At 68.6% G+C, this 222,547-nt stretch carries 227 protein-coding genes, 4 tRNA genes, 1 other RNA gene, 1 pseudogene and 2 CRISPR repeat arrays (2 of these 235 only partly in view); of the genes and pseudogenes, 124 read left to right on the top strand and 109 right to left on the bottom strand.

Going from position 1 to position 222,547, the window contains the following annotated elements; translation table 11 throughout:
* On the top strand, positions 1-907 hold the 3' portion of the coding sequence (locus tag DAETH_RS13930) for a class I SAM-dependent methyltransferase (RefSeq protein WP_264775477.1). It extends 20 nt beyond the left edge of the window; the window shows 907 of its 927 coding nt (coding positions 21-927); its start codon lies off the left edge, out of view; the stop codon is at positions 905-907.
* Between the two features lie 73 nt (positions 908-980).
* Here the strand turns inward: DAETH_RS13930 and DAETH_RS13925 are convergent, their stop codons facing one another.
* From DAETH_RS13925 to murI, 4 genes are all read right to left on the bottom strand, one after another.
* Complete coding sequence (locus DAETH_RS13925) at positions 981-1,199, bottom strand: hypothetical protein (protein ID WP_264775476.1); 219 nt, start codon at positions 1,197-1,199, stop codon at positions 981-983.
* A 122-nt stretch (positions 1,200-1,321) separates the two neighbouring features.
* Positions 1,322-1,681, bottom strand: coding sequence for a DoxX family protein (locus DAETH_RS13920; RefSeq protein ID WP_264775475.1), 360 nt, complete (start codon positions 1,679-1,681; stop codon positions 1,322-1,324).
* A gap of 69 nt (positions 1,682-1,750) precedes the next feature.
* Positions 1,751-2,470 (bottom strand): ribonuclease PH, encoded by a 720-nt coding sequence (rph, locus tag DAETH_RS13915; protein ID WP_264775474.1) that lies wholly within the window; start codon positions 2,468-2,470, stop codon positions 1,751-1,753.
* Entirely contained in the window at positions 2,467-3,291 is an 825-nt protein-coding gene (gene murI / locus DAETH_RS13910) for a glutamate racemase (RefSeq protein WP_264775473.1), read from the bottom strand. Before murI ends, rph begins: the two co-directional genes overlap by 4 nt.
* 321 nt (positions 3,292-3,612) lie before the next feature.
* Between murI and DAETH_RS13905 the strand changes: the two genes are divergently transcribed.
* Positions 3,613-4,398 carry an IS982 family transposase gene (locus DAETH_RS13905; protein WP_264774389.1) on the top strand — a complete coding sequence of 262 codons (786 nt, stop codon included), beginning with the start codon at positions 3,613-3,615 and terminating at the stop codon, positions 4,396-4,398.
* 644 nt (positions 4,399-5,042) lie between these two features.
* On the opposite strand, the gene DAETH_RS13900 is transcribed toward DAETH_RS13905, so the two are convergent.
* The gene (locus DAETH_RS13900; protein ID WP_264775472.1) at positions 5,043-6,257 is read right to left on the bottom strand and encodes an aminotransferase-like domain-containing protein; all 1,215 of its coding nucleotides are present in this window, start codon (positions 6,255-6,257) and stop codon (positions 5,043-5,045) included.
* 114 nt (positions 6,258-6,371) lie between these two features.
* Here DAETH_RS13900 and fba point away from each other — a divergent pair, with 114 nt between their 5' ends.
* The 4 genes from fba to DAETH_RS13880 all read left to right on the top strand — a co-directional run bounded on the left by fba (position 6,372) and on the right by DAETH_RS13880 (position 11,295).
* Positions 6,372-7,289, top strand: a complete 918-nt coding sequence (gene fba / locus DAETH_RS13895) for a class II fructose-1,6-bisphosphate aldolase (RefSeq protein ID WP_264775471.1) — start codon at positions 6,372-6,374, stop codon at positions 7,287-7,289.
* A 123-nt stretch (positions 7,290-7,412) separates the two neighbouring features.
* The gene (locus DAETH_RS13890) at positions 7,413-8,135 is read left to right on the top strand and encodes a hypothetical protein (RefSeq protein WP_264775470.1); all 723 of its coding nucleotides are present in this window, start codon (positions 7,413-7,415) and stop codon (positions 8,133-8,135) included.
* A gap of 110 nt (positions 8,136-8,245) precedes the next feature.
* Positions 8,246-10,756 carry a S8 family peptidase gene (locus tag DAETH_RS13885; RefSeq protein WP_264775469.1) on the top strand — a complete coding sequence of 837 codons (2,511 nt, stop codon included), beginning with the start codon at positions 8,246-8,248 and terminating at the stop codon, positions 10,754-10,756.
* A 110-nt stretch (positions 10,757-10,866) separates the two neighbouring features.
* Positions 10,867-11,295, top strand: coding sequence for a CBS domain-containing protein (locus DAETH_RS13880; RefSeq protein ID WP_264775468.1), 429 nt, complete (start codon positions 10,867-10,869; stop codon positions 11,293-11,295).
* A 109-nt stretch (positions 11,296-11,404) separates the two neighbouring features.
* On the opposite strand, the gene DAETH_RS13875 is transcribed toward DAETH_RS13880, so the two are convergent.
* Entirely contained in the window at positions 11,405-12,259 is an 855-nt protein-coding gene (locus DAETH_RS13875) for an SDR family oxidoreductase (protein WP_264775467.1), read from the bottom strand.
* Positions 12,260-12,374: 115 nt separating this feature from the next.
* On the opposite strand from DAETH_RS13875, the gene DAETH_RS13870 reads away from it, so the two are divergent.
* On the top strand, positions 12,375-12,761 hold the full coding sequence (locus DAETH_RS13870; RefSeq protein WP_264775466.1) for a winged helix-turn-helix transcriptional regulator: 387 nt from the start codon (positions 12,375-12,377) through the stop codon (positions 12,759-12,761).
* Positions 12,762-12,903: 142 nt separating this feature from the next.
* On the opposite strand, the gene DAETH_RS13865 is transcribed toward DAETH_RS13870, so the two are convergent.
* The 3 genes from DAETH_RS13865 to dnaK form a co-directional block, all read right to left on the bottom strand.
* Positions 12,904-13,818: a DnaJ C-terminal domain-containing protein gene (locus tag DAETH_RS13865; protein WP_264775465.1), complete on the bottom strand. Its 915-nt coding sequence runs from the start codon at positions 13,816-13,818 to the stop codon at positions 12,904-12,906.
* An 80-nt stretch (positions 13,819-13,898) separates the two neighbouring features.
* Complete coding sequence (locus tag DAETH_RS13860) at positions 13,899-14,531, bottom strand: nucleotide exchange factor GrpE (RefSeq protein WP_264777441.1); 633 nt, start codon at positions 14,529-14,531, stop codon at positions 13,899-13,901.
* Positions 14,532-14,625: 94 nt separating this feature from the next.
* The gene (gene dnaK / locus DAETH_RS13855) at positions 14,626-16,515 is read right to left on the bottom strand and encodes a molecular chaperone DnaK (protein ID WP_264775464.1); all 1,890 of its coding nucleotides are present in this window, start codon (positions 16,513-16,515) and stop codon (positions 14,626-14,628) included.
* 258 nt (positions 16,516-16,773) lie between these two features.
* On the opposite strand from dnaK, the gene ftsH reads away from it, so the two are divergent.
* The 3 genes from ftsH to DAETH_RS13840 all read left to right on the top strand — a co-directional run bounded on the left by ftsH (position 16,774) and on the right by DAETH_RS13840 (position 20,724).
* Entirely contained in the window at positions 16,774-18,645 is a 1,872-nt protein-coding gene (gene ftsH, locus DAETH_RS13850; protein WP_264775463.1) for an ATP-dependent zinc metalloprotease FtsH, read from the top strand.
* Positions 18,646-18,776: 131 nt separating this feature from the next.
* Positions 18,777-20,408 (top strand): carboxylesterase/lipase family protein, encoded by a 1,632-nt coding sequence (locus DAETH_RS13845; RefSeq protein WP_264775462.1) that lies wholly within the window; start codon positions 18,777-18,779, stop codon positions 20,406-20,408.
* A gap of 10 nt (positions 20,409-20,418) precedes the next feature.
* On the top strand, positions 20,419-20,724 hold the full coding sequence (locus tag DAETH_RS13840; RefSeq protein ID WP_264775461.1) for a hypothetical protein: 306 nt from the start codon (positions 20,419-20,421) through the stop codon (positions 20,722-20,724).
* A gap of 12 nt (positions 20,725-20,736) precedes the next feature.
* Here the strand turns inward: DAETH_RS13840 and DAETH_RS13835 are convergent, their stop codons facing one another.
* Entirely contained in the window at positions 20,737-21,507 is a 771-nt protein-coding gene (locus tag DAETH_RS13835; protein ID WP_264775460.1) for a DsbA family oxidoreductase, read from the bottom strand.
* Between the two features lie 143 nt (positions 21,508-21,650).
* On the opposite strand from DAETH_RS13835, the gene msrB reads away from it, so the two are divergent.
* Complete coding sequence (gene msrB, locus DAETH_RS13830; RefSeq protein WP_264775459.1) at positions 21,651-22,118, top strand: peptide-methionine (R)-S-oxide reductase MsrB; 468 nt, start codon at positions 21,651-21,653, stop codon at positions 22,116-22,118.
* A 57-nt stretch (positions 22,119-22,175) separates the two neighbouring features.
* On the opposite strand, the gene DAETH_RS13825 is transcribed toward msrB, so the two are convergent.
* Positions 22,176-22,571, bottom strand: coding sequence for an excalibur calcium-binding domain-containing protein (locus tag DAETH_RS13825; RefSeq protein WP_264775458.1), 396 nt, complete (start codon positions 22,569-22,571; stop codon positions 22,176-22,178).
* A gap of 53 nt (positions 22,572-22,624) precedes the next feature.
* Between DAETH_RS13825 and DAETH_RS13820 the strand changes: the two genes are divergently transcribed.
* A complete protein-coding gene (locus tag DAETH_RS13820) occupies positions 22,625-23,140 on the top strand; it encodes a DUF1697 domain-containing protein (protein WP_264775457.1) in 516 nt (171 codons plus the stop codon).
* Between the two features lie 57 nt (positions 23,141-23,197).
* Here the strand turns inward: DAETH_RS13820 and DAETH_RS13815 are convergent, their stop codons facing one another.
* The gene (locus tag DAETH_RS13815; protein ID WP_264775456.1) at positions 23,198-23,389 is read right to left on the bottom strand and encodes a hypothetical protein; all 192 of its coding nucleotides are present in this window, start codon (positions 23,387-23,389) and stop codon (positions 23,198-23,200) included.
* A gap of 107 nt (positions 23,390-23,496) precedes the next feature.
* Between DAETH_RS13815 and DAETH_RS13810 the strand changes: the two genes are divergently transcribed.
* Both DAETH_RS13810 and DAETH_RS13805 read left to right on the top strand, forming a co-directional pair.
* A complete protein-coding gene (locus tag DAETH_RS13810; protein WP_264775455.1) occupies positions 23,497-24,204 on the top strand; it encodes an alpha/beta hydrolase in 708 nt (235 codons plus the stop codon).
* Positions 24,205-24,213: 9 nt separating this feature from the next.
* Entirely contained in the window at positions 24,214-24,627 is a 414-nt protein-coding gene (locus DAETH_RS13805) for a CopG family ribbon-helix-helix protein (RefSeq protein WP_264775454.1), read from the top strand.
* A gap of 46 nt (positions 24,628-24,673) precedes the next feature.
* Here DAETH_RS13805 and DAETH_RS13800 read toward each other — a convergent pair whose 3' ends face one another.
* From DAETH_RS13800 to DAETH_RS13785, 4 genes are all read right to left on the bottom strand, one after another.
* A complete protein-coding gene (locus DAETH_RS13800; RefSeq protein ID WP_264775453.1) occupies positions 24,674-25,066 on the bottom strand; it encodes a PIN domain-containing protein in 393 nt (130 codons plus the stop codon).
* Between the two features lie 3 nt (positions 25,067-25,069).
* A complete protein-coding gene (locus DAETH_RS13795; protein ID WP_264775452.1) occupies positions 25,070-25,336 on the bottom strand; it encodes an AbrB/MazE/SpoVT family DNA-binding domain-containing protein in 267 nt (88 codons plus the stop codon).
* 116 nt (positions 25,337-25,452) lie between these two features.
* On the bottom strand, positions 25,453-25,860 hold the full coding sequence (gene vapC / locus DAETH_RS13790; protein ID WP_264775451.1) for a type II toxin-antitoxin system VapC family toxin: 408 nt from the start codon (positions 25,858-25,860) through the stop codon (positions 25,453-25,455).
* Positions 25,857-26,057 (bottom strand): type II toxin-antitoxin system VapB family antitoxin, encoded by a 201-nt coding sequence (locus DAETH_RS13785; RefSeq protein WP_264775450.1) that lies wholly within the window; start codon positions 26,055-26,057, stop codon positions 25,857-25,859. Before DAETH_RS13785 ends, vapC begins: the two co-directional genes overlap by 4 nt.
* Before the next feature lie 169 nt (positions 26,058-26,226).
* On the opposite strand from DAETH_RS13785, the gene DAETH_RS13780 reads away from it, so the two are divergent.
* The 3 genes from DAETH_RS13780 to DAETH_RS13770 all read left to right on the top strand — a co-directional run bounded on the left by DAETH_RS13780 (position 26,227) and on the right by DAETH_RS13770 (position 28,382).
* Complete coding sequence (locus DAETH_RS13780; protein WP_264775449.1) at positions 26,227-26,469, top strand: ribbon-helix-helix domain-containing protein; 243 nt, start codon at positions 26,227-26,229, stop codon at positions 26,467-26,469.
* Positions 26,460-26,807 (top strand): type II toxin-antitoxin system PemK/MazF family toxin, encoded by a 348-nt coding sequence (locus tag DAETH_RS13775; RefSeq protein ID WP_264775448.1) that lies wholly within the window; start codon positions 26,460-26,462, stop codon positions 26,805-26,807. The genes DAETH_RS13780 and DAETH_RS13775 overlap by 10 nt, the downstream gene beginning before the upstream one ends.
* A 372-nt stretch (positions 26,808-27,179) precedes the next feature.
* Positions 27,180-28,382, top strand: a complete 1,203-nt coding sequence (locus DAETH_RS13770) for an IS701 family transposase (RefSeq protein WP_264774630.1) — start codon at positions 27,180-27,182, stop codon at positions 28,380-28,382.
* A 188-nt stretch (positions 28,383-28,570) separates the two neighbouring features.
* Here DAETH_RS13770 and DAETH_RS13765 read toward each other — a convergent pair whose 3' ends face one another.
* The 4 genes from DAETH_RS13765 to carB form a co-directional block, all read right to left on the bottom strand.
* Positions 28,571-29,368: an IS5 family transposase gene (locus tag DAETH_RS13765; protein WP_264775447.1), complete on the bottom strand. Its 798-nt coding sequence runs from the start codon at positions 29,366-29,368 to the stop codon at positions 28,571-28,573.
* Positions 29,369-29,407: 39 nt separating this feature from the next.
* The gene (locus tag DAETH_RS13760; protein WP_264775446.1) at positions 29,408-30,235 is read right to left on the bottom strand and encodes an MvdC/MvdD family ATP grasp protein; all 828 of its coding nucleotides are present in this window, start codon (positions 30,233-30,235) and stop codon (positions 29,408-29,410) included.
* Positions 30,236-30,240: 5 nt separating this feature from the next.
* On the bottom strand, positions 30,241-30,483 hold the full coding sequence (locus tag DAETH_RS13755; RefSeq protein ID WP_264775445.1) for a hypothetical protein: 243 nt from the start codon (positions 30,481-30,483) through the stop codon (positions 30,241-30,243).
* A gap of 123 nt (positions 30,484-30,606) precedes the next feature.
* Positions 30,607-33,678 carry a carbamoyl-phosphate synthase large subunit gene (gene carB / locus DAETH_RS13750; protein ID WP_264775444.1) on the bottom strand — a complete coding sequence of 1,024 codons (3,072 nt, stop codon included), beginning with the start codon at positions 33,676-33,678 and terminating at the stop codon, positions 30,607-30,609.
* 104 nt (positions 33,679-33,782) lie between these two features.
* Between carB and DAETH_RS13745 the strand changes: the two genes are divergently transcribed.
* From DAETH_RS13745 to DAETH_RS13725, 6 genes are all read left to right on the top strand, one after another.
* Positions 33,783-34,754 carry a hypothetical protein gene (locus tag DAETH_RS13745; RefSeq protein ID WP_264775443.1) on the top strand — a complete coding sequence of 324 codons (972 nt, stop codon included), beginning with the start codon at positions 33,783-33,785 and terminating at the stop codon, positions 34,752-34,754.
* On the top strand, positions 34,751-34,894 hold the full coding sequence (locus DAETH_RS24660) for a DUF433 domain-containing protein (RefSeq protein WP_406585109.1): 144 nt from the start codon (positions 34,751-34,753) through the stop codon (positions 34,892-34,894). The genes DAETH_RS13745 and DAETH_RS24660 overlap by 4 nt, the downstream gene beginning before the upstream one ends.
* Positions 34,891-35,112 (top strand): DUF433 domain-containing protein, encoded by a 222-nt coding sequence (locus tag DAETH_RS13740; protein WP_264775442.1) that lies wholly within the window; start codon positions 34,891-34,893, stop codon positions 35,110-35,112. Before DAETH_RS24660 ends, DAETH_RS13740 begins: the two co-directional genes overlap by 4 nt.
* Before the next feature lie 72 nt (positions 35,113-35,184).
* Positions 35,185-35,466 carry a DUF5615 family PIN-like protein gene (locus tag DAETH_RS13735; protein WP_319993719.1) on the top strand — a complete coding sequence of 94 codons (282 nt, stop codon included), beginning with the start codon at positions 35,185-35,187 and terminating at the stop codon, positions 35,464-35,466.
* Between the two features lie 70 nt (positions 35,467-35,536).
* The gene (locus DAETH_RS13730; RefSeq protein ID WP_264775440.1) at positions 35,537-35,785 is read left to right on the top strand and encodes a hypothetical protein; all 249 of its coding nucleotides are present in this window, start codon (positions 35,537-35,539) and stop codon (positions 35,783-35,785) included.
* Positions 35,785-36,111 carry a PIN domain-containing protein gene (locus DAETH_RS13725; RefSeq protein ID WP_264775439.1) on the top strand — a complete coding sequence of 109 codons (327 nt, stop codon included), beginning with the start codon at positions 35,785-35,787 and terminating at the stop codon, positions 36,109-36,111. Before DAETH_RS13730 ends, DAETH_RS13725 begins: the two co-directional genes overlap by 1 nt.
* On the opposite strand, the gene DAETH_RS13720 is transcribed toward DAETH_RS13725, so the two are convergent.
* A complete protein-coding gene (locus DAETH_RS13720; protein ID WP_264775438.1) occupies positions 36,100-36,714 on the bottom strand; it encodes a LysE/ArgO family amino acid transporter in 615 nt (204 codons plus the stop codon). The genes DAETH_RS13725 and DAETH_RS13720 overlap by 12 nt on opposite strands.
* A gap of 171 nt (positions 36,715-36,885) precedes the next feature.
* Here DAETH_RS13720 and DAETH_RS13715 point away from each other — a divergent pair, with 171 nt between their 5' ends.
* The 19 genes from DAETH_RS13715 (at position 36,886) to DAETH_RS13625 (ending at position 50,315) form a co-directional block, all read left to right on the top strand.
* On the top strand, positions 36,886-38,010 hold the full coding sequence (locus DAETH_RS13715; RefSeq protein ID WP_264775437.1) for a pyridoxal phosphate-dependent aminotransferase: 1,125 nt from the start codon (positions 36,886-36,888) through the stop codon (positions 38,008-38,010).
* Between the two features lie 53 nt (positions 38,011-38,063).
* The gene (locus DAETH_RS13710; protein ID WP_264775436.1) at positions 38,064-38,537 is read left to right on the top strand and encodes a hypothetical protein; all 474 of its coding nucleotides are present in this window, start codon (positions 38,064-38,066) and stop codon (positions 38,535-38,537) included.
* A 289-nt stretch (positions 38,538-38,826) separates the two neighbouring features.
* Positions 38,827-40,062 (top strand): argininosuccinate synthase, encoded by a 1,236-nt coding sequence (locus DAETH_RS13705; RefSeq protein ID WP_264775435.1) that lies wholly within the window; start codon positions 38,827-38,829, stop codon positions 40,060-40,062.
* Positions 40,063-40,503, top strand: a complete 441-nt coding sequence (locus DAETH_RS13700; protein ID WP_264775434.1) for a DinB family protein — start codon at positions 40,063-40,065, stop codon at positions 40,501-40,503. It abuts the gene before it with no gap.
* Positions 40,500-40,964, top strand: a complete 465-nt coding sequence (locus tag DAETH_RS13695; RefSeq protein WP_264775433.1) for a DinB family protein — start codon at positions 40,500-40,502, stop codon at positions 40,962-40,964. Before DAETH_RS13700 ends, DAETH_RS13695 begins: the two co-directional genes overlap by 4 nt.
* A gap of 53 nt (positions 40,965-41,017) precedes the next feature.
* Positions 41,018-41,353 carry a hypothetical protein gene (locus DAETH_RS13690; RefSeq protein ID WP_264775432.1) on the top strand — a complete coding sequence of 112 codons (336 nt, stop codon included), beginning with the start codon at positions 41,018-41,020 and terminating at the stop codon, positions 41,351-41,353.
* A gap of 10 nt (positions 41,354-41,363) precedes the next feature.
* Complete coding sequence (locus DAETH_RS13685; RefSeq protein WP_264775431.1) at positions 41,364-41,891, top strand: GNAT family N-acetyltransferase; 528 nt, start codon at positions 41,364-41,366, stop codon at positions 41,889-41,891.
* A 28-nt stretch (positions 41,892-41,919) separates the two neighbouring features.
* Complete coding sequence (argH, locus tag DAETH_RS13680; protein WP_264775430.1) at positions 41,920-43,344, top strand: argininosuccinate lyase; 1,425 nt, start codon at positions 41,920-41,922, stop codon at positions 43,342-43,344.
* A gap of 8 nt (positions 43,345-43,352) precedes the next feature.
* Positions 43,353-43,838, top strand: a complete 486-nt coding sequence (locus DAETH_RS13675; RefSeq protein ID WP_264775429.1) for an HIT family protein — start codon at positions 43,353-43,355, stop codon at positions 43,836-43,838.
* Positions 43,835-44,341 (top strand): GNAT family N-acetyltransferase, encoded by a 507-nt coding sequence (locus DAETH_RS13670; RefSeq protein ID WP_264775428.1) that lies wholly within the window; start codon positions 43,835-43,837, stop codon positions 44,339-44,341. Before DAETH_RS13675 ends, DAETH_RS13670 begins: the two co-directional genes overlap by 4 nt.
* A 104-nt stretch (positions 44,342-44,445) precedes the next feature.
* Entirely contained in the window at positions 44,446-44,916 is a 471-nt protein-coding gene (locus DAETH_RS13665; protein WP_264775427.1) for a GNAT family N-acetyltransferase, read from the top strand.
* 85 nt (positions 44,917-45,001) lie between these two features.
* Positions 45,002-45,571: an N-acetyltransferase gene (locus tag DAETH_RS13660; protein WP_264775426.1), complete on the top strand. Its 570-nt coding sequence runs from the start codon at positions 45,002-45,004 to the stop codon at positions 45,569-45,571.
* On the top strand, positions 45,564-45,920 hold the full coding sequence (locus DAETH_RS13655; RefSeq protein ID WP_264775425.1) for a four helix bundle protein: 357 nt from the start codon (positions 45,564-45,566) through the stop codon (positions 45,918-45,920). Before DAETH_RS13660 ends, DAETH_RS13655 begins: the two co-directional genes overlap by 8 nt.
* A gap of 87 nt (positions 45,921-46,007) precedes the next feature.
* Complete coding sequence (gene carA, locus DAETH_RS13650; protein WP_264775424.1) at positions 46,008-47,192, top strand: glutamine-hydrolyzing carbamoyl-phosphate synthase small subunit; 1,185 nt, start codon at positions 46,008-46,010, stop codon at positions 47,190-47,192.
* 97 nt (positions 47,193-47,289) lie between these two features.
* A complete protein-coding gene (locus DAETH_RS13645; protein ID WP_264775423.1) occupies positions 47,290-47,805 on the top strand; it encodes a DUF7925 domain-containing protein in 516 nt (171 codons plus the stop codon).
* A gap of 114 nt (positions 47,806-47,919) precedes the next feature.
* Positions 47,920-48,675 (top strand): uracil-DNA glycosylase, encoded by a 756-nt coding sequence (locus tag DAETH_RS13640; RefSeq protein ID WP_264775422.1) that lies wholly within the window; start codon positions 47,920-47,922, stop codon positions 48,673-48,675.
* 2 nt (positions 48,676-48,677) lie between these two features.
* A complete protein-coding gene (locus DAETH_RS13635; protein ID WP_264775421.1) occupies positions 48,678-49,739 on the top strand; it encodes a DNA topoisomerase IB in 1,062 nt (353 codons plus the stop codon).
* Entirely contained in the window at positions 49,736-50,170 is a 435-nt protein-coding gene (locus DAETH_RS13630; RefSeq protein ID WP_264775420.1) for a DoxX family protein, read from the top strand. Before DAETH_RS13635 ends, DAETH_RS13630 begins: the two co-directional genes overlap by 4 nt.
* Positions 50,154-50,315, top strand: coding sequence for a hypothetical protein (locus tag DAETH_RS13625; RefSeq protein ID WP_264775419.1), 162 nt, complete (start codon positions 50,154-50,156; stop codon positions 50,313-50,315). The genes DAETH_RS13630 and DAETH_RS13625 overlap by 17 nt, the downstream gene beginning before the upstream one ends.
* 108 nt (positions 50,316-50,423) lie before the next feature.
* Here DAETH_RS13625 and DAETH_RS13620 read toward each other — a convergent pair whose 3' ends face one another.
* Positions 50,424-51,536, bottom strand: coding sequence for an alpha-hydroxy acid oxidase (locus tag DAETH_RS13620; protein WP_264775418.1), 1,113 nt, complete (start codon positions 51,534-51,536; stop codon positions 50,424-50,426).
* An 81-nt stretch (positions 51,537-51,617) separates the two neighbouring features.
* Here DAETH_RS13620 and DAETH_RS13615 point away from each other — a divergent pair, with 81 nt between their 5' ends.
* The 15 genes from DAETH_RS13615 to DAETH_RS13545 all read left to right on the top strand — a co-directional run bounded on the left by DAETH_RS13615 (position 51,618) and on the right by DAETH_RS13545 (position 65,233).
* Positions 51,618-52,121: a DUF427 domain-containing protein gene (locus DAETH_RS13615; protein WP_264775417.1), complete on the top strand. Its 504-nt coding sequence runs from the start codon at positions 51,618-51,620 to the stop codon at positions 52,119-52,121.
* Positions 52,122-52,191: 70 nt separating this feature from the next.
* Positions 52,192-52,614, top strand: coding sequence for a hypothetical protein (locus DAETH_RS13610; RefSeq protein WP_264775416.1), 423 nt, complete (start codon positions 52,192-52,194; stop codon positions 52,612-52,614).
* 1 nt (position 52,615) lies between these two features.
* Positions 52,616-53,248 (top strand): aminoacyl-tRNA hydrolase, encoded by a 633-nt coding sequence (gene pth, locus DAETH_RS13605; RefSeq protein ID WP_264775415.1) that lies wholly within the window; start codon positions 52,616-52,618, stop codon positions 53,246-53,248.
* A 5-nt stretch (positions 53,249-53,253) separates the two neighbouring features.
* Positions 53,254-54,306, top strand: coding sequence for a M42 family metallopeptidase (locus DAETH_RS13600; protein WP_264775414.1), 1,053 nt, complete (start codon positions 53,254-53,256; stop codon positions 54,304-54,306).
* Positions 54,307-54,536: 230 nt separating this feature from the next.
* Complete coding sequence (locus DAETH_RS13595) at positions 54,537-54,917, top strand: P-II family nitrogen regulator (protein ID WP_264775413.1); 381 nt, start codon at positions 54,537-54,539, stop codon at positions 54,915-54,917.
* Between the two features lie 11 nt (positions 54,918-54,928).
* Positions 54,929-56,230 (top strand): ammonium transporter, encoded by a 1,302-nt coding sequence (locus DAETH_RS13590; protein WP_264775412.1) that lies wholly within the window; start codon positions 54,929-54,931, stop codon positions 56,228-56,230.
* A gap of 356 nt (positions 56,231-56,586) precedes the next feature.
* Positions 56,587-56,904, top strand: a complete 318-nt coding sequence (locus DAETH_RS13585) for a V-type ATPase subunit subunit G family protein (protein ID WP_264775411.1) — start codon at positions 56,587-56,589, stop codon at positions 56,902-56,904.
* Positions 56,901-58,955: a V-type ATP synthase subunit I gene (locus DAETH_RS13580; RefSeq protein ID WP_264775410.1), complete on the top strand. Its 2,055-nt coding sequence runs from the start codon at positions 56,901-56,903 to the stop codon at positions 58,953-58,955. The genes DAETH_RS13585 and DAETH_RS13580 overlap by 4 nt, the downstream gene beginning before the upstream one ends.
* Before the next feature lie 21 nt (positions 58,956-58,976).
* Positions 58,977-59,282 carry a V-type ATP synthase subunit K gene (locus DAETH_RS13575; protein ID WP_264775409.1) on the top strand — a complete coding sequence of 102 codons (306 nt, stop codon included), beginning with the start codon at positions 58,977-58,979 and terminating at the stop codon, positions 59,280-59,282.
* A gap of 1 nt (position 59,283) precedes the next feature.
* Positions 59,284-59,844 carry a V-type ATP synthase subunit E gene (locus DAETH_RS13570; protein WP_264775408.1) on the top strand — a complete coding sequence of 187 codons (561 nt, stop codon included), beginning with the start codon at positions 59,284-59,286 and terminating at the stop codon, positions 59,842-59,844.
* Positions 59,845-59,853: 9 nt separating this feature from the next.
* The gene (locus DAETH_RS13565; RefSeq protein ID WP_264775407.1) at positions 59,854-60,831 is read left to right on the top strand and encodes a V0D/AC39 family V-type ATPase subunit; all 978 of its coding nucleotides are present in this window, start codon (positions 59,854-59,856) and stop codon (positions 60,829-60,831) included.
* A complete protein-coding gene (locus tag DAETH_RS13560; protein WP_264775406.1) occupies positions 60,828-61,184 on the top strand; it encodes a V-type ATP synthase subunit F in 357 nt (118 codons plus the stop codon). The genes DAETH_RS13565 and DAETH_RS13560 overlap by 4 nt, the downstream gene beginning before the upstream one ends.
* 114 nt (positions 61,185-61,298) lie before the next feature.
* Positions 61,299-63,059, top strand: coding sequence for a V-type ATP synthase subunit A (locus DAETH_RS13555; protein ID WP_264775405.1), 1,761 nt, complete (start codon positions 61,299-61,301; stop codon positions 63,057-63,059).
* On the top strand, positions 63,056-64,468 hold the full coding sequence (locus DAETH_RS13550; protein ID WP_264775404.1) for a V-type ATP synthase subunit B: 1,413 nt from the start codon (positions 63,056-63,058) through the stop codon (positions 64,466-64,468). Before DAETH_RS13555 ends, DAETH_RS13550 begins: the two co-directional genes overlap by 4 nt.
* A 96-nt stretch (positions 64,469-64,564) precedes the next feature.
* Positions 64,565-65,233, top strand: coding sequence for a V-type ATP synthase subunit D (locus DAETH_RS13545; RefSeq protein ID WP_264775403.1), 669 nt, complete (start codon positions 64,565-64,567; stop codon positions 65,231-65,233).
* 625 nt (positions 65,234-65,858) lie between these two features.
* On the opposite strand, the gene DAETH_RS13540 is transcribed toward DAETH_RS13545, so the two are convergent.
* From DAETH_RS13540 to DAETH_RS13530, 3 genes are read right to left on the bottom strand one after another with little or no spacing between them, the layout of a single operon-like run.
* Positions 65,859-66,095, bottom strand: coding sequence for a hypothetical protein (locus tag DAETH_RS13540; RefSeq protein WP_264775402.1), 237 nt, complete (start codon positions 66,093-66,095; stop codon positions 65,859-65,861).
* 58 nt (positions 66,096-66,153) lie between these two features.
* The gene (locus tag DAETH_RS13535; RefSeq protein WP_264775401.1) at positions 66,154-67,125 is read right to left on the bottom strand and encodes an NAD(P)H-dependent glycerol-3-phosphate dehydrogenase; all 972 of its coding nucleotides are present in this window, start codon (positions 67,123-67,125) and stop codon (positions 66,154-66,156) included.
* Positions 67,122-67,889 (bottom strand): class I SAM-dependent DNA methyltransferase, encoded by a 768-nt coding sequence (locus DAETH_RS13530; protein ID WP_264775400.1) that lies wholly within the window; start codon positions 67,887-67,889, stop codon positions 67,122-67,124. Before DAETH_RS13530 ends, DAETH_RS13535 begins: the two co-directional genes overlap by 4 nt.
* 171 nt (positions 67,890-68,060) lie before the next feature.
* Here DAETH_RS13530 and DAETH_RS13525 point away from each other — a divergent pair, with 171 nt between their 5' ends.
* On the top strand, positions 68,061-68,534 hold the full coding sequence (locus DAETH_RS13525) for a hypothetical protein (RefSeq protein ID WP_264775399.1): 474 nt from the start codon (positions 68,061-68,063) through the stop codon (positions 68,532-68,534).
* Between the two features lie 75 nt (positions 68,535-68,609).
* Here the strand turns inward: DAETH_RS13525 and DAETH_RS13520 are convergent, their stop codons facing one another.
* The 4 genes from DAETH_RS13520 to DAETH_RS24540 all read right to left on the bottom strand — a co-directional run bounded on the left by DAETH_RS13520 (position 68,610) and on the right by DAETH_RS24540 (position 71,659).
* Positions 68,610-69,170, bottom strand: coding sequence for a DUF1802 family protein (locus DAETH_RS13520; protein ID WP_264775398.1), 561 nt, complete (start codon positions 69,168-69,170; stop codon positions 68,610-68,612).
* A 143-nt stretch (positions 69,171-69,313) separates the two neighbouring features.
* Positions 69,314-70,825: an O-antigen ligase family protein gene (locus tag DAETH_RS13515; RefSeq protein WP_264775397.1), complete on the bottom strand. Its 1,512-nt coding sequence runs from the start codon at positions 70,823-70,825 to the stop codon at positions 69,314-69,316.
* Between the two features lie 11 nt (positions 70,826-70,836).
* Positions 70,837-71,226: a prepilin-type N-terminal cleavage/methylation domain-containing protein gene (locus tag DAETH_RS13510; RefSeq protein WP_264775396.1), complete on the bottom strand. Its 390-nt coding sequence runs from the start codon at positions 71,224-71,226 to the stop codon at positions 70,837-70,839.
* A 67-nt stretch (positions 71,227-71,293) separates the two neighbouring features.
* Positions 71,294-71,659 (bottom strand): prepilin-type N-terminal cleavage/methylation domain-containing protein, encoded by a 366-nt coding sequence (locus DAETH_RS24540; RefSeq protein ID WP_319993718.1) that lies wholly within the window; start codon positions 71,657-71,659, stop codon positions 71,294-71,296.
* A 193-nt stretch (positions 71,660-71,852) separates the two neighbouring features.
* On the opposite strand from DAETH_RS24540, the gene dnaB reads away from it, so the two are divergent.
* The 5 genes from dnaB to nrdR all read left to right on the top strand — a co-directional run bounded on the left by dnaB (position 71,853) and on the right by nrdR (position 76,795).
* Positions 71,853-74,582 carry a replicative DNA helicase gene (gene dnaB, locus DAETH_RS13495; RefSeq protein WP_319993717.1) on the top strand — a complete coding sequence of 910 codons (2,730 nt, stop codon included), beginning with the start codon at positions 71,853-71,855 and terminating at the stop codon, positions 74,580-74,582.
* Positions 74,582-75,259: an NUDIX hydrolase gene (locus DAETH_RS13490; RefSeq protein ID WP_264775394.1), complete on the top strand. Its 678-nt coding sequence runs from the start codon at positions 74,582-74,584 to the stop codon at positions 75,257-75,259. Before dnaB ends, DAETH_RS13490 begins: the two co-directional genes overlap by 1 nt.
* Before the next feature lie 120 nt (positions 75,260-75,379).
* Positions 75,380-75,586: a hypothetical protein gene (locus tag DAETH_RS13485; protein ID WP_264775393.1), complete on the top strand. Its 207-nt coding sequence runs from the start codon at positions 75,380-75,382 to the stop codon at positions 75,584-75,586.
* A gap of 49 nt (positions 75,587-75,635) precedes the next feature.
* Positions 75,636-76,346: an SDR family oxidoreductase gene (locus DAETH_RS13480; RefSeq protein ID WP_264775392.1), complete on the top strand. Its 711-nt coding sequence runs from the start codon at positions 75,636-75,638 to the stop codon at positions 76,344-76,346.
* Positions 76,343-76,795 carry a transcriptional regulator NrdR gene (gene nrdR, locus DAETH_RS13475; protein ID WP_264775391.1) on the top strand — a complete coding sequence of 151 codons (453 nt, stop codon included), beginning with the start codon at positions 76,343-76,345 and terminating at the stop codon, positions 76,793-76,795. The genes DAETH_RS13480 and nrdR overlap by 4 nt, the downstream gene beginning before the upstream one ends.
* 30 nt (positions 76,796-76,825) lie before the next feature.
* On the opposite strand, the gene DAETH_RS13470 is transcribed toward nrdR, so the two are convergent.
* From DAETH_RS13470 to hisF, 9 genes are all read right to left on the bottom strand, one after another.
* Entirely contained in the window at positions 76,826-77,356 is a 531-nt protein-coding gene (locus DAETH_RS13470; RefSeq protein WP_264775390.1) for an SMI1/KNR4 family protein, read from the bottom strand.
* Between the two features lie 166 nt (positions 77,357-77,522).
* Positions 77,523-78,479 (bottom strand): branched-chain amino acid ABC transporter permease, encoded by a 957-nt coding sequence (locus DAETH_RS13465; RefSeq protein WP_264775389.1) that lies wholly within the window; start codon positions 78,477-78,479, stop codon positions 77,523-77,525.
* Entirely contained in the window at positions 78,476-79,366 is an 891-nt protein-coding gene (locus DAETH_RS13460) for a branched-chain amino acid ABC transporter permease (protein WP_264775388.1), read from the bottom strand. The genes DAETH_RS13465 and DAETH_RS13460 overlap by 4 nt, the downstream gene beginning before the upstream one ends.
* Before the next feature lie 79 nt (positions 79,367-79,445).
* Positions 79,446-80,663: an ABC transporter substrate-binding protein gene (locus tag DAETH_RS13455; protein ID WP_264775387.1), complete on the bottom strand. Its 1,218-nt coding sequence runs from the start codon at positions 80,661-80,663 to the stop codon at positions 79,446-79,448.
* A 30-nt stretch (positions 80,664-80,693) separates the two neighbouring features.
* Entirely contained in the window at positions 80,694-81,434 is a 741-nt protein-coding gene (locus DAETH_RS13450) for an ABC transporter ATP-binding protein (RefSeq protein WP_264775386.1), read from the bottom strand.
* Positions 81,431-82,228, bottom strand: a complete 798-nt coding sequence (locus tag DAETH_RS13445) for an ABC transporter ATP-binding protein (RefSeq protein ID WP_264775385.1) — start codon at positions 82,226-82,228, stop codon at positions 81,431-81,433. Before DAETH_RS13445 ends, DAETH_RS13450 begins: the two co-directional genes overlap by 4 nt.
* A gap of 91 nt (positions 82,229-82,319) precedes the next feature.
* Complete coding sequence (locus DAETH_RS13440) at positions 82,320-82,886, bottom strand: 5-formyltetrahydrofolate cyclo-ligase (RefSeq protein WP_264775384.1); 567 nt, start codon at positions 82,884-82,886, stop codon at positions 82,320-82,322.
* Between the two features lie 13 nt (positions 82,887-82,899).
* The gene (gene hisIE / locus DAETH_RS13435; protein ID WP_264775383.1) at positions 82,900-83,562 is read right to left on the bottom strand and encodes a bifunctional phosphoribosyl-AMP cyclohydrolase/phosphoribosyl-ATP diphosphatase HisIE; all 663 of its coding nucleotides are present in this window, start codon (positions 83,560-83,562) and stop codon (positions 82,900-82,902) included.
* On the bottom strand, positions 83,559-84,350 hold the full coding sequence (hisF, locus tag DAETH_RS13430) for an imidazole glycerol phosphate synthase subunit HisF (RefSeq protein ID WP_264775382.1): 792 nt from the start codon (positions 84,348-84,350) through the stop codon (positions 83,559-83,561). The genes hisIE and hisF overlap by 4 nt, the downstream gene beginning before the upstream one ends.
* Before the next feature lie 154 nt (positions 84,351-84,504).
* Between hisF and DAETH_RS13425 the strand changes: the two genes are divergently transcribed.
* Both DAETH_RS13425 and DAETH_RS13420 read left to right on the top strand, forming a co-directional pair.
* Complete coding sequence (locus tag DAETH_RS13425; RefSeq protein ID WP_264775381.1) at positions 84,505-84,921, top strand: response regulator; 417 nt, start codon at positions 84,505-84,507, stop codon at positions 84,919-84,921.
* A 185-nt stretch (positions 84,922-85,106) separates the two neighbouring features.
* On the top strand, positions 85,107-85,934 hold the full coding sequence (locus DAETH_RS13420; RefSeq protein ID WP_264775380.1) for a DUF72 domain-containing protein: 828 nt from the start codon (positions 85,107-85,109) through the stop codon (positions 85,932-85,934).
* Positions 85,935-86,449: 515 nt separating this feature from the next.
* Here the strand turns inward: DAETH_RS13420 and groL are convergent.
* Both groL and groES read right to left on the bottom strand, forming a co-directional pair.
* Positions 86,450-88,096 carry a chaperonin GroEL gene (gene groL, locus DAETH_RS13415; RefSeq protein WP_264775379.1) on the bottom strand — a complete coding sequence of 549 codons (1,647 nt, stop codon included), beginning with the start codon at positions 88,094-88,096 and terminating at the stop codon, positions 86,450-86,452.
* A gap of 121 nt (positions 88,097-88,217) precedes the next feature.
* Positions 88,218-88,505 carry a co-chaperone GroES gene (gene groES / locus DAETH_RS13410; RefSeq protein ID WP_264775378.1) on the bottom strand — a complete coding sequence of 96 codons (288 nt, stop codon included), beginning with the start codon at positions 88,503-88,505 and terminating at the stop codon, positions 88,218-88,220.
* 266 nt (positions 88,506-88,771) lie between these two features.
* Between groES and DAETH_RS13405 the strand changes: the two genes are divergently transcribed.
* From DAETH_RS13405 to DAETH_RS13395, 3 genes are read left to right on the top strand one after another with little or no spacing between them, the layout of a single operon-like run.
* On the top strand, positions 88,772-89,377 hold the full coding sequence (locus DAETH_RS13405) for a GGDEF domain-containing protein (protein ID WP_264775377.1): 606 nt from the start codon (positions 88,772-88,774) through the stop codon (positions 89,375-89,377).
* The gene (locus DAETH_RS13400; RefSeq protein WP_264775376.1) at positions 89,377-90,072 is read left to right on the top strand and encodes a nucleoside deaminase; all 696 of its coding nucleotides are present in this window, start codon (positions 89,377-89,379) and stop codon (positions 90,070-90,072) included. The genes DAETH_RS13405 and DAETH_RS13400 overlap by 1 nt, the downstream gene beginning before the upstream one ends.
* A complete protein-coding gene (locus DAETH_RS13395; protein ID WP_264775375.1) occupies positions 90,069-91,022 on the top strand; it encodes a class I SAM-dependent methyltransferase in 954 nt (317 codons plus the stop codon). Before DAETH_RS13400 ends, DAETH_RS13395 begins: the two co-directional genes overlap by 4 nt.
* Before the next feature lie 5 nt (positions 91,023-91,027).
* On the opposite strand, the gene DAETH_RS13390 is transcribed toward DAETH_RS13395, so the two are convergent.
* Positions 91,028-91,588, bottom strand: a complete 561-nt coding sequence (locus DAETH_RS13390) for a cysteine hydrolase family protein (RefSeq protein ID WP_264775374.1) — start codon at positions 91,586-91,588, stop codon at positions 91,028-91,030.
* Between the two features lie 47 nt (positions 91,589-91,635).
* Positions 91,636-92,154 (bottom strand): M23 family metallopeptidase, encoded by a 519-nt coding sequence (locus tag DAETH_RS13385; RefSeq protein WP_264775373.1) that lies wholly within the window; start codon positions 92,152-92,154, stop codon positions 91,636-91,638.
* A gap of 104 nt (positions 92,155-92,258) precedes the next feature.
* Between DAETH_RS13385 and DAETH_RS13380 the strand changes: the two genes are divergently transcribed.
* The 6 genes from DAETH_RS13380 (at position 92,259) to DAETH_RS13355 (ending at position 99,716) form a co-directional block, all read left to right on the top strand.
* Positions 92,259-93,188, top strand: a complete 930-nt coding sequence (locus DAETH_RS13380; protein WP_264775372.1) for an RluA family pseudouridine synthase — start codon at positions 92,259-92,261, stop codon at positions 93,186-93,188.
* Between the two features lie 43 nt (positions 93,189-93,231).
* Positions 93,232-94,494 (top strand): M16 family metallopeptidase, encoded by a 1,263-nt coding sequence (locus DAETH_RS13375; protein ID WP_264775371.1) that lies wholly within the window; start codon positions 93,232-93,234, stop codon positions 94,492-94,494.
* Positions 94,491-95,744: a M16 family metallopeptidase gene (locus DAETH_RS13370; RefSeq protein ID WP_264775370.1), complete on the top strand. Its 1,254-nt coding sequence runs from the start codon at positions 94,491-94,493 to the stop codon at positions 95,742-95,744. Before DAETH_RS13375 ends, DAETH_RS13370 begins: the two co-directional genes overlap by 4 nt.
* Before the next feature lie 368 nt (positions 95,745-96,112).
* Complete coding sequence (locus DAETH_RS13365) at positions 96,113-97,774, top strand: hypothetical protein (RefSeq protein WP_264775369.1); 1,662 nt, start codon at positions 96,113-96,115, stop codon at positions 97,772-97,774.
* A gap of 9 nt (positions 97,775-97,783) precedes the next feature.
* Positions 97,784-99,232: a S8 family peptidase gene (locus DAETH_RS13360; RefSeq protein ID WP_264775368.1), complete on the top strand. Its 1,449-nt coding sequence runs from the start codon at positions 97,784-97,786 to the stop codon at positions 99,230-99,232.
* Positions 99,233-99,326: 94 nt separating this feature from the next.
* Positions 99,327-99,716, top strand: coding sequence for a hypothetical protein (locus tag DAETH_RS13355; RefSeq protein WP_264775367.1), 390 nt, complete (start codon positions 99,327-99,329; stop codon positions 99,714-99,716).
* 13 nt (positions 99,717-99,729) lie between these two features.
* On the opposite strand, the gene cmk is transcribed toward DAETH_RS13355, so the two are convergent.
* Positions 99,730-100,359 (bottom strand): (d)CMP kinase, encoded by a 630-nt coding sequence (gene cmk, locus DAETH_RS13350; RefSeq protein WP_264775366.1) that lies wholly within the window; start codon positions 100,357-100,359, stop codon positions 99,730-99,732.
* A 92-nt stretch (positions 100,360-100,451) separates the two neighbouring features.
* Here cmk and DAETH_RS13345 point away from each other — a divergent pair, with 92 nt between their 5' ends.
* A complete protein-coding gene (locus tag DAETH_RS13345; RefSeq protein WP_264775365.1) occupies positions 100,452-101,258 on the top strand; it encodes a peptidylprolyl isomerase in 807 nt (268 codons plus the stop codon).
* On the top strand, positions 101,255-101,491 hold the full coding sequence (locus DAETH_RS13340) for a MazF family transcriptional regulator (protein ID WP_264775364.1): 237 nt from the start codon (positions 101,255-101,257) through the stop codon (positions 101,489-101,491). The genes DAETH_RS13345 and DAETH_RS13340 overlap by 4 nt, the downstream gene beginning before the upstream one ends.
* Before the next feature lie 131 nt (positions 101,492-101,622).
* Here DAETH_RS13340 and DAETH_RS13335 read toward each other — a convergent pair whose 3' ends face one another.
* The 3 genes from DAETH_RS13335 to DAETH_RS13325 are packed head-to-tail and all read right to left on the bottom strand — an operon-like array spanning position 101,623 to position 103,728.
* Entirely contained in the window at positions 101,623-102,498 is an 876-nt protein-coding gene (locus DAETH_RS13335; protein WP_264775363.1) for a 4-(cytidine 5'-diphospho)-2-C-methyl-D-erythritol kinase, read from the bottom strand.
* Positions 102,488-103,171 carry a 2-C-methyl-D-erythritol 4-phosphate cytidylyltransferase gene (ispD, locus tag DAETH_RS13330; RefSeq protein WP_264775362.1) on the bottom strand — a complete coding sequence of 228 codons (684 nt, stop codon included), beginning with the start codon at positions 103,169-103,171 and terminating at the stop codon, positions 102,488-102,490. The genes DAETH_RS13335 and ispD overlap by 11 nt, the downstream gene beginning before the upstream one ends.
* Positions 103,168-103,728: a UbiX family flavin prenyltransferase gene (locus tag DAETH_RS13325; protein ID WP_264775361.1), complete on the bottom strand. Its 561-nt coding sequence runs from the start codon at positions 103,726-103,728 to the stop codon at positions 103,168-103,170. Before DAETH_RS13325 ends, ispD begins: the two co-directional genes overlap by 4 nt.
* 55 nt (positions 103,729-103,783) lie before the next feature.
* Here DAETH_RS13325 and DAETH_RS13320 point away from each other — a divergent pair, with 55 nt between their 5' ends.
* Genes DAETH_RS13320 through DAETH_RS13310 form a run of 3 tightly spaced genes read left to right on the top strand, consistent with a single transcriptional unit; the run spans position 103,784 to position 107,207 of the window.
* Entirely contained in the window at positions 103,784-104,998 is a 1,215-nt protein-coding gene (locus DAETH_RS13320; protein WP_264775360.1) for a cytochrome P450, read from the top strand.
* Between the two features lie 11 nt (positions 104,999-105,009).
* A complete protein-coding gene (locus tag DAETH_RS13315; RefSeq protein WP_264775359.1) occupies positions 105,010-106,203 on the top strand; it encodes a YbfB/YjiJ family MFS transporter in 1,194 nt (397 codons plus the stop codon).
* A gap of 20 nt (positions 106,204-106,223) precedes the next feature.
* Complete coding sequence (locus tag DAETH_RS13310; protein ID WP_264775358.1) at positions 106,224-107,207, top strand: aldo/keto reductase; 984 nt, start codon at positions 106,224-106,226, stop codon at positions 107,205-107,207.
* Positions 107,208-107,234: 27 nt separating this feature from the next.
* Here the strand turns inward: DAETH_RS13310 and DAETH_RS13305 are convergent, their stop codons facing one another.
* From DAETH_RS13305 to DAETH_RS13285, 5 genes are read right to left on the bottom strand one after another with little or no spacing between them, the layout of a single operon-like run.
* The gene (locus DAETH_RS13305) at positions 107,235-107,837 is read right to left on the bottom strand and encodes a response regulator transcription factor (RefSeq protein WP_264775357.1); all 603 of its coding nucleotides are present in this window, start codon (positions 107,835-107,837) and stop codon (positions 107,235-107,237) included.
* On the bottom strand, positions 107,834-109,027 hold the full coding sequence (locus tag DAETH_RS13300) for a sensor histidine kinase (RefSeq protein ID WP_264775356.1): 1,194 nt from the start codon (positions 109,025-109,027) through the stop codon (positions 107,834-107,836). Before DAETH_RS13300 ends, DAETH_RS13305 begins: the two co-directional genes overlap by 4 nt.
* A gap of 38 nt (positions 109,028-109,065) precedes the next feature.
* Complete coding sequence (locus DAETH_RS13295; RefSeq protein ID WP_264775355.1) at positions 109,066-109,881, bottom strand: ABC transporter permease; 816 nt, start codon at positions 109,879-109,881, stop codon at positions 109,066-109,068.
* A 32-nt stretch (positions 109,882-109,913) separates the two neighbouring features.
* On the bottom strand, positions 109,914-110,462 hold the full coding sequence (locus DAETH_RS13290; RefSeq protein WP_264775354.1) for a hypothetical protein: 549 nt from the start codon (positions 110,460-110,462) through the stop codon (positions 109,914-109,916).
* Positions 110,459-111,355 (bottom strand): ABC transporter ATP-binding protein, encoded by an 897-nt coding sequence (locus DAETH_RS13285; RefSeq protein ID WP_264775353.1) that lies wholly within the window; start codon positions 111,353-111,355, stop codon positions 110,459-110,461. Before DAETH_RS13285 ends, DAETH_RS13290 begins: the two co-directional genes overlap by 4 nt.
* Before the next feature lie 118 nt (positions 111,356-111,473).
* On the opposite strand from DAETH_RS13285, the gene DAETH_RS13280 reads away from it, so the two are divergent.
* The 5 genes from DAETH_RS13280 (at position 111,474) to DAETH_RS13260 (ending at position 115,288) form a co-directional block, all read left to right on the top strand.
* A complete protein-coding gene (locus DAETH_RS13280) occupies positions 111,474-112,073 on the top strand; it encodes a single-stranded DNA-binding protein (RefSeq protein ID WP_264775352.1) in 600 nt (199 codons plus the stop codon).
* 7 nt (positions 112,074-112,080) lie between these two features.
* Positions 112,081-112,842 carry a metallophosphoesterase gene (locus DAETH_RS13275; protein WP_264775351.1) on the top strand — a complete coding sequence of 254 codons (762 nt, stop codon included), beginning with the start codon at positions 112,081-112,083 and terminating at the stop codon, positions 112,840-112,842.
* Between the two features lie 101 nt (positions 112,843-112,943).
* Positions 112,944-113,019, top strand: a tRNA-Asp gene (locus tag DAETH_RS13270).
* A gap of 17 nt (positions 113,020-113,036) precedes the next feature.
* A tRNA-Phe gene (locus tag DAETH_RS13265) sits at positions 113,037-113,112 on the top strand.
* A gap of 217 nt (positions 113,113-113,329) precedes the next feature.
* A complete protein-coding gene (locus DAETH_RS13260) occupies positions 113,330-115,288 on the top strand; it encodes an HD domain-containing phosphohydrolase (RefSeq protein ID WP_264775350.1) in 1,959 nt (652 codons plus the stop codon).
* A gap of 13 nt (positions 115,289-115,301) precedes the next feature.
* Here DAETH_RS13260 and DAETH_RS13255 read toward each other — a convergent pair whose 3' ends face one another.
* Together DAETH_RS13255 and DAETH_RS13250 are read right to left on the bottom strand one after the other, a co-directional pair.
* Positions 115,302-116,006 (bottom strand): IclR family transcriptional regulator, encoded by a 705-nt coding sequence (locus DAETH_RS13255; protein WP_264775349.1) that lies wholly within the window; start codon positions 116,004-116,006, stop codon positions 115,302-115,304.
* Between the two features lie 62 nt (positions 116,007-116,068).
* Complete coding sequence (locus DAETH_RS13250) at positions 116,069-116,761, bottom strand: hypothetical protein (RefSeq protein ID WP_264775348.1); 693 nt, start codon at positions 116,759-116,761, stop codon at positions 116,069-116,071.
* Between the two features lie 30 nt (positions 116,762-116,791).
* Between DAETH_RS13250 and DAETH_RS13245 the strand changes: the two genes are divergently transcribed.
* Positions 116,792-117,967 (top strand): MFS transporter, encoded by a 1,176-nt coding sequence (locus tag DAETH_RS13245; RefSeq protein WP_264775347.1) that lies wholly within the window; start codon positions 116,792-116,794, stop codon positions 117,965-117,967.
* An 84-nt stretch (positions 117,968-118,051) separates the two neighbouring features.
* On the opposite strand, the gene DAETH_RS13240 is transcribed toward DAETH_RS13245, so the two are convergent.
* The 4 genes from DAETH_RS13240 to DAETH_RS13225 all read right to left on the bottom strand — a co-directional run bounded on the left by DAETH_RS13240 (position 118,052) and on the right by DAETH_RS13225 (position 121,995).
* Positions 118,052-118,717, bottom strand: a complete 666-nt coding sequence (locus tag DAETH_RS13240) for an amino acid ABC transporter permease (protein ID WP_264775346.1) — start codon at positions 118,715-118,717, stop codon at positions 118,052-118,054.
* Positions 118,718-118,782: 65 nt separating this feature from the next.
* Positions 118,783-119,562, bottom strand: a complete 780-nt coding sequence (locus tag DAETH_RS13235) for a transporter substrate-binding domain-containing protein (protein ID WP_264775345.1) — start codon at positions 119,560-119,562, stop codon at positions 118,783-118,785.
* A gap of 130 nt (positions 119,563-119,692) precedes the next feature.
* The gene (locus tag DAETH_RS13230; protein ID WP_264775344.1) at positions 119,693-120,430 is read right to left on the bottom strand and encodes a carbonic anhydrase; all 738 of its coding nucleotides are present in this window, start codon (positions 120,428-120,430) and stop codon (positions 119,693-119,695) included.
* 68 nt (positions 120,431-120,498) lie between these two features.
* Entirely contained in the window at positions 120,499-121,995 is a 1,497-nt protein-coding gene (locus DAETH_RS13225) for an NADP-dependent isocitrate dehydrogenase (RefSeq protein ID WP_264775343.1), read from the bottom strand.
* Between the two features lie 132 nt (positions 121,996-122,127).
* Between DAETH_RS13225 and DAETH_RS13220 the strand changes: the two genes are divergently transcribed.
* Positions 122,128-122,448 (top strand): helix-turn-helix transcriptional regulator, encoded by a 321-nt coding sequence (locus tag DAETH_RS13220; protein WP_264775342.1) that lies wholly within the window; start codon positions 122,128-122,130, stop codon positions 122,446-122,448.
* A gap of 59 nt (positions 122,449-122,507) precedes the next feature.
* A complete protein-coding gene (locus DAETH_RS13215; protein ID WP_264775341.1) occupies positions 122,508-122,888 on the top strand; it encodes a hypothetical protein in 381 nt (126 codons plus the stop codon).
* 219 nt (positions 122,889-123,107) lie between these two features.
* Here the strand turns inward: DAETH_RS13215 and DAETH_RS13210 are convergent, their stop codons facing one another.
* A complete protein-coding gene (locus tag DAETH_RS13210; protein ID WP_264775340.1) occupies positions 123,108-123,467 on the bottom strand; it encodes a tRNA-binding protein in 360 nt (119 codons plus the stop codon).
* A 208-nt stretch (positions 123,468-123,675) separates the two neighbouring features.
* On the opposite strand from DAETH_RS13210, the gene DAETH_RS13205 reads away from it, so the two are divergent.
* Entirely contained in the window at positions 123,676-124,632 is a 957-nt protein-coding gene (locus DAETH_RS13205; RefSeq protein ID WP_264775339.1) for an aminoglycoside phosphotransferase family protein, read from the top strand.
* Between the two features lie 12 nt (positions 124,633-124,644).
* Here the strand turns inward: DAETH_RS13205 and DAETH_RS13200 are convergent, their stop codons facing one another.
* The 3 genes from DAETH_RS13200 to DAETH_RS13190 form a co-directional block, all read right to left on the bottom strand.
* A complete protein-coding gene (locus DAETH_RS13200) occupies positions 124,645-125,142 on the bottom strand; it encodes an arsinothricin resistance N-acetyltransferase ArsN1 family A (RefSeq protein WP_264775338.1) in 498 nt (165 codons plus the stop codon).
* A gap of 33 nt (positions 125,143-125,175) precedes the next feature.
* Positions 125,176-125,274, bottom strand: an RNA gene (gene ffs, locus DAETH_RS13195) — signal recognition particle sRNA small type.
* A gap of 95 nt (positions 125,275-125,369) precedes the next feature.
* Positions 125,370-125,454, bottom strand: a tRNA-Leu gene (locus tag DAETH_RS13190).
* Between the two features lie 192 nt (positions 125,455-125,646).
* Between DAETH_RS13190 and rpsO the strand changes: the two genes are divergently transcribed.
* Positions 125,647-125,922 carry a 30S ribosomal protein S15 gene (rpsO, locus tag DAETH_RS13185; protein ID WP_264775337.1) on the top strand — a complete coding sequence of 92 codons (276 nt, stop codon included), beginning with the start codon at positions 125,647-125,649 and terminating at the stop codon, positions 125,920-125,922.
* 72 nt (positions 125,923-125,994) lie between these two features.
* Here rpsO and DAETH_RS13180 read toward each other — a convergent pair whose 3' ends face one another.
* A complete protein-coding gene (locus DAETH_RS13180) occupies positions 125,995-126,447 on the bottom strand; it encodes a gamma-glutamylcyclotransferase family protein (RefSeq protein ID WP_264775336.1) in 453 nt (150 codons plus the stop codon).
* Positions 126,448-126,468: 21 nt separating this feature from the next.
* Positions 126,469-127,170 carry an XRE family transcriptional regulator gene (locus tag DAETH_RS13175; protein ID WP_264775335.1) on the bottom strand — a complete coding sequence of 234 codons (702 nt, stop codon included), beginning with the start codon at positions 127,168-127,170 and terminating at the stop codon, positions 126,469-126,471.
* Positions 127,171-127,386: 216 nt separating this feature from the next.
* On the opposite strand from DAETH_RS13175, the gene DAETH_RS13170 reads away from it, so the two are divergent.
* The 5 genes from DAETH_RS13170 to coaD all read left to right on the top strand — a co-directional run bounded on the left by DAETH_RS13170 (position 127,387) and on the right by coaD (position 130,703).
* Positions 127,387-127,752: a hypothetical protein gene (locus tag DAETH_RS13170; RefSeq protein WP_264775334.1), complete on the top strand. Its 366-nt coding sequence runs from the start codon at positions 127,387-127,389 to the stop codon at positions 127,750-127,752.
* Between the two features lie 17 nt (positions 127,753-127,769).
* Positions 127,770-128,939 carry a S1C family serine protease gene (locus tag DAETH_RS13165; protein WP_264775333.1) on the top strand — a complete coding sequence of 390 codons (1,170 nt, stop codon included), beginning with the start codon at positions 127,770-127,772 and terminating at the stop codon, positions 128,937-128,939.
* Positions 128,940-129,135: 196 nt separating this feature from the next.
* On the top strand, positions 129,136-129,570 hold the full coding sequence (locus DAETH_RS13160; RefSeq protein WP_264775332.1) for a superoxide dismutase: 435 nt from the start codon (positions 129,136-129,138) through the stop codon (positions 129,568-129,570).
* A 66-nt stretch (positions 129,571-129,636) separates the two neighbouring features.
* The gene (locus DAETH_RS13155) at positions 129,637-130,185 is read left to right on the top strand and encodes an RsmD family RNA methyltransferase (RefSeq protein ID WP_264775331.1); all 549 of its coding nucleotides are present in this window, start codon (positions 129,637-129,639) and stop codon (positions 130,183-130,185) included.
* Positions 130,182-130,703: a pantetheine-phosphate adenylyltransferase gene (coaD, locus tag DAETH_RS13150; RefSeq protein ID WP_264775330.1), complete on the top strand. Its 522-nt coding sequence runs from the start codon at positions 130,182-130,184 to the stop codon at positions 130,701-130,703. Before DAETH_RS13155 ends, coaD begins: the two co-directional genes overlap by 4 nt.
* A 52-nt stretch (positions 130,704-130,755) precedes the next feature.
* On the opposite strand, the gene metK is transcribed toward coaD, so the two are convergent.
* Entirely contained in the window at positions 130,756-132,060 is a 1,305-nt protein-coding gene (metK, locus tag DAETH_RS13145) for a methionine adenosyltransferase (protein ID WP_264775329.1), read from the bottom strand.
* 453 nt (positions 132,061-132,513) lie between these two features.
* On the opposite strand from metK, the gene DAETH_RS13140 reads away from it, so the two are divergent.
* Positions 132,514-134,262 (top strand): Ig-like domain-containing protein, encoded by a 1,749-nt coding sequence (locus tag DAETH_RS13140; protein WP_264775328.1) that lies wholly within the window; start codon positions 132,514-132,516, stop codon positions 134,260-134,262.
* 461 nt (positions 134,263-134,723) lie between these two features.
* On the opposite strand, the gene DAETH_RS13135 is transcribed toward DAETH_RS13140, so the two are convergent.
* From DAETH_RS13135 to DAETH_RS13100, 8 genes are all read right to left on the bottom strand, one after another.
* Positions 134,724-135,032 (bottom strand): putative quinol monooxygenase, encoded by a 309-nt coding sequence (locus tag DAETH_RS13135; RefSeq protein ID WP_264775327.1) that lies wholly within the window; start codon positions 135,030-135,032, stop codon positions 134,724-134,726.
* Positions 135,033-135,099: 67 nt separating this feature from the next.
* Entirely contained in the window at positions 135,100-136,065 is a 966-nt protein-coding gene (locus tag DAETH_RS13130) for an ABC transporter permease (RefSeq protein WP_264775326.1), read from the bottom strand.
* The gene (locus tag DAETH_RS13125) at positions 136,043-137,608 is read right to left on the bottom strand and encodes a sugar ABC transporter ATP-binding protein (protein ID WP_264775325.1); all 1,566 of its coding nucleotides are present in this window, start codon (positions 137,606-137,608) and stop codon (positions 136,043-136,045) included. Before DAETH_RS13125 ends, DAETH_RS13130 begins: the two co-directional genes overlap by 23 nt.
* Positions 137,609-137,673: 65 nt before the next feature.
* Positions 137,674-138,864 carry a levoglucosan dehydrogenase gene (locus DAETH_RS13120; protein ID WP_264775324.1) on the bottom strand — a complete coding sequence of 397 codons (1,191 nt, stop codon included), beginning with the start codon at positions 138,862-138,864 and terminating at the stop codon, positions 137,674-137,676.
* 139 nt (positions 138,865-139,003) lie between these two features.
* A complete protein-coding gene (locus DAETH_RS13115; protein WP_264775323.1) occupies positions 139,004-140,113 on the bottom strand; it encodes a substrate-binding domain-containing protein in 1,110 nt (369 codons plus the stop codon).
* 38 nt (positions 140,114-140,151) lie between these two features.
* The gene (locus DAETH_RS13110) at positions 140,152-140,985 is read right to left on the bottom strand and encodes a sugar phosphate isomerase/epimerase family protein (protein WP_264775322.1); all 834 of its coding nucleotides are present in this window, start codon (positions 140,983-140,985) and stop codon (positions 140,152-140,154) included.
* Between the two features lie 523 nt (positions 140,986-141,508).
* Positions 141,509-142,645, bottom strand: a complete 1,137-nt coding sequence (locus DAETH_RS13105; RefSeq protein ID WP_264775321.1) for a Gfo/Idh/MocA family protein — start codon at positions 142,643-142,645, stop codon at positions 141,509-141,511.
* Positions 142,642-143,808 carry a Gfo/Idh/MocA family protein gene (locus tag DAETH_RS13100; RefSeq protein WP_264775320.1) on the bottom strand — a complete coding sequence of 389 codons (1,167 nt, stop codon included), beginning with the start codon at positions 143,806-143,808 and terminating at the stop codon, positions 142,642-142,644. The genes DAETH_RS13105 and DAETH_RS13100 overlap by 4 nt, the downstream gene beginning before the upstream one ends.
* A 206-nt stretch (positions 143,809-144,014) precedes the next feature.
* Between DAETH_RS13100 and DAETH_RS24535 the strand changes: the two genes are divergently transcribed.
* Both DAETH_RS24535 and DAETH_RS13090 read left to right on the top strand, forming a co-directional pair.
* A complete protein-coding gene (locus tag DAETH_RS24535; RefSeq protein ID WP_319993716.1) occupies positions 144,015-146,306 on the top strand; it encodes an ATP-binding protein in 2,292 nt (763 codons plus the stop codon).
* 610 nt (positions 146,307-146,916) lie between these two features.
* Positions 146,917-150,186, top strand: coding sequence for a GAF domain-containing protein (locus DAETH_RS13090; RefSeq protein ID WP_264775319.1), 3,270 nt, complete (start codon positions 146,917-146,919; stop codon positions 150,184-150,186).
* 98 nt (positions 150,187-150,284) lie between these two features.
* On the opposite strand, the gene DAETH_RS13085 is transcribed toward DAETH_RS13090, so the two are convergent.
* The 7 genes from DAETH_RS13085 to DAETH_RS13055 form a co-directional block, all read right to left on the bottom strand.
* The gene (locus tag DAETH_RS13085; RefSeq protein ID WP_264775318.1) at positions 150,285-151,475 is read right to left on the bottom strand and encodes a sensor histidine kinase; all 1,191 of its coding nucleotides are present in this window, start codon (positions 151,473-151,475) and stop codon (positions 150,285-150,287) included.
* Positions 151,468-153,252 carry an ATP-binding protein gene (locus DAETH_RS13080; protein WP_264775317.1) on the bottom strand — a complete coding sequence of 595 codons (1,785 nt, stop codon included), beginning with the start codon at positions 153,250-153,252 and terminating at the stop codon, positions 151,468-151,470. Before DAETH_RS13080 ends, DAETH_RS13085 begins: the two co-directional genes overlap by 8 nt.
* Positions 153,249-154,247 (bottom strand): ATP-binding SpoIIE family protein phosphatase, encoded by a 999-nt coding sequence (locus DAETH_RS13075; protein WP_264775316.1) that lies wholly within the window; start codon positions 154,245-154,247, stop codon positions 153,249-153,251. The genes DAETH_RS13080 and DAETH_RS13075 overlap by 4 nt, the downstream gene beginning before the upstream one ends.
* Before the next feature lie 97 nt (positions 154,248-154,344).
* Positions 154,345-154,698, bottom strand: coding sequence for an anti-sigma regulatory factor (locus DAETH_RS13070; protein ID WP_264775315.1), 354 nt, complete (start codon positions 154,696-154,698; stop codon positions 154,345-154,347).
* Between the two features lie 47 nt (positions 154,699-154,745).
* Positions 154,746-155,138, bottom strand: coding sequence for an STAS domain-containing protein (locus tag DAETH_RS13065; protein WP_264775314.1), 393 nt, complete (start codon positions 155,136-155,138; stop codon positions 154,746-154,748).
* A gap of 7 nt (positions 155,139-155,145) precedes the next feature.
* Positions 155,146-156,003, bottom strand: coding sequence for an STAS domain-containing protein (locus DAETH_RS13060; protein ID WP_264775313.1), 858 nt, complete (start codon positions 156,001-156,003; stop codon positions 155,146-155,148).
* 85 nt (positions 156,004-156,088) lie between these two features.
* A complete protein-coding gene (locus DAETH_RS13055) occupies positions 156,089-156,529 on the bottom strand; it encodes a response regulator (protein ID WP_264775312.1) in 441 nt (146 codons plus the stop codon).
* A gap of 289 nt (positions 156,530-156,818) precedes the next feature.
* On the opposite strand from DAETH_RS13055, the gene DAETH_RS13050 reads away from it, so the two are divergent.
* From DAETH_RS13050 to DAETH_RS13020, 7 genes and pseudogenes are all read left to right on the top strand, one after another.
* Positions 156,819-157,109, top strand: a complete 291-nt coding sequence (locus DAETH_RS13050; protein ID WP_264775311.1) for a hypothetical protein — start codon at positions 156,819-156,821, stop codon at positions 157,107-157,109.
* Positions 157,110-157,701: 592 nt separating this feature from the next.
* Positions 157,702-158,931 (top strand): ROK family transcriptional regulator, encoded by a 1,230-nt coding sequence (locus DAETH_RS13045; RefSeq protein ID WP_264775310.1) that lies wholly within the window; start codon positions 157,702-157,704, stop codon positions 158,929-158,931.
* Positions 158,928-160,220: an ABC transporter substrate-binding protein gene (locus DAETH_RS13040; protein WP_264775309.1), complete on the top strand. Its 1,293-nt coding sequence runs from the start codon at positions 158,928-158,930 to the stop codon at positions 160,218-160,220. Before DAETH_RS13045 ends, DAETH_RS13040 begins: the two co-directional genes overlap by 4 nt.
* A gap of 23 nt (positions 160,221-160,243) precedes the next feature.
* Complete coding sequence (locus DAETH_RS13035) at positions 160,244-161,239, top strand: carbohydrate ABC transporter permease (protein ID WP_319993715.1); 996 nt, start codon at positions 160,244-160,246, stop codon at positions 161,237-161,239.
* A complete protein-coding gene (locus DAETH_RS13030; protein WP_264775308.1) occupies positions 161,236-162,072 on the top strand; it encodes a carbohydrate ABC transporter permease in 837 nt (278 codons plus the stop codon). Before DAETH_RS13035 ends, DAETH_RS13030 begins: the two co-directional genes overlap by 4 nt.
* Before the next feature lie 34 nt (positions 162,073-162,106).
* Positions 162,107-163,575 (top strand): annotated as a pseudogene (locus DAETH_RS13025) (DUF4127 family protein).
* A 787-nt stretch (positions 163,576-164,362) separates the two neighbouring features.
* Positions 164,363-166,069, top strand: a complete 1,707-nt coding sequence (locus tag DAETH_RS13020) for a S8 family serine peptidase (protein ID WP_319993714.1) — start codon at positions 164,363-164,365, stop codon at positions 166,067-166,069.
* Between the two features lie 867 nt (positions 166,070-166,936).
* Here the strand turns inward: DAETH_RS13020 and DAETH_RS13010 are convergent.
* The 3 genes from DAETH_RS13010 to DAETH_RS13000 all read right to left on the bottom strand — a co-directional run bounded on the left by DAETH_RS13010 (position 166,937) and on the right by DAETH_RS13000 (position 168,860).
* Positions 166,937-167,143, bottom strand: coding sequence for a type II toxin-antitoxin system HicA family toxin (locus tag DAETH_RS13010; RefSeq protein WP_264775307.1), 207 nt, complete (start codon positions 167,141-167,143; stop codon positions 166,937-166,939).
* 22 nt (positions 167,144-167,165) lie between these two features.
* Positions 167,166-167,363, bottom strand: coding sequence for a type II toxin-antitoxin system HicB family antitoxin (locus tag DAETH_RS13005; RefSeq protein ID WP_264775306.1), 198 nt, complete (start codon positions 167,361-167,363; stop codon positions 167,166-167,168).
* Positions 167,364-167,639: 276 nt separating this feature from the next.
* The gene (locus DAETH_RS13000) at positions 167,640-168,860 is read right to left on the bottom strand and encodes a tyrosine-type recombinase/integrase (RefSeq protein WP_264775305.1); all 1,221 of its coding nucleotides are present in this window, start codon (positions 168,858-168,860) and stop codon (positions 167,640-167,642) included.
* Positions 168,861-169,147: 287 nt separating this feature from the next.
* On the opposite strand from DAETH_RS13000, the gene DAETH_RS12995 reads away from it, so the two are divergent.
* The 3 genes from DAETH_RS12995 to DAETH_RS12985 all read left to right on the top strand — a co-directional run bounded on the left by DAETH_RS12995 (position 169,148) and on the right by DAETH_RS12985 (position 172,119).
* Entirely contained in the window at positions 169,148-170,407 is a 1,260-nt protein-coding gene (locus DAETH_RS12995; RefSeq protein ID WP_264775304.1) for an ATP-binding protein, read from the top strand.
* Positions 170,408-170,847: 440 nt separating this feature from the next.
* The gene (locus tag DAETH_RS12990; protein ID WP_264775303.1) at positions 170,848-171,789 is read left to right on the top strand and encodes an aldo/keto reductase; all 942 of its coding nucleotides are present in this window, start codon (positions 170,848-170,850) and stop codon (positions 171,787-171,789) included.
* A 165-nt stretch (positions 171,790-171,954) separates the two neighbouring features.
* On the top strand, positions 171,955-172,119 hold the full coding sequence (locus tag DAETH_RS12985; RefSeq protein ID WP_264775302.1) for a hypothetical protein: 165 nt from the start codon (positions 171,955-171,957) through the stop codon (positions 172,117-172,119).
* Positions 172,120-172,393: 274 nt separating this feature from the next.
* On the opposite strand, the gene DAETH_RS12980 is transcribed toward DAETH_RS12985, so the two are convergent.
* The 4 genes from DAETH_RS12980 to DAETH_RS12965 form a co-directional block, all read right to left on the bottom strand.
* Positions 172,394-172,867 carry a GatB/YqeY domain-containing protein gene (locus DAETH_RS12980; RefSeq protein WP_264775301.1) on the bottom strand — a complete coding sequence of 158 codons (474 nt, stop codon included), beginning with the start codon at positions 172,865-172,867 and terminating at the stop codon, positions 172,394-172,396.
* 179 nt (positions 172,868-173,046) lie between these two features.
* Positions 173,047-173,118: transfer RNA gene (locus DAETH_RS12975), tRNA-His, on the bottom strand.
* Between the two features lie 311 nt (positions 173,119-173,429).
* Complete coding sequence (locus tag DAETH_RS12970; protein WP_264775300.1) at positions 173,430-174,674, bottom strand: DUF790 family protein; 1,245 nt, start codon at positions 174,672-174,674, stop codon at positions 173,430-173,432.
* A complete protein-coding gene (locus tag DAETH_RS12965; protein ID WP_264775299.1) occupies positions 174,661-176,055 on the bottom strand; it encodes a DEAD/DEAH box helicase family protein in 1,395 nt (464 codons plus the stop codon). The genes DAETH_RS12970 and DAETH_RS12965 overlap by 14 nt, the downstream gene beginning before the upstream one ends.
* A gap of 148 nt (positions 176,056-176,203) precedes the next feature.
* On the opposite strand from DAETH_RS12965, the gene DAETH_RS12960 reads away from it, so the two are divergent.
* On the top strand, positions 176,204-176,836 hold the full coding sequence (locus DAETH_RS12960; RefSeq protein WP_264775298.1) for an RNA ligase family protein: 633 nt from the start codon (positions 176,204-176,206) through the stop codon (positions 176,834-176,836).
* Positions 176,833-178,074 (top strand): AAA family ATPase, encoded by a 1,242-nt coding sequence (locus DAETH_RS12955; RefSeq protein WP_264775297.1) that lies wholly within the window; start codon positions 176,833-176,835, stop codon positions 178,072-178,074. Before DAETH_RS12960 ends, DAETH_RS12955 begins: the two co-directional genes overlap by 4 nt.
* A 77-nt stretch (positions 178,075-178,151) precedes the next feature.
* Here the strand turns inward: DAETH_RS12955 and DAETH_RS12950 are convergent, their stop codons facing one another.
* Both DAETH_RS12950 and DAETH_RS12945 read right to left on the bottom strand, forming a co-directional pair.
* The gene (locus DAETH_RS12950) at positions 178,152-179,186 is read right to left on the bottom strand and encodes an excalibur calcium-binding domain-containing protein (protein ID WP_264775296.1); all 1,035 of its coding nucleotides are present in this window, start codon (positions 179,184-179,186) and stop codon (positions 178,152-178,154) included.
* On the bottom strand, positions 179,183-179,476 hold the full coding sequence (locus DAETH_RS12945; protein ID WP_264775295.1) for a DUF3006 domain-containing protein: 294 nt from the start codon (positions 179,474-179,476) through the stop codon (positions 179,183-179,185). The genes DAETH_RS12950 and DAETH_RS12945 overlap by 4 nt, the downstream gene beginning before the upstream one ends.
* A 47-nt stretch (positions 179,477-179,523) precedes the next feature.
* On the opposite strand from DAETH_RS12945, the gene DAETH_RS12940 reads away from it, so the two are divergent.
* A complete protein-coding gene (locus tag DAETH_RS12940) occupies positions 179,524-179,925 on the top strand; it encodes an SH3 domain-containing protein (RefSeq protein WP_264775294.1) in 402 nt (133 codons plus the stop codon).
* A gap of 24 nt (positions 179,926-179,949) precedes the next feature.
* Here DAETH_RS12940 and DAETH_RS12935 read toward each other — a convergent pair whose 3' ends face one another.
* The 6 genes from DAETH_RS12935 to DAETH_RS12910 form a co-directional block, all read right to left on the bottom strand.
* Entirely contained in the window at positions 179,950-181,266 is a 1,317-nt protein-coding gene (locus DAETH_RS12935) for a tyrosine-type recombinase/integrase (protein ID WP_264775293.1), read from the bottom strand.
* 276 nt (positions 181,267-181,542) lie between these two features.
* A complete protein-coding gene (locus DAETH_RS12930) occupies positions 181,543-183,042 on the bottom strand; it encodes an amidase (protein WP_264775292.1) in 1,500 nt (499 codons plus the stop codon).
* Entirely contained in the window at positions 183,039-183,206 is a 168-nt protein-coding gene (locus DAETH_RS12925; RefSeq protein WP_264775291.1) for a hypothetical protein, read from the bottom strand. Before DAETH_RS12925 ends, DAETH_RS12930 begins: the two co-directional genes overlap by 4 nt.
* Positions 183,199-184,134: an HNH endonuclease gene (locus tag DAETH_RS12920; protein WP_264775290.1), complete on the bottom strand. Its 936-nt coding sequence runs from the start codon at positions 184,132-184,134 to the stop codon at positions 183,199-183,201. The genes DAETH_RS12925 and DAETH_RS12920 overlap by 8 nt, the downstream gene beginning before the upstream one ends.
* A gap of 60 nt (positions 184,135-184,194) precedes the next feature.
* Positions 184,195-184,695, bottom strand: coding sequence for a hypothetical protein (locus DAETH_RS12915; protein WP_264775289.1), 501 nt, complete (start codon positions 184,693-184,695; stop codon positions 184,195-184,197).
* Complete coding sequence (locus DAETH_RS12910; protein WP_264775288.1) at positions 184,692-185,552, bottom strand: hypothetical protein; 861 nt, start codon at positions 185,550-185,552, stop codon at positions 184,692-184,694. The genes DAETH_RS12915 and DAETH_RS12910 overlap by 4 nt, the downstream gene beginning before the upstream one ends.
* 105 nt (positions 185,553-185,657) lie before the next feature.
* Between DAETH_RS12910 and DAETH_RS12905 the strand changes: the two genes are divergently transcribed.
* The 4 genes from DAETH_RS12905 (at position 185,658) to DAETH_RS12890 (ending at position 187,947) form a co-directional block, all read left to right on the top strand.
* On the top strand, positions 185,658-185,957 hold the full coding sequence (locus DAETH_RS12905; protein ID WP_264775287.1) for a helix-turn-helix domain-containing protein: 300 nt from the start codon (positions 185,658-185,660) through the stop codon (positions 185,955-185,957).
* A 101-nt stretch (positions 185,958-186,058) separates the two neighbouring features.
* A complete protein-coding gene (locus tag DAETH_RS12900) occupies positions 186,059-186,721 on the top strand; it encodes a hypothetical protein (RefSeq protein WP_264775286.1) in 663 nt (220 codons plus the stop codon).
* A 6-nt stretch (positions 186,722-186,727) separates the two neighbouring features.
* Entirely contained in the window at positions 186,728-187,423 is a 696-nt protein-coding gene (locus DAETH_RS12895) for a hypothetical protein (RefSeq protein WP_264775285.1), read from the top strand.
* Positions 187,424-187,503: 80 nt separating this feature from the next.
* The gene (locus DAETH_RS12890; protein ID WP_264775284.1) at positions 187,504-187,947 is read left to right on the top strand and encodes a hypothetical protein; all 444 of its coding nucleotides are present in this window, start codon (positions 187,504-187,506) and stop codon (positions 187,945-187,947) included.
* A gap of 6 nt (positions 187,948-187,953) precedes the next feature.
* Here the strand turns inward: DAETH_RS12890 and DAETH_RS12885 are convergent, their stop codons facing one another.
* The 3 genes from DAETH_RS12885 to DAETH_RS12875 all read right to left on the bottom strand — a co-directional run bounded on the left by DAETH_RS12885 (position 187,954) and on the right by DAETH_RS12875 (position 192,024).
* Positions 187,954-188,661 (bottom strand): gamma-glutamyl-gamma-aminobutyrate hydrolase family protein, encoded by a 708-nt coding sequence (locus tag DAETH_RS12885; RefSeq protein WP_264775283.1) that lies wholly within the window; start codon positions 188,659-188,661, stop codon positions 187,954-187,956.
* 77 nt (positions 188,662-188,738) lie between these two features.
* On the bottom strand, positions 188,739-189,602 hold the full coding sequence (locus DAETH_RS12880; protein WP_264775282.1) for a PhzF family phenazine biosynthesis protein: 864 nt from the start codon (positions 189,600-189,602) through the stop codon (positions 188,739-188,741).
* Positions 189,603-189,834: 232 nt separating this feature from the next.
* Positions 189,835-192,024 (bottom strand): ATP-binding domain-containing protein, encoded by a 2,190-nt coding sequence (locus DAETH_RS12875; protein ID WP_264775281.1) that lies wholly within the window; start codon positions 192,022-192,024, stop codon positions 189,835-189,837.
* A gap of 554 nt (positions 192,025-192,578) precedes the next feature.
* On the opposite strand from DAETH_RS12875, the gene DAETH_RS12870 reads away from it, so the two are divergent.
* From DAETH_RS12870 to DAETH_RS12850, 5 genes are all read left to right on the top strand, one after another.
* Entirely contained in the window at positions 192,579-192,764 is a 186-nt protein-coding gene (locus DAETH_RS12870) for a helix-turn-helix domain-containing protein (RefSeq protein WP_264775280.1), read from the top strand.
* Between the two features lie 274 nt (positions 192,765-193,038).
* Positions 193,039-194,640: a hypothetical protein gene (locus tag DAETH_RS12865; RefSeq protein ID WP_264775279.1), complete on the top strand. Its 1,602-nt coding sequence runs from the start codon at positions 193,039-193,041 to the stop codon at positions 194,638-194,640.
* A 472-nt stretch (positions 194,641-195,112) separates the two neighbouring features.
* Positions 195,113-196,288, top strand: a complete 1,176-nt coding sequence (locus DAETH_RS12860) for a tyrosine-type recombinase/integrase (protein WP_264775278.1) — start codon at positions 195,113-195,115, stop codon at positions 196,286-196,288.
* The gene (locus tag DAETH_RS12855; RefSeq protein WP_264775277.1) at positions 196,285-198,228 is read left to right on the top strand and encodes a DUF927 domain-containing protein; all 1,944 of its coding nucleotides are present in this window, start codon (positions 196,285-196,287) and stop codon (positions 198,226-198,228) included. The genes DAETH_RS12860 and DAETH_RS12855 overlap by 4 nt, the downstream gene beginning before the upstream one ends.
* A 249-nt stretch (positions 198,229-198,477) precedes the next feature.
* Entirely contained in the window at positions 198,478-199,983 is a 1,506-nt protein-coding gene (locus DAETH_RS12850) for a hypothetical protein (RefSeq protein WP_264775276.1), read from the top strand.
* 636 nt (positions 199,984-200,619) lie between these two features.
* On the opposite strand, the gene DAETH_RS12845 is transcribed toward DAETH_RS12850, so the two are convergent.
* Positions 200,620-201,129, bottom strand: coding sequence for a hypothetical protein (locus DAETH_RS12845; protein ID WP_264775275.1), 510 nt, complete (start codon positions 201,127-201,129; stop codon positions 200,620-200,622).
* Positions 201,130-201,295: 166 nt separating this feature from the next.
* Between DAETH_RS12845 and DAETH_RS12840 the strand changes: the two genes are divergently transcribed.
* Both DAETH_RS12840 and DAETH_RS12835 read left to right on the top strand, forming a co-directional pair.
* A complete protein-coding gene (locus DAETH_RS12840) occupies positions 201,296-201,883 on the top strand; it encodes an MFS transporter (protein WP_264775274.1) in 588 nt (195 codons plus the stop codon).
* Positions 201,884-202,091: 208 nt separating this feature from the next.
* Complete coding sequence (locus tag DAETH_RS12835; RefSeq protein WP_264775273.1) at positions 202,092-203,264, top strand: tyrosine-type recombinase/integrase; 1,173 nt, start codon at positions 202,092-202,094, stop codon at positions 203,262-203,264.
* A 221-nt stretch (positions 203,265-203,485) separates the two neighbouring features.
* Positions 203,486-207,052: direct repeats of the CRISPR family, unit length 29 nt; unit sequence CGGAACATCCCCGCCTGCACGGGGAAAAC.
* Positions 207,053-207,120: 68 nt separating this feature from the next.
* Here the strand turns inward: DAETH_RS12835 and cas2e are convergent.
* From cas2e to DAETH_RS12795, 8 genes are all read right to left on the bottom strand, one after another.
* The gene (cas2e, locus tag DAETH_RS12830) at positions 207,121-207,453 is read right to left on the bottom strand and encodes a type I-E CRISPR-associated endoribonuclease Cas2e (RefSeq protein ID WP_264775272.1); all 333 of its coding nucleotides are present in this window, start codon (positions 207,451-207,453) and stop codon (positions 207,121-207,123) included.
* The gene (gene cas1e / locus DAETH_RS12825) at positions 207,434-208,396 is read right to left on the bottom strand and encodes a type I-E CRISPR-associated endonuclease Cas1e (RefSeq protein ID WP_264775271.1); all 963 of its coding nucleotides are present in this window, start codon (positions 208,394-208,396) and stop codon (positions 207,434-207,436) included. Before cas1e ends, cas2e begins: the two co-directional genes overlap by 20 nt.
* A gap of 3 nt (positions 208,397-208,399) precedes the next feature.
* Entirely contained in the window at positions 208,400-209,047 is a 648-nt protein-coding gene (cas6e, locus tag DAETH_RS12820; RefSeq protein WP_264775270.1) for a type I-E CRISPR-associated protein Cas6/Cse3/CasE, read from the bottom strand.
* Positions 209,047-209,730, bottom strand: coding sequence for a type I-E CRISPR-associated protein Cas5/CasD (gene cas5e / locus DAETH_RS12815; RefSeq protein WP_264775269.1), 684 nt, complete (start codon positions 209,728-209,730; stop codon positions 209,047-209,049). The genes cas6e and cas5e overlap by 1 nt, the downstream gene beginning before the upstream one ends.
* A 3-nt stretch (positions 209,731-209,733) precedes the next feature.
* Positions 209,734-210,924 (bottom strand): type I-E CRISPR-associated protein Cas7/Cse4/CasC, encoded by a 1,191-nt coding sequence (cas7e, locus tag DAETH_RS12810; protein WP_264775268.1) that lies wholly within the window; start codon positions 210,922-210,924, stop codon positions 209,734-209,736.
* Entirely contained in the window at positions 210,921-211,586 is a 666-nt protein-coding gene (casB, locus tag DAETH_RS12805) for a type I-E CRISPR-associated protein Cse2/CasB (RefSeq protein WP_264775267.1), read from the bottom strand. The genes cas7e and casB overlap by 4 nt, the downstream gene beginning before the upstream one ends.
* Complete coding sequence (gene casA / locus DAETH_RS12800) at positions 211,587-213,287, bottom strand: type I-E CRISPR-associated protein Cse1/CasA (RefSeq protein WP_264775266.1); 1,701 nt, start codon at positions 213,285-213,287, stop codon at positions 211,587-211,589.
* A 143-nt stretch (positions 213,288-213,430) separates the two neighbouring features.
* On the bottom strand, positions 213,431-213,571 hold the full coding sequence (locus DAETH_RS12795) for a hypothetical protein (RefSeq protein ID WP_264775265.1): 141 nt from the start codon (positions 213,569-213,571) through the stop codon (positions 213,431-213,433).
* A 351-nt stretch (positions 213,572-213,922) separates the two neighbouring features.
* Here DAETH_RS12795 and DAETH_RS12790 point away from each other — a divergent pair, with 351 nt between their 5' ends.
* The 3 genes from DAETH_RS12790 to cas3 all read left to right on the top strand — a co-directional run bounded on the left by DAETH_RS12790 (position 213,923) and on the right by cas3 (position 217,426).
* Positions 213,923-214,174, top strand: a complete 252-nt coding sequence (locus DAETH_RS12790) for a type II toxin-antitoxin system Phd/YefM family antitoxin (protein WP_264775264.1) — start codon at positions 213,923-213,925, stop codon at positions 214,172-214,174.
* A gap of 77 nt (positions 214,175-214,251) precedes the next feature.
* On the top strand, positions 214,252-214,443 hold the full coding sequence (locus DAETH_RS12785) for a PIN domain-containing protein (protein ID WP_264775263.1): 192 nt from the start codon (positions 214,252-214,254) through the stop codon (positions 214,441-214,443).
* A gap of 172 nt (positions 214,444-214,615) precedes the next feature.
* Positions 214,616-217,426, top strand: coding sequence for a CRISPR-associated helicase Cas3' (gene cas3 / locus DAETH_RS12780; RefSeq protein WP_264775262.1), 2,811 nt, complete (start codon positions 214,616-214,618; stop codon positions 217,424-217,426).
* Here cas3 and DAETH_RS12775 read toward each other — a convergent pair.
* The 3 genes from DAETH_RS12775 to DAETH_RS12765 all read right to left on the bottom strand — a co-directional run bounded on the left by DAETH_RS12775 (position 217,414) and on the right by DAETH_RS12765 (position 220,425).
* Entirely contained in the window at positions 217,414-218,307 is an 894-nt protein-coding gene (locus tag DAETH_RS12775; RefSeq protein WP_264775261.1) for a helix-turn-helix transcriptional regulator, read from the bottom strand. The two genes, cas3 and DAETH_RS12775, sit on opposite strands and share 13 nt — an antisense overlap.
* Positions 218,308-218,505: 198 nt before the next feature.
* Positions 218,506-220,212, bottom strand: a complete 1,707-nt coding sequence (locus DAETH_RS12770; RefSeq protein WP_264775260.1) for a tetratricopeptide repeat protein — start codon at positions 220,210-220,212, stop codon at positions 218,506-218,508.
* Positions 220,213-220,275: 63 nt separating this feature from the next.
* The gene (locus DAETH_RS12765; RefSeq protein WP_264775259.1) at positions 220,276-220,425 is read right to left on the bottom strand and encodes a hypothetical protein; all 150 of its coding nucleotides are present in this window, start codon (positions 220,423-220,425) and stop codon (positions 220,276-220,278) included.
* Positions 220,426-220,799: 374 nt separating this feature from the next.
* Positions 220,800-222,547: a CRISPR direct-repeat array (repeat unit 29 nt; unit sequence GTTTTCCCCGTGTGGGCGGGGATGCTCCG) (it continues 1,331 nt past the right edge of the window).

The raw sequence follows: 222,547 nt of genomic DNA, 5'->3' as shown, positions 1-222,547 counted from the left end.
GACCTTCACCCACGAGCCGCTGTCCCTGATTCTCCCCGCCGTGCGCGCGGCCCTGGCGGGGCGGGGAGAGGTCGTCTTCACCGTGCCCGACCCCGACCTGGGCGCGGGCCTCTACGCGGGCGAGGCCACCCCGTCCGGTCTGCATCGCCCGTGGCAGGTCTGGGCCGACCTCGCCGACCTGCTCGGCGCGCACCTGCTGACCCCGGAGAAGGCGGGGGAGGGGCGGGTCCGAGTACGGTTGCGGGCCTACGTGAACACCCCGGCTCCCGACGCACGGGGCTACGGCACGGGGGGCGACTGGGCGCGGGTGGACAAGCTCGAAGACCCCGTCTTCCTGTTCACGCTCGTGGAGGCGCTGCGGCGGGTAAATCCTCCCCCGGGCGGGCGTGTGCTCGCCGTCGGCGTGAACGCGGGGCAGGAACTTGGCGCCCTGGAGCTGGCCTTTCCCGACCGGACCCTGGGCGTGCTCGGGGTGGACCTCGACGACTCGGCTCTCGCGCTCGGCCGCGCCCGGCACCCGGGGGCCACCTTCCGCGTCCTCGACGTGAACACGCTGCCCAACCCCTCGCTGGGCCGCTTCGACCTCGTGCTGGCGCTGAGCGTGCTGCAAAGCCCCGGCGTGCGGCAGGAGGACGTGCTGCGGGCCCTGCGCCGGGAGCACCTGACGCCGACGGGCGGCCTGATTCTCGGCTTCCCGAATGCCCGTTACCAGGACGGTTTTCTGAGCCACGGCGCCCGCACGCGCAATTTTGCCCGCCCCGACCTCAGCCTCCTCCTCGCCGACGTGGCCGCCGCCCGACGCGGGCTTCAGAAACACGGCTTCAAGGTGTTCGTGACGGGCAAGTACGAGGTGCTGGTGACGGCGATCCCGGCGGGGGTGCCCACGCCGCGCGGGCTGGAACTGTAGAAGGGCGACGAAGAAGGCGGCACCCAGCCCACGTAGGACCCGTGCCGCCGTGAAAATCCTTTGTGCCCGGGGGTTACTCGGTGTCGCTCGGCCCCGGCAGTCCGCCCCCGCCCGCTCCGGTCAGGCCCTGGAGGTTCTGCTCAAGCTCGCCTAGCTTCTGCTCGGAGTCCACCCCGCCCTCCAGCCCGTTCGCGTTCATGTCGCCGGAAGCGCCCTGCATCCCCTCCTCGACCGTGTCCTGCAGGTCGATGTCGCTGGGATCGTTCAGTTCCCGGTTCTTGTAGTCCGTCATGCCGCTCATCCTCCCGGACCTTCGTGAGCCGCGCGGCGGCGAGGTCCCAAGCGGCCTTTACCGAGAGCCACGGCACCACAAAAAAGGCCCCCCGCCGGGAGCCCTGAGCTGACCGCTCTCCCTCACCTGCGGCTGCCCACCGCCAGCAGCGCCCCGAAGAGGGCCAGGTTCTTCATGAAGTGGGTCTGCTGGTGGAAGCGCTCGGACCCGCTCTTGTCCCAGAAGGGGTGGCCGATGACGGTGGTCGGAACCAGGCTGGCGGCGAGGGCGGTGCTCGCGGCACGCGGCGCGATTCCCAGGGCGAGGAGCGCCCCCGCACCCACCATCACGGCGCTGTTCGCCTTGACGGCGAGTTCGGGCTGGGGAATCTCGGCCCCCTTGGCCGCCCGCACGATGGGCTCGGGGTTTTGCAGGTGGTCGATGCCGTTCTTGATAAAGATACTCGCCAGCAGCGCCCGTCCGATAAAGCCAGTCACACCCATGCCCCATCCTCCTTTGGTCTGGGGGGAGTGTAGCGCACGGCGGGACGAATGACCCCGGGCGCTCGGGCGCTACAACTGCCGGTGCAGCTCGCGCAGCAGCCCCCCGACCGCCTCCACCCCCGCCCGGAGCAGCCGCACGTACTCCTCCGCCGTGATCGGGCCCTCCTCCGCCCCGCCCTGCGCCTCGATCAGGAGGCCCGTGTCGGTGGCGACCACGTTGAGGTCGGCGCGGGCCACCTTGTCCTCGGCGTAGTCGAGGTCCACCCGCAATTCGTCGCCGACGAGCCCCACGCTCGCCGCCCCCACCACATGCGTCAGGGGCCACTCGGAGAGCCTGCCCGAGAGGATCAGCCGGTCGGCGAGGTCGTGGAGGGCCGCGTACCCGGCGAGCACGCTGGCGACGCGAGTGCCGCCGTCGGCCACCAGCACGTCGCAGTCCACGTAGAGGGTCTGGCCCCGGAAGTGCCGCAGGTCGATGCTCGCCCGCAGCGCCCGCCCGAGCAGGCGCTGGATCTCGTGGCGCCGCCCGTTCTGGAGGTTGCGCTCGCGGGCCTGACGGTCGGTCGTGGCGCGGGGCAGCATCGCGTACTCGGCGGTCAGCCAGCCCTCCTTCTTGCCGCGCATGTGGGGCGCGGGCTTGTCCTCGACGCTGACGGTGGCAAGGATTTCGGTGCGGCCCAGTTTCAAGTGGGCGCTGCCGGGCGCGTGCGGGTTCACCCCGCGCTCCACGGTGAGCGGGCGTGGGGTCAGGACGCCCCGGCCCACGCGGGCGGGGAGGGAAAGGGTCAAGTGGTCACCTGCGTCACCCGAGTATTCTGCCCGCCTTCCCCCACCAGCGTGGTGATGACGGGCCGCGCCCTCTCCGGGTCCCCCGTCACGAGGTAAGTGACGCTTCCCCCCCGCTCCCCCTCCCGCAGCAGCCCCGAGCCGCACAACACGTTGCGGGTGTGCCGCGCGACCGCCGCCCCGCTGTCCACCAGGGCGAAGGTGTCCCCGAACTCGGCGCGGATGCTCCCCGCGAGGAAGGGGTAGTGGGTGCAGCCCAGGACGAGCTGGTCGGCCCCGGCGTCCCTCAGCGGCGTGAGGACCTCCCGCAGCACCTCCCGCGCCTCGTCGCTCGCCGCCCGCCCCGCCTCCACTAGGGGCACGAGGTCGGCGCTCACGACGGTCAGGACCCGCACCCCGGCGGGCTCGGCCCACTGGCGGATCACGTCTTGCAGCAGCGAGCCGCGCAGGGTGCCGGGGGTCGCCAGCACCCCCACCACGCCCGACTCTGTGGCCGCCACGGCGGGCTTGACGGCGGGCACCAGCCCGATGATCGGGAAGGGCTCATCCCCTGTGCCGTACCGCTCCCGCAGGTGGGTCAGGCTGAAGGCCGAGGCCGTATTGCACGCCACGACGACCCCCTTGGCCCCCCGCTCGTGCAGCGCCGCCACCGCCCGGGCCGTGAGGTCCCGAATCTCCTCGTCGGGCCGGGCGCCGATGGGCACGTGCGCCGTGTCCGCCAAGTACAGGAAATCCTCCCCCGGCAGCGTCCGCCGCAGATGGGCCAGCACGCTCAGGCCGCCGACGCCGCTGTCGAAGACTCCGAGGGGGGCTTCACGGCTCATCGGGGAAGATCATAGAGGAGAAGTGTGGTAGACTCCGAGTACTGGGGTATACGCCCAAGACGGACGCCAGTCCGAATCGCCCCAGCGCCGCCACGCAAGTGGTTCCGACCAAGATCGGAATGACCAAGAGCTCGGGAGTTTTGTTAAAGGTCCTCGTGATCTTTCGGCCTTCGGTATCAAGCCTCTTGCGGTCCGATCCACACCCTGGATCGGACTATTTTTATGGTGCTCGTTTGACGGGCTTTCCAAGCTCGGCGTTAGCGAGTAACCGCGAATAGGGGTTGACAGGGTGGGGGGAGAAATGGCAAAGGGACGGTGCTCATGTGCCGTCCCGACCTCAGTCTACTCCCCATTCCCGACGCCCTGCGACGCCTGACGGTCTGGCTGACCCCCCAGATGCCATCCAAGCTGGTCCACCCCCACGAGAAGATCAGTGACGCCGAATTGGTGGCGGTGGCCCTATTGCAGCGGATTCACAAAGCACCCTACTTCAGGGGCTGGTGGAGGATGCTCAAACTCAACCACTGTCCCCATTACCCTTCGGAGGTCCAGGCCCGTACCCGGCTGGAACGCTTGACCCCTGTGATCGAGGGCGCGAGTGTCGAAGTCCAGGCACTGGACTTCGTGGCCGTGGACTCCGAACCCCTCCCAGTCTGCACCTTCAAGCGCGCTCCCCGTTGCAAGTTCAAGGGGGCACGACACGGCTTCAGTACCTCCGGCCCGGTGTATGGGTTCAAGCTGCATGCCTGGACGACCCTGAATGGCAAAATCGCCCAGTACGTGCTCCGGCCCGCCAACGAGCATGACTTCACCGTCGGGTGCGTGATGAACCGCGACTGGCCCACCTTCGGTGGGCCGAAGCAGATTGGGGACAAAGGCTATCAGTCCGGCACGTACCTGACGCCACCCAAAAGCAATGCCAAGCGTCCTGACCCTCGTTGGAAAGACGAATATGCGGCTGCCCGCAAGATCATCGAGTCGGCGTTCTCGGTGCTGGTGGGTTCCGGCTTGCGGTGGGGGCAGGTCAAGACGATGGCGAGCTTGCGGCTCAAGGTCGCCCTCCTCGTCCTCGCCCACAACCTCAAGTTCTTTGACCTCCCCGCCTAATCACACTTGGCGCTCCGAGTCAATCCCTATTCGCGGTGAGTAGGAGCGCAAAACTTACCCGATCACCTCTCCGGCGGTTTGACCCTCCTTTAGTACGCCAGAAGGCGGTCTCAACAGTGAGCCGAAGCTTGCGTGCTTATTTATCGAATCTTACGTTGATGTATATCTCGTACTCAACCTCTATACCATCTTGTGTCAAGGATGTTATGTGTATCTTTGTGTAGTCGCGAGTGGGGTTGTGATACAGTTTCGCTCCCATCAAGTTCCGCACAATATTAGGTAGATTATGGGACAATTGCCACCGCTGAGTATCGAAGGTGCGCTCATTCTGTGGTCGGCTTTTGCGAGGACCGTAATGTAACGCTGTATCATCGCCCTCCTTCCATGCATGCGTAAAGCAGTGATCCGAGAAATCAATGATGACTACAAACTGCCGCTCGGGTTTCGATTCAGAAGCGGGTTGCACGTAAATATATTCTAAGGTGTTGAGGTGAGCTAGCGTGTATTGCACACCCTGATAGAAGAAAGGGGCATACGGACTGCCCCAACGCTGTCGGTCCACCTCTGCATCCTATAACTTTTGATCCACAACTAAGGTTTAACCCGCTTTCGCGGAATAAAATCGCGTGACTATACCTAATATTTTATGTTAACACCTCGCGGATCGTCTCTCCCAGCGCCTTCAACCCGGTGTCGATCTGCTCCGGCGTGGCGCTCGAATAGCTCAGGCGCATGGTGTTCGCGCCGCCGCCCAGGGCGAAGAAGGGGGTGCCGGGCACGTACGCCACCTTGCGCACCACCGCCCGCGCGAGCATAGGCTGGGTGTCGATGCCCTCCGGCAGCGTGACCCACAGGAACATGCCCCCCTCCGGGGTGGTGTGGTGGATGCCCGCCGGGAGGTGTTCCCCGATCTTGGCCACCATGTCCCGCGCCCGCTCCCCGTACGCCCGTTTCACGATCTCGATCTGGCGCGGCATCACGTCGTCCACGAGTTCGGTGACGATCATCTGGTTGAGGGTCGGGGTGTGGAGGTCCGCCCCCTGCTTCGCCTGCACCACCTTCCCGATGATGGGTGTGGCGGCCTGGAGCCAGGCGTCGCGCAGCCCCGGCACGAGCGTCTTGGAAAACGAGCTGCAGTAGATGACGTGGCTGTGCTCGGGGTCGCCCGCCATCTCCAGCGCGAGGTCGTAGAGGCCGGGCAACTCCTCGCCCGTGAAGCGCAGCTTGCCGTAGGGGTCGTCCTCGATCACCAGCACGCCGTACTGCGCCGTCAGCTCCACGAGGCGGCGGCGGCGCTCCAGACTCAGGGTGCGCCCTGTCGGGTTCTGGAAGTTGGGGATGGCGTAGAGCAGCTTGGCGGGCTGGGCCTTGAGGACGGCCTCCAGCGCGCCTACGTCGATCCCGTGGTCGTCGGTGGGAAGCTGCACGTAGCGCGGCCCGTACGGCTGGAAGGACTGGAGGGCCCCCAGGTACGTCGGCGACTCCACGAGCACCACGTCCCCCTCGTCGATCAGGACCTTGCCCAGGAGGTCGAGCCCCTGCTGGCTCCCGGTCACGATCTGGACGTTCTGCGGCTCGATCCCGGCCCGCCCGGCGATCCAGCGGCGTAGCGGCAGGTGGCCTTCCGTCGTGGAGTATTGCAGCGCCGCCGCCCCGTAGCGGGTGAGCACCGCGTCCGTCGCCCGGCGCACGTCCTCGATGGGGAACAGTTCGGGGGCGGGGAGGCCGCCCGCGAAGCTGATCACGTCGGGCTCCTGGGTGATCTTGAGGATCTCGCGGATGGCGCTCGCGTTCATGCGCCGGGCACGCTCGGCAATCCGCGCCGTGAAGTCGGGCACGGGCAGGGTGGAGGTCGTCATGGGCTCATCCTACCGCCCGGGGCGCCCGGGGACCGTTCCCGTCCGGGATAGCCGTCCCGCCCCCCACCTCACCCCCCGCCCGTTAGAGTGGAACCCGCCAAAGGAGGCCCCACCATGCTCGTGACCGGAAACGACATCCTGGTTCCCGCCCGCGCTGGAAAGTACGGCGTCGGCGCGTTCAACACCAACAACATGGAGATCACCCAGGCGATCATCCACACCGCTGAGAAATTGCGCTCCCCCGTGATCGTGCAGATGTCGGAGGGCGCCATCAAGTACGGCGGCCAGGACCTCGCCAACATCGTCATCGACATCGCTACCCGCGCCACCGTGCCCGTCGCTCTGCACCTCGACCACGGTTCCTCGTACGAGAACGCGCTGAAGGCGATCAAGATGGGCTTCACCTCGGTGATGATCGACGCCTCGCACCACTCCTTCGAGGAGAACGTGCGCGAGACCCGGCGGGTGGTCGAGGCCGCGCACGCGATGGGCATCTCGGTCGAGTCCGAACTCGGGCGCCTGGGCGGCATCGAGGAGCACGTCGTCGTGGACGAGAAGGACGCCTTCCTCACCGACCCAGGTGAAGCGGTGCAGTTCGTGGAGGAGACGGGGACCGATTACCTCGCCATCGCCATCGGCACCTCGCACGGGGCATACAAGGGCAAGGGCCGCCCGTACATCGACCAGGCGCGCATCGAGCGGATCGGGGAACTCGTCTCCATCCCCCTCGTCGCGCACGGGTCGAGCGGCGTGCCCGCCGAGATCGTTGGGCGGTTCCGCGACTCCGGGGGCGAGATCGGCGACGCGGCGGGCATCGCGGACGAGGACCTGCGCCTGGCCTGCCAGCACGGGATCGCCAAGGTCAACGTCGATACGGACCTGCGCCTCGCCATGACGGTCGGCGTGCGCGAGGTGCTGACGAAAAACCCCAAGGAGTTCGACCCGCGCAAGGTCTTCGGCCCCGCCCGCGAGGTGATGGCCGGGATCGTCGAGCACAAGATGGGCGTGCTGGGGAGCGTCGGCAAGGCGTAGCTCCCGCCTGCCCGCCCCGTCAGGTGCCCGCCGCCAAGGTGACCGGCACCTGACGCCTTTCTGAGCCGGGGTGAGCCTGGGGACGGTGAATTCTCACCCGGGGACCGTATGCTCGCCTTCGGCATGAGAGCCGCCCGCCCTTCCCTTCAGCCGCTGTTGGCCCTCGTCGCCCTGGTGACGGGCACCCTGTCTGTCGCGGGAACGGCCTCGCTTCCCGCGCCGGGCGGGTGGGCGGCGAGGCTGGGGGCGCTGCTGCCGCAGCCGGGGCAGATCGTGCAGTTCATGGAGCAGCAGCCCCGGCTGACCCTGGTGGAGTTGCAGCGGCAGGTCACCCGGGTGGGGGGCAGCCCCGACGCCCTGCGCGCCGTGATGGTCAGCGCGGCCAAGGGAGAGAAACCGGCCTACGACGAGCGCCTGGGGATCACCCGGGGGGAGTTCGAGCGGTATCTGGTCTTTCAGCCCATCCTGAGCGCGACGGGCCGGGTGCTCAAGCTGCCGCTGAGCCGGGAGGGCAACCGCCTGCGCTTCGGGGACGCGCCCGGTCTGGGCGGGGTCCTGCGCGGCCTCGTCCTCGACCTGACCACCGGAGAGCTGCGCACCCCGGAGGGGTTTGCCACCAGGCCCCGGCCCGTGTCGGTGACCACCGCCCCCGACCGCACGCTCGACATTCGCGGCGGCTTCGAGTGGGTGATCAAGGGCAACAGCCCGGTCACCCAGAATGGGGTCAACGGGCAACTGCAACTCCTGCAACTCGGGGGCGGGCAGGTCATCTTCAGCTACTACCGCCTCAGCATGTTGCACGGGATCATCAACGAGGGTGGCGTGATCTTCGGCTACACGCGCTGAGGCCTGCCCCCCGTTTCCTGAGCCGAAGATGACGCGCCCCTGACCTCACTTCAAGGGTTCCTCACCGCCCCTTCAGAGCGCGTCACCGGGCCCTCGCTAGCTTGAAGGATATGAGAAACAAGAAAGCTATTCTCCTGCTCGGGGCGGCCCTGATCCTGGGCGGCGGGGCGACGGCGAACGCGGGAAGTCTCTCGCCGACCCTGCTGGAGCGGGCCAAGCGCGGCGACCAGAGCACGGTCGGCGTGATCGTGCGCTTCAAGTTCGCCAACGACGCGCGGGGCCGCTCTCTTTTCCGCAACGCCCGCGCGCAGCTCCAGAACCGCATCAACCAGCTCGGGCCCGCCGCCGGGTTCGTCACCCAGGCGCTGAACTCGGGTCGGGGCACCCAACTGTGGCTCGACCAGAGCGTGTTCCTTCCCCTGACGCCCGTGCAGGCCCGCGTGCTCGCCGCGCTGCCCTTCGTGGACACCATCTTCGAGAACTTCCGGGTGCAGGTGCCGCGCGCCGTGGCCCTCAGCAACGCCAGCGCCCCCAGCGGCACCCCCTGGCATCTCCAGAATATCGGGGCGCCCCAGGCGTGGTCGGCGGGCTTCCGGGGCCAGAACGTGCGCATCGGGCACCTCGACACCGGGATCGACGCGGGCCACCCCGAGCTGTCGGGCAAGCTCGCCGCCTTCGCCGAGTTCGACGCGAGCGGCGACCGAGTGAACAGCGGCCCTCACGACACGGGCAACCACGGCACCCACACGGCGGGCCTCCTCGTCGGCAAGAGCGTGGGCGTGGCGCCCGACGCGCGGCTCATCAGCGCCCTGGTGCTGCCCAACGGCGAGGGCACCTTCGCCCAGGTCATCGCGGGAATGCAGTACGTCCTCGACCCCGACAACAACGCGGACACCGACGACGGCGCCGACGTGGTGAACATGAGCCTGGGCATTCCCGGCACGTACGACGAGTTCATCACCCCGGTCCAGAACATGCTCAAGGCGGGCGTGGTCCCCGTCTTCGCCATCGGCAACTTCGGGCCGAACGGCTCGACGACCGGCAGCCCCGGCAACCTCCCCGACGCGGTGGGGGTGGGCGCGGTGGACCGGAACGGGCAGGTCGCCAGCTTCAGCAGCCGGGGCCCCGTCGCGTGGCAGGGCCAGATCAACGGCGTTTTCACCAAGCCCGACATCGCCGCGCCGGGGGTGGAGATCACCAGTTCGTTCCCGAACGGGGGGTACGGCGCCCTGAGCGGCAGCAGCCAGGCGAGTCCCATCGCGGCGGGTGCCGTCGCCCTGATGCTGAGCGCCAAGCCGGGGACGGGCGTGGACGCGGTCAAGAACGCCCTCTACTCCAGCGCCAGCAACGCGGGCAGTAAGAACAACAACGTCGGGTACGGACTGATCAACGTGCCCGGCGCCCTGGGCAAGCTCGGGGTGAACCTGGAGGGCAACCGGCCCGCGCCTCAACCCCAGCCCCAGCCGCAACCTCAGCCCCAGCCCCAACCTCAGCCGCAGCCTGCGCCCTCGGCGGGCAGGCCCACGGGCCCGGCGGGCTTCGAGTTCTGCTCGATGGAGTTCGAGGACTGCAAGTTCCAGGGCAAGAAGGAGGCCGCCTTCGGGGCGCAGGGCAAGTTCGCCACCGGCATCGGCACGGACGGGTTCAAATGCACGGTGGAGGAGTGGGGTGTCGATCCCATCGTCAACGTGAAGAAGGCGTGCTTCATCCGCGACGTGCAGCCGGGGGGCTCGGCTCCGGCGCCTGCTCCCACCCCGGCCCCCGCGCCCGCGCCCACGCCCGCCCCGAGCGCGGGCAAGAAGCCCTCCGTCCTCCTCGTGGACGACGACGCGGGGCAGGGCACCGACGTGACGAACGCGCTGCGCGAGGCGATCAAGGCGAACGCGGCCTCCGGCGGGGCCTTCGTCTGGAACGTGCAGACCCAGGGCCCCGTGCCCCTGAGCGAGATGGGGCAGGCCGACATCGTGGTCTGGGCGACCGGTGAGCAGTACCAGAACACGATCACCGCCCAGGACCAGAACACGCTGCGCCAGTACCTCGCGGGCGGCGGGCGCCTCCTCGTGACCGGGCAGGACATCGGCTACGACATCGGCACGAGCGACTTCTACCGCGACACGCTGAGGACCCGTTTCGTCGCCGACAGCGGCGGCACGCCGAAATTCGTGACGCGCGGGGCCTTCGGCAACACGGCCTTCACCCTGAACGCCGACGGCAGCGCCAGGAACCAGTACTACCCCGACGTGATCGCCGACCTGAGCGGTTCGCAGGTCGTCGCGGGCTGGGGCAGCGCGAACGCCAACGCGGGCACGATCAACGCCCAGAGCATCCGGGTGGACCAGAACCGCAGCCGCGCCCAGCAGAAGGTGCAGGACCCGCGCGGGCTCGTCGAGCGCCTCGCCGCCAACGTGGTCGGCTCCATCTTGCGGCAGGTGTTCCAGGGCCAGCAGCCGACTCAGCGCCCCCGCGTCACCGCCCAGAACGCGGGCGAGAACGCCGGAGCCATCGTGGCGAACGACGCGGGCAAGTACCGCACGGTCAACATGGGCTTCGGGCTGGAGGGGTTGAGCCCGCAGAGCCGGGCCACCCTGATGAAGACGAGCTTCGACTGGCTGATGCGGTAAGTGGTCAGCCGGGAGTTGGGGGAGGGGCCAGCGCGGCCGCCTCCCCTCTTCGTGTCCCCCTTTAGCAAGTTCCCACGAGAGGGGAGGCCTCCAGGGATTACGGTTCAGCTATGCCTACTCTTCGAGACATCATGACGCCCAACCCCGTGACCGTGGACCCGCAGGCGACACTCAAGGAGGTCGCCACCCTGATGCTGGAGCAGGACATCGGTGCGGTGCTCGTCATGGAGGGCGACCGCCCGACGGGCATCATCACCGACCGCGACATCGTGATCCGGGCGGTCGCCTACGGGCACGACTCCGGCACGGCGGTCACCGACTACACGACCGGGGACGTGTTCACGATGGACGCGGACACCTCCGTGGAGGACGCCGCCGACGAGATGGGGCGCCAGCAACTGCGTCGCCTGCCGGTCACCGAGAACGGGCGGGTCGTGGGTATCGTCAGCATCGGTGACCTTGCCGTGCGGGCAAGCGGGAACGCGGACGAACAGGCCCTCCAGGGTGTGAGTGTGCCCAGCGACAACCACAACAGTTAGGACACCGAGCGCAACGGCGCGGGCCGCTTGTCTGCCCTCGGCGCCTGGTCTCACGTCTCACCTCGCTCGTCAGACGACCAGCCCGCCCATGAGCCCCCGGGTGGTCCGGTCAGGCTTCCTTCAGTTCCCCCGCCCACACGTCCGCGTGGTCGCGGGCGAACTGCGTGAAGGGGATGGGATCACGGCCGGTGACGCGCCGCACGTCGTCCGTCACCTCTGCCGAGTGCCCCCCGCGCACGGCGCCGTACAGGGCCGACATCAGCCCCACGTAGGCCTCGGGGGCGCCCCCGGCGCGCATCGTCTCCTGAAGCTGCTCGTCGCTGATGGGCACGTACCGCACGTCCCTCCCGGTCGCGCCCGAGATGGCCGCCGCCACCTCGTCGCGGTCCAGGGCCTGCGGGCCCGTGATCGTGTAGGCCTGCCCCGCGTGCCCTTCCCCGGTGAGCGCCGCCACCGCGACCGCCGCGATGTCCCGCGCGTCCACGAAACTCGTCTTGCCGTCGCCTGCGGGCTCGTACAGGGCGCCGCCCCGGAGCATGTCCGCGTACATGGTCGAGTAGTTCTGCATGAACCAAGAGGGGCGCAGGAAGGTCCAGTGAGCCCCCGACGCCTCGATGTGCCGCTCGACCTCACGCAGCGGGTTGTCGCTGTGCTGGGCGCCCATCGCGCTCAGGCGCACGATCTGTCCCACGCCCGCCTCCCGCGCGAGGTCCACCACGCGCTTCACGGGTTCGGCGGGCATGTCGCCGGGCGAGGCCAGGTACAGGGCGTCCACGCCCCGCAGGGCTTCCCTCACGCTTGCCTCGTCCGCGTAATCGAAGGGCACGACCTCCGCACCGGGAAAAGCCTGCCGCGCCTTGTCCACGGTGTGTGCCCCGACGCGGACCTCCACGCCTCGCTCCTGAAGCTGACGAACGACCTCCTGGCCGACCTTGCCGTTGGGGGTGGTGACGAGAACTTTCATGGGGCTCCTTTCGCGACCTTGTGGCCGGATGGAGGCACCTTACGGCCAAGCAGTGTGTTTTGTAAAGTACCTACCTTCTGGTGCGTTAGTGGGAGACACGTGGTATATGGGGAACATGACCGAACAAGCCGCCGACGTCTTGAGCAGGCACTGCCCCAGCCAGGGCGTGCTGGAGATGGTCACAGGCAAGTGGAGCGTGCTCGTGCTGTACGCCCTGCGCGCAGGGACGCTGCGCTACAGCGAGCTGGAACAGGCGGTAGACGGCATCTCGCAGAAGATGCTCACCCAGACCCTGCGCGACCTGGAGCGCAACGGTCTGGTGGCGAGGACCGCGTACCCCGTCGTGCCGCCCCGAACCGAGTACCGCCTGACCGACCTGGGTGCGAGCCTGGAAGGCATCGTCACCGACCTGGGGAGGTGGGCCCAGAACAACATGGGCGCCGTGCTCGTCGCGCGGCAGGATTACGACGGACGACGCGGCGGACAAGCCCAGGCCAGGTGACACGACAAGAGCCGTCATGCTGAAGAGAAGGGCTCCCCTGAACAAGGAGGGCATGCCCCGTTCAGCATGACGGCGTTCTTTTGTCCAGCACTTCAAGAACCAGCACTTCAAGAAGAGGAATCGCCCTCGTCCTTCGGCCCGGTTACCTCCGCAGGTCGCGCAGGCGGCGGTACAGCTCCCGCTCCTCGTCGCCGAGGTCCTTGGGCACGGTGAGGTTCAGCCGCACGTAGAGGTCCCCGCGCGTGCCGTCCTTCTTCGGCCAGCCCTGCCCGCGTAGCCTCATCCGGCGGCCCCCGCTGCTTCCGGCCGGAACCTTGAGGTTGCCGCTGCCGCCGAGCGTCTGCACCGTCACCTCCCCGCCGAGGGCGGCCACGGGTGCGGGCACGTCCACCGTGGTGATCAGGTCGTCGCCGTCGAGGTCGAAGCGGGCGTCTTCGAGCACCCGGATGGTGAGCAGCACGTCGCCGCCCCCCGGGGCCTGCCCGGCGAGGCGCAGGCGGCTGCCGTCCCGGGTCCCGGCGGGCACCCGCAGGCTCAACCTCTTGCCGTCCACGTTGATCACCTCGTCCGAGCCGCCGTAAGCCTCCTCCAGCGTGACCTGAAGCTCGCCCTCCACGTTCTGCACGAATCTCCGCCCCTGGGTGCCGCCGATGCCGCCGAGCAGGTCTTCGAGATTCACCTGCCCCCCCGAGAAGCCGCCCCCACCCTGAAAACCACCGCCGCGCCGTCCCCCCATGCCGAATAAGCCCTGGAAGAAATCGCTGAATTGGCTGGGGTCGAAGCCCGCGAAGTCGCCGCCCTGGAAGTTGCCCGCGTCGCCGTAGCCCGGCGGCACCTGCCCGGTGTGCCCGAACTGGTCGTACAGCCTGCGCTTCTCCGGGTCGGAGAGCACCGCGTACGCCTCGCCGATCTCCTTGAACTTCTCGGCGGCCCTCTCATCGCCCTGGTTCTTGTCCGGATGGTAAGTCTTGGCAAGCTTGCGGTACGCGCTCTTGATGTCCGCGTCCGAGGCGCCGCGCGAGACGCCGAGGACGTCGTAGTAGTCCTTGTATGCCATAGGGAGCCCTCAGCTTTCAGCCGTCAGCCCTCGGCGAACAGCCTTCGCCCCAGTCCTGCTGGGAGCTGAAGGCTGACCGCTTACTGCTTCTTGCTCACCACCACCCGCGCCGGGCGCACCAGGCGGTCTCCCATCCGGAAGCCGGGCTGGTAGACCTGCACGATCACGTCGTCACCTTCGCCGGGCACGACTTGCAGCGCCTCGTGCCACTGCGGGTCGAAGGTCTCGCCCTCCTTACCCGTCGCCTCCAGACCCAGATTGCCGAAGACGCGCAGCACGGTCGCCTGGACGGCCTGCACGCCGGGGATGAGCTTGGAGGCGTCGCCGCTGCCCATGCTCACCGCGCGGTCGAGGTCGTCGTAGACGGGCATCAGCGCCTCGGCGGCCCGGGCGACGCCCTGGCTCTGGGCGGCCTGCACGTCCTCCTGGGTGCGGCGGCGGTAGCTCTCGAAGTCGGCGGCGAGTCGGCCCAGGCGCCCCCTCAGGTCGGCGTTCTCCTTCTCCAGCTCGCCTACGCGCTCCAGCCGCGCCATCATCTCCTGCACCTGGCCGAACATGTTCTCGTCGAAGCCGCCCAGTTCGGCGTCCTCGTCCGTGTTGTCGGTCTCGGCGCCTTGGAGGTCGGCGTCGATGGTCTTCGTGTCGGCGCGGGTGTCGTGCTTGTCCTGGGTCGCCTGCTCGTTCGTGTTCTTGAGATCGTCGTTGTTGGTCATGGTCGGGCCTCGCCTTCTGAACATCGGTCAAGGATAGGGGAGAGGGGGCACGCTGGCCGTCCTCTCCCCTTGGGTTCTATGTCTGGAGCGGACGTTACTGGGCGGGCTTGAAGTCCGCGTCGATCACGTCGTCTTCCTGCTGCCGTCCCGCGCCGCCCTGGGGGCCGTCCTGCCCGCCACCCTGTCCGCCCTGGCCCGCAGTCATGAAGGAGCGCAGTTCCTCCTCCAGCCGCTTCTGGGCCGCCTCGATGCGGGCGTCGTCGTCACTGCGCACGGCCTCCTCGGCCTCGGTCGCGGCGGCCTGCAGGCGGTCCTTGGCCTCCTGAGGAGCACCCTGGTTCTCCTCGATCTGGCCGAGGGCCTGGACGCGCAGAGAGTCGAGGTTGTTGCGCTTCTCGACCCGTTCGCGGCGCTTGCGGTCGGCCTCGGCGTTCTGCTCGGCCTCGCGCACCATCCGGTCCACGTCACCCTTGTCGAGGGTCGTGGTGTTCTCGATGCGGATGGAGGCTTCCTTGCCGCTGGTCTTCTCCCTGGCGGTCACGTGCAGGATGCCGTTCGCGTCGATGTCGAAGGTCACCTCGATCTGCGGGCGACCGGCGGGCATGGGCGGAATCCCTTCGAGCTTGAAGCGGCCGAGAGACTTGTTGTCGGCGGCCATCGGGCGCTCGCCCTGAAGGACCACGATCTCCACGCCGGGCTGGTTGTTCTCGGCGGTGGTATAGATCTCGGTCTTCTTGGCGGGAATCGTCGTGTTGCGGGTGATCATCGGCGCGACCATGCCGCCCTTGACCTCCACGCCCAGCGTCAGCGGCGTCACGTCCACGAGAACGATGTCACCCAGGGACGAGTCGCCCTGGATAATGCCCGCCTGCACGGCGGCACCCAGCGCCACGGCCTCGTCGGGGTTGACCGACTCGTTGGGCGTCTTGCCGGTGAGGTCCTGCACGATGCGCTTGACGGCGGGGATGCGGGTCGAGCCGCCGACCAGGATCACCTCGTCGATCTGGTTCGCGCTGAGCTTGGCGTCCGACAGGGCCTGCTCGACGGGCTGGCGCACACGGCGCAGCAGGTCGGCGGTCAGCTCCTCGAACTTGGCGCGGGTCAGCGTGCGCTCCAGGTGTTGCGGGGTGCGCGTCTCGGGGTCGAAGGTGATGAAGGGGAGGCTGATCGTGGTCTCGGAGGCGTTGCTCAACTCGATCTTGGCCTTCTCGGCGGCCTCGATCAGGCGCTGAAGGGCCTGGGGGTCCTTGCGCAGGTCGAAGTTGTGTTCCTTCTGGAACTCGGTGGCGAGCCAGTTCACGATCCGCTGGTCGAAGTCCGCGCCGCCGAGGTGCGTGTCGCCGGAGGTGGACTTCACCTCGAACACGCCGTCGCCCAGCTCCAGGATAGTCACGTCGAAGGTGCCGCCACCCAGGTCGAAGACGAGAACGGTCTCGTTGCCCTTGCGCTCCAGGCCGTACGCGAGCGCGGCGGCGGTGGGCTCGTTGATCACGCGCAGCACGTTCAGGCCCGCGATCTCACCGGCCTGCTTGGTGGCCTCGCGCTGGCTGTTGTCGAAGTACGCGGGAACGGTGATCACCACGTCCTTGATCTTCTCGCCCAGCTTGGCGGAGGCGTCCTGCACGAGCTTGCGCAGCACCTCGGCGCTGACCTGCTCGGGGGCGTAGTCCTTGCCCGAGACCTCGATGCGGACCGAGCCGCCCGGGCCTTCCTTCACCTTGAAGGGGCTGCGGGCTGCCTCCTCGTGCACCTCGTCCCAGCGGCGCCCGATGAAGCGCTTGACCTCGAAGAGGGTAGCTTGCGGGTTCAGCGCGGCCTGGCGGCGGGCGATCTGGCCCACGAGGCGCTCGTCGCCCTTGAAGGCCACGACGGACGGGGTGGTGCGCGAGCCCTCCGCGTTCACGATGACTTCGGGGCGACCGCCCTCCATCACGGCGATCACGGAGTTGGTGGTTCCAAGGTCGATTCCTACGGCTTTCGGCATGTTTGACTCCTTGGGTATGGGGGATGCTGCGCCCTGTTCGGGAACAGTCCTGAAACTGACCACAGCATAAGCCCACAGTTGCTAGCAGTCAATAGAGTTGAGTGCGATACGCTCAAGGCTCAAGGCTGGGTCAAGGATGGGGGTAGGCACTGCCCGGCCCCCGCACATCGCCATTTCGGTTCCAGAGTTTCCCGGCCCGCACGCCCTACACTGAGGCATGACACCCGCACAACGCAGCGAGGGGAGCCGAGCAAGCGGATGAAACGAGCCTCTTGGGGGTGGGGACTGGCCGCCGCCGTGATCGCGCTGCTCCTCCTGATCAGCCTGGTCGCCCCGCGCGGGCGCCCCGGCGAACTGCCGCTCGAAGACTTCACCGCCGCCCTGCGCGACGGGCAGGTAGCGACGGCCAACGTGCAGTACCAGAACAACACCGCCCTGCTCACGGGCAAGCTCGAAGACGGCCAGGAGTACCGCACCCGGACGCTCGCCGCCGACCCGGCCATCAGCCTCGCCCGCCTCCAGGCCGCCGGAGTAAACGTTTCCCTCGCCTCCAACACCCGCCTGAGCCCCCTCGCCGTCCTGAGCGGCCTGCTCACCCTGCTCCTCATCATCGGCCTGGTGGTCCTCCTGCTGCGCGGTCGTCAGAGCGGGGGCACGGACGCCGCGAGCACCTTTGGGAAGTCGAAGGCGGCGGTGATCAGCGAGGGGCAGATCAAGCTGACCTTCGCCGACGTCGCCGGGTGTGACGAGGCCAAGCAAGACCTCCAGGAAGTCGTCGACTTCCTCCGTCAACCCGAGCGCTACCACCAACTCGGCGCCCGTATCCCCCACGGCGTCCTCCTCGTCGGCCCCCCCGGTTCCGGCAAGACCCTGCTCGCCAAAGCTGTGGCAGGGGAGGCCAAGGTGCCGTACTTCTCGATTTCGGGCTCGGACTTCGTCGAGATGTTCGTGGGTGTGGGGGCGGCCCGAGTGCGGGACCTGTTCGAGCAGGCGCGCAAGAGTTCTCCCTGTATCGTCTTCATCGATGAGATCGACGCTGTGGGGCGCAAACGCGGGGTCAACCTCCAGGGGGGCAACGACGAACGGGAACAGACCCTGAACCAACTGCTGGTGGAGATGGACGGGTTCGGGAGCGGGCAGGAGGTGATCATCCTGGCGGCGACCAACCGGCCGGATGTGTTGGACGCAGCCTTGCTGCGTCCAGGGAGATTTGACCGTCAAGTCGTGGTGGATGCACCCGACGTGCGAGGCAGAGAACAGATTCTGCGAATTCACGCTCGCACCAAGCCGCTCGATCCCAGTGTGGACCTGGGGATCGTGGCGCGGAGGACGGCGGGGATGGTGGGGGCGGACCTGGAGAACCTGCTGAACGAGGCGGCGTTGCAGGCGGCACGGGCGGGAAGAAATAGGATCACCGGGCGAGATGTGGACGAGGCCAGGGACCGGGTGCTGATGGGCCCGGAGCGCCGCTCTCTCGTCGTCAGGGAAGCGGACCGCAAGGTCACCGCCTACCACGAGGTCGGCCACGCCCTCGCCGCTCAACTCCTCCCACATGCGGACAAGGCGCACAAGCTGACGATTGTGCCGCGCGGGCGCTCGCTCGGCTCGGCGCTGTACACGCCCGAGGACCGGATGCACCACACTCGCGCGGCGCTGCTCGACCGCATCTGTGTGGCGCTCGCCGGGCACGCGGCCGAGCAGGTCGCCACCGGGCAGATCACGACGGGAGCGGCCAACGACTTCCAGCAGGCGACGAACCTCGCCCGCCGCATGGTGACCGAGTGGGGCATGTCGGGCGTGGGGCAGATCGCGCTCGCGCAGGAGAGCGAGGGGTATCTGGGGTATGGCCCGCAGCAGGGGCTGTACAGCGACCACACCGCCGAGCGCATCGACACGGCGCTGGGCGAGATTCTCAACGGGCAGTACGACCGCGCACTCGATCTCCTCACCGAACACGCGCACGTCCTCCACCGCCTGACCGACGCCCTGATGGCCCGCGAGTTCCTGACGGGGGACGACGTGCGGACCGTTCTCGCGGGGGGGACGCTGCCCGACGTGGCTGTGCCCAGAACCTCGGGCGACTCCGACGGTCCCGCCGCCCACCCCGGGCTGACTCCCGACCCGGCCTGAGCCTGCTCCCCCGAGCCGCCCCAAACACGTCCCGTTCGGCGGCGGCTTCGCATTGTCGCCCCGGTCACGCATTTGTCTTCGGCCAAGATCACTCCGTGCCCCGGTCCGTCACCACCGCTATACGCTGTCCTATGGCACGTTTGTCCCGTTCGCTGTTCCTCGCTGGCCTGCTGCTGGGCGGGGCGGGGGCCCAGGAATCCATCACCACCTCGGCGCAGGAGACGCCCCTGCCGCCCGTGCAGGCTGCGCCCGCCGCCGCGCCGGGAGTTCCTGTCCGGGCGCAGGTGGCCCAGGGGACTCTGGTGGGCCGCGAGCAGGGGGGGGTGCGGGTGTTCCAGGGGGTGCCGTACGCCGCGCCGCCCGTCGGCGAACTCCGCTGGCGGGCGCCGCAGCCCGTCTCCGCCTGGAGGGGTGAGCGCGACGCCGCACGTCCCGGCGTGGCGTGCGTGCAGACTCGTCCCCGGCAGATCGGCGGTGGCCTGCGCGGGGCGGAGGATTGCCTCTACCTCAACGTCACCGCGCCCGCCCTGGCCCTGCGCGCCCCCGTGATGGTCTGGATTCACGGCGGCTCCTTCGAGAACGGGGCGGGCAGCGACTACGACGCCCGGGTCCTGGCGAGAGAGCAGGGCGTGGTTGTCGTCACCGTGAATTACCGCCTGGGCCCCTTCGGGTTCCTCGCCGCGCCCGCGCTGCTGGAGGGGCGGACGCTGGGGAACTACGGTCTCCTCGACCAGCAGGCGGCCCTGCGCTGGGTGCGGGCGAACGCCGCCGCCTTCGGGGGCGACCCCGCGAACGTCACCGTCTTCGGCGAGTCGGCGGGCGGGATGAGCGTGTGCGCGCAGCTCGCCTCTCCGGGGGCGGCGGGCCTCTTCGACAAGGCCATCCTCCAGAGTGGGCCCTGCACGCCCGAGATCAACATGGTGCCCGTCACTCAGGCCCTGAACACGGGCCGGGAGTACGCCCGCGCGCTGGGCTGCCCGGAGGGCGACGCCGCCTGCCTGCGGGCCGTTCCGGCCGAGAAACTGCTGAGGACACCCGTCCCGGGCCGCCGTGCCCCCGGCTCCGTCGATCTGCCGCCCGTGTACGGCGACGGTACGGTGCCGCGCGCCCCAGCGGACGTGTTCGCGGACGGCGAGGTCAACCGCGTGCCCGTATTGATCGGCAGCAACCTCGACGAGGGAACGCTCTTCGTGGCGCCCCTGGGGGCGCGGGGGGACATTCCCCTGTGGCAGTACTGGGCGCTTGTCGGCGTGCTGGAGGGCTGGAACGCGCCGCGCGTCCTCGCCCAGTACGCCGCCCGGGACTACCCGACGGTGGGTCTGGCCGCTGCCGCCCTCGTCACCGACGGCCTTTTCGCCTGCCCGGTGAACGACATCGCCCACGACCTCGCCCGGGTGACGCCCGTGTACGCCTACGAGTTCCGCGACCGCACCGCGCCCATCGCCTTCCGCCCCACCGCCGGTGTCCCGAGCTACGGCGCCTATCATGCCGCCGAACTCATCAGCGTCTTCGGAACGCCCCTCACGGGCCTCGCCGATCCCGCGAAGTTCACCCCCGTCCAGGCGGACCTCGCCCGCCTGATGCGGACGTACTGGGCGAACTTCGCCCGCAGCGGCAACCCGAACTCGCCCGCCCAGCCCGGTCTTCCCGCCTGGCGTCCCCTCGACCCCGCCCAGAACAACCTGCTGACCTTCGCGCCGGGCCGCGTCGCCGAGAGCACCGCCTTCCGGCAGGAACACCGCTGCGACCTCTGGAGCCGCTGAGGCCGGGCCTATGAGGCGGCTGCTCCCCACCCTCGTGCCGCTCCTGCTCGTGGTCGCCCTGCTCGCGGAGACCTGGCGGCAACGGCGCGACCCGCTCGACCTGGGGGTGGTCGTCGCGGGTCTGGTCGGTCTGGCGCTGTTGTGGCCTGCGGTGCGGGAGGGTGGAAGTCAGGCCCGGCTGGCCGCGCGGGGGCTCGTCGCCCTGGTGGCGGGCGTCGCCCTCTTCGGGGTGCGGGAGCCGGGGTCGGCGCTGGGCTTCGCGGCGGTGCTCGTCGCCACGCAACTCGTCGTCGGGCGGCTCCTCAGGAGGCGTTAGACCGGACTCACCTCAGCCACGCGTGACCGCCGTGTCGCGCCCGGGCACCGCGCACTGGCCGTCCTCGCAGGCCTCCGCCGGGGTGCCTTCGCCCAGCAGGGTCAGGGGGGCGGGGTGCGTCTCGGCCCACACCTGCTCCAGCGCCCCGCGCAGCACCTCGGGCGACTGGGCGCCGCTCACCCCGTACTTGCCGCCCAGCACGAAGAAGGGGACTCCACTGATGCCGAGGGCGTGTGCCTGCGCCTCGTCCTGCCGGACCGCCTGAGCATATTGCCCACTCTCCAGCGCCTCGCGCACCTCCGCCGCGTCCAGGCCGACCTCCGCCCCCAGCCGCGCGAGGACTTCCCGGTCACCCAGGAACTCGCCCTCGGTGAAGAAGGCGGCGAGCAGCCGTTCCTTCATCGCGTCCTGCAAGCCCCTCTCCGCCGCGAGGTGGATGAGCCCGTGGGCCTGGGAGGTATTCGTGGGCTGCAACTTCTCGAAGTGGTACTCCAGCCCCTCGCCCGCCGCCGTCTGGGTCATGGTGTCGAGCATGTGCTGCGCCCGGGCCTCGCCGCCCCCGTACTTGCCCGCGAGGATCGCCCTCATGGACTGCCCGCGCTCCGACGGGGCCGAGGGGTCCAGCTCGAAGGAATGCCACACGACCTTCACCTGATCACGCTGGGGGAAGTTCGCCAGGGCGGCCTCGAAGCGCCGCTTGCCGACGTAGCACCACGGGCAGGCGATGTCTGACCAGATGTCGACGCGCAACTTGTCCGGGGAGGAGGGAGTGAAGAGGGTCATGGAGCCATTCTGACCCACTTTAAAAAACAGAGCAAGGAGGGGGCGCACGATCTGCCGTGGCGTCTGCCCGTGGGCAAGGAGACCAGCGTGAGGTCAGGGAGAAGTCCTATTCCCGGCCGCCCTCCCCCTCCTACACTCGCCCCATGACCTCCAATCCTGCCCGACCTCCCTTCGTCAAGCCCGGCGACGAGGAACTGCGCCAGCGCCTCACGCCCCAGCAGTACCGCGTCACCCAGCAGGAGGGCACCGAGCGCGCCTTCACGGGCGAATACTGGGACCACACGGAAAACGGCATCTACGTGGACGTGGTCTCCGGCGAACCCCTCTTCAGCTCCCTCGACAAGTACGACGCGGGGTGCGGCTGGCCGTCGTTCACCCGGCCCATCCCCGATGTTCGCCTGACCGAGAACACCGATTACAAGATCGGCTATGCGCGCACCGAAGTCCGGTCCGGGCAGGCCGACTCGCACCTGGGGCACGTCTTCCCAGACGGCCCGCAGGAGCAGGGCGGCCTGCGCTACTGCATCAACTCGGCGGCTTTGAGATTCGTGCCTGTGGAGCGGCTGGAGGCAGAGGGATACGGGGAATACCTGGGGCTGTTCCGGAAATAGATGACAACAGGAGAGAGGCCGCCCCGGACGTGTGGGCGGCCTCCCCTCTTCTGGTGGTTACTCTCCGTCCTCGCAGGCGATGCCATTGTGGTTGCGGTCGAGGGCCGTGCGGTAACCGGGCTTTCCCAACCGCACGGGAGCCGCGCTCGCCGCCCGCATAGCCGCGCAGGAGCGGTAGTACGCGGCTCCCGGCCCGGTCAGCCGCGCGCTTCCCGTGACGGGCCGCACGAACGCCCGTGCCACGTACCCCGCCTGTCCCGCGTACGTGGTCCGGCACCACTGGCCCCCGCACGCCACGAGCAGCAGCGTGTTGCCGGGAACGACGCCCAGAATCCGCCCCGCCTCGCTCGGCTGCCGCCGCAGGTTGACGGGGGTAGTCGTCAGCGCGGTCGCGGCCTCCGACACCCCGAGCAGCGTGACGGAGAGGGCCAACAGTCTCACGAGATGACGCATTCGGGGAGCATAGCAGGCCACGGCGTTCCCGGGCCCGGGTGGAGAATAGGGCCGTGCGACACATCGCCCTGCTGCGCGGAATCAACGTCGGCGGAAACCGCCGGGTGCCCATGACCAGCCTCAAGAACACGTTCGAGCGCCTCGGATTCACGGACGTTCGGACCTACATCCAGAGTGGCAACGTTATCTTCGAAGCGGAGAAGCCCGACCAGCACGCCATTGAGGAGGCTCTGCGGGTGGGCTTCGGCTTCCCGGTGGACGTGATGCTGCGGAGCGCCGGGGAATGGGCCGCCCTTGCTTCCCGCAACCCCTACCCCGCTCAGGCGGCAGCGGACGGCACGAAGGTCCACATCGCGTTCCTGCACGACGTTCCCAATCCTGCCAGGCTCGACGCCCTGCGCGCCCGGACGACCGGGGAGGAGCTGTGGGAATGCCTGGGCCGGGAACTCTACCTCTACACGCCGAGGGGGATGGGCCAGAGCAGGCTCAGCCTCGCTCCCCTCGGCCAACCCGTCACCGTCCGCAACTGGCGCACCGTGCAGGAAATCGGGGAGATGCTGAGGGGGTGAGAGGGCCGCACATCGGGTTTGCCCGTGTGGCCCTCCATATGCCGGTTTGTTCCTGTCTCAGCTCTCCGTCGCCCCGGAGCGCACGCCGCCGTCCGCCTCGTCCGTCGTCTCCTCGCCCGCCTCGGTGTTGCCGGGTGTACCGGTGCTGCCCGCTCCCCCGGCGCTTGTGATCCCCGTCTCCTGCTCGTGCTCCTGGCGCCGCGCGTAGGCTTCCTGCATCTGTTCAGCCTCGTTTGTGTGGTCGTCCATGTGCCGAGCGTAGGAGGCGGCCCCCCTGGTGAGGTGTGCGGCCTCCCAACCCTGCCTTCACCCAACTTTTCCCCGTTGTTCCCGGTGTCGGCAGACAATGCCACGACATGACGGGAAGACGAAGGAGCGAAGAGGCCAGCCGCCTGACCGCGCGCCCGGGCGAAGTGGCACAGATGCCGCAGGGGCGCGGCCTGCAACCGCTCGGCCTGGGAGACCGCCGCGACGGTCTGCTCTACGTGCCCACCACCCACCCGCTCCCCGGCCCGCGCCCGCTGCTGGTGCTGCTCCACGGCGCGGGAGGCACGGCCAGCCACAGCGTCGCCCCCTTCACCGCCGCCGCCGAGGAGCGGGGCCTGCTGCTCCTCGCGCCCGACTCGCGTGGCGGCACCTGGGACGTGATTGGTGGCGGCTACGGCCCCGACGTGGCCTTCATCGACCGCGCCCTCGCCCACGTCTTCGCGCGGTATCCGGTGGACCCAGCCTGTATCGTCCTCGACGGCTTCTCGGACGGCGCCTCCTACGCCCTCTCGCTCGGGCTGGGCAACGGCGACCTGTTCACGCACCTGATGGCCTTTGCTCCCGGTTTCATGGCTCCCGCCGCGCAGGTGGGCGAGCCCCGCATCTTCGTCACGCACGGCGACGGGGACCGCGTTCTCCCCATCGACCGCTGTAGCCGTGTGATCGTGCCGCAGCTCACCCGGGCCGGGTACGACGTGACCTACCGCGAGTTTCGCGGAGGGCACACGGTCCCGCCCGAGTTGGTGGAGGAGGCGCTGGAGTGGCTGGAGGGGAGGGCGCCCGATGGGCCCTCGTAGGATGGGGGCATGACGGGCGGCAAGGCCAGGCGAGTGACGGTGACCCTCCCCGCCGCGCTCGCCCTTTACCTGGACGAGTACCGGCAGACCCACGGCCTCGCCAGCCGGAGCGAGGCTGTGGCTCACGCTGTTCGGGCACTACACGAGAAAGAGCTTCTGGAAAGGGCTGGCGAGACCGAACGTCCTGCTGTTGAGCGTGCCCTGCGGCGGCTGGGTGGAAGTCCGCTGGGGTTGAAAGTGAAGGGTTCGGCCAAGCTCGCTCCCGTCAGTGGTCCTCCCATCAAGGAGCTGCTGCCGGACCTGCTGGAGCCGTCACTTGTAGATGAGGAAGCGGAAGTCAGCACCCAGCAGCAAGAGTTGGCCGAGCGTCTGGCCCTTGCGCGGGAGGTTACGGAAATCGGGCAGGAGATCGATCCCTACTGATTCCTGCTCACAGGGGCGTCATGGTCCCCTGCGATGCTAACGTCCTTTACCGGATCAGATGCACCTTGAAGGGCAGGTCTAGGATTTTCGTCCACCCCCGCTCCGCCGTCATCACGTCCACGCCGAGGACTTCTGCCGTTCCCGGGCACGCCGCATCCCCAAGGCTCAGCGCATAGGGCGATCTGCGGGCGTAATAGAACACGGCCTTTTCCCGGCAGGCCCCGTCAAAGGGCACTTCCCGCACGAAGCCGAGCAGCGGGTCAATTCGCGCCTGCACCTGCTTCGGCGTGTACTCTCCGCGTCCGATCAACTTTCCCTGCGTCTCCGTCAGGGTGATGCTGCTGACCAAACAGGGTCGGCTACTCACGACCCGCAGAACCTCAGCCCCGCCCTCTTCCCCGAGAAGGAACGCGATGAGGGCGCTGGCGTCCAGAAGCACGCCTTACCAGCCCTTGCTCTGGGCTTCGGCCCGGCGCTCGTCCAGCAATTCCTGCGTCAGGTCCCGGTCCGCCAGCAACCCCTCTTTCTTCAGGCTGCCGTATAACGCCTCCGCCAGCAGACGGCGGCTCGTGAGCTTGTACCCGCCTTCCTCCTTGAGCAGGATGAGATCGTCCCCCTCCTGCACACCGAGGTCAGCGCGAACGTCAGAGGGGACGACGACCCGCCCCTGTGCTTGAAGCTTGAGGCTGTAGGCAGGAATAGTGGTCATGCCTGATTATAACCAGATAGGCAGAAGGGTCGGGCGCTCCTGGTTTTTTCCCTCCATCCTGTCCAGCTCAACCCCGCCGTCTGAGACTGTGGCCCGTGCCGGGGCGAAGGCGGCAGCTAAACTCGGACCAACCTCAGTGGGATGTGCTCGGCGTACCGCTGGAAATCCCTGTCCTTCGTCAGAAGGGGCAGACCCCAAGTCACGCTGCAAGCGGCAATCAAAAGGTCCGTGCTGCTTCCCTGAATGCCCTTGCTGCGGCAAGTGTTGAAGAACTCTGCCGCCAACTCGTATTCCGCCGCCCTTGGCGCCCGGTCCTCGAAGGCTTGCAGGGCCGCCCGGGTCCGCTCGAACTGCGCCCGGTCACGAATACCCTGCAAGACCTCCTGACGGATGCAGCCCAGCATTTGCACCCACCCGGCGTCTACCAGTTCAGCCAGGAGTAGGCGTTCGGCGGAGGGTTCGCCCGTACGCTTGCGAAAGCCCTCCGACCACACGTCCGTGTCCACAATGATGAGCCCACTCACGAGCGTTTGCGCTGTGCCCGCATCTCTTCCTCGCTGTCCATATCGATGGTGCCGAACAGCTCCAGCACCTTGCGCTGCTCACGGTGGCGGATGTACTCAGTCAGAGCCTCGTTCACCGTCTCCCGCTTGGTGCGGTGCCCCCCCACCTTCAGGGCGCGTTCCAGGAGTTCCGGGTCGATTTGCAGGTTCGTTGCCATACCCCATGCTTACACAAGAGGTTGTGTAGAACCGTGGAGGGAGGTCGGAGGCTTATGGGGAGACGGGCCGTTTCATCGGCTTCCCCCTCCCCTCCCCGCCCACTCACACCATCTGTAGCTCCAGCCTGGACCGGAGTGCTTGATTGGGTAAGAGTAATAGTATGAGCATATGACATACGACACTGCACAGCGCGTCACGGTCAGCCTATCGCCGCACCTCGCCCGCTACCTCGACCAGTATCAGAAGACCCACCACCTGAGCAGCCGGAGTGAAGCCGTCGCCCAGGCCATTCAAGCCCTACGCGAGAGGGAATTAGCCGAAGCCTACGCCGACTATGCCCGTTCCGGCGAGTTCGTGGACCTTGAGAACGGCGACGGGCTGGAGGAAAGTGACGGCAGCAAGTGGCTGTAGGGCTTATCCGGCGGGGTGACATTCTGTTCGTCAATTTCAGCCCCGCACGCGAGAGCGAGGCCAACTACACCCGGCCTGCCGTGGTGCTGACCAACAATGCGGCCAACGCTAACAATGTCGTCATCACCGTGGTCCCGCTGACCAGCAACGTCGAGCGCGTGTATCCTTTTCAGCTCCTGCTGCCCCACCAGCGCACGGGCTTGAATGAAGACAGCAAGGCGCAGGTCGAGCAAATCCGCTCCGTCGCCCTCAGCCGTGTTCTCCGCCGCGTGGGGAACGTCCCCGCTGACCTGATGCTCGAACTGGATGCCAGGGTGCGGGAGCATCTGGCCCTCTGACCTCCCCACCCCACCCCGCCCAACCCCACCGTCTGGGGCTGCGGCCTGTGCCGGGGCAGCCAAGCACTATAGGTGTGTTTGTAATAGAATAGGGTTTAGCTTAGCCTCTTGCAAGTTCCAATGCTATTCGCCTGCTTATTTCTAATCCCGTTAGGTCCTCTATCCACAACCATTGTCCAGATGGGTTTACCTCTAAGAATACGAAGCGCCCTTTCTTATCAATTACAAAGTCAAAGCACCCATATGTAATTCCGAGTATTTCCATCATGGCAAGACATTTATCAAATATTTCTTTGGGTAATTCAAATGGTGTATGATCTTCACGTTTCAGACTAGTACTACAGCCGCAGTTAAGGAGCGGTAGACTTAGCGATGCCGCGTTCCAGCGCACCTCCTCGTCCGCACCAATGGTCGGCAGACCTCGGCACGCTCCACCAACGGATCGCCCCTCGGTTTGCCCGCAGTGAACAGCGTCAGCGTGCCCTGGCCTACGTACAGGCCCTCCTGAGTCCCGTCGAACGCAAGAACGGCTGGCAAGTGGCCGAGCGGATCGGTGAACACACCCCGGATGGGGTGCAACGCTTACTGTCTACCGCGCAGTGGGACGCGCAGGTCGTGCGTGACGACCTGCGCGAGTACGTGCTGGATCATCTCCAAACGCCTGAGGCGATCCTCGTCCTCGATGAGACCGGCTTCCTCAAAAAAGGCACCAAATCCGTCGGGGTTCAACGGCAGTACAGCGGGACCGCTGGTCGAATCGAGAATTGCCAGATCGGCGTTTTCCTGGCCTACGCGACGCCGAATGGCACGGCCCTGATCGACCGGGAACTCTTTTTGCCCAAGACCTGGATCGACGACCCTGCCCGTCGGACCGCGGCCAACATTCCCGACAGCATCACTGCGGCCACCAAACCACAACTTGCGCTCGCCATGCTCCGGCGAGCGTTCGACGGCGGCGTTCACGCCGCCTGGGTGACGGGCGATGCGGTGTACTCGGCCTACAACGTTCGAGACGTTCTCGAACAGCGACAGCAGCCCTACGTCCTGGAAGTTGCTGCCAACTTCCACGTGTGGGTTTGGCAGCAGGGCGGTCCGGCACAACTTCATGTGGCCGATCTTGCTGGGCAGTTTGAGCCGCACCAGTGGCAGACCTTGAGTGCGGGCTCAGGCAGTAAGGGCGAGCGGCTGTTCGACTGGGCATGGGTGAGTGTGACCGAGTTGATGGGTCCCGCCGTGGCGGCGGGACTCGGGCCGATCCTGCCCGCCGGGTTCCAGCGTTGGGTCCTGGCTCGTCGTTCGCTCAAGGACCCGACCGACCTCGCCTACTACATCTCGTTCGCTCCGTCGAGCACGACCTTGGCAGAGGTCGTGCGAGCTGCTGGATCACGTTGGGCTATTGAGGTCGCGTTCGAGATGGCCAAGGGTGAGGTGGGCCTCGATCAGTACGAGGTCCGCTCGTGGGTGGGCTGGTATCGGCACATCACCTTGGCCATGCTGGCCCACGCCTTCCTGACCGTGGTCGCTGCCCGCGAGAAAAAGGGGGGTCGGCGACCGACCAAGACCTCATCCCGCTAACCGTGCCCGAAGTGCGCCGCCTCTTGCTCTTGGTCTTGCCGCAGAACAAGTCAAAAGCGCTGGTGTGGAGGTGGTCCTGGTGGCGCCGACTTCACCAAGCACGAGCCCGGCAAAGCCACAGGCGCCGCCAACAACGCTGGCTCTCCTCCCGCTAACTGCGGTTGTAGTACTAGAGGCTGCCAAGAACGTTATGCAAAAAAGGGCTTAAGGTTGTTACAGAGCAGAACGCAGGCGGCCAGGAAATGGAACCCGACCAGCGTGGACGGCAGTCGCTCTAAATCCCGCCCCAGCCGTCGGAAGCGCGATAGCCACGCGAACGAACGTTCCACCACCCAGCGTCTGGGCAGCAGGATAAAGCCCTTGGCGGCTTCCGAGCGTTTGATGACGACCAGTTGCACCCCCGCTTCGGTCGCCTCCAAGGCGGTCTGCTGTCCCGTGTAGCCCTGATCGGTAAAGGCGACCTCGACGTTGACGCCCGTGGCTTCTTGCACCTCCAGGCACAGGTCTTTGACCTGTGCTCTGTCCTGCTCGTTCGCGGGTGTGGTCAGCACCGCGAGCAGGTGACCCAGGGTGTCTACGGCCAGGTGTACTTTGGTGCCCTTGCGCTTCTTTGCGCCATCAAATCCCGCGCGGTGGCCGCTCTCAGGTGTGCTTTGCAGGGTGCGACTGTCGATGATGATGGCCGTGGGCTCGCTGTTTCTCGACCGCTCGACGCGGGAGAGCAAGCGCAGGTCGTGGGCGGCATTCTCAAAGCACCTAGCCTCAAACCAGCGGTGCGCCTGTTGGCGCACCGTCTCCGCAGGCGGGAAATCGTGGGGCAGGTAGGCCCACTGTGCCCCCGTGCGCGCCACCCACAGCAGCGCATTCAGCACGTCCCGAATCGGGTATTTCCGCTGCCCTGCATCCTGGGCACTGAGCAGCAGGTACGGGAGCAGGAAGAGGTAGGTGTCGTCGTCTACGTCGCTGGGGTAGCCTCGCCGCGTCACCCGCCCATTCTGCCCTGCCCAAACTCTTGCCCCAGAAGTTCAATCCTGTTCTTGGCAGCCTCTACTAATTCTTCTGAAATCCAACTTACCCTCCTCGTGTTTCTGAGAATTTATCAGACAGGCAAAGCAGCTCGTACCAACAAAAGTAACCCGTAGATCAAAAGCCTTTTCGATCCTCGGTTGAAATATAATGGGAGACCACTTCATATCTTGTAAATAGGGAGTATGCTCCTCTGTAAGCTCTTGTGTGAATAGAATTCTGCTCTCAACTGTTTCACCATAATATAGATCAGCGTTTGGATATTTTTCACTTATATAGCTGTGTGTTCTTGCGTCGTATATTTGAGTAGGAATACTATAACCAGAGAGGGGTTTAAATATAACTGTCTCCTCATTATCGACAAGACGGCTAATTGAATTGGGGTCATTGGTTACGATGGTGTTAGGAGTTTCAAAATTTAAGCTCTTTGCAAGAATAAGCTGCCTAATCTTTAGAGCGGCAGTTCTCTCCGCGTTTATTGGGTTTATCCATTTGGCAGTAAGGATATGAGGCAAAGACAATATTAGGGAGTTTATTTCAGTGAAGCAGAAATCTCTATCGATTTTATCAAAAGAAGATGGGAGCGTAGGGTATCCCCAGCGTCTAAGCCAAACGGATTTGAAATCAGACCAAATTCGACCTTTCTCATCCACAATATGCAACTTAACTTGATCGTCAACAAAGGAAAACGACCAATTGTATGAGAGAACTACCTCCTCAAAGTTTACAAGGAGATAGTTCTCGCTAAGCTTTGTTAATTCTTCTGTGACCCTGCTTGTGCTTAAACGGTCTGATATCGACGATAAAATTAGTATGGGCCTTGTCAACGACATTAAAAGCCAAAAGAGGTATCTGCGGTTTCTGACTCGCCCGCCCCTCTGCTTGTGCTACTTACTGTCTCAGTAAATGACATTTCATCTGATGGCAAGCTGCCCGGAGCAAGTGCGGTATCGGCGAAGACGTTGGTTTGTCCATCTGCACTCTTAAATCTTTCGCTCCATCTTAAAACAAAAGGTTTTTCGATTTGACCCTCTACAATACCTAACTCAATGCTATTCCCTCTATCGTCTTCCATCTTAGACCTTCTTCAAAGGTTGTAGACCTAGACTTAGACAAAAGCAGCAATAACACACGTACACTTTTAGATGTACGTATACGCTCAGTTGCTAGAATCATACCACAAATTATCCTGTGTTACTTAGTTCACCCACTCCTGCAAGCTCCTAACCCCCAACTCCCTCCCCTTCGCTGCGGCTATCGCCCTGGCCGTCCACTCGGCGCCTTCGCGGGTGCTGACGATGGGCTTGCCGCGTTCCAGAGCGGTGCGCAGGAGCGGCGAGGCGGTCACGTCGATGAGGAGGTCGGGCAAGGCGCCCCCTTCCTGCTCGCGGATGACCCGCAGCCCCGCGCCCTCCAGCGTGGCGGCCACCCCGTCCAGCCCGTCCCCGAGGAGGAGCGCCGTGCCCGACAGCGGCAGGTTGCTCTTGGCCCCCAGCTCCGCGCGGTAGAAGGCAAGATACGGGTCCGTGTCGATGCCCATGCTCTCGCCCGTGCTCTTCATCTCCGGGCCGAGGACGGGCAGCACGCCCTTGAACTTCAGGAAGGGCAGGTGGACTTCCTTGACCGAGTACATGGGGGGCGTGGGCGTCCCGGTAAAGCCGATCTCCTCCAAGGTCTGCCCCACGGCGATCCGCGCGGCACTCTTGGCGAGCGGGTGGTTCACGGCCTTGGAGACGAAGGGCACGGTGCGGCTGGCCCGCGGGTTGGCCTCCAGGATGTACGCCACGCCGTCCTTCACCGCCCACTGCACGTTCATCAGGCCCCGCACGCCCAGCTCCAGGGCGAGACGTTCCGTGTCGGCCTTCACGCGCGCCATCAGTTCGGGGGAGAGGTTCACCGGGGGCAGCACGCACGCGGAGTCGCCCGAGTGGACCCCGGCGGCCTCGACGTGCTCCATGACCCCCGCCACGACCGCCCGCTCCCCGTCGCAGAGGGTGTCCACGTCGAGTTCCAGCGCACCCTCCAGAAACTGGTCGAGCAGGATGGACGGCTGCCCCTCGACGGCGGCGTACACCTCGTCCAGATAGGTCGTCAGCTCCTCCATGCTCCGCACCGTCCGCATCGCGCGGCCCCCGAGCACGTAGGAGGGCCGGGCCATCAGCGGGAAGCCGAGTTCAGCGGCGAGGCTCACGGCCTCCTGCGGTGTCTCGGCGACCTTGCCCCTCGGCTGCGGCAGCCCCAGCCGCTCGCACAGGGCGTTGAAGGAGGCGCGGTCCTCCGCCTCGTGGATCGTCGCCGGGGGGGTGCCGATGATGGGGGCGCCCGCGTCCGCCAGCCGCCGCGCGAGCTTGAGGGGCGTTTGCCCGCCGAGCTGCACGATCACGCCGACGGGCTTCTCGTGCTCGACGATGTTCATCACGTCCTCGAAGGTCAGCGGCTCGAAGTACAGGCGGTCGGCGGTGTCGTAGTCGGTGCTGACCGTCTCCGGGTTGGAGTTGACCATGATCGTCTCATAGCCCGCCTCCTGAAGCGCCCAGACGGCGTGGACGGTCGCGTAGTCGAACTCCACCCCCTGCCCGATGCGGTTGGGGCCGCTGCCCAGGATCACCACCTTGGGCTTGTCGGTCGGCGTCACCTCGTCCTCCCACTCGTAGGTCGAGTAGTGGTAGGGCGTGTACGCCTCGAACTCGGCGGCGCAGGTGTCCACCGTCTTGTAGACCGGGGTGGCCTTGGCGACCTTGCGGAGTTCGCGCACCCCCAATTCGCTCAGCCCCACGAGTTCGCCCAGCCGCGCGTCGGAGAAGCCCAGCCGCTTGACCTCGCGCCAGATTTCGTATTTCCAGCCCCGGATGGGGCCGAGGTCCGCGATCTCCTTCTCGGCGTCCGAGATCTCCTGAAGCTGCCCCAGGAACCAGCGGTCGATCTTCGTCGCGTCGTGGAGGGCTGGGACACCCTCGCCCCGCCGCAGCAGTTCCAGCACGGCCTCCAATCGGCGCGGATTGCCGTACAGCAGGCCGCGCAACTCGTCGTCGGACATGGCGGCAAACGTTCCGCGCACGTCCGCCTCGATGCTCCGCAGCGCCTTCTGCACGCTCTCCTTGAAGGTGCGGCCAATCGCCATGACCTCGCCCACACTCCGCATCTGGGTGCCCAGCGCGTCGGGGGTGCCGGGGAACTTCTCGAAGGCGAAGCGCGGAATCTTCGTCACCACGTAGTCGATGGTGGGCTCGAAGGCGGCGGGCGTGACGCGGGTGATGTCGTTCGGCAGCTCGTCGAGGTGATAGCCCACCGCGAGCAGGGCGGCGATCTTGGCGATGGGAAAGCCGGTCGCCTTGCTCGCCAGCGCCGAGGAGCGGCTGACGCGCGGGTTCATCTCGATCACGATGACGCGCCCGTTGTCAGGATTCACCGCGAACTGGATGTTGGAGCCGCCCGTGTCCACCCCGATCTCGCGGATGATGGCGAGGGACTGGTCCCGCAGCCGCTGGTACTCCACGTCGCTGAGGGTCTGCGCCGGGGCCACTGTGATCGAGTCCCCGGTATGCACGCCCATCGGGTCGAAGTTCTCGATGGAGGTGATGATGACCACCGTGTCGGCGTGGTCGCGCATGACCTCCAGCTCGTACTCCTTCCAGCCCAGGATGCTCTCCTCAAGCAGCACCGAATGGACCGGCGAGTCGCGCAGGCCGCCCTCGGTGATCTTCAGGAAGTCCTCGTAGGTGTGCGCGATGCCGCCGCCCGTGCCGCCCAGCGTGAAGGAGGGCCGGATGACGATGGGGAGGCCGATCTCCTTCTGGTACTCCACGGCCTCGTCCATGCTGTGCACCATCTTCCCGCGCGCCGTCTCCACGCCGATCTTCTTCATCGCAGCCTGGAACGCCTCGCGGTCCTCGCCCTTGTGGATGGCCTCGGCGTTCGCGCCGATGAGTTCCACCCCGAACTCGGCGAGGGTACCGTTGGCGTTGAGGTCCATCGCCAGGTTCAGCGCCGTCTGCCCGCCCAGGGTGGGGAGCAGGGCGTCGGGGCGCTCCTTCTCGATGACCTTGCGGACGAACTCGGGCGTCAGCGGCTCCAGGTAGGTGGCGTCGGCGAGGTCGGGGTCGGTCATGATCGTCGCCGGGTTGGAGTTCACCAGCACGAGCCGGTAGCCTTCTTTTTTTAGCGCCTTGAGCGCCTGCGTGCCCGAATAGTCGAACTCGGCCGCCTGCCCGATCTGGATGGGGCCGCTGCCGAGAATCAGGATGGTCTGGAGGTCAGTGCGCTTGGGCATTCCAGGGATGCAGTATGGCACGGGGAGGGAGTGAGGGGGCTGAGTGGTGTGTATGAGTATGCAAACATCAGTCGCACATCACCTGCCGGAGACACACTAGAACTATGCTTGCTCTGCTCACGGCTCTGGTCGCCTCGCTTGGCGTACCCGCTCCCCAGTACATGCGTCCCGGTCCACCTAGGCCACACGTTGGTGGCATGGTGTTGCTGAGTGAAGGAGCCACTGCTGGGCCAAACGGTCGATTCGTGCGCGAGCCGCCATTTTTGTTGGATGGCAGCGGACGCGCCGCCCAGCGTGGCCCCTGGCTCAACCGCCCATTGAAAGTGATTCAAGAGACGACCACGGCCTATGTGCTGGATGACGGCACTGGGCAATACTGGGCATACCTTCCCAAACGGAATCTGGAGAAGAAGGCGGTCTTTCCGCTAGTGAGCGACAATGCCATGACTCAAAGGATTGCTGCGGAACTCGTCGGCAAGCGCGTGTGGGTCAACGGTCGGCCTGTCTTTCCCTGTGAAATAGTAAATGGCTATCACGCGGCCGTCATGCTTGAAAGCGCCCGCGTGTTGTCCGTTTGGCAGCTCGATGCGCCTGGAGTGAATGTTTCTCCACAGGGTGGGTTGGTCGATGGCGGCAGCCTTCGAAATGAGCGCGTGGGAACGACAACGACGTTGGTCATGCTTGGTGAACCTGAGAAGCTACGAGCCAACAGCGCCAGCATGGAGCCGAAGCTGGCTGGTCAATCGGCCCAACTCCTCTCCCAAGCACCACAACGCTGCACCACGCTGCCTGCTGTGTACGCCACCTACGAAGACGTAAGGCGTAATCTCACGGTGCAGCGGCCCCCCAAGTTGAACGTGCCACCACAGAGCGCAGCATGGGTTGAAAAATTTCTGATTAGGAAGACCAGGGCACAAATTCTGGCGACTTACGGCAGTCCCAATGAGGAAGGCTCCTTAGCCGCCGTGATGTCCCTCCCAGTGTGGAATTACGGTGATGTTCCGTATGCCTCTATGGCATTTGCTTTTGATGACGCTGGGCGAGTCGGCAAAGCGTCGATAGCTACCAGCCCCTGACGCCTACCTCTATCCCCTCCCAGTGCGGCGGGCGCCCCTGCATTCGCGGGCTGTGGGTTCGGGTGCGCGATGTGCTGGAGTTGCTGGGGGCGGGGGTAGGGGAACACCCGCGCTCCCTTGGCGCTAAACTCCACCCATGACCCTACTCGACCGTATCACCGTGAACCCCTTGCAGTGCGGCGGACGCCCCTGTATCCGGGGGATGCGGATTCGGGTGAGTGACGTGCTGGACCTGCTCGGCGCAGGGGTCGAGGTGGATGAAATCTTGAGCGACTACCCGGACCTGGAGCGCGAGGACATTTACGCCGCGCTGATCTGGGCTGCCCGGTACGTTGACCATCCCCGACTGAGTGCTTGAGCGGTGACGACTGAGCCGCTGGTTTATTGGATTGACGCGCAGTTGCCCCCTGCCATAGCACCTTGACTGACAGTGACATTCGGGGTGGAGGCGTACAGCGTGGCGTACCTGGGCTACCGGGAGGCGGAGGACGAAGTGATTTTTCAGGCGGCGCGGGCTGTAAGCGCAGTGGTGGTGTCCAAGGATGCCGACTTCCTTGAGCGGCTGGTACGCCTCGGCCCCCCGCCACAACTGCTGTATGTGACCTGTGGAAATACGAGCAAAGCGCGACTGGTAGAGATTTTTGGTCGGCATTTTGAGCATGCCCATAGGCTGCTCTCGTCCGGCGAGCCCATTGTTGAAATCACTTCGTAGCGAGGCCCCACCCGATGTGGCCCCACTTCCAATTCTGGCTATACTGGTGTCTACTCTTAGAAGGTCCGGTATGGCCGTGAAGCGGGTGGGCATCAAGGAGTTCAAGGACAAGGCGACGCAGCTTCTTGCCAGCGAGGACCTGTTGGTGGTGGAGCGGCACGGGAAGCCCATCGGTTTCTACACGCCGATCAAGCGTGCGGACCCGGAGAAGGTTCGTGAGGCGGCGGCGCGTCTCGACGCCAAAATGGAGGAACTCGCCAAACGGCTGAGCGTCAGTGTTGAGGAGCTGGAAGACATGATGTTTTCCGATGCTCGTTGATGTTGCTGGTTGTGGACACCAACGTCCTGGTGAGCGAGTGCCTGCGAGTCCGTGGTCGTCGGCGCCTCAGGGACGTTAGCCTGGAACTGCTGGTGACTGAGCGCGTAGACGGTGATTTCCAGTACGAGTTCCGGCGGCGTTTAGACCTCCTGGCGACACGGGCGAACCTCACGCCCGACGAACGGCAGGCTCTCGAAGAGGAAGTGGTCAACCTCTACAACAGCAAGGTCTTTGTCGCGGCGCCGGATCAATACGAACCCCTCGAATCCCAGGCCCGCCTCCGCATCCCCCGCGACCCCAACGACTCAGCCGCCTCAGCCTCCTGACAACGCGCTCCTCACCAACCCCACTGCAATCGCCCACATCACCACCCCGATCAGCACGTCCAGCACCTGCCACGCACGCGGCGAGCGCATCAGCAGCGCGAGGCGGCCCGCGAGCAGGGCGAGGCCGAAGAACCACAGCCACGAGGCGAGGATGGTGCCGAGGAGGAAGGTCGTCCGGCCCGTCCTCCCCAGCCCCGCGCTCGCCCCGCCGATCAGGACCACCGTATCGAGAATGGCGTGGGGATTGAGGAGGCTGAAGGCGGCGGCGGTGACGAGAATGGTGCCTGGGGTCTGCGCGGCTTGTCCCTCTGCCTGAAGCGTTCCGGGATGGCGGGCTGCCCGGAAGGAACGCCACCCGTACCATAGCAGGAAAGTCGCGCCCGCCAGCGTCCCGATGAGGACCAGCACCGGGGACCGCGCGAGCAGCGCCCCCACACCCAGCACCCCGAATGTGGTCAGCGCCGTATCGGCAAGTGAACACGTCAGCGCGGCCAGCCATGCATACCTCCGCGTCAGCCCCTGCCTCAGCACGAAGGCGTTCTGCGGCCCGATGGCGACGATCAGGGAGAGGCCCAGCGTCAGGCCGCGCAGGAAGGGGGGCACGGGGGAGAGGATAGGCGTATGGAGTGCGTGGGCCGAGTCGGCGAGCCCCCCGCCTTGTCCGGCCCGTTTGAAGCGGACCCCCAGGCCGGACTTCCCGCCCTTGCTGCAAGCCCCACATCCTGTCTGACCCGCCTCCCACGCCGCCCGCCTCCAAGCGCCCAGACTGCCCCCATGCCTGAACTGCTGCCGCGTGCCCAGTCCTCGTCCGAGAGCGTGTTCGCGCACATGAGCCGCCTCGCCTTGCGGCACGGGGCGGTGAACCTCGGGCAGGGCTTCCCGTCGGATCCACCGCCCGCTTTCCTGCTCGACGCGGCGCGGCGGGCGGTAGGGACGGCGGATCAATACGCCCCCCCGATAGGTCTGCCACTATTGCGGGACGCCGTGGGCGCGGACCTGGGGGTGGACGGCGCGGACGTGGTCGTGACCTCGGGGGCGACCGAGGCGCTGAACGTCCTCGCGCTCGCCCTGTACGGTCCCGGCGACGAGGTACTGATGTGTGAGCCCGTGTTCGACGTGTACGTGCCCCAGGCGCGGCTAGCGGGGGCCATGCCCGTCACCGTGCCCATGCGGCTGACGGACGAGGAGGGCTGGGCGCTCGACCTGGACGCCGTGCGCGCCGCCGTCACGCCCCGCACCCGGGCGCTGCTCCTCAACAGCCCCTACAACCCGACCGGGACCGTGTTTTCCCGGGCCGAACTCGATGCTCTCGTCGCCCTGGCCCGCGCCCACGACCTGTGGATCATCAGTGACGAGGTGTACGACGAGCTGTACTTCGGGGAGCAGCCGGTGGCCCTGCGGGACCTTGCGCCGGAGCGCACCTTCACGGTGGGGAGCGCGGGCAAGCGGCTGGAGGCGACCGGGTGGCGGGTGGGGTGGATCGCCTGCCCGCCGGGGCTGGCCGGGAATGTCGCGGCGATCCGCCAGGTGGGGTCTTTCTGCGCGCCCACGCCCTTTCAGGCGGCGGTCGCCTCGGCCCTGCCCGTCGCGCGGCGGGAGGGTTTCTACGAGGGCCTGCGCGCCGAGTACGGGGAGCGGATGAGGCTGCTCGCGGGGGGGCTGCGGAGGCTGGGGGCGACCGTGTTCGAGCCGCGCGGCACCTACTTCCTCACCCTGCGCCGTCCGGGCTGGACCGCCGAGACGCTGGTGGAGGAGGGGGTGGCCGTGATTCCCGGGACCGCCTTCTACGTGAGTCACCCCGCCCCGGAAGGCATGTTTCGGCTCGCCTTCTGCAAGTCGCGGGGGGAGTTGGGGCGGGCGCTGGAGCGGCTGGAGCGGGGGACCCATGTGGGCGCCTAGATACTTCGTTTAGGCAGGAACACGGGCCCGGAGGGATGACGTACGCTTTTTCCATGAAAAAGGCCCTGTTCGGACTCCTGGCCCTCTCCGCCGTCTCGACCGCCGCCGCCGACTCGGTGGGCGGGTTCATCGGCACCGGGGCCGGGGTGTACTACCGCAACGAACTCACCGTGAACTCCAGCGTGCGTTACGCCCTGAACCTCAACGCCGTGAACCTCTTCCGAGGCGGTTCGCTGGCCCTCGGTGGCGACGTGGCCTACCTGGGGCAGATTCGCAGCGGCGCGACCCTGGCGGGCTTCAACCCGTACTACGGCCTGGGCCTGGGCGCTGACGTCTCGCTGGGCAGCAACAACTACATCTCCGTCTACCCCCACGGTCTGCTCGGCCTGGAGTATCAGGTCACCACGCCCCTGAGCATCTTCGTCGAGGGCTCGGTCGGCCCCAGCCTCTCCATCGGCAACGGCGGCCTGAACTTCGACTTCCTGGGCTTCGGCGCCCGCGTGGGCGTCAACTACACCTTCCGCTAAGACGCCCGCTGCCCATCCCGCCCCCGGCCCCTTGCGGTCGAGGGGCAGTTTTTGTTGGCTGATTGGCGTCCCGCCTGTCCAGACCCCGCCTTGACCCCTCCCTCCCCGGCTGCTACCCTCGCTGCATAGACATACGCCCCGGCGTATATCCATACAGCCATGCAGACCCTGTTCCCCCGACGCTGACGCCCCGGCCTTTCCGTTTCTGGAAGAGGCCGGGTGTGTCACGCCGGGGGACCTGTGCTGCCTTTTCAGCCACGCCCCGACCTCCCTGGGAGAGACTAGAGCCATGAGCAAAGACAAGATCGTCCTCGCCTACTCCGGCGGCCTCGACACCTCCATCATCCTCAAGTGGCTCCAGCTAGGGCGCGACTACGACGTGGTGGCCTTCACCGCCGACCTCGGGCAGGGCGACGAGGTGGAGGAGGCGCGGGTCAAGGCGCTGAACACGGGCGCGGTCGCCGCCTACGCGCTGGACCTGCGCGAGGAGTTCGTGCGCGACTACGTGTTCCCGATGTTCCGCTCCTCGGCGCTTTACGAGGGCTACTACCTCCTGGGCACCTCCATCGCCCGGCCCCTGATCGCCAAGAAGATGGTCGAGATCGCCGAGAAGGAAGGGGCGGTCGCCGTCTCGCACGGGGCGACGGGCAAGGGCAACGATCAGGTCAGATTCGAGATGACCGCCTACGCCCTCAAGCCCGACGTGGTGACGGTCGCCCCCTGGCGCGAGTGGGAGTTCCAGGGCCGCGCCGACCTCGAAGCCTTCGCCCGCGAACACGGCATCCCCGTCCCCACCACCCAGAAAGACCCCTGGAGCACCGACGCGAACCTCCTGCACATCTCCTACGAGGGCGGCATCCTCGAAGACCTCTGGGCCGAGCCGCCCGCCCACATGTTCAAGCTGACGGTGAGTCCCGAGGAGGCGCCGAACGAGTCCGAATACGTGGAGGTCGAGTTCGAGAACGGTGACCCGGTGGCGATCAACGGGGAGCGGCTGACTCCCGCCGCCCTGCTCCAGCGGGCGAACGAGATCGGCGGGCGGCACGGGGTCGGGCGTGTGGACCTCGTGGAGAACCGTTTTGTCGGCATGAAGTCGCGCGGGGTGTACGAGACGCCCGGCGGCACGCTGCTCTACCACGCCCGCCGTGCCGTGGAGAGCCTGACCCTCGACCGCGAGGTGCTGCACCAGCGTGACGCCCTCGCCCCCAAGTACGCCGAACTCGTCTACAACGGCTTCTGGTTCGCCCCCGAGCGCGAGGCCCTGCAGGTCTACATCGACCATGTGGCCCGCAGCGTGACCGGCACGGCCCGGCTCAAGCTCTACAAGGGCAACTGCATCGTGGTGGGCCGCCGGGCGCCCCGCAGCCTGTACGACAAGGACCTCGTGTCCTTCGAGGCGGGCGGCGACTACAACCAGCACGACGCGGGGGCCTTCATCAAGCTCAATGCCCTGAGAATGCGCGTGCAGGCACGGGTGGAGGCGCGGCAGGCCGCTCAGGTTCAGAAAGAGCCGCAGGAGGTCTGAGTGCCGGGGCTGCGCGAGGTCGTTCTGGAGCATCTGCCCGGGTTGCAGGCTCTCGCTGACGAGCAGGCGGGGCACAAGCTCGCGCCAGAGGTCTGGAGCGCCAAGGAGATCGTCGGGCACCTTGTAGACAGCGGCGTGAACAACCACGCCCGCTTCGTGCGGGCCGCAGGGGAGGACGGGTTGAGCCTGCCCGGCTACGATCAAAACGCCTGGGTGAGCGCGGGTGCCTACCAGCAGCGCCCCTGGGCCGAGGTCCTGACACTGTGGCAGGCCTACCAGCTTCACCTCGCGCACATCATTGAGCACCTCACTCCCGCACAACTCGTCCACACGCTTAGCATCGGCGGCGGTGAGCCGGTCACGCTAGGCTTCCTGGCGGAGGACTACGTGCGCCACCAGCTCCACCATCTCACGCAGATTCCCGGGCGGGTGGGCGCGTGACGGTGCCGCCGGTCTTCGGCCGTGCGAGCGTCGAGGCCGTTCATAGTCGGCTGAGCGAGTTGGACGAGCCCGCCGTGAGCCGCGTCCCCGCCCCCGGCGTCTGGAGCCCCAAGCAGGTCCTGGGGCATCTGGTGGACTCCGCCTGCAACAACCACGCCCGCTGGGCACGCATGGTGACGGAAGACGACCTCGTATTCCCGGTGTGGGACCAGGGCGCCTGGAACCTCGCGCAGGACTGGCAGGGTCATTCCTGGGCCGAGATTCTGGCCCTCTGGTACGCCTATAACCTTCACCTGGCCCGCTTCGCCGCGCTGCTGCCGCCCGAGCGGGTGCATTCGGCGCGGGCCACCGTGGGGCGGCTGAACGGCGGGCAACCGATGACGCTGGCCCGGTTGCTGGAGCACTACGACCGGCACCTGAACCACCACCTCGGGCAGATTTGGGAGCGGGTGGACGGATGAGGCAGGTTCTTCCCGGGAGAAATTCGGCGAGAGGCTTCGGCGTGGGGATTCTCGTGACTGCCATCTACGGGCGGAGCCCGGCCGGACAGGACATTCCCTTCGTGTGGAACGCGGCGGTGGGGGCCGTGCCGCTGGAGCGGGTGGGAGAGGGCACCTCTCCCGATCAATACGTCACCCTGCCGGGCTGTCCACGCTCGGCGACCCGGTTGCGCTATGTGCGCCAGTACGGGGTGGAGGTGGTCCAGGCCGCCTGCACCTCCGCCCTGGCACAGGCCGACCGGAACGCGCGGGCCGCGTCCGCAGCCGCCTCGGTGGCGTTCCTGCCGTTCGTTCCCCTCGTGATCTTCCTCCTGGCCTTCCTGGTCCGCGCCCTCTCGTTCGGGGTCTGAGGTGGACGACATGACCCTGCCGCGAACCTTCTCCCTCCGCCCTACTACTCCGGACGACGCCCCCGTCTTCCACCCCGTGATGATGGCGGCGGGCATGGACCCGCGCAGCTCCTGGAGCCGCACCACCGTGGACGACGTGCGCTGGAGCCTGGGTCAGGGGGGCGGCTTCCTCGCTTTCCTGGGGGAGGAGGCCGTGGGCTGCGTCGGCTGGCGACCGGACGGCCGAGAAACGCTAACCCTCAACAAGCTCGCCACCCGCGCGGAAGTGCGTGGAAAAGGCATCGGCGCCGCCCTCGTGCGCGCGGTGGAGGAGGTCGCCGCGCGGGACGGCTACGCCCGCGTCCTCCTTGCCGTCAGCCAGTACAACCTCGCCGCCTTGCCCTTCTACGAGCGCCTGGGCTACCGGGTGGACGGGGAGGCGGTGTACGCGCACGCGAGCCCGCACAGCCCGCCGCCGGTGGTGCTGGTGAAAGCGGTCAGCTCTCAGCGGTCAGCCGTCAGCGAGGCGGTGCCAAGGCCAGGGCAGGCTGAGAGCTGACGGCCGACCGCTTCCAAGGAACCTACACATGACCCAAACCACGCAAGACAAGAAACTCTGGGGTGGACGTTTCGCCGAGGCGACGGACGGCCTGGTCGAACTCTTCAACGCCTCCGTCTCCTTCGACCAGCGCCTCGCCGAGCAGGACATCCGGGGCTCGCTCGCGCACGTGGCGATGCTCGGGCGGGTCGGCATCCTGACACCCGACGAGGTGACGCAGATTCAGGACGGGCTGAACGCGGTCCTCGCCGACATCCGCGCCGGGACCTTCGAGTGGAGGCTCGACCGCGAGGACGTGCACATGAACGTGGAGGCCGCGCTGCGTGACCGCATCGGCCCGGTGGCGGGCAAGCTGCACACCGCCCGGAGCCGCAACGATCAGGTGGCGGTGGATTTCCGGCTCTTCACCAAGGAGGCGGCGCTCGACCTAGCAGGAAAGACGCGGGCGTTGCGGGCCGTGATGGTGGCGGAGGCGGAGAAGCACCTGTCGTCGGATGGGGCTGTGTCTGATGCGTCCGGGCCCGTCATCCTCCCCGGGTACACCCACCTGCAAGTCGCGCAGCCTATCCTCCTCGCGCACTGGTTCATGGCCTACGCCGCCATGCTGGAGCGCGACGAGGGCCGTTTCCGTGACGCCGCCGAGCGCATGGACGAGTCGCCGCTGGGCGCGGCGGCGCTGGCCGGGACGCCGTGGCCCATCGACCGCCAGGCCACCGCCGCCGCGCTCGGCTTCGCGCGCCCAACCGCGAACAGCCTCGACGGGGTGGGGAGCCGCGACTTCGCGCTGGAGTTCCTCTCGGCCTGCGCGATCCTCGCCGCCCACCTCTCGCGGCTGTCCGAGGAACTCATCCTCTACTCCACCTTCGAGTTCGGCTTCCTGAGCTTACCCGACTCGCACACCACGGGTTCCTCGATCATGCCGCAGAAGAAGAACCCCGACGTATCCGAACTCGCGCGGGGCAAGGCGGGGCGCGTCTTCGGCAACCTGATGGGCCTGCTGACCGTGGTGAAGGGCACGCCCCTCGCCTACAACAAGGACCTTCAGGAGGACAAGGAGGGCGTCTTCGACTCGTACGACACGCTGAACGTCATCCTGCGCCTGTATGCCGACATGCTGCCCAAATCGGCGTGGCACGCGGACGTGACGAAGGCGGCGGCGGCGCGCGGCTTCTCGACCGCCACCGACCTCGCCGACTTCCTGGCCCGCCAGGGCGTCCCCTTCCGCGAGGCGCACGAGGTCGTGGGCGGGCTGGTGGGGCTAGCTAGCCGCTCGGGGCGGCAACTGTGGGACCTCACGGACGCGGAGTTGCGCGCCGCCCACCCCCTGCTGAATGCCGAGGTCGCCCGCCGCCTGACCGTGGAGGAGAGCGTGCGAAGTCGGCAGAGCTACGGCGGCACGGCCCCCGAACGGGTGCGCGAGGCCGTGGACGCGGCAAAGGCGGCGCTGGGATGAGGGTCGTCGTGAATCTCGATGAAACCCTGCTTGCCGGGCGGGAGGCGGAGTGGGCGCGCTGGCTCGCGCACCCGGGGGAGAATCCGCTGTTGCCAGACACGGCGGGCCGCCTGAGCGGGGAGGGCTGGACGATCCAGAACGACCTGTGCGTCTACAGCCAGTTGCAGCCACAGTATGCCGAAGGCCTGCCCCATTCCGGCATCATCGTCACCAGACGGCCCTGCGCCACCGTCTTCGACCTCACCCCCGAGGAGGCCGCCGCGACCCACGCGCTGCTCGCGGAAGTGAAGGCCCACCTCGACGACGCCGTGAGGCCCGACGGGTACACGGTGGGTTGGAACGTTTTCCCGGCAGGAGGCCAGCACATCCCCCACGTCCACCTGCACGTCATTCCCCGCTGGAACACGGACGCGGCGGCGGGGGCGGGCATCCGTTACTTCCTCAAGGAGGCGGCGCGTCAGGCCCGGCCTCTTTCTCCGGGAGGGCTCCCATGACCCTGGACACCGACACCCACATCAAGCTCCGCCAGGCCGAGGGCGAAACGGACCTCGACACCCTGCGCGATCTCATCCTGGCGGTGGGCCTGAGCAGCGAGCGCGGCGCGATCACGGCGACGCTCGACGGCTCGACGTACTGGATCGCCGAATTGGACGGCGTGCCCGCCGGGTGCATCGGCCTGGAACACGGGAAGGGCGCTTCTCTCATCCGCTCGGCGACTGTGCTGCCCCACGCACGGCGGCAGGGGTTGGGGCGGGCGCTGGCGACGAGCGCGCTGACCCAGGCGACCCTGCGCGGCGACCAGGCGGTGTACCTCTTCTCCAGTGACGCGGGCCCCTTCTGGGAACAGTTCGGCTTCACGCAGGTCCCGCCCGAGACGGTGGCCGCCGCCCTGCCGGACACGCCGCAGGTTCGCAGCGGCGAGTGCCGGGGGTGGCTGAAGGATGAGGTGGGCTGGGTGCGTTCTCTGACGGTGCCGTCCTGGCAGGGAGGAGCTTGAGTTCACCATGACCGACCTGCGCTATGCTTCCTCCACGCACAATTCCGCCCTCCCGGACGCCCGCGTGGGCCTTCGGGAGGACGCCCCCCACGGAGGAACCCCCCATGACCGACCAGAATGTGCAGATCCGTCTTGCTGGCCCCGAGGACAAGGAGACCGTCACCCGCGTGATGCAGGAGGCCGGGCTGGAAACGGAGGCGGCCCTCGCCGAGGGCACGACCTACTGGATCGCCACGCGCGGCAATCAGCCCGTCGGCGCCATCGGCCTGGAGCACGGGGACGGGGCCTCGCTGCTGCGCGGCGCGGCGGTGCTGCCGAGCGCGCGGGGCAGCGGGCTGGGCCGCCGGCTGGTGATGGGCGCCGTGCAGTACGCCCAGGGCCGGGGCGACCGGGCGATCTACATGTTCAGCAAGGGCGGCGACTGGAGCAGCTTCGGCTTCCAGCAGGTTCCCCTCGCCGTGGTGATGGGCGACCTTCCCGACGCGCCGCAGATTCGCGCCTACCGCGCCCGCAGCGAGCGCCCCGGCGGCACGACCTGGATGCGTCCGCTGGACCGGGCGGCGAGCAAGGCGTAGGGAGGGAGGCGGGACGCGGGACGCGGTGCGCGGTGGGTAAACCTCCCGCGCATCACGCACCGCGCACCGCACACCGGGGTCACCCATGACCCTCCTCTCCCTCGATTCCATTGCCGTTCCCGACCTGCATCCGCAGGCGCCGCTGACCACCCGCAAGGCACGGCTGAGCGACATCGACGCCATCCACGAGCTGATCGGCTACTGGGCGGCGCGCGGCCTGATGCTGGTGCGCTCCAAGGCGCTCCTCGCCGAGACTATCCGCGACTTCCACCTCGTCCTCGCCGAGCCGCACGGGGGCAAGCCGGGCGGGCTGGCGGGGGTCTGCGGCCTGCACATGCTCGCGCCCGACCTCGCGGAGGTGCGCGGCCTCGCCATTCACCCCAGCATGCAGGGGCGGGGGCTGGGCAAACAACTCGTCGAGGCCTGCGAGCGGGAGGCGCGCGAAATCGCCCTGCCAGCCCTCTTCGCGTGGACGTACCAGCAGGGCTTTTTCGAGAAGTGCGGTTTCACCCGGATCGAGAAGACGAACCTGCACCCGAAGGTGTGGAGCGAGTGCCAGCGGTGCGCGTTCTTCGAGAACTGCAACGAGATCGCGATGTACAAGGAGCTTTCAGCCGTCAGCGATCAGCCGTCAGCAGGAAACGCTGGTGCGTGATTTTCGGACGTTGGCCGTATGGCAGAAGGCGCACGCGCTCACGTTAGGTGTTTACGTTGCGAACCGTGCCTTTCCCGGAGAGGAACGGTTCGGCTTGACCTCACAGCTTCGCCGGGCCGCTCTTTCCATTCCCACGAACATCGCCGAGGGCTGCGGGAGGCAGGCGGAGGGTGACTCCCGGCGTTTTCTGGAGATCGCTGCTGGCTCGGCCAGCGAGACCGAGTATCTCCTGCTTCTGGCCGGGGACCTGGACTACCTTCAGCCCCAACCCACGGCTGACCTCCTCGCTCAGACCCAGGAGGTGAAGCGAATGCTGAGCGCATTCACTGCCCGCCTCAGAACACCCTGATAAGCTTCCCGGCTGAAAGCTGACGGCTGAGAGCTGACAGCTCCCCCACCATGAAACCCGGCCCGTGAGCCGGTATGGAGGCCCCCTATGATCAGAAAAGAACGCGCCATCCTCGCCCTCGAAGACGGCACCGTGTACCGGGGCTACGCCTTCGGGCACCGGGGCGAGACGGTCGGCGAGGTGGTGTTCAACACCTCCATGACGGGCTACCAGGAGATCATGACCGATCCCTCGTACAACGGGCAGATCGTGACGATCACCTACCCGCACGTCGGGAACTACGGGGTGGCGATCTACGACATGGAGAGCAACAAGCCGTATGTTCGCGGCTTCATCTCCCGCGAGTTCTCCAGTGAGTATTCCAACCACCGCGCCCAGCAGTCGCTCGAAGCCTTCATGCAGCAGTACGGGGTGGTGAGCATCCAGGGCATCGACACCCGGGCGCTCGTGCGGCGGCTGCGGACGGGCGGCGTGGTGAAGGGCGTGATCGCCCACCGCTCGTACACCCACCCGGAGGACCCCTACGGCGAGTTCACGCCTGCCGAGGAGCAGGTCTACGTGCAGCGGGCCCGTGACCACCAGGACATCGACGGGCACGACATGACGAGGGAGGTCACGACCTCCCTGCCCTACGCCTTCCCCACCCTGCGGCACGGCAAGCGCGTCGTGCTGATGGATTTCGGGATCAAGCACACCATCATCGAGCGGCTGGCGGAGGTCGGCATCGAGCCCATCGTGGTGCCCGCGCACACCACCTCGGCGCAGATCATGGCGCTTCAGCCCCACGGCCTCTTCCTCTCGAACGGTCCGGGCGACCCGGCTCCCCTCGAATACGCTCACAAGACCGCCTGGGAACTCATGGGCCTGCTGCCCACCTTCGGCATCTGCCTGGGGCACCAGATTCTGGGCCTCGCGGCGGGTGGGCGCACCTTCAAGATGAAGTTCGGGCACCGGGGCGGGAATCAGCCGGTCAAGAACCTGCTCACGGGCAACGTGGAGATCACCTCGCAGAACCACGGGTACGCGGTCGATATCGAGTCAATCCCGAACGGCGCTTTCGTCGCCACGCACGTGAACCTCAACGACGGCACGCTGGAGGGTATGGCGCACAGCCGCTACCCCGTCTTCTCCGTGCAGTACCACCCGGAGGCCAGCCCCGGGCCGCACGACAGCCGCTACCTCTTCGACCGCTTCATCGAGGAGATCGACGCCTTCGACGGAACGAGCGGAACGCCGGTCGAGAAGGCGACCTCGGGGCGGCTGGGCGTTTGAACCTCGGCGCTTCAGGCCCTTTCAAGTGAGGATCGTGCGCCGACGGCCTGGAAGGTGTCTTCCGGTCGTCGGTCTCTTTGCCCCGGAGGTCTTCCCCTTGAAGCGTCTCCCGCTCACGCTCGCCTGCCTGCTCGCCTCTCCTGGTGCCTGGGCGCAGTCGCCTCCAATCTCCACCACTCAGCCACGCGTCCAGTTCACGCTCACGCAGGACCTCGTGCGGCGGGTTCAGCAGGGCGGGCAGGACGTCGAGCAGATTGTGCCGAACGTCAAGACGGTCGTGCCGGGCGACCTGCTGCGCGAGCAGATCAGCGTGAAAAACGTCGGCGGCGAGACGTTGCGGCGCGTCTTCGTGGGCTCGCCCGTGCCGCGAGGCACTGAGTTCGTGGGAGAGGTGACCGCGAACACGAGTCGCTGGCGCGTGGAGTACAGCATCGACGACGGGCGAACCTACAACGCCGCCCCCAGACGCACGGTGACGGTCAGCGAGAACGGCCAGACCGTCACGCGCGAGGTGATCGCCCCGGTGTCTACCTACACGCATGTCCGCTGGACGGTCGGCGAGTTGGGACCGGGCAAGACGCTGAAGTTCGCCTTCCGGGTGCGGGTGAAGTAGGGGCAGACGCTTCACCTTTCCTTGAGGAGCGGCGGCCGCGTACCGTTCGGGCGGGGTGGGTAGGGGAGACTGCGGCCAGAGTTGCCGAGCCTTCCTCCCACCCGAAAGGACGCCATGACCGACCAACCCAGCCTCTTCGGCGACGCGGTGACCGACACCGCGACCGAAACGCCCAAAGCCCTTCTCCCCGCCGGACTCCCGGAGTCGTGGCAGCAGGCGCTCGCCGCCGAGTTTGCCTCCCCGTCCTTCCACGCGCTGCGGGACTTTCTGGTGGAGGAACGCCGCGCGCACAACGTCTACCCGCCTGCCCCGGACGTGTTCAACGCCCTGCGCTACACGCCGCTGGAGAACGTGAAGGTCTTCATCCTCGGCCAGGACCCCTACCACGGGGCGGGGCAGGCGCACGGCCTCGCCTTCAGCGTGCGGCCCGGGGTACGGCCGCCGCCCAGCCTCGTCAACATCTACAAGGAGTTGCAGACGGACGTGGGCTTCAAACCGCCCCGGCACGGCTACCTGCGGGCGTGGGCCGAGCAGGGCGTGCTGCTGCTCAATGCCGTCCTCACGGTGCGGCAGGGCGAGCCGAACAGTCACGCGGGCAAGGGCTGGGAGGCGATCACCGACGCCGTGATCCACGCCGTGAACGCCAAGCCGCAGCGGGTCGTGTTCGTCCTGTGGGGCGCCTACGCCCGTAAGAAGGCGAAGCTGATCACGGGCAAGCAGCACGTCATCATCGAGTCGGCCCACCCCAGCCCCCTGAGCGTGGCGAAGTTCCTGGGCACGAAGCCCTTCTCCAAGGTGAACGCCGCGCTGGAGGAGGCGGGCGAGACGCCGATAGACTGGCAACTTCCCGAGAAGGCGGAGGAGCAGTAGGGATGCCCAGCCGCACCGAGATTCTGCAAGACGAGTACCTGCGCCGCGAGGGGAACAAGCAGGGCGAATTCCGCTACTTCTGGCCCGATGGGGAGGAGTACACGGACGAGGAAGGTGTGGCGCGCATCGCCGCCCTCGCCGTACCTCCCGCCTACACGGACGTGTTCGTCTCGCCCGACCCCGACGCCGAGTTGCAGGCGTTCGGGCGAGATGCCGCCGGACGGCTCCAGTACCGCTACCACCCCGACTTCATGCAGGCGGGGGCGCTGAAGAAGTGGCAGCGGCTCACGCGCTTTGCGGACGCGCTGCCGACCCTGCGGATGGTGACGGCCTCGGACCTGCGCCTCTCCGGGCTGCCCCGGCGCAAGGTGCTCGCGCTGATGACCCGGCTGCTGCACGTCGCCCACTTCCGGGTGGGAAGCGACGCCTACGCGCGGGCGCACAAGACCTATGGTCTCTCGACCCTGCGCCAGCGCCACGTCAAGGTGGAGGGCGCCACCGTGACCTTCACCTTCCGGGGCAAGCACGGGGTTCACCAGCACCGGGTCATCCGCGACCGCACCCTCGCGGGCAACATCGCGCGGCTCCTCGAACTGCCCGGCCCCTGGCTCTTTCAGAGCGTGGAGGAGGACGGCACCCGAGTGCGCGTGCGTGCCCCCGACCTCAACGCCTACCTGCGCGAGGTGGTCGGCCCCTTCACCGCCAAGGACTTCCGCACCTGGGGCGGCACCCTCGTCGCCGCCGAGTTCCTGGCCGAGGTGGGAGCGCCGGAGAGCGAGCGCCAGGCCCGCAAGACGCTCGTGGAGTGCGTCAAGTTCGTCGCCGAGGACCTGGGGAACACCCCCGCCGTCACGCGCGGCAGCTACATCTGCCCCGTCATCTTCGACCGCTACCAGGAAGGCAAGGTCCTCGACGACTACGAGCCGAGAGCGGGCCGCGCCGAGCCTGACCTGGAGGGCCTGACCCGCGCCGAAGCAGCCCTCAAGCGGATGCTGGAGAGCGAGAAGACCTTGAGGACGCCGAGGACGAGGCGGAGGAGGAAGGAGCAGGCGGAGGCGGCTTGAGAAACGCTCAGCCCCCGACCTTCTGGGCCTGCACGCTTGCCCGCCTCCTGCTGGGTGTGGGGCTGATTCTGGTGGGCATAGGCCACCTGACGACACTTCGGCAGGAGTTTCGGGCACAGGTGCCGAGGTGGCTGCCGCTCGATCCCGACTTCGTGGTGCTGGCCTCCGGGGCCGTGGAGATCGTGCTGGGCGCGGCCCTGCTCGCGCTGCCCCGCCAGCGCGTGGCCGTGGGCTGGGTGGTCGCCGCCTTTTTCGTCGTCATCTTTCCCGGCAACGTCTCGCAATACCTCACGCGCACCGACGCCTTCGGGCTGGACACGGACGGGGCGCGGCTCATCCGGCTGTTCTTCCAGCCCCTGCTGGTGGTGTGGGCCCTGTGGTCCACGGGGGCGTGGCCGAGGCGGCGTGAGGATCATGGCAAAAGCCCTTGAGGTCGCCGAGGAGGAAGGCGCAGGCGGCTTAAACGGCAACGCTCATTCGTCCGCCGCCTTTGTTGTGCGTTGGGAAAAAGTATTTTACGTGCCTCAGCCATTGCGTCAATTGCCACAGGAAGAGGCACGTCGCACGTTCCCTTGACGACGTAGATAACGCCAATTCCAGTTAAGCCTCGTCTGTAAGCCTCCTCCGCCACCGCCAGTGGTCCCGCCTCAGCCAACGCCCGGTAAGGTTCCAACTCCGGCCCATTCACAACCTCACCAAATCCCTTCCCACCTGCCCGATGTTCTGCTTGCCGCACAGGGCCAGCGCCAGCCGCAACTCGTCTTGCAGGAGGTCGAGGGTGCGCCGCACGCCCGCCTCCCCGCCCGCCGCGAGACCCCACAGCGCCGCCCGGCCCAGAAAGACGGCCCTCGCGCCGAGAGCCACCGCTTTGAGCACGTCCGTTCCGCGCGTCACGCCGCCGTCGAGGTAGACCTCTACGCGTCCCTCCACCGCCTCCACGACCTCGGGCAGGGCCTCGATGGAGCTGACGGCGGTGTCGAGCTGCCTTCCTCCGTGGTTGCTGACCCAGACGTGGGCGCCGTGCTCGGCGGCAAGCAGCGCGTCCTCGGCGGTCAGGATGCCCTTGAGGACGATGGGCAGCGTGGTCACCGACCGCAGCCACGCGAGGTCCGCCCAGGTGAAGGCTTTGTCCACCAGCCCCTGAAAGTAGTTCACGAGCTGCGACCCGCTCTCCGACTCCATCCGGGCGAGGTGTTCGCGGCTGCCCGCATTGGGCACGCCCAGGTGCGGCGGCAGGGCGAAGCGGTGGCGTTCGTTCGGCTCGCGGCGACCAACGAACGGCGCGTCCACCGTCACCACGAGGGCCCGCGCCCCCGCCGCCTCGGCCCGTCGCACGAGGTCGGCGCTGGCCTCCCGGTCGGTGTAGGGGTAGAGCTGAAACCACAGGCGGCCCACCGCGTCCCGCGCCACATCCTCAATGGGCGTGTTGCTGAAGGTGCTCAGGGTCATTAGGCTTCCTGCCGAGGCCGCCGCGCGGGCCGTGCCCCTCTCCGCCGTCTCGTGCGCGAGGCCGTGAAAGGCGCTCGGCGCGATGCCCACCGGGCAGGCGAGCGGCAGCCCCAGCACCTCCGTCCGAACGTCCACGTTCGACACGTCCACCAACACGCGGGGCCGCAGACGAATGGCACGAAAGCCCTCCCGGTTCGCCCGCAGCGTCACCTCATCGTTCGCGCCGCTCGCGTAGTACTCCAGCGCGTTGCGGTCGAGGCGGGCCCGTCCGAGAGCTTCGAGGTCCGCGAGGTTCACCGTGCCGCTCAGCTCGGGAACGTCGGCGTCCGGCAGGTTGATGGTGGTCACGGCTCCCAGCCTACCCGGCCGATCTCCCGGATGGGGTGCGGGCTGACGGCGAGGCGAGAACCCGGCGAGCACACTGCCTCTATGTTCCGCTCGCGCCCCCTCCCTATCCCGCCCGGTCCCGGTCAGGAGAGCGTCTGGGACTACCCACGCCCGCCCCGGCTGGAGCGCACGTCCGCCCGGCTCGAAATCTGGCTCAGTGGAGTGAAGATCGCGGAGACGACCGCAGCCTTCCGTGTGCTGGAGACGAGTCATCCACCCACCTATTACCTGCCGCCCGAGGCCTTCCTGCCCGGTGTGCTCGTTCCGGCAGGGGGGGGCAGCGTCTGTGAGTGGAAGGGCGAGGCGACGTACTGGACGCTGCGGGCGGGAGGGAAGACGGCGGAAGCGGCGGCGTGGAGCTACGAGCGGCCTAATCCCGCCTTCGCGCCCATCGCCGGGCACGTGGCCGTCTACGCGGGCCGGGTGGACGAGTGCTGGGTGGACGGCGACCGCGTGACGCCGCAGCCGGGCGGCTTCTACGGCGGCTGGATCACGTCGAATGTGGTGGGGCCGTTCAAGGGCGAGCCGGGGACGCTGGGCTGGTAAGTTCCTCCTCAGGGGTGGACCTGTGGGAGAAGGACCGGGTGGACCTCGCCTCCCTTGCTACCCTGCCGCTATGACGGGTTCAGGGTCTTCTCCAGACACTCGCGTGCGCTCGCGGCTCACCGCCCTGGCGCAGGGCTTGCGGCATTTCCACTCGGCGCTCCTCGACTTCGCCAAGGGCGAGTACGAGTTCCTGCACGGGCCGGTGGGGGGCCCCTTCGCCCTCTACGCCCTCGTGATGAACGACCCCTCCTTCCAGTGGCTGCGCCCCCTCTCCGGGCTGATGGCAACCCTCGATGAGGTGTTGGACACCAAGGACACCACCCTCACCGAGCGCAACGTGCAGGACGTGCGTCAGGCCCTCGGCCTCCTCTTCGCCGAGTCCGATACTCGCTTCGCCGACTTCCGCGCCGGGTACACCCGCGCCCGTGGGGAGGCCCGCGTCCGCGAGACCGAGGCCCACTGGCGCGAGGTCCTGAGCAGCTTGGAGGCTTGAGGTGCGCCTCGTCGTGGGCCTGGGTAACCCCGGACCGAACTACGCCCGCACCCGCCACAACATCGGCTGGCTGGTGGTGGACGAGGTGGCCCGCCGCTGGGCCGCCGCCTGGCGCAAGGAGAAGGACGCCGAGGTCGCCGAGGTTCGGGTCGGCCCGGCCCCCGGCGCCCGTGTCCTGCTCGTCAAGCCGCTCACCTTCATGAACGCGGCGGGCAAGGCGGTGGGGCCGCTCGTCTCCTTTTACAAGTTGGAGCCGGACGCCATGCTCGTCGTGCAGGACGACCTCGACAGCCCCTTCGGCCTGCTGAAGTTCCGGCTGGGCGGGCGGCACGGCGGGCAGAACGGGGTGCGCGACATCATCCGGGTGCTGGGCACCGACGCCTTCCCGCGCCTGAAGATCGGCATCTCGCGCCCCCCGGCGGGCTGGGACCCGGCGGACTGGGTGCTCAGCCGTTGGCGCGAGGAGGAGGCGGATACCCTCGCCGAACTCGTGCGGCTGGGCGCGGACGCGGTGGAAGCCTGGGCCCAGCACGGGCTGGCGGAGGCGCAGGGCCGCTTCAACGGCACCGACCTGCGCCCGAAACTGCCCGTTCCGTCCGAGGAGACGCCCCAGCCCGAGCCCGGCGTATCCTGACCCGCATGACCACAACCGAACTGCGGCTGGACCTCCTCCGTCAGCTCTCAAACCTCAACGGCGTGCCCGGCCAGGAGGACGCCGTGCGCGACTTCGTGCTGCGCGAGCTGGAGGGCCTGACCGACGAGGTGCGGGTGGATCCCCTGGGCAACGTGATCGCCCTGCGCCGGGGGCGGGAGGACGCCGCCGAGGGACGCCAGCGGGTGATGCTCAGCGCCCACATGGACGAGATCGGCTTCCTGGTGCGCTTCGTGGACGACCGGGGCTTCCTGCGGGTGCAACCGCTCGGCGGCTTCGACAACCGCAACCTCTTCGCCCGCAACGTGACGGTGCAGACGCGCGGCGGCGCCCTGCCCGGGGTCATGACGCCCGGCGGCAAGCCCATCCACATCTCCTCCCCGGAGGACCGCAAGAAGATCCCCGAACTCGCCGAGTTCTTCGTGGACCTGGGCCTGGACGCGGAGGAGGTGAGGCGCCGGGTCCGCATCGGGGACATGGTGACGCTCGACCAGACGGCCCGGCAGATGGGCAAGCTCACGGTGGGCAAGGCGATGGACGACCGCGCCTGCGTCTTCCTGCAACTCGAACTGCTGCGCCACTTCGGCGAGACCCGCCCCCGGCACGACGTGGTGGCCGTCTTCAGCGTGCAGGAGGAGGTGGGGCTGCGCGGCGCCACCACCGCCGCCTACGGGGTCGAGCCTTCCGTCGGTATCGGCCTGGACGTGACGCTGGCGGTGGACACCCCCGGCGTGCCCGCAGAGGAGGCCGTCACCCGGCTGGGCGGGGGCATCGGCATCAAGGTCTTCGACTCCTCCATGATCTCGACCCGGCGGCTGGTGGACGAGGTGGTGGACCTCGCCGAGCGCGAGGGCGTCCGCTACCAGCTCGAAGTGCTGCCGCTGGGCGGCACGGACGGCGCTGCCATCCAACTCTCCCGCTCGGGCGTACCCTCTATCACCCTCAGCGTCCCCACCCGCTACATCCACACGGTCGTCGAGGCCGTCCACGAGGACGACCTGCGCGCGGGCCTCGCCCTGCTCGTCGCCTACCTCGGCTGACTCGTCTCCACCCGCCGCCCCGCCCGCACCCCCGCGTGGCGGGGTCAACTTTCGTGCTGCCGGTGTCGTGCGACCGCCAGAGTCCTTCCAACGCATCCTCTGCCTTGCGAAGTGTTGTCGAAAATCTGGACATCTCGCACTCCCCAAATTGACACTCTGCACATCTGCTTTTAGTCTGCGGATATGCAGGGATGCGAAAACTGCAAATTGAGCATGAAAAAGGAGACGCCATGAAGCTGATCACGGCGGTCGTGCGCCCCGAACGGGTGCAGCAGGTCAAGGAGGCCCTCTTCCAGGCGGGCATCAGCGGCATCACCCTCAGCCGGGTGTCGGGGCACGGCGGCGAGCAGGAGGTCGTCGAGCATTACCGGGGCACGCGGGTGATGGTCGAGTTCCGGGAGAAGGTCGAGTTCCGCATGGCCGTGTCCGAGCCCTTCGTGGAGGTGGCGATCCGCGCGATCTGCCAGGGGGCGCGCACGGGCGAGGTCGGCGACGGCAAGATCTTCGTGCAGCCGCTGGAGCGCGTGGTTCGCATCCGCACCGGCGAGGAGGACAACGCCGCCCTCACCCCCGTCACCGAGAAGAAACTCGCGCCGGTCGTTCCGGTCTAAGGAGTCGTGTCATGCTGCAAAAGACCCTCCCCCTGCTCGTGCTCCTGGGCGGCGCGGCCCTCGCGCAGGACGCCACGCCGACGCTGAACTCGGGCGACACCGCCTGGATGCTCGTCTCGGCGGCGCTCGTGCTCCTGATGACGCCGGGCCTCGCCTTCTTCTACGGCGGCCTGACCCGCGCCCAGAGCGTCCTGAACACCATGATGATGAGCGTGATCTCCATCGGGCTCGTCGGTGTCCTGTGGATGCTCGCGGGGTACACGCTCGCCTTCGGGGAGGGCGGGAACGCGCTCGTCGGCGGCCTCGGCAACCTCGGGCTGGAGGGGCTGAAAGACGGCCTGACCGGCACCATCCCCACCTACGTCTTCGCGGCCTTCCAGGCGATGTTCGCCATCATCGCGCTCGCCCTGATCAGCGGCGCGGTCGTCGAGCGGATGCGTTTCGGCGCCTTCATCCTCTTCGGGGCGCTGTGGAGCCTGCTGATCTACTCGCCGCTTGCCCACTGGGTCTGGAGCGCGGACGGCTGGCTCTTCAAGCTCGGGGCGCTCGACTTCGCGGGCGGCACCGTCATCCACATCGCGGCGGGCGTGAGCGCCCTGGTCGCGGCGTTCGTTCTCGGGCCGCGCATGGGCTACCCCCGCACGGCGCACGTGCCGCACAACGTGCCCTTCGTCCTCCTTGGGGCCGGGCTGCTGTGGTTCGGCTGGATGGGTTTCAACGCCGGGAGTGCGCTGAGTGCCGGGCAGACCGCCGGGCTCGCCTTCATCACCACCCTGATCGCCCCCGCCGCCGCGATGCTGACCTGGCTCGCCTGGGAGAGCGGCCGCAACGGCAAGCCCACCGCCGTCGGCGCCGCCACCGGCCTCGTCGTCGGCCTCGTCGCCATCACCCCCGCCTGCGCCTTCGTCAGCCCCTGGGCCTCGGTCATCGTCGGGGCGCTCGGCGCCACCGCCAGCTTCTGGGCCGTGCAGTACAAGCACCGCCTGGGCGCGGACGACTCGCTCGACGTGTTCGCCTGCCACGGGGTCGCCGGGATCGTCGGGGCGCTGCTGACCGGGGCGCTCGCCTGGACCACCGGCAGCGGCAAGCCCGCCTTTGAGCAGCTTCTGATCCAGGCCCTCGGCGTCCTCGCCAGCGTCGCCTTTACCGGCCTCGGCTCCTTCGTCCTGCTGAGACTCGTCAGTCTGCTGACCCCCCTGCGGGTGCCCGCCAGCCAGGAGGTTGCCGGAATCGACATCAGCGCCCATAGCGAGCAGGGCTACTCCGAGAACGAGACCGGCCTCGGCGCTCCCGTCTTCCTCGGCGGCGACTGAGTCTCCATCCGGGCTCCGGCCTGGGTCCCTCCCCCAATCCCAGAACCTCCACGTCCTGCCCGCCCCCGACCGCATCCCCGGGGGCGGGCCGACTCCTCTGCTCCTCGGCGGTGTTGCCCGCCGGGTAACGGTGTCTTCCCAGATTTCCGGGACGCTTGGCCCTCCGGGACGGGAAAGGCGGCTGTGTTAGGATGCTTCACGAGTCTGACGCCAATTCAAAGGTCGGGCCAACGCACTACTCATCGCATCCCACTCTCCCTGTCTCCGGACGGGGGATTCGAGGCGGGGTGCGGCGGAGCCACGAAAGGGCTGTGTTGTGAGAAAGACTGTGTTGTGTGAGAGAAAGGAGGAGGGATTTGGACGTCTCCAGTCGAGTCTTGAGTGAGCTGGCGAGCCGCGAGGCGGCGCTGGACGCGCAGATCGAGGCGGCCCGCGAGGAAGCGAGGCGCGAGATCGAGGCCGCCGAGGCCGAGGCTGCCCGGATCCTTCGGGATGCCCAGGCGCGCGCGCAGGCAATGCAGGCCGAGAGCGAAGGACAGCTTCAGGCCGAGACCGCCCGCATCCGCGAGGAGGCTCGTGCCCAGGCCGAGCGGGAAGCGCAGGCCACCCACGAGCGGTCGTCGGCGCGGGTGCAGCAGGCCGCCGAGCAGATCCTGAGGGCGGTGCTGCCGTGATCAACCCCATGCAGCAGGTCGTGATCGCTACCCGCAAGCGGGACAGCGAGGCGGTGATCGCGGCGCTGCAGGATGCGGGGGTCCTGCACCTCAAGCCCATCACGGGCGGGCCCCTGAACACCGGGACCCTCGCCGGACAGGACGCCCAGAGCCGCCGCGAGGACGAACGCCTCCTCGCCCGCGCCGAGAGCACCATCGCCGAACTCGGCGCCTACCGCCCCGCCCCCGCGCCCCTCCCCCCCCAGGGCGAGTGGGAGCGCGTGGTGGAGGGCGCGGCGGGTCCCGTCTCGGTCCTCGCCCGCAGCCGCCAGGAACTCCAGGCGGACCTCGACGCGGAGACGTCCTACGGGGACGCGGTGCGCGCCCTCGCGCGACTCGCCGGGGGGCTCGACCGCAGCCGTCGCCTCGCCCTCGTGCCCTTCCTCCTCCAGCCGAGCGACAACCTCGGCGAACTCGACGCGGCCCTGCGCGCGGCACTTCCCGACCGGTACGCGCTGGCGACCGAGACGGTGGGGCAAAACCGCGTCGGGCTGATCGCCACGCTGAAGGCCGACCGTGACGCCGCCCGCGCCGCGCTAGGCCGGGTGCGGCTGGGCGAGCTGAGGCTGCCGGGCCGCTTCGACGGGATGCCTCTCTCTGAGGCCGCCGCCGAAATGGAGCGCATCCGGGCGGGCGGGGCCGAGCGGCAGCGGAGGCTCAACGAGGAGCGCGACCGCCTCGCGCAGACCCACGGCCCGGCGCTCTTCGCCGTGCGCGACGCGCTCAAAGACCGGGTGGCAATCCACGATGTGCGCGCCGTGTCGGCCCGGGGCAAGTACAGCCTCGCCATGCAGGGGTACGTGCCCGCCGACCGGGTGCCCGCGCTGACGGCGGCCCTGGGCCGCTTCGGCGACGCGGTGAGCTATGAACTCCAGCCCGTCGACGAGCACCACGACGCGGCCGTGCCCGTGCAGCTCAAGAACAACTCCTACGTCCGGCCCTTCCAGGTCGTGATGGGGCTGATGAGCCTGCCCAAGTACGGGACCTTCGACCCCACCTGGGTCGTCGCCGTGTTCTTCCCGCTGTTTTTCGGCATCATCATCGCCGACGTGGGGTACGGCCTGCTGTTCCTGCTGTTCGGCCTGTGGCTGGGCGGCAAGGCGCGGCGGAACGAGGGCTGGGACCTGAGCTTCTTCGGGGCCTACGTGCCGCCCGCGACCCTGCGCGACCTCTCCTTCGTCACGAACGTGATGGCGGGCTGGAGCATCCTGTGGGGCTTCCTGACGGGCGAGCTGTTCGGCACGCTGGGCGAGCACCTGCACCTCTTCTACGTGGACCCCAACCTCGTGAACAACCTCTGGGGCTGGACCGGCATCCGCGCCGAGTCGCACGGGGAGGCTCACTACGGCTTGATCCCGACGCTCTTCCCGCGCCTGGAGACCGATTACTTTTCCAACGTGGCGCTGGTCTTCGCGCTCCTCTTCGGCATCCTGCAAGTGCTGTGGGGATGGGGCATCCGCATCCAGCAGGGTGTCAAGCACCGCGACTCGACGCACACCTGGGAGGGCCTGGCCCTCTTCGGCGGCGTGCTCGCGCTGATCTGCATGGCCTTCGCTACCCGCGCCGGACAGGACTTCGGGCAGTTCACGAACTTCGCCAACCCGCTGATCCTGGTCATGTACCTGGGCTTCGCCCTGTTCCTGATCGGGTGGATTCGCGTCATCCGGCACTTCCCGCTGCTGCCCATCGAACTGCTGTCGCAGGGCGGCGCGGTCGTGAGCTACGCCCGTATCTTCGCGGTCGGCCTGGTGAGCGCCATTCTCGCCAAGCTGTGCTCGGACCTGGGCTGGAGCCTCGCCGAGCGCATCGGCTTCCTCGGGATCATCCTGGGAATCGTCGTCGGCGCCCTGCTGCACTTCTTCGTGCTCGCCCTGACCCTCATCGGCCACATCGTCCAGCCGCTGCGTCTGCACATGGTCGAGTTCCTCAACCCGACCGGCTTCAACGCCGAGACGAGCCCGGCCTACAACCCCCTTCGCCGCCTCAGCCCCACGAGCGGGCAGGCCAAATAACCTCAGTTTCGGGAGTCAACCATGACCAGATACAACAAGATCGTCCTCGCGTCCCTCGTCCTCGCCCTCGCCACGACCGGCTTCGCCCAGGAGGCGGGTACGAACGCCGCCACCGACGAGCTGTACCGTGGCCTTCGCGCGGTCGGCGCGGGTCTGGCGCTCGGCCTCGGTGCCCTGGGCACGGGTGTCGCCCAGGCGCGCATCGGCTCCAGCCTCGTGGGCGCGGTGGCCGAGGACGCCAGCAAGGCGGGTAGCCTGCTGCTGTACTTCCTGATTCCCGAAACGCTCGTGATCTTCGGCTTCCTCGCGCTGTTCATCCTCAACTGAGATGGCGCTCGACAAGCTTCTCGAAAACGAGGCACAGTCGGAGATCGAGCGCATCCGCGCCGAGGCCCGCGAGCGCTCGGCCCGCATCCTGGCGGACGCCCGGGAACGCGCGCAGAGCCTGCTCGACAGCCGCACCCGCGCGCTCGAAACCCAGCGCCAGTCGGGTCTCGTGCGCGCCCGCTCCGCCGCCGACCTCGAACTCAGCGCCTCGCGCCTGAACGCGGGCGAACAGGGACTGGGCCAGGTGTACGGGATGGTCGAGCAGTATCTCCAGGGCATCACGCAGGCCCCCGAGTACCGCGAGATTCTGGGTCGGCTGATCACGGAAGCCCGCCAGGCCATCCCCAACCCGGAGGCCGTCGAGGTGAACCCCGCCGAGGCTGCGCTCGCCCGCGAACTCGTGACCGACCTGCCCGTGCGGGAGAATCCGGGCGTCGTGGGTGGCGTGCGGGTCGTGGCGCGCGGCGGCAAGAGCGGGATCACGAATACGCTGGGAGGCCGCCTGGAACAGGTAAGGAGCGACCTCGCCCCGCAGATCAGCCGCCTGCTCGCCGGGGAATAGGGACGACTCATGCCCGACGACTACGCTTACATCAACACGCGCGTTCGCGTGATGCGGACCAAGCTGCTCGACGGGCGCGCCCTTGACTCGGCGCTCGCCTCGGGCAGCTACCAGGAGTTCCTGCGCGTTCTGACCGAAACCGAACTCGCGCCCCAACTGCGTGAGACGACGAGCGAGGGCGCCGGGCTCCCCGAACTCGACCGGGCCCTCTCGCAAAACCTCTTCGCCACCACCCGCAAGGTGTTGGGCTTCGCGGACGGGCAGGCGCGGCGGGAGATCGAGGTCCTGCTGATGCGCTGGGACCTCGTGAACCTCAAGACGGTCGCTCGCGGCATCGTGAGCGGGCGGGGCGCCGACGCGATTCTGGAGAGCCTGATCCCGGGCGGCACGATCAAGCCCGCCGCCCTCCAGACCGCCGCCCAGAGCACCGACCTGGCGAGTGCCGCGACCGCCATCGCCGTCAGCGGGCACCCGCTCGCGCGGGCGATGCGCGACGGGGCCGCCGCCTATGGGGCGAGCAACCGCCTGCTCGACCTGGAGGTCGCGCTCGACCAGGGGTACTACCGCCACGCCCTCGCGGTGGCGCGCAACACCAGCCTGCGCCGTTACCTGGGCCGGGAGATCGACGTGCGCAATGCATTGATCGCCCGCAGCACGCGTGGTCAGGCGCTCGACCCCAACCTCTTCGTGCCGGGCGGGCACCTCGACGCGGGCGGCTATAGCCGTCTCGCGGGCGGGGACGCGAGCGGCATTTCCGACGCGGCGGCCATTCTGGAAGCGCCTACCCTGGAGGACGCCGAGGTCGCGGCCCGCACCGCCCTCGACACCGCTGCGCGCAACACGTCGATGAGCGACCCCGAGGGCGTCGGCGTCATCCTCGACTTCCTGCGCCGCAAGGAGATCGAGATCGCCAAGCTGCGGCTGATCGGGCGCGGGAAGTTCTACAACCTCGCCACCGACCAGATTCGCCGGGAGGTGCAGGCATGACCGCCAGGACCGGAGCAGGGAGCCAGACCCAGCGCGTCGCCGTTCTCGCCGACGCCGAGACCGCCACGGGCTACCGCCTCGCGGGCGCGGAGGTCATCGAGGCGACCCCCGAGACCGCCGTGCGCGAACTCAAACGGGTGATCACGGAGGGGCGTTACGGCCTCGTCGCGGTGGACACGGGCCTCATCCCCGACCCCGCGACCGCCACCGCCCGGGTGATGCGCGGTCGGGATCTTCCCATCCTGCTGCCCATCCCCAGCCTCAGGGACGCCTTCTCGACCGAGACGGTGGACGCCAAGGCGTACATGGGCAAGCTGGTGCGGGACACCATCGGGTTCGACATCAAGCTCTGAGGGTCTAACGGTCCGGCCGTCCAACTGTCTAAAGGCACAAATGCCGTCCTGGGCATCTTTTAGACTGTTGAACCGTCAGACAGTTAGACCCCTCGCCTCTCCCAAGGAGACAGAATGACGCAGAACAAGCAGGGCGTCGTGCAGAACATCGCCGGACCCGCCGTCATCGCGGACGGTATGTACGGCGCGAAGATGTACGACATCGTGCGCGTGGGTAAGGAACGCCTCGTGGGCGAGATCATCCGCCTCGACGGCGACACCGCCTTCGTGCAGGTGTACGAGGACACCTCGGGGCTGACCGTGGGCGAGCCCGTGGTCACCACCAACCTCCCGCTGTCCGTGGAACTCGGGCCGGGGATGCTCAACGGCATCTACGACGGCATCCAGCGTCCCCTCGACAAGATCCGGGAGGCGTCGGGCGACTTCATCGCGCGCGGCATTGAGGTGTCGAGCCTCGACCGCACGAAGAAGTGGCAATTCACCCCCTCCGTGCAGGTGGGCGATATGGTCACGGGCAGCTCCATCATGGGCACCGTGCCGGAGTTCTCCTTCACGCACAAGATCCTCGTGCCGCCCGAGGTGCAGGGCCGTCTGCGGATGGTCGTGCCTGCCGGGGAGTACACCATCGACGACACCATCGCGGAGCTGGAGGACGGCACGAAGCTGCGGATGGCGCATTACTGGCCCGTCCGCGCGCCGCGTCCCGTCGCCCGCAAGCTCGACCCCAGCCTGCCGTTCCTCACGGGGATGCGGATTCTCGACGTGCTGTTCCCCCTGGTGATGGGCGGCGCGGCGGCGATCCCCGGGCCCTTCGGCTCGGGCAAGACGGTCACCCAGCAGTCGGTCGCCAAGTACGGCAACGCCGACATCGTGGTGTACGTGGGCTGCGGCGAGCGCGGCAATGAGATGACAGACGTGCTCGTCGAGTTCCCGGAACTGGAAGACCCCAAGACCGGCAACCCGCTGATGCAGCGCACCATCCTGATCGCCAACACGTCGAACATGCCGGTGGCCGCGCGTGAGGCGTCGGTGTACACGGGTATCACGCTGGCCGAATACTTCCGCGACCAGGGCTACTCGGTGTCGCTGATGGCCGACTCGACGAGCCGCTGGGCCGAGGCTCTGCGCGAGATTTCCTCCCGCTTGGAGGAGATGCCCGCCGAAGAAGGCTACCCGCCCTACCTGGGCGCGAAGCTGGCCGCCTTCTACGAGCGCTCCGGCGCGGTAAAGACCCTCGCGGGTGAGGACGGCGCGGTCTCGGTGATCGGCGCCGTGAGCCCGGCGGGCGGCGACATGTCCGAGCCCGTCACGCAGGCGACCCTTCGCATCACGGGTGCCTTCTGGCGTCTGGACGCGGGCCTCGCCCGTCGCCGTCACTTCCCGGCGATCAACTGGAACGGCAGTTACAGCCTCTTCACGCCGATCCTCGACTCGTGGTACCGCGAGAACGTGGGCCGGGACTTCCCCGAGCTGCGCCAGCGCATCAGCAACATCCTCCAGCAGGAGGCGTCCTTGCAGGAGGTCGTGCAGCTCGTCGGCCCCGACGCGCTTCAGGACCAGGAGCGTCTGGTGATCGAGGCGGGGCGGATGCTGCGCCAGGACTTCCTCCAGCAGAACGGCTTCGACCCGGTGGACGCCAGCGCCTCCATGCCCAAGAACTACGGCCTGATGAAGATGATGCTGAAGTTCTACGACGAGGCGGAGGCCGCGCTGCGGCAGGGCGCCACCATCGACGAGATCATCCAGAACCCGGTGATCGAGAAGCTGTCGCGCGCCCGCTACGTGCCTGAGGCCGAGTTCATGGCCTACGGCGAGGGCGTGATGGACGAACTCGACCGGACCTTCAAGCGTACCCCGCAAGGAGTGAGAGCGTGACCACCCTCCTGAAGAAGGAATACAACGACGTCGCGTACATCTCGGGCCCGCTGCTCTTCGTGAACGCGGCTTCGGACCTCGCGTACGGCGCCATCGTGAACATCAAGGACGGCACGGGCCGCTCGCGCGGCGGGCAGGTCATCTCGGTGTCCGACCAGAACGCCGTCATCCAGGTGTTCGAGGAGACGCGCGGCCTCGACCTCGCCACCGCCTCGGTGAGCCTCGTCGAAGATGTGGCCCGCCTGGGCGTCTCCAAGGAGATGATCGGTCGCCGCTTCGACGGCCTGGGGCGCCCCATCGACGGGCTGCCCGCCGTGGTGGCCGAGCAGCGCCTGAGCATCAACGGGCAGCCCATGAACCCCGCCGCCCGCGCCAAGCCCGAGGAGTTTATCCAGACGGGTATCTCGACCATCGACGTGAACACGTCGCTGATCCGTGGGCAGAAGCTCCCGATCTTCTCGGGCTCGGGTCTGCCGCACAACGAACTCGCGGCGCAGATCGCCCGCCAGGCGAAGGTCCCCGGCCACGAGGGCGATTTCGCGGTGGTGTTCGCGGCGATGGGCCTGACCCAGCGTGAGGTCTCGTTCTTCACCCAGGAGTTCGAGCGCACGGGGGCTCTGGCCCGGTCGGTCCTCTTCCTCAACCGCGCGGACGACCCCGCCGTCGAGCGTCTGTTGACCCCCCGCATGGCGCTGACGACCGCCGAGTACCTGGCGTTCGAGCAGGGCTACCACGTTCTGGTGATCCTGACCGACCTGACGAACTACTGCGAGGCGCTGCGTGAGATCGGCGGGGCGCGCGAGGAGATTCCCGGTCGGCGCGGCTTCCCCGGCTACATGTACACCGACCTCGCCTCGCTCTACGAGCGCGCGGGCGTGGTGCAGGGCAAGCCCGGGTCGGTCACTCAGATTCCGATCCTCTCGATGCCCGACGACGACATCACCCACCCCATCCCCGACCTGACCGGGTACATCACCGAGGGACAGATCGTGGTGGACCGTGGGCTGAACGCCAAGGGTATCTTCCCGCCGATCAACCCGCTGCCGAGCCTCTCGCGTCTCCAGGGCAACGGCATCGGCAAGGGCAAGACGCGGGCGGACCACAAGAACGTGTCCGACCAGCTTTTCGCCGCCTACGCGAACGGCCTCGACCTTCGCAAGCTCGTCGCCATCACGGGTGAGGACGCGCTCACCGAGACCGACAAGCTGTACCTGCGCTTTGCCGACGACTTCGAGAACTACTTCATCGGCCAGGGCGACCAGGACCGCTCCATTGACGACAGCCTGACGGTGGCCTGGGCCATCCTCTCCAAGCTGCCCCAGAGCCAGCTCACCCGCCTCAGCCGTGACTCCATCGACAAGTTTTACGGAACGAGGCTGGACGAGATGTGGCGGGGGAACCGGATCTGACGGTCAGTGGTGAGTGGTAAGTTGTTAGTGGGAAGGGCCTTTTACACTCACTACTGACCACTTCCCACTCACCCTACCGACGAAGGAGGTGAACATATGGCAGGACAGATCAGCCCCACCCGCTCCGCCCTGCTCGCCAGCAAGGCCAGCCTGAAGACCGCTTCGAGCGGTGCTGACCTGCTTAAGCGCAAGCGCGACGCCCTGATCGGGGAATTCTTCGCGCTGGTGAAGGACGCATTGAGCGCACGCGAGCAACTCGGCGGCGTGAGCAAGGGGGCATACACCAGCCTGTTCGGCGCGAAGGCGTGGGACAGCCCGGAGGCGGTGGAGAGCCTGAGCCTCGCGGGAAGCGGGGACTACGCCGTGGACATGCAGATCGAGAGCATCTACGGTGTGAAGGTGCCCCGCATCAACGTGCCCGAGCGCAACCAGCAGGTGAATTTCAGCCCGATCAACGTCGGCGCGCGGACCATACAGGCCGCGACCGACTTCGGCGGGGTGATGGAGGCCATCGTCCGGGTCGCCGCGACCGAGACGAAGCTGCGGCGCATCGGCGAGGAAATCAAGAAGACTTCTCGCCGGGTGAACGCGCTGGAGCAGGTCGTGATCCCCGGTATCCAGGGCGACATCCGCTTCATTCGCGGCGTGCTCGACCAGCGCGAGCGCGAGGAGAGCTTCCGCCTGAAGAAGATCAAGGCGAAGCTGGAGCGCGACAAGGAAGAGCAGAACGCCCAGGCCGGGCAACACGGCACGGCCGCCGACTGAGCGACCAGTCTCTGCGAGAAGCCGCCCTCACGAGGGGCGGTTTTCTCTTGCAGACGTTCGAGAGCGTGGGTGAGGTTCCTCTGCGCCTGTGACTCCAACCCGGCGAACTCGGGCGTGGAGAAGATGCACTCGCGGTCGAGGAAGCTCTGGAGGATCTGCGCCCGCCCGGCCTGATACGCCTCCTCGGTAACGAAACTGTACTCTCGCCGGATGGCCGCGTCGTAAGCGGCGAAGGCCTGGGGATCGGCCCCCAGGATGCTGAGGTCGGCGTCCACCAGCAGCGCCTCGTCACGGGTGGTGGGGGGCGAAGTGTGACGGGTGGCGAGGATGAGAGCGCCGACCTCCTCCACGAGTTGAGGAGGGGCGCCCTGCTCCCGCAGCCACTTCCCGAACACTTCCGCGCTCCGTTCCTCGTTGTCATTGGAGTGGGGGTCATACACGAGGTCATGACCCCAGGCGGCGAGGGCGAGAGCCGGGGTCAGGAGGGCGCGCGAGTCGAGGGCGTGAAGCACGGCCCGCACATGCTCTGCGTTGTGGTAGGCGCGGTGGAACTGGTTATAGAAGGGCAGGGCGAACTCTTCGGCGGCCTGGAGGAGTTCACTCTGCCCCATGTCTTCCCCGGAAATTACAGCTCGGCGGAGTCGGTAAGGTCCGGCGCTTTGCGCTTGGGGGGCGCCTTGCGGGCGGGGACGGCAGCGACGGCAGGTTGGTGCTCGGGGTCGAGGCCGCACAGGATGTTGTAGGTGCGGCGGATGTCGGCGGCGCGGGCCTCCACGTACCCCTGCCCCACCTTCCCCTCATAGGTGTTGGGCTCGGTCATGTGGTAGGCGAGTTGCAGGGCTTTGGTTTCAAAAGTCTCCATACTCACCTTCTTATAGCGGCTGTAGGTCAGGGGAAGGTTCGACTTGCCCAGCCCACCCCTACCCCTCCAGTTCCGGCTTGGCGTCCCGTTCCATCAGGTGCGCCAAGCCCATCGCGGGCGTCCACTCTCCGCCCGTCACCTTCGCCACGGCGCGGACGATGGGAAGGTCGTGGCCGTGGGCAGTGGCCCAAACGTCGAGAAGGCCCGCCGTCCGCAGGCCCTCGACCACCTTGCCCCCCTGGGCGGGACTCTCGCCGCGCGCGATGGCCTCCCCGGCGGCGCGGTTGCGGCTGTGGCGGCTCGTCGCCGTCGCCACGAGGTCGCCCAGCCCGCTCAGGCCGTACACGGTGTCCTCGTGGGCGCCGAGGGCCTCAAGGTAACGCCCCATCTCGCGCAGACCCCGGGTGATCAGCGACGCCTTGGCATTGTCCCCCAGCCGCAGGCCGTCCCCCATCCCGGCGGCGAGGGCGATCACGTTTTTCAGCACGCCGCCGAGTTCCACCCCCAGTTCGTCCGTGCTCGTGTACACCCGCAGGGCGGGGGAGACGAGGGCCGCCTGCACGGCCTGAGCGAGGTCCGGGTCCGCACTTGCCACGACCGTCGCGGCGGGTAAGCCCCGCCCTACCTCCTCGGCGTGGTTGGGACCGCTCAGGACGGCGACGTGGGTGAGGCCCAGTTCCCGCGCGAGGTCGGTCAGCCGTCCCCCGTCCGGCGCGAGCCCCTTGGCACACAGGACGACCCCGAGTTCACGCGGCAGGGCGGCCAGCAACTCAGGAACACCCACGCTGGGCACGACGACCAGAGCGAAGTCCGCTGCGGCCACAGCGGACTTCAGGTCGGAGGTGACCGTCACCGTATCAGGAAGGGAGACGCCCGGCAGGTATTCCCTGTTCTCGCGCACCTCGGCGAGGCGGGAGGCGAAGTCGGGGCGACGGGCCCACAGGATCGCCTCTCGATCTGCCCGCGCGACCGCGACCGCCAGGGCCGTCCCCCATCCCCCCGCCCCCAGGACCGGGACCGGACGGCTCATGCCTCCCCCGCCCAGGCGAAGACCCACACGCGCGGCGTGTCGAGGGAGGGCGGCGCGTAATCCGGGTACTCCACAATCTCCCAGCGCGCGAAATTGGCCTCGCGCAGCAGGGGTTCGAGGTCGGTGGGGTCGTACCCGCGTTCCCGGTGCACCTCCAGAAATTCCTCCCAGGTGCCCTCCGCGTCCTGCACCCGGCAGAAGGCCTGCACCACGCCCAGGTCCGCCTCCACGTCGTACTGGTGCGACCAGTGGTAGTGGACCTCCCGCCCGTCCGGCAGGTGGGCCAGTCCCTCGACGGCGCCCCCCTCCCACAGTTCCCGCACACCCAGCCGCGTGTTCAGGTCACAGGCGAGGAGGCCGCCGGGGCGGAGGTGCGCCCTGGCCCGGGAGAGCGCCGCCCCCAGGTCGCCGGGCGTCAGCAGGTTGTTCAGGCTGTCGAAGACGCAGGTCACGAGGTCGAAGGTCTCGCCCAGCTCGACGGTACGCAGGTCGCCGACCGAGAGCGTGACCCCCGGGCCCAGCCGCTCGCGGGCCACCCGAAGCATCTCGGCGCTGCCGTCCAGCCCGTGTACCCGCAGCCCCGCCGCCATCAGTTCGCGGGTAAAGCCTCCCGTGCCGCAGGCGAGGTCGAGGGCCAACCGTGGCTCCAGCCCCCCGTCCCGCGCGTACGTCAGCACGAAGTCGGCCCAGTGGTCGTACTCCACATCGGCCATGATCGCGTCGTACACGGCGGCGAGGGCGGTGAAGGGAGGCTGGCTCTGCATATGGTGTACTCTACCGCCCCCATCTTTTCAACGCCGCGTCAGGTATCACGGGCCGTTTGCCGCCAGCATGAACGGGCCGTGAGCCCAGCGGGAAGGGTTGCCCTGTAGCCCTTCCCGCAATTGGACCGCTACGGTAGGGGCGTTCGATCTCGATCCCCAGGAGGTCTCACCATGAAAAATCTGCTGCTCACGGCCGTCCTCGGCACCGTCGCTCTCAGCTCCTGCACCCTCGCGGGGAACCCGGTTCGCAAGGACGTGACCGGACAACTGCGCGGCTTCAGCGCCAACCAGAACCTCGGCCTTGCCCTCGTGGGCTTCAATAACGGCCAGTACACCGCCGACGGCACCCAGTCGCAGGTCATCGACAAGTTCCTGACGGGAGGCTTCGCCCTCGACCTGCCCACCAATGTTCCCTTCGGTACCTACCGCGTGATCGTCTTCCGCGACGCCAACAACGACAACCGCTTCAACACCGGCGACACGGTGCTCAGCCGCGACAACGGCAAGCTCCTCGTGTACACCCAGCGCGACAACCAGTTCTTTGGCGGCACCCGGCGCGGCTGGAACATCTACAACAGCGCGAACGGAAACGTTCAGACCACGCTGCTCAACAACTACGACCTGGAGGCCATCGCCGCCCAGTAAGTCGGGAGGCGGGTCGGGAGGGGAAGGCTCGCGGGCCTTTCCCTTCTTCTTTTTGACTTGCAGGAGGGGAGAAGCTCAACCCCGGGCGCCCACGGCGAGCCGGTCCTCCAACGCCGCCCGCCTCTCCTCCAACTCCGTCTCGCCCAGCACGGGGGGGCCCGCCTCGAAGGTCACGTTTCCCAGCGGCACCCAACTCACGCAGCCCAGCATCTCGGGCGTCTCGGGGAGCCGCAGTGGCGCGGTGAGCGGGCGCACCCGCAGCAGCAGCGCGTGAACCCACGGGCGATTTCGGTAATGGAAGCGCCGCTCGATGGCCCCCGCCGTGAGCGCCTGCTCCGGCTCCAGGGCAAGCGCCTGCTCCAGCGACTCGACCCTGTAGACGGCCACCACCTCGGCGAGGGCGGGGGGCACGATCTTTCCCAGCTCCGGGTCATCCCGCAGCAGGCCCGTGAACTCGGGGCGCAACTCGGCCGGGTTCTGGTGCAGGAAGGTAGGGTAGAGGAGGAAGGCGCGGTGTTCGACCTCGAATCCCTCGTGGGTTTCCATGATGCCGCCCTTGCGGATCAGGAGGGCCGAGCGGCCGGAGGTGAGCGCCTGACACTGGGTATCCCATTCCTTGAGGGCGAAGGTGGTCATGGGGAGAGGGTAGCGCGGAGAGTGCCCCGCCTCGGAGAGGTCCGAGAGGAACCGGCGACTTCTCAAGGAGGTTGTGTGGGGGCGTGAGAAGCAGCAATAGATGTGGTTTGAGTCGTGGCGATCACATGGGCGAACATAGGGGGTTACGTCCGAGAGTCACGCCGCCGCTTGTGCTGGGTGGCGAGAGCAATGCCCATCATGAACCAGGCGAGAGGAGCGAAGCGGATGATCTCGGGCCACGTAAGCAGGTAAGCAGCGTAGGCGAGGAGACCGGCGGAGATACCGGGCAGAAACGTTCGGCTCGACCACAGGGCTGTAGCCACCAGGGCCGTGAACAGAAGGGCGGCAGGAAGACCGTAGGTCAAGGCGTAGTCCAGGTACTCGTTGTGGACCTTGTTGATGGGAAGGACCACCAGCTCGCGTTTGCCGCCCGGGTGGATGACTAAGAAGCGGGGAGCTTCCGTAGGTGCGGCGTTCAGGCGTTTGACGTTGGCGGGCTCATCCTGCCGGAGGCCCGTCTGGCGCTCGCTCGCCAGGGGTTTATTCCGGGTCTGCTCGCGCTCAACGTTCAGGTGCGTCACCACGAAGTGGTGAGCTTGCATGGAAGCGGGGTTCGGGTGTTCAGCCTTTGCGGGGCTTTCTTGACCGGTGTCTTCCAGCAACTCGTTCACCGGGCGTTCGTTCATGGCCTGCCACAGGGCAGGAGTGCCCCAACCGAAGAGAGGGCGCTTGGAGATCCCAAAGAGGGCAGACTGCCACAGCACGCGCCGTCCACTGCTGTCCGCTATCGCCTGACCGGTTCCGTTCGAGTCGCTCGACAGGTTAAAAGCCCGCCCCTCACCCCGAACGGAAACTGTCACGACGCTCAACGCAACCCCAAACAAGACGGCCGCCCACGTCCGAAAAGTAGGCCGGGGGCGGGCCCACACGAGCAACCAGAGGAGCCCCAGGGCCCCTGCAATCCAGGCTCCTCGGGTCAACGACCCCGCCCAACCCCAGGTCATCAACACCACCGCCAGCCAATGCCACCCGCGACGAGGCTGTGCCGCCAGGGTGGCAAGAGCCACGGGCAGCAGCAGGGCCAGTGCCCCTCCCATGTAGCCCCGGTTACCGAGGGTGCCGCCGTAGGGTGTGGCGCTCACGCCCGCCATCGCCCCTTCTCCCGGCACGCCCATCAGTCCGACCTGTTGCAGGATGCTGGTGACGGCAAGCAGGGCCCCTCCGAGGAGGATTGTCCGCCCCAAGAGGAGAGGTGCCTCGGAGTTCGAGCGCATCCAGGCAAAACCTGCCAGCAGCAGCACAGCGTAGATCAGGTGCATCAGCATGCCGTCCGCCCGGTCGGAGGTGCCCCACCAGCCGGGCCAGCCTGCGCGATTCAGGAGTGTGGACAGAATGAGCCAGCCAATCCAGGCGGCCAGGAGGATGAGCAGACCCCGAGTATTACGAAGCGCTTCCCGGTAACGCCAGAGGACAAGCAGGGCGGAGGGCAGCAGGGCGGCGTAGATCCACAGGACTTTGGGGGCTAGGTAAACCTCGTCGAAGGACAGGGCGACGACGGGGTTGATCAGGAGAGGAAGCACCCAGAGCGCCAGCAGGAGCAATCCGGGTGCCGTGTTGGTGAAACCTTCTGGCCTGTGGGCTTGCGTCTGAGTCATCCTCGTCAACCTTAGTCCCCGGTAACGACCGTTCTTCCGTTGTGATAAAAGGTCTTCTCGGTCACGCTGTTGACTGTAACTGTGTAGTCGTCATTGCCCGGGTTGATCTCAATTACGGTGCTGATTACAGAGCTAGGACGTGAGAGGCGGGCCTCGCCTAACAGTGAATCTTCGCAACTCGTTACATTAGGAAGTTTCTGGTTGACTGCATCACGCGCAGATTCTATGGAAGTAATGCAATGCCGTAGATAGGCGATTGCCGCGCCGTTATTAGAATGGCGGCGGGCAGACATTAAGTTGGGGATGAGGACGCTCGCGAGCACACCAAGAATGGCTATCGTGATGAGGAGCTCTACCAGGGTGAAACCGCGAGCTATTCGTTGTGATCGTCCCAGGTTCATGATGTTGACACCCGATATGAAGAAACCCCCACCACAGTCGGTGAGGGTCGGTGAACCACCGTAGGGTTTAGCTGCCGGTGATCTGCTTGCCGTCGTAGCTGAAGGTCTTGCCCGTCTTGCTGACGGCAGCAATGGTGTAGCTGTCGGCGGCGGTGTTGTAGGTAATAGCGCAGCTCGTCAGGCCAGCGGGGGCCGTGACGTTCTGGAGGGTGGCGCAGTTCGTCTCGGTCGGCAGAGCCTGGGTCACGGAGTTACGGTTGGCCTCGACGGCGGTCACGGTGTTGCGAACGAAGCTCTGCACGGCGCTGTCGTTGGCGCGGTTGCGGGCGCTGAGCAGGTTCGGGATGAGCACCGCCGCCAGGATGCCGATGATGGCGATCACGATGAGCAGCTCGATGAGAGTAAAGCCCTGCGTACGCTTCTGGTTCTTCATTTTCTTCTCCTCTGGTGCCGACCGGATAAGGGAGGGATGTCTACAGTCGGCTGGCTATGGCCGGGGCAGGTGCGGGTGTCTCCCGTCCTTGCTGAGAAGAGGTTAGGAAAGGAGCCCTAACAGCCCTCTTACTGCCGGGTGTCTAAGGGCGGGGGTCCCGAGGGGGAGGCGGTACAGCCGGGGCCGGGGTGGTATGATGCGCGGCAGTTCAGCCGGGTCCAGACCGGGCGAATGGGTCGAGCCCCGACCCCAGCAAATTCATTCCCGGCACGTGCCGCGCGTCGTCCACCCTGGGCGAGGCGCCCGGCGTGACGTGCCTGAAAGAGGTTTCCCTTTGGAACTCACGCCGCGCGTTCCCCCGCACAGCAACGACGCCGAGATCAGCGTGCTGGGGAGCATCCTGCTCGATAACGATACGCTTGCGCAACTGGGCGACACGGTCGGCCCTGAGATGTTCTACCGGGAGGGTCACCGCAAGATCTTCGCGGCGATGCGCACGTTGCAGGAGCGGGGCGAGCCGGTCGATCTGGTGACCCTCAGCGAGGACCTGCGGGTGCGGGGGCAGCTCGACGAGGTGGGCGGGCTCACCTACCTGATCGGGCTGGCGGATCAGGTGCCCACCGCCGCCTACGCTGAGCACTACGCGCGGATCGTGCAGGAAAAACATACGCTGCGGCAGCTCATCAGCGCGTCGGGCAAGGCGATGCAACTCGCCTACGAGGCTCAGCTTCCCTTGGAGGACCTCCTCGACCGTGCCGAGAAACTGATCTTCGAGGTCGCCGAGCAGAAGAAGGCCGAGGGCTTCCAGGAGATGAGCGAGGTCGTCCACGACACCTTCGAGTACATCACCCTGCTGCACGCCAACAAGGGCATCCCCGACGGGGTGAGCAGCGGCTTTCGGGACCTCGACGAGCAGATCAGCGGCCTCCAGAAGGGGAGCCTGAACGTGCTGGCGGCGCGGCCCTCGATGGGCAAGTGCGTGACGGCGGACACCCTCATCGACGTGCCGGGGACCGGGGAGAGGATCACGGTCGAGGACTTCGTGCGGCGGGAGCTGCCCACGGTGCTCAGCGTGACCCCGGACGGGACCGTGCGCGAGTCGCGGGTGGGGGCCTGGATCGACAGCGGCGTGAAGGCGGTGCGCCGGGTGACGACCCGCACGGGCCGGGTGGTGGAGACGACGCCCCATCACCCCTTCCTGGGCGTGGACGGCTGGACCCCGCTGTACGACCTGCGGGTGGGGGACCGCATCGCGGCGCCGCGCGCCGTGCCTGTGTTCGGGGAACGGGACGTGCTGAGTGCCGAGCGCGTGCGCCTCCTCGCCTACCTGCTGGCGGAAGGGGGGCTGACGCAAAGCAGTCCAAGGTGGACGAATGCCGACCCCACCCTAGTCGAGGACTTCCGTGCCTGCCTCGCCGCCGAGTTCCCCAAGGTGGAGATGCACGCGGACGCGCGCACGGGCATCGACTATCGGCTCAGCCGGAAGTGGCAGGTGGGGGAACGCAAGGACTGTCTCAATCCCCTGACCGACTGGCTGCGCGAACTCGGGATGTGGGGGAAGCACGCGGAGGCGAAGAGCTTCCCGGGCGGGGTCTGGACGCTCACGCGGGACGGGCTCGCCTCCTTCCTGCGCGTTCTGATGAGTTGCGACGGTACGGTGTACGCCCTCGCCGGGAAGGCACGGATCGAGTTCACGGTGGCGAGTGAGGCGCTGGCACGGGACGTGCATCACGCGCTCGTGCGCTTCGGCATCGTGAGTAAGCTGTGGCGCAAGGGTGAACGCGCGTGGCGGGTGGAGATCACCGAGCCGCGCAGCGTGGCGGACTACCAGACGAAGATCGGGTGGCTGGGGGAGAAGGCGGCGCGGGCTCTCCCGATCAGCCCCGGCACGCGCAGCAACGTCGGCCATCCCCCCGCCGGGGCGTGGGCGCATGTGCGGCGGGCGGCAGGGGCACAGGGTATGAGTCTTTCGGCGCTCGCCCGCGCCGCCGGGGAGAGGACCGGGGGTGGCTTTAACGCCCATACGGGAGGCGGCCTTCCCCAGACCCGTGTCGCCCGTTACGCCGCCGTCCTGGGTGACCCCCACCTCGTCCTGCTGGGCAGCGACGAGCTGTACTGGGACGACATCGTCTCCATTGAGGACGTGGGCGAGCGGCAGGTGTACGACCTGACCGTGCCGGGAGACGCCAACTTCATCGCCGCCGACATCTGCCTGCACAACACGGCCTTCGCCCTCTCCATCGCCCAGAACGTCGCCCTGCGCGGCGAGAAGACGGTCGCGGTCTTCAGCCTGGAGATGCCGAGCGTGCAACTCGCCCTGCGGATGTTGTGCAGTGAAGCGCGCGTGGACATGAACCGCATCCGCAGCGGGCAGCTCAACGAGCGAGACTTCGAGCGGCTCGCGCACGCGGCGGGCCGCCTCGCCGAGGCCCCGATGGTCATCGACGACGAGCCGGACCTAACGCTCAACGGCCTCCGCAGCAAGCTCCGCCGTATCGCCGCGCAGCATGGGCAGCTCGGGCTCGTCGTCATCGACTACCTGCAACTCATGTCAGGCGGCAAGAACAGCGGTGGAAGTGACAACAGACAGCAGGAGATCAGCACTATCTCGCGTGGTTTGAAAGGACTGGCGCGTGAGCTGGAGGTGCCGATCATGGTTTTGAGTCAATTGAGCCGTGCGGTAGAGCAAAGGCCGAATCACAGACCGATGCTCTCCGATTTGAGGGAATCGGGCGCGATTGAACAGGACGCAGATATCGTTATGTTTATATACCGCGACGAATATTACAACAAGGACACTGATCAGCAGGGCATCGCCGAAATTATTATCGGCAAGCAGCGCAACGGTCCCGTCGGCACGGTGAAGTTGCAGTTCCACTCGGCCCATGTGCGCTTCAACGACCTCGCGCCGGAGGGCGTCTGATGACGGACGACCTGAAGGCGGCCACGGGCGGGGCGGGAGGGCAGCGGCGGCGCAGGCGCAGGCGGAACACGCGCCCCGGGGTGTCGCCCGCGCCCGGGCAGATTCCCTCCGTCACGACGGTGCCTGTTCCCGCCGCTCCGCAGAAGCGCGGGCAGAAACGGTCCCTCGCCGAGCCGCGCATCGGGGTGGGGTGCATCGTGCTGCGCGGGGACGAAATCCTGCTCGTGCGCGAGCGGGGGCGCTGGTCGCTGCCCAAGGGCGGCCTGGAGACGGGCGAACTCGTGCAGGAGGGGGCGCGGCGCGAGACCTACGAGGAGACGGGGCTCGTCGTGGAGCTGCGCGACCTCGCCTTCATCGTCGAGTTCCAGGCGCAGACGTGGGGTCACCACCTCCAGTTTTTCTACACGGGCCGGGAGGTCGGCGGCACGCTTCAGCCCCGCGACCCCGACCGAGACGTGCAGGAGGCCCGGTTCGTGCCCATCCGGCAACTGCGCGAATTTATCCGTTTCCGGCCCCGCCTCGTCGCGCTGGAAACGTGGCTGCGCGAGCGGCGGCCCCGGCACTTCGTCTTCAACCTCGACAAGGAGCCCGCCATGCTCCGCAAACGGCGCCGGGTCGGGGTAGGCCCCGCCGTGCCCGAGATCGCCGACGACGCGAACGACGAGCCCGACCTGTAGGACGGGGCCGAGGGGCGGGCTGCCCTTGCCACCCCTCCGGGAACAACGAGGTGTGGGAAAGCGACGGCCTGGACGAGGTCGGGGCGTTTCCCACTCTTGTTTTTCTGCTACAATCAGAATATGAAACGTCCGTTACGTATCAAAGAGGACCATCATCCCACCAGCGGACGCGGGTACATTCATGTCTGCCCGTTGTGCGGTCAACCCCTTTCGCTTTACGACACCCGCGACGGGGACCAGGCGTACTGGTGCGAGCCGTGCGGCAAGGGCCATCGGGCGGGCGAGCTGCCGCTGGGCGCCCTGCGTCCCCTGCCGCACGCGGGCTGATTCCCTTCGCCTCCTTGCCGGAGGGGTTGGGGGCGCTATGCTGAGGGGCATGACCTCCGCCTCCTCTTTCCGTGCCGCGCCCGCCCTGGACGGGCAGGTGATCGCCGTGACGAGCGCGGACCAGGGGTACGGCCGGACGATCAGCGCGGCGCTGGCGCGGGCTGGCGCGAGCGTGGTGCTCGTCGGGGGCAACAGCGAGACGCTGGCCGCCGCCGCGAGTACCCTGGAACTCGCAGGCGGGACCGCCGTGCCCATCAAGGCGGACGTGGGCGTGCCCCTCGACTGGCTGAGCGCGCAGACCCGCATCCTGGAGATCTTCGGGGCGCTGCACGGCATCGTTCACCTCGCCGACAAGCGGGCGCACACCAACTTCACGATGCTCAGCGAGGCCGAGTGGATGGAGCTCTTCAACTGCAACGTGAAGAGCAGCGTCGGGATAGCGCAGATCGTCCGTCGTCGCCTGGGTGGCACCTGGCTTACCATCGTCGGCCCGCACCTCGACGAGCGGGGATTACAGGTCCATCCCCAGCGGGGCGCGATCCGGGGACTGGTGGAACACGCCCAGGATGAGGAGTTGCGGATCAACCTCGTGCTGCCGGGGCGGGCGAGCACCGGGGAGGAGGCCCTCGACCGACCGCTGGCGGACGCTGTCCTCGCCCTCGCCACCCCGGCCCTGCTCCACCTGCGCGGCACCGTCCTGGAGGTGCCCCTGCCGCCCGCGCCCCGGGTGCGTGCTCCCGATCCCGCCCTGCTGCTGTGAGGTGCCCGTATTGCTCGGCGCCCGACTCCAAGGTCGTGAACTCGCGCCCCAGCGACGACGGGGCGAGCATTCGCCGTCGCCGCGAGTGCCTGCGCTGCGCCCGGCGATTCACCACCTATGAGCGTGCCCAACTCGAACCCCTGATGGTCGTCAAGCGCGGCGGCCAGCGGGAAGCCTTCAACCCCGACAAGCTCCTGCGCGGCCTGACCCTCGCCACCGAGAAGCGCCCGGTGCCCGCCGAACTGCTCCGCGCCTTCGCCTACGGCTTCGAGGACGAGGTGCAGGTTCCCGAGATTTCGAGCGGCGAGATCGGCAAGCGCGCGATGAGCTTCCTGCGCCCCCTCGACGACGTGGCCTACATCCGCTTCGCCAGCGTGTACCGGGACTTCGACAGCCTGGAAAGATTTATCGAGGAGATTCGCGGGCTCAAGGACGGGGGAGAGGGTTAGAGGGCGGACGGGCTCCTGATGCCGCTGCCATCAGGTTATCGTCAATTGGATTTTTGCGCCATTGGGTAAGTCCCGGAGTTGAGTCGCCAGATGCCCTCGGAAACGCATTCCTTCCACTGCGGGCACCGCTTTCAGATTGCCCATGTCGAAAGCTCCACCCAGCACGAAGGGTTGCGTAGGCACCAGTCGGTGATCTTGCAGTAGAGAGCCGTATTGACTTTGCCAAGCTTGGGCCAGCGACCAGCCACTCCAGTAATCGTTGCTAATGACAGCCTCAGCCCATCCAGCAACAGTGGGGGCGACTAACTCTGTAGCACCTGTTTCGGCATCGAACAGAACAACCCCCGTCTGATGCAATGCGAAGGGGTTGCCGAAGACGTCCTGTGCGAAAAAGAAGTAACCGTCGGTTAGCTCCTCATAGGCGAAGCGCCAGGTTTCCGAAGCATTCCAAAAGCTGAGTGTTAGGCCGCTAGGTGCAGCGGGAAGAAGATGAACAGCCCCTTCCAAGGCGTAGAAGCCGTTGCGAAGAGCGAGGAGGTGTTGAAGCTCGTCAAGCAGCATACCTACTCCATTTGCAGCAATGGGCATGGTAGGCGGAGCGGTACAGAGGGGAGGGCCAGCGATGTCAAGCAGCCTGTTGAACGAGGACACACCCCAAGTGTAAAACCAGAAGGCTCAAAAAATCCCCGCGCAAGAGCGGGGATGAGAAGGCTAAGAGGGAGCTGTGTTACCGACGCCTAAGCCAGCCCTGCACCGTTCCCACCACCCCCCGGCGGAAGAACAGCACCACGAGCACGAAAACGAGGCCCGTCACGATCCCCACCGGAAGGTTCGCCGTCGTCAGCACGTCGCGCAGGAGCAGCACCAGGCCCGCGCCGATCACCGGGCCGAAGAGGGTGGTCGTGCCGCCGAGGAGGGTCATCATGACGACCTCGCCCGAGGTGCGCCAGTTCACGACCTCCAGGCTCACGACCCCGTGCCCGAAGGTGTACAGGCTCCCCGCCAGCCCGGCGAGCGTCGCGCTGATCAGGAAAGCCGTGAACTTGAAGCGGTTGGGGTTGTACCCGATGCTCTGGGCCCTCTGCTCGTTGTCGCGCACCGCTTGGAGGGCCTGCCCGAAGGGGCTGCGGATCGTGCGGTAGGCGATGTAAAAGCCGACGGCAAACACTGCCAGCGCGAAGTAGTAACGCGTGACCGAATCGCTGAAGTCCAGCCCCAGGAAGCCCGGGCGCGCGAAACCCTGAAGGCCGTTCTCGCCGCCCGTCACGTCGGTCCATTGCAGCGCCAGGAAGGAGAGCATCTGCGCGAAGGCGAGCGTGATCATGGAGAAGTAGATGCCGACCGAGCGCACGCTGAGGAAGGCGACCGGCACGGCGATCAGAAGCGCGGCGCCCGTCCCGCCCAGCATGGCGACGGGAACGCTCTGCCCGTGCCCGAGGAGAAAGGCCGTCACGTACGCGCTCGTGCCCCAGAAGGCCGCGTGCCCGAAACTCAGCAGGCCGGAGAAGCCGAACAGCAGGTCGAAGGCGACGGCAAAGAGACCCCAGGCCAGGATGTCGAGCGCGAGCACCGGGTAGATCAGCCGGGGCAGGATCAAGAGGACGATTCCCAGCCCGATCAGCCACGCCGCGCGGACATTGCGCTCCCGGGCCGTCCGGGCGGCGGTGCGGGGGAGGACCGTCATCGCGCCCCTTCCGGCAGCCCGAAGAGCCCGCTGGGACGCACGAGGAGCACAATCGCCATCAGGATGAAGACGAGCGTGTTGGCGATGGGAGGGTAGAGGGCCGCGCCCACGGCGGCGAGGACGCCCACCGCGAAGCCGGTCACCACGCTCCCCAGGATGCTCCCCATCCCGCCGATCACCACCACCGCGAAGGTCGTGATGATGAGTTCGGCGCCCATGTACGGCTCCACCGAGTAGATCGGGGCGGCGAGGACCCCGGCGAGACCCGCCAGCCCCACACCGACGCCGAACACGCCCGTCACCCACTTGCCCACGTCGATGCCGAAGGCCCGGGTCACGTTCGGGTTCTCCGTGCTCGCGCGGATGATCGCGCCCACCCGGGTCTTCTCGATCACGAGCCAGGTGATGAGGCAGACCACGAGCGCGAGGCCGATCACGAAGAGGCGGTATTTGGGAAAGACGACGAAGCCGAGGTTGACGACCCCCGAGAGCGCGGCGGGCGGCGTGTAGGGCGCGCTCGACACCGCGTACTGCGAGAGCATGACCTGCTTCACGAGGTCCTGGGTGAGCAGCGTCAGCCCGAAGGTCAGGAGCAGGTTGTAACTCGGCTCCAGCCCGTACAGCCGCGAGAGCAACGACCGCTCCAGCACCACGCCGATCAGCCCCACGATGAGCGGTGCGAGGATCAGAGACGGCCAGAAGCCCAGCCCGAAGGCCTGCCCCAGCGCGAACGCGGTGAAGGCGCCGAGCATGTAGAGCGCCCCGTGCATGAAGTTCACGATGCGCAGCATCCCGAAGATGACGGCGAGGCCAAGGCTGAGCAGCGCGTAGAAGGCGCCGTTCACCAGGCCGTTGAACACCTGAATCAGCAGGAGTTGTGTGTTCATGGGTCACGTCCAGGGGTCGGCGCCGGAGCCGCCGGGGTCAGGCTCCCCTCCCCGGCGCCCCGGCCCCTCATCCCTCTTTTCACATCTTGCACTTGCTCTCGGCCAGGGGCATGAACGCCTTGGCTGCCGGGATGGTGGACAGGCGGGTGAAGATGTCGCCGTTCTCCTTCGCCTGGGCCTTCGGCTTGACCTGCACGGTGTGCACGTCGAGGAGCACCCGGTGGTCCTGCGGGCGGATGGTGGCGTTGCGGGCGAAGAAGTCGTTGAAGGAGTAGCCCTCCAGCGCCTTGACCACGGCGTCGCTCTCGTCGGTTTTCGCGCGGGCGACGGCCTGGAGGTAGGTCATGGTGGCGGAGTACACCCCGGCCTGCGCCCAGGTGGGTTTCTTGCCGAAGGCCTTCTCGAACTTGGCGGCCCAGACGCGGCTGCGAGCGTCGAGGTTCCAGAACCACGGCACGGTGGCGATAGCCCCCGCGAAGGCGTCCTGGCCGAGGGCTGCCACGTCCGTCTCGAAGAGCAGGCCGATCCCCAGCCCGATCCCCTGGTTCTTGAGTCCGAACTCGTTGTACTGCTTGACCACGTTCACGAGGTCGGCGCCCGCCTGCATGGTGCCGAAGATCTTGGGCTTCAGGCTCTGCGCCTTGAGCAGGTACGAGGAGAAGTCGGTGTTCGGGAAGGGCGTCGCGTCGCTGGGGGCCACGAGCCTGCCGCCGTTCTCCTGGATCGCCGCCGTCATCTGGCGGTTGAGGTCCTGCCCGAAGGCGTAGTTGGGGTAGATGATGAACCAGTTCTTGCCGCCGCGCTGGGTGACCGCCGTGCCCGTGCCGTTGGCGAGCATGTAGTTGTCGTAGGCGTAGTGGAAGGTGTACTTGTTGCACTTCTCGTTCGTCAGGGCGGTGGTCGCCCCCGTCACCACCATCGCCACGACCTTCTTGTTCTTGGCGACCTCGCTCGCGGCCAGGGCGGCGCTGGAGGTCGGCATGTCCACGAGCATGTCCACGTTCTGACGGTCGATCATCTCGGCGGCCTTGTTGCTCGCCACGTCGGCCTTGTTCTGGTGGTCCACGCCCACGACCTGCACCTTGCCCCGAAAGGCGGGGTTGGCGGCCATGAAGTCGGCGGCGGCCATCTGAGCGGCCTTCACGCTGCCCTGCCCGGAGAGTTCGGAGTACACACCCGAGAGGTCGGTCAGGACGCCCACCTTCACCGCGTTGTCGCTGAGCTTCACGCTCTGGGCGAGGGCGGGGGCGGCGGTAAGGGCGGCGGAGAGCAGAACGGTCAGGGTCTTCTTGTGCATGGGTTCCTCCGGGGAAAAGGGGAGAGGGGGTTAGACGCTGAGGTAACGCAGGAGGTCGGAACGGCGGGCCTCCACCTCATCGCGGCGGACCTCATCGACGACGTGGCCGTCCACGAGGACGTAATGGCGGTCGGCGAGGCGGGTGGCGAAGCGGAGGTTCTGCTCGACGAGGATGACGGCCAGACCCTCGCGGCGCAGTTCCGAGAGCATGTCGCCGATGCGCTGGACGATGACGGGGGCCAGACCCTCGCTCGGCTCGTCGAGGAGGAGGAGTTTCGGGCCGCTGCGCAGCACCCGCACGATGGCGAGCATCTGCTGTTCGCCGCCCGAGAGCTTGCTGCCGGGGTGATGACCGCGCTCGCGCAGGACGGGAAAGGCCTGATACGCGCGCTCCGCACTCCAGCCGCCGGGCCGCGCGGGGGGGAGTTCCAGGTTCTCGCGGACGGTGAGGCTGCTCAGGATCGCGCGTTCCTCGGGCACCCAGGCGAGGCCACGCGCGGCGATGCGGTTGCTCGGCAGCCGGGTGAGGTCCTGGCCCCCGAAGGTGACGCGGCCCGTGCGGCTCCGCAAAACGCCCATGATCGACTTGAGGGTGGTCGTCTTGCCCGCGCCGTTGCGCCCGATCAGGCTGACGACCTCGCCGGGCATGACGTGGAGGTTCACCCCGTGCAGGACGTGACTCTGGCCGTAAAAAGCGTTCAGGTCGCGGACTTCGAGCAGCGGCGCCGTGCCCGCCGGGGCGGGAGAGGGCCGGGGGGCGGAGGCCGTCACCCGTGCGCCTCTTCTCCCAGATACGCCTCGATGACGCGGGGGTCGCGCCTCACCTCGTCGTAGCTCCCGCTGGCGAGCACCTGTCCGTACTGCAAGACGGTGATGCGGTCGGCGAGCTGCGCAACCACGCTCATGTTGTGCTCGACGAGGACGACCGTGCGCCCGCGCGCCACCTGCCGCACGAGGGCGATCACCCTACTCACCCCCTCCGACCCCATGCCGCTCGTCGGCTCGTCGAGGAGGAGGACGCGCGGGTCCTGGGTCAGCGAGATGCCGATTTCGAGCTGCCGCTTCTCCCCGTGGCCGAGGTCGGCGGCGAGGCGGGCGTGGGCGGCGTCGAGCCCCACGTCCGCGAGAATCTGGTCGGCGCGCGGGCCGAGGGCCTCCAGCCGCGAGAGGGGCGTCCAGAATTGCCGGGGTAGGCTGGTCGGCGACTGCAAGGCCACGATCACGTTCTCCCGCACCGTCAGGCTGGGAAAGACGCTGCTGATCTGGAAAGAACGGGAGAGCCCCCGCCGCACAATCGCGTGGGGGGGCAAGGTGTCGATGCGCTCTCCGAAGAGGGTGACCTCGCCGCTGGTGGGCCGCAGGAAGCCCGAGAGCAGGTTGAAGAGGGTCGTCTTGCCCGCCCCGTTCGGCCCGATGATGGCGTGAATTTCGCCCTCGCGGATGTCGAGGCTCACGGCGTTCGTGGCCCGGAAGCCCCGGAAGTCCTTCACCAGCCCCCGGGCCTGGAGGGCGATGGTGCCCGGTGGGCCTGTCTGCACGTTCTGAACAGCCTGCGGGGCCGTCATGGTCTGGGACCGAATGCGTGTTCGGGCATCTTCCCCCCTTCCTGAATTTGCGGTACGGGGAGGAGTCTAGCGTGCGCGCGTCACGGTGCGGTTACATCCTGCCTGGACGAACCACCGCCCGCACGCCTCCCTCCGTCGCCAGGAACTCCACCCGCAGGTCGTGGGCCTCGGCGGGCAGGGCGGGCACGACGAGGGCCCCCGGGACCACGCCGACGGTCAGCCCCGTGAAGTCGGGGAGCAGGCGGTCGTAGAAGCCGCCCCCGTACCCCAGCCGCACACCCGAGCGGTCGAAGGCGAGGGCAGGAAGCAGCACCGCCTCCACCGTGGCGAGGGGCACGCGCGGCGCGTTCGCCGGGGGCTGGAGCACCCCGAAGCGGCTCGGCTCGGTCGCCGTCTCCCAGCGGTGGAGCGTCAGATGCGGCCCGGGCCGGAAGCGGGCGCGGGTGGTCAGCAGCTCGAACTCCCGTGCGAGGGCGCCCACGTCCGGCTCCCCGGGGAGGGCGCGGTAGGCGAGAACCCGCCGCACTCCCCGTCCGTGCAGGAAGGCGGCGAGGTGGGCCGTGACCTGTGGTGAGTCATTCGGCAGACCCGAGCGCAGCTCACGCGCCCAGGTCCGCCACTGAGCCTTAGGCGCGCCTGGCGCCGGACGAGCAAGCATCCGACGTCCTCGCCTACCCGACCTCCTTCGGCCCCTTCAGCCCGCTGCGCCCCTCCCGCCCCTGCAACACGGTGGCCACGTCGGCGGGGCTGACGCCCACCTCCGCCATCGTGAAGAGGGTGTGGAACAGCAGGTCGGCGACCTCGGTGGCGAGTTCGGCACGGTCCCCGTTCTTCGACGCGAGCAGGACCTCGCCCGCCTCCTCGGCGACCTTTTTGAGGACCCGGTCGAGGCCCCCGGCGTGCAGCCGCGCGACGTAGCTGTTCTCGGGCAGGGTGGCGAGGCGTTCGGTGATCGTCGCGTAGACCCGTTCCAGCGTGTCGCCCAGCCCGGTCTGAGTCGTTTCCTCTCCCAGCAGGGGCCGGTGGAAGCAGGAATACTCCCCGGTGTGGCAGGCGGGACCCGTCTGTTCGACCCGGTAGAGCACACTGTCCCCGTCGCAGTCGAGGGCGACCGAGACGACCCGCTGGGTGTGCCCGCTGCTGAGCCCCTTGACCCACTGCTCGCCGCGCGAACGGCTGTAGTAGGTGGCCTCGCGCGTTTGCAACGTCCGCTCGACCGCCGCCCGGTCGGCGTAAGCCTGCATCAGCACGGCGCCCGTCCGCGCGTCCTGGGTCACGACCGGGATCAGGCCGTCCGCGCCAAAGCGCAGGTCGTCGAGCCCCGGGGCCGTCACAGGTCCCTCCAGTCGGGGCGCACGGGCAGCCCCTCGCCCTTGAGATAGTTCTTCACCTCGGGCACCGTTAGCTCCCCGAAGTGGAAGACGCTCGCCGCTAGGGCCGCGTCCGCGTGGCCGCCGGACTCGCCGCCAAGGAGCACGTCCCGGAAGTCCTCCAGCCGCCCCGCCCCCCCCGAGGCGATCACGGGGAGGTCCACCGCCGAGGCGACCGCGCGGGTGGCCGTAAGGTCGAAGCCCGCCCGGGTGCCGTCGGCGTCCATCACGTTCAGGCAGATTTCGCCCGCGCCGAGCGTCTGCCCCCGCTCCGCCCACTCGATGAGGTCGAGGCCACTGTCCACCCGCCCGCCGCCGACGTGGACGGTCCAGCCCTCCCCGTTCGGGCGCCGTTTGGCGTCGATGCTGAGCACGACGCACTGGGCGCCGAAGTGATCGCTGGCCTCGCGGATCACCTCCGGGCGCCGCACCGCCCCGCTGTTCACGCTGATCTTGTCGGCCCCGGCGAGGAGGAGCTGACGGAAGTCGGACACGGCGTTCACCCCACCCCCCACCGTCAGCGGCATCATGACCTGCTCGGCGACGCGGGCGGCCACGTCGAGCATGAGATGACGGCCCTCGTGCGTCGCCGTGATGTCGTAGAAGACCAGTTCGTCGGCCTGCTGCGCCTCGTAGGCCCGGGCGAGCGCGAGGGGGTCCCCGGCGTCACGGTGGTTCTCGAAGAACCGGACATTCTTGACCACCCGCCCGTTCTGCACGTCCAGGCAGGGGATGATGCGCTTCGTGAGCATAGAGGTCAGTTTACGCGCGGTGCCGGGAACCAATTTCTGCCCTGCGTGGTGGCGTGTAGACGAGTGCCTCTACAGGCGTCCTGCCTTGCCGGTCAGCTTGATACAATCTTCATGTTCGGACCCGTTAAGCTGGGTCGCAAGGGGGAGAGGACCCGTGGAACGCCGACGTATTCTGCTCGTAGACGACAACCCACATGACGTGGAGCTTGCCTTGAACGCCTTTCAGGAGGGCGGCGAAGAGCACGAGGTTTTTGTCGCGGGCAGCGGTCCCGAGGCGCTCGCTGCCCTGCGCGCCCCGGAAAACCTGCCCGACCTGATCCTGCTCGACCTGAAGATGCCGCATATGGACGGGCTCGCCGTGCTCGACGCCATCCGCAGCGAGACGGCGACCCGCGACATTCCCGTCGTCATGCTCACCACCAGCGGCGAGGACCGCGACATCCAGGCGAGCTACGACCACGGCGCGAGCGCGTACGTGGTCAAGCCCCTCGACTTCGGGCAGTTTCAGCAGGCGGTGCAGACGATCACCAACTTCTGGGCGCGGCTCAACCGCCACCCCCGCTTCGGCTGAGGTTCGGGAGTCGCCAGTCGCCAGCTTCCGGTCGCCGGGAAAACGAAAAGAGCGGCAGGAGCGGCTGTTTTTTGCCGTTCCTCCGGGAGTCGCCGTGAGGGCGTCAGTGTCGTCCACTTCTTCTGGCGACTGGCCCCTGGCGACTTGCTGGCGCCTCCCCCGGCCAAATGTTCTAGGCTGACCCCATGCGCGTATGGATCGGCTGCGGCGGTTACAGCAACGAGGAATGGGCGGCTCCCGGCCTGATCTACGAGGGCGTCAAGAAAGACACCTACCTGGAGACGTACGCCCGGCACTTCGACGCCGTGGAACTCAACTCCTCCTTCTACGCGATTCCCGGCCTCAAGGCCTTCGAGGGCATGGCCCGCAAGAGCGCCGGGCGCACCCGCTTCACGGTCAAGGTGAATAAGGTCTTCACCCACGACCGCGCCCCCACCGACGCCGACTTCGACCGGATGCTCCAGAGCCCCGGCCCTCTCGCCGACGCCGGACTTCTCGGCCCCTACCTCGCCCAGTTCCCGTACTCCTTCCACCGGACGGCGGACAACCGCAAGTACCTCCTGGGCCTCGCCGAGCGGTTTGCCGGGCACGAACTCGCCGTCGAACTCCGCCACGCCAGTTGGGACAAGCCCGAGGTGCGCGAGGCGATGGCCGAATACGGCCTGATCTGGGTCAGCCCCGACTACCCGGTGGTCGGCGGGATGCCCGAGCCGCAGGTCCACGTCACGACCGACGTGGGTTACCTGCGGCTGCACGGGCGCAACAAGGGCAGTTGGTGGGAGGGCTCAAGTGCCGCCGAGAGGCACGACTACCTCTATAACCGCGCCGAGATGGACGAGTGGGCGGAGAAGATCGCCCTCGTCGCCGATGACCTCAGCGAGCTGTACATCTTTTTCCAGAACACGACGAAGGGCCACGCGCTGAAGAACATCCCCATGCTGCGGGAGGCATTGAACGCGCGCGGCATTCCGGTGAAGACGCCCGACCCGGCGGACGACGGGCGATTGATGTGAGGGGTGTGGCCGCGTGAGGTTCCTGTGCGAGTGCGGCGCAGAGATCAAGGACCAAGACGACGCCTTACCCTTCAAGGCGCATCTGATGCCCGATGAGAACTTCTTCGGCTTCTTGGACCACCTCCGGGACCTCTTGGATAGACTGGTCAGCGTAGACGACGGGCGCGGAGCAACCGCGACGGTCCAGGTCGTGCCCTTCCGAAACAAGTTGCAGCGAGAGATGAGCCTTCTCGTCGGACAATCCTTTCGTCACCTCTACCAATGCCCGGAGTGTGGACGTCTGCACATTGATAGTTTGGACGGGAAGCACGGTTTCTCGTTCAAACCTGAGGCCGAGGACACGCCGAGGAATCTCCTACAATCGTTCACTCCTCCCGACTGACCGCATCTGACACGTGGGCAGGACTTCAAGCGGTTGTGCATTCACCCCGCCTGCCTCCTTGCCCTCAAACCGATTAAGAATATGAGAGAAGGCCGGAGCATCACGCCCCGGCCTTCCCTGTGGTGCTTGAGCTTTAGAAGTCCATTCCGCCCATGTCGCCGCCGCCCATGCCGCCACCAGCGGGGGCGGGCGAAGCCTTCTCGGGCTTGTCGGAGACGATGGCCTCGGTGGTGAGGATCAGGGCGCCGATGCTCGCGGCGTTCTGGAGCGCCGTGCGGGTCACCTTGGCGGGGTCCACGATGCCGGCCTGCACCATGTCGTCCACGTACTGGCTCGTCGCGGCGTTGAAGCCGAAGCGGGGCTTGTCGGAGTTGATCACGGCGTTGACGATGACGCTGCCTTCCTCGCCCGCGTTCGCGGCGATCTGGCGGGCGGGCTCTTCCAGGGCACGGATCAGGATGCGAGCACCCGTGGCCTCGTCACCCTCCAGGCCCTCGGCGGCCTTGCGCACGGCGGGGATCACGCGCAGCAGCGTGGTGCCGCCGCCCGCGACGATGCCTTCCTCGACCGCCGAGCGGGCGGTGGACAGTGCGTCCTCGTAGCGGTGCTTCTTCTCCTTGAGTTCGGTCTCGGTCGCCGCGCCCACGCGGATCACGGCCACGCCGCCCGCCAGCTTGGCGAGGCGCTCCTGGAGCTTCTCGCGGGCGTAGTCGGAGTCGGTGGTGTCGAGTTCGGCCTTGATCGCGTTCACGCGGGCGTCGATCTCGGCCTGGTTGCCCCGGCCGTCGATGATCGTGGTCTCGTCCTTGGTGATGCGGATGCGCGCGGCGCGGCCCAGCATGTCCATGCCGACGTTCTCCAGCCGGTGCCCGAGGTCTTCCGAGACCACCTGCCCGCCCGTCACAGCGGCGATGTCGCGCAGCATCTCCTTGCGGCGGTCACCGAAGCCGGGGGCCTTCACGGCGGCGATGTTCAGCGTGCCGCGCAGCTTGTTCACGACCAGCGTGGCGAGCGCCTCGCCCTCCACGTCCTCGGCGATGATCAGGAGGGGACGGCCTGTCTGCGCGACCTTTTCCAGCACCGGGAGGAGGTCCTTGAGGGCCCCAACCTTCTTCTCGTTGATCAGGATGAAGGCGTCTTCCAAGATGGCCTCCATCGTGTCGGGCGAGGTGATGAAGTAGGGGCTGATGTAGCCCTTGTCGAACTGCATCCCCTCGACGACATCCACTTCCGTGTCGAAGCCCCGGGACTCCTCGATGGTGATGACGCCTTCCTTGCCGACCTTGTCCATCGCGTTGGCGATTTCCTGGCCCACGGCGTCATCGTTCGCGCTGATGCCCGCGACCTTGCGGATGGCGTCGCTGTCCTCGACGGGCACGGCGAGCTGCTTGATCTCCTCGACGGCGACCGCGACGGCCTTGTCGATGCCGCGCTTGAGGGCCAGCGGGTTCGCCCCGGCGGCCACGTTGCGCAGACCTTCCTTCACGACGGCCTGGCCGAGGACGGTGGCGGTGGTGGTGCCGTCACCCGTGATGTCGTTGGTCTTGGAGGCGACTTCCTTGAGAAGCTGGGCGCCGATGTTCTCGAGCTTGTCCTCCAGCTCCACTTCCTTGGCGACGGTCACGCCGTCCTTGGTGATCGTGGGGCTGCCGAACTTCTTCTCGATCACGACGTTGCGGCCACGCGGCCCCAGGGTGACCTTGACGGCGTTGGCGACGGCATTGACGCCGCGTTCCAGGCTGCGGCGGGCGTTTTCATCAAAGACGAGTTGCTTGGGCATGAGGTTCTCCTTCGGAGGGGCTGTCAGCTGTCAGCTTTCAGCAGTCAGGAAAAGAAGGACGGGGCTTGGGCAGTTGCTTCAGCTTTTGCCGCTGAGGGCCCAAAGCTGATGGCTGACCGCCTCACTCCACGATGGCGAGGATGTCCCGCTCGTTGAGGAGCGAGTAGTTCTTGCCGTCCAGGCTGACTTCGGTGCCGCCGTACTTGGCGAAATACACCGTGTCGCCTTCCTTCACGTCCAGCGCGACGCGCGTTCCGCTGTCGAGCATCTTACCGTTGCCCACGGCCACGACCTTCCCGCGCTGGCTCTTCTCCTTGGCGGTGTCGGGGACGTAGAGGCCCCCGGCGGTCTTCTGCTCGGCTTCTTCGATGATCTCAACGAGAACGCGGTCGCCCAATGGTTTCAACATGGGTGTACCTCCTGTGAAATGGGGTGTGGGATGTGGCGGCCCCGCCGTGCTTCCGGCGGGTTTTTGCCGTTCCAGACGCAATGTTAGGTGCAACAGGCCGGAAATGTCAACTACCGCAGTCCGAGAATTTGAGTCCGGGACGCTCAAGCCCGTCTGACACGCCGCTTTTCCCTCGGTGTTCAGTATATCATAGCAGCGACATATATACATCGTTAGGATATATGTGTGACTCAGGTTGATGGTCTTCTGATCGAAAGGAGAAAGGTATGCCCCGACCCGACATCCTGACTCGGCCAGCCTTCGAGGCGGCCTTCGAGGGATTGAAGGGCGCCCCCGTCACGCTCGCCGTGCTGGACCTCGACCACTTCAAGACGCTCAACGACACCCTGGGGCACACCGAGGGCGACCGGGTGCTGAGGAGCCTCGAACGGCTGCTGTCGGGCAGCCTGCCGACGGGGAGTATGGTCGGGCGGCTGGGCGGGGACGAGTACGCGGCGCTCTTGCCCGAGACGGCGCCCGAGACGGCGCTGATCCTCTTCGACGAGGTGATCAGGCACTTCCACATCCACCGCGACCCGCACTGGCCGCGCACGCTGGGGCTGAGCGTGGGGCTCGCCGCCCGGCCCGCCCACGCTCACACCTACGCCGACCTGCACCGCGCCGCCGACGAGGCCCTCCTGAGGGCCAAACGCGAGGGCCGGGGCCGGGCCTGCATCTATGTGGAGAGCAAGATGGTGCTCAAGAGCAACTACTATCCCAAGAGCCAGCTCGAACGTCTCGCCAAGCTGTCGGCGGCCCTGGGCCGGACGGAGGCGTCCTTGCTGCGCGAGGCGCTGGACGACCTGATCGAGCGGCACCGGGGGGCACTCTGATGGGAGAAGTGGGCAGTGGTGAGTGGTTAGTGGACGGGGCAGGCGGCCCACGGCCCACTCACCACTTACCACTTACAGTCGGCTGGCACGCCGCCCTCTCCGAGGCCTGGACCGCCTACCTCCACGGCTCCTATCCCATCGGGGCGGTGGTGGTGAACGCCGGGGGCGAGGTCATCGCGCGGGGGCGCAACCGGCTGGGGGAACCCCGGGGCGTGGCGGGCGTCATCAGCGGGCACGACCTCGCGCACGCGGAGATCAACGCGCTGCTGGACCTCGCGGTGAAACCCCGACCCGAGGTGTACGGATGGACCGTGTTGACCACCGTGCAGCCGTGCCCGCAGTGCGCCGGGGCGATTGCCATGAGCAGCATCCGCGCCGTCGAGTACGCCGCCCCTGACCCCTGGGCGGGCTGCACCCGGCTGCTGACGGACGACCCGTATGTCCGGCAAAAGGGCATCCGGGTGGGCCGGGCTCCCCGGGAGGTCGAGCACCTGGCGCTGCGAATAGCCCTCGTCGGCTTTCTGGAGGAGGGGCACGCCTCCCTGGAGACCTCGCTGATGCGCGCCTACCGTCGAAGTCATCCGGCGGATGTGGAGTCGGCGACGCGTCTTCACGCCTCTGGGGCACTCGCCGGGTTGCGGGCCCGGGGGGCGACCTTCCCCGAGGCTCTGGACGTTCTCGGGGGTGAGGCGTGACGACGCGGGTGAAGTCGGTCAACCTCTCCCCCTCCCCCCACCGCACGGGCCGCGCCTGCGTCTGGGTCGAGCACGAGGGCCGGGTGCTGATGGTCGGGCTGGAGTGGGGCGGGTGGACCCTGCCGGGGGGCGGCATTCACCCTGAAGAGACGGGCGCCCAGGCCGCCGCCCGCGAGGCCTGGGAGGAGAGTGGGGCGCGGGTGGAGGTGACGGGGGAGGCGCTGACCCTCGGCGGCGGGGTGCTGTGCTTCCCCGCCCGCCTGCTCTCCCTCGAACCGAGCCCGGAGGGGCGCCCCGTCACCTGGGTCAACCCACGCTCTCTGCCCTGGGCGAACGACGTGCAACTCCGGCAGGTGCTGGCAGGGATGGGGGAGACGCCCCCCGCCCTGGCCCTCCCGGAACGGGTGTCGGTGGCGCTCGCCGAGGCGGAGCGGCTGGGCTTTGACCGCTCGTGCAGCCTGGAGGTGGGGCGTCTGTTGCGGACGCTCGCTGCCTCGCGCCCCGGCGGCTGCCTCGCCGAGTTGGGCACGGGGACGGGGGTGGGCGCGGCGTGGCTGCTGGCGGGAATGGACGACACAGCGCGGCTCACCACCGCCGAACTCGACCCGGGGCGGGCGAAGGTCGCCCGCCGGGTGCTGGGAGACGACCCGCGCGCCGAGGTGCTGGCTGGCGACTGGCGGAAAGCCATCCCTCACGGCCCCTTCGACCTGCTCTTCAGCGACTGTGCGCCTTCCAAGCGTGAGACGGAGAGCCTGGAGGTGCTGGTGGACGCCCTGCGCCCCGGCGGGATGCTCGTGCTCGACAACTTCAGCCCACCCGCCCACCTGCCCGAGGGACTCCACGCGGGCGACCCGGAGCGGGAGGCGTTGTGGAATTACCCGGGCTTGATCTGCACCGAGGTGGCGGTCAGTGCGGGCGAGCGGATAATCCTTGCCGCGAGGCGCGGCTGATGGCTTCAGCCCAACTCGGCCAGCACCTCGGACGTGGTTCTCACCGTGGCGAATTCGCCGTGCAGGCTCGCGAGGTGAGCACGGTGCAACTCGTCGGCGGTGAGGTGCAGGTTGCCGAAGGTGCGGTCGAAGGTTGCCGTGGCGTCGCCCAGCAGGGTCACGTCGAACCCCAGGTTTCCCGCCATGCGGGTCGTGGTGGACACGCAGTGGTCGGTGGTCAGCCCCGCGATCACGAGGCGCCCTATGCCCTGCCCCCGCAACTGTCCTTCCAGATCGGTGCCGATAAAGGCGCTGTTGACGTGCTTCGTGACGTGGCCCTCGCCGGGGCGCGGCTCGAAGCCGGGCTGGAACTCCGCGCCGTCCTGGCCGGGCCGCAGCGGCGACTCTGGCCCACGCGAGAGGTGCTGGACATGGAAGACCGGCCAGCCCTGGGCTCGCCACGCCGCGAGCAGGCGGGTCGCGTTCGCCTCGGCATCCGGGTTGTTGCGTTCGCCCCAGATGGGGTTGAGAAAGCCCTTCTGGATGTCGATGAGCACCAGGGCCGGCGGCGTGGGGGTGTCGGTCATGGCCCAGTTTCTCATTTCCCCGGGCAGATTGAAGCTACCGCCGCACCTCACTCCTCCTGCCGCAGCAGCGGGTACGGATTGACCGCCCCGCCCGCCGTGTAAATCCCGTAATGCAGATGCGTCGGCGTCCCCTGCGCGTTCCCGCTGTCGCCGACGGAGCCCACCACGTCGCCCGCCTCGATCCACTGGCCCTCCCGAATGTCCGCGTACCGTTCGAGGTGCGCGTAGTAGTGCCGCTGCCTGCCCGGGCCGAGCACCATCACCGTGCGCCCGCCGAGGCGGTTCTCGCCCACGTTGAGCACGACGCCGCGCGTGGTGGCGCGGATGGGCGTGTCGCGCGGTGCGAAGATGTCCACCCCTTCGTGACGCCGCCCCTCACTCCGGGCCGCCCCCCAGGTGTCCACGAGGTTCCGGCCGGGCAGGGGGTTGGGCAGGCTGCCCTCCGTCGGTGCGGGCGCCGTCGTCAGCGAGACGTATCGCCAGGTGTTCTGGAGCGTGGGCCAAAACAGATACGCGGCCCCCGCGAGCAGGGCGAGGACGATCACGAGGCGGAACAGGCGGCGCACGTCCCCAGCATCGGGCGGGGCGATGAGAGATTCGCCGTCCTGGTGGGCGTTCGCACAATCGGGGGGACGGCGGGTATCTTCCGGGGTGGAAGGCGGTTCCCCGGATGGCCCTCAACGGCGGCTACACCTACCGCGAGCAACTCGGTCCCCACGCGGGGGGCCTGACCGTCCTCGCGTACCTGACCCGGCACTACGGGCATTCCACCGAAGGAGTGTGGCGGGCGCGGCTGGAGCGCGGGGAGGTCCGGCTGGACGGGGTCATGGTGGACCGGGCGGACGAGCGGTTGCGGCCGGGCCAGGTGCTCGAATGGCGGCGCCCCCCCTGGGAGGAGGAGGACGTGCCCCTCACCTTCCAGGTGATCCACGAGGACGACGCGCTCGTGGTGGTCGCCAAGCCGGGCGGGCTGCCCACGGTGCCGGGCGGCGGGTTCCTGGCGCACACGCTGCTGACCTTGGTGCGGGGGCGCTTCCCGGGGGCGAGCCCCCTGCACCGCCTGGGGCGCGGCACCTCCGGGCTGGTGCTCTTCGCGCGGACGCAAGCGGCGGCTTCCACCCTCACCCGGGCGTGGCGTGAGCATGACGTGGGGAAACGCTACCGGGCGCTCGCCTCCGGCCTCGCCGAGCGGGAGGCGTACGAGATCACCACGCCCATCGGCCCGGTGCCGCACCCCCGGCTGGGCACCGTGTACGCGGCCAGCCCGGCGGGCAAGCCCTCCAGCAGCGACGCGCGGGTGCTCGAACGGTGGGAGGCGGAGGGCACCACCCTCTTCGAGGTGGACATCCGAACGGGCCGCCCCCACCAGATCAGGATTCACCTCGCCTCGGTGGGGCACCCCCTCGTCGGCGATCCCCTCTACGCGCCGGGCGGCGGGCCCCTCCCCGACCTGCCGGGCCTGCCCGGGGACGGCGGCTACCTCCTGCACGCGGGGCGTCTGGCTTTCACGCACCCGCTGACGGGCGAGAGGTTGACCCTGTGCGTCCCGCCGCCTCCCGAACTCCGAACCCGGGAGGAGCGGCGGGCCTCCGCCCCGTGACCTCGCTCCCGGTCTGCGCGCGGGAGGGCGCTAGAATCCCCCGGTGACGACTGTGGCCGCGCCTGGGGCGCACGTGTGGACCCTGGAGGGCGGACTGAGGGTGGCGTTCGAGCGCCGAAAGGGGCCGGGCTTCGCCTTCGACCTGCGCCTTCCCGTGGGGAGCGCCCATGACCCCGTGGGCCGCGAGGGCTCGGCGGGCGTGCTGGAGGAGTGGCTCTACAAGGGGGCGGGGGGCCGGGATGCCCGCGCCTTCCAGGACGCGCTCGACGACCTCGGCGTGCGGCGGGGCGGCGGGGTCGGGCCCGAGGCGACGCGGGTGGGTGTCAGCGGCCTCGCCGCCGACCTGCCTGGGGCGCTGACCCTGGCCGCCGACCTCCTGCTGCGGCCCGCGCTGCCCGGGGAGGAACTGCCCGTTCTCGTGGATCTCGCGCGGCAGGACCTGGAGGGGCTGGAGGACAGCCCGCCCGACCGGCTCGCCGTGGAGGCGCGGCGGGTCGCCTTTCCCCGCCCGCCGGAGTCGCCCTTCGCGGGCTTCGCGCACCCGGCGAGCGGGACCCCGGAGGGGCTGGCGAACCTGGACGCGGCGGGGCTGCGCGCCTTTCTGGACCGCTACGGCACCCGGGGCAGCGTGCTCGGCCTCGTGGCGGACGCCGAGCCGGGGGAGGTCCGCGCCCTCGCCGAGCGAACCCTCGCCGGGTGGCGCCCGGGCGACGAGGGGGGCGTGCCCGCCGAGTTCCGCCCCGGGGAGAGGGCGCACCTCCCCGACCCGGACGCGGAGCAGACGCACATCAGCGTGACGGCGCCCGGGGTCGCCCCGCGTGACGGGCACTGGCTCGCCTGGCAGGTGGCGCTCACAGCCCTGTCGGGGGGGAGCGCGAGCCGCCTCTTTCACGCGGTGCGCGAGGAACGCGGCCTCGCCTATCAGGTGGGCGCCTCGCCCGTCGTGCTGGGCGGGCGGGGGTTCCTGGCGGCGTACGCGGGGAGCACGCCCGACCGCGCCCCCGAGACGCTGGCGGTGCTGCTCGCCGAACTCGCCCGGCTCCCGGCGGGGTTGACGGAGGCGGAGTTCCACCGCGCCCGGGCGGGCCTGACCGCCAGCGTGGTCTTCGGGGCCGAGAGCGCGCGGGCCCGGGCGACCAGCCTCACCCGCGACGTGGCCGTCTTCGGGCGGGTGAGGAGCGTGGCCGAACTGCGCGCACAGCTTGCCGCCCTCACCCTGGACGAGGTGAACGCCTTCCTCGCCGGGTACGATCCCGCCGCCCACGCCACCGTCGTGACCCTCGGCCCGCAGGAGCCCCGCCTATGACCGCCTCCACCCCGACCTCCCGCGAAACGCTGACGCACACCCTGGAGAACGGCCTGACCCTGCTGCTGGAGCCGGACGAGGGCGCCCAGACCGTCGCCGCCGGGTACTTCGTGGCGACGGGGGCGCGTGACGAACGCCCGGAGGAGCTGGGCGCCTCGCACTTCCTCGAACACCTGATGTTCAAGGGTTCCGAGCGGGTCGGCGCCGCCGAACTCAACGAGCGCCTCGACGACCTGGGGGGCAACGCGAACGCCTTCACGAGCGAGGAGGCGACCGTCTACCACGCGGCGACCCTCCCCGAGCACGCCCCCGAGCTGCTGGACACCCTGACCGAACTCATGCGCCCGGCCCTGCGCCCGGAGGACATCGAGCCCGAGCGCGGCGTGATCCTGGAGGAGATCGCCATGTACGCCGAGCAGCCCGGCGTGCGCGCCGTGGACGAGCTGCACGCCGACTACTGGGGGGATCACCCCCTCGGCCACCTCGTCCTGGGCACGACCGAGACGGTGGGCGCCATGACCCGCGAGGCCCTCGCCCGCAACCACCGCGAACGCTACGGGGCCGAGCGGGTGGCCCTCACGGTGGTCGGCGCCTTCGACCCCGCCCGGGTGCAGGGATGGGCGCAGGGGGCGTTGGGGAGCTGGCGTGCCGGAACCCGCCCCGCGCCCGCGCCCCTTCCGCTTCCCCGGCACCCCGGCACGGTGCGGACCGTCCTCGACCCCAGCCTCGCGCGGGTGCAGGTCGCGCTCGCGCTGCCCGGCCTGAGCGCGGCCCACCCCCTGCGCGAGGCCGCCGTGGTCCTCGCCGAACTCGTCGGCGGGGAGAACGGCCTGCTGCACTGGGCGCTGCTCGACACCGGCCTCGCCGACGGGGCCGACCTCGCGCATCTGGAGTACCGCGACGCCGGGACCTTCGAGGGCGGCTTCTCCTGCGACCCGGACCGCGCCCAGACGGTGCTGGGCCGCTACCGAGCGGTGCTGGCGGAGGCGGGGCAGGCCGTCACCGACGCCGCCGTCCGCCGCGCCGCCCGCAAGCTCGCGGTGGGCACCCTGCTGCGCGCCGAGACGCCCCAGGGACGCCTCTTCTCCCTGGGCATGGAACACCTCGCCCTGGGGCGCCCGGTGGGCACCGACGAACTCGTGGACCGTTTCGCGCGGGTCACCCCCGCCGACGTCCGCGCAGTGCTGGAGCTGTGCCCCCTGAGCGGGCCGACCGTGGTGGCGCTCGGCCCGCTGGACGCATTGCGGTAGACGCTTCATAAACCTCAGCCGCTCCCCATATCTGGGGGAGGAGCGGCTGGCCCCTTTGGTGAGGATTATGAGTCCAGTCTTTATCTTGGACTCTGTCTAATGGCCGCAGAGGAGATAGGAGGTCTACGTCATCTCCTCGGTTGCTTCAACAAACTCTCAGTTATCTCATCCCTGACGATGAACCGACGCCTCCTCAACGATGAGTCGCGGCTGACAGTCTCGTGGGAAAAGTTGCAACGGGACGGGGCGAACGCTAGTATCGCCTCCACCGGAGATACGGTAAAGCGGTACTTTTTCTGTTCGTCCAACCTCACGTTGGGCTCGTTCTCTCATTTGGAGGCATCATGAGAACAGGAGCGGCTATAGTCTTGGTTTCGGGTCTTCTCGCCCTGAGCAGTTGCGGAACGCCCCAGCCGACCACCCAGGACACCACGATTCAGGGCAACGTGTTCGCCAGCGCCTCGGCGGGCGGGGCGCCGGTGCAGGGCGCCCGGGTGACGGCGAACCTGGGCGACTCGACCCAGAGCGTGATCACCGGCCCCGACGGACGCTTCAGCCTGAAGCTGAACACGGCCCGGACGGCGCAGGCCTTCACGATCACCGTCGAGCCGCCCGCACGCTCCAACCTCTACGCCTCCACGTACGACAACGTGCCGCTCGAGGCGTACCGTTCCCAGTACGGGGCGGCCAACGAGCTGAGCATCTACCTGGGCACCACCCGCCCGTCGGCGGCGCTCCCCGGCGCGGCCCCCCGGCGCGGCTGCCTCACCGGCCTGCTCAAGGACCTCGGCGGTCAGCCGGTGGTGAGTAACGCCCTGGCGGTCGTGTCCGTCTCGGGCGGCAAGCCTGTCCCGCGCCCGCTGTACGACAACTGCGCGACCGAACTCACGGCGATTCCGAACCTCGCCGCCGGGTTCGCCACGCTGCCGCAGCCGGGCGAGACGGGTCTGGTCATCTACGGTGGCAGCCGCGTCGTCCGCACGGACGCTCAGGGCAAGTACCTGATGCCGATCCAGACCACCCAGAACCTCCACGCCGTGTCGGGCGCCATGTGGGCGGGGAACTACGACGGCGGTGAGGAGAGCGAGACCTCGGCCTCCGTCTTCTGGAGCAAGTTCCAGTACATCCCCGAGGTCCCGGTCTTCACGAGCGGCGCGACCGACACGCGCGACATCACGCTGGAGGCCTTCGACCCCGCCACCAACCCGCGCGTGACCACCCAGCCCATCCGCTACGACGCGGGCGCCATCGACAAGGCGAATAACGCGGTCTTCGACGTCTACACCTCGCCCTCCTTCGAGCCCGCGATCACCTCGGGCACCTTCCCGCTCGGCGAGTACTACACCGTGGACCCGGCGGGCGGCCATAACCTGCGCGTCCCGAAGCTGGGGCAGGACAACCGCGCCCAGAACGTGACGGTCGAGACCAGCCTGTACCGCTACAGCGCCGACGGCGAGAACGTGACCGGCACCTCCAGCTTCACGGCGTGGCGTGACGGCACCAACCTGGGAGGGGCGCTCACCGCCAACTTCATCGGCATCCCGGCGCCGCAGGCCCCCGCCCAGGCGGAGGAGAAGACCCCCCGCATGCCCACGCTGAGCTGGAACAGCGTGCCGAACGCCAAGACTTACGTCGTCGGCGTGTACCGCGTGACCGACACCGGCGCGACCCCTGTCTGGGTAGGCTACACCACGAACACCAGCCTCAAGGTGCCGCTCACGCTGGAGGCGAACGCCGAGTACCTGTGGCAGGTCAGCACCGACGACAGCACCGAGATGCTCGACTACATCGGCAAGGACCCGCTGAGCGCGGAGGCTGCCCGCTGGAAGAGCGCGGGCGGGCTGGCGAAGGGACGCCACCTGGAAAGCGCCCTGAACACCTGGCGCGGTGAGGTCGCGGCGGGCGTCTTGCAGGCGACCGGGCAGTTGCCCCAGTTCCTCGGGGGACCGGCGGCGGCCTACCAGCGGCTCCAGGAGACGGGCTACCGCAGCTCGGACAGCCAGGAATTCACCTTCACGACCGGGAACTGAGGAGCGTCCATGAACAAACGGTTCTTTTCTCTCTTGGGTCTGACGGCCCTGCTCGCCGCCTGCGGCACCCAGTCCACGACCACCCCCACGAACGGGGCTGCCGCGCCTGGCGCGGTGGTGCCCGGCCAGATCATCGTCAAGTACAGGGCGGGCCTGACGGCGGCGAGCGTGAAGCCGCTGAGCAACACCCGGCTGCTCTCGGCGACGAATGCCGACGCCTGGGGCCGCCTGGCGCTCGTGTCGGTGCCGGAAGGCCAGGAGGAGGCGTACGCCGAGCGTTACGGCACTGAGAATGGGGTGGAGTACGCCGAGCCGAACTACCGGATCGAGAGCCCCAGTGACGAGAGCGTCTCCCTGAGCGCGCAGAGCGTGCGCAGCGGGGAACTGCGCGCGGCGGCGACCGGCTTCTCGGCGAGCGTGACGGACCCTTACTTCGTTCAGAGCCCGATGGACGCGAGCGGGAAAAATCCCTTCGACATCACCGCGAGCCAGTCGGCGAACGGGCGGACGGCGTACACGAACGAGAAGTACCTCTGGAGCATCTACCGCGTTCAGGCCCCCGCCGCGTGGGACGCGGGCTTCACCGGCAAGGGCGTGGTCGTGGCCGTGATCGACCAGGGCGTCGACCTCGGGCACCCGGACCTGGCTCCCAACCTGTGGCAGAACCCCAACCCGTCCTCCACGACCTGCCCCGGCCAGAACGGCTACGACTTCGTGGACGACGACACCGATCCCTCGGACACGGGCGGCCACGGCACGCACGTCTCGGGCACCATCGCCGCCGCCGCGAACGGGCAGGGCGTGGTGGGCGTGGCACCCGAGGCGAAGATCATGGCGCTGCGCGGCCTGGGTTACTTCGGCGGCACGAACTACATGCTCGCCCGCGCGCTGAAGTACGCCGCCGACTGCGGGGCGAACGTCGTGAACAACTCCTGGGGCGGGAGCCAGCGCACCCGCGCCTTCGGGGACGTGCTGGAGTACGGCACCAAGAAGGGCGTGACCTACGTCTTCTCGGCCGGAAACGCGTACCGCGACAACAACCGCCCGTCGTGGCCCGCCTCGTACAGCACCGAGATTCCCGGTGTGATCTCGGTCGGGGCCACGAGCAACGACAACCGCCGCACCGCCTTCTCCAGCGCGGGCAACTACGTGACCGTCGCCGCGCCCGGCGGCACGATCCTCTCCACCGTGCCGCGCGTGCAGGCTCCCAACAATCCCTACGCCTTCCTCCAGGGCACCTCGATGGCCGCGCCCAACGCGACCGGTGTCGTCGCCCTGATCTACCAGGCCAAACCCGACATCACCCCCGAGCAGGTGCGGCAGGTCATCACCTGGAGCGCGAACAGCACGATTACCGGCCAGAACAGCAAGCCCGACTACCCCACGGGCGGCTTCTTCGGCTACGGCATCGTGGACGCGGCTGCCGCCGTGACCTACGCGCGGGAATCGCTGCGTTAAACGGGCGATCAGCCGAGTCGACCACAATCAGGGGCGGGGGGCACGAGGTCATCCTCGGGGCCCCCCGCCCCTGTGTACAGAAAGGAGCCTGCCCTTGACCCTTCCCACCCTGTTCGCCGCGCTGCTGCTCACCGTCGTGCCGCCGCCCAGGCCGCCCGGCGAGCCGCCGCCCCCCGCGCCCCAGACCCGCGTCGTTCTCACGGTGAGCGACGCGGGCGGCCCGCGCCCGGGCGTCCTGATGCAACTCTTCCGGGTGGGCGTGGGGGGACGGCCGCTGCCGCTGCCGGGGCGCCCCGCGCTCGCCCGCAGCGGCGCGGACGGCATTGCCTCGCTGACGCTGCCCGTCACCGCGCCCCTGCTGGTGCAGCTCACCGACCCCGAGAGGAACGTCCTCGTGCGCCTGCCGCTAGGCGGCGGGGAGGTGGTGCGGGTCGGCGCGGCGACCTTCCGGCTTCAGGTCACCCCCGCCAGCCCGGGCCGCTGAATCCTCGGGCGGGCTACGCCGTCCGGGCGGGCAGGGCCGCGAGCACCGCCCCGATCACGCCCTCCAGGGTGAGCGGCCCGGTGTCGATCACGCGGGCGTCGGGGGCGGGGGCGCTCTGCGCGGCGTCGCGGCGGTCGCGCTCGATCAGGGCGGCCTCGACCGTGCCCGCGTCCTCGCCGCGTTCCTGGGCCCGGCGCTCGGCGCGGACCCGGGGGCTGGCCGTCAGGTAGAACTTGGCGTCGGCGTGCGGAAAGACGTTCGTGCCCATGTCGCGGCCCTCGGCGACGAAGGGCTCGGGCAGGGCGCGAAGCTCCTCGTCCACCCAGGCGCGGACCTCGGGCAGCCGGGCCACGGCGCTCACGCCCGCGTCCACCCGCGAGGAGTGCAGCCCCGGGGTCAGGTCCCGCTCGCCCTGCCAGACCCGGTTGCCCCCCGCCAGGGGTTCCAGCCGCAGGGGCCGCCCGCGCAGGAGGGCGAGGAGGGGCGCCGGGTCGGACGGGGGCAGGCCCGCTTCCAGGGCGAGCAAGGTCGCCGCGCGGTAGAGAAACCCGCTGCTCACGTAGGGGATGCCCAGCGCCCGCGCGACGCCCGACGCCACGCTCGACTTGCCGCTGGCGGCCACGCCGTCAATCGTCACGATCATCCGCCCAGTCTAGGGGGTGGCTCCGCCCCGTGGCCTCCCCCTGACCGTGCGGGCGCCCGGTTTCCCTCACCCGAACCCTCTAGACTCCCCGCATGAGACAGGCCGCCCTCCTCCTGACCGCCCTCCTCGCCCTGACCGCCTGCCAGAAAAAGGACACGGCGAACGCCGGAACCCAGACCGAGCAGACCGGGACCGCCCAGACCGAACCTGCACAGACCCAGACCGAGCAGGCCCAGGGCAGCGAGACCGCCGCGAAGCCCGAGACCGCCCAGACCCCGGCGGTCACCCAGCCCGGCCCGGTTCCTGCGGGCTACACCCTGGTCCCCTTCCTGAGCGACAAGCCGGTGCGCGAATTCAAGGCCGAGCCCGCGCTGACCCTGGAGGACGGCAAGGACTACTACGCCCTGATCGACACCGACAGGGGCCAGATTCTCGCCGACCTGTACGAGCAGGAGACGCCCGTCACGGTGAACAACTTCGTGACGCTCGCCCGCAACCACTTCTTCGACGGCATCCGCTTCCACCGGGTGATCGAGGGCTTCATGGCCCAGACGGGCGACCCCCAGAGCGTGGACGAGGGCAAGAAGGCCGAGTGGGGCACGGGCGGCCCCGGTTATCAATTCGCCGACGAGTTCCGCACCCGCCTGACCTTCGACAGCTCGGGCGTGCTGGCGATGGCGAACAGCGGCCCGGCCACCAACGGCTCGCAGTTTTTCATCACCTTCGCCCCCACCGACTTCCTGAACGGCAAGCACACCATCTTCGGCAAGGTCGTGACCGGGCAGGACGTGATGTCCAAGCTGACGCGCACCTCCGACACGAGCAGCGGCCAGGAGACGCCCATCGAGGGCGCCGTCCCCGACAAGATCCTGACCGTGCGAATCCTGACGAAGGGTTGAGGAAGGACCCCAAGGACCCCGGAGTGGGGGAGGGCCCGGTGAACGGCGAGGGGATGGAGGAGCGAATCGGCAGCGAGGTCGGGGTGGAGAGTCCGGGTGACGCCGTTGTCACCCTCCCGGCCCGGGACGACTCCCATCCCGAGACCCTGGGAGGCTGGACCCGGTTTGCCCAGGCGCGCGACCGCATCCTTGACGAGTACGACGAGCTGTTCCGCAGGCTGGCTGACGCCTGAGGGCTCACACCCGCCGGGGTTCAGGCCCTTCACGTCGCGCGGATCGGCGGCCCGGGGACAACCTGGGGCTTCGGGACCAACGCCCGAAGCGCGGTGGGGGAGCGGGGGCGGGCGTCGTCCCGCGCTTCCCCCTACAGCGTCCGCGTCGCCTCCACCCACCACCCCGGGTGCCGCGCCCGGATGGCCCGTGCCGCGTCGTGCGCCTGGTCGTCACTCCCCGCCAGCGCGAAGCACGTCGCGCCGCTGCCGCTCATCAGGGGGGAGCGCAGGCCCACCCGGGTCAGGGTAGCCAGCGCCTCGCGGATGGGGGCGTGGCGGGCGGCGACGGGGCCTTGCAGGGCGTTGAGGTAGGGCACCTCTCGCCCCCCCGTGAGGGCCGTCAGGATGCCCTCCACGTCGAGTTCGGGGGTGAAGGCCTCCTCCTCGTCGAGCCAGGCGTAGGCGTTCCGCGCGCTGACCTCCACGCCGGGATTGGCGAGCACCAGGGGCACGCGCGGCACCGGCAGCGGGGTGAGCACCTCGCCGATCCCCTGGCTGATCGCGGCACGCCCGAGCAGGAAGAAGGGCACGTCGGCCCCCAGCGAGCGGGCGAGGGCGGGAAGGTTCACGCCCGACGGGTACAGCCGCGCCAGCGCCATCAGCGTGGTCGCCGCGTCGCTGCTGCCGCCACCCAGGCCGGACGCGAGGGGGAGACGCTTATGGAGGGTGATGCTGGCGCCCTCCGTGACCCCCGCCGCGTCCAGATACGCCCGCGCCGCCCGGGAGACCAGGTTGCGCTCGTCGGCGGGGAGGCCCGCTGCCCCCTCCACCCGCAGGCTCAGGGTGTCGGCCGGGCCGATCTCCAGGTCGTCGCCGACCGCCAGGGGCACCATGACCGAGTGCAGTTCGTGGTAGCCGTCCGCGCGCAGGTCGCGCACGCTCAGGCCCAGGTTCACCTTGGCGGGCGCGAAGTACGTGTGCGGGGTCGGGGAGGAGGGGAGGGCGGCGGCCCCTTGCTCAGGCGTCATCGCCCCCAGCATCCCACAGCGACGCGACCGCGTGGGCCAGGGCGAGGTCTCCGGGAGTGGTGACCTTGAACAGCCGCGCGTCCCCCGGCACGAGAACGACTTCCCCCCCCAGCCACGCGACCAGCCCCGCGTCGTCGGTGGCGCCGAAGCCCCCGGCGTGGGCGGCCTCGTGCGCCCGCAGCAGCAGCTCGCGGCGAAAGCCCTGCGGGGTCTGCACGGCCCACAGGCCCTCGCGCGGGACGAGGCCCCCCCAGCGGCCCGCCTCCCCCCGCACCAGGGTGTCGGCGACGGGCAGGGCGGCCGTCGCCGCCCCGGTCTCGGGAATGGCCTCCAGCAGGGCGTGGACCACCCGTGAGGGCAGGAAGGGCCGCGCCGCGTCGTGGACGAGCACCACCTCCGCCGAGGTCGCCCGCAGGAGGCGCCGCACGCTCTCCTGCCGGGTCGCGCCGCCCGTGATCGCCCGTGCGGGAACCCCGGGCGGCAGGTCCTGTCCCTCCGGCAACGCCACCAGCACCTCGTCCACCAACGGGGCGAGGGCCGCCACACTGCGGGCGAGGAGGGAGCGGCCCGCGACCTCCACGAAGGCCTTCGGGCCCCGGCCCAGCCGCGTGCCCGACCCGGCGGCGGGAATCAGGGCGGCGGCGCGGCCCGCCAGCAGGCACGCGCCCGTCATGGGGCTTCCCCCCACCGCCGAAAGCCCGGCACGTCCAGCCCGAACTGGTCGAGCACCCGCGCGGTGACGAAGTGCAGCAGCTCCTCCACACTGCCCGGCGAGTGGTAGAAGCCGGGGCTGGCGGTCATGACGGTGGCGCCCGCGTCGAAGACCTTGAGCATATTTTCGAGCATCGGGCGCGGCAGCGGGTCCTCGCGCACGACGAGGACGAGGCGGCGGCGTTCCTTGAGGGTGACGTGGGCGGCGCGGGAGAGCAGGTTGTCGGCGAAGCCGTGCGCGACCTTCGCCAGCGTTCCGGCCGAGCACGGCACGACCAGCATCCCGTCCGTGCGGAAGGACCCGCTCGCCACGCTCGCCGCGAGGTCGCGGTCTTCGTGCGTGACGCTCGCCAGGGCGGTGAGGTCAGAGAGCTGCGGCCCCCCCTCCGCGCTCATCACCCGCTTGGCGCCGCTGCTGACGATCAGGTGGGTCTCCACTCCCAACCCGTGCAGGGCCCGCAGGACGGAGAGGGCGTAGGGGATGCCGCTCCCGCCGCTCACGCCCACCACCAGCCTCAAATCCAGAACCTCATGCGGGCAGGCTAGCAGGGGCGCGGGGGGGTAGCCTGTCGGTATGACGACCCCTTCTTCCGACCGGTTGGCGGTCCTCGAAGCCTACTGGCAGGGCGCCCACCTCGCGGACCCGGCCGCCTTCCTCGACCGGGCGCGGAACCTGTCGCCCGTGCTCCACGACCCCCAGATGGGCCTCGCCCTGCTGACCGGCCACCCCGAGGTCTCGGCCGCCCTCAAGAGCCCCCACGTCCGCACGACCAAGTACGAGGGCGGCGACGCCTTCCGGGCGAGCGAGAGCCACGCCGTGATGGCCCCGATGATGCTCTTTCACGACGGGCCGAGTCACACCCGGCTGCGCTCGCTGGCGCAACGGGCCTTCACCCCGCGTGTGCTGGAGGAGAGCCGGGAATTTATCGCGTCGCTGACGGACGAACTGCTCGACGAGGCGGAGCGGCAGGAGGAGATGGACGGGGTGGCCGCCTTTGCCGTGCCCCTCCCCGTCACCGTGATCGTGCGGATGCTGGGCCTGAGCGGTCGGGACGCCGACCTCTTCCGCGAGTGGTCGGCGTCGGTGGCGGATCTGCTCGGCGGGCTCGACGTGACGCCCGAACGCTGGGCGCAGGTCGAGGCGGACGCGCGGGCCATGCGCGCTTATTTCCGCACCCTGGCGGACGACCTGCGGGCGAGTCCCCAGCCCGGCCTGCTCTCCGCCCTCGCCGCCGCCGAGGACGAGGGGGGGCGGCTGAGCGGCGAGGAACTGCTCGCCAACGCCGTCCTCCTCCTCGTCGCCGGGCACGAGACGACGAGCAACCTGATCTCGGGGAGTCTCCACGCCCTGCATGAGCACCCGGGGCAGCGGGCGTGGCTGGCCGAGAATCCGGGGGAACGCGCGGGCAACGCGGTCGAGGAACTGCTGCGTTTCCTCTCCCCGGTGCAGAGTACGGGCCGGGTGGCAGTGGCCCCCCTTCGTCTGGGAGAGGCCGAGCTTCCGGCGGGCACGTTCCTCGGCGTGAGCCTCGCCGGGGCGGGCCGCGACCCGCGCGTCTTCGCCGACCCGCATACCCTCGACCTCGCCCGCGAGAACGCCCGCGCGCACCTGAGTTTCGCGGCGGGGGCACACTACTGCCTGGGGGCGAGCCTGGCGCGGCTGGAGGGGAGCGTCTTCCTGACCCGGCTGCTGACCCGCTTCCCGGAGTACCGGGTGCCCGCTCAAACGCTGACCTACCGCCCGAACTTCACCCTGCGCGGGCTGCGGGAACTGTGGGTGAGGCTATAGGCTCGCCGCCCGTGTCCACCCCGGATGGTCGGGCCGGCCCAGTCGCCACCGAATCCCTCGCCCGCGCCGTGTGGCAAATGGCCCTCCTCTCCCTCGGCGGGGCGGTGGCCCTGGGGTTCGCCCGGTTCGCCTACGCCCTGATCCTGCCCGCCATGCGCTCGGACCTGGGCTGGTCCTTCACCCTGGCGGGGGCGATGAACGCGGCGAACGCGGTCGGGTATCTGGCCGGGGCACTGACGGCGACCGGAATTGCCACGCGGCTGGGGCTGCGGCGGGTCTTCGCGCTCGGCATGGGCCTCACCGCCCTCGCCCTGCTCGCCTGCGCGCTGACGGGGTGGGCTCCGGCCCTGCTCGCCCTGCGCTTCCTGGCGGGGCTCGGGGGGGCCTTCGTCTTCGTGACGGGGGGTGCCCTCGCTTCCCTCGCCGCCCGCGCCCACCCCACAAGGAGTGCCCTGCTGCTCGGCGTGTTCTATGGCGGGGCGGGGGTGGGCATCCTCGCGTCGGCGCTGCTGCTTCCACCCCTCCTGATCCACGGGTGGCGGGGGGCGTGGGCGGCCCTGGGTGTCGCGTCCCTCCTCGCCCTCGGGGCCACCCTTCCCGCACTGGCCCGCCTGCCCGACCGTGCGGCAAGTGCAGCGGGGACGGGCCGGGGGTCCCTCACCCCGCTGACCCCGGCTTTCGCCGCCTACGCCTGCTTCGGGGTGGGGTACATCGCCTACATGACCTTTATCGTCGCCTTCTTGCGGTTGAGCGGGGCGGGCGGGCTGATCACCCCGTTCTGGGCGGTGCTGGGCGTGGCGGTCATTCTCAACCCGCTGGCGTGGCAGCGGCCCGCCACGCACCTCCCCGGCGCGCGGGCGATGAGCGCGCAGATGCTCACGCTCGCCGTGGGGGCCACGCTCCCCCTGCTCTCCACCCACCCCGCGACCCTTCTGTTGTCCGGGCTGCTCTTCGGGGGCAGCTTCCTCGCCGTCGTCACCTTCACCACCATCCTCACGCGGCGCAGCCTGCCCGAGCCCGCCTGGGGCCGGGGCATCGCCGCCTTCACGGTGATCTTCGCCGCCGGGCAGACCCTCGGGCCGCTGCTGACGGGCGCGCTGTCGGACGGGGCGGGGGGCCTGCGCGCCGGGTTGGGCGTCTCGGCGCTCGTGCTGCTGGCGGGGGCAGGGTTGGCGTGGGGGCAGGGAGGGGCGGGACGCCGATAATGGGAAGAGGGGAAGTGCCTATGGAATACATGAGGCTGGGCCGCACTGGACTGGACGTGTCGCGCATCTGCCTGGGCTGCATGGGCTTCGGGGACCCGGAGCGCTGGATTCACAAATGGGTGCTTGACGAAGAAAACAGCCGCCCGGTGATTCAGCAGGCCCTAGATATGGGCATCAACTTCTTCGACACGGCCAACGTCTATTCCCTGGGGGTGAGCGAAGAAATCCTTGGGCGCGCGCTCCGGGACTTCGCCCGCCGGGATGAAGTTGTGATCGCCACCAAGGTCCACGGCAAGATGCGCGAGGGGCCGAACGGCGGCGGGCTGTCGCGCAAGGCGATCCTGAGTGAGATCGACCACAGCCTGAAGCGGCTGGGGACCGATTACGTGGACCTCTACCAGATTCACCGCTGGGACCCCCAGACGCCCATCGAGGAGACGATGGAGGCGCTGCACGACGTGGTGAAGGCGGGCAAGGCCAGGTACATCGGCGCCTCGGCCATGTGGGCGTGGCAGTTCCAACGGGCGCTGCATGTCGCCGAGCAGCACGGCTGGACCCGCTTCGTGTCGATGCAGGACCACCTGAACCTGATCTACCGTGAGGAGGAGCGGGAGATGCTGCCGCTGTGCCGCGCGGAGGGGATCGGCGTCATTCCGTACAGCCCCCTGGCGGGCGGACGCCTCACCCGGGACTCGGGAACGGAAGGCACCTTGCGCGCTGAAACCGATCAGGTGGCCCGGATGAAGTACGACGCGACGGCGGACCAGGACCGGATCGTCGTGGAGCGGGTGGCGGAATTGGCGCAGAAGCACGGCGTGTCCCGCGCCCGCATTGCCCTGGCGTGGCTGCTTCGGAAATCGCCCGTGACGGCGCCCATCGTCGGGGCGACCAAACTCTCCCACCTGGAGGAAGCCGTCGGTGCCCTGTCCGTTCGCCTGACCCCGGAAGAGGTCGCCTACCTGGAAGAGCCGTACGTGCCGCATCCCATCGTGGGTCATCAGTAACCCCGAGAAGAGGGCACAAGTTCTCCCTCACAACCACCCCTTCTCCCTCGCCTTCCTCGCCGCCTCCGCCCGGTTCCCGGCCCCCACCTTGCTGATCGCCTCCGAGAGGTAGTTGCGGACCGTGCCCTCCGACAGCCCCAGCCGCGCGGCGATGGCGGCGGTGCTCGCCCCGGACTCGGCCTCGCGGAGCACCTGGCGCTCGCGGTCGGTCAGCGGATCGCGCTCGCCCCACGCCTCCTCGGCCAGCGCGGGGGCAATCGCGCGGCCCCCGGCGTGGACGCGGCGGATGGCCTCGGCGAGTTCCGAGGCGGGCGCGTCCTTGAGCAGGTAGCCGCGCGCCCCGGCGTCCAGCGCCCGGCGCAGGTAGCCGCCCCGCGCGAAGGTCGTCACGATGACCACCCGCACTCCCGGCAGCTCCTCCCGCACCCGCCCGGCGAGGTCGAGCCCGCTTAGGCGCGGCATCTCGATGTCGGTGACGAGCACGTCGGGGTTGAGATCGCGCGCCAGCCCCAGGGCCGCCTCCCCGTCCGTCGCCGTGCCGACCACTTCCAGGTCCCCCTCCAGCGACAGCAGCGCGGAGAGGGCCCCCAGCACGAGGGACTGGTCCTCGGCGAGCAGGACCCGAATCACGCGGTCACCAGCCCCAGGCCCGCCTCGCCGCCCACATCGTCGGGAAAGTCGGCGGTCAGGGTCGTGCCGCGCGTGCCGTCTCGGGTCAGCGAGCCGCCCAGCGCCCGCATCCTCTCGCGCATCCCGGTCAGGCCGCTCCCCTCGGGGCCCTCGCCGCCCACCCCGTCGTCGCGGATGACAAGGCGGTGGCCGTGGGCGGTGCGGGTGAGGCTGACCTCCACCTCCCGGGCGTGGGTGTGGCGGACCACGTTGGTGACGGCCTCGCGCAGCAGCATGGCGGCCCCGGCCTCGGTGGGGGCGGGCAACTCCGGCAGCGGCCCCGTCACGTTCAGCCGCACGCCTGCCGCGTCGAGGGCCACCTTGGCGCGGGCGAGTTCGGCGCTGAGGCCGCTTCCCCGGTAGCCGTGGACGGCGGCGCGCACCTCCGTCAGGGCCTCGCGCCCGATGCGTTCGACCTCGCGGATCTCCTGGGCGGCGCGGGCGGGGTCGCGCTCCGCCAGTTTGCCCGCCAGCTCGCTCTTGAGGACGATCACCGAGAGGGTGTGCCCCAGCAGGTCGTGCAGGTCGCGGGCGATACGTTCGCGCTCGGCGTCGGCGGCCAGCCTCTCTTTCTCGCGCTGCACCTGTTCGAGCTGGGCGCGGGCGACGCGCTGGCCGTAACTCGCGTGGTTGGCGTAGGCGGCGACGAGGGTGAAGACCAGATTGGGGGCGAGCCACCACAGGTCGTCCGGCTGGTAGGTGCCGGTCCAGAAGGGCCAGACCATCACCGCCATGTTCAGAAAGGCCAGCCACAGGGCCAGGGCCGTGCGGGGCTGGAAGCCGATCATGCTCGCCCCGTAGATCAGGAAGGCGCCCCCCGAGCCGCCGGTGAGCGGGAAGAGGGCGAAGTAGGTCACGAGGCTGCCCGCCCACCCGGCGAGTGCCCAGCGTTCCTGGACCTCGCCGGAGCGGGCGGTGACCATGCGGAAGCGGAAGACGGTCACGTACAGCCCCAGGAAGGCCGCGAGCAGCCCGACGAACAGCAGCGTCTGCCCGGCCGTCCGGGGACGTTCGAGAAACCCGGCGACCGGAAAGGCCAGAAAGGCCAGCCAGAACAGCGGGAACAGGTCCCACACCAGCGCGCGGCGGCGCGGGGCGGCGGGCGTCATCGGGTCGCCGCCGGGGCAGGAGGGGGAGGCACCATGCCCCATGATGCCTCCCTCCCCCCGCCCGGGGAGCCTCGTCGCCCTCACTGCCCGCGCGCCTCGTCCCGCCTCAGCGCCCAGATCGCCAGCGCCCCGAAGACGAGCGTGTACCCGGCCAGCCACAGCCAGTGGGTGACCTCCCCGCCCGTCTGCCCGGCCCCACCCTGTCCAGCGAGCGTGCCCCAGCCCAGCCGCGCGAGGTGGTAGCTCGGCAGGTACGGCGCGACCCTCTGCATGAAGGCGGGCAACCCGTCCAGCGGCACGAACAGCCCCGACGCGAAGGCGACGATCACGCTGACGATGTTCGCCAGGATCTGCGCCGATTGCGGGTTCGCCAGGAAACCGATGCTCAGGCCCACGGCGATCAGGGAGACCATGCCCGCGAGCAGCTTGACGAGCAGGGTCAGCGCCAGCCCCAGCGGCAGGGTCACCCCACCCGCGAAGTGCGCGAAGGCGTACAGCAGGCTCAGGGCGAGGGCGCTGAAGAGAAGCGCAGCGATCACCTTCCCCGCGAAGTACAGTGCCGTCGGCATGGGCGAGGCCCGCAGCAGCCGCAGCCAGCCCCCCCGCCTCTCCGTGGCGACCGCCGACCCGAACGAGAACATGGCGAGGCTGAGCAGCGAGTGGGTCCCGAAGCTCACCAGGATGATCTGCCCCACGTTGGCCCCGCCGCTCGTGGTCTCCTTCACGGCGGGCAGCCCGAAGAGCCCGAAAAACATGATCGGAAAGCCCACCGTGCCGAGGGCAAACATCGGGTTGCGAACCATCCGCCCCAACTCGGCGAGGACGAGCTGACCCAGGGCGGGGAGGAGAGGCGCGCGGCGGGTGGCGGGCGTGGCGGTGCGGGTCAGGGTGGTCATGGCGAAACCTCCGGTCGGGGGAACAAAGGGCTTCAGACGGAGCGGGAGGTCCGGGCCGCCCGCAGCACCAGCCCGGCGTAGACGACCTGGTAGGCCACGAACACCACGAAGAGGCCGGTGGTGAGGGGGCTGTTGCTCACGAAGGCCGAGGAGTCGAAGCCCTGGGCTCCGGCGTCCGCCTGCATGAGAGCCTGCCCGGCGATGAAGGGCCACAACCGCCACAGCAGCCGCAGCACGAACAGCAGGAACACGCCGCCCCCGATCCAGACGTTGGGGACGTAGCGGGTCGCGTGGCCGTCCGCGCCGTACTCGAAGCGGGTGTGCCGCGCCGACCACCGGGCCAGCCCCGCGCCGACCACCGCGCCTAACAGGGCCGCGCCGTACCCAGCGAGTCCATGTGGGGCCAGCAGGACCAGCCCCGCGAGGATCAGCAGCAGGACCGGACGCCGCGTCAGCCGCCGCCGACCCCGCTCATCCAGCGCCTGCGGACCCGCGAGGCGCTGGAAACGGCGCAGCAACATCAGCGCCAGCACGGCCAGGGTGAGCAGGGAGGGCAGCAGCGTGGGGTGGGCGGCGGTCATGCCCGCACCCCCTGTGGGCGGGCCGTCAGGCTCAGGAAGGCGTCCTCCAGGCTCGCGCGGGTGACCTCCAGCCCCGTGAAGGCGACGCCGGACCCCACGAGCGCCCGCACCAGCGCCTCCGGCTCGCGGGTCCGCAGGTCGGCGTGGCCGCCCCCACTGACCTCCGCCGCCTCGACGCCGGGCAGGGCGCGCAACTCGGCGAGCACGAGGTCGGAGGTGAATCTCACCCGGCCCGTCGCCACCCGTGCCCGCAGGCCCTCCGGCGTGCCGTCGGCGAGGACGGCGCCCGCGTTCATCACGACCACCCGGTCAGCGGTGCGCTCGGCCTCCTCCAGGTAGTGCGTGGTGAGGAGGATGGTGCGGCCCTCCTCCCTCAGCCCCTCGGCGGCGTGCCAGAAGGCGGCGCGGCTCGCGGCGTCCATGCCGGTCGTCGGCTCGTCCAGGAAGAGGAGCTGCGGGTCGCCGACCACCGCGAGCGCGAAGGCGAGGCGCCGCGCCTGCCCGCCCGAGAGCGCCCCCGCTCGCCGCCCCGCCACGTCCCGCAGGTCGGCGAGGTCGAGCGCCGCGTCCACGCTCAGGGGCCGGGGGTAGAGCCGCGCGAACAACCCGACCGTCTCCCGCACGGTGAGAGCCTGGGGAATGGCGCTCTCCTGGGGCATGGAGCCGACGTGCGAGCGGACCCGTCCGGCTAGGGGATCACCGCCCAGCACCCGCACCGTGCCCGAGGTGGGGCGCGCGAGGCCCAGCATCAGGCTGATCGCGGTCGTCTTGCCCGCCCCGTTGGGTCCGAGCAGGGCGGTCAACTCACCCGCCCGCACGTCCAGCGTCAGGTCCCGCAGCGCCTCGACCCGCCCGAAACTCTTGTTCACCCCCGAAAGCTCTATCGCGTTCATGGGGGCATGGTGCGCCCACCGGTGCCGGGTCCCCAGTGCCGGGCGTCAGGCGGCGGGGTTGACGAATGTCACCTCGCCCCCTTCGGGGCGCAGCCGCCCGCTAGAATCCGGCGCAGATATGGCCGACCCCAACCTCATCCGCGAGGCCCTGCGCGCCACCCTGACCGCCTGGGCGGTGGCCGAGGTGCGCGGCGACCAGGCCCGCGTGACCCTCGCCCCCGACCCCGACGCCCTCGCCTCCCACCTCGACCCCGTGGACCCGGCCTGGTCGTTGAGTTGGGCCTGCGAGAGCGTCCAGCCGCCCGTGGTGCGCGCCCGCCTGACCGTGGGGGGCGCCGCCCGCGAGGGGATGAGCGGCGGCCATACCCTCGGGGACGCCAAGCTGCGCGCCCTGGCCGACGCCGCGCGCTTCTTCGGGGTGCCCGCCCCGGCGGAGGGGCAGTGGGTGGAGTACGACCCCGAGGACGGCCCGAACACCAGCGACCTCGACGCGGAGGTGGGGGCGACCGCCACCCGCCGCGCCCCGGCCCTCCCCCCCGAGCCGCCGCGCGACCCCCAGATGGACAAGGCCCGGCGCCACATCGAGGACCTGCTGGAGCAGCTCAAGGCGGCGGGCAAGGGCGGCGAGGCCACCCGCGTGCTCCTGCGCGGCTACGGCGAGACGGTGCAGGAAAGCCGCGCCATCTACAAGGAACTCCAGGCGATCTTGAAGGGCTGAGGGCAAGGTGCGCAAATTCATTGCGGTGGGGGACGTTCACGCCGACTGGGAGGGCCTGTGGGGGGCGCTGCGGGCGGCAAGCTGCGTGGACGCGCACTTTCGCCCGACGCCCCCGGTGCAGGCGGGGCTGTATCAGGTGGTGCTGATGGGTGACCTCGTGCATCCCAAGCGCGTGCGAGACTACGAGCGCCTGACGGGCCTCCCGCGCTTCCATCCCCGCGATCCGGAGCACCTGCTCCTGGCGGCGCGGGAGCAGGTGGGGCACCTGGAGCGGCTGCGCGCCTATCAGGCGGCGGCGCCGCACGCCGTCCACATCCTGCTGGGCAACCACGACGACGCGGTGCTCGACCCCCGCCTCGTCCTGGGCACGAGCGGGGGACTCGTGCACGTGGAGTTCGACCCCGCGCACGGAGGCCAAGCCCTGCCGGATGACCTGCGGGGCTGGATGGGGGGCTTCCCGCGTGAACTCCGGGTGGGGAGCGTGCAATTCGCGCACGTCTCGCCCCTGCCCGCCCACGCCTACTACGACGACCTGTTCTACGCCGACCCGAGCGCCAAACGCTGGTTTCGCGAGACGCCCGAGTACGTCCGCCGGGCGGGCCTGAGCTTCGGCGTGTACGGTCACACCCAGCCCGGCGGCGGCATCCTCCTCGACCGCGAGGCGGGATTCGCGGTGATCGACGCCCTCCCCGAGCGCGAATACCTGGAGATGCTCCTGGACCCGGCGCTGCCCGAGCCCGTGCAGGGCGTGCGCGCCGTGCCGTTCTGAGGAAAGATCCCGCTCCCCCACACCCGGCAGGAAACTGTGGGCGTGTTGACAACCCCGGGGGGCACGGCTATCCTTAATCCCGCTGCTTTCGCGGCAGTTGTGGTCCGGTAGTGTAGCGGTTAGCATAACTGCCTGTCACGCAGTAGGTCGCGGGTTCAAATCCCGTCCGGACCGCCAAGGCCCCCCGTGGGCACGGCTAGGTAGCTCAGCTGGTAGAGCAAACGACTGAAAATCGTTGGGTCGCCGGTTCAAGTCCGGCCCTGGCCACCAAGAGAAAGCCCCGCCTGAGGTGGGGTTTTTTGTTTGAGTCTCCGCCGGTCTGCGGGCCATTCGGTAAAGGAGCTGTGTCGGGTGCCCGCCCGGGGCCCCGATGGTGGGACGCCGCTTTGGGCATCTCGCCGCCGTGCGGGGTTGTAAGAGGCCTGTTACGCCGGGCTCTTCATGCTGCCCCCAGACGCGTGCCGGGCACGCCCCCAGAGCTTTCGACATGACCCAGCGTTCCTTTCATCCTCCGGCGGCCCCGCCCAACTGGCGCGGGGGCCTGGCCCTCGTGGGGGTCCTGGTGGCCCTGCTGATCTTCGCCCTTTACGAGCACGCCCGTCTTCCGCAGACCGTGACCCCCCAGCGGTGGCAGGGCGTCCTGCGGCTGCTCACCCTGTTGCCCCTGCTGTTCATAAGCTGCGCCGCCGTCACGTTCGGCCGGGACATGCCGCCCGGGATGCCGTTCGGCGTGCTCTGCACGACCCTCGCTCTGATGTCGTGGATCGCCAGCGGCGCGTCCCCGCTCGTGTTCGGCCACCGGGTGACGCCCGAATGGTTCGAGACCCTCCTGATCGGTGTGGTGACGTTCGGCATCCTGTGGCAGGCCCTGCTCGGGATGCGCGAGGGCCACCGGAGTTTCCTGGCGACGCGCGACGCCGCCGAGCGGGACCCCCTCACCGGGCTGCTGGGCCGCGAGGGGCTGCGGCGGCGCGTCGGCGAGCTGCCGCCCGGGGACGCGCTCGTCGTGATGGCCGACCTCAACCTGCTGAGGCTCGTCAACGACTCGCGCGGGCACGGGGCGGGCGACGCGCAGATTCGAGCGGTCGCCTCGGCCCTGCGCGGGGCCTTTCCCGACTCGGCGCTGTGGTGCCGCTGGGGCGGGGACGAGTTCGTCGCCGTGCTGCCCGGCGTGAGCGAGGAGGCCGCCCGGACGATGATGACGCGCGCCGCCGGGCTCGTCCCGCCGCCCACCCCGAACATGCCCCCGCTGGCCTTCGGGGTGGCCCGGGGCACGGTGGGGGAGGCCTTCGAGCGCTCGCTCGCCCTCGCCGACCAGAGGATGTACGAGGCCAAGCAGGCCCAGCACCTCCGCCTCGGGGACGGGCGCGACACGCTGGCGCTCGACGAGCTGTCGCGGCGCATCGAGGCCCTCGCCACGCCCGACGAGGTGATCCGGGTCGGGCTGCCGCTCGTGATGGACCTGTTGGGGTTCGACGGCATCGGCTTTATCGAGCGGCGTGAGGGCGGGTGGTGCCTCGCACACGCCCACCTGCGGGAGGGCGTCGCCTTCGACGTGCCCGCGCCCGGGCTCCCCCTCCCCGAGGAGGGCCTGATCGGCCGGGCGGCGCGCGAGGAGCGCGGGGTGTGGAGCACCGCGTACGAGGAGGAGCCCGACGCGGTCCCCTTCTGGGTGGACTCGGGCATCCGCAGCGGTGGAGTCGTGCCCGTGCGCTGTGACGGGCGCGCGGTGGGCATGCTCATCCTGCTCAAGGTGGGGACGTGGCGGGCGGTGACCCCGCAGGTGTGCCGGGTGATGGAGACGGCCGCGCTGCGGCTCGGGCACGCGCTGGAGTTGCGGCAGGCCGTGGCGAAGGTACAGGCGACCCTGGAGCACGGCCTGCTCGCGCTCGGCGTGGCGCTGGAGGCCCGCGACCTCGAGACGCACGGCCACACCGAGCGCGTGGTGCGCCTCGCCCTGCGGCTGGGCCGGGCGCTGGGGCTGTCCTGCCCGGACCTGGAGGCGCTCCGGCAGGGCGCTTGCCTGCATGACCTCGGCAAGCTCGCCATCCCCGACCGGATCCTGCGTAAACCCGGCGGACTCGACGCGGACGAGTGGGCCGTCATGCAGACACACGCCGCCGTGGGCGCCGGGATCGCCGCGCGCATCCCCAACCTGGAGCCGGGCGTGCTGGAGGTGATTCGGCACCACCACGAGCGCTGGGACGGCGCCGGGTACCCGGGCGGCCTCGCCGGGGAAGCTATCCCGCTCCTGGCGCGGGTGTTCGCGGTATGCGACGTGTACGACGCCCTCACCAGCGAGCGCCCCTACAAGGAGGCCTGGACGCCCGGGCGGGCCCGCGCCGAGCTTCAGGCACAGGCGGGGCGGCAGTTCGACCCGGGGGTGGTGACGGCGTTCCTGCGGGTGCTGCGCGGGGAGGCGGAGGTCGCTGTGGTCCGCTCCTGAGCGCACCCCCGGCCTACGCCAGCTCCTCCGCCTCGCGGACGATGCCCAGCACGCGCTCGCGCACGAGCCGTTCCTCGCGCAGGTAGCGTTCGGCGCTCATCTGCACGCCGATGGCGGCGACGATCTGGTCCCCGTGTCGGTAGGGCACGCCCAGGGTGCACTGCCCCTCGACCCACTCCTCGATGGAGTAGGCGTATCCCCGCCGCCGCACCCGCGCGACCTCGGTGCGCCACTCGTCGGGGGTGGTGATGCTGTTCACCGTGCAGGCGCTGAACTCGCGCGGGAGGATGTCGGCGTGGGTGTAGAGAATCTTGCCGCTCGCGGTGGCGGTGGCGGGCAGGTAGATGTCGAGTGGCAGGTCGATGTCGGCGTCGGGGTGGCGCTCGCGGATCGCGCACACGACCTCCTCGCCCTCCAGAATGCACAGGAAGGCCACCGCCCGCACCCCGAAGGCCAGCCGGGTGATCAGCGCCCGCGCCCCCGGGAACCACGGCAGCGCCGCCGTGAGCTGTGCCCCCATCTCCGCGATGTGCCACGACAGGCGGTAGCGCCCGGCGGGCGTGCGCCGCAGGAAGCCCGCCTCCGTCAGCCCCGCCAGGTAGGCGTGGGCCGTCGCCCGGGGCACGCCCAGATGGGCGGCGAGCGCCCGCACCCCCCACTCGGGCTGCTCGGCGCTGAAGGCTCCCAGGATGCTCGCGGCTTTCTGAAGGGACAGCACATGTCCAGCGTACAGGGACGGCCGTGCCTGGGCCGTGATCATGACGGAAGGCCGAAGGTGGGTCAGCCGGGCGGCCCCAGCAACTCCTCCCGGTCGTGGGGATCGAGCGGCAGCAGGGCCGTCTGGACGAGGTAGGGCCGCCTGCCCTCCCGCTCGCCGCCCACCCCGCTCAGCTCCTCGCGCAGGGCGTCGAGGTGGGCCTGCACCCGCCGCGCCGCGTCGTCGTCCAGCCACAGCACGCCCATATAGTCGCCGCCGGGACGCCCTCCCCGCGCCTCGGCGAGTGTCCGGCCTTCGGGGAGGAAGGTCTCCGAGTGGACCTGCCCGTCCACGCTGCGGTAGATCAGGCGGGCGTTCAGGTCCAGCTCCGCGAGCCGCCTCGCCCCGGCGCGGGCGCGCAGACGGTCGAAGGGCCGCCCGTGCCGCGTGATCTGTGCCTCCAGGTCCGCGAAGGGAGTGAGGTGGAAGGGCACCTGGAATCCGGCGGGCGCCCGGTAGAGCCGGAGGGGTCGCCCGGCCCGGCGCTCCTCGCCGACCTCCGTGAGCAGCCCCGCCCCTAAGAATTGCCGCACCCGGTAGAGCATCCGCTCCACGCTCACTCCCGCCTCGCGTGCCGCCGCCCCTGCCGACAGCGTCCGCCCGATGAAGGGCTCCAGGTGGCGCAGGGCCACGGGGTCGCTCAGCCGCCGCGCCTGCTCCGGGGTGACCACCTCGAACCACTCGCCCTCGAATGAACCCAAAATCGTCTGCGGCATTTTCGGCAGGGTACGCCGGACGCTGGGGGTATGACCACCACACCTGCGATAACTACGCTGCCGCGCGCCTTCTGGACGTACTGGGCGGGGGTGAGCGCGACCGCCCTGGGGGACTCCGCCGTCGCCGTCGCCCTGCCGTTCCTGGCGCTGGACACGGGGGGAGGAGCGGGGGCGGTCGGCCTCGTGGTTCTGTGCGGCAGCCTGCCGCGTTTTCTGGCGCCACTGCTCGGTGGACTCGCCGACCGTCTGCCTGCTCGCCGTCTTCTCGCCCCGAGTGCCGGGCTGCGGGCGCTCGCGGTGGGGCTCGTCGGTGGGCTGGCGCTGACGGGCACGGCCCCGCTCGCGCTTCTCGCCGCCCTGGCCTTCGTGAACGGCCTGCTCTCCACCCTCGCGTACGCCACAGGGGCCGCGCTCGTGCCGCGTCTGGTGCCCGCCGCCCTGCTGCCCCGCGCGAACAGCCTGAACAGCGGGGCCTTGATGGGCGCTCCCCTCGTCGGGTACGGGGTGGGCGGCGTGCTCGTCCACACGTTCGGGGCGGGGGGGACGCTGCTCGTCGCCACGCCGCTCATCCTGGGATTGACGGTCGCTGCCCTCGCTCTGCCCCACCTGAAGGGGGCGGCAGGTGGACGAGTTCAGCCCCTGCGGGATGTGCTGGAGGGCCTGCGCGTCGTCCGCCGCTCGCCCCTTCTCCTGGCCCTGCTCGCCATGAGCTTCGCGCTCAACCTCGCCATGAACGTGATGAACGTCCGGGCGCCGATTCACATGACGACGTTCGGGCGCGGCGCCCCCGATTACGCCGTCTTCGAGATGGTCGTCGCCGGGGGCGTCCTCGCGGGCATCGCGCTCGTCACGCCGCGCGCCGCGCGCTGGAGGCTGGACACCCTGATCGGCGTGGGCCGCTGGGTCCTCGTCCTGGGCACGCTCGGCTTCACCCTGACCCCGGTGCCCGCGTGGTGGGGCGCCGCCGCCGTGTTCGGCGTAGGGCTGGGGTTGTTGGAGGTCGCTGCGACCACCCGCTCCCAGCAACTCGTGCCGGACGGGCTCCGGGGACGAGTGATCGGCGCGCTGATGGGCGTGAACGCGGTCGGACTGACGTTGGGTGCGGCGCTGGCGGCGTGGCAGATCGAGACGGGAACGCTGATGCTCGCCCTCACCGTCCTGCTCTCCCTCCTGGCGCTGACGTGGACGTTGGCGGTGCGGGCATAGGCGCGGCGGGCGGCGAACTGACGGGGAGCAAAACGGGGGAGGGGGACACGTTAGCGTGCGTCCCCCTCCCTCCGTCGTTCTGTTCTACACCGTACCGCGCGACAATCTCCGCTCCACCCCCCGCTGCACGACCTCCAGCACGGCGCTGATCGCCCAGTACAGCAGGGCCGCCGTGAGGTACGGGCCGAAGGGCTCGAAGGTCCGGGCGATCACCAGTTGGGCGCTGCGAAGCAGTTCCACCACCGTGATCACGGAGACGAGCGACGTGTCCTTCACCAGCCCGATCAGGCTGTTGCCCAGGCTGGGAGCCGCCACCCGCAACGCCTGCGGCAGCACGATCAGGCGCATGGTCTGCGCCCCCGTCAGCCCGAGGCTGTACGCCGCCTCCCGTTGGCCGCGCCCCACCGACAGGATCGCCGCCCGGATCGTCTCCGAGAGGTAGGCGCCCGCGTTGAGCGTCAGGGCCAGCACGCCGCCCACCACCGGGCTCAAGGTGATCCCGAAGCTCGGCAGCCCGTAGTAGATGACGAAAATCTGCACCAGCAGGGGCGTGCCCCGGATAAAGGACACGTACAGCCCCGTCAGCCAGCGCAGCGGAGCGAACCGCGACAGCCGGGCGAGTGCCACGGCAAAGCCCAGCGGGAGCCCCAGCACCATCGCCGCGAGCGCGAAGGCCAGCGTGATACCCGCCCCCTGGATCAGGACGGGCAGGGCCTGGAGGGCGCTTTGCAGGATGAAGGAGAGGTCCACGGGCTCACCTTAAACGGCGGCGGGACGCCCGGGGCATTCTCCCCGCGTCCCGCCGCCGTGAGCGCTTACTTCCCGGGCTGGCTCACGTCCTGCCCGAACCACTGGCGGCTGATCTTGGCATACGTGCCGTCCGCCTTGATCTGGGTCAGCGCCCGGTCGACGGCAGCCTTGAGCGCCGCGTTGTCCTTGCGCAGGGCGATGCCCACGGGCTCGGGAGCGCCGACCACGCCCGCGCCCTTCACGGGGAGGTTGTCGCGCTTGATCAGGTAGCCCACGAGCAGGCGGTCGTTGTACGCGGCGTCGAGGCGGCCCGAGATCAGGTCGCGCAGGTACTCGGGGGCGCCGGGGTACGTCACCACGTTGATGCCGCCCGCGTCACGAAGCTGCTTCTCGAAGTTGCTGCCCAGCCCCACGCCCACCCGCTTGCCCTTGAGGTCGGCGAGCGTTTTGAACGAGGTGTTGGCGTTCTTCCGCACGATGATCTGCGGGCTACTGTAGGCGTACGGCCTGCTGAACCCGATGGCCTGCTGCCGCTCGGGCGTGATGCCGACCTGATTGACGATCACGTCGTACTTCCGCGCCTGGAGCCCGGCCAGGATGCCGCTCCACTCGGTCAGCACGAACTCGGGCCTCAGCCCCAGCTTCGCGGCGACCGCCCTGGCGATATCCACGTCGAAGCCGACGAGCTGCCCCTTCTCGTCCCTGTAGGTGAAGGGGGCGTACGTCCCCTCCATGCCGATCTTGAGGACGCCGGGCGTCAGGGTGCTGGGCTTGTTCTGGTTCTGGGCCTGAGCGCCGCCCACCAGGAGCAGGGGCGCGAGGATGGTCAGGATGGTCCGCTGCATGATTCCTCCGTTGCAGAGGGCGCCGTCTCCCTGGGGAAGGGCGCCACGCGACCTCCCACATTACTCCTGATGCTCTGTTTTGTAAAGTGCTTTGTTCTGATTAGCAGATTGGCCCGACCTTCACGCGGGGTCAGGGCCGCAGGTCCTCTTCCTCGATCAGGAAGTCGACGGCGCCGGAGCCGATCTCGTAGTAGGCGCCGATGACGCGGATCTGGCCGCGCGCCTCGGCGGCCTGGATGACGGGCTGCTCGCGCAGGGCAGCGACCTGGTAGCGGACGTTGTTGATGACGGCCTCGCGCATCCGGGCCTTCTTGTCGCGGATGGGGGGGAGGCTCCGCACGCAGGGCTGGATGCGGGCGATGAGGTTGCGCAGGTTCTCGGGCTCCCGGGAAACCTGCTCCTCCGGCAGCATGGCGGCGGCCACCGCCCCGCACCCCTCGTGCCCCATCACGACGACGAGGTGAACGTCGAGGTGTTCGGTCGCGTACTCCAGCGTGCCCAGGCCGACGTCGCCCACCACGTTGCCCGCCACCCGCACCACGAAGAGGTCGCCGAGGCCCTGGTCGAAGACGATCTCCACGGGGACCCGGCTGTCGCTGCACGCGAGAACCGCCGCGAAGGGGGTCTGCCCCATGATCTGCGACCGGCGCTGGTTGGCGTCCACCTCGGGGCGGGTGGCCTGACCGGAGAAGAAACGGGCATTGCCGTCCTGAAGGGCCTGAATAGCGTCTTCTGGCGTGCTGATGCGGGCCGGGCGCAACTCCGCGATGTCCGCCATGCTCGCGCCCCGGCGAATCGCCGCCAGCACGCGCCGTTCGAGGTCGGAGGTCGGGGGAGGCGGCAGCGGGTTGGAGGCCGAATCGCTCACCCGCCCATCCTAGAGCGGGTGAGCCTCGAGACGGCGAACTTGTTTGCCCCGGGGCTTACTGCCCCCGACTACTGGCCCTGCCCGGCGGTGTACCCCGGCTGTCCGTCGAAGGTGTAGAGATGCTCGGTCTTCACGAAGTCCAGCCCCACCCCCGAGACGCGGGCGAGCAGCGCCAGCACGTCCGCCGGGGTGAGGGGGCGTTCCCCCTGCCACAGGAAGCGGCAGCGCCAGTGGTCCGAGCAGGTGGTTTCCGGGAGGCCCTGCGGCCAGACCTTGACCCCTCGGTTGGAGATCATGTCGAGCTTCCAGTCGGCATTCGCGGCCTGCCCGAGCTGCGTGCCCAGCACGTCCGGCTGACGGTCGGCCTCCCGCCAGTCCAGGAAAACGTCCACGCCCACCAGCACCTTCTCGGCGCGGGTCCTGGGCTTGACCTGCACCCCAATCCTCGGGGCCACCTCCCCACTCACGGCAGGCAGGCGCCCCGGCAGCTGGCCCAGGCGGTCGATCACGGCCTGCGCGAAGTCCTGGGTGCCCACCCGCCGGGTCGTGTGCTCGCCCGCGATGTCCCCGGTGTGGATGCCGTCCTCCAGCGTCCGCAGCCAGGCGTTCAGCACCCGCGCCGCCACGTCCCCCTGCCCGAGATGGGTGAGCATCAGGGCCGCCGCGTTCAGCAGGCCGCTGGGGTTGGCCTTGTCCTGCCCGGCGATGTCGGGGGCGCTGCCGTGGACCGCCTCGAACAGCGCCACGCTCTGCCCGATGTTCGCGCTGCCCCCCAGGCCCACCGAGCCCGCCACCTCCGAGGCGATGTCGGAGAGGATGTCCCCGTAGAGGTTGAGCGTCACGATCACGTCGAAGGTCTCGGGCCGGGCGCCCAGCCGCGCCGCGCCGATGTCCACGATCATGTGGTCGGCGGTGAGGTCGGGGTACTCACGCGCCACCTCGTCGAAGACCCGGTGGAAGAGGCCGTCGGTGAGCTTCATGATGTTGTCCTTGCTCATCGCCGTGACCTTGCGCCGCCCGTGGGCCCGCGCGTACTCGAAGGCGTAGCGGATGATCCGCTCGCAGCCGTCGCGCGTGACCAGCTTCAGGCACTGGTACACCTCGTCGGTCTGGCGGTGCTCGATCCCCGCGTACAGGTCCTCTTCGTTCTCGCGCACGATCACGAGGTCCATCTCCGGGTGGTGGGTGACGACGAAGGGCGCGTAGGCCCGCGCCGGACGCACGTTCGCGTACAGCCCCAGCGCCTTGCGCAGCGTCACGTTCACGCTCTTGTACCCGCCGCCCTGTGGGGTGGTGATGGGTCCCTTGAGCAGCACCCCGGTGCGCCGCATGACCTCCCACGCTTCGGGGGCGACCCCCGAGTTCACCCCGCGCAGGTAGACCTCCTTCCCCACCTCGACGGTGTGCGGCTCGATCCGCGCTCCCGCCGCCTCCAGCACCCGCAGCGTGGCGCGCATGATCTCCGGCCCGATCCCGTCCCCGGGCGCGACGGCGATGGGCGTCAGGGTGGGCGTGGGGGAGGTGTCGGCAGGGGAGAGGTTGGTCTGGGGGGCAGTCATGTTCATGAGTTCTCCTTGGAGTTGGAAACGCAGGCTCCCTAACTGGGGCCATAATAACGAAAAAGTTTTCGTGTATTGCACTTCGTCCTTTGCACCCGGTACAGTCGTGAAGGGACGACCGGCGCCCACCCTGCACCCATGACCACCGCCCCCGACAGCCAGTGGACCTTCCTGACCAACCACAGCCACGTTTTGCTGTGTTTGGTGCGCGAGCCGGGCGCCACCCTGCGGCGGGTGGCCGATCTGGTGGGGATCACCGAGCGGGCGGTGCAGCGGATCGTGCGGGACCTGGAGCAGGCGGGGGTGATCACGCGCCGCCGCCAGGGCCGCCGCAACACCTACACGGTGGACCCGGGCTTCCACCTGCGTCACCCGCTGGAGGCCCACCGGACGGTCGGGCACCTGCTGGCGCTCCTGGAAGAGGCGCCCGAGGTGGAATCTGCTGCCCGGCCCGCCTGACGTGGGAATAACGTGCAACTCGACCTGCCGCCGGAGCACGGCTGTTTTAGGCTGGGTCCATGACGGCGCCGCTCGACCCCACCGTGGACCTCACCCTGGACGAACTGCTAGAACGCTACGCCACCCTGCGTGACACGCTGCTGGGGCTGGAACTGGAGCGCGACGAACTCGCCGCCCGGATTAAGGCGGCCCTCGCGTCTGGGGCCCGCGCCGAGACGGACCTCTACCGCGCCGAACTCAAGGTCTCGCGCCGCGTGGAGTACCCCGTCGAGCACTTCCGCGAGGTGTTCGGCGACGCCGCCGCGCTGGAGGTCGCCACCATCGACCGCCGACGGGCCGAGGCGCTGGCGAAGGCGGGCGACCTCGACCCCGAGCGGCTGCGGGAACTCGCCGTGGTGAAGGAAACGCAGTCGCTGGTGCTGATCCCGAAGACGCGGTGAGGGCTGAGCCACCGCTCAGGACAGGGCCTCAGCGCGCGTTTCGAAAGTCGGACGGGGGTTCTCAACGACACGATGAGGACGAGTTTTCTGCTCCTCCCCCTCGCGGGGGACGGGGACAGCTCGCACAGCGAGACTCGCAGAGCTGCGCAGCAGGGGGGCGAACGCAGACGACCTCCCGGCGCACTCCACTGACGATGAGGATCCTTTTCAAACAGGTTCTCAGAACACCTTGCCCCCGAGCTTGGCCTCCCGCATGGAGGTCAGGGCAGTCGCCTCCCCGCTCGCGGCCCCCGGAGACTGCACGCCGAGAATCAGCACCTCCGAGGTCACGGCGCCGATCCGGCGCGGCTCGAAGTTGAGCACCCCTACCACCTGACGCCCCAGCAACTCCTCGGGCGCATGCCCGGTGAAGCGGCCCACGCTGACCCGGCGCCCGTACTTCCCGAAGTCCACGGTCGGGCGGTACGACGCTTTCGGGGCGCTCGGCTCCACCTCGACCTCCACCACGCGCCCCAGGCGAATGTCCAGCCGACCCAGGATGTCCTCGTACGTCACGGTGGTTTTCAGGTCCGTCGCCATTCCAATCACACTCCTCGTTCGTCTCGTTTGGGGGCACACCCGGCGGCGGCTGGCCCTGCGCGGGAACAGCATGCCATCGGGACGAATCCACTGTCCGAACGCTGGCCGGCGATGGACCGGCCCGGGGGAGGGGCGGCAGGGCCGGAGCAGGAACACCCGCGATCCTCCCGGAGCCCGGTCTCGACCGCGCGTGGTAGGGTTCGCCATCGTGGAAGAGGCCCCTGCGGTCACCGTGCAACCCACCGTGCGCGCCTATGCGGAGAGCCTGGGGGCTCACGGGCGTCTGTGGCTGGACTCGCTGCCCGCCCTGCTGGGGCGACAATGCCGCGAGTGGGAGCTTGGGTTGGGGAACACCCTGCCCGGCGGCAGCCGTTCCTACGTCCGCCGCGTCACCACCCGTGACGGGCGGCGGGCCGTCCTCAAGCTGGCCCTGCCGGAGCCCATCCTGACCACACAGATATCCACCCTCGTGGCGGCGCGGGGTCACGGGTACGTCCAGGTGTTGGCCCACGACCTCGACCGGGGGGCCCTCCTCCTGGAATCTCTCGGGCCGTCCGCCGGGGAGGCGGTGCGCGACGTGCCCACCGTGCTGGCGCTCACCGCCGGGACGCTACGGCAGGCCTGGCGGGTGCCACGGGAAGTCTGTCTCCCCCCACAGGGCGAGTCCGGGCACAAGGCCGCCGGGCTCCTCGCCCTCGTGCGTGACCTCGCCGAGGAGAGGGGAGACCCGGAGCTTCAGGTGGTGGTCTACCAGGCGTTGCGCTACGCCCGCGAGAGGTGGGAGGCGCGCGATCCCGCACGGCAGGTCGTGGTCCACGGTGATCCGCACGCGGCGAACCTGCTGCGGGTGGAGGGGGCCCGCCCGGGTGCGGAGACCGGGTACGTGTTCGTGGACCCCGAGGGCTTCCTGTGCGAACCGGAGTACGACCTAGGGGTCGCCCTGCGAGGCTGGAACACGGAACTCCTGGCCTCCAGCCATCCGAACTCGGAACTGCGCTCCTGGTGCGAGCAGATGGCGTGGGCGACCGGGACCGACGCCGAGGCGATCTGGCAGTGGGCCTACCTGGAGCGGGTCTCCTCCGGGCTCTACCTGGGTCACCACGGCCTGCCCGACCTCGGCGCTCCTTTCCTGACGGTGGCCGGGAGGCTGCTCACGAGTGTCTGAGCCGCGATCCCGCTAGTCCTCCCCCTCGTCCAGCAGCACCTCCACCGTCACCACGTCCCGCCACTCGCCATCCAGCCGGGCGTGGCGGCGGTGAAGGCCCACCTCGCGGAAGCCGCACCGCGCGTGCAGGCGGCGGCTGGCCGCGTTGTCCACGAAGACGCGGCTGGTGAGCTTGTGCATGCCCGTCTCCCGGGCTGCGTTCATCAGGGCTCGCAGGGCGGCCTCACCGTAGCCCCGGCCCCGCGCCTCCCGCGCCACGTAGACTCCGTGATCACCGATGGTCGCGTATGCCTCCCGGGTGCTGTAAGGGCCGCTCCAGGCGAAGGCGACGACTTTTCCGCGCTCATCCAAAGCCACCACGGCAGGATGCGGACCGCGCAAGCGTTCGGCCACCTCATCCTCCGTTCTCTCCCGCGCCTCGAAGGTGGCGATCCGGTCCGCAATTCCCTCGTTGTAGATGCGGGTGACGGCGGGAGCGTCGTCCGGCGTGGCCGCTCGGGTGGCAGGCATGGGCGGAGGATGCCACACGGACAAACCAAAAAAGCATTGCCGGTGAGCAGCGGCACCCAGAGATCATCCCTTATGGCTGCTGCCTTCCGGCCCTGACCAGGTTCAGGCGTCCCCGCTGCGCTGCGCCAGCAATGCGACGCGGAGTGTAGCACACGTCCCGGCGGCGCGGTTGGGAAGCGGCGCGGCAAAAGGGCACCGCCGGAACCCTGGAGATTCCGGCGGCCCGTTGGTGCTGGAGATGGGACTTGAACCCACACGCCTCGCGGCGCTAGCACCTCAAGCTAGTGCGTCTACCAATTCCGCCACCCCAGCAAAGGTGAAGCGAAAGGAATGATAGGGGCCGCCCCCCGCCTTGTCAACTGCCGAACCTTGTCTCCCGGCCCCGGCGTGCTAAGCTACCCGCCGCCGCCGTGAGCGGTCGGGCAGGTCCGCCAGTGTTCATCCCCTGGGGACCCCTTTGGCCCGGCTGCCCCGCGCGGGACTCCATAACAAGAGAGGTACTACGTGATCGACAAGAAGCAGACCATCCAGGCTTTTGCCACCAGCGAAAAGGACACCGGCAGCACCGCCGTGCAGGTCGCCCTGCTGACCGAGCGGATCAACAACCTCTCCAAGCACCTGACCGAGAACAAGAAGGACAAGCACGGCCAGCGCGGCCTGCAACTCCTCAACGGCCAGCGCCGCCGCCTCCTGAAGTACCTGGAGCGCACCGACTACGACGGCTACATCGCCCTCACAGACCGCCTGAGCATCCGTCGCGGCCAGCGCGTCGTTCGCTAAAAGCGTACGGTTGGGCCGCCCCTGGGATTTCCGGGGGCGGTTTTCTTGTGGTGGAGGGCGCCGGGAGCCTGACTAACGGTCCTCCAGCCGGGGGCGGGCTCTGTCCGGCGCCCCTCGCCAATCACCGTCCGGGATCGGGACCACACCGGGCCGGGCGAGGCGGGGAGCGTTCGCGTACACGTAGACCCAGGCGGCTTGACGTTCGCCGCCTGCCAGCGTCACGGTCACCCGCTCCCGTGTGTAGAGGGGCGGCACCTCGTCCACGCCCTCCAGCGCGTCCAGGAAGGGGAGGGCCGCCTGCCAGTCCCCGGGGGCGTAGGTGAGGGCATACCCGCACACCCTGTCCTCCGCCCCGCCGGGAACGACCGCCGGGTATGCCTCGGGGAGGAGGTGCAGGAGGCGGAAGCCGGGGAGGCGGGCGGGCCGGGCCTCGAACGCACCGCCCTGCGCGGCGACGTGGGCGTTGCGCTCGCCGGGCATCAGGGTGCCGTAGACGAAGACGCGGGTGAGGGGCTCCTGGGTCACGCGGGCCATGCTAGCGGGAGATCACAGGCGGTTGCCCCGGGGCTGGTGGAAGTACACCCGCCCGACCACAGTCGCCTCCTCGGGCTTGACGGGAGGGTGGTCGGGGTTGTCGCTCGTGAGCCAGACGTGGGGGCCGTACCGGCGCAACCGCTTGACGGTCAGGCCCAGGCCGGGGACGTGCAGGACGTAGATGCGGCCCTCGCGCAGGTCGAGGTCGCCGGGGTCCACGTAGATGCGGTCGCCGGGGCGGATGCCGCCCGTGCCGCCCTCCCCCGTGCTCATGGAGTCGCCCTGCACCTCCAGCACGAGCATCCCCGGGCGGAACTCGCGCCCCGGGACGAGTTCGTGGTCGATCACGCTGCCGTGGTCCTCGGAGAGCGGCAGCCCCGCCGACGCGAGCGCCCGCACGGGCACCCGGATCAGGTCGAGGGTGGTGAGCAGCTCGTCCCCGGTCCCCGGGGTGCTCAGCAGCGGCAACCCCGTGCGCGCTACCCACTCGCTCGCGCTGATCTCCAGGGCGCGGCGCAGGGCGTCCTGCCGCGCGGGAGTCAGGGCGTTCAGTGGCCTCGTCCCGCGTTCCAGGCGGCTGAGGTACGGCTGGGTCACGCAGCCCGCCTCGCCCCCGTGTAGGGCCGTGAGGCGGGCCACCTCGTCCTGGCGCAGGCCCAGGTCAGCCCGGCGCTCGCGCAGCCAGTGGGGCAGATCGGAGAGGGAAGCGGTCATGTGAGGAGTCTAACCTGTGCAAAAAGCCACAACTGGAATAACTAGGCTTGACGGTATGACCACAGGCATATTATGTTGATGACGTATCTGAGCCGCCTGAGTTGGCGCACATGCGGACACTCGTCTTCCGTCTTCCTCTCCGCCGGGCCTCACCCGTTCCTCCCTCCGGGGGGAGGGGTCGCCGTCCTCACTCCCCACCTGCCTCAGGAGGCTTCCATGAGCGACGTTGCCCCCCTCCTCGACCTTCTTCCTGTGCTGGGCATCGCGTTCGGGGCGGGGGGCGTGACCCAACTCGCGCGGCAGCTCGCCCGCAGTGATCCCCCGCGTGCCCGGCGGGTGCTGGCGCTGGCGGCGGCGGCGGGCATCGCGGCGCTGACGGTGGTGGCGCTGCTGACCGCGCTCCTGCGGCCCCCACCCGTCCCGGCGCTGCTGCTCGCCGCCGCCTGCGTGACGGGCTGGAGCGGGCCGGGCATCCTGACCCGGCTGGGGGGCGTGATCGAGCGCAGGCTCGGGCTGGCCGCCCTGGACCCCGAGGATCTGCCGCGCCGGAACGGAAGACACCGCACATACCGCCACGATTAAAACAATCAGACTGAAGCATGAACGCTGTACGCCCCGCCGCCGCGCGCGGCCTGATGGTGCTTTCCACCCTGCTGCTCGGTGGCGTGGCCGCCCGCGCCCAGACGACTCAGGCACCGGCAGCCGCGCCCTCCTCCGCGACCACGCCCGCCGAGCGCCGCGCCTCCACGCCCGCGCCCCTGAGCCAGGCGGACAAGACCGCGCTCGACGCCCTGTACCGCAAGCTGCGCCCGGCTACCCTGCGGATCGAGGACTGCCCGCCCACGAACTGCCGCCAGCCGAACGGGGTGGGCACCGCCTTCCTGATCGGGGACGGCTACGCGCTGACGGCGTACCACGTCGTCTTCGCCTCGAAGACCCTGAGTGCCCAGACGCTCGACAAGAAGCGGTACGCGGTGCAGGTGGTCGGCTACGACGACCAGTCCGACCTCGCCCTGATCCGGGTGAACGTGCCCAATGGTACGCCCTTCATGCCGCTGGCAGCGAACAGGCCCGCCGTGGGGGACTCCGCGCTCGCCATCGGCAACGGGGGCGGCGACTTCCTGGTCTCGAAGACGGGGCGCCTCACCGGCCTCGACAGCGACGCGGGGCGCGCGGACTTCCCGCCCGGCACCCTGGAACTCAACGCGCAGCTCATCCCCGGGGACAGCGGCGGCCCGATCATCAACGCCCGGGGCGAGGTCATGGGCGTGGTGAGCTATATCAGCGTCGGGGGACCGCGCGGGGGCCGCATCACCGCCTACGCCGTGCCCGTCACGAAAACCGACGACAAGCTCGCCGCTCTGCGCCGGGGCGAGAAGCGCGACGCGCCCGTCATCGGCATCGGCCTGACCCCGCAGCTCGACTTCGCCTTCGCGCTCCCCGCCGACAAGTTCTCGGAGTTCAACCGCGTCTTCGACCTGGGCCTCGGCGACACCCCCGGCGCCTTTTTCACGAACGTCGTGCCCGGCAGCCCCGCCGCCAAGGCGGGCCTCCAGCCGCTCACCCTGAACGAGCAGGGCAAGCGCGTCTCCGGTGACCTCGTGACCGCCGTCAACGGTCAGTCCATCGCCAACTTCTCCGACTTCCAGTACGCGGTGCGCCGCTACCACCCCGGCGACACCGTCACCCTGACCGTGCTGCGCGCCGGCAAGAGGATCGAGGTCAAGCTCACGCTGGCCGCCCGCCCCCAGGTGCAGGTCCAGAACTAACGGGCCTCATCCTCCCGGCGCCGGACGAACGCCTCTCGTCCGGCACCTTCTCTTGGCGCCCGGCCTGGCCCCCTACCCTTCACCCTTTCCTCACAATGCGCCTCACCGAACACTGTCGTGCTTGGGAGGGTGAGCAAACTACGGTTGCTCACCTTCGTTCGACGTTCAGCAGTCCCAGTTCCAGGGAGGTTCACCCATGAAGAAAGTCCTCATGTTCGCTCTGCCCCTTGTCGTCGCGTCCTGCGGGGTGCTGGGCGTCAAGACGTTCATGCTCGGCGAGCAGCCCGCCGCCGGGGACCTGAACCCTGCGGGCATCGTGACCTCCCGGCGTTCGGGCGACTCGGTGCTGACGACGGCGAAGGTCACAGGGCTGCGGGCCAACCAGTATTACGTGGCCCACTACCACAACCAGGGCACGGCGAGCACCGACCCTTGCAAGAGTGGCGGCCCGGCCATCATGAGCAGCAAGATCGTGGGGCAGACCGACGGGACGGGCATCCTGACCCTCGACGGCAGCGCGCCCCGCGCGGACATCGCGCAGGCGACCTACTTCAACATCCACACCGCGAGCGACGCGCAGGGCACGCCCGCCGACCCCGGCGTGGCCTGTACGGCGGTGACGATCCCGTAACCTTCCCTCGGCCCGCCCGCGCCCCGGCCCCTGCGAGGTCGGGGCGCGCTGCGTTACCCTGCCCCCATGAGCCTGCGAATTCTGGGCGGCAGCGCGAAGGGCCGCGTGCTGCACGTGCCCCCCAGCGCCCGGCCCAGCGGCGCCCGGGTACGCAAGAGCCTGTTCGACCTCCTTGCCACCCGGCAGCCGGAGGGCCGCTTCCTGGACCTGCACGGCGGCAGCGGGGCCGTGGGGCTGGAGGCCGCCAGCCGGGGGTACGAGGTCACCCTGATCGAGAAGGACGCCCGCGCCGTCCGCACCCTGGAGGCCAACGCCCACGCCCTGGGACTGACCGTCCGCATCCTGCGCGGGGATGCGGGGGCCCTGCTCGGGCGCGTGGGCGAGTTCAACGTAGTATTCAGCGACCCGCCCTACGTGCAGGACATCGGGCGGCTGACGGGGAAGCTCCTCGCCTCCGGGGTGGTGGCCCCCGGTGGGCTGCTCGTCTGCCAGCACCCGGGGCAACTGCGCCTGCCCGAGCACCCCGGCTTCGAGCGCGAGGAGCGGGTGTACGGCAGTAACGTCCTCACGCTGTACACACGTCCCCCGGGCGGGGCTACACTCGGGGCCACATGAACGCCGTTTTCCCCGGCTCCTTCGACCCCATCACGAGCGGGCACATGGACGTGCTGACGCGGGCGTCGCGCATCTTCGACCACGTGACCGTGACGGTCATGCACAACGCACGCAAGCAGGGCCGACACCTCTTCGACCTCGACGAGCGGCTGGGCATCCTGCGCGAGGCGACCACCCATTTTGGGAACGTCAGTGTGGACTCCTTCGGCGGCCTGCTCGTGGACTACATGCGCCAGCAGCAAAAAGGAATCATCGTGCGCGGCCTGCGGGCGGTCAGCGACTACGAGTACGAGCTTCAGATCGCCCACCTCAACCGCCAGATCGGCGAGGTCGAGACGATCTTCATCATGGCCGCGACCCGCTGGAGCTTCGTCAGCTCCACGATGGTGCGCGAGATCGCCAGCTACGGCGGCGACATCAGCGAGATGGTGCCCCGGGCGAGTGCGGCCGCCCTGAGACGCAAGTTCGCCGAGGTGTACGCCGAGCGGGAGGCCGAGATGCGGGGGGAGGGGGGATGAACCGAAAGCGGGAGGCCGCGCAACCCCTTCGCCCGGCCTCCCCGCCTGAACTTCAGACGAATTGCTTCCTGCCCTCCGCCGCCTGCCGCAGCGCCTCCGCCCGGTCGGTCTGCTCCCACGGGAACTCGGGCCGCCCGAAGTGCCCGTAAGCGGCCGTCTGCGCGTAGATCGGGCGCCGCAGGTCGAGTTGTTGAATGATCGCCTGGGGCCGCGCGTCGAAGTGCTCGCGCACGAGGTCGGCGAGGAGATCGTCGCTCACCACGCCGGTTCCGTAGGTGTCTACCCGCAGCGAGACAGGGTGCGCCCGCCCGATGGCGTAGGCGACCTCCACCAGGGCCCGCCGCGCCAGCCCCGCCGCGACCACGTTCTTGGCGATGTAGCGGGCGTAGTACGCCGCCGAGCGGTCGACCTTCGTGGGGTCCTTGCCGCTGAAGGCGCCGCCGCCGTGGGGCACCGCCCCGCCGTAGGTGTCCACGATGATCTTGCGCCCGGTCAGGCCCGTGTCGCCGTGCGGCCCGCCGATCACGAACCGGCCGCTGGGGTTGATGAAATACTTCGTCTCGTCGGTCAGCAGCTCGGCCGGGATCACCGGGCGAACCACGTGCTCGATCATGTCGGCGCGAATTCTTTCCTGGCTCACGCTCTCGCCGTGCTGGGTGCTGATCACGACCGTGTCCACGAAGGTCCGGGTGGCCTCGTGGACGCCCGCCGCGTTCGCGGGCAGGTCGCGCACGACCGTGACCTGCGCCTTGGCGTCGGGGCGGAGGTAGGCCAGGGTCAGCGCCCGTTCCTGCTCGGGGCTCAAGGTCTCGCCCCGGGCGCGCGCCTCCTTCGCCTCGTTGGCCGCCTTGCGCAGCTCGGCGAGCCTGCGCGTGAGTCCGTGCGCGAGCGAGATGGGCAGCGGCATGAGTTCGGGGGTCTCGTCGGTGGCGTACCCGAACATCAGGCCCTGGTCGCCCGCGCCGATGTGGCTGGGGGCGTTCTCGGGACGGGCCCGCTCCTCGTCCGACATCGCGCGCCATTCCTCGGACTCGTTCACGCCCCCGGCGATCTCCGGCGACTGCTCGTGGAGGGCGACGAGCACGGCGCTGTACTCGGCGTCGAAGCCGTAGTTGGCGCGGGTGTAGCCCACCTTCATCACGGCGTCGCGCACGGTCTTTTGCACGTCCACCCGGGCCTGCTGCGCGGTGACCTCGCCCGCCACGACGGCCATGCCGGTCGTCAGCAGGGTCTCGACCGCCACGCGCGCCGTGGGCTCCTGCCGCAGGAACTCGTCGAGCAGGGAATCCGAGATGAAATCCGCGAGCTTGTCCGGGTGGCCTTCCGACACCGACTCCGACGTGTAAAACTTCCGCATGTTCGCTCCTGTACGCGCGGGGAGGCGTCTCGCAGAACGGCCTGGAGAGGGATGTCGCCCCGGTCCCCGCGCGTCCCGCCCCGCGTGAGGAGGCGGCACCGGGGCAGCCTAACGCACCCGGGCGCGGGGGAAAAGGACGAAAGGCGGAGATGTCTGCGGAACCCGGCTTGAGGAGTGTTCTGCGGCAAGCGGAACCCTGACCTGCCCACTCCTCCCATTTCTTTTGGCTCACAGGTCCAGCGTCCGGGGAGAACAGGCTGTACCGCCGAGACAGGTGTGGGTTGAGCGGGGCCCCAGGCCGATCGCCTTGAAATAGGATTCACACTCCACACGCCCCTATGAAGATTTTCACATCATGTGTATTCTAAGGGCACTCAAGCTCGACAGTTCAGAACAGGAGAACTGGTCGTGAGGCAGGGCTTGCCGGTCTGTCTCCACGGAGAAGGAGAACTCATGGAAAAACGACGTCCAGCTCATTCCACCATCACCTTCCCGCTGGTACTGCTGCTGAGTGTGGGGCTGATGGGGTGCAGTCAGCAGAGCGCCGTGACGCCCACGCTGGCCCCGGACACCCTGCACCTTGAAGCCGAGGAGGGCACCATCAGCCCGCTTGCCCCCCAGGAGATCGCCGATCCCCGCTCGGGCGGCCGTATCATCCGTGACCCGAACGCCCAGGGTGGGAAGGCCGTCATCTTGCTGGGCACCAACGACAACGTGCGTTTCAAGGTCCCCGGCAACGTCAAGGCCGGGCGCTACACCGTGTCTGTCCAGGGACGGGGTGAGAACTTCCAGGGCTGGCCCATCGTGGACCTGAACGACGCCAATCAAAAGCGGCTGGCGGTGGCGACGCTGGACTCGGCAACGTACGTGACGCGCCCATTCGGGGACTTCGACCTGAAGCCGGGGCAGGTGTTCAACCTGTCGTTCATCAACGACCTGTACGAGGTCCAGGGCAAGGATCGCAACGCCATCGTCGATTACCTCCTGATTGAACCTGCCCAGTCCACGCTGCCGTCTCCTCTCCCGCCCCCTGCCGTCAACCAGCCTCCCGTGATCTCCCTCAGGCCGCTGAACAATGGGGACTTGCCCAACAGTGGCACGTACTACACCAGCGGTGTCAACTACTACGAGGACGATCACAACATCACGCTCGAAGCCGACGCCTCGGACCCGGACGGCAAGGTCGCCAGGGTCGAGTTCTTCTGGGAGGGGCAAAAGATCGGCGAGGACACCACTGCGCCCTACACCTTCATCTACGGGCGTAATTTCGAGCCCGACACGGCCTATCCGTACTCCTTCTCCGCTAGAGCCGTCGATGACCAGGGGGCGGTGACCAGCACACCAGAGCGCGCGCTGACTGCCCTGTTTGGTCGGCGGGAGACCCGCACCATTTTCCCCTTGCTGCCGTATCAGGCCATCAATTTCGGCGGCCCCGCCTCGGGGGTCAACAGGTACAACAGGGACTTGTTTTACAACCGAATCTTTTACTCGGCGGGCGACGCGGGGGGGTTTACGACCAACGGCACGCCGACCATGCTGTCAGCGGAGACACCTCTGGTGCCGTCCAACGCGGCGACAGCTGTGGTGCCGTACATCATCGATCCCGAGCGGGAGGCGCTGATTCGCAGTGCTGTGTCGCGCCGGGGTGGATTGGAGGTGAAAGTGCCGGTGCCCAACTCGACCTACGACGTTTACCTCTGGGTACGTGCGGAGGACACGACGCCTTACGACATCCAGATGGAGGGCCAGAGCGTGTCCCGCTTCGATCCCAAGGAGGCGGCGCGTTGGGACAAACTCGGTCCCTTCGTGGTGACTGTGACTGACGGCGTGCTTAATGTGGCGAGCACCGGCACCGCCACGGCCAACTTCTCGGCCATTCAGCTCTGGCGGCGTCCTCAGGTGGGGGATGGGGCTCCTACGGTTTCCTTCGACCCTGGCACTCCCAGGGAGGGGGTCGCCGGTCAGCCGCTCTCGCTGTCGGTGGAAGCCTCGTCCGGCGAAAACCACATCGAGCGGGTCGAGTTCTTCGCCAAGAATCCGTATAGCAGCGCCAGCCGTGTCTTCAAGATTGGGGAAGCGATCAGTGCTCCTTTCAATATCGTGTGGCAGTACCCCCCGCAGGGGGATTACTCGGTGAGCGCGGTGGCGTTTGACAGTCAAGGGCAAATCGGCTCCAGCGGACGTTCTATCTACTTCCGGTAAGCTCGGCAGGTCACCGACCGGGAGCCCGGCCTTCACCTTGAGGTTCCTTTCCCCTTGAAGCGGCGGACGTGAACACAGGGGCGGTCCTCTCCGTTGCCTTTCCCGCGCGGCGTTCCCGCTGCCAGTGGAGGTGCAGGGTGTCGAGCGCGTCTTGGGCGAGGACGCCGCCGCTTTCCCAACCGAGCCCAAAAGGAAAAACCCCCTCCTGGAGGGGGTCTTTTTGGCGCCCGAAGAGATTCGAACTCCTGGCCTTCTGATCCGTAGGTGGAAGCTCGCCCCTCTCCGGGAGCGAACAACGCGTTGTTTCTCCCCCTGTCCCGTTGAAACTGGGTGCTGTTCACCCCCTCCAAGGCTGGCCGTACAAGGCACGGGTAAGGCACGGCCTGCCCTGTTCAGCCGAGAGCACTCCCCATCCCCCTCCTCTGCGGGGGCCCCCAACACCTGGAGTTGCTAACTGCGGCTCACCCACTCTTCACGTCCACGTCGCGCGCCCGAGTTACCTGCGGGGGTCCGGCCAGCAACTCGCCGAAGCGGGCGCTGAACTGGCGGTAGTGCCCGCTCTCCCCGTGAGCCTGTACCGCTGCGTCATCCGCGAAGCGTTCCATCACATGAAAGCGCGTGGCCTCGCCCTCGCCGTCCTCCACCACGTCGTACCGCAGGCAGCCGCTTTCCGCGCGGGAGGGTGGGGCGATCTCTTGCAGGGCAGCGCGCAAGGTTTCCGCCTGGCCGGGCTGGGGGGTGAGGGTGGCGATCAGGTTGATGGCAGGCATGGCGTTCTCCTTGTGCAAGAGAGCCAGCCGCCCGGAACCCCCCGACGGCTAGCAGGATTTGCGTTCTTCACTTCCGGCGGGCGAGCGCCACGGCCAGGATGATGATCGCGCCGCGGATGATCAGTTGCTGGCTGTACTCCAGCCCCATCAGGATCAGGCCGTTGTTGATCAGGCCGATCATCAGCGCCCCCAGCACCGCGCCGAACACCGTGCCCGCCCCGCCCAGCAGCGGCGTGCCGCCCAGGATGACGGCCGCGATGACCGAGAGTTCGTCCCCCTGCCCCCACTGGAAGCGGCCCGAGTTGAGGCGACCGGCGTAGAGCATCCCGGCGAGCCCCGCCACCGTGCCCGAGGCCAGCAGCACCATGAACTTCGTCTTCGCCACGTTGATCCCGCTGTAGCGCGCGGCGGTCGCGTTGCCGCCCACGGCGAGGACGGAGCGGCCGAAGGCGGTGCGCCGCAGGATGAAGTGCCCGACGGCGAGCGCCAGCAGCGTCCAGACGAAGAGGGACGGGATGGGGCCGAGGTCGCCCGAGCCGAAGAAGTTGTTGAAGGCGTCGTTCAGGATCGGCACCGGGGCGGTCGCCGTGATCCACTGCGCGACGCCGTTGGCGATGCCCAACATGCCGAGCGTCACGAGGAAGGAGGGGATGCCCAGCCCGGTCACCAGCGAGCCGTTGATCAGCCCGACGAGCGCGCCGCCCAGCAGGCCAGCGGCGGCGCCCCCGACCGGCCCAAAGTGCGGAATGGCGAGCGCGGCCAGCACCGACGAGAGGCCCGCCACACTGCCCACCGACAGGTCGATCTCGCCCGAGGCGATCACGAAGGTCATCGCCACCGCCATCACCGAAATCGTCGCCGTCTGCCGAACGATGTTCAGGAGGTTGGTGCTGGAGAGAAAGCCCGCGTCGCGTAGGAAGATCGAGAAGAAGATGAACACGAGCGCAAAACCTACATAGACGACGTAGGAGCGCCAGTTGGCGAGCAAGGACGGCCGGGTGCGTGAGGCGCTAGGCAGGGTGGACTGGGTCATGGGGGGTGCCTCCTTGCAGGGCGTGGTGCAGGTCTTCTTCCCGCGCGATGGTTTCGCGCATCAGGTTCCCGGTGACGCGCCCGCCCTGCACCAGCAGCACGCGGTCCGAGGCGGCGAGCAGTTCCTGGAATTCCGACGAGATGATCAGGACCGCCTTGCCCAGGTCCGCCAGGTCGCGGATCAGGGCGATGATCTCGGCCTTGGAGCCGATATCCACGCCCGCCGTCGGCTCGTCGAGGATGAGCACCTGGGGATCGTTCCCGAGCCACTTGGCGAGCACGATCTTCTGCTGGTTGCCGCCCGAGAGGAGCCGGGTCTGCTTGTCGGGGCCGTCGGTCTTGATGCGCAGTTGCCCGATCAGCTCACGGGCGTAGTCCCTGCCGGAGCGGTCCTGCATCACCCCGCGCGACTCGAAGCGCCCCAGTTGCGGGAGGAGCAGGTTGGCGTACACGGAGTGGTCGAGCACCAGGCCCTGCACCCGGCGGTCCTCCGGCACGAGCGCGAAGCCGTGCGCGATGGCCTGATCGGGGCGGCGGTTGCTGACCTCCCTGCCGTTCAGGCGGACGGTGCCCCCGGTCGCCCGCCGCACCCCGAAGAGCGTCTCGGCCAGTTCGGTGCGCCCGGAACCCATCAGGCCCGCCAGGCCCACGATTTCGCCGGGGTAGACGGTGAAGGACACGTCCTGCACGGCGGGCGGGGCGCTGAGGTTCTGGACTTCGAGCAGCGGCGCGGCGGAGCGGTTCACCTTCCGGGGCTTCCACTCCAAGGCGCCCTCCATGCGGCGGCCCACGATGTTCTCGATCACGTCCTCGATCCGCAGGCTCTTCGTGGGCTCGCTGAGGACCGCCTTCCCATCGCGCATCACCGTCACGCGGTCGGCGACCTGGAAGACCTCCTCCATGCGGTGCGTGATGTAGACGATGGCGATGCCGCGCGCCTTGAGCCCCTCGACCAGCCCGAAGAGGGTCGTCACCTCGGTCGCCGAGAGGGCGGCGGTGGGCTCGTCCATGATCAGCACGCGGGCGTTTTTCGACAGCGCCTTGGCGATCTCGGTGAGCTGCCACTCGCCCGTCGAGAGGTCCTGCACCGGGCGCGTGGGGTCGATGTTCACGCCCATCTCGCGGAAGATCTCGCGCGAGCGGCGCACGGCCTTGCGGTCGCTGATCGCCCCGAACGCTCCTCTAGGCTCGCGGTTCAGGAAGATGTTCTGCGCCGCCGTGAGCGTCGGGACCAGGCTGAACTCCTGAAAGATCATGGCGATGCCGTGCCGCTCGGCCTCCGAGGGCGTGTTCAGGTGGACGGGCTGGCCGTTCACGAGAATCTCGCCGCCGTCGGGCTGGTAGACGCCCTGGAGAATCTTCATCAGGGTGGACTTGCCCGCCCCGTTGCCGCCCATCAGGGCGTGGACCTCCCCGGCGCGCAGCTCGAAGTCCACGCCCTCCAGCACGCGCACCCCGTTGAAGCCCTTGTTGATGTTGCGCAGGAGGACGGGCAGGGGGGCGGTGAGGGTCCCCGTGGGCGTCGTGGTCGTTGCCGTGGTCATGTCGTCACCTCCTTTCGGTGGGAGGACGGGCCTAAGCGTCCGGCCCGTCCCCGAATCTCCATTCCTCAGACCGTGACCGGCTCGACCTCGACCTCACGGCGCTGCTGGGCCGAGCGCACAATGGCGTCCGCGATCAGCTCGGTCTTGTAGCCGTCCTCGAAGTTGGGGCGGACCGCGGTGCCCTCGGTGACCGCCCGGAAGAAGTCGTACGCCTCGATGATCTTCGTCTCGCCGTAGCCGATGCCGAGCGCGGGGATGGGCCACAGCCCCTCGCCGTAGGGGTGCGCCGGGCCGGTGTACACGGTCCGCAGGCCGCGGGCGTCGGCGGGGTCGGAGTTGAAGAACACCTGGAGTTCGTCGCGGCGCTCGTAGTTGAAGAAGATGGTGCCTTCCGTGCCGTGAATCTCGAAGGTGATGTAGTTGTTGCGCCCCCAGGCGTTGCGGGTGGCCTCCAGCGAGCCCACGGCGCCGTTCTCGAAGCGCAGCAGCGTCAGCACCTCGTCGTCCACGTCCACCTTGCCCTTAGGACCGGAAGCGTTCTTGTCGGACGCGCCCAGCTTGTCCGCCCCGCCCGATTGCAGCGGACGCTCGTGGATGTAGGTGTGCATCATGGCGTTCACGGCGCTGATCTCGCCCACGAGGTAGCGCGCGAGGTCCACGACGTGCGTGCCGATGTCCCCGAGGGTGCCCGAGCCCGCGATGTCCTTCTGGAAGCGCCACGAGAGCGGCCCGCTGGGGTCCGCCGACCAGTCCTGCAGGTAGGTGCCCCGGAAGCTGAGGACGCGCCCGATGCGGCCCTCCTCGATGTACTTCCGCGCCAGCGCCACCGCCGGGGTGCGGCGGTAGTTGAAGGCGACCATGTGAACGACGCCCGCCCGCCTCACGGCGCCCAGCATCGCCTTCGCCTCGGCGACGGTGGGCGCCAGCGGCTTCTCGCAGAGGATGTGCTTCCCGGCCTGCGCGGCGGCGATGGCGATTTCCGCGTGCGAGTTGTTGGGCGTGGCGATGTCCACGACGTGGATGTTCGGGTCCTCGATCACCCGGCGCCAGTCCCCGGTCGAGTTCTGGAAGCCGAAGCGCTCGGCGGCGGTGCGCGCCAGGCCCTCGTTCACCTCGGCGATGGTGTGGCGAACCGGGATGGCGGGCGCGGGCCAGAAGAACATAGGCATGGCGGCGTACGCGAGCGAGTGGGCCTTGCCCATGAAGCCGCCGCCGATCAGGCCGACGTTGATCTGGGGAATGCTGGAGGTGGTCATGGTGGTGCCTGCCTTTCGGTGTTATGGGAAAAGAAGAGGCGTCAGCGAATGCTTTCCTGCTCCCCTCTCCCCCTGCGGGAGAGGGGCCGGGGGTGAGGGGGCCACCGGGCAACCCAGCCGCCCCACACCCCTTCCCGCCTTACTTCAGTTCCGACTGAATCTCGCTGGGGAGCGTCTGGTTGTAGACCTGCTTCCAGGCGGAGGCCAGGTTGTCGCGCGTGACGGGCAGGGCGTTCAGGGCCACGTAGGCGGGCGCCTTCTTGCCCAGCAGGCCGTAGGCGGCGAGATTGGCCTCCGTCACGCCCGCGTCGTAGGGGCGCTGGGCGCCGAGGCCCTTGACGATGCCGTTCTTGCGGCCCATGTCCAGGGCGACGTTTTTGCCCAGGTCCATCGTCGCCACGATCAGGTCCTTGCGCCCGGCGGTGCGCGCCGCGCTGAGCACGCCCTCGGCGGGCACGTCCCACACGGCCCAGATCGCGTTGAGGTTGGGGTAGCGGGTCAGCATCGCGTTTGCCACCTTCTCGGCGTCACCCGCGAAGTCGGGGCCGCCGATGCCCTGCTCGGCCACGACCTTGATGCCGGGATACTGCTTAATGGTGGACTTGAAGGCGTCGTAGCGCTGCTTGGTCACGAAGAAGTCCGCCGCGTGGTAGATGATGCCGATGTTGCCCTTGCCCTTCAGTTGCTGGGCGAGCAGGTGCGCCGAGGCCACGCCGTTGCCGTAGTTGTCGGAGGACACCACGCTCACGTAGTCCTTGCCCGCCTTCATGCCGCTGGGCACGTTGTCCATGAACACCAGCTTCACGCCCTGTTTGGCCGCGTTCCGGTAAGCGCTCGCCGTCGCCACCGGGTCAGTCGGGATAGACACGATGATGTCGGGCTTGCGGGCCAGCACCGTCTCCAGGTCGGACACCTGCTTCTCGGGCTTGAAGTTCGCGTCGGTCACCGCCACGACCCGGATGCCGAGTTTGGCGAACTGCGCCTTCAGCCCGTCCACCTGCGCGTTGCTCCAGTCGTTGCCCCCGTAGTGCAGCACGATGGCGGCGGTCGCGTTCATCCCCTTGACCTTGGCGATCTCGGCGGGCGTGAGCTTCACCTGCGAGGCAGACGAGGCGGTCTCGCCGTTCGGGCCTTTGGAAAAGACCTTGCTCGTGAGCTGCTTGAGGGCGGCCTGAGAGTTCACGCCCTGCGCGAGGGCGACGGAGACCAGGGCGGTGGCGGCGAGGGCGATCTTGGTCGTGTGCTTCATGGCTGTCCTTTCAGGAACACTGGGGCTGGGGAGTCGGGTCAGTCGGCGGGGGTGGGCTGGGCGGCCTGGCGCGCCTGAAGCCACCGGAGGCTGCGGGCGGCGGCGGCCTTGGGGTCCGGGTGGGCGTCGAGTTCGACCGTCACCCAGCCGTCGAAGCCGATCTCCTCCACGGCCTCCCAGATCGCGGTCATCTCGGGGTCCTCGTCCAGCGGCAGGAAGTTCAGGGGCTCGCGCTGAAGACCTTTGAGGTGGATGTAGGGGATGCGGGGGGCGTACTTGCGGATGAGGGCGGGCACGTCGTTCCCCCCCGCCGCGAGGTGCGCGGTGTCCGGGCACAGGCCGATGCGGCTCTGGGACATGACCTTTTCCAGCGCCTCGGGGCCCTCCACGATGGTGCCGAGGTGCGGGTGGTACAGGGCGGTCAGGCCGTACCGCTGGGCCAGTTCCGCCGCTCGGTCGAGGTTCTGCGCGAGTTTGGTGTAATCCTCCTCGCGCGGGCCACCGTGCCGCTTGGCCCCGCCCCCCAGCACCAGGAACTCGGCGCCGAAGGTCTCCCCGATCTTCGCGGCCTCCTCGATGCGCCAGAACTCGTCCTCCAGCACGTCGTCGTAGATGAAGTTCGCGCCGGAATACACGGCGATCAGGCTGAGGTTCCCGGCCCGGAGGAAGGCCCGGAACTCGTCCTCGCGCCCCCGGTAGGCCACGAGGTTGCCGTCGAAGAGTTCGACGCCCGTGAAGCCCGCCGAGGCGATGTCGCGCAGGGCCTCCTCGTCCGAGCCGGGGGTGAGGTAGAAGAGGTCCTTGATGCTCGTGACGCCCGCCGGGTGTCCGACGACGCCTCCCCAGGTGTTGGTCTGATAGCCGAATTTCATGCCTGTCCTCCTGATGAGGGCCGCGAGGGTGCGGCGCCGGAAACGTGCGGCGGGTCGGTCCACACGCGGTGCAGAACTCGCGTCTGGCTTCGGAAGGGGTCCTTCGGTGTGACATGAGGCTAGTGGGAACCCCTTTTCCGCACATCCCGAGGATTTGGGGAAAACCGCACACGCGATTTGGGGGGTAGGGAGACCCCCAGGTTTGGGGGGAAGGTAGGGGGGTGTCGCTGGGCTCCCCTGTGGCGGCTCCAAACGAGCGGGAACACTGGTTCATGCGAGAGACACCCGTGCCCCTCCGTGGCAAGCCAAGAAACGGGCGCGGATGTCTCAAAGGGGAAAAGAACGTCTACAACAACGAAAACCCCTCTATCCGCAGGGTTGCGAGGCAGAGGGGGTAGGGATTTGAGGAACTGCGGGGCGAAACGGGCACGGCGTCAGGGGGCCAGGCGGGGCGTCCAGGCACCTCCCCGGAGAAGAGAAAGACTGGCATGACTGCGGTTTCTTCTGGAGAGCAACCCGCCCCCTACCGCGCCACTTCCTGCCGGGTGTCCACCCAGCGGCCCTCCGTGTGGCTCTGGAACGCCGCCTCCACGAACCGGGCGGCGGCGAGGCCGTCCTCGAAGGTGGCGATGCGGTCGCTCCCCGCCCCACCTAGCCCCGTGTAGAAGGTGCGGATGACGTTGGTGATCGCGTCGGGGTAGCCTTCCGGGTGACCGCCGGGATAGTGGGTGAAGGCGCTGCCCGGGTCCTTGAGGCGCACGGTCCGCACGTTCTCGCGGGTGCCGATCTCGATCTCCTCGGGGCGCTCCTGGCGCCAGACCGCCGCGCCGCGGGTGCCCTGCACCTCCAGCTCCAGGTCGTTCTTGTGGCCGGGCGCGACCTGCGCCAGCTCGAAGTTGGCGTGGACGCCGCCCGCGTACTCGACGAGGAGGCTCGCCTGGTCCTCGGTGGTGACGGTGAAGGGCTCGGTCTGCCCGCCCCCCTGGGCGAAGGTCTGCACCTCCCCGACCGGACGCCGCCTTTCCGGGTGCAAGGTGGTGAAGCGCGCGAACACCCGCTCGGGCTCCCGGCCCGTCACGAAGCGGGCGAGGTCCGAGAGGTGCGAGCCGATGTCGGACACGGCGCGCGTCTCCCGGGCGGGGGCACCCACCCGCCAGTTGAAGTCGGTCGCGTAGAGCAGCCAGTCTTGCAGGTAGTGACCGCGCAGGTAGGTCACGTCGCCCAATTCGCCGCCCCGCACGATCTCGCGCAGGGTCTGCACGGCGGCGTAGCCCCGGTAGGTGAAGTTCACCGCCGCCCGCCGCCCCGCCTGCCGCGCGGCCAGGAGCTGCCGCTCGCACTCCTCGACGGACACCCCCAGCGGCTTTTCCGAGAAGACGTGCTTGCCCGCGGCGAGCGCCCGCAGATTCTGCCCGGCGTGAACGTCGTTCGGGCCACACTGGTGAACCACCGTCACCTCGGGGTCCACGAGCAGTTCGTCCAGGCTGAGATACGGGCGCAGACCGAGTTTGGCGGCCTCCCGGCGGGTGTAGCCCTCCTCGTGGCCGAGGACGCCCGCGATGGGCACGTTCAGGCGGCGCAGGGCCTCAATGTGGGCGTGGCCGATGAAGCCGATGCCGATGACGGCGGCGCGCGGCTGGGAAGGGTCGGGCTGGGTCATGGGGTCACTCCTTGTCGGGCGGGGGCGGCGGGTTCGACTTCCGCGAGGTCCACCCAGCGCCTCTCGCCGTGGCTCCTCACGGCGGCGGCGACGGCCAGGGCGGCGGCGTGGCCGTCCGCGAAGGTGGGGGACTCGGCCCCCTCCCCCGCGAGGCTGGCGTAGAAGGCGCGGATGCCGTTGGTGAGAGCGTCGGGGTAGCCCTCGGGGTGGCCGGGGGGGTAGTGGGCGAGGGCGGCGGCGTCCGGAACCAGGAGGGCCGTCTTGTGGACCACCTCGTCCGGCCCGCCCGCCCGGCCCAGCCACAGTTCCTCCGGGCGCTCCTGACGCCAGCGGGCGCTGGCCCGCGTGCCGATCAGCTCGATCTCCAGGTCGTTCCGGTGTCCGGCATACACCTGTGCGACCTCGAAGGTGGCGCTCACGTCCCCGCCGTACTCGACGAGCAGCGTCGCCTGGTCCTCGGCCTGCACGGGGAAGGGGACAGGCCCGTCCCCCAGCGTGCCGGGCCGGTAGCGGACCCCGTGCATCTGCGCCAGCCGGGCGAGGACCCGCGCGGGCTCCAGGCCGGTCACGAAGCGGGCGAGGTCCAGCAGGTGCGAGCCGATGTCCCCCAGGGCGCGGGTCTCTTCGGCGCTGGCCTCCAGGCGCCAGTTGTAGTCGCCCGGCGAGAGCAGCCAGTCCTGCAGGTAGTGGCCCCGGATGAAGCGCAGCTCGCCCAGTTCGCCCGCCCGGACCCGGGCCCGCAGTTCGCGCACCATCGGGTAGTTGCGGTAGGTGAAGTGGACCCCGTGCCGCAGCCCCGAGGCGCGGGCGAAGTCGAGCTGGCGCCGGGTCTCCCCGGCGGTGACGCCCAGCGGCTTTTCCGAGAAGACGTGTTTGCCCGCCTTGAGGGCGGCGAGGTTGAGTTCGACATGCACGTCGCTGGGCGCGCAGTCGTGGACGACGGTGACCCGGGGGTCGTGCAGGGCCGTCCAGGTGTCCGGGTACGGGCGCACCCCGAAGCGGCGGGCGACGTCCTCGGTGTGCTCGGGGGCGGAGGCGATCACGCCCGCCACGGGAATGCCGAGGCGGCGCAGCGCCTCCAGGTGGGCGCGGGCGGTGAAGCCGCCGCCGAGGAGCAGGGCCACCGGGCCAACAGGTTGGGTCTCTGGGTTTGGCATGGTCATGATCCGGCGGGAGTGGAAACGGTTTGAAGGGGGCTGGTCGTACGCCCCGAAGGTAGGTCGACTGGCGGTCCCCGCACATCCCGAGAATCAGGGGGTGGGCGGGGCGGAGTTCTGGGGGGCCGGGGGCGCTATGCTGTGGCGCATCCACAACCGGACGCGGAGATGCCTTCGCGCAACGGCGCCCTCGACGAGGAGGACCCCACCCCATGTCTTCCCCAGGTCACGTCCCCCTCCCGGACCGCTCCGCCCTGCCCTCCCCGGCCACGCCCCTGGTTGGTCGGGCACGAGAGGCAGAGGAGGTCCGAGCCCTGCTGGGTCGCCCGGAGGTCTCGCTGCTCACCCTAACCGGGCCGGGCGGGGTGGGCAAGACGCGGCTCGCGCTGGAGGTCGCCCGGGGGCTCGCGGGCGAATTCGAGGACGGGGTGACCTTCGTGGGGCTCGCGCCCGTGCGGGACCCGGGCGGGGTGCTGGGAGCCCTGGCGGCGGCCCTGGGGCTTCAGGAATCGCAGCGCCCCACCGGAGATGTATTGCGCGACTTCCTGCGCGGGCGGCAGCGGTTGATCGTGCTCGACAACTTCGAGCAGGTGCTGGGCGCCGCCCCCGAGGTGGCCGACCTCCTGCGCGGCGCCCCGGACCTCACCGTGCTGGTGACCAGCCGCTCGCCGCTGCGACTGTACGGCGAGCACGAGTTCGCCGTGCCGCCGCTGTCCCTGCCGAGTCCTCGGGGGGAGGGCGAGGCGGTGCAGCTTTTTCTGGAGCGGGTGCACGCCGTGCAGCCGGGCTTCGCGCCCACGCCCGACCGCCTCGTCACGCTGGGCCAGATCGTCTCGCGGCTGGACGGGCTGCCCCTCGCCATCGAACTCGCGGCGGCGCGGGTGCGGCTGCTGCCCCCCGCCACCCTGCTCGCCCGGCTGGACAACCGCCTGGGCCTGCTGCGCGGCGGCGCCCGCGACCTGCCCGACCGGCACCAGACCCTGCGGGCGACCATCGACTGGAGCTTCGGGCTGCTCGCCCCCGAGGAGCAGCGGCTCTTCGCCCGGCTGGGCGTGTTCGTGGGGGGCTGGTCGCTGGAGGCTGCCGAGGCGGTGTGCAACGTGGACGGCGACCTCGACGTGCTGGAGGGCCTCACCTCGCTGGCGGAAAAGAGCCTGGTGCGCCAGCTCCCGGGGGACGACGCGCGTTTCGGCATGCTGGAGACGCTGCGCGAGTACGCCCTGGAGCGGCTGACGGAGGCGGGGGAGCTGGACCTGATGCGCTCCCGCCTCGCGGAACACGCGCTCGCCCGGGTCCTCGACCTGCACGCCGCCCTGCGCGGGCCCCAGCAGGCCCGGACGTACACGCGGCTGGAGGCCACCCGGCCCAACCTGCTGGCCGCCATGCGGGTCTGGCTGGAACGGCAGCCCGGGCGTCTGGGCGACTTCGCCCGCACGCTGGGCTGGATGTGGTCCCTGCGCGCGGACTACGAGGCCGCGCCCCTGCTGGACGAAGCGCTGGGCCGGGGCCACGAGTTGCGCGGCTCCCCCCGGGGGTGGGTGCTGTACGCCCGCTCGGTGATGGACTTCCGGCGCGGGGCCTTCGGGGACGCGGGGCGCCTGGCGCGGGAGAGCCTAGCCGCGTTCGGCGAGGCCGGGGACCGGGAGGGCGAGGCCTACGCCCGGAACGCGCTGGGCCTGAGCGTGATGCCGCAGGACCGGGCCACCAGCCGCGCCGAATTCGGGGCGAGCCTGGGGACGACCCGCGCCTCAGGCGACACCTGGCTGACCACGCTGAACCTCAGCCTGCTCGGCTGGCTGGACGTGCTGGAGGAGCGCCTGGACGAGGCCGAGGCCCACCTGGGGGAGGCGGGCGAGCTGGGCACGCGGCTCGGGGAACGCAGCCTGTTGGGCTGGGTGGACCTGGCCCGCGCTGGGCTGCACCTGCGGCGCGGCGACCTCCCACCTGCGGAGGAGGTGCTGCGGGCGGCGCTGGCGGAGGCGGTTCGGGTCGGCGTGCCCCCCGTTCAGGCCGCCGCCGTGCAGGGCCTCGCCATGCTCGCCGCTCGGCGTGGGCAGGACGAGCACGCGGCGCGGCTCTGGGGCGCGGGCGAGGGGCTGCGGGAGACGCGCAACATCATCGCCCCCGTCGAGCGCCAGATGTTCGAGCCCGCACTCCCCGAGGTGCGCCGCCGCCTGGGGGAGGAGCGCTTCACGCGGGCGCTAGAGGAGGGCCGCGCCCTGTCCGAGGCCGAGGCACTGACCCTGACGCTCACGCCGGAGACGTCCCCAGTGCCGCCTACCCCCCCCGGCGCGGCCCCGGGCGACCCCCTGGTGACCCTGACCCCCCGCGAGGCGGAGGTGCTGGCCCTGCTGGCGCGTGGCCTGAGCAACAAGCAGATCGCGGCCCGGCTGGGGAGCGGGGTATACACGGTCAACGACCACGTGAGTTCTGTCTACGCCAAGCTCGGCGTGCGGGGCCGCGCCGCAGCCACCCGGTACGCGCTGGAACAGGGCCTGGCCTGACCCGTGGAACTCCCACCTGGGAGACGGTCGGGGACTGAACCCTTCACCACCTGTCCGCCTCGTTTCCCGGCCCTCCCGTGTGGCACCGGGTGATGCTGTTCGAGAGCGGCGAGTACGTCCTTCAACCGCGTCAGAGTGGTCAAGCTTTCAGCCCTTGTGGAGCTGGCCCGCCGCCCGCCTGCTCCGTCTGAAGCAACTCTGCCAGGGGAAGGGCTGCTTCACGGCGCTGATCGTCGTAACGGCTGCCGACCCCGTCTTGCGGGTTACGGGCCTGGGGCGTTGCTCCCCGTCTTGAGGTTCTGGCCACTCGCCAGCCCCCGCCACGCCGTGACCTTACCCCCCGACCGGACCGGATGAACGCTTCCCGCGCCGACTCGCCTCCGAAGCCGTTTCTTCACCCTCTTGGTTGGGCGTGGGCGGGTGTGTCCTAGACGGGCTAGGGATGTGGGTTGGCCCACCAAGGCAGACAGGCGAACGCGTCAGCCTGAAGCGACGGGCTCCACCACCCGGTGCGGCCTGGAGCTTCACTCCGGCCTTCACCAGATTTTTCTTCCCGGACAGTGAGGGATCGGTCATCTCCGGTGCTTTTGACGGACAGTATCTTGCCCGCATGTCCATCCAGCCCGGGGCGGACGCTCCTGCGCGCGTGCCCCTGAGTGAGCGCCTGCAAGACGTCACCGAAGCTCTCGCCGCGACGAGCACGCCCGAGGACGTGTTCTCGATCGTCTTGCAACCTGCCCTCGGCGCCCTGAACGCCGTCGCGGGCGCCGTGCTCCTGGTGCAGGGTGAGCGCCTGGAGGTCGCCGCCGCCCAGGGGGACGAGGAGGGGGCCCAGACCCTGTGGCAGGACGGTCCCCTGAGCGACCACGTTCCTGCCGGGGACGCCCTGAAGGGGCACGAGGCCCTCTATTTCGAGCATGAGGGTGACCTCACCCGCGCTTACCCGGAGCTGGAGGCCCGGACGGGTGGGGTGGCCGCCGGCGCCACCGCCGTGCTGCCCATGTTCCTCGACGAGGCTCCCCTGGGCGTCATCGTCCTCGACTTTCAGGAGCCTCACAGGTTCACGCCCGAGGAGCGGCGCTTCCTGCGCACCCTGGCCTCCCAGTGCGCCATCGCCCTGGGCCGTGCCCGGCTGACGCTGGACCTCCAGCGGCAGGTGCAGGAGCGCACCCGGGACCTGACCCGGCAGAACGCCGAACTCGAAGCCATTCTGAACAGCCTCCCCGAAGCGGTCTACGTGGGCGGCGCGGGCGGAATCACCCGCGCCAATCCGGTCGCGCTGGAGATGCTGGGCTTCGGGACCCTGGGCGACCTCAACCGCAACATCCACCTGCTCGCCGAGCAGCTTCAGAACCGCAACCCGGACACCCTGGAACGGCTCGCCCCCGAGGAGGAGGCCTTCGCCATCGCCCTGGGCGGCCAGCCCCACACCTACGACGTGCTCGTGCGCCACCTGCGGACGGGGGAGGACCGGTTGATCCGCTCCTCCGCCGCGCCCATTCGGGTCGACGGCGAGGTGGTCGCCGCCGTCGCCATCAACCGCGACCTCACGGACAGCCGCCAGATGCAGGAGTTGCGTGCCCTGAACGCCCGGCTCGAGGAGCGCGTCCACGAGCGCACCCGGGAGTTGGAGAACAGCAACGCCGAACTGGTCGCGCGCAACCGGGCCCTCACCGCGTTCGAGGAACTCAGCCGCGACCTCTCGCTCGTCACGGACCCGGGGGCCCTGATCCGCCGGGCGCAGGGGGTGCTGTATGACCTGCTGTCCCTGAGCGTCACGGCGTACTACGAGCGCGAGGGCGACCGCTGGTACGTCCGCAGCCTGCTGGGGGAGTACGGCAACGACGAGTTGAGGCGGGCCCACGACGGGGGGTTGCCCCACGACCGGACGGGCAGTCTGCGGGTCCCCTTCGAGACGGGGGAGCCGTACTACCAGTCCCAGTACGACCCCCGGACCGACCACCTGGCCGAACACGTGCCCCAAGTGGCGGCCTCCGCGATGTTGCCCCTCAGGGCCGGGGGCGCCGTGCGGGGTGTCCTGGGCCTGGCGCGGTACGGGCGGGAGGGCTGGAGCGAGGTGGACCGGACCGTCATCGAGACGGCCCGGCAGAGTCTGGAACTGGCCCTGGACCGGGGGGTGAAGTCGGCGGAGCTGGACGAGGAACGCGCGGCTCTGGCGGCCTTCGCCGCGTTAACCGAGGCCGCGGGCGCGGAGACGGACGTCCGCGCCCTCGCGCGGCAGGCCACCGAGGTGCTGCGGGCGCGCTTCCCGGAGGGCAGCGCCGTGTACCTCGAACCCGAGGGCGAGCGGTGGAAGGTCCGGGTGTGGAGCGGCGACCTGGGGGAGGACCTCGTGGCCCTGCTGACGGCGGGGGTTCCGCACAAGACCCCCGCCCTCGCGGCGGCGGTACGCGAACGGCAGGCGGTGTTCACCAACGCCTGGGACGCCCAGCGCGAGCGGATGGCCCTCACGGAAGCGTATGGCAGCGCCGCTCACAAGCCCATGATCGTGGACGGCGAGGTGCGCGGCGTCCTCGCGCTGGGGCTGCGGGGCAGTCGGCAGTGGCGTGAGCGCGACCAACTGCTCTTCCGCGCGGTCGGGCGCAGCCTGAACCTCGCCCTGGAGCGGGGAGAGCGGGCCCGGCAACTCGAACGCCAGAACGCCGAACTCGCCGCGCGCACCCGGGCTCTGGAGGGCTTCGCGGACCTCACCCGCGACCTCGCCCTGCACGACGATCCTTACGTGCTGATCCAGCGCGCCCAGGAGGTGGTGCTGTCCCTCCTGCCCGGCGGCTACGCCCTGTACTTCGAGCCCCAGGGCGAGCGCTGGGTCAAGCGGGCCCAGACGGGGGACCTGCGCAGCGAGGCCCTCCAGGCCGTGGCAGACGCCGGTCTTCCGTACCACGAGGCGGGGAACCTCCTCATTCCCTACACGACGCTCGCCCCGTATTACCAGGATCAGTACGCCCAGAACACCGACAATATCGGTGACCTGGTGGCCCACCTCGGCGCGTCCGCCACCTTTCCGGTCCTTCTGAACGGGCGTCCCCAGGGCGTGTTCGCGGTGGTGCTGTTCGGCAAGCCGCGCCCGTGGTCGAGTGCCGAACGCGCGGTCATGGAGACGGTGGTGCGCAGTCTGGGCCTCGCCCTGGAGCGGGCCGAGGGGGTGGGGGAACTCGCCCGGCGCACCCAGGAACTCGCGCGCAGCAACGCCGAGCTGGAGCAGTTCGCGTACATCGCCTCCCACGACCTCCAGGCCCCCATCCGCGCGGTGACGAGCTTCGCCGGGGTGATCGAGCGCAAGTACGGGGAGCACCTGGACGAGCGGGGCCGCCTGTACCTGCGCCAGATCACGAACAGCGGGGAGCACATGAAGCGGCTGGTGGACGACCTGCTCGCCTTTTCGCGCGTGCATACCCAGCAGCGTGAGCCGGTGCTGGTGGACGCCGCCGCGGTGTTCGACGAGGTGGCTCGGCGCCTGAGCGCGGAGGGTGGGCACGCGGACGCGGCCCTCACCCGGGGCGAGTTGCCGGTGGTGCTCGCCGACCGGCAGCAACTCGATCAACTGTTGCAGAACCTGATCTCGAACGGGCTGAAGTACCGCCGCGAGGGGGTGGCACCCCGGGTGCACGTTTCTGCCGAACGCGACGGGAACTTCTGGCGCTTCTCGGTCCAGGACAACGGGATCGGAATTGAGCCCCAGTACTTCGAGCGCATCTTCGTGATCTTCCAGCGCCTGCATGGCCGGGAGGCGTTCGAGGGCACGGGGATCGGGCTCGCCGTGTGCAAGAAGATCGTCGAGCGGCACGGCGGGCGGCTGTGGCTGGAGAGCACCCCGGGCCACGGCTCGACCTTCTTCTTCACCCTCCCGGAGGGGTGACGGCAGCCGGAGGGAGGGGGCAGGGGCCAGTGGACGCGTCCGCTGCTCGCACCGAGGAGGAAGAAAACCGTCATTCCGGGCCGACGAAAGGCCCGCCCTCAACGGGACTTCGGCAGGGTAAAGCCGAACGTCGCGCCCTCGCCGCCCGCGCTGTGGGCCGACACCTGCCCTCCATGCCGCGTGACGATCCGGCGCACGTTCGCCAGCCCCACGCCCGTGCCCTCGAACTCCTCCTGATGGTGGAGGCGTTGAAACACCCCGAACAGCTTCTCGCCGTAGGCCGAGTCGAAGCCTACCCCGTTGTCCCGCACAAAGATCGCCCACTCGTCCGGCCGCTCCTGAGCCCAGACCTCGATGAGCGCTGCCTCGCGCGTGCGGGTGTACTTCAGGGCGTTGTCCAGGAGGTTCACCAGCACCAACCACAGCAATCGGGCGTCGCCCGGCACCACGGGCAGGGGACCGCAGGCCCACTCGACCCTGCGGTCCCCCGCGTCCACGGCGAGTTGGGCCTGAACGTCACGCACGAGCGCGCTCAGGTCCACCTGGCCCACCTCCATCTCCTGAAGGCCGGAGCGTGAGAACGCGAGCAGCCCCCCGATCAGGGCGTCCATGCTGTGCGCGGAACGCTCGATGGTCTCCAGGTACTTCAGGGTCTGCCCGTCGGCACCCTCGCCCAGGTGACGGCGCAGCAGGCCCGCGAAGGACCCGACGTGCCTCACCGGACTGCGCAGGTCGTGCGAGACCGAGTAGGCGAAGGCCTCCAGGCCCGCGTTGGCCTGCTCCAGCCGGGCGGCCTGCTGAGCGAGCCTCACCGCGCCCTCCTCCAGGGCCGCGTTGCGCTCGGCCAGTTCCGCCGTCCGCGCCGCGACCTTGCTCTCCAGTTCGCGGTTGAGTTTGCGCAACTCCGCCTCGGCGAAGCGCGCGCGCAACAGCGCCTGCACCGTGGCGAGCAGGACGGCAGGCTCGATAGGGTGGGTGAGGTAGGCGTCGGCGCCGCCCTGAAGGCCCCGCACCCGGTCGGCGTCCGCGAGGCGCGCGGCGGACACCATCAGGATCGGCACGTGCAGCGTCCCGGGCCCCTCCCGGAGCTGACGGGCGACCTCAAGGCCGCTCAGGTCCGGGAGGTTGACGTCGAGCACGATCAGGTCCGGCTCCTCGCGGGCCGCGGACAGGGCCTCTTGCCCGGTGCTTGCCTCCCGCACCCCGTAGCCGCCTGCCTGGAGGGTGCGAACCGTCACGTAACGGCCCGCCGCGTTGTCATCGACCACGAGCACGCGCGGCTCACTCATGCGGAAGCTCCGCGTGCCGGACCGCGCGCCACAGGGCGGTCATGAGTTCGGCCGTGTCGCCCGCGTAGAGGCGGGCTTTGGCGTGCAGCGACGCGCCGAGGTCCTCCAGTTCGGCACGCTCCGCGGGGTCCAGCACCTGGGACGTCACGATCAGCACCGGCACGCCCCGTGTGGCCGTGTGAGCACGTAACTCCCGCAGCACCGCCGTGCCGGGCAGGTCGGGCATGTTCAGGTCCAGCAAGGCCGCGTGGTAGGGACGTTCAAGGGCGTGTGCCAGACCCTCGCGTCCGCCGGGCGCCGCATGCACCTCGAAGTGTTCGCGGGACAGCAGGGTCGTCAGCAGGTAGCGGTCCGCCTCGTTGTCGTCGATGACGAGCACCGCTGGGCGTGCGGCGGGGGTGGGCACTTCGCCCGGGTCGTCCGGTTCGGGAGTGTGAACCTCGGGTGTGTCTGGAAATACCAGCGGAATGTCCGCATAGAACAGCGACCCTGCGTTCGGCCCGCTCTGCACCCCGACGCGGCCTCCCAGCAGCTCCGCGAACTTCCGGGCGATGGACAGGCCCAGCCCGGTGCCTCCAGCCGCGGCTCGGCCCGCCCCGCCCACCTGCGCGAAGTCCTGAAACAGCCGGGACTGGTCGGCGGGGGGAATGCCGATGCCGGTGTCCTGCACCGAGAAACGAACGGTTCCACCCGCCGGATCCGCCGTGGCCGACACCCGGACCTCGCCTCTCGCGGTGAACTTGAGGGCGTTGGCGATGAAGTTGCGCAGAATCTGGGAGACCTTGCCCTCGTCGGTCGTGAGGAGGGGCACGTCTCGCGGCTCCTCGAACACCAGCCGCACATCGGGGTTGGTGACCAGGGGCGCGAAGAGGGCCCGCAGCGCCCCGAACATCGAACCCACCGCGAAGGTCGTCACATGCACGTCGGTCTTGCCCGCCTCTACCTTGGCGAGGTCGAGCAGGTCGTTCACCATGCCCAGCAGGTCGCCCGCCGCGCCCTGCATCAGCTCCAGTTGCTTGTGCTGCTCGGGGGTGAGGTCGCCGTCGAGCCGCGCGAGCAGGATGCGGGCCAGGCCCAGGATGGAGTGCAGCGGCGTGCGCAACTCGTGGCTCATGTACGACAGGAAGGTCGTCTTGAGCTGATTGGCCTCGCGCAGCCGCTCGGCCTTCTCCTCCAGCTCGGCGTACAGAGCGACCACGCCGCGGTTGGTGTCCTCCAATTCCTGGTTGACGAAGCGCAGGCGCTCCTCGCGTTCGGCCAGGGCTGCCAGGGTCTCCAGCAGCTCCTGGTTCTGGGCTTGCAGAGCGGACACCGGATCGCCCGGTGGGGTGCGTCCCAGGTTCGAGGCAGCCCGCTCCAGGTCGAGGGCATTCAATGTGCCCGGCAGCCGTTTGCCCACCCGCACGGTTGTGCCCGTTCCGGGGGCACTGTGCACGTGGAAGGTGTCCATCAGGCGCCGGGAGCCTGCCAGGCCCACGCCCATGCCGGTCCTCGACTCGTACCCACCGCCGAGGATCTGCTCCAGATTCCTGATGCCCGGCCCGCGGTCCCCCACCTCGACGACGAGCAGCGGCGGGGCGGCTGAGGTCTCCACGTCGAAATGCACCCGGCCCCCGCCTGCGTAGCTCAGGGCGTTGCGGGCGAGTTCGGACACGACGGTCGCCACGCGTACTCCCTCCTGGGAGGGAAGGTGCAGCAGCCCGGCGATCTGCTTGGCGCGCGACCGGGCGTCCACCACGTCGCGCTCGGACCGCACGTGGACGGTCAGCAGCCTCACGGCGTGCCCTTCACGACAAGGACGGTCACGTCGTCCCGCCCGCGGGCGTGGTCGCGGTACAGTACGCCCGCGATGAGGGCGGCAGGTTTGCGCAGCAACCCCACGTACCGCTCGGGATTCCAGGTAGACGTCAGCCCGTCGGAGTGCAGCACGAGGACGCTGTGCCCTGTCCACGGCAGCGTGTACGCCTGCCCCCGGGGCGCGGTGAGGCCCAGCGTGCCGTTCTGCGACACCAGGCCGCGTCGGCTTCCGTCCGTGATGACCGTGGCGCCGATGTTGCCCATCCCGCTGAACACGACCTCGTGATGGCCGGGCCGCACCACCGCCACGCCCGCGACCCCGCCGCGCGTGCCGCGCATCCCCTCGTGCACGGCCTGGAGGAGTGCTGCCGGGTCAGTGGCCCCCGCCGCGTCGAAGGCGGCCCTGGCGGCGCGGGCGGCGGCGTTCGCGCCGATGCCGTGCCCGAGGCCGTCCACCACGAGGACGCTCACCCCATCGGGCGACAGCGACACCGTCGCCCCGTCCCCGCAGACCGTCTCGCCGGGGTACGGAACCTGCACCACTCCGATGTCGAATGCCTCCGCCTCCCCACCCGGGGTCGCCTCCACCCGGGCCAGCACCGCCGTGCCCAGGCCGGGTGCCGAGTGCAGGTCGAAGGCGGCGGACAGGCGGCGCACCGCGCCGAGGCCGGTGCCGGACGTGCCCGCCGTGGAGTACCCGTCACGCAACATCTCGGCGGGGCGGGCAAGGCCCGGGCCACGGTCCAGGGCCAGGATTTCCAGGCCGGGCGCGGCCCGCTGTTCCACGGCGCGCACCAGCACCTCGCCGCCGCCCGCGTGCTTGACGAGGTTGGAGGCGAGTTCGGTCACGATGATCGCCACCTCGCCCTGACGCACCTCACCCAGCCCCAGGGTGCGCGCGAACTCCACGCTGCCGCGCCGGGCGTCCCCGACGCCGCTCGCCTCGTGGATGACGTACCTCAGGCCGGGCCGCATGTCGCCTCCCACCCTTTCAGATTCGGGGGGCAGCGGAATGAAGCGCCCGGCTCACAACGGCAGCCTTTTCCACATGGTTCGGGGGCGACTCTCCCCATCACTTCCACTTCGTGGCGGTGACGCGGGTGCCCACGCCGGGCGTGGAGTCGATCTGGAACTCGCCCACGAGCCGCTTCGAGCCGCCCAGACCCAGACCCAGGCCGCTGCCGGTCGTGAAGCCGTCTTGCAGGGCCCGCCCCACGTCGGGAATGCCCGGCCCCTGGTCCTCAAAGGTCATGCGCAGGCCCACGCGCCCGCCCCCCTCCACGCGCTCCAGCCGCGCCACGCCTCCTCCTCCGTGAACGAGTGTGTTGCGCGCCAGCTCGGAGGCGGCGGTGACGAGCTTCGTCTGCTCGACGAGGCTGAATCTGACCGCCACCGCCAGCGCGCGGACCGCGTGGCGCACCCGCACGACGTCCTCCTCACTGTGGATGGGGAGGGGCTCAGACGCCGCGCCCGTCACCCGTCACGTCCGCCTTCGGGCCGTCCACGCGGGCCGTCGATGGAGGCCCGCAGTCTCCGCATGCCCTGATCGACGTTCAGCGCGGTGCGCACGTGCTGCCAGGTGACGCCCAGTTCCACCAGCGTGATCGCCACGGCGGGTTGCATGCCGACGATCATGGTCTCCGCGTCCAGCACCCGGCTCATTGCGGCGATGTTGCCCAGCACCCGCCCGATGTACGAGTCCACGATGTCCAGCGCGGAGATATCGATCAGGACGCCGCGCGCTCCCGTGCGGGCGATGGCGTTCGTGAGGTCGTCTTGCAGGGTCAGCGCGAGGCGGTCGTGCAGGTCCACCTGAATCGTGACGAGCAGGCAGTCCCCGAGCCGCAGGATCGGCAGGCGGTCCATAGCAGGCTCAGGCGCCCGGGAGGCCGCGCTGCACCCGGAAGCCGGTGCGCTCCATGGCGATCTGGAGCGCGTCGGCCAGCGACGCCTTGGTGGTCACGCCGCTCAGGTCGATGCCCAGATGCACGATGGTCTGCGCGATCTGGGGCCGGATGCCGCTGATAATGCAGTCCGCGCCCATGAGCTGTGCCGCAGCGACGGTACGCAGCAGGTGTTGCGCCACCAGGGTGTCCACCGTGGGCACTCCCGTGATGTCGATGATCGCCAGGGTGGAGCCCGTCTCGACGATGCGCTCCAGCAGCGTCTCCATCACGACCTGGGTGCGCTCGCTGTCCAGGGTGCCGATGAGGGGCAGCGCGACCACGCCGTCCCAGACCTTCACTACCGGGGTGGACAGCTCCAGCATCTCCTGGCGCTGGCGCTCGAGGATCGCCTCCCGGCTGCGCTGGTAGACCTCGACGGTGTAGAGCCCGAGCCCGTCGAGCAGCGAGGTCAGCGTCCACAGCGCGTCGGCCAGGTTCGCGCCGGAGCCCTCCCGCAGGCGCTCGAACAGCGGCTGCTTGAGCGAGAAGACGAAGGTCGCCACCTCGGAAAAGGAGAAGCCCTGGGCGGCGCGCTGCCGGGACAGGTCCTCCAGAAAGGCGCGGACCTCGGTCCAGTTCCCCGCCCCGGTGTCCAGGAGGTTGCCCGCACTCACCGCCCGCGAGAAGTGACGCAGGAACTCCCGCGACTGCGCGGTCAGTTCTGCCTCGCCGATGAGATCGCGGCGCAGGGTCGGCGCGGCGAGCTGCTCACGCAGCCAGCTTTGCAGCAGCGCCTCGGGCTCGTGCTGCACGGCTTGAACAACGGTCTGTTGGGGGGTATCCATAGGAGGTGGTGGGGCGGGCGGGCCAGAAGCGCTCTGATCAGCCCTTTCCCCGGCAGAGTCTAGCAACCCGGACTCCTCGCAGCGTTCAGGCCGGGTTGCGTTCGACTGGCCGCGTCCCGGGAGACGGCAGCACCCGTTTGAACCAGAAGTCGTTGAGGGCCACCAGGGCCGCGTGCAGGTCATCGGGCGCGTCCGGTTTGATCAGAAAAGCGTTGGCGTACTGATGGTAGGCACTCCACACCCGCCGGTCATCCCCGTGGCCCGAGAGGACGATCACGGGAAGATGCGCGGTCTCCTCGTTGCCTTTCATCGCCTGGAGCAACTCAAGACCCGACGGGGACGGCACGACGAGGTCGAGCAGCACCAGTCGGGGACGGTGGCGGCGAAAAAACGCCAGGGCCTCCTCGCCGTCCCTCGCCACGTGTACGTCCAGGGCCGGGTTGATCGACTGGAGGAGCCGCCGGGTGAGGTACGAGTAGGCCTCGTTGTCCTCGACGAGCAGAACCGATGAGGACGCGGAGTGCATGAATGCTCAGTATAAGGAGGTTCCATACTCCATCTGTCCGAACGTCACCAAAGAGGGGTTTGGCGGGGTGGAACCAGGGGGCGAAGAGGGATGAGGGCGGACAGGAAAGGGGGAGAAGTGCCGCAGCCCCATTCCCCCTTCCGCAGTCGGTCCCTCCTTTGTTTGCGGGTGTCCCCGTCACCCGGGTCCGCCCCTCTGCTGGTGCCCCGTGATCCGTCCTCGCCCTGGCGGAGCCTGCGGTCCTGTTCCGTGACGGCCTTCCCCGGCCTGTGACGGGAGGAGATGTGAAATGGGCAAACCCAGTGAGAGAGGCAGACCTCCCGGTCCGCACGTCCCCAGGGCGGGAAGGGGCGCCGTCTGGCGCGGTCTACGCCGTGACCGTGCCGCTCTCCTCGGACGTGACCTGCTCTCGCGGCTGATCTGTGGGGCGCGGGCGTCGCTGATCGTCGGGGTGGTCGCCAACAGCGTCGCGGTCGTGATCGGCGTGCTGTGGCACGGCCTTGTCGGCAAGCTCGTCATGCGTTTCACCAACGTGATGGTGGAAGAGAGGACGAGGTACGGCACGGCGAACTGCCGTTGATGCAGCGTCCCTTCGTAAGGCATAAACAAGGCACGCCCACACCGCCTCAGCCCAAAAGAAAAACACCTTCAGCGGGAAGTTCTCTTGGCGCGCCCGAAGAGATTCGAGCTCTTGGCCTTCTGATCCGTAAGTGTAAGCTCACCCACTACCCGGGCCGCAACAGACGCTCTCTTCGACATTTCCAGTTCCCGGCTCAGGCCCCTCCGTTTAGCATCTGTAAGGGCTCCCCACTTCCTGCCTGCGTAAGGCACGGACAAGGCATGGCCTGCTCAAGCGCGGAGGGGGGCTTCCTCGGGCCCACCCCCGACACGTCCCTGACCTGCTGAGTAGTCCGGGTGGGTGTCCGAACATGTCCTGTCATCGCCGCAGCCCCCCGTTCGCGCCGAGGTACAGCATGGCCTTAAGCGGCTGGCCGATTCTCGTGAGCAAGCCCCGCCTTCGCCGGACGTACCCCGAGGCCCGGCGTAGAGACGTACCAGACATGCTGTATCTGGCTTCAGGAGTCGGCTCGTCCAGTGTCCCAGCGCTTGACAAAAGCCACAGGCTCATCCAAGCTTAGTTTATCTAATTAACTAATAGGTCTGGGGGTCTCATGTTGGAGGGCCACAACGCGTCACGCATTCGGCAGCAGAACCTGCAGGCCATCGTCGGCTCCCTCAGAAGTTCCGGGACCAGTTCGCGTGCAGCCCTGGCGGAGCGGCTGGGGCTGAGCCGTCCTACCCTCACACACGCGCTGCGCGAGTTGATCGCCGCAGAGTTGGTGGTCGAGCTGGACGAGCGACAGACCGTGAATGCCACCGGACGACGGCGCGCCGTGGTCGCCCTGAATGCCGCCGCCGCCCATGTCCTGAGCGTGGACATCGGCGGCACCAAGACGGCCCTGGCCCTGCACGACCTGCGTGGCGAGATCTGCGCCGAGCAGGTCATCCCCACCCCGACGGCCAACCTGACCGCCCTGACCGGCGCCGTGCGAGCTGGACATCGACAGCTCGCCGGGCAGCACGGTCTGGCTGCGGAGCCCATCGCGCTCGCGGCGGGTGTGCCCGGCGTCGTGCGCCCGGACGGCCGGATCGACAACGTTCCGAATCTGCCCATCCTGCACGGCGCCCCGCTCGGTGAGGCGCTGGCGGGACTGTTCGCGGGCGTGGCCCCCGGGAACGTGACGGTCGAGAACGACGTCAACCTCGCGGCGGTCGGCGAGCGGCTCTACGGCGTCGCCCGCGACCTTGACCATTTCGCTTACCTGGCCCTGGGCACCGGCCTTGGGGCAGGAGTGTTCTCTGGCGGGCGCCTCCTGCGCGGCGCCCAGGGGTACGCGGGAGAACTTGGAGAGTGGCGACTTCAGCGCACGGAATCCCGTTCGTTGGAGAGCGAGCTCAGTGGCGAGGCCCTGCGCCTGAGCGCCGCAGGGCGGGGCTGGCCGGCCGCCACCACGTTCGAGATCGTGGCGGCGGCCCTGCGCGGTGAACGCGCGGCGCTAGAGGCCGTGTTCGACCTCCTCGACAGGCTGGCCCACGCCTCGGCCCAACTGCACACCCTGCTCGACCTTCAGGCCGTCGTGCTGGGGGGTGGTCTGGGCGCGGCCCTGCTGGCGCGGTGGCCGGGCGAGTTGCACGCTGCCCTGCACCGTCACCACCCCAGGCCACCCACACTCCTCGCCTCGGCGCTCAACGAACACGCCACCCTGCATGGAGGTGCCGCCTGGGCCGTGACGCGGGCCTGGGACCACCTCGCCGCCGTGCGCCTCGCCGCTCCACGTGCGGCACCCCCGCGCCGCCCTGGCCCTGCCGCCCTCTCCTCGACCCTGGGAGGTCAAGTATGAACAAGGTCCTGTCTCGCGCCGCGCTCCTTGCTGCCACCTGCGCCCTGAGCGCCGCTCCCCTCACCGCGGGTGCCCAGGGCTCGCCCAAGGTCATCACCTTCTGGACCGCCGAGATGGCGTCGTACGAGCCACTCATGAACGGGCTCATCAAGCAGTTCGAGACCCAGAACCCGGGCGTGCAGATCAAGTGGGTGGACGTGCCCTTCGGCGAGGTCCAGACCCGCCTCGTGCAGGCCGTCGCGGCGGGGCGCGAGCCTGACGTGGTGAACCTCTCCTACGAGTGGACCCACCGCTTCGCCGCCGAGGGGGCCCTCGTGCCGCTGCAGAAGTACCTCAGCAAGCAGGACCTCGCCTCGTACCTGCCCAACATCCTGTCGGCGATGCGGTACGGCAACGACGTGGGCGCGCTGCCGTACTACCTCACCACCGAGGTCGTGCTGTGGAACAAGGACATCTTCCGGCAGGCTGGCCTCGACCCCAACAAGGGCCCCACGAGCGACGCGGACCTGCTGCGCATGGGGCGGCAGATCAAGGCGAAGACCGGCAAGTACGCCTTTATGCCCACGGGCACCATCCTGGGCAACCCGTACAACTTCTTCCGGTCGTACAACATCCCGCTGCTGAGCGCCGACGGCAAGCGGGCCGCCTTCAACACCCCGCGCGCAGTGGCCGCCCTTAAATTCTGGAAGGCCGCCTACGACCAGGGCCTGATGCCCGAGGAGACGCCCAGCGCCGAGTTCAAGGAGGAGGTGACCCGCTTCGGTGCCGGGGACCTCGCCATCGCCATCACCGGGCCGTGGTTCGTGGGGAGCCAGCTCATTCCGAACGGTTTTGACATTGGCAAGCTGGGCATCGGGGCGTACTACGGCATCCCGAACGCGGCCACGATGGACGTGGCGGTGATGAGCGGCAGCAAGTACCCCGCCGAGGCTGCCAAGTGGGCCCGCTTCGTGACGAGCGACACGGCCATGCTGGCGCACGCGCGGTTTACCAACGGCACGGAACTGCCCGGCACGACGCAGGCCCTCAGGAGCAATTTCTTCAAGCAGCCCGAGACGAGCGCCAAGACGGCCGCCCTAAATCAGGCGTACACCACCCTCAAACGCATCTCCGCCTCGCAGATGCTGCGGGCGAGGATCAGCCCACCCAAGATCAGCACCGAGCGCTATGACGAGCTGACGACCGCCCTCAAGGACGCGGTCAAGGCCTCGCTGCTGGGGCAGAAGGACCCGCAAAAAGCCCTGGCGGATGCCCAGGCGACCTGGAACAAAGTTCTCGCGGCCCGCTAGGCCGGGCCTCCAACCTCACGACCATGCGTGCTCCCTCCTCCCTTGCGCCCGCCGTCTCCGCCCCGACCAGGCGCCCGCGGCCCGCCCCGTGGCGCAGTGCCCAGGCGCGCTTCGCCCTCCTGATGGTCGCGCCGGGCCTGCTGCTGTTCACCGTGTTCGGCCTGTATCCCCTCGCCTCCACCGCCTACCTGTCCCTCACGAAATACGACCTCCTGAGCCCACCGCGCTGGGTGGGGCTGGAGAACTACCGGCAACTCGCGCAGGACCCGGTGTTCTGGACGGCCACCCGCAACTCGCTGCTGTACCTGCTGGTGGTGCCGGTCCTCGTGCTGCTGCCACTCGTGCTGGCGGTGCTGGTCAACCGCCCCCTGCGCGGCGTGGGCCTGTTTCGCACCGCCTACTACATCCCGGTCATCACCTCCTCGGTGGTGATCGGCGTGATGTGGAAGTGGATGTACGCCTCCAACGGGCTCCTGAACAGCCTGCTGGCCGGGGCGGGGCTGGAGGGGTGGGTCAAGGCGGCCCTGGGATTCCCGCGCGACCACATCGCGTGGCTTCAGGGCACCGCTGACGCGCCGCTGCTGCCGCTGTTCGCGCTGATGCTGGTGACCCTGTGGCGGTACACGGGCTACTACCTCGTGATCTACCTGGCGGGCCTCCAGAGCGTGAGTTCCGAGTATTACGAGGCGGCGCGCATCGACGGGGCCACGGCGTGGCAGCAGTTCCGCTGGATCACCGTGCCGCTGATGCGCCCGTATATCCTCTTCGTGACCCTGCTGGCGTCCATCTCCGCCCTTCAGGTTTTCGACGAGGTGGTCGTCATGACCGGGCGCCCTCCCGAGGGCGGCGGGCCCTTTCGCGCCACGACGACCCTGGTGTACTACCTGTACGAGAAGGCCTTCGGGCAGGCGCTCGCCATCGGGTACGCCTCGGCGATCTCGCTGGCGCTGGCCGTGCTGACGCTTCTCTTCGGCGTCGTGTACTACCGCGTCGTGCTGCGCGCCGGGAGGGACGTGTGAACCCCGCGCGCGGCCTGAGAACGCTGCCGATCTACGCCCTGCTCCTCCTGATCGCGCTGCTGACCCTGGGGCCTTTCCTGTGGAGCCTGTCCACCTCGCTGCGCGGGCAGGGCGAGAACATCTACGCGCTGCCCGCGCCGCTCTTTCCGCAGCACCCCACCCTCGGCAACTTCTTCCGGCTCACCCGTGAGCTGCCCTCGCCGGGCCTGTGGCGTTTTTTCGGCAACAGCCTGGGGCTGGCCGTGCTCGACACGACGCTCGTGCTGCTGTTCTCCACGCCGATGGCCTACGCCCTGGCGCGGCTGCGCTTTCCGGGCCGCGACCTGATCCTGACCCTGGTGCTCGTGACCCTGCTCGTGCCGGGGGCGGTGCAGATCATCCCGTGGTTTCTCACCATCCAGAAGCTGGGGCTGTACAACACCTACCTCGGCGTGGCGCTGCCCGGCGCGGTGACGGCCTTTTCGATCTTTCTGCTGAGGCAGGGATTTGCCGCCATCCCCAACGAGCTGGAGGAGGCCGGGCGCATCGACGGGGCGAGCGAGTGGCAGACGTTCTGGCGGATCATGCTGCCCTTGGCCCGCCCGGTGCTCGCCACCCTGGTCATCTTCAACTTCGTGGCCTCCCTCAACAACTTTCTGTGGCCGCTGATCGTGCTGGAGGACCGCGACCTCTTCACGCTGCCGCTGGGCCTGTCGTACCTGCAATCGCACTTCAGCTTCGACCAGCGCCTCATCACCGCCGGGGCCGTGCTCGCTACCGTTCCGAGCGTCGTGATCTACCTGCTGTTCCAGCGCGAATTCGTGCGCGGCCTGGAAGGCGCGGTGAAGGGGTGAGGCGCCCACCCACCTCCCGGGGAGTCCGGCGCCCATGAACTTGCTGTTGATTCCCCCCGACGTTCGCCCGCCAACCCTCGATCTTCCCAGCCAGCTCGCGCGGATGGCGGGCGCCGAGGTGCGGGTCCCGCCCCCAGGGGCACTGCCGCAGCTCAACGAGCCGGGCGACACCGACCTGCTGCGGGCGTGGCTGCTGGAGGAGACGTCACACGCGGACGTGCTCGTCGTCTGCCTCTCGGCGGCATGATTCCTGCCCGGCGGGTGAGCGACCCGCTGGAGGACGCCCTGGCCCGGCTGGAGACGTTACGTGAGGTGAAGCGCCAGCATCCGAACCTGCGCGTGTACGCCTTCGGGGTGATCGTGCGGGTCGCCCACGACGACGACCCGCACGAGGAAAAACCCTACTACGGCGAGTGGGGAGCGGGGCTGCGGGCCTACAGCGACGCCTTCGACCGCCACGCACGGCACGGGGCGGGATTCATGGCGGCACTCGAAGACGCACGGACGCAGGTGCCCCCCGACGTTCTGGCGGACTGGACCGCCACCCGCGAGCGCAACCGGGCGCTGCACCTCGCGGCGCTGGACTTGGTCCTGGGCGACGTGATCGAACACCTGTGCCTGACCCTCGACGACACCACACCGTATGGGTTGGCCGCTTTTGACCGCCGCCTGCTGGAGGCGCGGGTGGACGAACTGGGCCTCTGGCGCCGGGTGGACGTGTACCCCGGCGCCGACGAGGTGCCCTGCGCGCTGATCGCCCGCGCCCTGCGCGATGGGGAGCCCCGGGTGTACGTGCACTACTCGGGCGCCCTGGGCGCCGGGGCCGAGCTGATCTACGAGGACCGACCGGCCGGGGAACTGGTGCGGGCCCACCTGCGCGCGGCGGGGTGCAAGCAGGTGGACATCGTGCCAGGCGCGGATTTCGTGCTGGCGATCAACACTCCCGGCACACGGCAAGCTGGGGCCCAGCCCGACTACAGAACGGTGGACACGCCCCACCGCCATCTGCCGGCCTTCGTGGACTTCGTACGGGACAGCCTGGAGGATGGGCGGCGCGTGGTGGTAGCCGACATCGCCTACCCCAACGGCGCCGAGCTGCGCCTGTGGCACCTGATGCAAGACCTGCCCCTGGCACGCCTGACTGGGTACGCGGCCTGGAACACGGCGGGCAATACCCTGGGCAGCGCCATCGCCATGGGCGCGGTGCGGGTGCGCGACGAGCGGGCGCGGGTCGAGGCGCTCTTCGCGCGGATGGTGGACGACGCGCTGTACCAGGGGCGTGTGCGGCCGGAGGTGGAGGCCAGGTTGCCGGGCGCCGATCCCTTCGACCTCGGTCATCACCTTCCGCTCGCCCAGGCCCTCGTCGCCGAGTCCATGATGCCCCTCATGCAGTCGCTGTGGGACCAGCACTTCGCGCACACTGGGTACAGGCTGGAGCCGGAAGAGCCGTATCTCGCCTGGCCACGCCTGTTCACGGGCGTGTTTCCGCTGCTCTTGCGGTGAACAGTGGAACTGCCGAGTCGGAACACCGAGATCGAGGTGTCCTGGCGAAAGAGATCCTGCGGCGCCTCCCGATTGCCGGTGACCTCGGCCTCATCCCGTCCCTGGGGAGCTGTCACCCCGAGGTGGTGCTTGAATTTGCTGTCTCGGGCACTGCCACCTTGCCAAGCGTCTTCGGCACCTCCAGGCGCCGCCACGCGCACAATGTCAACGGCGCCGTTGACACTATACGTACATCGACCTGTTTATGGCCCCTTTTCCCGCTATGAGACGACAATATTCTCACCTCATCAGGTGCTGAGCGCGGCAACTCCTAAGTGGAAGCTCCACTGTGGCGGCTGGTCACGGTTGGTGCCCGTTCCAGCGATCAGAATCGCATTTCCCGGCGTCCTGCCCTTCTCGTCAGGTTCTTTCATGGTCGGATGGCATCGTCGTTGCTCCTGCGGGTCAGGCACGGACAGGGCACACCCCCGCTCAGGTCAGGCCCCCGGAGCTCCGTGCCCCTCAGCCGAACGCGGCTTCCAGTTGCCACACCGGCTTCGTCACGACGATGGTTTCCAGGAACAGCATGCTATCGAAGCGGTCAGGCGGAACAGACGACTCGTCCACCGACCTCACCGCGGCCCTTCACTTCGCCGCCTCTTCAACACGGTGTGCGGCAGGCCCCCTGAACAGCCTTCAGACACACACCGCAACGGCGTCCCCTCTTGCGCGATTTTTTGGATTCGGTATAGTGCGGCAGCACCAAAAAACACGGGACCTGCGCTCACAGGGCGCAGCAGGGGGAATCATGCGTAAATTCCACGGCATCCTCGCCATCGGTCTTGGCCTCAGCCTCGCCGCGTGCAGTAACACCAATGCGCCGACCGCCGCAACCGTCACCTCCCGAAGCGTGACGGCGCAGGCCACTTCGGGCACGAAAGCCTACCTCGTCGGCTTCAAGAGCGGCGTGGGCGTCAACAGCGCCAGCATCACGAAGGCGGGCGGACAGCTCAAGAAGAGCTGGAAGAACCTCTCCGCCGCCCTCGTGACCCTCACGCCCGAGGGCGTCGCCGCCCTGCAGGGCGACCCGAGCGTGGAGTACGTGGAAGCCGACGTCACCCGCCACGTCGAGGGCGGCCCGTCCGGCGTCACCGACGACCCCACCACTCCCAGCACGGACAGCGGTCGCCCCGGCCTGAACCCCGGCAGCAACACCTCCACCCTCTGGGTGCCGCAAGGTGAAGCGACGTACGGGACGGTCGCCCTGAAGAGTCCCGCCCTGAACGCCGCTGGCAGGGACGGCTCGGGCGTCGCGGTGTGCGTGGCCGACACGGGCATTGACGCGGGCCATCCCGAGTTCGCGGGGAAACTCAAGGGCTACGCGAACTTCATGGGGGATGACCACCCCACCCCCTGGGACGGGAACGAGCACGGCACGCATGTGAGCGGCACGATCTTCGCGCAGCTCGGTCACGGCAGCACAGAACTCATGACCGGCATGGACGCGGGTGGCGTCGTCGGCGTGGCACCCGGCGTGAACCTGTACATGGCGCGCGTGCTGGGTGACGACGGCTCGGGCAGCAGCAGCGGCGTGGTGGACGGCGTGAACTGGTGCGTCGGGCAGCTCAGGAGCCAGGGCGGCACCGAGGACCACGTGATCGTCTCCCTGTCACTCGGCTCTGAAGAGGGCAGCAAGACCGAGCAGCGCGCGTTCGCCAAGGCGTACGAGGCAGGCGCCCTGGTTGTCGCGGCGGCGGGCAACACCGGCCTGAACGAACCCCATTACCCCGCGTCGTACCCGACCGTCATGGCAGTCGGGTCGATCAATGACAAAGGCAACCTGTCGAGCTTCTCCACGTTCGGTAAGCAGGTCGAGCTGGTCGCGCCGGGTGAGAACGTGCTGTCCACCGTGCCGCGCGGCATGGGCTCCGGCGCCGACGCCAGTGCGGGCGGCGTGAGTGCTTACAGCAGCGTGCTCGCCAGCAACCCCACGACCCTGGGGGACGTCACCGCCCAGATCGCGGCGGCAGGCGGGGACGGTAAGCTGTGCAGCACCGACCCGAACCTTGCTGGGAAGATCGCGCTGATCTCGCGCGGTACGTGCAGCTTCGCCGTGAAGGTCAGCAATGCTGCGAAGAGCGGCGCGGTCGCCGCGATCGTGTACAACAACACGAGCGGCACCATCATCATGAGCGTCGCGCAGCAGCAGGCCATCCCTTCGGTGAGCATCACGCAGCAGGACGGCCAGAACACGCTCGCGGCCCTCGCGAACGGACCTGTGACGGGGCACGTGAAGATCTATCACTCGGACTACGCGTACCTGAACGGCACCAGCATGGCGACGCCGCACGTGTCGGCCGCAGCGGCGCTGGTGTGGGCGCGTAAGCCGAACCTGACCAACGACCAGTTGCGCGCCCTGCTCGACAACACTGCGACGGACCTCGGCGCGAACGGGCGGGACATCTACTTCGGGCATGGCCTGGTGAACCCCAGCAAGGCCCTGAACGGCAACTGAACCAGCATCCACCCACGAGGCCGTCCCGCAGGGACGGCCTCGTTCACATGCCCCACCTCAACGTGGCTCCCCCGCTTCTGATCCGAGTGTCAGCGAGAAGGTGAGGGCAGACTGGATGCCCCTGCTCGCTATGCCAGGCGAGGTTGTGCAGAGATAGTCCCTCGAATTTGGCCTGACGCTCCAATGAGTGACACACAGGCAACGCGGCCACGATGGAAAGTTCTGGCCAGGTTGACGACGAGCAGACCAACATTTCCGGCGGGCAATCCAACGTTCCGATGACCCGCCGTGCCACCCCAGACCTGCACGGCCCCTGAGGTGGCTTCGTCGGAATGAGGTGGATAGGGGTGAGGTGGCGGAGGTTTGAGAATCGGGCGTGGAGGGCGAGAAGTTCCTGAGTTCGGCGGCGGCGTTTGAAGCCCTGTTGCCTGCTGTCTGTGCAGGCCCAACGATGGGAAGGGGCAGGAACTCGTTCGACATGCCGGCCCGGTCAGGCACGCCCCTTCATTTCCGACGCTACCGCGCTGCCTGTCCCCGGCCCGTGACCGCCAGCACACCCTCGTCCCGCATCGCCCGCAGCACGAGGCGAATAAGGACTCTCCTGAGCCTGCCCCATGGCGTGGTCCGGCACAGACCCCTCACCGAAGGCCGGCTGGCCCCGTCAAACGGCAGGCAAATTCTTGCGGCGCCAAGTTGTCCAACGAGCCGTGGAGCCGGACCCGGTTGTCATCTCGCCGACCCGGGCAGCCGCCGCACAGCTACGCTCCTCGTCGGGTAGCAGTAGGCGAGGTTCCAGGCGGGGGCGGTGATCCTTGACCACCTCGGTGAGTTCGAGTTTTAGGTTGTGCGGTCTGGTCTGATCCTTCATTACAAATCGTCCTCGCTCAGGCCCGCCACACGCATGAAGTGCCGTTGCAAACCAATTTTTAAGGGCGTGTTGCCGTGAATGGGCACCGACAGGCGCGTACTTTCGCCAGGCTTGCCGTAAATGTCGTGGCTTCCGTTAACGCGAAGCAGGTGCCAACCGCGCCGCTCCAGCAGAGCCGCGAACGCTTTTCCGGAAAGCTGCTTCATGACGGGCGGCAAGACGAACGCTTTAAATGGCAATCTCCATCACGCGGGCACCGGGTTCGCTCGTCTGAGCGTCCACCGAAAGGCAACCTTCGATGGCCTCGCGCATGTTGGCGAGCACCTCTTCTAGTGTTTCACCCTGGGAAGCGCAGCCGGGCAGGGCGGGCACCTCGGCCCAGTAGCCGCCCTCCTCGGCGTCGTGAACGATAATCTTGAGTTTCATGCCCGTAGTGTACTGGCCTGTTCCGGGCGCGGCCTCCGCTCCTGCGTCACGCGCGCGGCTCCGAAATGATCTTCAGGTTGGGAACACCGGCGTAGTTGGCGGCGTTGTGAGTGACGATGTCACACATGTGCGCGTCCAGATTAATCAGGGGTGCCGACTGAGCTGGGCCGTGCCAGGGGAATGACGAAGGGGAAAGGGGGTAAAGACACAGGGGCGTTATTATCCCCCTTTCCAGCCATGTTCCCGCTTTTCTTCGGTTCTTACCGCCTGGCGTCCTCATGGCTCTCGTTGCAGGGCCGCCAGAAGTCGTTGCAGTTGCGCAATCAGCTCGTCCGGGGACGGGCTCCCGGGTTCCTTCACGGGCCCGGAGAGCAACTGATCCAGCGGAAGGGCCGCCTCCCGGCGCTGGTCGTCGTACAGGTGGGTGTAGACGCGGAGCGTGAACGCGACATCCGCATGTCCCAGGCGGTCACTCACCAGCTTGGCACTGACCCCCCGCCGCACCATCAGGCTGGCCGCCGTGTGCCGCAGGTCGTGGAAGCGCAGCCGGGGCACCCCGGCCTGCCGCATCAGCATTCGGAACACCCGTGAGACGTTCGACGGGTCGAGGTTGGCCCCACCTGCCCGCGTGAACAGCGGTGCCTCCGGGCCCAAGCGACCGTGCCAGGCCCGCTGCTCCCGCTCGTGTCGCCCCAGGATCTCCAGCAGGTCCGGCGCGAGCATCAGCGTGCGCCGACTTGCGCGCGTCTTGGGCTCGCCCAGCACCCACTCGCCCGTGCTCCCCCGGATGAGGCCCACCCGGACCGCCAACTCCCCCCGCTCCATGTTGAGATCCTCCCAGCGGGCGCCGAGCAACTCACCCTTGCGCATTCCGGTGCTCAGTGCCAGCGCGAACAGCGGGTAGAGCCGGTGGGTTTCGGCCACCGTCAGGAAGTCACGCGCCTGCTGAGGCGTCCACACCTTCAGCTCCATCGTCGGTGTGCGCAGCCGCCGCACCTGCTCCGCGACGTTCCGCTCCAAAACGCCCCAGCGCACCCCCTGCCGGAGCGCCATTCGCAGCGTGTGCAGGGACGAAGCGGCCGTCTTCAGGGAGCGTCCCCCGGCCAGGAGGGCGCTGACCGCATCCTCGACGTGCAGGGCGGTGAGGTCGGCGAGGGGAACGTGTCCAAGGTGGGGTGCGATGTGGCACAGGGTGTGGGTGTACGAGCGCAGGGTCGTGGGCCGCACCTCCCGCGCCTTGAAGGCCAACCAGCGGTGCAGGAAGGCCAGGACGCTCGCCTCGTCTGTCGCTGGAGGGAGAGCGGTGACCTCCAGCTTGCGACGGGAAGCCCGGGCCGCCTTCGGCAACGTGGCGATCAACGCCCGGAGGGCCGTGACCGCCGCCGCCCTGGTCTTGCGGGTCACCGACTTCCGGCGCTGCTTGCCCGTCTCGGGGTCCTGGTAGCTCGCCAGACCCCGCCACGCCGTGATCTTGCCACCCGACCGCACTGGATGCACGCATCCCGCACCGACCCGCCTCCGCAACCGTTTCTTCACGTCCCTAGCTGGGCATTCGAGGATGTGCTCCTGGCGTGTGCGAGGTGTGCCACGACCTAGGACGGAACGTTCCCCGGTGTCCCCGATAGCCATTCCTCGATGCCGAAAGCCGTTCTCCTGTCCGTACAGCGCAGGCTGGTGTCGGCGGACCCCCCGACTCGAACAGGAAGGCAAGGGGCATCGCCGGGGGCGAGCGGACATCTCTAGTAAAGCCTCGACAATCTAACAGGAACTGTTAGATTGTCAGAGTGTTCGAGCGACATCTTTTGGAAGAGGTTCGGGACGCCATGAGCGACACGCCCGTCATCCTGATCGTGGGGGCGCGGCAAGTCGGCAAGAGTACGCTCGCGGCGCGGCTCGCTCCCCAGGCGGCGCACTTCACGCTGGACGACTTGAGCGTGCTGGACGCCGCCCGGCGCGATCCGGTGGGCTTCGTGCGGGATCTGCCCTCACCCGCCCTGCTCGACGAGATTCAGCGGGCGCCCGAACTCCTGCTGCCCATCAAGGCCAGCGTGGACCGTGACCGTCAGCCCGGGAGATTCGTGCTCACCGGGAGCGCCAACGTGCTGACCCTGCCCCGGGTGGCCGACTCGCTGGCCGGGCGGGTCAGCCTTCAACACCTGTGGCCCCTGTCCCAGGGCGAACAGGAAGGCGTGCGCGAGGACTTTCCCGCCGCCCTGTTCGCGGAGTCGCTGCCGGGCACACTCCCTGCGGGCGGCAGACCGGACGACCTCAGCGCCCGCCTCCTGCGCGGCGGCTATCCCGAGGCCGTCGCCCGTGGCAGCGAACGTCGGCGCGCCGCGTGGTTTGGCGACTACCTCACCACCCTGATCGAGCGCGACGTGCGCGACCTCAGCCGGATCGCGGGCGTGACGGAACTGCCCCGGCTCCTCACGCTCCTCGCCGCGCGGGCCGGGAACCTGCTCAACGCCAGCGACCTGGGGCGTGACGCGGCCCTGAACAACGTCACCCTCACGCGCTACCTGGAGTTGCTGCGCGCCCTGTACCTGGTGGACACCCTGCCCGCGTGGTCGAGCAACGTCGGCAAGCGCCTGATCAAGGCACCCAAGGTGTACCTGCCCGACACGGGGCTGGCGGCCCACCTGCTGGGGGTGGGCGAGGCGCGCTTCTCGCAGGACCGGGGCAGCCTGGGCGCGCTGCTGGAGAACTTCGTGGTCGGCGAGTTGCAGCGCCAGCTCAGCTGGAGCGCGGTGAGCGCGAGGCTCTACCACTACCGCACGGCGGGCGGCGCGGAGGTGGACGCAGTGCTGGAGGCGCGCGATGGGAGGGTGGTGGGCGTGGAGGTCAAGGCGGCCGCCACCGTGACGGGCAGGGACTTCGGCGGCCTGCGTGCCCTGAGCGAGGACGCCGCCCACTTCCACCGGGGAGTGGTGCTCTACACCGGAGAGCGCGTGCTGCCCTTCGGCGAACGGCTGCACGCCGTTCCCCTCGGGGCATTGTGGACCTGGCAGGACGCAGCCCGGGGGTCCGGCGCCGACAGGAGGTGAAGTCCACCGACGTCGCAGCCCTCTCGCGGCGGTCGGAGCGAGCGGGCCGTGACCTGGGGCAGCCTGCGTGCGGGTGGTCGTGCATCCCGGCGTCCCCCCACCTGGCTGATCCCCAATCGGCGCCTCCCTCGTCTTGCGGGTCTCGGACTTCCCGGCGCTGCTTGCCCATTTCGGGGTCCTGGTAGCTCGCCAGCCCCCGCCAGGCTGTGATCTTGCCTCCCGAACGAACTGGGTGCACACACCCCGCGCCGACCCGCCTGCGCAACCGTTTCCTCACCCTCCTGGCTGGGCATCCCCGAGTGTGCGTCGGGCGTGCGAGGGGTGTGCAAGCTGGTGCATCGGCCAGATCCGTCGGCCGCGCCCGCCCGGGCGACCTTGCCGCGGGTCGACGGAAGGAACCTCCTTCGTGAGCGAGGCTCATTCTGACCTAGCATGCCCCCATGCAGATGCGCGTCTTGGGTCACTCCGGCCTTCGGGTCTCCGCCGTCGGTCTCGGGTGCAACAACTTCGGCGGGCGCCTCGACCAGGCCGCCACCGATGCTGTCGTCCGGCGGGCGCTCGACCGGGGCATCACCCTCTTCGACACCGCCGACGTCTACGGCAACCGGGGAGGATCGGAAACCATGCTGGGCCGGGCGCTGGGATCAGAACGGGCGAACATCGTCCTCGCCAGCAAGTTCGGCCTGCCCATGGACGACAGCGGCGAGCTTCAGGGCGCCCGGCCCGCCTACGTCCGTCAGGCGCTGGAAGCCAGCCTGCGCCGCCTGGGCACCGACCACCTCGACCTGTACCAGCTCCACCGCCCCGACCCCGATACCCCCATTGAGGACACGCTGGGCGCCCTGGATGAACTGGTCCGCGAGGGCCTGGTGGGTCACGTCGGCGTGTCCAACATGGATGCCCCGGGCGTGCGGGCGGCGGACGAGGCGGCCAGGCGGCTGGGGCTGTCCCGCTTCACCTCCTGCCAGGACGAGTACAGCCTGCTGGTGCGGGACATCGAGGGGGAGCTGATCCCCACGATGCGCGAGCTGGGGCTGGGCCTGCTGCCGTACTTCCCGCTGGCGAGCGGCCTGTTGAGCGGGAAGTACCGGGCCGGACAGCCCTTACCAGAGGGCGCGCGGATCACCGGGTCGGAGAACGCGCAGAACCGCTACCTGACGGAACGCAACTGGCGGGTGGTGGAGGAGTTGCGCCAGTTCGCCGAGGCGAGGGGGCACACCCTGCTGGACCTGGCGTTGAGTTGGCTGCTGGCGAGCGACGTGACGGGCAGCGTGATCGCCGGGGCCACGCGGCCCGAGCAGATCGACCAGAACGTTGCGGCGGCCGAGTGGACGCTCACCCCGGAGGACCTCGCGGAGGTGGACCGCCTCACTTCGGCCTGACCCTGCGCCGGGACAGGTGGGAAGCTCGCGGATCTGCTGGACCGCCCCCTCCGGAGCCGCTGCGTCGACCAGCCGGGAAAACTCACGCCGGAGCGGTTCATCACCGATCTCGATGCGGCACAACCCAACCACGTCGGGGAGCGCCTCGTGTGCCAGGACGGGGAAGTGCTCTACCTTCAGACGTTCCAGCTCCCGGCCGCCCAGGTCCGCCGTGCCCACCTGCCCAGCCAGCTCGCCGCGCACGAGTGGCACCTGGGGGACACGGCGACGGCCCTCAGGACGACCGTGAGGGATCTCGTGCTGCACATCGAGAAGGCGGGCTTCGGGTAGCTGCTCCGGGCGGCCATCCGGGAAGAGGCGGCACGCGAGGAGCGCAGGTTGAAGGGCCGTTGACCGCTACAGGCTGCGGCAGAAGGTGCGCGGACCCGAACGACGCGGCCTCTTTGACGGCACAGGGTCCGCCGCGGCAACACCCGCCGACCAACAATGACCGGGCAGAACTCCCGGTCTGCCCCGGCCACGCCCGGGGACCCGGGGTTCCGCCCGGTCTGGTCAGCCTCGCCGCAGCGAAGTCACGACTCCAGTTGACATTGATGCACCCTCGTTAGCCACCTGCGAGGATTCGCCGAGCGGTCTGGCTGGCGAGGCGGCCATCGTAGGTCCCGCCGTGCCGCTCCTTGAGCCACTTCATCACGGCGCCGAGATCGGTGGCGCCACCCCCCACCGCCTCCCGGACCGACGCCTCTAGCGCCTCGGGCGAGAGCTGCCGGGCAAGCCGCTCGGCGTCCACACGCGCCTGCTCCTGCCTGACCTCCGTGTCCAGGGCCTGCAGGACGGCCAACTCCACGTCCACCCGGGCCGTGTCGCGGCCCAGGCCCGCCAACTGGGCGCGCTCCCTGAGCATCGCCGTGAGCTGGTCGGCCAGCACACCTGTCACCAGGGCGCCCTGGTCGGTTCCGGGCCTGTTCTTCACCTGGGTCTCGGTATCGCCGATGACGCGACCGAGCACGGCGGCCTGAGGGGCGTTCCTCTCCTTGCGGGCGATGAGGTGTCGGGCCTTGAGGGTCGTGAGGTTCATAGACGTCCTCCTGAACCTCCGTTCTCGGTACGGAGGGAACCGTGGTGTGCTGGAGCCGAACCGGCAGTCTCCACAGGTCGTGGGTCAGGCTCTTTTCCATCAAGCGGCCCACCTGTGCAGGGGGGGCAGGGAGGATTCACTCCCCCGTGCGCCTTCGCTGCTCGGCCAGCTCCCCACGGGATGATCGCTGGGCCTCGAACCCATGATCTCCGCGTCCACAACGCGGCGCCCTGCCGTTGAACGACGACCACCATCAACACCTCGGCTTGCCGATGCACAAGCTGAGGGTCTGCTGGCACTGCCGTTCCCCAGTTCGCCGACTCGCGGGAGGACCGCCGAACAGAGAACCGGTATGGTCGCTTGAGGTCCGGGCGGAGGTGCACCAGCTCGGGCACCCGTCGTTCGGGGTGGTGAGAGCGGTTCGTCACAGCGTCACCTCTATGAAGAGTACCCAGGGTGCAAGGGAGTGCCATCGGGAAAACGGCGTAGCGCACAGGTAAGCCATTCCCTTGGACAATCAGGGGAACGGGCCACCACATCCCTGATGGGGGATGGGGCGCGCTCAGGTGGGCGTTGCGTCGCCGAGCCAGCGTTCGGCTGTCGCCAGCACGTCCTTGGGATTCAAGACGCCCTTGAACCACACCAGCCGCTCATCGAAGTCGCTGGGGTCCACGCCCGCGCGTTCCAGGTTCAGTCGCTCGGACACACACACGATCACGTCCTGTCGCCCGGACTTGCGGAGGAGCTCGAACTTCTTGCGCAGGTACTCCGGGCGCCAGTAGCCCACGATCTCCATCAGGACGCTTCGGCCGCTCGGGTGCACCAGCCGGAAGTCCGGCACGATCACGCCCCCGGGCACCGGCACGAGGTCCACCTCCCGCTCCAGGGTCCAGGGGGTGTCGAGCCTGGCGAAACGGTCGGAGAACCCGGACTCCAGGGCGGAGTCATGTTCCTCCGGCGGCTTGTAGTGGCTGACGTACCCGTCCTCGCTCGTCAGCTCGAACAGCCACTCGGACTCGCTATTGTCCACCCAGTCCAGGTCCGTCCTCGGCTTCAGGGTCGCGGTCAGGTCCCACTTCGTGACGTGGAGCAGGGCGGGGAGAAACTTCGCCATCGCCAGGCCGTAGCGGGTCGTGCCCCCGAACAGGGACGTGGGCCCGTCCATTGTCAGGGTGAAGCCGTAGTCCGCGTCCCCCTCGACGGTGACCATCAGGCCGAAGAGCTTCGTGTACTTGAGCAGTTGCTTGTACCGCGCGGGCTCGTTGCGCCGGGCGGTGATGACGAGGCTGTAGGCGCGGTAGAGCATCCCCTGGGCCTGGGCGAGATTGAAGCGTTCGACAAGTTCCCGGGGCTCCGGCGGGTCGAAGGCGACCAGCCGCTGCTGGTCGGGCAGGTCCGCGTACAGGAGGTCGGCCATGTCCTCGGCGGAAAGGTGGCGCTCCTGGGAGAGGGCCGCGGCCGCCTGCTCCAGGACCAGGGTCCGGCGGTGGCGAGAGGGCGGGTGGGCCTGTACCAGCTCGAACACCTTGCCCCGCACGACGCCCGGCTCCACGTCCCCACCCGTCTCGAAGGTCGCCGCCCCGGTCGTGAGGAGCTGGGCCAGACCCCGGATCACCTTGAAGTCGGCGCGCCCGGCCTCCAGGGTCTTGAGATCGTCGTCGAGGTCGGCCCGCCGCCGCCCCAGATTCGCCTCGAAGGTGGCGATGAGCTGCCCGGCGAGCCCCAGGTTGTTGCTGTGGGGCTTGAGCCGCCGGGGCTCGACCAGGCCCGCCTTGACCCGGAAGAGCAGCAACTCAGTCGGGAGCATTCAGGTCCTCGGGGTTGAACTCACTCCTCGCCTGCCACTGCCCCCGGCGCTGGCGGCTGACCCGCTCCTCGCTGGTCCCCTCGGTGATGACCTCGTACAGAACGGCGCTCTTCCCCTCGGCCTTTCTCAGGATGCGCCCGAGGCGCTGGATGTGTTCGCGTTCGGTCGCCGTGCCCGAGAGCACGACGGCGACGGCGGCCTCTGGCACATCCACCCCCTCGTTCAGCACCCGGCTGGTGACGAGGATCCGGTACCCCCCCCTCCTGAACTTCTCCAGCAGGGCGTGCCGCTCCTTCACCGGGGTCTGATGGGTGATGGCGGGAATCAGGAAGTCGCGGCTGATGCGGTACACGGCGGCGTTGTCGTCCGTGAAGATCAGGGTCCGGTCCGAGGGGTGGTTCGCCAGCACCTCCTCCAGGACGCGCAGCTTGCCCTCGGTGCCGTAGGCCAGACTTCTCGCCTCCCGGTGGGCCAGCATGGCCGCCCGGCCCTGGGGCGTCCCGCTGCTCATCACGAACTGCTTCCACCCGTCGATGGATCCCAGTTGGATGTTGTTCCTGCGCAGGAAGTCGTTGCGAGTCCGGATCAGGTCGTCGTAGTGCCGCTGCTCGGCGGGGCTCAGCCGCACCCGGATCACCACCTCGCGGTAGTCCGCCAGGGTGTCGCCCGCCAGGTCATCGGGGGCGCAGTGGTACACCACCCTTCCGATCAGGTCCTCGAGGTGCAACTCCCGCCCGTCGCTGCGTCTGGGCGTCGCGGTGAGCCCGAGACGGTAGGGGGCCAGCCCCAGTTCGGCGACCGCGCGGTGAAAGTCGCTGGGCAGGTGGTGGGCCTCGTCGAAGACCTGGAGCGCGTATCTGCCCGCCAGTTGCTCCGCGTGGATCGCCGCGGAGTCGTAGGTGCTGATCAGGACCGGGGTCTCATCCCTGCTGCCACCTCCGAGGAGGCCGACGTCGGCATCCGGGAAGGCGGCGAGGAGGCCCGAGTACCACTGGTGCATCAGGTCGAGGGTGGGAACACAGACCAGGGTGCTCCTCGGCGTGTCCCGCATGGCGAGCTGGGCGACGAAGGTCTTCCCGGCCCCCGTGGGCAGGACGACGACGCCCCGGCGCCCAGCCTGCTTCCAGGCGTGCAGGGCGAGCTGCTGATGGCGGTAGGGGGTCAGCTCCCGGGCGAAGCCCAATTCGAGCCTCCGAAACGCCGCGGCCTCGTCCCGCACGGGGATGGCGGCCGCCCGCAGCCCCTCCATCACGTCCCGGTAGGCCTTCCCTGGGGCGCGCCACGACTGGCTCCGCGCGTCCCAGGTGAAGTGAGCGGCCACAGGGGTTGGCACCTCGTACATCACGAGGGTCCCACGATCGAGCTTCAGGGTGGGGGCCATCTGAGGGCATGCTAGCGGGGCGACCCCCAGGCTGTCCTGTCCCACTTGACGGTTCAGCAGCGAACAGGGCTTCCGGCGCACCCTCCTCGTCCATTTGGCCCTGTCGGTCTGGCCCGGAAGTGCCTACCCTGGGTGGCGGAGTCCTGCCATGTCCAGCCGCGTCAAGTACCCCCGCACCCCCCACCTGCCCTGGTCGCCCGGTGCGAGCGACGACGACACCCGCATGGCCGACGTCCAGGCCTTCGAGGGCCACGAGGTGGTCGTCAGCGAGAAGCTCGACGGCGAGAACACGACGCTCTACCGCGACGGCCTACACGCCCGGTCCCTGGATCCCCGCCCTCACCCTTCACGGGACTGGGTCAAGGGGCTGCAGGGCCGCATCGGGTACCTGCTGCCCGGAGGTTGGCGGGCCTGCGGGGAGAACCTGTACGCCCGGCACTCGCTCGCCTACGAGAACCTGGCGTCGTACTTCTACCTGTTCAGCATCTGGGACGACACCAACACCTGTCTGAGCTGGGACGAGACGCTGTTGTGGGCCGAGGAACTCGGTGTGCCGACGCCAGAGGAACTGTACCGGGGGCCCTGGGATGAACGGCTCGTGCGTGGGCTCGAGGTGGACGAGCAGCGCATGGAAGGGTACGTCGTCCGGACAACCGTGGCCTTCCCCTTCGCGGCCTTCTCGTCCCACGTGGCGAAATGGGTGCGGATGAATCACGTTCAGACGGATGAGCACTGGCTGCACCGGGCCGTTGTGCCGAACACGCTGGAGGAGCGGGGATGAGGCCTTTCCTGCTGGACCTGCAAGCGGGAGGTCGGCCGGATTTTCCGGCCCTCGTCGAGGCCCTCGGCGACGTCCTCCCCCTGCTCGCGGACCTGGCCCGCACGCCTCAGGACCCCGAGTGGCACGGGGAGGGCGACGTGGCCACCCACACCCACCTGGTCCTCGCCGAGGCCTACGACCTGGCAGAGGGATTGCGGCCGGAAGACCGCCTGGTCTTTGTCCTGGCTGCCGCCCTCCACGACCTCGGCAAGGCGTTGACCACCCGCCGGGCCGAGGCCGACACGGGACAGAGGCGGACCATCTCCCCCCGGCACGCCGACCGGGGGCGCTCCTATCTGGCGTACCGCCTCCCGGAGTTGGGGCTGCCTTACCCGGTGGTTCACACCGTCATGGCGCTCGTCGGACACCATCATGATCTCGGACGCACCCTGAATATCGGGAGTGAACGAGCTTACCGTCGGCTCGCCCGCCAGGCGAACCTGCCCCTGCTGTACCTCTTGGAGGTGGCGGACATTCGGGGACGGATCGCCGCTGACCAGGGCGCGCGGCTGGAGGACCTGGAACTCTTCCGCCTGGGGGCCGAGGAGTACGGGATGTGGGGGAACCCGGAGCCGTACCGGGAGTGGCGGGAGGTCATCGACGGGACACTCGCCGCCTTTCCCCCGGAGTACCGCGATCTCGTGCGGGAGCAGGGCATCCTCGACTACGAGGCCGGGCTGATCCAGACGCCCGAGGAGGCCGTGGCCCGGGGCTACGCCGCCCGGGCGGGCTTTCCCCAGCTCGTCGTCACCTGCGGGCCGAGTGGTTCGGGGAAAAGTGCGTGGGTGGCGGGGCACCTGCCGGACTACGACGTGGTGTCGCTGGACCTGCTGCGAGAGGAGCTGGCCGGGAAGCGCGCGGACCAGAGCGTGAACGGCCGGGTGCTTCAGGAGGCCAAGGAGCGGCTGAAAGCTTCCCTGCGCGCGGGGCGGCGGGTGGTGTGGGACGCGACGAACACGCGGCGGGACTTCCGGGGGATCCCGCTGCGGCTGGGCTTCGACTACGGGGCGCTGACGACCCTGGCCGTCTTCCAGCCTCCCTTGAGCACGGTCTTCGAGCGCAATCCGGTGCGGACCCATGCCGTTCCCGCCCAGGTGGTGGCGAGTCAGGTGGAGAACGCCGAGTTCCCCTACGTGACCGAGGCCCACCGCACCGTCGTGCTCGACGAATTCCAGAGGCCCGTCGCCCGCACACCTTGACTTCGGCCGGGGGCCTCACCCGGCCGGTCGGTGGTCTCCACGGGAGGCTCTTTTCGCCAGGAAGGGCCCGGGCCCGCTCACTCGCAGGCTACGCCGTCGTCGTCGCGGTCCAGCGCCGGGCTGTACCCTGGCTGCCCCCGCCGCAGGGGCGCCGCCCCGGCCGCTCTCGCCTCAGCACAACTGCGGTACGGCGTCCCTACCCCGGCAGGGGTAGCCGGGATCGTCGCCGGACGAACAGGTGCGGGTGGAGTCGCGGTTCCGACCGCGGGCCGATTCGCCGGAATTGGCCCGCCCTTCTCCGTCGTGATCGCAAACCGTCCCCCCGGCTGCACCACCACCGTCACCGTCCCCTGCTGGTCCGTGCGGTAGACCGTCGCCCCCACCTTCCGGTAGAGGCTCAGGGCCTCCGATGTCGGGTGCCCGTAGTTGTTCGGCCCGACCCCGATGACCACGTTCTTCGGCCGCACAGCCGCGAGCCACGCGGAGTGGTCGCCGTTCTTCGCCCCGTGGTGGATGCTCTTGTACACGTCGATCGGACCGAGCAAGTTCGCGGGATATTTCTTCAACCACGCCCGGGTCTCGGGAATCTCACTGTCCCCGGTCATCAACGCCCGGAACGGGCCGTACTGCACCAGCAGGCCGACCGAGTTCAAGTTCTGCTCGTTCCGTGGCATGCCGGGAGGCGGCGCGAGGACCGTGAGCTTCACGCTCCCCAGGTTGATCGTCTGGTCCTTCGCCAGGAGGCCCTGTGTGCCCGCCTTCTGCGCGGCGGCCACCAGCTTGCTCCAGACCTGGGTGGTCGCCGCGAGGCCGTTGTTGAGGAAGAACTTGGGCCTGTAGAGGGTTACGGCCGGAACCAACCCGGTGATGTGATCCGCGTCCGCGTGGCTCGCCGCCACGAGGTCGAGGCTTTGCACCCCGTACTGCCGCAGCAGGGCCTGAAGCCTGGGCTCACTTCGGCCGCCGTCATACAGGACCGACTTGCCCTCCGGGCTGGTGATCAGGATGGCGTCCCCCTGCCCGACGTCAAGGAAGCGGATCGTCAGCACGCCGGGGTTCTGGGCCGAGGCCAGGCCGAGGGAGAGCCCCACCAGCGTGAGCAGCTGCCTCACAGGTCGAAGTCCCCGGCAGGCGCGGGACGGTTGAGGGCATCAAGTTGGGCTTGGGCCTGACCACGGCGCAACCGGGTCGCCGCGTGGTCGATCTCCAGTTCCAGGTCGCCCCCCTCGACGTGCAGGCGGACCACGTCCCCTTCCCGCACGCCGCGCGGCAGGCTCGCCAGGGGCCAGTCCTCGGTGTGGCCGTCCGCGAGTTCCACTCGGGCCTTTCCACCCTCGATGGCGTCCACGATCAGCGTCCCGGTCAGGCTCTCCGGCGGCCGCCCCTGCTCGTCCTGGGTCATGCCGCAAAGTAACGCACGAGGCGGCCGCACACGTGCCACTGTGCAGCATGAAGCGAACGCTGCTCTTCAGCGCGGCCTTCGTCCTGTTCATGCTGCTCGCACCCGCGCAGGCCCACCGCTCCGGGTGCCACCGCTGGCACTCCTGCCCGAGCGACACCGGATCGTACGTGTGCGGCGACCTGGGGTACACCAGCGGATGCCAGGCGAACGGGCGCGTCCAGCCCGCCGCCGCGCCCGTCCTGTCCGCCGCGCCTCCCGCCCCCGGCGGCGGGACCACCCGTCACACGACCACCAGCCTCAACCTGCGCGCAGGCCCCTCCGCGCAGTCGGCCAAGGTGGCGACGCTGCCCTCGGGAACCGCGGTCCGCCTGGTGTCCTGCTCGTCGGGCTGGTGCCGGGTGCAGTGGAACGGGCGGGGCGGCTACGTCTCCCAGACGCACCTCCGGTAGGCCGACCGCGCCGCCCCCCACGCGTCACAGCGGGAGCGCGTCCACCGCCACCCGCTGTGCCCATTCCGGGGCCTCCCGCAGGAATTCGGTCAGGGCCGCGTGCCAGCGGTGCAGGGCGTTCAGTCCCCGGGTCAGGTCCGGCCCGGGCACGTCCTTCCCAGGGGGAACCCCCGGCCCGCCCGACAGCAACCGGGACAGCGGCAGGGCAGCGGCCTCGCGCTGGTCGTCGTACACGTGCGTGTACACCTGCAAGGTGAAGGCTACGTTGCGGTGCCCCAGGCGGTCGGACACCACCTTGGGCGGCACGCCCTGCCGGATCAGCAGGCTGGCCGCCGTATGTCTCAGGTCGTGAAACCGGATCCGGGGGACCTCCGCCTCCTGGATCAGCGCCTCGAAGGTGCGCTGCAGGTGGCGCTGCTCCACGTGGTTGCCGGACGCGGAGGGGAAGACCGGGACGGTCTTCTCCGGGGGTTTGCCCCCCCGGTGTTCCCGCTCCCAATGGAGGTGCAGCGTGTCCAGGACATCCTGGGCGAGGACGATCCGGCGCCGGGATGCCCGGGTCTTGGGCACGCCCACCACCTCACGGCCCCGCTCGTCCTTCATCAGGCTGCGCCGCACGGTGAGGACCCGTTCCCCGAAGTCGAGGTCCTCCCAGGTCAGGGCGAGGAGTTCGCCCCGGCGCAGCCCCGTGCCCAGGGCCAGGGTGAACAGCGGCCCCAGGCGGTGCCCGTCCGCCACCTCCAGGAAGCGCCCCGCCTGCCGCGGCGTCCAGACGGTCATCTCCTCCCGCTCGACCCGGGGCTTGTCCACGTGCTCGGCCACGTTCGCGGGGAGGAGTTGCCAGCGGATCGCCTGCCTCAGGGCCATGCGCAGCAGGTGCAGGGCCTGCCCGGCGGCCCGCGGCCCGTGGGTCGGGCACAGGGCGTCGACGAGCGCCTGGATGTCCAGCACCGTCAGACTGGTGAGCTCCCTCTCTCCCAGCGGACCGTCGACCGGGCGCAACCCCGTCACGTACATCCGGTAGGTGGAGGGCCGCACGCCCCGCCGCTTGTGCTCCAGCCAGCGGCCCAGGTAGGCGCCCAGCGAGTCCGGGCCCCCGGTCACGGTCCAGGTCGCCTCCCCCGCCGTCCGGGGTCGGCGTGTTCGCGTCTTCGGAAGGGACCGGATCAGCCCTCGGAGGGCCCGCTCCGCCTGCTCACGCGTCTTCCGGCTGACCGACTTGCGACGGCGCTCCCCGGTCTCCGGATCCTGGTAACTCGCCAGGCCACGCCAGCTCGCCACTCGGCCATCCAGAATCACCGGGTGGACCGTGCCCTCTCCCTGTCGCCTTCGAATCGCCATCAGGGGAACTGTCCCAGACCAACTTGAGGTGACGTCGGCAACAGCATCGAGCCCGCGCCGACGTTTCGGCATCCAGGGCTCACCGCGCTGGTGCGGATGCCCGGAGCGGGGCTCTTCCTCGCTCGGGCGATGGTGCTGCCCAGCCCCTTCACCGCTCCTGCCTGGGGGCAACGGGCGGGATGATATCCCTCGTCGTCCGGGCACAGCCCATGGCCCCCAACCCGTCTTGCCACCCTCGCTCGGCCGCCCGTGACCCTGACCAACTTGCCGAGCCTCTCAACGTGTCTGCAATACGGGCGCCCTGCGGTGCCGCGTCGCCTGCTCGTAGTCGTACGCGAACGCGAGCAGGTCCGCCTCGCTCCACATCGGTCCCACGAACATCAGCGCGAACGGCGCCCCACTGACGTGGTAGCCCGCCGGGACCGTCACCCCGGGCAAACCCGCGATATTGATCTCCGGCTCCGTGGAACTCGCGATGTCCCCCACGCCATCCAGCCTCGGGAGGTCCCCCACCCGCTGTGGAAACACCAGCGCGTCCAGGGCAGACGTGGCGAGGACCAAGTCGAACTCGTGGAGCAGGCGCTCACGCGCGTGCCAGAACCTGGACAGGTCGGGCAGCACGCTCGGGTCTTCCAGGGCGCTGCCCAGGCGCGGGCGGAGTTCGCTCAGTACCTGCCCCTCCGCGAACGGGTCCTGCCCGCCAAGCCGCCGCAACGCTGCGACGCCGGGTACGGAGGCGTTTGCAACACGCTCCAGGTAAGCCTGCAGGTCATGCACCAGGCATTCGAACCCCCATGAGGCCCGCACGCCCTTCATGAACGCCGCGAACCCCGAACCCGCGAACGGGTCCTCCACCGGGACGGCCCCCAGATCGCGGAGGTCTTGGATGGCCCGCTCGTACAGACGCCGCGTCTCCTCGCCGAGAGGCTGGTCGCGCCAGCCCGGCCCGTACAGGCCCAGGCGTTTCCCCCGCAGGGCACCCACCCGGAGGGCCGCTGCATATCCCTCACGTGGCAGGTGCCCGCTGGCGGCCTGTGTCACCGGGTCCTCGTCGCAGGGGCCCGCCATCACGTCCAGCATCACCGCGGCGTCCCGCACGGTTCGCGCGAGTGGCCCGAGCACGTCCCGGGCGGAGGCGCTGAGCGGCACCACCCCGGCCGTCGGCACCAGCCCGAACGTGGGCTTAACGCCCACCAGCGCCTGCGCGCCCGCCGGATTCTGGATGGACCCGGACGTCTCCGACCCCATCCCCAGGAGGGCCAGGTTGCCCGACACGGCCGTCGCGCTGCCCGCGCTGCTCGCCCCGGGGACCAGTTCCGGCTGCACCGCGTTCAGGGTGGGGCCAGCCCAACTGGTCGTGGTGCGCGACAGGTCGAAGCTGAACGCGGGCACGTTCGTCTTCCCCAGGATGACGGCGCCCGCCGCCCGCAGCCGCGCCACCACGGGGGCGTCACGCCGCGGGACGAGGGGAATCCCGCCTGCCCGCTCGCTGAGCGGCGCCCAGCCCGCGGTCGTCGGCATCCCGGCCACGTCCACCGGGTCCTTGATCACCACGGGGATGCCGGCCAGGACCCCCACCCCTTCCCCGGCCGCCAGGCGGGTGTCGACGGCCCTCGCCTCGCGCGCCGCGTGCTCGTTCACGTACACGAGCGCGTTGTAACGCGGGTTGAAGCGAGCGATGCGCTCCAGATACATCCGCGTGAGGGTCTCACAGGAGGACGTCCCCGCGGCGTGGGCGCCCAGCACCTCCTGCACCGTCAGTTCTTCGACGTTCACGCGGCGTCTCCTTTCGGGGAGGACAGCGGCTCCGGGCGGACGGGAGTGGGGAGAGTCCCCAGCGGCGCGAGATCGTTCAGCGCGCGGATCAGGGCGAACTTGTAGGTGTTGGTCTTCGCCTCGTGCCGCAGCAGCGTGGCCAGCACCTCGCGGCCGTCACCCACGGTAGACGTGCTCCGCGTGATAGAGCAGCCGCTCGCGCGATACGGGGGCGAACCCGCGCTGAGGCCCCGCGACGGGTCGCCCCTCCAGGTCGTAGTAGTGGCGCCCGTTGTGGAACTCCTCGCGGATCCGGCGGCTGACGAGCAGGCGGCGCTCGTCCGGGTCCACCGTGACGTACCCCTGGTCGTACAGGCGGTGGAGGTCGCTCCGGAGCAGCAGACCGTTGCTCACGTCGTGGGGACCGCCCTCGGCATAGGGCTGGACGTGGGCCGCCTCCAGCACCGGGAGCGTCTTCTCCCCGGTGACCGCACAGCGGCGTGCATACGCCTCCGTCACCAGGGCCCGGAACGCGCCCTGCCCCAGGCGGGGCCGGACGATCCGCGGCGCCCCGAAGCGGGGAGTGTCCACCGCAGCGGCCGTGGCAGGCCTCTCCTCCGGCCGCGCCCCGTCCCCCAGCCGCTCGGTCACGGCGTCGAACAGCCACCTGCCCTCCCCGGTCGCGGTGTCGTACCCCTTGCCCGTCACGATGTTCGTCTTGAAGCTGGGCGGGGTGGGCACCCAGGCCTCCCGCGGCAGGAAGAAGGGCTCGGCGAGCATCAGGCAGGTGATGTCCGGGTTGCCCAGGGTCTCCTCGGGCTGACGGCGGTACCTCGCGATGCGCCGCCGCATTTCGGGCAGGTGCCTCACCCCGTTGGCCTCACCGAACGTCTCCCACGCGAGGCCCAGCGGGAGCAGCAGGGCGCGGGTGAAGAAGCCCCCACCGACGATGAAGTGGTGGGGGGCGTGCAGCTTGAACAGGAAGAGTTCGCCCTCAGTCAGCGCGTGAAAGCCCTTCCCGCTGGGGCGCCAGAAGTTCACCTCCGTCCAGTCGGGGCGCGCAGCCAGAAAATGAAACCACTGGTCGTCCGTCACGCCGACGAAAAGCCGCATGGCGCCAGCGTAACGCAGGAGTGGGCGGGGCGCGGGCGAGGTTGCCCGGTTCCCCCCGGCCTATTCGGATCCCTGGGTGGCCTCCGGGCGCCACGAACGCTTCCGCACCCGGGCCCTCGCGATCAGCCTCGTGACGACGGCGATGGCGTCCGGCAGGGCAGAGTTCGCCGTGACCCGCCGGGCCCGCCGCAGGGCCCCCGGAACCCGGCCCTTCCCGTGGGGCACCCCCTGGGCGGCTTCCCCAAACGCCTCCCGGGGAACGTGAAAGCCCAGGGGCCCCAGGGGAGAATCGCCCTCCAGGAGCAGCCAGTCCCCCTCCACGCGGACGGGGCGGAGCCGACCCTCCTCCAGCAGCACCCGCGCCCCCTTGTCCTTCAGCGTGTACAGGTACGCCCGCTCCTGCCGCAGCATCCCGGCCCGGCGGGTCTGCCCGGCGCGGGTGGCCGCCTCCAGTTCCCGGGAGAGGCGCTTGGCGTGGCCGTTGATCACGTGGAGGGCGACGAGCGGGTCCTGGCGGGAGGGGGCGCGGCGGCTCACGTCGGTGTTCGGACGGGCCCTCAATTCAACGGCCCGCGCTCGTCGGGCCCCGGCTCCTCGTCCTCCAGCCTGGCTTCGAGCAGCGGGTCTTCGTAGTACGGGGAGACCTGTCCGCGGCCCGTCCGCAGCTCGCCCACCCCGGCCCCGTCCTGGCCACTGGCCCTTCCCCGCAGATGGCGCAGGCACCTCCGCAGGATCCCCGCGAAGGCCCCACGGTCCGGCGCCGTCCGCAGCGCCCAGAGCCCGGCGTGGGCGAGGAGCGCCTCCGCCTCCCAGGCGTCCACGCCCTCCCGCGGCAACAGGGCGTCCAGGAGGGGCCGGGCGGCCCGGAGATCCTCCCCGGCCTCGTGCCTCGGGTGCCGCCGGGAGTCCGGGGAGGCCCGGCCGGGCAAACTCAGCCCTTGATCGGCGGGCCACACCGTGAGGCGGCGTCGGAGTTCGTCGGCGTCGCTCACCGGGGGGTGGGTCCGCGCAAGTCCGACGACCTCCTCGAACTCGCCGCGCCGCCGCTCCACCTCGGCCTCGACCCAGGTGACGGCCTCGCGCAGGAGATCCAGCCGCAGGGCCAGGACGGCCGCCGCGGCGCGCGGCTCGGCGGAGCGGTCGATGACCCCGGTGGGATAGCGCAGCAGCTCCCAGCGCAGCACGTCCAGGGGGTCGCAGCAGATCTGGCGCGCCAGGTCCTCCAGCCGCGACCAGACCTCTGCCTCGTCCGCCTCGTGGATCTCGACCGGGTACATGACGGCCTGAAAACGCTCCTCGCGTTGCTCGGGCGTCAGGGGGGGAAGCGTCCTGACCCGGCGCGCTTCCAGGCTGAGATGACGCAGCCACAATTCGTCGTCGGGGCGAAGGGCCGCTGTGTCGTCGTCCAACTTCTTCATGCAGGTACCTCAACTATTCGGTTCGAACCATGCCTTCTCCTTTCCAAACGTGTTCGATGACTATAGTCCATGTGACGTGCCGGGGGGTGTACCTACGGTGTGGGCGTGTCCAAGCCCTCCGTCGCGCGCCCGTGGGGTGACTCCGCCCCCCGCGCCGAGAGGCACCCCATCGACCTGTCGGCCCGGCTCGGCTCGGCGGTCCGCCGCTTGCGGGACCAGCAGGGCGTCTCCCAGGAGGAGCTCGCGGACCGCGCCCAGCTCGACCGCACCTTCATCAGCATGCTGGAACGCGGCAAGCGCCGCGCGACCCTCGAAAGCGCCCAGGCGATCGCCGCCGCGCTTGGGCTGTCGTTCAGCGAACTCGTCCGCGAGTTCGAGCCGTCACCCGACGAACCCGGCGCGTAGCGCCCCTGCCTTAGCGCTCAAGCTGTGACAAGCGAGTAAATGTGGATTTGTAGACTATAGTCACGAACCTCATGATCCAAGGGGTCGGAAAGAACCTACCTATGACCCAGACTTCCCGCTTTTTCCTCCTCGGCCTTCTCTCCCTCACCGCCTGCGGCGCGCCCGGGACTGGTCCGGCAGGCACCGACTCGTCCACCGACGTCTCCCTGCCCCGTCTCCAGGGGCACGTGGAGAACTGGCCCGGCGGCGCAGCCACCCTGCAACTGCGCGACGGAACCGCCGTCCTCGCGCAGGGCAGCATCGACGTGGGAGGTGGGCTCGCCCTCACCCTGCCCGCCGCCTCGACGATGGACGCCTCCCTCCGGGTGGTCGGGACGCCGAGCGCCGTAGCAGGCTGCGCCAGTTCCGTACGCGTGACCGACCCCGCCGCCCGCTGGCGCACCTTCGAGGGCTTCGCCGTCTACCAGAACGGCACGATCGTCGGCGGGATCGGGCGGGCGTACGGGCTCACGAACCTGACCGAAGCCGAGCCGGGCGACTACCAGGTGCGCTGGACGTACGCCGACCGCCCGCTCGACGTGACGGGGGTCCTGACCTGCACCTCCTTCAAGGAGACGTACGACCTGCACCTGAGGGCCGGGTGGAACGCGTCGGTGCTCGGGCACGACACGTCGTACTCCTCCAGCGGCGGGTTCTACGAGCTGACGTGGAAGAGCGGCAGCGACGCCACGGCGCGCTGGGGCTTCGTCCCCAGAGGGCAGTAGGGCGCCGTGCAACCGCAAGGGGCCAAGCGCAAGGGAACGCCCTTCTACGAGGACAAGACGGCGATGTTCGTCGTCCCCATCCTCGGTGCCCTGGCGGTCGGCTGGGGAATCTATACGGCCGGAGCGTCGGGCACCCGGGCCGACGAGGCCGAGGCGCAGGTGCAGACCCTGACCGCCGAGGTGCGGGACGCGCGGAACGAGGCGCGCGGGGCGACGGACCGGAGCGAGGACCTTTCGGCCCAACTCGCGACCCTGCGCAGGGCCCACGCCAAGGAACTCGCGGCCCAGCAGGAACGGTTGCAGAAGGGGTTCGACGAGCGGCTGGCGCGTGAACGCGCCTCGTGGGAACGCCAGCTCGAGGAGGCCAAGGCGGCTGTCCCGGTGCTGCCGCAGCCTACGGTGATCAACGACGGTCCGGCCGTGGAGGACGAGGGCGAACCCACAGTCGCAGCGGTGCCGAACGAGGGCGATGGGAAGTGGGCCTTTCAAAACCGCTGTCTGAAGGCTATCGCTGTTGATTTGGGCGTGAATGCGGTGAACCAGACGCCCGGTGGCATGATCTCAGCCCGCCCCTGGGGACCGCCGGGCGCCGGGCTGTGGTTCTGGAAGCCGATGATTCGGGTGACGAACACCGAGCATGTGGAGCAGTACACCTGCACCCTCAGCAACGACCGGGGCTTCGAGGTCTTCCCCGGCCTGTAGAGCGGCGATGCCGGGGGCCGCCGGACGGTGGTCCCCGGGACAAGCCCCGCATTCAGGGCACCTGCCCAATGGAGAACCTCATGCGAAACCACCGCCCCCTCCTCCTGTCCCTCGCCCTCCTGGGCACGACCGCCGCGGCCGGGCAACCGCCCGAGGCCACCGTCACGCGGCTGGGCACCCTGCTCGACGGGTACAAGACGTCCAACGACCAGTGCTTCACGCCCGCCTGGGTCGGCGCGGCCTTCAGCAAGACCGGGGTGGACGGCCAGCGCCGGGTCGGTGCGGTGCCCTACACCCTGCTCGCCAGCTACCCGCGGGACCTAGCGGTCAAGCTCGTGGACGCGAAGATCAAGTCCACCTCCACCCTGGGCTGGAAGCCCGTGACCGAGTGGGAGAAGAACACCGCCGGGGTGCGCCGCGTCTTCGCCTCCTCCGAGGCCCCCGGCACCCTGTTCGAGGTCATCCTGCCCGACGTCCCCGCCGGGGTGCAGACCGTCGTCTGCTTCGGCCTCTACCGCCCCTGACCCATGTCAGGACCGCGCGCCCAGCAGCACCATGAAGGCGGTGAAGGTCCCCAGGGCGTGCGGGTGCCGCCGGGCGAGCAGTTCCGGGTGCCACTGCACCCCGATCACCCCGTCCCCCTCCACGCCCTCGACCACCCCGTCGGGGGCGGTGGCCGTGACCCTCAGGGTCGGGGCCACCTCGTCCACCGCCTGGTGGTGGTAGGAGTTCAGCAGGGTGGCGCCCCCGTGGGCGCGCCCGAGCGCGGACCCCGCCACGAACGCGACCTCGTGCCCGAGCGTGGGGGCACGGCCCACCTGGGCGTGGTCGGCCCAGACGCCCGGCACCTCGGGCAGGTGCTGGTGCAGGGTGCCGCCCTCCAGCACGTTCAGGACCTGCATCCCGCGGCAGATGCCCAGGACGGGTTTCCCCAGCTCGCGCGCCGCGCGGTACAGGGCGAACTCGAAGGCGTCGCGTTCCTCGTCCACCTCGCCCAGCCCGCGTTTCGGCGCCTGCCCGTAGTGGCGGGGGTGCACGTCCACACCCCCGGTAAGGAGCACGGCGTCCACCTGCGCGGCGTAATCGGCGGTCGCCTCGGGCAGGTTCGGCAGCAGAACGGGGATCGCCCCGGCCAGGCGCGCCGCCTCGGCGTACGGGCGAGGGGTGCCGTTGAACCCCGAAAACGGTCCCTCGGTGGGCTGCGACGTGCTGAGGCCGATCAGGGGGCGGGCGGGCATGTGTCTCAGAATAGGGGCGCCCACCGCCCCCACCGTTCGCGTTACCACCGCGGGGCGAGGCGCCTTCGCCGCCCACCTCAGGGAGCGGTCAGCACCCCCTCCAGGCACGTCACACACGCCCCCCCGAGCTGGACCTCACCGCTGCCCGTCAAGTACAGTGCGAGAGACCCGTCCCGGCCCACCCGCCGTCCCTGCCGCGCGTCGTACCTGCTCCCCGGCGCCAGGAGGCCCAGGTGCTGCTGGTAGTACGCGACCGCCCCGTTGCCGCTGCCGCACACCGGGTCCTCGTTGATCCCGCACGACGGCGCGAAGGACCGCACCTCGACCACCCCGCTCCGAGGGTCGGTGGCGAAGGCACTGACTCCCGTCGCCCCCAGCTTGCGCTCCAGCGCCGCACTGCGCGCGAGGTCCGGCTGCAAGGCCAGCAGGGTCGCCGGGTCGCCCAAGCGGGTCACGATCCAGCGGGCGCCGACATCCACCAGCAGGGCGGGCAGATCGGTCGCGCCACCCGGGCCGAGCAGCGCCTCCAGTTCCCGGGTGTCCTCCTCGCCGAGCGGCTCGAACCGGGCGGAGGGCATGGTCAGCGAGAAGCGGCCAGCGGACTCCTGCTCGATGGGGATGAGTCCTGCGGCGCACTCCTGCACCAGGCGCCCGGCGCGCGGGGTGACCCGTCCCGACGCCACGGCGGCGTGGGCGCTGCCCAGGGTGGGGTGACCCGCGAAGGGGAGTTCGGAGCCCGGGGTGAAGATGCGCAGGCGGTAGTCCGCCTCGGGCGTGGTGGGGGGAAGCAGGAAGGTCGTCTCGGAGAGGTTGGTCCAGCGGGCGACCTGCTGCATCTGGGCGGTGGAGAGGTCCTCGGCGTCCAGGACGACCGCGACGGGGTTGCCCAGGAAGGGCACGTCGGTGAACACGTCCACGGTGGTCAGGCGGCGCGGGGTCATGGGGCGACCCTAGCGCACAGGGCTGACCGGGGGGACCGGGCGGGTGCGCGGGGCCTGTCCGCCGCCGAGTTCGTGGCCGCCGCCCTGTCCCGCACGCGGGCGGTGAGCCAGGTGTGCGACCGCACCCGCTGCCGACGGCGGTAAGGAGGAATCTTCCCTCTTGAGGGGAAGGCCTTGAACCCGTCGGGACCGAGGAACTTGCCTGTAGGTGCGTCCCTCGGCCCCTCTCTCCTCAACCCTCGTCGTCCAGACGTCTTCTGGGGACCACGGGCCGGAAGGTCAGGACCGGGCCGGAGTCCAGCACGCGCCGGACCTCCCGCTCGAAGGGCGTCCCCACCATCCCCGCCCCCGACAGGTGCAGCCATCCCCGGCTGCGGCTCATCGCCACGAAGAGCCCGTTGCGGACCGCGATGTCCCCCTCGTCCCGGGCGACCTTGTCCAGCCCGACGACGTACACCACGTCCGCCTCGTTCCCCTTGGCCCGGTGGATGGTCGTGACGGTCACGGCCCCCTCGTGCCAGAAGCGGTTCGGCTCGCGGTTGTCGCCCTCGCGGTTGATGCCGCTCGCCGCCGGGATGTACGTGTCGATGCCCGCCCTTCGCAACGCCGCCACGACGTCCTTCTGCACGAAGTTCGCGTAGTTGCCGACGGTGACGACCAGGAGGTTGCGGGACAGGGAGAGGCCCTCGCGGAGGTCCCGCCGGATCCGCTCCACGAGGGCCTGCATCTCCGCCGCCCGGTGGGGGTACACGTCGAAGGTGACGAGCGGCTCGTCGGTCAGCTTCACCAGCGGGTGAGGGCTGTGCGGCTCGGGGCGCTCCAGGGTGACGGGTTCCCGCTCCCGGAAGCTGCCCGTGACCCGGTACCCCAGGCGGTCCCAGTCCTCGCGGCGGGTGGGGCCGGACAGCATGCCCCCCTCCCGCAGCAGCCCCATTCCCAGGGCGTGGGCGGCCATCAGAATTGGGCCCGGCGTGCGGTAACAGACCCGCATCACCTCGGACTTGCCGATGCCGCCCTTGTACGTCGCGCCCGCCCCGAAGATCTCCTCCCAGCCGCTTCCGAACACGGTGCGGGTGTCGGGGATCATCAGGCTGTCCAGGCTCTGCGCCTCGTCGTACGCCCAGATCAGGCGGCGGAGTGGGGGAGAGGTCGGCCGCATCTCGGGGAAGAGGGTGTCCTCCTGGGGCACCGGGCGCAGGGCCTGATACGCCAGCCAGTAGAACGCCTGGCGGTCCTCGTAGCGCAAGTCGGCGTCCTCCGTCACCAGGTCCTGCCCCTCGTCGACGAGGACCGCGTCGAAGAACTGGAGGCTGGCCTGCCGCTCCTCGGCCGCGTCGAGCAGTTCGCGGGCGGCGTAGATGGCGTTCTTGGCGGCCTGGTACCCATACGGGGTGTCCCTCACGCCCAGTGGTCTGACGCCCACGTGGTCCGCCAGGGTGCTGTACAGGCCGGGCTGGTCCTGGGAGCCCCAGGCGTGCAGGACCCGCAGCTTGTGCTTCGCGTCCGAGAGGCGCACGTCCCCCCCACTGTGCACTCGCAGCCAGTGGTCCACCTGGAGGGTGATCTGGTCGTACAGGGCTCGGCTGAAGAACACCAGGGCGATGTCCCAGTCCGGGTGCTTGAGGTGCATGGTGGCGGCCTTCTGGGCGAGCAGCACGGTCTTACCGCTGCCCGCCAGGCCACGGATACATTGGGGACCCGGCGGGATGGTCTTGGCGATGCGCTCCTGTTGCAGGTCGAGGGGGCGCAGGGCGGTGGCGACGGTGTTCACCAGGTCCAGCCGCCGGGGGCGGGTGGTGGGCGGCGCTGAGGGCGCGGGGCGGCGGGGCGCGGGAATATTCCCGCTGGTGCTGAAGGCCCGCTGCAAGGCCTGCCACTGCGCCCCGTCGAGCGGGTGGCCCTGCGCGATGAGGGGCGTCCTTTCCAGGGCCCGCATGAGCTTGGCGGAGCTGAGCTGGTCCCCGAAGAGCAGCGGCGTGTCGCCCACCAGCGTGTTGAAGGGCGCCTCCTCCCAGTCGTCCCGCGTGATTCGGGGGACGGCGACCAGCACTCGGCCGGGCACCCGGTCCAGCCCGGGGCGGCCCCGCAGCATGCGCATGACGACCTGGAGCTGCGCTTTCGCCTGCTCGAAGGGGTTGATCTCCATGCGCCCGAAATAGGGCTGCCCCAAATCCCAGCGGTACCCGCTCAGCCCCCGGATCTGGGTGATCGGGAGACTCTTCACCTCAATCACGATCACGCCGAGTTCCGCGTCGAGCAGCAGGACGTCGGGTTCGCGGACGTTCGTCTCGGTCACCAGCGGGTAGCGCCAGAAGCCCAGCACGTCGCGCCCGGCGAAGGCGGCCTTCACCGCCTCGAAGACCTGCCGCTCGCCCTCCTCGCCCGCGACCTTGAATTCCTCGGTCTGGATAAACTCCGCCACACCGCACAGCGTAGGGCAGAGTAGCTGACAGAACTGCTCAACCCGGCACAACGACTTTCCCCCGCCCGAGACCGCCCGACCTCAGACGGGGCGCTGGTTCGCCCCCCGCTTCGAGCATGCGTTCCACCCCGTTATTACGGTGGAGCACGTGCCGTGCCCGAAGAGGGTGTGATGGTGCGGGACCTGTTTTTCCCGCGCTCAGCCGATGTTTTTCGCTCACATAGTGTCTCCCACCTCGCCGCCGTGGCCTCCCCGGCCCTGCTTGATCCGCAGGGCGAGGACTACTCGGTCGCGCTGCTCGGTGCAGAAACAGCGTCCAGGAGGGCCTTTTCCGTCGTGCTCATCCGTCGGCCTTAATCCAGCGCGTCGCGGCGGAGAAAATAATTTGAAAAGGGCCCAAATCGCCCGTACTCTCGGGTAAAGCGGGCAGGTGTGGCGGCCAGGGGCAGAGAGCCTTCTGGCCGCCCCGCTGTATGCCAGGCCCGCGAAGGAGGCCGATATGGCTGATCTGCCCGTTCTTCGTCTGGGGCCCTCTCGTGCATAGGAGATGACACGTGAACGACCGTGAATTGGTGACCTACAAGGAGGGCCGGGTGCTAACCGGGGTCTCGGAGCGCACCCTGAAGCGCATGGTGCAGCGCGGGGAGCTGACCGAGTACCCGTTCGGAAAATCGAAGCGTCTCAGCCGCCGGGAACTGCTGACGCCTCGGGCCCAGCCGGGTGGTGAACGCCAGGACTGACTGACGGATCGCTTCTCATCGAAAATGCGTGCTGGACAGACCTCAGCACGGTTTTTCAGCCGCTCAGCATCAATGCACGCCGCGCCTGTCCAAGCGTGTCCAATGGAGTCCAGAGGCCATCTCTAGATCCCGTTGGGCACGCTTTATTTGTCCACGTCTGTCCACATGAGGCACGTTTTCTTCACAAGGAGAGTCATCACTAACGCGGACTAAGTGGTTGATTTCTTTGTGAAGAAGAGCGATGAATGTCATCAAGAGCCAAAGGAGTAAAAAGATGCCCAAAGATGTCAAATTAGAACCCCTGCCTGAATTCCTCGATCAACTCTTTGAACTGTGGAAGGGGCAACCGCGTGCCGACGGCAAACTGCTCCCCGACGGCCGACCCGCAACGAACGCGGACCGCTCTCCGTCTGACCTGGCCAACTACGAGCGGGCGCTCAAGGACTTCGCCCTGGGGGTGGCCCAGACCGAGGACCTCGCTCGGGCCCCGACCACCCTCCTGGCCCTAGAAGAGGAGCGGGTGCTCGACGCGGTGATCGAGGGGGCCACCCGGCGCAAGGGGGCACCGCCGTCCCCCCACCTGGGGAGTAGCCTGCGGTCGTGGATGAGGCGCATGCTCACGGACCTTGCCCCCGTCCTCAAGCACCAGTCGCTGCGCCCCCTCCCCGGGCACAGACTGTGGAAGCCCTACCGCAAGACGATGGAGCGTTTTGCGATGGCACGGTGGCCCGAGGGACTCAAGAAGGAGTTCGATGCGCTGGAAGCTGCGTACGCCGACCCCTTCTACGTGGGGCCGGGGCGAGAACACCTCAAACGCCACCGGGTGAGGCCGATCACCTGGCAGAGCTACAGAAGGGCCCTCAACCGCGTCGTCGAGTACAGCGTCACGGTGGAGGGGTTGACGGAAATGACGCTGCTCGACCTGGTGGATTACGACCGCGCCCTGCATGTCCGCGCCTGGTATTTCAAGCAAAGGGGACGTGGAGGGTACTCCGCCTTCGGCATGCTCTGTATGGCGAGCGCGGCCCTGGCGCGGTACCTGGAGATCACCGGGCAACTTCACAGCGGGCACGACCCGTTCTCCAAAGCGTTCACGGCGCCCTGGATGCGCTTTTTCGACCTGGCTAGGGAGACGCACAAAGACGGGCACAGCCGGGGGAAAGTCGACAAATTGCCCGAGTTGCCCCCATTGCCCCCCAGCGAGATGGAAGCCTTGGCCCAGACCCTCGCCAAGACGCCGCCACGTCGCGTGGACGGACGTCCCTCTCTCTACCAGCTTCACCGCCGCCAGCAGGCGGCCACGTTCTACGGCATGGCGCCGGGGGTGCCCCTCCGCATCAAGAATTGGTGCGAGATGCGGTGGGGCCACAACCTGTATCAGGACGGCCAGGGGACCTGGTGGGTGTATTTCCGCCCCGAGGAGCTGAAGAACGGCACCCGGGGCATCGAGCCACGCGAATACCTGATGAAGCTGCCTCCCGTGAAGGGCAAGTGGGTCGACAGATGGCGTGATCACCTGCGAGAGGTGCTCGGCCCCGACTTCGAAGACGTGTGCCCCTACGTCTTTCCCACCCGACAGAAGCGCTTCGGCCCCGACGACAAGCCGATCTGGGGACGCTGCGCCAAGGACAGCTTCTACCGCCTGATTCGCGACAGTTGTCTGGAGATCAAGGGGCACGCGTATCGACCGCACGCCATTCGGAGCGACGTCAGCGAGCACCTCATCGGGCGACCGGGGGCATCGATGCGGAGCGTCATGCAAGCCGCGGCGCTGCTGGGTGACACGGAACAGACGGTCTTGAAGGCTTACAACAAACCGAACGTGCAGGCCATGCTCGACGATGACTACTTCGCCGAACTCGCGGCCGACGATTGAGGCTTGAGGATAGGACGACCCCCCGACGCAGGGCTGTCAGGAGCCGGAGCGGCTGAACCAGGCCGCCGAGCGCTTCCTACGGGAAAAAACAGTCCTCATCCTGGTCCCGCGAAGCCACGGCACCCGAGCCGCAGGTCCACCAACCTGAGGTCGCCGCATACAGCACGAGCCCTGCCAAAAGTTGGGTTCATAGCCGCCGCCCAGAGCAAGAGTTGAACGGCGCCCTTCACGTCCGTACCCGGCGGGAAAAGGATCGACGCCGTTTCACTCGGCGGGGCGAGACCACCCCCAAGACAGCACAGACGGCCAAGGGGCCCAGTTCCACACCAGGACTGGGCCCCTTGGCTGTCTCTCCACCAGGACCTTTCACGAGAGCGGCACGGGGTAGAGCCCGTGCAGGAGAAGATCACGTGCAACATGTCATCCTGAAACCCATCCCCCGCCCGGCCCCACCTCGCTCGCGGAGGGCACCGTGACTCCCCGGGTTAGGGGCAGACGAGCCAACGGGGAGGGCACCATCCGCAAGCTCCCCAGCGGGAACTATCAGTGGCGCCTCACTCTGGGGAAAGCGCCCAACGGGCGGCAGCTCACCAAATGCGGCACGGAGCCGACGAGGACGGCGGCGGCGAAAGCGCTAGCCGCGGCCATCACGGACCGCAACCGGGGCCTGCTCCCCGACATGAACGTCATGACGGTCGAGCAGTGGCTGCGCTCCTGGTTGCCGCTCGCCCGCAGCAAGCTTGCCCCCACCACCCACGCCAACTACGTCCACCTCGCCGAGCGCCACATCTACCCCGTGCTGGGTCCGGTGACGCTGCAGGGCCTGAAGCCCAGCCACGTGCGCGAGTTCTACACCGGGCTCGTCGAGCAGGGGTACTCCAAGTCGGTCCTGCGGCAGGTGCGGGCGATCCTGTGCGGCGCCCTCCACGACGCCCTGCTGGACGAGATCGTCCACCGGAACGTGGCCGAATTGGCCCAGCTTCCCCAGGCCAAACCCGAGCGCGAGGGCCGTGCCCTCCACGCCACCGAGACGCAGGTCTTCCTCGCGCAGGCCAGGACCCACCGCCTCGGGGTGGTCTTCGAGGTCGCCGTCGCCACCGGGCTGCGGCGCGGGGAACTCTGCGGGCTGCGCTGGGCCTTCGTGGACCTGGAACTGGGCACCATTCAGGTGCGCGAGAACCTTCCCGTGGTCGGCGGACGGCCCACCCCCGGCCCGCTCAAGACCAAGACCAGCCTCCGCGACGTCCCGCTTGCTCCGGAGACGCTGGCGCTCCTCCAGGCCCACCGGGCCCGCCAGATCGAGGAGCGCGCCGCCCTGGGCCTCCCCTTCGACCCCGAGGGGCACGTCTTCACCCGCCCCGACGGGTCGCGGCTCAACCCCGACCACCTCACCAAGCTCACCCAGACCATCGCCCGTCAAGCGGGCCTCGGCTCCGTCCGGCTCCACGACCTGCGGCACACCAACACCAGCCTGCTGCTGCGCCACCGGGTGCCGCCCGAGATCGTCAGCCGCCAGCTCGGGCACTCCCGGGTGGAGTTCACGCTCAACCGTTACCGCCACATCTTCGCCGACGAGGGCCGGGCCCACGCCATCGGTCTGTCCGATCTCCTCGCTCCCACACCCAACGCCCACGGAGGGACCCCATGAACTCGACCAACCCGATGCCCGACCAACCCACGCTGTTCGCCTTCGCCGACACGGAAGCCGCGCCTGCCGTTTTGGCCCAGGCCGAGCCTGTCTCCGCCGGGAACGAGGTGACCGCCCGCCCTGCGGAAGAGCCGGGCCAACCGCTCCCCGCCGATCTGCCCGAGCCTGCCCCGGATCCTGCCCGTGAAGCGCCGGGTGGCGCCGAGGCCGAGCCGCCTGAAGATTCCCCCGCCCCCGAGCTGACCCACGACGTTCCCGCCGAGCCCCAGGAACCCGCGCCCTACGTGATCCACCCGGAGACCCACAAGCCCATGTACCTCCCCAAGGACTGGTACGACGAGGAGGGCAAGCTCTCCACCCTCGGCAAGCGCGACGAGATGGTCACCGCCTACCCGGGCATGTTGTACGTGCGTGCCATCGGGCGCAACGTCGCCAACGACCACCGCTTCCTGGAGGTCACCTTCGAGGCCCACGGGAAGCTCCACACCGTGCAGGCCAGCCGCCAGACCTTCGCCTCCCCGGGCAGCCTCACGAAATTCCTCTCCAAAAAGGGCGCCTACGTCAACTCCGGCACCGCCTCGGGATTGGTGAAGTACCTGAGCCTGTTCGAGGCCGAGAACGCCCGCACCCTGCCGACCCGGCTTGTCAGCGACCAGTTCGGCCTGCACGGCGAGCACCTCGTCACGCCGACGGGCAGCCTGAACGACGCCGTCCTGTACATCGGGGAGGGACACCGCGGGTTCTCCGTCGGCCCAGACGAACACGCCTACGAGGACAGCCTGCGGGAGATCGCGACCTGGGAGGGCGCCTTCCCCCTGTGGTGGGCCATCGCGCTGACGCTCGCCTCACCGATTTTCAAGCGGCTCAACCCGCGGCGCTACCCCGTGACGTACTTCGCGGGCGACTCGGGCACCGGGAAGACGACGGCGCTGTTCTTCGCGCAGGGGGTGTGGGTGACGCCGGGCCTGATGCCCTTCACCCTTCAGGGCACGCGGACCACCCAGGTGGGCTTCGAGCGCACCCTGGAGCAACTTGGGGGCCTGCCCCTCCTGATCGACGAGGCCCACATGTGCAAGCGGCCCGAGGCGCTGGAGAGCACGGTGTACGCCTTCGCCAACGGGCAGTCCTACGTGCGGGCCCGCTCGGGGGAGGGGGTCCACGGTGGGGTGGCGCTGGGTGGGGCTGTGCTGCTGGCCGGGGAGGCGCGGCCCGAGTTCCAGAACGCGGGGAGCCACAACCGCCTGCTGCTGGTGAACGCGGACGTGCATCCGCCGCTGGGGACGGGGGCGGGGCGAGGAACGGCCCTGGGGCAGGAGCGCGCCCGCTGGCTGGAGGAGGTCTGGAGCCGGGGGGCGGGGCACCTGGGGCTCAAACTGGCGGGGATCGTCCTCGGGGACTGGGCCCGCTATCGGGGGCGGGTAGAGGAACTGCGGCGCACGCCGCCGATGGTGGAGTTGCGGGACTGGGGGCATGCGGTCGCGGCGGTTCAGACGACGCTGGAGGTGCTGTTCAGGGAGGTGCTGCACGTCCCCATGCCTGAAGACGTCCAGCGCCTGCCTGCCCTGCTGCTGAAACTTCTCACGACGCACAGGACCGAGAGCAACCCGGCATTGGAGGCCTTCGAGGCGATCCGAACTCTAATCCTCCAGACGAATCGGAAGTTCAAGGGGAACGTCCTCACCCTGGCCAGTCAGGGACAGATGATCGGCTGGCGGAGCGAGACGGCCTGGCACCTGGTGACCACCAGTTCAGCCTTCACCCGCCAAGTCGGGGCGCAGGCGGTTCAACTGCACGGCAAGCGCTGGGCGGAGCAGGGTTGGGTCCAGCCGACCTCCAACGGCCCAAGTACCCGCAGCGTCTACTGCCCGGTGACGGGGGGCACTATGCGGGTGCTGGTCATTCCCCGCGAGGTCATCGAGGGCGAGTCACGCCAGGTGTGAGGCCCGACGAGTGGCGTACACCGTCGCACGGGCGTGTGGGTGGATCCACACATCACACGCCCACCAACGTGCAGACGACTTCCTCAAACACTAAGAGGGCAGCATGGATAGAGGCAAGCGCTCTCTAGGGTCTTGCCTCTTTTCTTTCAAAAAGAAACACTCTTTCTATCTCGCTAGAATGCATTTTACCTTATGCTTTTACTCTAAAAATCACCCCATCTAATACTTTGGGCTCCATAGTTGCTCGCTATGTCTGCCACATCGGGATTGGCCGTCACTAAAGGATTCCGTGAGTGTCTTAAACTCACCTACCCGATCGCGTTTACGGAGATTCGGTTTGCTCTCCTGCTCCAGGAGTCGTTGTTCCCTAGCTGGCCTGACGACCTCTCGGGCGATGCGGTGGTGAGCCGCAGAGTCTGCGCCCTGCTGGAGGGGCGCGACCGGGAGTTACGCGGGCACCGCTATGTGAGCGGGGACCTTCTGCACGACTTCCAGGATCGGGTCGGGATCAAGTTGCATATTCAGGAGGGGCAGTGGCGGCAGGGTCGGGCCCGGACGGCCAGGCTGGACCTGCCCGTCGTTCTTCAGCGGGCCTTGTTCTCGGAGCTGACGGGGCCCGGCTCGGGCGATCTGGTCGACTTCATCACGGGCGACCCGTTGACGGCCAGGGATATCGAGCGACGACGTGCGCTGCGCCGAAAGGAGCGCCAGAGTACGCCTCTGCGTCCTGGTCCCAATGTCGAGGCAGCCCGCTTTCTGAACGGGATGCGCCCCCATGTGTTCCGCCGCTTCGAGCGACAGCTCGATCAGGCCGTGGCCTACTCGCAGACGCTGGACAGTCCGAGGCGCATCCTCTCCAACCTCCGGCTCCTGTTCGCCCTGCGGCAGGCGGGGCTCGACTCGACCTATCAGACTGTGGAACGGACGCCGCGCATCTACACCCTGGGGTGGAGCATGGCGCAGTTGACCTCCTCGGTGCGGGAGGTCCTGCTGGAGGGCGCACTCCACTTCGACCTGGCCGCCGCCCAACTGGCTATCATCGCCAAAACATGGGACCTGCCCTGGCTCAGAGGAGTTCTGTATAAGCACACGCGACCGGGCCGTTCGGTCTGGCCTCCACTGCTGGGGATGGCCGGGTTGTCTCCCGAGCACAAGGCGGACTTCAAGACCTTCCTCTACGCCGCGGCCTACGGCCGCAGCAAGGGCAATCTCTGGCGGCAGGTGAGGGAAGCATTCGGGGCGGCAAAGGCCACGGAGGTCTTCGCCACCCCCTTCGTGACGGAGCTGCTCGAGGGGAGGTCGGCACGGCTCAGGCGGATGCGCCGGGAAGGAGGGATACTCGATGCCTTCGGACAGTTCATCCGGTTAGAAGATCGGGTGGTGCCGCAGGGGACCTCCCGGGAGAACTCATTGCTGGCCCACGAGGCACAGTCGTTCGAGTTCTGGCTCATGGAGCCGCTGCTGCAGAAGGCGCGGGAGCAGAGCGAATTTCGGATTTTGTTGTGGCTTCACGACGGCGCGTATGTGGCCGTCACACAGCCCGAGCGTGAACAGCGGTACAGCATGCAGGTCGTGGCCGAAGTGAATCGACGCGCCGCCGAGGCAGGGATTCCCACCCGCCTGATCGTCGACAAGCTGGGATGGGCGACCGATGATCTCATTTTTCTCACGAGCGCTTCTGGTCGCCCCTCTCATGAGAGCTACGGGGGAGGGAGAGGGAGACCCGTACCAATGTTGTCGCTCCAAGATGACTGAGACAGCCGCCACACGCGAATTTGATTGATAGCCTTGGCCAAACTTACCCGACCCCGAGGACGGTCTTGAACTTTCCTCTTCTCGACACGGGGCCGAGGGCGGCAACGCCCAAAAAGAGGAGCCGGGCAAGCGGGGATGCGGGGTGGAGCGGTCCTCGAATTCAGCCGCCCGGTATGGGGGTCAGCAGCTTGCCCGCTGCTTCTCCAGCGACCACGCCAGCAAAGTGAACAGGCGACACGATAAGGGCCATGCTGAACTTGACGGAAGGTCATTCTCGTGACGGGGGGTTCACGCGGCATCGACGCCGCCCCCGTCCGTATCCTCGCCGCCGCCGGGGCACAGGTGGGTGCGCACCGACATGGCCGGGGGGTACCTGCGAGAACACGCGGCCGACATCGCGCGGGACATCCCGCTGGGCGACGTTGCTCCCCCCCGAGGAGGTGGCGAACACTATGGCCTTTCTGGCCTCTGGGCTAGCCCAGCACATGACCGGGGCGGCGCCTCCTACGTTTTCTGAGCCAGGGCGACCTCCCGCTTCCAAGGCAGGTGTGAGGGAAAACGCCCGACCAGCACGGCGGAGCGGCCACCTCACACCTCACGTCGAGGAGACATGTTGCGACGACGTGTCGTGAGCGGCTACTCCCAGGAGGTGGGCAAATCGAGCGGGTCCACCCCCGGCCCACCCGTCAGGGTGCGGGTGCTCAGCAGCCCGTCTTGGAAGCCCGCGACCACCAGCACGGTCCGGTCGTCGATGAGCCCGCGCCGCACCGCCCGCTCGTACCAACGCAACACCCGGCGAGTGGGACCAGCCTGCCCGTCGGCGCCAGTGATCCACAGCCCCCACCAGTCCACCTGCCCCCCGAACGCGAAGCCCACGGCGTCGCTCGCACCCAGGAGGTACGCTCGCTCGACATGAAAGGGATCGGAGGTGAGGCCGGGCCAGCGTGCCGCCGTGGCGAGCGTCAGGGTGAGGGTGCCTTGCTGAAGGCGGCCGAAGAGGAGCCCGCTGCGGGTCTCGCTGCGGAGCTGGGCCTGCCGGAGCAGGAATTGGGCGACGGGGGCGGCGAGGACGACCTGTTCGAGGCTGTCGGTGGGCTGGGTCTGGAGTTCGGGGCGGTGGCCGAAGAGGTGTCGAAAGGCACGCATGGTGTGTGACCTTGCCATGCCGCAGGGCCGGGAAGGTGTGTGGGCGCCGCTGCGGACGTAAGGTTCGGACAAGGAGGCGTTCAATCCCGCCGACGGGCATGGGTAAAGCTCAGATGGTCGTGGCGTCCCACCTTGAGTCCCCGGCGAGGCGTAGGGTTGGGGCCGCATGTCCGCCTCCCGCCGAGAACTCCCCATCCACACCGTCGGTGCCGTCGCCCTCGCCGTCCAGGGCGTCTACATCTCCTCCTTCGGCCCCCTGTATCCCCAGTTGCTGCACCGCTTCGACCTCTCCCAGGCCGAGGTGGGCCTGATCACCAGTGCCAACTTCCTGGGCTCCACCACCGCCGTCCTGAGTGCCACCTGGCTGATCGGGAGATTCGGCACCCGCCGCCTCCTGACCGTCGCGCCCGTTCTCGTCGCCGTGGGTGCGCTCGGCATCGGTCTGGCCCCGAGCTGGGTGCTGGCCCTGCTGTTCGCCCTGATCGGCGGACTCGGTGCGGGGGCGACGCTCGTCGCTATCGTGGCGGCCGGACTCGCCACCGTGCCGGACCTGCGGGTGGCCGCCTACGTGCTGCTGGGCTTCGTACTGGGTCCGATCTTTCCGACGACGGTGGCGTGGTATGGGCAACCCTTGACGCCGCGGCGGCTGCCTATCGCGATGATGGGCGGCTCGCTGGGCGCGCTGGCGGTCCAACCCCTGATGGGGGTGGCCGTGAGCGGCTTCGGGGTGGGGCCATTCCTCTCACGCTGGTGACCCTGGGGTGCGTCCTGCTGGCCGCCTCCGTGTGGGTGCGCTGGTTCCAGGGGACGGTGGGGGCCGAGACGGCGACAACTTGAATACCGTCTGGACCGTATATTTCCCGTCTCGGTGTGCGTAGCCTCTCGACTCGCTATCTCAAGCAATCAGAGCGAACATCCCGACTGCCCGGGCAGGCTCAGCGCCCGCAGGCAGGAGGAAAACAATGGCAGGACGACGAGACAACGGGGAGGGCTGCGTCAAGCAACTCCCGAGCGGCAGTTACCGCTGGCAGATCACCCTCGGCTTCGACGAGCGCGGCAAGCAGCTCCTCAAGAGCGGGACGGAGAAGACCAAGCGAGACGCGGAAAGGGCACGGGTGCAGGCCCTGGCAGACTATCAACGCGGGTTGCTCCCCACCCCCAGCCAGATCAGGCTGGCGGACTGGCTTCCCCGCTGGCTGGAGTTGAAGCGACCGAACCTGGCCCCGAAGACCTTTGCCAACTACAGCTACGTGATCGACAAGCACCTCACGCCCCTGCTCGGTCAGCGGAAGTTACAGGACCTCAAGCCGAGCGATGTCCGCGCCGCGTACGTGAGGCTGTCTGACAACGGCTTTTCCAAGTCCCTGCTCCATCAGGTGCGGGTGATCCTGCGCCAAGCGCTGCAAGAGGCGGTGTTCGATGAGATCGTGGCGAGGAACGTCGCGGAGGTGGCCCGCCTCCCCAGTTTCCGGCGAGGAAAGACCTCCCGGGCGCTGGACAGCCAGGAGGTGGAGGCGTTCCTGAAGGCGGCGGGGAAACATCGCCTGAGCGTCCTCTTCGAGTTCGTGATCGCGACGGGCCTGCGGCGGGGTGAAGTCTGCGCCCTGAGGTGGGCTCACCTCGACCTGGAGCAGGGGCTGTTACGGGTGCGGGAGAACATCACGGTGGTCAATGGCAAGGCGACGCTGGGAGCGCCCAAGACGGAGTCGGGCATCCGCGACCTCCACCTCGCGCTGGAGACGGTGGAACTGCTTCGGCGGCATCGGCAGGAGGGCATCAACCCCGGAGGGCATGTGTTCGCGAACGCGCGGGGGCAACGGCTGTACCCCGACTCCTTGACCAAGCTTGCTGGGAAGATTGCCGCCAAAGCGAGCCTAGGGGAAGTGCGTTTCCACGACCTGCGGCACACGTACGCGAGCCTGATGCTGTCCAGGGGCGTACCGATGGAGGTGGTGAGCGAGAAGCTGGGACACAGCCGCCCCAGCACGACGGCGGACATCTACCGTCACATCTTCGTCGAGGAACACGAGCGCCACACCTTCAGCCTGGGCGACCTCCTCACCCCCAAGCCCCTCAAGATCAGGAGCGCGGCCAGGCGGGTGGAAGAGGACACCGACGAGGAGCCTGCGGCCTGAGGACAGTGTCGGACTCCCCATGGCATCATCGATTTTAGGCAAACGGCGGGCTCGGCAACGGACTGGTACCAGAGCGCGCCTATCCAGGCTAATACGCTCCCGGGCGGAGTGCCTAGGACTTGAGGGAGAGACGAATGGAGTCTGACCTGCGCCCTGCGCCACCTAAGCCCAGCGAGGAACATCCCCGCCCACGGGCAGGACCGTCGTGGAGCGGGGGCGATCGGAACATCCCCGCCTGCACGGGGAAAACACCTCAAGCGGCCTGCCGTGACCGTGAGGAAGCGGAACATCCCCGCCTGCACGGGGAAAACGAAGCGGCTCGACCTGCTGTCACAGGGAACCGCGGAACATCCCCGCCTGCACGGGGAAAACCAGCCTCTCCTCGCCGCGTCTCACGCGCCCCCCGGAACATCCCCGCCTGCACGGGGAAAACGTGCCCCGGCTGCTCGGGGTGTCGTGCCGCGCCGGAACATCCCCGCCTGCACGGGGAAAACGTCAGTTTGCGCCCCCTGTGTCGCTCCGCCACCGGAACATCCCCGCCTGCACGGGGAAAACGCGGCGGTCAGGATTGCGGTTCGCACGTTTTGCGGAACATCCCCGCCTGCACGGGGAAAACTCCACGAGCGTCGGCGCCCGGACCCCTTCCCGCGGAACATCCCCGCCTGCACGGGGAAAACCCGGATGAGGGCGGCCATGCGGGTGGATTGCGCGGAACATCCCCGCCTGCACGGGGAAAACCCCTCGGCATAAAGGTAAGCCTCGCGGTCAATCGGAACATCCCCGCCTGCACGGGGAAAACGTCGAGACCTGCACGCGGTCCTGGTGGAGGCGCGGAACATCCCCGCCTGCACGGGGAAAACGGGCTGGTCGGCGGGGGGGCGGACAGGGTACGCGGAACATCCCCGCCTGCACGGGGAAAACGGACTCGCCCCGCCCTTCACCCTTCATGAAGCCGGAACATCCCCGCCTGCACGGGGAAAACGCGGGAGATCATTCACGGCTCACCTCCACGAGCGGAACATCCCCGCCTGCACGGGGAAAACGCGGCCTCGGCGGCGCCCCGGAAGGGTTCGGCCGGAACATCCCCGCCTGCACGGGGAAAACTCCTGGAGGCATTCCACGCCCTCCGGGCGGAGCGGAACATCCCCGCCTGCACGGGGAAAACCGGCGCATCTGGCCCTGGCCGAACGGTGCGCGCGGAACATCCCCGCCTGCACGGGGAAAACATGTTGCGGAGTGCGAGGCGGGCCTGATCCACCGGAACATCCCCGCCTGCACGGGGAAAACGCCATCCGTTTCGGGTCGAGCAGGCCGGCCGCCGGAACATCCCCGCCTGCACGGGGAAAACTCGTGCAGGGCGTACTCCCTGAACCGGGTGTCCGGAACATCCCCGCCTGCACGGGGAAAACTACAACAGCGGGGCCAACGTCAGCGGCAACGACGGAACATCCCCGCCTGCACGGGGAAAACGGTGTGGGCGGCGGCACCGTAGCGGGTCATTGCGGAACATCCCCGCCTGCACGGGGAAAACGACGCGATCACCGGGCAGACGGGCGGGCTGACCGGAACATCCCCGCCTGCACGGGGAAAACCCGCTGGCGCAGGGTCAGGCCCTCCGCGTTGACGGAACATCCCCGCCTGCACGGGGAAAACGTAGTAGGAGGCGAGTTCGGGATTGTTGTTCGCGGAACATCCCCGCCTGCACGGGGAAAACGGCCTCCTGCTGGCTGGAAGGCTCAGGGCGGCCGGAACATCCCCGCCTGCACGGGGAAAACGCCCTCACCCCCCGGCATCACAGGGTGGCCGACGGAACATCCCCGCCTGCACGGGGAAAACGTGAGTACGGAACTCTCGATCACGCCGACCGACGGAACATCCCCGCCTGCACGGGGAAAACTCGGCTGCCCCGGCGACCCGGGTGATGATGGACGGAACATCCCCGCCTGCACGGGGAAAACGAGCTGGAGGCGCTGCGACTCGATCACCGGACCGGAACATCCCCGCCTGCACGGGGAAAACTGGGACGACTACCGCCCGCAGGGCACCCCTCACGGAACATCCCCGCCTGCACGGGGAAAACTTCACGCAGCCCGCGTGCCCAGCCTCGGCGCACGGAACATCCCCGCCTGCACGGGGAAAACTTCAACAAGCGCATGGTTTGGCTCAATTGCATCGGAACATCCCCGCCTGCACGGGGAAAACGCGAACCTCGCTCCCAGGACCCGCTCCAAGAGCGGAACATCCCCGCCTGCACGGGGAAAACCACGCGACGCCGTACAGTGTCCCCGGCTCCAACGGAACATCCCCGCCTGCACGGGGAAAACCGTCGGTTGGCTGTCTGTTTCAGACACTCGGGCGGAACATCCCCGCCTGCACGGGGAAAACACCGAGCACAGGAAGGCCATTGAGGGAACCGGCGGAACATCCCCGCCTGCACGGGGAAAACGGCAGCGTCCGCATCGTCAACGCCGACCTTGCCGGAACATCCCCGCCTGCACGGGGAAAACCAACCCGGCATTGTCCGCGTAGGCCCTGGAGCCGGAACATCCCCGCCTGCACGGGGAAAACGCCCCCACCGCGAACGGCCCGTGGGGGTGCGCAGGAACATCCCCGCCTGCACGGGGAAAACCCGGCCCGGTAGCCAATGGCCCGGCGCCCCACCGGAACATCCCCGCCTGCACGGGGAAAACGGGCGAGGAGGGCGAGAGTTCGCCGCTCGCCACGGAACATCCCCGCCTGCACGGGGAAAACCGACCCCGAGCGCCGGGCCATCCTCCCGAACGCGGAACATCCCCGCCTGCACGGGGAAAACATCGCCACCATCGCCAGCGGCGTCCTGATCCCCGGAACATCCCCGCCTGCACGGGGAAAACGTCTCCGGGAAACCGTGTTGTTGGGTTCTCATCGGAACATCCCCGCCTGCACGGGGAAAACGAATCCGAGGGAATGCCACTTCGCCCCCCTGGCGGAACATCCCCGCCTGCACGGGGAAAACTTGATACCGACGTTGCCGACGGGGTTGCCGGTCGGAACATCCCCGCCTGCACGGGGAAAACACCGTCGGGAAGCTGCTCGGGTTGGCACGCGCCGGAACATCCCCGCCTGCACGGGGAAAACTGATCGGCGCCGAACTCCTGCATCAGGTCGTACGGAACATCCCCGCCTGCACGGGGAAAACTTGCTCTTCTGTGGGCTGGGGCATGGGTTCAGCGGAACATCCCCGCCTGCACGGGGAAAACAACCCCGACGAGATGCCGCTATTCGAATATCCCGGAACATCCCCGCCTGCACGGGGAAAACGCGATCTCACCGACACGCTTCCAGAACTTGCTCGGAACATCCCCGCCTGCACGGGGAAAACCGAGGGTTTGCCTGACGGGATACGAGAGGCCGCGGAACATCCCCGCCTGCACGGGGAAAACTTTTCGCGGTTGCGGCTGTGATGTCGGAAAACCGGAACATCCCCGCCTGCACGGGGAAAACGAACGCGCCGCTGCTGATGCAGAGCTACCGCGCGGAACATCCCCGCCTGCACGGGGAAAACCGGATTCTGGAGAGTGCCCCGGCGTGGGTGGGCGGAACATCCCCGCCTGCACGGGGAAAACCTCGGGGGCGTGCGGAACGATCCCCGTGCCGCCGGAACATCCCCGCCTGCACGGGGAAAACAACTGCGCGGAGGAGGCCCGCAAGCTCGAGCCCGGAACATCCCCGCCTGCACGGGGAAAACGCCGTGTATCTCGGGCAGGCCTACCGCCAGGCCGGAACATCCCCGCCTGCACGGGGAAAACACTCTGAACTGACGCAGTAAACCCTACATCCTCTCCCCTGAAGACCCTCGACCCCAGGGTAACTAACCTTACAAAGTTTCAAGCTCCTCGGGAGGGGCAAAGTTCCCTTTTAGTGTCTCATACCGGGCGTCCTTGACGGCCACAAGTTGATACCCTTCGAGATCCACCAACGTACGCCGCCCCTCGCCATGCATCCGGACAGCAAAACCCTGCTCACTGTTGCTGCGGTAGAGCTGGGTGCAGCGGCCTCCGCGGGCGTGCTGCACCACCTTGTCCCACAGTAGGTCGCGGACAGTAGCGCTGACGGTGCCCACGTACACGCCCGTCTGGACCTCGATCAGCCAGCGTGTCAGCTCTCCGCGCAAGGATGGGGGAACACGCTCAAGCGTCATCACCAGCATGGTTCACCCCACCCTGCACATTGCCTTCGGGGTCCCACAACTCGCCCACGTCGTCATCCCCGGGGTCAATCTCATGGCGGTCGTCGAGGAGGGTGAGCAGATCGTTCGCCATGCGCTCCAGCAGCCGCAACTGCTTGATGTGGTCGCGCAGGGCCAGGCGCACACGTCGGTCGATGTCCTGGCCGCCCCGCGCCGCCTCCTGAAAGGCGACGGGCATCACGACTTCCATCTTGTACAGGTCCGCCACGTCGTACACGAAGCTGAGTTGCTTGCCGGTATGCACGAAGCCCAGGGCTGGGCTGTATCCACAACTCAGGATGGCTGCGTGCGCGAGGCCGTACAGGCAAGCGGTCCCGCTACTGATCGCCTTGTTGATGGGGCTGGCCTCGTCCCAGTTCCCGCGATTGTACTTGCGCTCCTGCCACTTGACGCCGTGCGCTTGGCTGTAGCGGGCGTACAAGTCGCGCACCCGTGCCCCCTCGCGCCCGCGAATCTGTTGCAGCGTGAGGTGGTCGGGCAGCCCCTCTGGGAAGCGCATCGTGTACATCTGCCGCACGATGCGTTCACGACTGCGGGGGTGTGCCCACAGCCGGGCCTGTCGCATCAGGCGCTCCGATTTGCGCGATTCCCCAACGCCGCTGGCATACATCCGCACGCCCTGTTCGCCCACCCACAGCACTGAACAGCCCGTGTCCGAGAGGGCCTTCATGGCGCTGTGGCTCACGCTGGTCCCCGGGCCGAGCAACAGCACGCCCAAGCTGGCACAGGGAATGGTGATCATGCCCTCTGGGTGGAAGGCTTGGATGCTGCGCCCGTCCTGCTCCAGCGTGCTGTGCTCGAGGTACAGATAAGAGGTCCCGTCCCGAAACTTGGGCAGTTCCCGGAGATTCTGTTTCTTCCAGACGATTGGAGCCTGGCTCTGATGCGTCATGAGATCCGTCACGGTCTACCTCCGGGCGAGGCTCAGCAGGCCGAAGCCCAGCGATTTGGCCTTGCCGACGCCCTGCTGTGCGGTCTGCGCGAGTTGTGAGGGATCCTCCACGGTCAGCAGCCCCTCGAAGGTCACGGCGAAGAGGGTCATGGGCGCGCCTCCCCGCGCCTTGTACAGCCGGACGTTGCCGCTCTGCACGATGTCCGCGCCCAGTATGGCAAAGCCGCCCCGTTCGCCCTGGCGGTCGAGCCATTCCAGTTGTTCCTTCGCGCCGCGCAGGGCTTCCCGCTTCGTGCGGGGGTCCGTCGTGCGGTCTTGGTCGTTGCGGTAACGGTTGACGGTAACGTTCGCCCGCAAACGGAACAGCAGACGGTCCCCCTCGCGCAGGCCCGAGAGGTCCAGGGGCCTCACCTGGATGTCTTGGAAGTAGCCGGGCCAGCGGTCCTCCAGTGCCTGCCAATCGGGGCGGGTCATGCTCTGCACGAGGAGGCCCTTCTGATCATCGTTGCGCCACAGCAACCGCTCGCCGTCGGGGAGGGGGCGGCCTTCCTCGCCCGCGCCGGGAAAGGCCCAGCGCAGCGACTGGTGCAGGCCGTAAGCGCTCCGCAGGTCTCCATCGGCCTGACGGTTCCCCTCGTTCAGGAAGAGACGGGAGAGGTACATCAGCCCACCTCCGGCAGGGGCGCGGGCCGTGCCATAGGAGCCTCGCTGAACATCCACACGTCGCGCAGGGCGTAGCGACGCTCGGCAAAGGAGGCGGTGGGATCGTCCCGGCGCAGGCCCGGTGAAAGGCGGCGCGTGTCGCCCGACACCGCGTCCCGGTCCACCACGAAGCGGTAAGGGGCGTCGGGATCGTTCCGCTCGCCACGCAGGCTGGGGGCCGAGCGCAGCACGTCCAGCAACTCGCCCTCACGGACACCGCCGTCCAGCCAGAGCGCTTCCGAGGGCGGAAAGCTCTTGCGTCCCAGGCACAGGGGCCAGTGCGGGTTTCGCAGGGCCGCGTGGGTGGCTTCCAGCAGCGGACGCTCGCCGCCCAACGCTGCCCAGAAGGCAGCGTCTACGAGGTAGGCGCGGCGCGTCACGCTGGTGCTCGTCTTGCGCTCGCCGGGAAAGAGTTGCGCCGTGTGGTAATCGCTGCGGACCACACCTTCGCGGTCCACCCGCACGCCGAAACGCAGGGCGGCAAGGTGGTCCACCGGCTCGGCCCGGTCAATGCCCAGCGCCGCAGCCACCAGGCCGAGCACACCGCTTTTGCTGGGCTCGGCCTCGGTGTCACGGTCGTCGAACTGGCTGCGGGTGCCCCACGCCTGCATCGGCCCCACCAGCCGGATCAGCAAGGTCGCCATCCCTCACTGCCCCAACTGGCCCAGCACGCCGCGCACATCGTTGAGCACGCTGCCAATCAGGGTCTCCACGTTCGGCTGCCGTTCGCCCAGGGCCTCCATCTCCAACTCGTCGTGCGCGTTCACGTACCGCCCACGCCCGCCCTGGCCGAAGATGCGCTCCTGCCTGTCCCACTCGTTCGCCAGTTTCTCGATGCTGGGCGCGACGTGGCCGCCCTCTCTGGCCTTCACGGCCACCTCGAAGGCATTGGCGAGGTTGCGCGGGCTGGCGTCCTGCCGCACCACGGTGGAGATCAGGCTGGGGAGGTTGTGTGCCGCAAAGGTGTTCTGCTTGCCAGTGGGTACGGCGTACACGCTGGCGTACAACAGCGCCTTCAGCCCGCGCAGCACCAGGTCGTCGTCCCCGCCCAAGTTCCCCCGCAGCTTGGCGAGGTCAATGCACAGGTAACGGTAGAAGGTGGCGCTGCCGAACTCCACCGTGCCCAGCATGTCCGCGCCCGCCGTGTCATTCGGCTTGAGGTCGTCCACTGCCGTGTAAAAGTCGAACTCGCGGCGGCTCATGGCGTGGGTGCCCAGTGCGTGGGCCACCTGCGCGGCGGCGTCGGCATTCTTGTCGGGCAGATCGGCCAGCATCCGCCCGAAGAGGGCGATGTCCACGGCGCGCGAGCCATCCAAAGCACCTAGAAGGTTTGCCTTCAATTCCTTGGGAAGGTCTACAGCTTTGGGAGTTTTTTTCTGTGCCTCAGCCTCTAAAGCTTTGAGATGAGCTTCGAAGCCCTCCCAATTTTCAAGAATCTTCTGACTGAACGAGGCCAATTCATCCCTACCCAGGAAAACGAGATATTCCGTTTTCTTTTCTTGAATTCCATCCTTACGTTTGGTCGTCTTGACCTCAAGTTTCACGCCTTTCAGAGCTTCTATGGCCGCTTTCTCAGCCTCCTCGTGGCCCCGCCCAGCCTCCTTCAATAGGTCGCGGATGGCCTCATGGGCACGCTTGGTCCGCTCGCCGATCTCGTCGCGGGTCAATAAGTGGCGTTCCTTGAAGTCCATCCGCATCGCCCGCTTGAAGCTCTGGCTGCTGACGCGGGCGCGGCGCACCCCGCCGAAGTAGGCGTCCTTGGGGCTACCGGTATCGTCGCGGTTGAGGTTGCTGGGGGCAAAGTTCTGAATAAGGTGCAGTTCGAGCAGGGCCTTCATGCGGGGTCCTCCGGGGCGAGTTCGGGTTCGGGTGTGTCTATGGTATTGGCTTCAGCTCTAATTTGCTTGGCGGCTTCTGTATAGAAGGCGTCTGACCATTCACGGCGGATACCATCGCCAAGTCGGGTCTGCCAGAGCATTAGGTCATTGGTAAGTCGCGCCCAATCGGGCTTAGTGTCATTGGCCTTTAGCAGCGTCAGCGCCTGCCGAAGCTGGTAGGGCAATGCCTCCGCATCAGCATCCAACAGAGCCAGGAAGCGGCTTTCGATGCTGCTAGGTGCGTCCAGCTTGCGTCCTGATTTGCGGTTCTGTGCGACGTGCAGTTCGCCTAGCAGCAGTCCCAGCGGCTGCTGCTTGCGCTTTTGCCGCTCAGCCTCGGCCTCCGTCTGCTCGTCGTGAGGACGCTCAACGAGCGAGAACAGGCCCGCCACGAGTTCCAAGACATCTCTTTGCCACTCTACGCGCGTTTCATTTTCCAGCCCAGCAGCATAGAGAGTGCCAGTGAGGAAACGGGCAGGTCTATTGGCAAGCGACTGGCGGAGCTTAGCCAATTGCCCGCGATCAAATTCCGCCAAGGACTCAAAGAACCTCTGCCATTTTTCCAGTTGCTTTTGGCGTTGGGTCTGCCTTTCCTGAGGCTTTTTCTCTTCTTCTGCGGTCATTCAGTCGCCTCCTGAATTCAATGGCTTTAAAGTGCTGACCAGAATGCCCTTGGCGATACTCGCGGCCCGCAACGCTGCCGCGCCTTCGCCCACGCCCTGACAGGCCAACGTCCAGGCGTCCCAGGCGGTGCGGGTGAGGGTGCGCCGCCACTCCCGCGCCGCAGCCGGGGGCGAGTCGTCCAGCGCGGCGAGGTATTGTCGAAACGGGGCCTCTAGCCGCGCCCAGAACGTCGCCTCGGCGGGAAGTTGGTCCATCAACTTATTCACGTCGTCTTTGTGCGGCTCACGCTCACCACCGCGTGAGAGCGTCTCCACCACCAGACGGCGAATGGCTTGCTTGAGGCCGCCACCCGCGTGCTTGGCGGCTTCCAGGGCAGTGAACACCTCGTCGGTGAAGCGCTGGGGCTCCTCGACAAAGGCATGGGGCAGGGTGTAACCCTCCTGCCGGTACGAGAACGCCTTGCCCTGATCGGTCACCTGCCCGAAAACACTCACCGGAATGACTGGCTGCGCATATGCGTAGCGACTGGTGGGGGCGTCCTCCAGTGCGTCCAAGTCGAAGCTGCCACCGATGCTGTGGCCCTGCTCCTCCAGCGCCCTCAGCACCTCGCGGGCGTGGTAGACGCTGGCGGGTGGGGTGCCCTTGACCCGGACCACCTGGCCTGCCGCCTGTCCGCCTTCCAGCACTTGCCGCTGGTTTTGCGGCTCGGGCAGCAGGGCCAGCACGTCACGCCAGAACAGTTGCTCGCGGCGCAGCTTCTGGGGAAAGGGGAAGGGCTGCTTGGGATCACGGCCAGGAACCGTCGCCACCATCGGGTCTACAGTCTTGCCCGTCTCCTCCAGCGTGTTCTTGAAGGGAATGCCCGCCGCAAAACCGATGAAACGAACGCGGACCGAACCGTCTTCCTCCACCTGGGTCAACCGAACCGAGCGGCTGACCCAGGAGTAATGGTCGGTCAGGCCCATGACTACGCGGGAAAGATCGGCGCTCCCCTCATATAACTTCCGCACCGCCTCGGCGCGTAGGGGAGGTTGTTCCCAGGCCGGTGCGTCCCCATCGGGCCGGTAGGGCACCAAATTCAGGCAGAACGTCTCGTGCAGGGTGCGGCCCTGCGGGAGGGTGAGGGCGAAGGTGGCGATGGGAGCGGCCTTGGCGGACGTAGTAAACCGCTTGATCAGTCCCCCCAATGCAAAGGTCTGATGCTCCAGCAAGCGCCGCGCGGCCTCAGCGGGGGAAATCGAGTCGTTCCGCTCGCCGCCGGGCCGCCCCGCCGGGTTAAACAGCGCCGTCGTATTCGCGCTGCCCACTTCCGTGCCCAGGCGGGTCCAGTGGCTCAGGTACTTGCCGCCGTCCAGTTCAGGCGTCAGGTCTGCCACTTGCATAAAGGGCAGCGTCTCGTGAAACAGGTCGAAGCGGTCCGCGTGCGCGTCCAGATATCTGTGAATGGCCTCCTGTGAGAAGCCGCCGCTGTACCACTCCGCCACCTGCGCGGCGTCCCCCGGGCCTCGCAGTGCCCGGTGCAGCACGGCGAGGCACAGGCGGTACAGGGCCACTGTCACCAGCGGCGACGGGTCATCTATACGTTCGAACGCCTGCGCCTGCGTCAGGACCTCGCGCAGGCCCACGTGCTGCACCGCGCCGCCTTCCAGTGGACGACTGGGAATCCAGCCGTCGTCAATAAGCGAAAAGCTAGCCAACATTGCACCTCCTTTGGAAAGTGTGAAGGAGAGGTGTCGCCTCCTTGTCGCACAGAGTTTGACAACAGGAAACCAGTTAGAAAAATTAAGTGCAGTGCTATCAGAAAGAGAAGGCAGGGGGGACTTCCCCCTGCCCTCACCAAGCCCTACTCGTCCTCAAGCTCCAGCAATTCCGTCGCCAGACGCAGGAGGGGAAGCAGACTTTCTGGACGTTGGCCCTGCTCCAGCCGCGTTTCGGCAAGCTGGAACAGCCTTTCCAGCAGGACTATGCACTCAGATGGGCTCATCGTGGTTTACCTCCTTGAGCGGACGAAGACAGCCGATTAGACTGCCCTCGCAAACGAAGACCGACAGTACTTTTGTTTGCTGACCGACGTTCACTCCCCGCCAGGAGTGGGCGTCTTTCGTTATTCACCTCCAATCCCACCCTACGCGAGGTCAAGGAGAAATACAATCCCTTCGGGGTATAGCTTGAGTAATTCGCTCGCTTATTTCTATTACTTTGAGAGCCCGACCTTACCCATCCCCGCCCACACGGGGAAAACGGACGCCCTTCGGGCTATAGCGGACCATCCCCGCCCACGCGAGGACTAGGGATAGTGTAACGTCTGAGCTAACCGCTTAGCTAAGTAGAAGTCATGACTGTGTTCAACATGCACGACGCCAAAAAGCAGCTCAGCAAGCTGGTGGACGCCGCCGAGCGCGGCGAAACTGTCGTCATCGCACGGAATGGCAAGCCCGCCGTTCAGTTGACCGCCATAGGAGCGGCAGGGCAACAGTGGTCTCCCGAAGCGCCGGCCTTCTTCACGTCCGCCCCCTCCCCCGAACTTGCCGACTTCGAGATGCCCGAGGACGATGTACTGCCGCCCCATGAACGGAACTTGTTCTGATTCGCTTCCTGCTGGATACCGATACCATCAGCCTCGCCGTGCGCGGTGAGGGCGCGGTTCGAAGCCACCTTGCCGCCATGCCCCTGACCGAACTGGCGGTCAACACCGTGACCCTGATTGAGCTGGAGTTCGGCATGAGCCTCAAACCCGCTCGCCTGGCGGTAGTGGAAGTGGCCCTGAACCTGTGGCTGCCGCAAGTCATGGTGCTGGACTACGGGCCGCAGGATGCCGGAATCACATCGTATATCCGCACCGCCCTTTGGCAATAGGGCACGCCCATTGGCCCCTGTGACCTGCTGGACGCAGGCGTGGCGCTGGCCCGGGGACTGGAGCTGGTGACACATAACGCGCGAATACGAGCGGATGGACGGCCTCCGGCTCGCGGACTGGATGGACCGCAACTCCGACACGATTTGACGCACTGTCCTCTTACGCTGAGGCATGGACAGAGCGACACAGCAAGCGTGGTATCTGTGGGCCAAAAGTGACCGCCGGAGCGACGGCAAAGCGGGCGACGGGCGCTATCTTCCCGTTTTAACGCACCTGCTGGACGTGGCTGCCTGCACTTGGGAGATTCTGGAGCTGGAACCGCCTCACACGCTGACCCTTCTCGCCGAGGATTACGGGGTGGACGTAGAGACCGCCCGCCGCTGGGTCTGCGCTCTAGCCGGGCTGCACGATTTGGGCAAGGCCAGCCCCACCTTTCAAGCTCTCTGGAATATGGCGGAGAAGAGGCCGCTGCCCGGCGTGGAGCGGCTGATGGCGGGCCTGGGGACCAGCAACGTCCCGCACGGTGAAGTCTCGCAACTACTGTTGCCCCCTCTGCTCAAGCGAGTCGGTTGGGGTCAAGCCGCCAGGGAAAAAGTCGCGGATGCCGTTGGCTGTCACCACGGGCGGCCCACCTCCAGGCAGGGCCTCCAGATTCCCACCCACGAGCGCGGAGCGGGCGATTGGGAGGGCGCTCAGTTCATGCTGTTCAAGAAGGTGTTGCAGGCACTGGGGTTGAGCATGTCACCTCCTCTCCACGATCTCTCTGCCCCAGCCTATATGCGCCTTGCGGGCCTGACGAGCTTCGCCGACTGGTTGGGCAGCAGCTTCGAGGTGCCGTCCCAGGTGGATCCGCTGCCCATCGAGAACCTAGCGGCCTACTTCGAGAAGGCGCGCGGCAAGGCCCGGGCCAAGCTGAGGAGCGTTGGTTGGACAGAACGTAGGCCGCTGCAAACTGAAGTTCAGTCGCCCGCCGAGATGTTCGCCTACATCCCCGGCTTCCTGCCCCGCGCCCTGCAAGAGCAACTGGCGGCCCTCCTGCCCACCCTGAGCGCCGAACCCACCCTTATTCTGGTGGAGGCCCCGATGGGCGAGGGCAAGACGGAGGCCGGGCTGCACGCGGCAACCTGGCTGCAAACGAAATTGGGGCACCGGGGCCTGTACATTGCCCTGCCCACCCAGGCGACGGGCAACGCGATGTATATGCGCTTTCGCCAGTTCCTGCATGAGGCCTCGCGGCGGGAGGTCGAGCCGGACCTCCAACTGATGCACGGGGGCGCGTTGCTGAACAAGGCGTATCAGGAGAACTTGACGCGGACCCTCAACCCACAGAACGATTCGGCCACCGCCGCCGAGGAGCGGCTGAACGTCCGCGCCGAGAGCTGGTTCAGCGCCCGCAAACGCGCGGGCCTGAGCGAATACGGTGTAGGCACGGTGGATCAGGCGCTGCTAGGCGTGCTGGGGGTGCCCCACCAGTTCGTGCGGCTGTGGGGCCTGGGCAACCGCGTGGTGCTGTTGGACGAGATTCACGCCTACGACACCTACACCAGTCACCTGATTCATGCGCTGCTGCGCTGGCTCAGGGCACTGGGCAGCTCGGTCATCCTGATGAGTGCCACCCTGCCCGCCGTCAGTCGCCGCGAGTTGCTGGATGCCTGGGGGACGCAAGAGGAAGGCGAGACGGCGCAGTACCCCCGCCTGACCGTCGCCCAGGGAGCGGAAGCCCGGTCCCAGCACATCAGGAGCAGCCGCACGCAGACGCCCATCACGATGCGGGCGCTGGGCGCTTCAGTGGAGGAGGTGGCGCAGAAGGCGCTGGACCTCGCCCTGGATGGAGGCTGCGTGGCCGTCATTGTCAACACGGTGCAGCGGGCGCAGGACGTGTTCTGCGAAATCCGGGAGCGGCACGTCGGGAGGCTCAGGACGGTGATGAAGGGGGGAACGAAGGATGATCTCTGCGCCCTTCTCTTTCACGCCCGCTACCCGGCGGAGGACCGCGAAAAGCGCGAAACGGCGGTGCTGAAGTACCTCGGCCCGCAGCCCTACGAGAACAAGGAATTGGGCGTCAAGAAGGCGGATTACCGCCCCCGCCGTTTGATCCTGATCGCCACGCAGGTGGCCGAACAGAGCCTGGATTTCGATGCGGACGTGATGATCTCGGACCTCGCGCCGATGGACTTGCTGCTTCAGCGGGCGGGCAGGTTGCACCGGCACGCGGGAAACGCGGCCCGCAGACACGGACATGCCACGCCGCATCTGTGGGTGGCGGGGCTGGACACCTGGCCCGCCGCCGCGATGGAGGCCCACAAGTGGCAGTGGGTCTACGCGCCCCACCTGCTCTACCGCACCTGGCTCAGGCTGAAGGACGGCGCAGAGATTCGCCTGCCCGCCGATCTGGACACGCTGGTGCAGGACGTGTACGGGGAGGGCGAGTGGTTCACGCTGGAAGACGAGCAGCGGGCGCGACTGGACGCGGCGACGGTGGAGTTTCAGAACGAGACGGGCAACGACGCACGCTTCGGGGACCTTGCCCACATCGGTAACCCAGACGACTTCTTCAACAACGTGCCGACCATCCAGGCTGAGCCCGACGGCGAACCCGCCCACGACGACGAGTGGCCCCAGACCCGCCTGGGGGAGCAGAACATTCGGCTGGTACCCGTTCACCGCATCGGCAGCGGGTATTTCCTGGACCCCGATGGAAAAGACCCGGCGCGCATCGGCAAGGGCGTAGGCAAGCTAGACCGGGCACAGGCCGCCGCCATCTTTAAACGCAGCCTGCGCGTCTCGCGGCGGGAACTGGTTCACCTGGCGCCTGACCTCGCCCCAACTCACACAAGCTGGGCCGACAATCCCCTGCTGCGCGACTGCGTGCCCCTGCCGCTGGTAAACGGGAAAGTTCCAATACCCCTCAGCAACCTGGAAGTCGAGCTACACCCGGAGCTGGGGCTAGTGTACCAGTCCGTCTCGCCTCAGCGGTCATAGCGCCGCAGCGCTTCCCGCAGTTCTCCCAACCAGTATTCCCGCACGTGGGCGGGGGCCAGCACCTCGGCGCGCGGCCCCCAGCCCAGCAGGAAGGGGAGCAGTTCGCGCGGCAGGCCCGTCTTGTCAGCCCCGGCGCGGAATTCGGCGTAAATACTGCCGTCCGGCTCGGTGCGGAAGCTGGCATTCGGATATCCGCCCTCGAGCAGGCGGTAGGCGGCATCCGGCGTGAAGCGCACCGTGACCGTGATGGGCGCAGCGCTCCCCACCACGCCCCAGGCGTCCGAGAGGAATTCTTTGGGGTCAAAGGCCGGGTCCGGCTCGAAGCCCTCGCGCAGCACCTCCAGGTGCTGCATCCGCGACAACTTGAAGGTGCGGACCTGCCCGCGCTTCCTGCGTTCTAGCCCAATCACGTAGGGCGCGAGGTTGGTGCGGCTAATCTCGATGAAGTACACACACAACTCGTTGCCGCGCTCGACTGGTTTTGAGGGGGGCTGGTAGTCGAAGCGCAGCACCCGCGAGTCCACCCACGCCTGCGCCACCTTTTCCAATTCGCGCTCCTGCACCTGCGCCGCGCCGTTGTCTACAACGGAGGCATTCAGGGTGTAGCGGATGCTCTCGGGCAGCACCCGTGAAATCTGCTCCATCGCGTGTCGGTAGTGCCGGTTGCCCGACGGCGAGTGGTGGTAGGCGAGGCGAATGGCCGTGTAGGCGGCAAGGGCCTCGGGGGCGTTGAAGGCCCCGCCGCGTTTGGGGATGTACAGCCGTTTCTCGTGGCCGGGATGGGGCAGTGCGGCGTGCCCCATCTGTCCCAGGGTCTGAAGGTCTCGCTCGATGGTCCGCACGCCGACTTCAAACTGGGCGCACAGTTCCCCCTTTGTCATGGGTGAAGTTTCGAGGCGGGCCAGCAGGTCCGCCAGCCGCTTGGCCCGGTGCCACACTTTTGAGGGCCGATGAACCCTCTGGGGTGTCAGGTTCGGATCGGCCCAGTCCTCGGACTTGGGCGGAGGTTGCGTCGGGAGAGGATCACCCATACCCCACACGCTGCCACACGGGTGAGGCGCAGATGTCGCGCGACGGCCTCACCCGCCCACAAGGCTGAGGGGATTTGAGTCGGCCTGACGCAATTCCTGCTCCTGGGCCGTGACCCAGGGCAGGGGCACACCACTGAGAAAGGCCTCGACGGGACGGCCCGCCCGCCGTAACTCGCGCACGTCGTAGGTCCACTTGGTCCCCGGGCCGAGTTCGTAGAAGCCGCCGCGCGTGACGATGCTGCCTTTCCAGCCCAGGCCCTGCCGCAGGGTGTTCATTACCTTGGAAGCGCGTTGCCTGGCCTGCCGGGCCTCCCGCACCTGGCCGTCGTCCAGCGCTTCGAGCAGGGCGTCGCCGCTGACCTGTCCCTCACCCTCCAACAGGGCCACGAGCGCCACCAACGAGAGCGGCGGAAGGTGCAGGATACGGCCATTGACGCGCACCTCGGGGAAGCCTGCCGCACGCACCTCCAGCCGCGTGACTGGTGGCCTGGGCAGCGGTTGGGGCTGGGCCTCCAGCGGGAGCAGGGCGAAGAGGGCGGGAAACGCCAGGCTTTCCTCACGCACCCAGAGCAGGTGCTGCTCCTGGCCCTGCATGAGGTCCAGTGCGCGGGCTGCGTCGCCCGTGCGCCGGGCCAGTTCCGCCCGCACGATCTGCGCCCGGTCAGCGTCCTCGCGCCCCAGCACTCCGGAGCGCCCCAGCAGGCCCTCCACCTGCGCGGCGTCCAGATGGGGCAGCGAGACGTGGGCCGCTGCGAGGTCCACGTTCACCCAGGACGTTCCCGCGTCACGGTCGGCCTGCACCGCCCGGGCCGCTTCCGTCAGGGGTTCAAGGGCCGCGAGCATTCGCCCTTGCAACCGCAGCGTGTGGCCCAGCCCGCGCAGGGCCTGGCGCAGATCATCCTCGTCGCCCGCCTTTCTCGCCTGGGTTGCCGCCTGCGTGTAGGCGTCCTCGGCGCGCTTCCACTCGCCCAGTGCGCGGTAAGCCGCTCCCTGCCCCGAGAGCGCCCGGCTGCGGAACTTGCCGCCGACCCGGAACATCTCGCGGAAGTACCTCTCGGCGTCCTCCAGGTGCCCGAGTTGAAGCGCCATCAGGCCGAGGCTGTTGAGCGCCCAGCCCTCCAGTTCCTCGCCCTTCAGGGCGAGGCGGGCCTCGCTGAACACTTGCACGGCCCGCGCCTGCTCTCCAGCCCGGGCGAGCAGGCTGCCGAACTCCATCAGAGTGATGCCGCGCGTGCGGCCTCGGCACCACCGCAGCGCCCGCTCATAGGCGTCCAGCCAGCCCTTCCGCCCCAACCGCATCAGGGCCTGCCCCCGTGCCCGCTCCAACAGCATCCCTTCAAAGGGGGTGAGTGCTTCCGCATCCTGCACGGCCCGCACCGCGTACTGGAGGCCCTCCTCGTCGGCCTCGCGCTGCGTCAGTGCCCAGGCCAGATATGCCCAGAGAAAGGTTGGGGACGGTGCCTGCTGCAACCGCCCCCGCACCTCGTCCTCGATGTGCGCCGCACCCCCCGGCAAATTTCCCAGGAGCCGGAGGCGCAGGCGCAGGCTCTCCGGCTGCGCCTGCGCCTCCGGCGGTAACCGCCCAAACAGGGCCAGCAGTTCGGCAAAGCGGGCCGAGCCCCGTGCCTCCTCGGTGGCATGGACGAGGGTCCGCAGCGCCTCTGCGGAGCGGCCCAGGGCCAGCAGCACCTCTACCGATTCGTCCCAGACGGATGTGAGTTGTGCGCTCCCCGGGTGCCCCGTTCTGACCGCCATATCCGGATGGTAACGCGGCCCAGGCCACCTGCCCGGACCGCGCCCTGCACTTCGCCCTGCTGTTTAGCCCATGCCGCCCCCGCCCGTCTTCACATCGTCTCCGGCCAGAACGGGATTGGCGGGGACCTCCACCCGTTGCACCTGCCCCAGCGCCGCCAGCCCCAGCAGCCCGCACAGCATCACCGCACGCCAGATCCGAGTCCATATCGTCATGGGAACCTCCCTCTTCAGCGGTCCACGCCGCCGAAAGCAACAGAGACCCCCTCAGCCGCTTAGCCGATCGGCTGAATGTTTCAGGACACGCAAACTGAAGGGGGCCGTCTGGGCGAACGTGCCAGTCTCGACCGTCACCGAAAAGCCCCACTTTTCCTGAAACTCGTGCTCTAGGGGGGCTTCCTAGCGACGCCTTTACTGTGCTAGCCAAGTGCGTCTAAACGTGACGTGGGAATTCCCCTGGCTGTGAATCACTGCCCTGGCTTAGACTGAAGGCCGCTTCGGCAGCGCCGCATGACAATGTAATTTGAATCAGAGGTGTCGCCGGACCCTTCGAGGGGGGGCGTGGGGTAAAGTGGCTGTGGTTTTAAAGTGTTTTCCCCGTGTGGGCGGGGATGCTCCGAGGTGGAGGTGCCCGCCGGGACACCTCTCGCCGTTTTCCCCGTGTGGGCGGGGATGCTCCGCGGGTGAGGGCAAGTGACCTCTCCCCTCAACCGTTTTCCCCGTGTGGGCGGGGATGCTCCGTCCGCCCACGCCTTCGTGATCTTCTCGATCTGGTTTTCCCCGTGTGGGCGGGGATGCTCCGTCCACCTACAGCATCCGCGCTGAGAAGGCGTTGTTTTCCCCGTGTGGGCGGGGATGCTCCGGCACCGCCCCTGCCGTGGATGCCCTCTCGGCGGTTTTCCCCGTGTGGGCGGGGATGCTCCGCGGTCGGTGAAGCGGACGCTCACCCGGGTCGGGTTTTCCCCGTGTGGGCGGGGATGCTCCGCCCCACGAGTCCAGGCGGGGGGTCGCGCCCTCGTTTTCCCCGTGTGGGCGGGGATGCTCCGCGTCGTTTCCCCCGGGTGGGGCAGTTGCAGCGGTTTTCCCCGTGTGGGCGGGGATGCTCCGCGGTGTGGCAAGGCCCGCCGAGCGCACGTCAAGTTTTCCCCGTGTGGGCGGGGATGCTCCGTAGCACCCTTAAACAAGAGACCAACCACAGTAGTTTTCCCCGTGTGGGCGGGGATGCTCCGGAATTGGTTTTTCTCGAATCTCGCATTCAATCGTTTTCCCCGTGTGGGCGGGGATGCTCCTGTGGCTGGTTTCCCTCCGCGTCGCCTCGCTGAGTTTTCCCCGTGTGGGCGGGGATGCTCCGTTGATACGGCCTAGGCGGATTCGTTCGTCTTCGTTTTCCCCGTGTGGGCGGGGATGCTCCGATCAACGAGGACCTCGTCCAGTCCATGCTCCGGTTTTCCCCGTGTGGGCGGGGATGCTCCGCTGGTGCGCGTATCAGGAGTCGCACTGCTGGTGTTTTCCCCGTGTGGGCGGGGATGCTCCGGCTCGGAACTGCTCGTGGGTGGCGGGCGTGACGTTTTCCCCGTGTGGGCGGGGATGCTCCGGAAGGTCGAGTTGTTGAGAAGGTCCTGGACCGGTTTTCCCCGTGTGGGCGGGGATGCTCCGCCCTCCTCGTCAATCAGGCGGCGCACGATGGCGTTTTCCCCGTGTGGGCGGGGATGCTCCGCCCGAGCGGTCCAGCTACATCTCTGATGTTGAGTTTTCCCCGTGTGGGCGGGGATGCTCCGCGATGAGCCCCCCGTTGAGCACCTGGGCGACGGTTTTCCCCGTGTGGGCGGGGATGCTCCGTCGCCCTGGCGCAGGGTGTAGCCGAGGGACAGGTTTTCCCCGTGTGGGCGGGGATGCTCCGTCGCGCAGGTCGCGGCCCGCGTCCACGAGCTGGTTTTCCCCGTGTGGGCGGGGATGCTCCGCGGCTCAACCCGTCTCACCATCCGGCGCGCATGTTTTCCCCGTGTGGGCGGGGATGCTCCGTAGCTCCAGCCGTGGACGAGTTCGGACAGCACGTTTTCCCCGTGTGGGCGGGGATGCTCCGCTTCCTGAGCCGACGAACAGGAGGGTAACCATGTTTTCCCCGTGTGGGCGGGGATGCTCCGGCGCGGATGCGCGCGCAGGTCGCCGGGTCCTCGTTTTCCCCGTGTGGGCGGGGATGCTCCGGCGACGAGGGCGAGCGGGGCCGGGAGCGCGTCGTTTTCCCCGTGTGGGCGGGGATGCTCCGGCCAGATCCAAGAATTCCAGGTAGGTGTTGGCGTTTTCCCCGTGTGGGCGGGGATGCTCCGCGTGCCAGCAC

Origin of the sequence: Deinococcus aetherius (assembly GCF_025997855.1) — a bacterium.
Classification (GTDB): Bacteria; Deinococcota; Deinococci; order Deinococcales; family Deinococcaceae; genus Deinococcus; species Deinococcus aetherius.
This window is presented reverse-complemented; position numbering and strand designations above follow the sequence as displayed.

Coding starts and splice junctions, on each gene's coding strand:
- DAETH_RS12970 (WP_264775300.1), bottom strand. CDS start 174,674: ATGCTCCCGACTGAGTTGCTGCTCTTCCGGGTCAAGGCGGGCCTGGTC.
- DAETH_RS13890 (WP_264775470.1), top strand. CDS start 7,413: ATGAGAGCCGCCCGCCCTTCCCTTCAGCCGCTGTTGGCCCTCGTCGCC.
- DAETH_RS12885 (WP_264775283.1), bottom strand. CDS start 188,661: ATGCCCGCCCGCCCCCTGATCGGCCTCAGCACGTCGCAGCCCACCGAG.
- DAETH_RS13310 (WP_264775358.1), top strand. CDS start 106,224: ATGGAATACATGAGGCTGGGCCGCACTGGACTGGACGTGTCGCGCATC.
- DAETH_RS13020 (WP_319993714.1), top strand. CDS start 164,363: ATGCGTAAATTCCACGGCATCCTCGCCATCGGTCTTGGCCTCAGCCTC.
- DAETH_RS13100 (WP_264775320.1), bottom strand. CDS start 143,808: ATGACCATGCCAAACCCAGAGACCCAACCTGTTGGCCCGGTGGCCCTG.
- DAETH_RS13050 (WP_264775311.1), top strand. CDS start 156,819: ATGGGCAAACCCAGTGAGAGAGGCAGACCTCCCGGTCCGCACGTCCCC.
- DAETH_RS13135 (WP_264775327.1), bottom strand. CDS start 135,032: ATGCCTGCCATCAACCTGATCGCCACCCTCACCCCCCAGCCCGGCCAG.
- DAETH_RS13865 (WP_264775465.1), bottom strand. CDS start 13,818: ATGGCATACAAGGACTACTACGACGTCCTCGGCGTCTCGCGCGGCGCC.
- cas7e (WP_264775268.1), bottom strand. CDS start 210,924: ATGAAGGCCCTGCTCGAACTGCACCTTATTCAGAACTTTGCCCCCAGC.
- DAETH_RS13520 (WP_264775398.1), bottom strand. CDS start 69,170: ATGACCACCTTCGCCCTCAAGGAATGGGATACCCAGTGTCAGGCGCTC.
- DAETH_RS13215 (WP_264775341.1), top strand. CDS start 122,508: ATGACGGCGCCGCTCGACCCCACCGTGGACCTCACCCTGGACGAACTG.
- dnaB (WP_319993717.1), top strand. CDS start 71,853: ATGATGCGCGGCAGTTCAGCCGGGTCCAGACCGGGCGAATGGGTCGAG.
- DAETH_RS13740 (WP_264775442.1), top strand. CDS start 34,891: ATGACCCTACTCGACCGTATCACCGTGAACCCCTTGCAGTGCGGCGGA.
- DAETH_RS13570 (WP_264775408.1), top strand. CDS start 59,284: ATGGCGCTCGACAAGCTTCTCGAAAACGAGGCACAGTCGGAGATCGAG.
- DAETH_RS13490 (WP_264775394.1), top strand. CDS start 74,582: ATGACGGACGACCTGAAGGCGGCCACGGGCGGGGCGGGAGGGCAGCGG.
- DAETH_RS13335 (WP_264775363.1), bottom strand. CDS start 102,498: ATGACGCCTGAGCAAGGGGCCGCCGCCCTCCCCTCCTCCCCGACCCCG.
- DAETH_RS13290 (WP_264775354.1), bottom strand. CDS start 110,462: ATGACCGCCGCCCACCCCACGCTGCTGCCCTCCCTGCTCACCCTGGCC.
- DAETH_RS13465 (WP_264775389.1), bottom strand. CDS start 78,479: ATGACGGTCCTCCCCCGCACCGCCGCCCGGACGGCCCGGGAGCGCAAT.
- DAETH_RS13905 (WP_264774389.1), top strand. CDS start 3,613: ATGTGCCGTCCCGACCTCAGTCTACTCCCCATTCCCGACGCCCTGCGA.
- DAETH_RS13545 (WP_264775403.1), top strand. CDS start 64,565: ATGGCAGGACAGATCAGCCCCACCCGCTCCGCCCTGCTCGCCAGCAAG.
- DAETH_RS13400 (WP_264775376.1), top strand. CDS start 89,377: ATGGGAGAAGTGGGCAGTGGTGAGTGGTTAGTGGACGGGGCAGGCGGC.
- DAETH_RS13770 (WP_264774630.1), top strand. CDS start 27,180: ATGCCGCGTTCCAGCGCACCTCCTCGTCCGCACCAATGGTCGGCAGAC.
- DAETH_RS12960 (WP_264775298.1), top strand. CDS start 176,204: ATGTCCAGCCGCGTCAAGTACCCCCGCACCCCCCACCTGCCCTGGTCG.
- DAETH_RS12990 (WP_264775303.1), top strand. CDS start 170,848: ATGCAGATGCGCGTCTTGGGTCACTCCGGCCTTCGGGTCTCCGCCGTC.
- coaD (WP_264775330.1), top strand. CDS start 130,182: ATGAACGCCGTTTTCCCCGGCTCCTTCGACCCCATCACGAGCGGGCAC.
- dnaK (WP_264775464.1), bottom strand. CDS start 16,515: ATGCCGAAAGCCGTAGGAATCGACCTTGGAACCACCAACTCCGTGATC.
- DAETH_RS13225 (WP_264775343.1), bottom strand. CDS start 121,995: ATGAACATGACTGCCCCCCAGACCAACCTCTCCCCTGCCGACACCTCC.
- DAETH_RS12880 (WP_264775282.1), bottom strand. CDS start 189,602: ATGACCCCGCGCCGCCTGACCACCGTGGACGTGTTCACCGACGTGCCC.
- DAETH_RS13555 (WP_264775405.1), top strand. CDS start 61,299: ATGACGCAGAACAAGCAGGGCGTCGTGCAGAACATCGCCGGACCCGCC.
- DAETH_RS13165 (WP_264775333.1), top strand. CDS start 127,770: ATGAACGCTGTACGCCCCGCCGCCGCGCGCGGCCTGATGGTGCTTTCC.
- DAETH_RS13060 (WP_264775313.1), bottom strand. CDS start 156,003: ATGGATACCCCCCAACAGACCGTTGTTCAAGCCGTGCAGCACGAGCCC.
- DAETH_RS12835 (WP_264775273.1), top strand. CDS start 202,092: ATGGCAGGACGACGAGACAACGGGGAGGGCTGCGTCAAGCAACTCCCG.
- DAETH_RS13880 (WP_264775468.1), top strand. CDS start 10,867: ATGCCTACTCTTCGAGACATCATGACGCCCAACCCCGTGACCGTGGAC.
- cas2e (WP_264775272.1), bottom strand. CDS start 207,453: ATGCTGGTGATGACGCTTGAGCGTGTTCCCCCATCCTTGCGCGGAGAG.
- DAETH_RS13175 (WP_264775335.1), bottom strand. CDS start 127,170: ATGACCGCTTCCCTCTCCGATCTGCCCCACTGGCTGCGCGAGCGCCGG.
- DAETH_RS13480 (WP_264775392.1), top strand. CDS start 75,636: ATGACCTCCGCCTCCTCTTTCCGTGCCGCGCCCGCCCTGGACGGGCAG.
- DAETH_RS12940 (WP_264775294.1), top strand. CDS start 179,524: ATGAAGCGAACGCTGCTCTTCAGCGCGGCCTTCGTCCTGTTCATGCTG.
- DAETH_RS13090 (WP_264775319.1), top strand. CDS start 146,917: ATGTCCATCCAGCCCGGGGCGGACGCTCCTGCGCGCGTGCCCCTGAGT.
- DAETH_RS12770 (WP_264775260.1), bottom strand. CDS start 220,212: ATGGCGGTCAGAACGGGGCACCCGGGGAGCGCACAACTCACATCCGTC.
- DAETH_RS24535 (WP_319993716.1), top strand. CDS start 144,015: ATGTCTTCCCCAGGTCACGTCCCCCTCCCGGACCGCTCCGCCCTGCCC.
- DAETH_RS13515 (WP_264775397.1), bottom strand. CDS start 70,825: ATGACTCAGACGCAAGCCCACAGGCCAGAAGGTTTCACCAACACGGCA.
- DAETH_RS13710 (WP_264775436.1), top strand. CDS start 38,064: ATGAAAAAGGCCCTGTTCGGACTCCTGGCCCTCTCCGCCGTCTCGACC.
- DAETH_RS13730 (WP_264775440.1), top strand. CDS start 35,537: ATGGCCGTGAAGCGGGTGGGCATCAAGGAGTTCAAGGACAAGGCGACG.
- DAETH_RS13470 (WP_264775390.1), bottom strand. CDS start 77,356: ATGCTGCTTGACGAGCTTCAACACCTCCTCGCTCTTCGCAACGGCTTC.
- DAETH_RS13280 (WP_264775352.1), top strand. CDS start 111,474: ATGGCCGACCCCAACCTCATCCGCGAGGCCCTGCGCGCCACCCTGACC.
- DAETH_RS13155 (WP_264775331.1), top strand. CDS start 129,637: ATGAGCCTGCGAATTCTGGGCGGCAGCGCGAAGGGCCGCGTGCTGCAC.
- DAETH_RS13525 (WP_264775399.1), top strand. CDS start 68,061: ATGAAAAATCTGCTGCTCACGGCCGTCCTCGGCACCGTCGCTCTCAGC.
- DAETH_RS13565 (WP_264775407.1), top strand. CDS start 59,854: ATGCCCGACGACTACGCTTACATCAACACGCGCGTTCGCGTGATGCGG.
- DAETH_RS13445 (WP_264775385.1), bottom strand. CDS start 82,228: ATGACGGCCCCGCAGGCTGTTCAGAACGTGCAGACAGGCCCACCGGGC.
- DAETH_RS13725 (WP_264775439.1), top strand. CDS start 35,785: ATGTTGCTGGTTGTGGACACCAACGTCCTGGTGAGCGAGTGCCTGCGA.
- DAETH_RS13210 (WP_264775340.1), bottom strand. CDS start 123,467: ATGGCGACGGACCTGAAAACCACCGTGACGTACGAGGACATCCTGGGT.
- DAETH_RS13055 (WP_264775312.1), bottom strand. CDS start 156,529: ATGCACTCCGCGTCCTCATCGGTTCTGCTCGTCGAGGACAACGAGGCC.
- DAETH_RS13390 (WP_264775374.1), bottom strand. CDS start 91,588: ATGACCGACACCCCCACGCCGCCGGCCCTGGTGCTCATCGACATCCAG.
- DAETH_RS13115 (WP_264775323.1), bottom strand. CDS start 140,113: ATGAAGCACACGACCAAGATCGCCCTCGCCGCCACCGCCCTGGTCTCC.
- DAETH_RS13825 (WP_264775458.1), bottom strand. CDS start 22,571: ATGCGTCATCTCGTGAGACTGTTGGCCCTCTCCGTCACGCTGCTCGGG.
- DAETH_RS13615 (WP_264775417.1), top strand. CDS start 51,618: ATGTTCCGCTCGCGCCCCCTCCCTATCCCGCCCGGTCCCGGTCAGGAG.
- groL (WP_264775379.1), bottom strand. CDS start 88,096: ATGCCCAAGCAACTCGTCTTTGATGAAAACGCCCGCCGCAGCCTGGAA.
- DAETH_RS13130 (WP_264775326.1), bottom strand. CDS start 136,065: ATGACCCAGTCCACCCTGCCTAGCGCCTCACGCACCCGGCCGTCCTTG.
- DAETH_RS12965 (WP_264775299.1), bottom strand. CDS start 176,055: ATGGCCCCCACCCTGAAGCTCGATCGTGGGACCCTCGTGATGTACGAG.
- DAETH_RS13795 (WP_264775452.1), bottom strand. CDS start 25,336: ATGACCACTATTCCTGCCTACAGCCTCAAGCTTCAAGCACAGGGGCGG.
- DAETH_RS12935 (WP_264775293.1), bottom strand. CDS start 181,266: ATGGCGATTCGAAGGCGACAGGGAGAGGGCACGGTCCACCCGGTGATT.
- DAETH_RS13885 (WP_264775469.1), top strand. CDS start 8,246: ATGAGAAACAAGAAAGCTATTCTCCTGCTCGGGGCGGCCCTGATCCTG.
- DAETH_RS12765 (WP_264775259.1), bottom strand. CDS start 220,425: ATGACGATATGGACTCGGATCTGGCGTGCGGTGATGCTGTGCGGGCTG.
- DAETH_RS13705 (WP_264775435.1), top strand. CDS start 38,827: ATGAGCAAAGACAAGATCGTCCTCGCCTACTCCGGCGGCCTCGACACC.
- cmk (WP_264775366.1), bottom strand. CDS start 100,359: ATGATCGTGACGATTGACGGCGTGGCCGCCAGCGGCAAGTCGAGCGTG.
- DAETH_RS13540 (WP_264775402.1), bottom strand. CDS start 66,095: ATGGAGACTTTTGAAACCAAAGCCCTGCAACTCGCCTACCACATGACC.
- DAETH_RS13780 (WP_264775449.1), top strand. CDS start 26,227: ATGACATACGACACTGCACAGCGCGTCACGGTCAGCCTATCGCCGCAC.
- DAETH_RS13840 (WP_264775461.1), top strand. CDS start 20,419: ATGAGGCGGCTGCTCCCCACCCTCGTGCCGCTCCTGCTCGTGGTCGCC.
- fba (WP_264775471.1), top strand. CDS start 6,372: ATGCTCGTGACCGGAAACGACATCCTGGTTCCCGCCCGCGCTGGAAAG.
- DAETH_RS13405 (WP_264775377.1), top strand. CDS start 88,772: ATGCCCCGACCCGACATCCTGACTCGGCCAGCCTTCGAGGCGGCCTTC.
- DAETH_RS13805 (WP_264775454.1), top strand. CDS start 24,214: ATGACGGGCGGCAAGGCCAGGCGAGTGACGGTGACCCTCCCCGCCGCG.
- DAETH_RS13250 (WP_264775348.1), bottom strand. CDS start 116,761: ATGCCGCAGACGATTTTGGGTTCATTCGAGGGCGAGTGGTTCGAGGTG.
- DAETH_RS13085 (WP_264775318.1), bottom strand. CDS start 151,475: ATGAGTGAGCCGCGCGTGCTCGTGGTCGATGACAACGCGGCGGGCCGT.
- DAETH_RS13860 (WP_264777441.1), bottom strand. CDS start 14,531: ATGACCAACAACGACGATCTCAAGAACACGAACGAGCAGGCGACCCAG.
- DAETH_RS13320 (WP_264775360.1), top strand. CDS start 103,784: ATGACGACCCCTTCTTCCGACCGGTTGGCGGTCCTCGAAGCCTACTGG.
- DAETH_RS13925 (WP_264775476.1), bottom strand. CDS start 1,199: ATGACGGACTACAAGAACCGGGAACTGAACGATCCCAGCGACATCGAC.
- DAETH_RS13815 (WP_264775456.1), bottom strand. CDS start 23,389: ATGGACGACCACACAAACGAGGCTGAACAGATGCAGGAAGCCTACGCG.
- DAETH_RS13920 (WP_264775475.1), bottom strand. CDS start 1,681: ATGGGTGTGACTGGCTTTATCGGACGGGCGCTGCTGGCGAGTATCTTT.
- DAETH_RS13610 (WP_264775416.1), top strand. CDS start 52,192: ATGACGGGTTCAGGGTCTTCTCCAGACACTCGCGTGCGCTCGCGGCTC.
- DAETH_RS13785 (WP_264775450.1), bottom strand. CDS start 26,057: ATGGCAACGAACCTGCAAATCGACCCGGAACTCCTGGAACGCGCCCTG.
- DAETH_RS12955 (WP_264775297.1), top strand. CDS start 176,833: ATGAGGCCTTTCCTGCTGGACCTGCAAGCGGGAGGTCGGCCGGATTTT.
- DAETH_RS13845 (WP_264775462.1), top strand. CDS start 18,777: ATGGCACGTTTGTCCCGTTCGCTGTTCCTCGCTGGCCTGCTGCTGGGC.
- DAETH_RS13345 (WP_264775365.1), top strand. CDS start 100,452: ATGAGACAGGCCGCCCTCCTCCTGACCGCCCTCCTCGCCCTGACCGCC.
- carA (WP_264775424.1), top strand. CDS start 46,008: ATGATCAGAAAAGAACGCGCCATCCTCGCCCTCGAAGACGGCACCGTG.
- DAETH_RS12790 (WP_264775264.1), top strand. CDS start 213,923: ATGACTGTGTTCAACATGCACGACGCCAAAAAGCAGCTCAGCAAGCTG.
- DAETH_RS12775 (WP_264775261.1), bottom strand. CDS start 218,307: ATGACAAAGGGGGAACTGTGCGCCCAGTTTGAAGTCGGCGTGCGGACC.
- hisF (WP_264775382.1), bottom strand. CDS start 84,350: ATGCTCACGAAGCGCATCATCCCCTGCCTGGACGTGCAGAACGGGCGG.
- DAETH_RS13125 (WP_264775325.1), bottom strand. CDS start 137,608: ATGACCACGGCAACGACCACGACGCCCACGGGGACCCTCACCGCCCCC.
- metK (WP_264775329.1), bottom strand. CDS start 132,060: ATGCGGAAGTTTTACACGTCGGAGTCGGTGTCGGAAGGCCACCCGGAC.
- DAETH_RS13440 (WP_264775384.1), bottom strand. CDS start 82,886: ATGCTTGCTCGTCCGGCGCCAGGCGCGCCTAAGGCTCAGTGGCGGACC.
- DAETH_RS13530 (WP_264775400.1), bottom strand. CDS start 67,889: ATGCAGAGCCAGCCTCCCTTCACCGCCCTCGCCGCCGTGTACGACGCG.
- groES (WP_264775378.1), bottom strand. CDS start 88,505: ATGTTGAAACCATTGGGCGACCGCGTTCTCGTTGAGATCATCGAAGAA.
- DAETH_RS12850 (WP_264775276.1), top strand. CDS start 198,478: ATGTCTGCCACATCGGGATTGGCCGTCACTAAAGGATTCCGTGAGTGT.
- DAETH_RS13075 (WP_264775316.1), bottom strand. CDS start 154,247: ATGCGGCCCGGCCTGAGGTACGTCATCCACGAGGCGAGCGGCGTCGGG.
- cas6e (WP_264775270.1), bottom strand. CDS start 209,047: ATGTACCTCTCCCGTCTCTTCCTGAACGAGGGGAACCGTCAGGCCGAT.
- DAETH_RS13005 (WP_264775306.1), bottom strand. CDS start 167,363: ATGAAACTCAAGATTATCGTTCACGACGCCGAGGAGGGCGGCTACTGG.
- DAETH_RS13745 (WP_264775443.1), top strand. CDS start 33,783: ATGCTTGCTCTGCTCACGGCTCTGGTCGCCTCGCTTGGCGTACCCGCT.
- DAETH_RS13635 (WP_264775421.1), top strand. CDS start 48,678: ATGCCCAGCCGCACCGAGATTCTGCAAGACGAGTACCTGCGCCGCGAG.
- DAETH_RS12980 (WP_264775301.1), bottom strand. CDS start 172,867: ATGAACCTCACGACCCTCAAGGCCCGACACCTCATCGCCCGCAAGGAG.
- ftsH (WP_264775463.1), top strand. CDS start 16,774: ATGAAACGAGCCTCTTGGGGGTGGGGACTGGCCGCCGCCGTGATCGCG.
- DAETH_RS13035 (WP_319993715.1), top strand. CDS start 160,244: ATGCGTGCTCCCTCCTCCCTTGCGCCCGCCGTCTCCGCCCCGACCAGG.
- DAETH_RS13200 (WP_264775338.1), bottom strand. CDS start 125,142: ATGCCTGCCACCCGAGCGGCCACGCCGGACGACGCTCCCGCCGTCACC.
- DAETH_RS13220 (WP_264775342.1), top strand. CDS start 122,128: ATGACCACCGCCCCCGACAGCCAGTGGACCTTCCTGACCAACCACAGC.
- DAETH_RS13460 (WP_264775388.1), bottom strand. CDS start 79,366: ATGAACACACAACTCCTGCTGATTCAGGTGTTCAACGGCCTGGTGAAC.
- DAETH_RS12795 (WP_264775265.1), bottom strand. CDS start 213,571: ATGAGCCCATCTGAGTGCATAGTCCTGCTGGAAAGGCTGTTCCAGCTT.
- DAETH_RS12855 (WP_264775277.1), top strand. CDS start 196,285: ATGAACTCGACCAACCCGATGCCCGACCAACCCACGCTGTTCGCCTTC.
- DAETH_RS13065 (WP_264775314.1), bottom strand. CDS start 155,138: ATGGACCGCCTGCCGATCCTGCGGCTCGGGGACTGCCTGCTCGTCACG.
- DAETH_RS12920 (WP_264775290.1), bottom strand. CDS start 184,134: ATGCGGCTTTTCGTCGGCGTGACGGACGACCAGTGGTTTCATTTTCTG.
- DAETH_RS13660 (WP_264775426.1), top strand. CDS start 45,002: ATGACCCTCCTCTCCCTCGATTCCATTGCCGTTCCCGACCTGCATCCG.
- DAETH_RS13875 (WP_264775467.1), bottom strand. CDS start 12,259: ATGAAAGTTCTCGTCACCACCCCCAACGGCAAGGTCGGCCAGGAGGTC.
- DAETH_RS13285 (WP_264775353.1), bottom strand. CDS start 111,355: ATGAACGCGATAGAGCTTTCGGGGGTGAACAAGAGTTTCGGGCGGGTC.
- DAETH_RS13370 (WP_264775370.1), top strand. CDS start 94,491: ATGACCGCCTCCACCCCGACCTCCCGCGAAACGCTGACGCACACCCTG.
- argH (WP_264775430.1), top strand. CDS start 41,920: ATGACCCAAACCACGCAAGACAAGAAACTCTGGGGTGGACGTTTCGCC.
- cas5e (WP_264775269.1), bottom strand. CDS start 209,730: ATGGCGACCTTGCTGATCCGGCTGGTGGGGCCGATGCAGGCGTGGGGC.
- DAETH_RS13380 (WP_264775372.1), top strand. CDS start 92,259: ATGGCCCTCAACGGCGGCTACACCTACCGCGAGCAACTCGGTCCCCAC.
- DAETH_RS13040 (WP_264775309.1), top strand. CDS start 158,928: ATGAACAAGGTCCTGTCTCGCGCCGCGCTCCTTGCTGCCACCTGCGCC.
- murI (WP_264775473.1), bottom strand. CDS start 3,291: ATGAGCCGTGAAGCCCCCCTCGGAGTCTTCGACAGCGGCGTCGGCGGC.
- DAETH_RS24540 (WP_319993718.1), bottom strand. CDS start 71,659: ATGAAGAACCAGAAGCGTACGCAGGGCTTTACTCTCATCGAGCTGCTC.
- DAETH_RS13295 (WP_264775355.1), bottom strand. CDS start 109,881: ATGACCACCCTGACCCGCACCGCCACGCCCGCCACCCGCCGCGCGCCT.
- DAETH_RS12845 (WP_264775275.1), bottom strand. CDS start 201,129: ATGCGTGCCTTTCGACACCTCTTCGGCCACCGCCCCGAACTCCAGACC.
- DAETH_RS13170 (WP_264775334.1), top strand. CDS start 127,387: ATGAGCGACGTTGCCCCCCTCCTCGACCTTCTTCCTGTGCTGGGCATC.
- DAETH_RS13105 (WP_264775321.1), bottom strand. CDS start 142,645: ATGACCCAGCCCGACCCTTCCCAGCCGCGCGCCGCCGTCATCGGCATC.
- DAETH_RS13045 (WP_264775310.1), top strand. CDS start 157,702: ATGTTGGAGGGCCACAACGCGTCACGCATTCGGCAGCAGAACCTGCAG.
- DAETH_RS13535 (WP_264775401.1), bottom strand. CDS start 67,125: ATGAGCCGTCCGGTCCCGGTCCTGGGGGCGGGGGGATGGGGGACGGCC.
- DAETH_RS13510 (WP_264775396.1), bottom strand. CDS start 71,226: ATGAACCTGGGACGATCACAACGAATAGCTCGCGGTTTCACCCTGGTA.
- DAETH_RS13360 (WP_264775368.1), top strand. CDS start 97,784: ATGAACAAACGGTTCTTTTCTCTCTTGGGTCTGACGGCCCTGCTCGCC.
- DAETH_RS13235 (WP_264775345.1), bottom strand. CDS start 119,562: ATGCAGCGGACCATCCTGACCATCCTCGCGCCCCTGCTCCTGGTGGGC.
- DAETH_RS13560 (WP_264775406.1), top strand. CDS start 60,828: ATGACCGCCAGGACCGGAGCAGGGAGCCAGACCCAGCGCGTCGCCGTT.
- DAETH_RS13715 (WP_264775437.1), top strand. CDS start 36,886: ATGCCTGAACTGCTGCCGCGTGCCCAGTCCTCGTCCGAGAGCGTGTTC.
- DAETH_RS13755 (WP_264775445.1), bottom strand. CDS start 30,483: ATGGAAGACGATAGAGGGAATAGCATTGAGTTAGGTATTGTAGAGGGT.
- DAETH_RS13625 (WP_264775419.1), top strand. CDS start 50,154: ATGGCAAAAGCCCTTGAGGTCGCCGAGGAGGAAGGCGCAGGCGGCTTA.
- DAETH_RS13455 (WP_264775387.1), bottom strand. CDS start 80,663: ATGCACAAGAAGACCCTGACCGTTCTGCTCTCCGCCGCCCTTACCGCC.
- DAETH_RS13575 (WP_264775409.1), top strand. CDS start 58,977: ATGACCAGATACAACAAGATCGTCCTCGCGTCCCTCGTCCTCGCCCTC.
- DAETH_RS13245 (WP_264775347.1), top strand. CDS start 116,792: ATGACCACCACACCTGCGATAACTACGCTGCCGCGCGCCTTCTGGACG.
- DAETH_RS13590 (WP_264775412.1), top strand. CDS start 54,929: ATGCTGCAAAAGACCCTCCCCCTGCTCGTGCTCCTGGGCGGCGCGGCC.
- DAETH_RS13420 (WP_264775380.1), top strand. CDS start 85,107: ATGCGCGTATGGATCGGCTGCGGCGGTTACAGCAACGAGGAATGGGCG.
- casB (WP_264775267.1), bottom strand. CDS start 211,586: ATGACCGCAGAAGAAGAGAAAAAGCCTCAGGAAAGGCAGACCCAACGC.
- DAETH_RS13140 (WP_264775328.1), top strand. CDS start 132,514: ATGGAAAAACGACGTCCAGCTCATTCCACCATCACCTTCCCGCTGGTA.
- casA (WP_264775266.1), bottom strand. CDS start 213,287: ATGTTGGCTAGCTTTTCGCTTATTGACGACGGCTGGATTCCCAGTCGT.
- DAETH_RS13670 (WP_264775428.1), top strand. CDS start 43,835: ATGACCCTGGACACCGACACCCACATCAAGCTCCGCCAGGCCGAGGGC.
- DAETH_RS13810 (WP_264775455.1), top strand. CDS start 23,497: ATGACGGGAAGACGAAGGAGCGAAGAGGCCAGCCGCCTGACCGCGCGC.
- DAETH_RS13300 (WP_264775356.1), bottom strand. CDS start 109,027: ATGGGGCATGGTGCCTCCCCCTCCTGCCCCGGCGGCGACCCGATGACG.
- DAETH_RS13595 (WP_264775413.1), top strand. CDS start 54,537: ATGAAGCTGATCACGGCGGTCGTGCGCCCCGAACGGGTGCAGCAGGTC.
- cas3 (WP_264775262.1), top strand. CDS start 214,616: ATGGACAGAGCGACACAGCAAGCGTGGTATCTGTGGGCCAAAAGTGAC.
- DAETH_RS13110 (WP_264775322.1), bottom strand. CDS start 140,985: ATGAAATTCGGCTATCAGACCAACACCTGGGGAGGCGTCGTCGGACAC.
- DAETH_RS12785 (WP_264775263.1), top strand. CDS start 214,252: ATGCCCCTGACCGAACTGGCGGTCAACACCGTGACCCTGATTGAGCTG.
- DAETH_RS13685 (WP_264775431.1), top strand. CDS start 41,364: ATGACCCTGCCGCGAACCTTCTCCCTCCGCCCTACTACTCCGGACGAC.
- DAETH_RS13835 (WP_264775460.1), bottom strand. CDS start 21,507: ATGACCCTCTTCACTCCCTCCTCCCCGGACAAGTTGCGCGTCGACATC.
- DAETH_RS13010 (WP_264775307.1), bottom strand. CDS start 167,143: ATGAAGCAGCTTTCCGGAAAAGCGTTCGCGGCTCTGCTGGAGCGGCGC.
- carB (WP_264775444.1), bottom strand. CDS start 33,678: ATGCCCAAGCGCACTGACCTCCAGACCATCCTGATTCTCGGCAGCGGC.
- DAETH_RS12945 (WP_264775295.1), bottom strand. CDS start 179,476: ATGACCCAGGACGAGCAGGGGCGGCCGCCGGAGAGCCTGACCGGGACG.
- DAETH_RS13900 (WP_264775472.1), bottom strand. CDS start 6,257: ATGACGACCTCCACCCTGCCCGTGCCCGACTTCACGGCGCGGATTGCC.
- ispD (WP_264775362.1), bottom strand. CDS start 103,171: ATGACGGGCGCGTGCCTGCTGGCGGGCCGCGCCGCCGCCCTGATTCCC.
- DAETH_RS13120 (WP_264775324.1), bottom strand. CDS start 138,864: ATGACCACCTCCAGCATTCCCCAGATCAACGTCGGCCTGATCGGCGGC.
- DAETH_RS13600 (WP_264775414.1), top strand. CDS start 53,254: ATGACCACAACCGAACTGCGGCTGGACCTCCTCCGTCAGCTCTCAAAC.
- DAETH_RS12865 (WP_264775279.1), top strand. CDS start 193,039: ATGCCCAAAGATGTCAAATTAGAACCCCTGCCTGAATTCCTCGATCAA.
- DAETH_RS13160 (WP_264775332.1), top strand. CDS start 129,136: ATGAAGAAAGTCCTCATGTTCGCTCTGCCCCTTGTCGTCGCGTCCTGC.
- DAETH_RS12840 (WP_264775274.1), top strand. CDS start 201,296: ATGTCCGCCTCCCGCCGAGAACTCCCCATCCACACCGTCGGTGCCGTC.
- DAETH_RS13485 (WP_264775393.1), top strand. CDS start 75,380: ATGAAACGTCCGTTACGTATCAAAGAGGACCATCATCCCACCAGCGGA.
- DAETH_RS12890 (WP_264775284.1), top strand. CDS start 187,504: ATGCGAAACCACCGCCCCCTCCTCCTGTCCCTCGCCCTCCTGGGCACG.
- DAETH_RS12900 (WP_264775286.1), top strand. CDS start 186,059: ATGACCCAGACTTCCCGCTTTTTCCTCCTCGGCCTTCTCTCCCTCACC.
- msrB (WP_264775459.1), top strand. CDS start 21,651: ATGACCTCCAATCCTGCCCGACCTCCCTTCGTCAAGCCCGGCGACGAG.
- DAETH_RS13640 (WP_264775422.1), top strand. CDS start 47,920: ATGACCGACCAACCCAGCCTCTTCGGCGACGCGGTGACCGACACCGCG.
- DAETH_RS13665 (WP_264775427.1), top strand. CDS start 44,446: ATGACCGACCAGAATGTGCAGATCCGTCTTGCTGGCCCCGAGGACAAG.
- DAETH_RS13260 (WP_264775350.1), top strand. CDS start 113,330: ATGACCCAGCGTTCCTTTCATCCTCCGGCGGCCCCGCCCAACTGGCGC.
- DAETH_RS12910 (WP_264775288.1), bottom strand. CDS start 185,552: ATGAAGAAGTTGGACGACGACACAGCGGCCCTTCGCCCCGACGACGAA.
- DAETH_RS13870 (WP_264775466.1), top strand. CDS start 12,375: ATGACCGAACAAGCCGCCGACGTCTTGAGCAGGCACTGCCCCAGCCAG.